Raw genomic sequence first — 225,459 nt, 5'->3', positions numbered from 1 at the left:
TCCAGTCAGAAATACGCAGTTCAATCTTATCACCGAGCCCGGGGGTCTCATGATGCTCGGTGACGCGTGAGCCGAGAACGGTGCCTTTAAAGTCAGCTGCGACCAGAAGTTGAATCGCCCCGGAATAACCATCCGGCGCCGTGGCTTCCATCACCGCGCCGACCGGCGCATCGTTATGCTTTGCAATCCATACTTTATGCTGACCTTTGCCTAACTGCGGCGCGGTCACCAGATAACAGCTTTTCAGCAGATCGTTATTATAACTCTCCGCTGGCAGGACCTGATCGAACAGGGCCTTTTGCTGTAGCGCGGCCTGCTGCTCAATGGTGTTCTTGGTTAATTCATTGATGGCGGCCGTCAGTCCGGTAGAGCCAGCGGCAAAGAGCGCCAGCGTGATGCCGTGTTTACGCATGCTATTTAACATCGCGACTCCTCAACGGTGGCCATACACGCGCGGACGCGTGTAGTAGTCAATCAATGGGACGGTAATATTCGCCAGCAGCACGGCGAAGGCGACGCCGTCCGGATAACCGCCGAAGCTGCGGATTAGCCACACCAGTAAACCTGCCAGCGCGCCGAAAATCAGGCGTCCGCGGTTGGTAGTGGATGCCGTCACCGGATCGGTAAGGATAAAGAACGCTCCAAGCATGGTGGCGCCGGAAAGCAGATGCATCTGCGGCGATGCCAGGCTTTCCGGTGAGAAAATCCAGCCGAGAGTGGCACAAACGGCAAGGCTTAACAGGAAGCTTACCGGAATATGCCAGCGAATGGTTTTTTGCCAAAGCAGGAACAGACCGCCAGCCAGCCAGGCGAGGTTAACCCACTGCCAGCCGAGACCAGCCAGTTGGCCGCCGTAAATTGGATACTGTAGGATCTCTTTTGCGCTGTGTCCGGCATGCAGGGACGTTTTAAACGTATCCAGCGGCGTGGCCTGACTGATACCGTCGATTCCCATACGCAGGCTGTTCATATCGCCGCCGCTGGCGGTATGGCCGCTGAAAATAACCTGCAGCGCATCCATAAAACCAGGCACCTGAGCGGCAATCTCATGCGGTGGTAACCAGGAGGTCATCTGCACCGGGAAAGAGATCAGCAGAACAACATAGCCGATCATCGCCGGGTTAAAGGGGTTATGCCCTAATCCGCCGTACAGTTGCTTGGCAATCACCACCGCAAAGGCGGTGCCTAACACCACCATCCACCATGGCGCCAGCGGCGGAATACTGACGGCCAGCAACAGCCCGGTCAGCAGGGCGGAGTTATCCGCAAGGGTTGCCGCAATATTTTGTTTGCGCAACTTGAGAATAGCCGCTTCGGTTCCCCATGCGGTGAAGGCCGCGAGGATAATCTGCAACAGGGTACCCCAGCCGAAAAACCAGCTCTGGACGATAATACCAGGGATCGCCGCCAGCAGCACCAGTAGCATAATTCGCGAGGTCTGGCGCTGGTTGTGGGTATAAGGGGAGCTTGCAATTCTGAAAACCATTTATTCCTCGTTAACTGCCTGCTGTGTTGCTTTACGCGCCTGAACGCGAGCGATAGCTGCCGCGACGGCCGCCTTACGCGGATCGTCATTGGCGGCATCCGGCGCGGATTGTTGTTCTGCTTGTTGTGCGGCCTTTCGCGCTTTGGCACGGGCGATAGCGGCCTCAACGGCGGCTTTACGCGGGTCGACCACGGGGGCAGCCTCAACCAGTGTTTCACTTTCGGCAGAAGGTGCTGCGCTTTCAACTTGCTGTGCGGCCTTACGCGCTTTTGCACGGGCGATAGCGGCTTCAACGGCGGCTTTACGCGGGTCGACCGCGGGGGCAGCCTCAACCGGTGTTTCACTTTCGGTAGAAGTTGCGACGTTCTCAACCTGCTGTGCGGCCTTACGCGCTTTGGCACGGGCGATAGCGGCTTCAACGGCGGCTTTACGCGGGTCGACCGCGGGGACAGCCTCAACTGGTGTTTCACTTTCGGCAGAAGGTGCGACGTTCTCAGCCTGCTGCGCGGCTTTGCGCGCTTTGGCACGGGCGATAGCGGCCTCAACGGCCGCTTTGCGCGGATCGCTTGCTTCGGCTGTTGATTCAACAGCGGCTTGCTGTTCGGCTTTGCGCGCCCGAGCCTCGGCTTTACGCGCTTCGCGGGCGGCAATCGCTTCGCTGTTGTCCGGTTTGCTGCCGGACTGAATGACAATCGGCTGCGCCGCGTCACGCTGCTTATCGCGTACGCGGGCCAGCGCGGCGTTAATGGCATCCTGATCTTTCGCCGCCGGTTGTACGGCTGCTTTTTTGTGCCGCTCCTGACGCGCGGCTTTTTCACGTTCAAGACGTGCCTGTCGCGCTTCAAAACGAGCTTTCGCTTCGGCGGCGCGCTGTTCTTCCAGGCGAATGGCGGCTATTTCCGCTTTTTCCTGGCGGAAATATTGCACCAGCGGAATATTGCTGGGACAAACCCAGGCGCAGGCGCCGCATTCGATGCAGTCCGCTAAGTTATGCGTGGTGGCTTTATCGTGCTGCTGGCCTTTACTAAACCAATACAGCTGCTGGGGGAGTAGATCTGCCGGGCAGGCATCAGCGCAGGCGCTGCAGCGGATACAGCCTTGCTCTTCCTGCGTTTCGCCCATCTCAGTTACCGACGGCGCCAGCAGACAGTTAGTGATTTTCACGACAGGAACGTCAAGCCAGGGCAGAGTGAAGCCCATCAGCGGGCCGCCCATAATGACCATCGGCTCCGCGCTGGCGCAGAAGCCGGCATCGCTCAGCAGATGACGCACCGGCGTACCCAGGCGCGCCCAAACGTTGCCCGGACGACTAATCGCTTCGCCGGTTAAAGTGACGACGCGCTCGGTTAACGGCTCGCCGTCGATAACCGCGCGTTTAACAGCATAAGCGGTGCCAACGTTCTGCATCAGAACGCCAATATCGGAGGAGCGGCCGCCGTGCGGCACCTGCTTACCGGTAAGAATTTGCGTGAGCTGCTTCGCGCCGCCGGAGGGATATTTCGTTGGGATCACCCGCAGCGCTATGCCATGGGCGTCGGATAATACCGCGCGCAGCATGGAAATGGCCTGTGGTTTATTATCTTCGATACCAATCAGCACCTGTTTGGGCTGCAAAATATGCGCAAGGATGCGGATCCCTTCAACGACCTGCGCCGCGCAGTCCTGCATCAGGCGATCGTCGGCGGTGATATAGGGTTCGCATTCCGCGGCATTGATAATCAGGGTGTCGATTTTATCACCGCCGCCGCGCAGTTTTGTTCCCGTGGGGAAGCCGGCGCCGCCTAGCCCAGCAACGCCAAACTGGTGGATACGCTCGATCAGTTCTTCACGCGATTTGTTGTGGTAGTCGCTCCAGCCGTCGCGCTCGATCCAGCAGTCATCGCCATCGGCGTCGATAATAACGCTCAGTTCCGCCAGCGCGGAAGGATGGGCGGTCGAGTGAGGCTCGATGGCCGTCACCGTCCCGGAAGTTGGGGCATGGACCGGCAGCATTCTGCCAAAACCGCGGGTCAACGGTTGGCCGCGCAGAACCTTATCGCCCGGTTGTACGCACAGTTCGCCTTCAGCACCGATGTGCTGCTTCAGCGGAATGACGAAACGCTGCGGCAGAGGAACCTGACGCAGCGGCGTGCCGTTGGACTGAGTTTTCATTTCCGGCGGATGAATACCGCCGTTGAAATCCCAGATCTTGTCTTTTCGGAAAGCGGAAAATAACTTAAACATGTTGTTCCACAGGAATATTGCGTACTGGGATGGTTTGCAGGTCCCATTTCCAGGTTTCGGTGGTCTGGGCGACTGGACGCAGGTCAATACACTGAGTCGGGCAGGGGGCCACACAGAGATTACAGCCGGTACACAGGTCGCTCATTACCGTATGCATGGCGCGGGTCGCGCCAACGATGGCATCGACCGGACAGGCCTGAATACATTTGGTGCAGCCAATGCAGTTGGCTTCATCAATCACCGCCAACATGCGAACCGGCTCTTGCTGCTGCTCGTCGCCGTCAATAGGCTGCGGATCGACATTCAATAACGCGGCGATTTTTAACATGACTGCTTCGCCGCCGGGGGCGCAGCGGTTGATTTTTTCACCCTGGGTGCCTACGGCTTCCGCGTAGGGACGGCAGCCCGGAAAACCGCACTGACCGCATTGGCTTTGCGGCAGCAGTTCATCAATTTTTTCTACCACCGGGTCGTCTTCCACCGCAAAACGGCGCGACGCGTATCCCAGTATTAAGCCGAAGATCAGCCCGAGCAGGCTGATGGCGATCACGGCTATCCAGACAGCGCTCATTACAACTTCACCAAACCACTAAAGCCCATGAATGCCAGTGACATTAATCCAGCGGTCACCAGCGCAATCGCGTTACCGCGAAACGGCGCGGGAACATCGGCAACCACCAGGCGTTCGCGAATGGCGGCGAATAACACCATCACCAGCGAGAAACCGACGGCAGCGGCGAAACCGTACAGCGCGGACTGCAGGAAATTATGCCCGAGGTTAATATTCAGCAATGCCACGCCCAGCACCGCGCAGTTGGTGGTGATTAACGGCAGGAAGATCCCCAGCAGACGATACAGCGCCGGACTGGTTTTACGGACCACCATCTCGGTAAATTGCACCACCACTGCGATGACCAGGATAAAGGCCAGGGTGCGCAGATAAACAAGGTTCAGCGGGATAAGGATCCAGGTATCAATCAACCAGGCGCAAATCGAGGCCAGCGTCATCACGAAGGTGGTGGCCAGTCCCATCCCCATAGCGGTTTCCAGCTTTTTGGAAACCCCCATAAACGGGCACAATCCAAGAAACTTCACCAGCACGAAGTTATTAACAAGGACAGTACCGACAAAGAGCAGTAAATAATCAGCCATTATTGGACCTGAAACGAAAAAAAGCCGCCTATTATCGAATAAATCGATACCGGCGACAACAGGTGAACTGTGTGGTTATTACGGATTGACGAAGGTCCGCTTAACCCGCGCAGAGCGTCGAAAATAGGGCGCAAACAACGCTGCGGCAAGCAACGGAAACAACAGCTGGCGCATGGCCAGAAGATCCGAAATCGGCGAAAAAGCAAACGCCTTAATCGCCAGCAGCAGAGAAATAAGCAGCCAGATAATGTAGTGCTTAGGTACCACCGCGCGGCGTTTGAAAAAAGCGATTGACAGCCACAGGGTATAATACCACATCGCGACGGCGAACAGCAGGGAAGCCAGCCATAGCGCCAGGTGGCCGAAGCTCATTGCTTTCAGCAATGCCCAGGTCTGCGGCGCCATCAGCGCATTCGCGTACAGTAGTAATGATAGAGAGGTGCTGAACAGCGCGAGCAGTAACCACGCCAGCGGCGCCAGTAGCCACCCGCCGATACGTTCTGCAGATTGAGAGGACATCGTAACCCCCGGATTCAACGCCAGTTAGTTAATTTCAGGGCGGGAAGTATAAGCAACTGGCGTGAATGATAACAGCCTTTATTGCACGTAACGCCATACCGACTTCGGCACCTGGCCTACATCGAACAGTTTTCCGCCAGAGACTAACTCGGCGCGGCGGTGATCGGCGGCGCGATACATGTTGACGATTTCATTGGTGTCAGAGAGAGAATAGTTAAGATGATCAAAAAGTTTTTCCAGGCTTTCCAGCGAACTAATTTTGCGGAATTTTAATAAATAATCCTGTACGGTCATTTGTGTATCCATTTAATAATCGGAATTAAGTCGAATATTACCAATTTTCTGTAAACCGTGTTTCAACTAACAGCGCCTTCTTGATGGGCCGGCGGAATTATTTCGGTTGCCAATACTAAAAACAAGAACTGATTAGGGTCCTGGCATCGTAAAAAGAAATTTAAGAATATTCTACAACCAGATCAGGCGCCGGACGGCGCCTGGGAGGGAAGATTAACGCTGTTCGCCTCGGCTGGCAATAACGTTTTGATACCAGAAATAACTCTTTTTTCGTTTGCGAGCGCGGTTCTGCTGGTGATCGACGTAGACAAAACCGTACTGCTTCTGATAACCGTTGAGCCAGCTTAGCAGGTCAATAAAGGACCACGGGTAAAAACCACGGACATCCGCACCTAATGCTATTGCTTTTTCCAGCGCATTAATGTGGCTACTCAGATAGTCAATTCGCGGATCGTCGACAATTTCACCGTCAATTATCGGATCTTTTGCCCCCAAACCATTTTCGGTGATATAGATTGGGATATCGCCATAGCGCTCTTTTATCATCATGATGCCGTCGGTTAATCCCTGCGGCCAAATTTCCCAACCCCATTCAGTATAAGTACTTTGCGGATTGCGGACGAAATAAAATAATCCATCTACGCCGGACTCGCCGACGCCTGGACCCTCCTGCGGCGTGGCGGAGACCGTCTCCCGACGGTAATAATTCAGGCCAATAAAATCACAGCGGTTTTCCTTAAGCAGCGCATCATCGCCCGGGGCGAAGCGCGGTACATTCCACAGCGCCTGAGCCTGACGAAGCAAATCGTCTGGATAGACGCCTTTCAGTACCGGATCGTAGAACCAGTGGGTATGAATAGCATCGGCCAACGCGGTGGCCTTAATATCCTCCGCGCTTTGCGTCAACGGCGTATGGGGCTGCAGGACATTAACGAAACCAATCTGACCGTCAATGTTCATTTCACGAAAGCTCTTAACGGCCAACGCGTGGGCGATAAAGACATGGTGACAGGCCTGGATGGCGCGCGCCGGGTCGCGTACCGCCGGTGGGTGGCAGCCATTTATATAACCGTGGCCAATAAATACGATAGTTTCGTTAAAGGTGGCCCACAGTTTGACCCTGGAACCGAAGCGCTGATAGCACAGACGTGCGTATTCAGCGAAGGCTTCCGCGGTGCTGCGGGCCTCCCAACCGCCTTCGTCCTGCAATGCCTGCGGCAAATCCCAGTGATAAAGGGTGATCATCGGTTCGATATTGTGCGCCAGCAGTTCGTCGATCAGATCGCTGTAAAACTGTACGCCGGGTTCATTGACTTCGCCGCGGCCACGAGGCAATAACCGTGGCCAGGAGATAGAAAAGCGGTAGCTTTGGAGCCCCATTTCCGCCATCAGGGCGACATCTTCACGAAAACGATGGTAGTGATCGACTGCGATATCGCCATTGGTACCCTGAAAGGTGGTTCCCGGCTGGTGCGAGTAGATATCCCAAATAGAAGGGCCTTTGCCATCGGCATCGTGCCCGCCTTCAACCTGGTAGGCGGCCGTTGCGGCCCCCCAGAGAAAATCTTGCGGAAATGCGGCCATCAAAAAAACTCCTTATCAAGTGATAAAGAGAGTGTATTGAATGGCGCGACAAATCTGCAACCGGTTTCTGAAACCGGTTGCAGATTTGCGGCGAGTATCACTTTTTGCCGTTACTTTGCCTGAACGGTGCTGGCCGGAGGCGGGGACTGATAATCATCGATTTGATGCGCAACCACCAACAGCACAGCCGAAACGCCAAAAACAACCCAACCAATAAGTTCTACAATGCGGGTAAAAACAGTCGTCATAATTCTAAAGCAGAAAGTTAAAATGGACTGAAATGTTACTAAACCGCGGAAACAACGCAAGTACTACCGCCCATGCATTGCGCAAATGGCGCAAAGATGAACACCGTACACTGATAAGTGGAAGATTGCGGTTTATAGTTAAAGTCATGTTGCCTGTGAGGATGACGCCATGAGTGATGCTATACGGGTAGGGCTGATAGGCTACGGTTATGCAAGCAAGACATTTCATGCGCCTCTGATTTCCGGTACGCCGGGTATGGCGCTGTCGGCTGTGGTCAGTAGCGACGCGCAGAAAGTGCTGGCAGACTGGCCGGCGACCCAGGTGGTGGCTTCCGCGAATTCGCTCTTTGCTGACCCCGATATCGATCTCATTGTCATTCCGACCCCCAACGATACTCATTTTCCGCTGGCGCGAGCGGCGCTGGAGGCGGGCAAACACGTCATTGTTGATAAGCCTTTTACCGTGACACTGTCACAAGCGCGTGAGTTGGATGCCATCGCCAGAAGCCGTGGGCGTCTGTTATCAGTATTTCACAACCGGCGTTGGGATAGCGATTTTCTTACACTGAAGGCCTTGATTGCCGCTGGGGAATTGGGAGAGGTCAGTTACTTTGAATCACATTTCGATCGCTATCGTCCGCAAATTCGCGATCGCTGGCGTGAGCTAGGCGGCCCTGGCAGCGGTATCTGGTATGACTTAGGCCCTCATCTGCTGGATCAGGCGGTCAATCTGTTTGGCCTGCCGGTGAGTATTGCCGTCGATCTGGCGCAGCAGCGCCCCGGCGCTCAGGCGACGGATTATTTCCACGCGGTGTTAATTTATCCGCAACGACGCGTGATTTTGCACAGTACGCTGCTGGCGGCGGCGGAAACGGCGCGTTATATCGTCCATGGTTCACGAGGAAGCTATGTGAAATATGGTCTCGATCCGCAGGAAGAGCGTTTGAAAAGCGGCGAGCGGCTGCCGCAAGAGGATTGGGGCTACGATATGCGCGACGGCATATTGACCCGTGTTGAAGGTGAAGAGCGCGTCGAGGAAACCTGGCTGACGCTGCCGGGAAATTATCCCGCTTATTATGCGGCGATCCGCGATGCGCTCAACGGCAGCGGTGAAAACCCGGTACCCGCAAGCCAGGCGATTCAGATTATGGAACTGATTGAGCTGGGGATTGAATCGGCACGGCACCGGACGGCGCTGTGCCTGATTTAACCGCTTACTCCGCCTGTGCGGCGGAGCTTTGACTTAATGAGCCTGCAGGACGCGTTGCATTAGTGCCTCTTTTTCCTGACGACTCAGGAACGCCAGCTCCAGACCGTTAATTTGCGCCTGGCGGATCTGCGCACGGCTGAGGCCTGCCGCCGGTGCGGCGACATTGTACTCATGAATGATATCCACACCCTGTACCGCCGGATCATCGGTGTTAATGCAGGCCAGAACGCCGTGATCGAGGAAGGTCTTCAGCGGGTGCTGCGCCAGTGAGGCGACGGTACTGGTCTGGATGTTTGATGTCAGGCAGGATTCAATGCCAATACGTTCAGCGGCGAGGAAGTCCATCAGCTTCGGATCCTGCACCGCTTTCACCCCGTGACCGATACGTTCGGCGCCCAGTTCACGAATAGCCTGCCAGATACTTTCCGGCCCGGCGGCTTCACCTGCGTGGACGGTAATACGCCAACCCGCGTCACGTGCGCGGCGGAAATGATCCATAAACAGCGCGCCAGGGAATCCCAGCTCATCGCCAGCCAGATCCAGCGCGGTGATACCATCGCGATGGGCCAGCAGGGCGTCGAGTTCTTCTTCACAGGCCGCTTCGCCGAAGGTGCGGCTCATGATGCCAATCAGACGCGCTTCGACGCCAAAATCACGGCAGCCCTCACGTACTCCGGCAATCACCGCTTCGACGACGCCGGCGACCGGCAACTGATGGGTCATCGCCATATAACGCGGAGAAAAGCGCAGCTCAACGTAGTGCAGGCCGTTGCGCGCGGCGTCTTCAACGTTTTCCCAGGCAACACGCCGGCAGGCTTCCAGAGAAGCCAGCACCTTCACGCCCCAATCGAGTTTCGCCAGGAAGCTGACCAGGTCTGGTTCATTGCTGGTGACCTGCACATGCGGACGCAGCGTTTCAAGCGTGTCTGCCGGGAGAGTAATATTGAACTGGCGGCCAAGATCGAGAATGGTTTGGGCACGGATGTTGCCGTCAAGATGGCGGTGAATGTCAGTTAAAGGCAAAGTTGAATCAATCATGGACGCACTCGTTTTTTAGTTGAAGTGCACGACATTATACATCAGCAGCGGAACTGTTTAAAAGTAGGGAAAAAATCCTGTTGATACAGAGAGATGACTTGAACAAAGTCTGTTTTTGCGCAAATAAAGAGCCATTTTTTCTTTTTGTTGCGCAATTCGGCTGATGGACTGCCCGCCACAAAACTAACTGCGGGCCGCCTGAATATCCGGATGAGCGTTTAATAATTTTGCGATTAAAATGGCAGAATCATATTTTCCATATGCAATAACGTATTATCTTTTGACCAGTAATGGCGCGTTTTTTCATTAAGATCAACCACCCACTTGAATACCCCTGCATTTGCCAGTTCAGCGCAATAGATATCAAAAGGGGTGATACCGCTAAAGTGGCGTCGCGCAGCTTCTCGGGTAAGCGTTCTGCAGGCCTGCGAGTTAACACGCAGCAACTTTCTGTTGCTTTTCAGGGAAACGAAAGTATCTGATGACATAACAAAATTCACATTCCCGGTAGCGACAAAATAAATGTAATAAGAGACATTATTTTCAATAAGTACTTCAGTAAATGAAATAAAATCCGCATCAGTACGTACTCGCTCAAAAATGGTTCTGAGCAAATCCAGAAGCTCCATGGTTTTCCTTGTGGGCGTGAGACGGCTTCATATACGGTTGGTGTATATAAAACGTTCACATATCTATTTATTATAATGCTAATTATATAGGCTTAATTTTAATGTGTGTAATGGTGTTGGAACAGTGTTTCAAGTGTTACAAAATATTGCTTCAGCGTCAGATATCGCTGTTGAGCTGGCAGGGAGTAAAACAGCGCGGCGACTTATCAATAGCATTTCGCTATTAGTCATAGAGAATCAGTATTTAATCTTAATATGCCGCTTTTATATAGTGTCACGGACTACTATTCCTGCCATCGTTAGCAGGCTATTTTATAAAGGACGCTGGAAAAATGGCATTTACTCTGAAAAATTTGACGCATTCATTGGTTTTCGCTGGCGCATTGCTGCTGGCAGGCTGTGGGCCAAAAGATCAGGATCCGAATCATATTAAAGTGGGGATTAGCGCGGGGATCGACCAGCAAGTCTGGGCGGTGGTGCAAAAGGTCGCCAAACAAAAATATAACCTCGATGTCGAGGTGGTGACTTTCAATGACTTCGTCCTGCCAAACGAGGCGCTGAACAATGGCGATCTCGATATCAATGCTTTCCAGCATAAACCCTATCTGGATAAACAGATTCAGGAGCGCGGCTATAAGCTGGTAGATGTCGGTACCACATTTGTCTATCCGATAGCCGCTTATTCAAAGAAAATCACCGCCATTTCACAGCTTCCGGACGGCGCCCAGGTGGCGGTGCCTAACGACCCAACCAACCTTGGACGCTCACTGTTATTGCTGGAGAAGCAGGGGCTCATCACTCTGAAAGAGAGGGTTGGCCTGCTGCCAACCGCGCTGGATATCGTGAAAAACCCGAAGAAGCTGAAAATCGTCGAGATTGAAGCGCCGCAGCTGACCCGCGCGCTGGATGATAAACAGGTGACCATGGCTATCATTAATACCACCTTTTCCAGCCAGATTGGCCTGTCGCCGACGCGCAATGGTCTGTTCATTGAGGATAAAAATTCGCCGTACGTCAATATCTTCGCCAGCCGTGAAGATAATAAAGACAGCGCAAAGGTAAAGAACCTGGTGAAAGCCTATCAGACCGACGAAGTCGCCAATGCCGCCGCCGAATTGTATAAAGGTGATGCGGTGAAAGGTTGGTAGCTATTCTTCCCTCGCGGTCTGGCCCTGCGTATCCAGCACCTGAGTTAACACGCGCCGCGCATTAGCGGCGCAGTCAATGTCATCCGGCTTCTGTTGTATCTCATCAATAACGCTTACCAGCTGCGCTTTGCTGTGCGCGAGTTTCTGTTCCAGTTTTTCAATATCCGCCACTTTTTGTTGCAGGGTGGTGAGAAGCGTTTGTCGGTCCCAGTGGTTGAGATCGGACGGTAACAGGGCGGCGATTTCTTCAAGAGTAAATCCCGTCGCCTGAGCGGTAGTAATCAATCCCAGCACCACCAGCGCCTCTTCCGGGTAGCTGCGATAGCCATTGGCTTTACGCTGCACGGTTTTGAGGATCCCGGCGCGCTCGTAATAACGGATCCGCGAAGGCGTAAGGCCGCTGCGTTTTGCCAGAGTACCGATGTTCATTTTTATTCCTCATAAGCTGCTTGACCTTAAACTTAACTTTAAGGTTATGGTTTGTCCAGTACACTGACTGGAGCCCTGACATGAAACTCTTTACTCCGCTGCGACTGGCCTCTGGCGTCGTCATTAACAACCGCATCGCTAAAGCGGCGATGGAAGAAAATATGGCCGATGCCGATCATGCGCCGTCAACGGAATTACTCACTCTCTATAAGGCCTGGGCGCAGGGGGGCGCCGGGGTGATTATTACCGGCAATGTGATGGTGGACGCCAGGGCGATGACCGGCCCGGCGGGCGTGGTGCTGGAAGATGAACGACATCTCGACAGGTTCCGCGCCTGGTCGCAGGCGGCGCGGGCGAATGGCGCGCAGGTGTGGATGCAGATCAATCATCCTGGGCGACAGATGCCTGCGGGCCTGGGACAGACGACGCTGGCCCCTTCGGCGTTGGCGCTGGATCTTGGGTCGCAATCTTCGCGCTTTCGCCTGCCGCGGGCCATGGATGAGAAGGATATCGCCGATGTGACGCGACGGTTCATCACCACCTCCCGGTTAGCGGAACGCGCTGGATTTCACGGCGTCGAAATCCATGCCGCCCACGGTTATTTGCTGAGCCAGTTCCTCTCGCCGCTCAGTAATCAGCGCACCGATCGATATGGCGGGAGCATTGAAAATCGCGCCCGTCTACTGCTGGATATCGTGCGCGGCGTACGCGAGACGGTGGCGGCGGATTTTACCGTTGTGGTCAAACTCAATTCAGCGGATTTCCAGCGCGGCGGCTTTTCGATTAACGATGCGAAGAGGGTGGTGCAAATGCTGGCGGAAAGCGGCGTCGATCTGGTCGAACTTTCCGGCGGCAGCTACGAAGCGCCGGCGATGATGGGCGCCATGCGCGATGAGCGGACGCTGGCGCGGGAAGCTTACTTCCTGCAGTTTGCCGAGCAGATCGCCGAAGTGGCGACGATTCCTTTAATGGTCACCGGCGGCGTGCGGCGGCGTGAAGTGGCGGAAAGGGTGGTGAATAGCGGGGTTGCGCTGGTGGGCATCGCCACGGCGATGGCGATTGTCCCCAGTCTGCCGCAGTACTGGCGTGAGGGGGAGTTCGATGCGCCACTGCTGCGTCAGGGTAACTGGAAGAACAAGGCCATTGCCGCCACCGCGCATATGGCGGCGGTGAAATATCAGCTGCAGCGGCTAAGCCGCCATCGCGCGGCGCGGCCGCAGGTCTCACCGCTATGGGCGCTGCTGACGGCGCAACTGACGGCGAAACGGCAGGCTAAACGTTATCGGCGCTGGATGGCGGGAAAGTAATGACAGCCGGTAGCGTGCTACCGGCCCCTCGCGTCACTTTTGAATCAGATAGCGGATTGTCGGCCCGTCCTGCTGAATATCCAGCACGGTGTAGCCGTGATTTTTAGCATCGTGCGGGATGTTGTTGATTGACTGCGGACAGTCGCTCACCACTTCCAGTATTTCCCCTTTTTTTAGTGCCGGCATCGCTTCAAGCGTGGCCACGGCTGGGTAGGGGCAAGGTTCGCCAACCATATCGAGGCGGTAATCAGGAACGATCTCTTTCATGCGGTTTCCTTAATACGGGTCGCCGAAGTGTTTTTCTGGCGAAAGAAGTGTTTTTCCCAGGTGATGACCAACATCAGCGCGATAAACAGCAGCAGGTAGGTGATAAGCAGGCCGCCGAACGGACCAAAAGTCGTCAGCAGGTTAATCTTATCCCAGTTGGTGGCAAGCGTCGGCGATAAATCATCCCAGAAGTAAGCCAGCAGGGTGGAGCCGATAACGTTGCCTAACCCGACCCACCAATAATGTACCTGGCCTTCAACGGCGCGATACATCCAACCGGTTTCGCAACCACCGGCCAGTACGATGCCAAAACCGAACAGCAGGCCGCCAATTACCGCGTTTGGCCCGGCCCACATGATTTTGGGCTCCATGCCGAGCTGCACATAGCTAAAGATACCGATAGCGCTGGCCGCCATCCCGAAGATGATTGCTTTGGCCATATAGGTGCGTCCGGTCACCCACATATCGCGAAAGGCGGAGGTGAAACAGATTTGCGCTCGCTCGATGAGCAGGCCAAAAGCAACGCCGAACAGCAGGGCTAGGCCTAGTTTAGGCTGATTGGCGGCGGTCAGTAGCCCCCAGCCGATCATAGCGACAAATACCAGCATTCCCAGACGAAAGCGGCGACGCGCCTGCGCGGGTTTTTGAGTTAACGGTGAGGCCGCGAAGACTTTCTCAATTTTGACCGGGATACGGAAAACAGGCAGCAGCGTAAAGCGCGCGCCGAACCAGGTCCCGATAGCGGTGGCGATGGCGAAGAACCATGCGTGCAGGGAAAACTGCGGGATCCCGGTGAAGAAAGCCGCCAGGTTACAACCCATTGCCAGCCGGGCGCCGAAGCCAGCGATAATGCCGCCGGCCAGCGCCTGGAAAATGCGAATGCGGCTACGCGGCATCCGCAGCTTGACGTTATTCGCCCACAGCGCGGCGGCCAGGCAGCCGCCAAACATGCCAAGGATCATCATGCCGTCGATACGCGTTAACGGCGTACCTTCGAGATGAATTAATTGGTAGTAACCCCAGTTTTCGGCCGGAACGCCCATCATCTGCAGCAATTGGCCGCCCCAGCGGGTAAATTCGCCGGTGACTGCCCAGAATGTACCGGTAATGCCAAAATAGTAAGTAGAAAGAATACCGGCGGCGATCACCGCAGGCGCTGGCGCCCAAAACTTAATTAGCCAGGCTTGTTTGAATTGTTGCCATGTCATAGAAATGCCTCTGAACTCAGAAGGTAATTCGCCCCGAAAGGGCTTGAAGAGCCGCGATAATACGCCGCTTAGCTTTCAGAATCACTCGACGAGATCAAAAGCGGGAAGAATGCCTCATGAAAAAGGCCGCCAGTCAGGGCGGCCTTAAATCAACAACGCTGGAATTAATTAAAGCCCAGGCGAATAAGATTCAATGGGCAATACAATTCATGGCTACCGTCTAATTCTACGCAGTCACTGCGGCGCAGCTGTTCGCTGTTTTTATTGGCGCCATGAATAGCCTTAATCACTCCCGTCGCGCCGCTGTCGGCCACCATGACCCGGCTGCCGGCATCAATAGCATTACGGTTACGATCGTAGGTTTTCATCATTTCCTCCTCTGCATTGTCATTCGGACGTGATTGTTTCGCGTTGTTTTAATACTCCTGTGTGGTTAAAAAGTTTTTGAGATATATCAAAATTATTTTAATTGAGGGCGCAATGACCGCAGAGCGGCAATCAATCCTTGAACCCCTTTCTCAAGCTTCACCCGCGGGCATCCGGCATTTAGCCTGATGAAACCGTTACCCTCTTCGCCATAGGTATAACCCGGCATGATCGCGAGTTTTTGCTCTTCAATCAGCGCTTTTTGCAGCGCGCGATCGTCGATACCGAGTGGACGCAGATCGATCCACGCCAGATAGGTGGCCTGTGGCGGCTGCCAGTTTAGCTGCGGGAAGGCCTGATTCAGCTGCCCGGCGATATAGCGCATGTTTTCCTGCAGATAATCGCGTAGCGCATCCAGCCATGGCGCGCCCTGACGATAGGCGGCGATATGCGCGACCAGCGCCGGAACCGACGGAGAAGATAGTCCATCGCGGCCTTTCAGCGCTTGCAGATAGCCATCGCGCGAAGCAGTATCGGCGATGAGCCCATAGGCGCCGGTAAATGCCGGGATATTGAAGCTTTTTGAGCCCGACGTGAACAGCGCCCAGGGGCCCTGCGCAACGGCGCACCAGGGGGTATGATGGTGTTCGCCCCAGGTCATATCCATATGAATTTCATCGCTAATAACCCGGACGTTATGCTTCGCGCACAGCTGCGCCATGGTGGTCAGTTCATCGCGGCTCCAGACTTTGCCCGTCGGATTGTGCGGGCTGCACAGCAGCAAAATGCGGTTGTCGGGATGGGCGAGCGCGGCTTCCAGTTCGTTCATATCGCAACGCCACTCACCCTCATCAAGCTTGAGCGCCACCGGGGCAATGCGGCGCTGGTTGCCGTCGATAGTTTTGTAAAACGCGTCGTAAGCCGGAGTATGGACCACGATGCCGTCCCCCGGATTCGACCATTGCCGAATCATTTCGGCCACCATGTAGATAACCGACGGGCCGTAAACGATGGCGTCGTGGTCGATGGGGCTATGAAAACGGCTGGCGAACCAGTGGCTGACGGCCCCGAGAAATTCGTCGTTTTTCCAGCGGCTATAGCCAAAAACGCCGTGCGCCAGGCGCTGGCTGACGGCGTCGATAATACAAGGGGCGGTAGCGAAATCCATATCAGAGATAGTGAACGGCAGGAGGTCGGCGGCGCCGAAACGGTCGGCAACGTAATCCCATTGGGTGCACCAGGTACCGTGGCGATCGACTGGCGTGGCAAAATCAAACATCTGAACGTCCTTCGAAAATGCCCCCTACGCGTGGAAGGGGGCGTATGTTTAGGCCTGAACGGTATTCATCAGGGTGGCCATTTCATCTTTTACCGACTGAACCTGTGGGCCGATGACCACTTGCAGGTTGTGATCGTTAAGCTGGACCACGCCGATTGCGCGGTTGGCTTTCAGCGCGGCGGTATCGACTTTGCTCATGTCGTTCACCGACAGGCGCAGGCGGGTAATGCAGTTATCGAGCGTGACAATATTGTCGGCACCGCCGAGCGCGGCCAGAATCGCCGGCACGTTATAACCTGATTTGCCAATCGTTCCGGCAACCGCTTTTTCGATGTTAGTCGCCGTTTCGATATCGCGGCCCGGCGTTTTCAGATTGAAGCGGGTGATAGCGAAACGGAAGATACCGTAGTACACCGCGAACCAGATGGCGGCGACAACCGGCACCATATACCACTTGGTCGACAGCCCGTGCAGGATGCCAAAGACCACGAAGTCGATAATGTTGCCGTCGGTGTTGCCGATGGTGACGCCAAGTACCGCCATGATAGTGAAACCAAGGCCGGTCAGCAGGGCGTGGATGACGTACAGTACCGGCGCGACGAACAGGAACAGGAATTCCAACGGTTCAGTGGTACCGCCGACTACGCAGGCAATGACGCCAGAAATGAGCAGCCCTTTAATTTTATGACGGTTTTCTGGGCGGGCGCAGTGGTACATCGCCAGCGCCGCGCCGGGCAGGCCGCCGAGGAAGGCTGGCATTTTACCCTGTGACAGGAAGCGGGTCGCGCTTTCAGAGAAGCCGTGCGTCGTCGGACAACTCAACTGCGCCTGGAAGATGGTCAGCGCGCCGCTGACGCTGTGGCCGCAAACGTCCATGGTGCCCCCCGCTTCGGTAAAGCGGATCAGCGCCACCAGAATATGATGCAGGCCGAACGGCAGCAGCAGGCGTTCTCCGGTGCCGAAGATCATCGGGCCAAAATCGCCGGCGCTATTGATAACATGTCCTAGTCCGTTGATACCCATCGCGAACACCGGCCACACCAGTGGAATAACCAGGCCGACCAGGCCTAACACCACGGTGGTAATGATCGGCACAAAGCGCGTGCCGCCAAAGAAGGCCAGCGCGTCCGGCAGACGGATGTTGTGGAAGCGTTCGTGCAGTATCCAGACGATAATACCGGCGATCACCGCGCCGAGGATCCCAGTATCGATCGACTGAATACCGATAATATTCTGAATGTTGTTGGCCTTGAGGATCGCCGCGTCGGTCGTCGGCAGAATGCCTTTCGCCGTCAGCCAGAAGTTAACCGCGAGGTTCATGACCGCGTAGCCGACGAAGCCCGCGAAAGCGGCGACGCCTTTGTTTTCACGCGCCAGGCCGAGCGGAATAGCGATACAGAACATGACCGGCAGGAAGCTAAAAGCAAATGAGCCGACTTTACTCATCCAGACAAAAATCGCCTGCAGCAGCGGCACGTTTAGCCACGGCAGCAGCGTAATCACATCGTGGCTGCTTAACGAGCTGCCGATCCCCAGCATGATCCCGCAAAACGAGAGCAACGCCACGGGCAACATAAAGGTTTTTCCTAACTGCTGGAAAAACTCCCATAAGGTAATTTTTGGTGCTGTTTTCGCCGTCATACACGAATCCTGGTTCTGAAAAGGGTCGATAGGATGTAACGTAGCGGCAAGATAAAACGTTTTATCATTTTTTAGTGCGATAAAAATCACATAATCAAGCGATAATAAGGTTTATAAAGATAACATATTGATAAAACGTTTTATCGAAAGGCAAAGGGAGTCAGCCAGTCGTTATGGCTATCGCAAAAAAGACAACCATCAATGATGTGGCGCTGGCGGCTGGCGTCTCGGTTAGTACGGTATCGCTGGTGCTCAGCGGTAAAGGGCGCATCTCTTCGGCCACCGGCGAGCGCGTCAATCAGGCCATTGAGCAACTCGGTTTTGTGCGTAATCGCCAGGCGGCGTCGCTCCGCGGCGGGCAAAGCGGGGTGATTGGCCTTATCGTTAGCGATCTGTCCAAACCGTTTTATGCCGAACTAACCGCCGGGTTGACCGATGCGCTGGAATCACAGGGGAAAATGGTATTTCTGACCCAGGGCGGGCATCGCGGCGAGAAAATGCTCCAGCGTTTTGAAACGCTGGTCTCGCAGGGGGTGGACGGGGTGATTATCGCCGGCGCTATCGACAAGGGCGGCGAACTGCGCGATCGTGCCGCCGAAGTGGGGATGCCGCTGGTTTTTGCCTCCCGCGCCAGCTACCTGGACGATATTGACCTGATCCGCCCGGATAACATGCAGGCGGCGCAAATGGTAACGGAACATCTGATTCGCCGCGGTCATCAGCGCATCGCCTGGCTTGGCGGACAAAGCGCGTCCCTGACCCGCGCCGAACGGGTGGGCGGCTATTGCGCCACCTTATTGAAGTACGGCCTGCCGTTTCATAGTGAATGGGTTGTCGAGTGTGGCTCCAGTCAGCAGCAGGCGGCGGAAGCCATGATCGCGCTGCTGCGGCAAAACCCGACCATCAGCGCGGTGCTTTGCTATAACAGCGTCATCGCCACCGGGGCGTGGTTCGGTCTTCTGCGCGCCGGGCGGCAGAGCGGCGAGGGCAGCGTGGAAAGTTATTTTGAGCAACGCATCGCGCTGGCGGCCTTTGCCGAAGTGCCGGAAGCGGCGCTCGATGATGTTCCCTTGACCTGGGTGACCACCCCCGCGCGTGAGATGGGGAACAGTCTGGCGGAGTGTATTTTACGCCGCCTCGAGGAGGGGCAAGGCAGCGCGCGTAATCAGATTATGCCGCCGCGGCTGGTTATTAGAAAATAGGGGCCGCCTTCGATTAAGGTGGTTCCCGGGCTGTGGCTTACGCCTTGCCCGGGCAACCTGATTGCAGCCCGGTACGTTTTTACTGCTGCGGTTCGGCGGTGGGGAGCGTCAGGCCGAACATGGCGGCGAAATCAGCCAGCGGCATTTTCTGCCCGTTTAGCGTGACCTGGCCGTCGGCGTACTGCAGGCTGGAGGTAATCGCGTTATCTTCCATCGTGGTCAGACGGAACATCTGGCCCATCGCCGCCAGCCCTTTAACCTGCTGATCGGCAAGTTTTGCCGCATCCTCCGGCTGATAGCCTTCCAGCCCGGCAATCTGCGTCATCAGAGCGGTGGCCATATCCACCGGGATCACCAACTTGCCGTCCAGCGATTTAATGCTGCGGTCCAGTTCATCGGCGACGGTCTGCGGCGCGGCGGTCGTTTGCGCCGGATCCTGCATCAGCACCGACAGATTCAGGGTGCTTTCGCCTTTCGCGTTTTGCCAGCTCAGCGGGGAAATCGTCAGCGACGGATTACCTTTCAACAGAATCGGCAGCGAGCTAAAGAAGATTTCGCTTAACGCCTGCTGATAGAGCTCTGGATTCTGCGCCAACTCTGGCTTCGCCATCAGCGCCTGTGCCTGGGCGTTATACTGCTGGCTGAATTGATGCCACGCCTGTCCGTCGAGATTATCCAGCTTAACGGTGAGTTTGCCGCGGCCCATATCCTGGTTTTGCAGTTTCAGGCTGTTAAGGTTGTAATCAAGCTGGCTATTGATACGCTTGCCGTCATCGGAGAGCGTAGAGCGGCCGTCGATATTCATGCCTTCCAGCAGCGCCAGCTCTTTACCTTCAACGCCGATAGCCAGTTTATCAAGCGAGATCTTCTGCTTGCCGATACGCTCCTCAAAAGCGGTCATTTCGGTGGCGCCGTCAGCCTTCAGGTTGCTGAAATTGAGCTGAACTTTCTGGTTGTATTCGTTGACCGCGTTGATTTGCCCGCTGGCCGCTTCGCCGCTCAGGCTGATAGTTTTGCCATCGCGATCGGCATTGAGCTGGAACTGGCCGCCGCTAAAGATAACTTTTTCATTGTCTTTAGCGTAATCCAGCGGGTTAAGGAAGATGGCCGACTGGGTATCGCCGCTATAGGCAATACGGGTGTCGATGTTGAACGGCGCTTGCCCTTTAGCAATATCGAACAGCGCTTTGCTGGCGTCGTTATTCACGAGAGTCGTGTTGACGGAGGCCATTGCCGGCACGAGGTTAAAAGATTTTAACGAGGCAAGCGGGAAGGGGCCATGATCGACCTTTTCGTCAAACACCAGGCTTTGACCGGCGGCCAACAGGCTGTGTTCTTTACCGGCCTGCGGCTTTACCACCAATTGCAGATGGCTGCTGAATAACCCGCGCTGGTAGTCCTGATAGCTCAGCTCTACGCCCGCTTCCGGCGCGTTGCTCTGCAGTTGGGCGTTAGCCTGCTGCACCATTTCGGCAATACGATTTTCCAGTTGCTTACCGGTAAACCAGGCTCCGCCTGTCCAGACGACTCCGAGCGCGACGATAACTCCCGCGGCGACCAACGTTTTTTTCATAGCATTTGTCCATAAATGAAACCAGGCGGAACATGCCGCCTGGTTGTGTTGTCATGATGGGGGAAGTCTAGCAACTGCGGATTAAAAGTTCAGTAACTTACTTAAGCTTATTGAACACGCGCGCCAGACGACCCTGGCCGCTGACCTGTACCGGCGATTCGTTGCAGGCGATAAACGCCGATTCACCCGGCTGCAGGGTCAGACGCTGCTCGCCTTTACGCAGCGTTGCTTCGCCTTCCACGCAGAACAGAATCGCGGCGCTCTCTTGCGCCAGAGAGGCTTCATTGCTGGTCAGATCGTGCAACGAAAATGCGAAATCGTCGACCGGGATTGGGAAATCCAGCTCGCTGCCGCGTTGTTCCGGCTGGGTCAGCAGCTCAGCGGCAGGTTTGGCGACAAATTTCACGTTCGCCACCAGTTCCGGAATATCGATGTACTTCGGCGTCAGACCGGCGCGCAGCACGTTATCTGAGTTGGCCATCACTTCCAGCGCCACGCCCTGCAGGTAGGCGTGCGGGGTCTCGGCGAACAGGAACATCGCTTCGCCAGGGTTCAGTTTCACCACGTTGAGCAGCAGCGGGGAGAAGAGGCCGCTGTCATCCGGGTAGAATTCAGCAATCAGACGAATGGTCTGCCACGGTTCGCCCTGTTGGCGGTCGAGGGCGTTTTGCAGCACGCTGAGCGCATGCGCTTTTTCTTCACCTTTCATATTCAGCAGGCTGGCGAATAGCTGGCTTAAATGCGCGGCATCCGGCTGTTGAATGAATTCGCCAATTGCCGGATGTGCCTCGGCAACCGGCTGCAGCAGCGCGACAATTTCATTAAATTCGCGGAACGCGTTCATGGCGAGGAACGGCGTCAGGGCGAAGACCAGCTCCGGCTTGTGGTTGGGATCTTTATAGTTGCGCTCGGCGGCATCCAGAGGAATACCCGCGGCGTTCTCTTTGGCAAAGCCAATTTCCGACGCGCGTTTATTCGGGTGAACCTGGATGGAGAGCGGCTGGGCGGCGCACAGTACTTTGAACAAGAACGGCAGTTCGCCAAAATGCTCGGCGACGTTAGCGCCGAGGAGGGCATTTTTATCGGCTTCAATGACCTCGCGCAGCGACTGCGGCTGGCCGTCGGCGTTAAGGATCCGCGAGCTGCTTTTCGGGTGTGCGCCCATCCACAGTTCCGCCATCGGCAGGTTGTCCGGATTGGCGATACCGTAAAGGTCGGTTAACGCGGTGTGACTTCCCCATGCATAGTTTTGCACTGAGTTAATGAGCTTCTGCATTCTCAATCCCTGTTTCCACATAAAAATGTTGGCTCTATTAAACCAACAAATCGTCGAGAAGCAACTGCTGAAAGAAAAAGTCGTCCTTGTCTCAGTTTTTGTTAAAAAATTGTGTAAGATTGATCGACTCGCTTTTCTACAGGCAAATGGAGTGTCTGCCTGAAACATAATCAGCCAAGCAGTAAGTGAGAGTACAATGTCGAACAAACCGTTTGTTTATCAGGATCCTTTTCCGCTTAAAAAGGATGACACCGAGTATTATCTCCTCAGCAGTGATTACGTCTCCGTCGCCGAATTCGCCGGCCAGGAAGTTCTGAAGGTTGAACCTCAGGCGCTAACCTTACTGGCCCAACACGCGTTTCACGACGCCTCCTTTATGCTCCGCCCGGCACACCAGCAGCAGGTCGCGGATATCCTCAACGACCCGGAAGCCAGCGAAAACGACAAATACGTCGCGCTGCAATTCCTGCGTAACTCCGATATCGCCGCCAAAGGCATTCTGCCGACCTGTCAGGACACCGGTACCGCGATCATCATGGGGAAAAAGGGACAGCGCGTTTGGACCGGCGGCGGCGATGAAGCCGCGCTGGCGCAGGGCGTGTACAACACCTATATCCAGGACAATCTGCGTTACTCGCAGAACGCGCCGCTGGACATGTATAAAGAGGTCAACACCGGTACCAACCTGCCGGCGCAGATCGATCTTTATGCAACTGATGGCGATGAGTATAAGTTCCTCTGTATCGCCAAGGGCGGCGGCTCCGCGAACAAAACCTATCTGTACCAGGAAACGAAAGCGTTAATCACCCCGGCGAAGCTGAAAAACTACCTCGTCGAGAAGATGCGCACCCTCGGTACCGCAGCCTGTCCGCCTTACCATATCGCCTTTGTTATCGGCGGCACCTCAGCGGAAGCCACGCTGAAGACGGTGAAACTGGCCTCGACCAAATACTACGATGGTCTGCCGACCGAAGGTAACGAACATGGCCAGGCGTTCCGCGATGTGCAGCTGGAGCAAGAGCTGCTGCTGGAAGCGCAGAACCTCGGCCTCGGCGCGCAGTTCGGCGGCAAGTACTTCGCCCACGATATCCGCGTGGTCCGCCTGCCGCGTCACGGCGCCTCCTGTCCGGTGGGGATGGGAGTCTCCTGTTCCGCTGACCGTAACATCAAAGCTAAAATCAACCGCGACGGCATTTGGCTGGAGAAACTGGAGAGCAACCCAGGGAAATACATCCCTGAGCACCTGCGCCAGGCCGGCGAAGGCGAAGCCGTGAAGGTGAACCTCAATCAGCCGATGAGCGAGATTCTGGCGCTGCTGTCGCAGTATCCGGTGTCGACGCGTCTGTCGCTGAGCGGCACGATCATCGTGGCCCGCGATATTGCCCATGCCAAGCTTAAAGAGCTTATCGATAATGGCGAAGCGCTGCCGCAGTATGTCAAAGATCATCCGATCTACTACGCCGGCCCGGCGAAGACGCCGGATGGTTACGCCTCCGGTTCTCTGGGGCCGACGACCGCTGGCCGCATGGACTCGTATGTCGATCTGCTGCAATCGCACGGGGCGAGTAAAATCATGCTGGCTAAGGGTAACCGCAGCCAGCAGGTGACCGATGCCTGCCATAAACACGGCGGTTTCTATCTCGGTAGTATCGGCGGCCCGGCGGCGGTTCTCGCGCAACAGAGTATCCGCAGCCTCGAGTGCGTGGCTTATCCGGAGCTGGGAATGGAAGCTATCTGGAAAATCGAAGTGGAAGATTTCCCGGCCTTTATCCTCGTTGATGATAAAGGTAACGACTTCTTCCAGCAGATCCAGACGTCGCAGTGCTCGCGCTGCGTGAAGTAAACGAGACCGCCCTTCGGGGCGGTTTTTGTTTGGGCCGCTTAGCGGCACGAACTACCAAAACAACTAATAAATCTGGTTAATACTTAATCCTTTAAGCAGGTGAGCTTTGTCGCTATGACGCACTTTGAATCCAAGGAGAAAGTAATGACAACGCATCGCAGTGAAAAAGACTCGATGGGCGCCATCGACCTCCCGACCGATAAACTTTGGGGCGCGCAGACCCAGCGCTCGCTTGAGCATTTCCGTATCTCAACGGAGAAAATGCCTGGTGAACTGATCTACGCGCTGGCGCTGACCAAACGCGCGGCGGCGAAGGTTAACCAGGACCTGGGGCTGCTGGCGGCGGATAAAGCGGGCGCCATCATCGCCGCCGCGGATGAAGTCCTCGCCGGCAAGCATGTGCAGGAGTTCCCGTTAGCTATCTGGCAAACCGGCTCCGGTACCCAAAGCAACATGAATATGAACGAAGTGCTGGCTAACCGTGCGAGCGAGTTGCTTGGCGGCGAGCGCGGCATGGGGCGCAAAATTCATCCCAATGATGACGTCAATAAAAGCCAGAGCTCGAATGATGTTTTTCCAACAGCCATGCACGTCGCGGCGCTAATCGCGTTGCGCGAGAAGCTGCTCCCGCAGTTACAGGCGCTGCGGGCCACGCTACAGGAAAAGTCGCTGGCCTTCGGTGACATTGTTAAAATTGGCCGCACTCACTTGCAGGACGCTACGCCGCTGACGTTAGGGCAGGAGATCTCCGGTTGGGTCGCGATGCTGGAACATAATCTCCGCCATATTGAACACAGCCTACCGCATCTCGCAGAGCTGGCGCTGGGCGGTACGGCGGTTGGCACCGGCTTGAATACGCACCCGGAATATGCGGTGCGGGTGGCGGCGGAACTGGCGTCGCTTAGCGGTCTGCCATTCGTCACCGCGCCCAACAAATTTGAAGCGCTGGCCACCGTGGATGCGCTGGTTCACGCCCACGGCGCGCTGAAGGGGCTGGCGGCTTCGCTGATGAAAATCGCCAACGATGTGCGCTGGCTGGCCTCCGGGCCGCGCTGCGGCATAGGTGAAATCGCCATTCCGGAGAACGAACCGGGATCCTCCATTATGCCCGGCAAGGTCAACCCGACGCAGTGCGAAGCGTTGACGATGCTGTGCTGCCAGGTGATGGGTAACGACGTGGCGGTGAATATCGGCGGCGCGTCAGGGAACTTTGAGCTTAACGTCTATCGGCCAATGGTCATCCACAATTTCCTGCAGTCGGTACGCCTGCTGGCAGACGGCATGGAGAGCTTTAATGAGCACTGCGCGGTGGGTATTGAGCCGAACCGCGAGCGAATCAACCAGTTGCTTAATGAGTCGCTGATGCTGGTGACCGCGCTCAATACCCATATCGGCTACGATAAAGCGGCGGAGATCGCCAAAAAAGCGCACCATGAAGGGTTGACGCTGAAAGCCGCGGCGCTATCGCTTGGTTACCTGACGGAAGCCGAATTCGATAGCTGGGTGCGTCCGCAGGATATGGTTGGCAGCCTCGCTACTCGCTAGCCAGCCATAAATGCAGACGCGGGATCAGTAATCGTAACGACTGTGCCTGCGGCTTGTGGCGGTACTGCACGTTATCAGCATCGTAATTCAAAAGTTCGCCGAGATCCGGCACGCTAACCCCGTGGGTGCCGGAGATTAGCGCAATCAGCGGGCCGGGGCAGGCGTACTGCACCTGCTTCTGCTCGCCGGCATACCACACCCGGGCAATCGGCTGTACCTTGACCGGGCGTTTGATTTTCAATTTTGCCCGCTGCGGCAGGGCAGCGATATCCTGAAATTCCCGTTCCAGCTTGCTTTGCCACTGTTCGCGGGTCCAGGGCGGCACCGCGCGCGGCGATTGCAGGCTCTTCTCTAACTGCATTAATACTTCATCGCGGGTCAGATTTTTAATCACATGCTTATTGGCCCAGCCGAAGCGGATGGTGCTGGGGTCGCACAGCGGCGTCAGCGTACGATAGGCGCTGAGGGTAATCAGGCCGGGCAGGTGGCGGTGAACCCATTCGAAACGCGCGGCGGCCGGCAAACCGGAATCGACGGTAACTATTTTCTCAAACGCCGCTTTCAGCGCGTTAATGGCGCTGATTTTCTCCAGCAGCTCTGCCTGCTGTTGCGTATCAACCGCCAGGCAAATCGCCCCGGGGAGGCGTACCGCCGCCTTGCTGCTGCGGTTTTCCGATTGCTGCTGAATAAACAGATGGCTGTAGTGCCTGAGCGCCATCTCCAGCGCGCTTTGGCCGACGTGCTGGGTGACCTGAATGGTATCCAGCGGCGCGTGCTCCGCCTCTTTGCTCACCGCCGGCAATTCGAAAACCCGCGCCGCCAGCAGACGGCAGCGGCTCAGCGACGCTTTGAAGGTTTGTAATTCGCGCTCAAGCTCACGAAAGGTGTCATTTAAGCGCGCAACGAGGTCGTAGCTAGCCATGATTACCGCCTTAGTTACAACATACTGTTTGAATATAAACTATACGCAGGCCGTAACGCCTGCGCAAGTTCGGCTAAGCAGAAGTAAAAGCGGGAAGCTGGTGGTAAATAGGCCAGCTGAAAATGAACGCCGCGCCGCCGAGCGAGCTTTCGTCGCAGCGGACTTCACCGGCCATCGCCTGAGCAATACTGTGTACGATAGCCAGCCCCAGGCCGCAGCCGCCGGTGGCGCGATCGCGGCTAGGATCGAGACGGACAAACGGCTCGAATACCCGTTCGCGTTCCTCGAGGGCGATACCCGGGCCATCATCTTCCACTCGTAGCGTCGCCCGTGAACCGGCCAGCGACAGGCTGATATGAATATGTTGATGGCTGTAGCGCAGGGCATTATTGACCAGGTTATCCAGCACGCGCTCCATTAAACGCATATCCAGCGCGCCGTAGTCGCCGGCCGTCAGCTGGCGCAACGCGACTTCACGCTGCGGATTGACCAGTTGAATGTCCTCGACGTGCGCGCGGATCCAGGCCGGGAAATCCGGGGTGGTCAGGTTGAGTTCGTTCTGCGGGCGATCGAGACGAGCGTAGGTCAGTAATTCTTCAATCAGCGCTTCCAGTTGCCCGATATCGCGATTGAGAGCCTGCGACTCGGCCTCGGTCAGATTTTCGCTCATCTCCAGGCGATAGCGCAGGCGCACCAGCGGCGTGCGTAGTTCATGAGCGATACCGTCAATAAGCTGTTTTTTACTGGCTATCAGGGCGTTGATATTATCCGCCATTTGGTTAAAGGCCACGCCGAGTCGCTCGAAGCTCGACATGCTATCGAAATGGATGCGCTCGCTAAAATGGCCTTCGCCGAAGCGCTGTGCGGCGGTTTCGATACGCAACATATCCTGCCAGTGTGGACGCATCCAGATAAACACCGGAAAAGCCAGTGAAATAGCGATAAACGCCATCAGCGCGACGTCCAGCAGGCGCATCTCATGCAAAAAATAGAGATAGGGCACCGGGCCGACTGATAATACGTAATGGCTGCGCGGGATGCGTTGAATGAAGGTGTACTGATCGTCCAGCGCCACGATATCCCCCGCGCGCAGGTGCTGCATCGAGCTTTCCGACAGCTTGAATTTGCTTAACGGTTCAATGTGCAGATCGAAAGAGAGGTTGAGGTCCAGCTCTTTCAGCGTGTTGCTCCAGTCGCGCGGCGGGATCTCGCGCAGTTCGCTGCGCATCAGATACAGCGAGCTTTTCATCAGATCGTCCAGCGACTGGCGACCGGCGCGCTCGGCGGTGAATTTATACACCAGGCCGACCAGCATGGTCATGACCAGGAAGCAGACGAACAGCAAAAGGTAAAACTGCACAAACAGTTTTTTCATTAATCATCACCGGTCATTAACTGGGTTATCTCGCGTCAAAAGATTCTACAGGAGAAGGATCCCGCTCGGCAAAGTTCTCACAGAGGCGCCAGGCCAAATGGCCGATGGCCGTATTGTGCCATTTTCCCGGTCTGCCAGACGCCAGCCTCTCTGTTAATTTAAGCGCCCCTTAAATGATGGAGAGCGCCAGATGACTAAGCCCGTGTATTTGCATACTGATAATGATGTTGAGATTTTAAAAACCTTCGATATGGTCCTTAGCCATATGCAGGCGATCGCCGACCCTTATCAGTGGAAGTGGGTGATTACCGGCTGGCACAGCATCCTGCAGAACGCGATGGTGTTGGCGCTGTGTCAGGGCAATGACTTTCAGGTCTACCTGGCCGACGGTAAAGCGTCGACACAAGAAATCTTTCAGCAAATCTGTAACGACGATTTCACCAACATCGACAAGCTGCAGCTGCCGTCCTTCATGGCGCTATACCGTGCGACGAGGGAGAGCAGCGCATTCACACCCAGCGAAGTCTGTACGGTGGCGGTGGGCAAGCTTCACCAGCTGCGTAATGATTTCATCCACTATCATCCGCGAGGCTGGAGTCTACAGGTCGATGGTTTACCGCAATGGATTCTGGCGAGCGGTGAATTACTGGATCATTTCCTCGCCAGCGGTGAGGTCGTACGCTGGTATGACGAAAACGATGAAAAGGCATTCAGAGAGAAATACGCTGAATTTCAAGACCGACTACATGGCGTGATATCGGTCTATTCCTGACACCGATTAATTATCCCAGGCGTGCGGAGCGAACAGATAACCTTTGTTGCGCACCGTCTTGATGCGGTAGGGCTCGTTGGCGTTGTCGAGCAGCTTTTTACGCAGGCGTGAAATCGCGACATCGACGCTGCGATCCATGCCGTCGTAGCTGACGCCACGGAGATTTTTCAACAGCGCATCGCGATCCATAATCTGCCCGGCATGGGTCGCCAGCTCCCACAGCAGGTCGAAATCGGCGGTGGACAAAGCAACGTTGTCGCCACCGAGCAATACCTGACGGTTAACCGGGTCGATCGACAGCGAACCAAAGACAATGGCTTTATGCGGCGTCAGGGTTGCGGGAGCAGGCATCGACGGCGAAGCCACATGCTGGCGCAGATGCAAACGTAACCGGGCCAGCAGCACCGCAGGCGGGGTGGTCTTGAGGATATAATCACTGGCGCCCATCTCCAGCGACAGAATATGGTTCATATCGCTATCGAGCGAGGTCAGCAACACGATCGGACCCTGCCACTGGCTGCGCAGGTCGCGGCACAGCGTCATTCCGTCTTTGCCAGGCAGCATGATATCCAGCAGTACCAGATCGGGTTGTTCACGAGCAATAACCTCTTCGGCCCGGTCGCCGCGCGGTTCAACGACCACGTCCATATCATGCTTCCCCAGATAGGCGGCGATAAGCGCGCCAACTTCGGGCTCATCCTCAACAAAAACGATCTTATTCATATCTTACGCGTATAAATTAAAAAGCTAACATACACCGCCCGCAAATTGCCCGCCATTAATCTTTCATAAACAAATGTTCTTCCGTTATGCTGGTAGAAATTGTTGTTCAAATGTTAAGGCATAAAATGGGGCTGTTGATTAAAGCGCTGCTGGGAGCGCTGGTGGTGGTACTGATAGGCGTACTGTCAAAAACCAAAAATTACTATATTGCCGGTTTAATTCCGTTATTTCCGACCTTCGCGCTTATTGCCCACTATATCGTCGCCAGCGAGCGCGGCATTGAAGCGCTGCGCACAACTATCGTCTTCGGCATGTGGTCAATCATCCCGTATTTTATCTACTTACTTTCGTTATGGTACTTCACCGGCGTAATGCGCCTGCCTTACGCGCTGGCAGGCGCGGTGATCTGCTGGAGTCTGGCGGCCTGGCTGCTGATCCTCGGCTGGAGCCGTTTCCACTAGCGCAGCGGTCGGCCGCCGTCGACCGCGAAAGAGCGGCCGGTGACGTAGCAGCTGGTGAACAGATAATCGATGAGGTCGATAATCTCTTTTTCACCCGGTGCGATTTTCATCAGCGATTTATCCAGCGCCTGTTTACGGTATTCAGCGTCATCATGCTCGTTGAACATAATCAGCGATGGCGCGATGGCGTTGACCTTCACTTCCGGGGCCAGCTTACGGGCGAAAGAGCGGGTCATATTATCAAGCGCCGCTTTACTGGCGGCATAGGCGATATGCTTATCGCTGCCGCGTTCCACCACGTAGTCGGTAATGTGAATAATATCGCTGGCGGCGTGACCAAAACCGCGCAGCAGGCTCTCCAGCGCGTGGTTAAGCAGATAGGGCGCGTGGACGTGAATTTGCATCATCCGCGATATCACCGTGGATAACGGCACCCCCGGTTTCTCCGCCATCCAATCACTGGCGTTATGAATAATCGCGCGCAGGCCGCTGGTCTGCGCCTTCACCGCTTCCGCGAAGGTAAGAATACCGTCGTCGCTACTGAAATCGGCCTGCAGACACACCGCGCCGGCTTCGCGCAGGGTGTCAATCGATGGATAATGCTGGCGATAGCTGACGATCACCGGTTGCTGCTGGTTTAAAAAATGGTGTGCCAGAGCGAGGCCGATACGGCGGCCTGCTCCCGTGATCAGGACCGGACGAGGCTGTGCTTCAGCCATGGGTATCTCCTTTCAAGTTCAGCGGTAGGGCAACCGCTTACCCCACCAGCATCCACGTTGCCGGAACGGCGGCAACCAGCAAAAAACCAATTAATGCCATTTCACGGCGTTTGAGCATGCGATCGTGCTGGTGCGTACGGCGGGCGTACAGGAAAACCAGAAGACCCGGAGCGTAAAGTACCACCGACAATAACAAATGCACAGGACCGGACGCATACAATAACCATAAGCCATAAACGCACGCGCCGACACCCACGGCTTTATGTAACGGACGTACGGCAATCCTAAGCAGGAAAGCGCCGACGAGGAAATAGGGCACCAGAATCATTTCTGAGGCGATGGTTAGCAGGGTACCGTAGTCGGATCCGGTAAGCCAAATCAGCACCAGACAAATCTGCACGCTGATGTTGGTCAACCACAGCGAGGAAGAGGGGGCATTATTTTTATTGGTTTTGGCGAACAGGCGTGGGAACGCTTTATGCGTCGCCGCCAGATACGGCACTTCAGCGGCCATAATGGTCCAGCTTAAATAGGCGCCGCAGACGGAGATAATTAATCCCGCGGCGATCACTACCTCGCCCCACGATCCCATCATCTTGACCATCAGGCCAGCCATCGACGGGTTGCGCATTTCAGCCAGTTCCGGGCGGGCGACAACGCCCAGCGACAGCAGGGTGACCAGCAGATAAACCGCCAGCGCCGAGACTACCGCCAGCAGCGTCGCGCGGCCAACGTCGCGCTTATGACGGGCGCTGGCAGAGACCACTACCGCGCCCTCCACGCCGATAAATACCCACAGGGTAATCAGCATGGTGTTTTTCACCTGTTCCCATACCGGTACGCCGAGCGCGATACCGCTGAAGTCGAGACGGAAAGTATCGAGCCGGAACGCGATAGCGGCCAGCGCCACAAACGCGCCGAGCGGCAACAGCTTCGCCAGCGTCGCCACCAGGTTAATGCCTGCCGCGGTCTGTACCCCACGCAGCACCAGAAAATGGACCACCCAGAGCAGCACGGACGCGCCGACGATCGCCTGCCAGGTGTTACCGTCACCAAAAATACGCATCTCCGGCGTATCGGTGAAGAAACTCAGGGCCGAGAAGACGATAACCAGGTAGGAGACGTTGGCAATCACCGCGCACAGCCAGTAGCCCCAGGCGGAACAGAAACCGATCAGCTCGCCAAAACCTTCCCGGGCATAGGTAAAGATGCCGCCATCCAGTTCCGGGCGGATACGGGTCAGCAATAGCATGGCGAATGCGAGGAATAAAATCCCGACGCCGGTGATGGCCCAGCCGATAAGCAGAGCGGATGGGCTGGCGACGGCAGCCATGTTTTGCGGCAAACTGAAAACGCCCGCGCCCAGCATGGAGCTGAGTACCAGTGCGGTCAGGGCGCTAAGGCCCAGTTTCTTTTCCATTGTATTCCCGAGGTGGCAACAGTGAATCAAGAATATTTATTTGGCGAAATCGCATAAAAATGGAGGATTACGCTAAGGCGCGGGATTTTACGGAGTGTCTTGTACGCATGCAATGGCGGCGGGCGAAAAAATGCAAAAAGGCGACATCATGTCGCCTTTTTGAGCAGCTGAAACCGATTACTTATACAGGTCGGCGCTAATGGTGATGTTACCGCCACGTTCCTGCCACTGGCGGGTGATGTGGTAGTATTTCGCTCCTTTCTTCGCCGCGCGTTTCGCGGTCTGATAGGAGATTTCCGTCATGTTGCCGTAGTTACCGGTGAATTTGATGCTATCAAACGGCACCATCTGCGCGGCGGTGATTTTGTTCACCTCTTCGACTTTCGTGCCGTCCGGCAAGGTGACAGTGTAACGTCCGCCTTTCGACGATTGGGTTTCGTAGAACAGACCTACGCCGGTACCGGCGCCGACCGCGGCAGAGGAGGCCACGCCTGGGATTTCGACGTTTTTAGCCGCTTCGCCGCCTTTAGCCAGAGCGGCGCGACCGGCTTCGGAATCAGCAGGAATCGCATCCGGGCTCTGCAGTACGCGCTTCTGCGCATCCTTTTTATAAATATAAGCGGTGATGCGCTGGTTGCCGCCCTGGTTGGCGTCAACCTGGCGGACGATGAAGAAGGCATACGCGCCTTTAGCTTTTGCCGCTTTGGCGATGGCGTCGTTGACTTCCGGCTGGCTACGGTAGAAGCCCTGCACGGTTACGGTGTCATACGGCATCAGCGCGACGGCCTGATCTTTCGGCAGTTCCATCACGCCGTTAATAATACGGTTTTTCGGGGTATCCGCCTGCGGGGCGTTTTCTTTATAAAAATCCGCCGTTACGCGCCAGTTGCCGCCGTTGCCGAAATCTGAGGTGTCGACAACATAAAAGGAAGCTGCGCCATCTTTATCCGCCTTGCGGGAAACCGCCTGTACGGCATCGCCAATCGCGTTAAAACGGCCAGTGACGACGACGCGGTCATAGGGCTTCAGCGCTGCCGCTTGCTCCGGAGTCAGCTCGGTCGCTGCATGGGCAGACAACGCGGTGGTAGCCAGAAGAGCAGACGCCAGGAGTGTGTTCTTAAGCTTCATAAAAATAATCCTTTGCCTTGCGCAAACCATGTACTGGTATTGTTGTTGACTGAAAACAGGTGATTATTGCATTTAAACAACGTAACTGTCTGCGTCATTTTTCACTTCCCGCCCGAATCGTTCGTTACAAAAATATAACAAATACTGATATGTTGAAAAAACAGCCCCTTGAACAGCAAAATCGATAATCAATATCACTTTTATAAGTTAACGTAATGTTAATGCAATGATACTAGCGGTAATAAATGGCGAATTAACCGCAAAGGTAAGCGAATTATCAGGTTCTGGCATAAAATTAAGGCAAATATTGCTGCCTGACGCAGTCAGGACTAATTTTTCTCAATAAAATCAAAAATTCTGTTTTAACGATGTAGATCACAATCGGTATTTTCAGTAGGTTATAAAAAGTTTGTTACTGTTTCATTTTCCAGATGAATACCTGTGCGGCGTTTTTGCGCCGCCGCTGGCGCATTTGTGAAAAAAATAAACCATCATCAAAAACCGATGGAAGGGAAAACTATGCGAATTGGGATACCAAAAGAGAGCTTAGCTCAGGAAACCCGGGCCGCTGCGACGCCGAAGACGGTCGAGCAGCTGCTTAAGCTCGGGTTTAGCGTGGCGGTCGAGAGCGGGGCCGGGAAACTGGCGAGCTTCGACGATGAAGCCTTCGAACAGGCGGGCGCAGAAATCGTCAGCGCGGATAACGTCTGGCACTCCGACGTTATCCTCAAGGTTAACGCGCCGAACGATGCGGAAATTGCGAAGCTCAACCCGGGCACCACGCTGGTGAGTTTCATCTGGCCGGCGCAGAATCCGGATCTCATGGAAAAGCTGGCCGCTCGCGGTATCAACGTCATGGCTATGGACTCGGTGCCGCGTATTTCCCGCGCCCAGTCGTTAGATGCGCTGAGTTCGATGGCTAACATCGCCGGTTATCGCGCGATTGTCGAAGCGGCGCACGAATTCGGCCGCTTCTTTACCGGCCAGATCACCGCTGCGGGTAAAGTACCGCCTGCGAAGGTGATGGTAATCGGCGCAGGCGTCGCCGGCCTCGCAGCGATCGGCGCGGCGAACAGCCTCGGCGCCATCGTCCGCGCCTTCGATACCCGTCCGGAAGTGAAAGAACAGGTGCAGAGTATGGGCGCCGAGTTCCTTGAACTGGACTTTAAAGAAGAAGCGGGCAGCGGCGATGGTTATGCCAAAGTCATGTCTGAAGCCTTTATCAAAGCCGAAATGGCGCTGTTCGCCGCGCAGGCTAAAGATGTCGATATCATTGTCACCACCGCGCTGATCCCGGGTAAACCGGCGCCGAAGCTGATTACCCGCGAAATGGTTGACTCCATGAAGTCGGGCAGCGTGGTTGTCGACCTGGCGTCGCAAAACGGCGGCAACTGCGAATACACCGTGCCGGGCGAAGTCGTGACCACCGCTAACGGCGTGAAAATTATCGGTTATACCGACCTGCCGGGTCGTCTGCCGACGCAATCTTCCCAGCTCTACGGCACTAACCTGGTAAACCTGCTGAAGCTGCTGTGCAAGGAAAAAGACGGCAATATCACCATCGATTTCGACGATGTGGTGGTACGTGGCGTTACCGTGGTCCGCGAGGGCGAAATTACCTGGCCGGCGCCGCCGATTCAGGTATCCGCGCAGCCGCAGGCGGCGGCGAAAACCGTCGAAGCGCCAAAAGAAGAGGCCAAACCAGGCTCGCCGTGGCGTAAATACGCGCTGATGGCGCTGGCGATTATCCTCTTTGGCTGGCTGGCGAACGTCGCGCCTAAAGAGTTTCTGGGTCACTTTACCGTCTTCGCGCTCTCCTGCGTAGTCGGCTACTACGTGGTGTGGAACGTGTCGCACGCGCTGCACACGCCGCTCATGTCGGTAACCAACGCCATTTCAGGGATCATTGTCGTTGGGGCATTGCTGCAGATAGGGCACGGCGGCTGGGTCAGCTTCTTGAGCTTTATCGCGGTGCTGATCGCCAGCATTAATATTTTTGGTGGTTTCACCGTCACTCAGCGCATGCTGAAAATGTTCCGCAAAAACTAAGGGGTAGCACATGTCTGGAGGATTAGTTACAGCTGCATACATTGTTGCCGCTATTCTGTTTATCTTTAGCCTTGCGGGGCTGTCAAAGCACGAAACGTCGAAGCAGGGGAACCTGTACGGCATCGCCGGGATGGCGATTGCGCTGATTGCCACCATTTTTGGGCCGGACAGCGGTAACGTCGGCTGGATCATCGTGGCGATGGTTATCGGCGGGGCGATTGGTATCCGTCTGGCGAAGAAAGTCGAAATGACCGAGATGCCGGAGCTGGTGGCGGTGCTGCATAGCTTCGTTGGTCTGGCGGCGGTGCTGGTTGGCTTCAACAGCTATCTCGACCACGGACCGGGCCTCGATCAGGTGCTGGCGAATATTCACCTGACCGAAGTATTCCTCGGTATCTTTATCGGCGCCGTAACCTTCACGGGCTCGATCGTTGCCTTTGGTAAGCTGCGCGGCAAAATTTCGTCAAAACCGCTGATGTTGCCGAATCGCCACAAGCTGAACCTGGCGGCGCTGGTCATTTCCTTTCTGCTGCTGGTGGCCTTCGTGCGTACCGACAGCACCGGAACCCAGGTACTGTGCCTGCTGGTGATGACCATTATCGCCCTGGCGTTCGGCTGGCACCTGGTGGCGTCTATCGGCGGCGCGGATATGCCAGTCGTGGTATCGATGCTGAACTCCTACTCCGGTTGGGCGGCGGCGGCGGCGGGCTTCATGCTCAGCAACGACCTGCTGATCGTGACCGGCGCGCTGGTTGGTTCTTCCGGTGCCATCCTCTCCTACATTATGTGTAAGGCGATGAACCGTTCGTTTATCAGCGTTATCGCCGGCGGTTTCGGCACCGATGGCGGCAGTTCCAGCGGCGATGAAGAAGTCGGTGAGCATCGTGAAATCAGCGCCGAAGAGACGGCTGAAATGCTGAAAAACTCGCATTCCGTGATCATCACGCCGGGCTACGGTATGGCGGTGGCGCAGGCGCAGTATCCGGTCGCGGAAATCACCGAGAAGCTGCGCGCGCGCGGTATCAAGGTGCGCTTCGGCATCCACCCTGTCGCCGGGCGACTGCCGGGGCATATGAACGTGCTGCTGGCGGAAGCGAAAGTACCTTACGACGTGGTGCTGGAAATGGACGAAATCAACGATGATTTCGCCGATACCGATACCGTACTGGTGATCGGCGCGAACGACACCGTCAACCCGGCGGCGCAGGACGATCCGAAGAGCCCGATCGCCGGTATGCCGGTGCTGGAAGTGTGGAAGGCGCAAAACGTGGTGGTCTTCAAACGTTCGATGAACACCGGCTATGCTGGCGTGCAGAATCCGCTGTTCTTCAAAGAGAACACCCACATGCTGTTTGGCGACGCTAAAGCCAGCGTGGATGCCATTCTGAAAGCGCTGTAATAGCGCAACGCTCTAAGCCGTCTCTGTTGAGACGGCTTTTTTATATAGACAGTGAAACCATGATTTTGCTCATAAAGTGAACGGCGATGGGTGTTATACTATGCCTGTTTTTTCACCACACTGAGGATATTATGGATACCGAGTTAACCCCCACGCAGATGGCCATCGAGTACCTGCGCCGCGACACTTCCGTTATGACCCCCGCGCAGTACCTGAAGAAGCTCAAACTCCTCGAGCTCGAGTTTGCCGATCTGATGTCGCTTTCATCAATGGAGCTGAAAGAAGAGATCGACCTGGCCTGGCGTTTAGGTATCCACTAACGCATTCTGTAAGTATGTTCAATTAGCGTTGATATCCCGGGCCGTATGGCCCTTTTTCTTTTTTAGCGGGCCGACAAAAAAATCCCCCGACGGGCGGGGGATGATTAGATAAAACTTCAGGCCTGATGAGACGCCGTTAGTCGTCGTCTTCATCGTCCAGTTCAACTGGAGTTTGATAGGCCTCCGGTTTCAGTACCAGCAGGTCGCAGCGCAGGTGGTCGATAACCTGTTCCGCGGTATTGCCGAGAAACGCGGCAGAGATGCCGGTGCGGCCAACGGTGCCCAGCACCACAATCCCGGCCTGCAGGTGTTCAGCTAAATCAGGGATAACCTCTTCAGGCAGCCCTTTTTCTACGTGGGTGCGACTTTCATCGATGCTGAATTTCTGACGCAGCGCTTTCATTGCCAGCAGATGCTGGCCGCGAATCGCATCGTTATAGATGCTCGGGTCAAAATCAGGTAATTCAATGGCGATGTTAATAGGCGTCACCGGATAGGCGCCAACCAGATGTACTTCGGTATGGTTAACCTGATCGGCGAGGGCGATGGTCTCCCGCACCAGTTTTTCATTAAGGGCGTTGTGATAGTTCTCTTCACTGGCCAGATTAACCGCCACCAGCGCTTTACCGCCTTCCGGCCACGGCTGATCTTTAACCATCCATACCGGGCATGGACATTTGCGCAGCAGGTGCCAGTCGGTCGGGGTGAAGATGACCGCTTCGAGTTTGTCGTGCTGATGGGCCATTTTCAGCAGCAGGTCGTGTTTATCGCTGATGATTTCCTGAATGATGGCTTCAAAGGGGCGGTTGTGCCACACCACTTTGATATCGATTGGCACCCCGGATTCAATGTAAAACTTGGCCTGTTCACGGATCCAGGCGCTGCGTTGGCTAATCACGCCCTGGCGCATCGCCGTCCGCTCGTCGGGCGACAGCAGGGTAGTCATTTCGTAGGAAAAATCATAAATCGGCAAAAAGGCTTTGATGCGTCCACCAATCCGTTGGTGCAGATACACCGCGCGCCGTAATGCAGGCTGGTCGTCCTGGTTAGGGTCGATTACTACCAGCATGTTCTGATACTTCGCCATACAGGGTCTCCTTACAGCTGTAGCTACAGTCAGTATTTAAAAAGATAACCTATATGGATGAATTGAAACAGGGGATGACCCTGGCCAGATCAACAAATTAGAAAAAAATGTCGATCCGGCACAAGGTGGAAGAGAGTATAGCGGAGATAAATCAGGCGACGTTGCGCGCCTGGCCTGCCAGTTGCGCCAGCAGATCGCTGTTTTCGATGGTGATATATTTCCCTTTTACCGCCAGCATACCGCTTTTCTGGAAACGACCAAGCAGGCGGCTGATGGTTTCAACCGTCAGGCCCAGATAGTTGCCGATGTCGCCACGGGTCATGGTCAGACGGAACTCACGCGGTGAGAAGCCGCGCTGCGCGAAACGGCGGGACAGGTTGTAGATAAAGGCCGCCAGCCGTTCTTCTGCGTTCTTTTTGGAAAGCAGCAGGATCATGTCCTGATCGCCTTTGATCTCGCCGCTCATCAGACGCATCATCTGTTGACGCAGGTTCGGCATTTTACCGGAAAGATCATCCAACGTTTCGAACGGAATTTCGCAGACCATTGAGGTTTCCAGCGCCTGCGCAAAGCTTGGGTGCAGGGCGGTGCCAATGGCGTCAAAACCGACCAAATCACCCGCCAGATGGAAGCCGGTAATCTGCTCATCGCCTTGTTCGGTGATGGTGTAGCTTTTGATGGTCCCTGAACGGATAGCGTACAGCGACTTCAGCTCATCACCCGCTTTGAACAGGGTTTGCCCTTTCTGAATAGGCTTTTTACGCTCGATGATATTATCAAGCTGATCCAGCTCATGTTCGTTCAAAGTAAAGGGGATGCAGAGCTGGCTAATGCTGCAATCCTGACAATGGATTGCACAACCACCAGACTGAATGCGTCGTATAATTCGCTTTTCCGGGATCATATGTCTGCTCAAGCTTTAATTGATATTGGTCAATTTTAACATCTTTTTGAGGAGCAAGTAAGTCTCGAAACCCGGAAAGACGTAATATTAGAAGGGTAAATATGTCGATCGCCATATCTCTTTGATAACAAGAAAATTATTAAGCGATTAATTATTGTAAAGTTACCTGTAATTTCCAAAAAAGGCATTATCTGTTAAAGCAGCAAATAGCCCTCATGGCGCAATAACCACTCTTTACGCTGTACGCCGCCGGCGTAGCCGGTCATGGTGCCGTTGCGGCCAATTACCCGATGGCAGGGAACCACAATGCTGACCGGATTGGAACCGTTTGCCGCGCCAACCGCACGGGCCGCGCCCGGACGGCCAAGAACCTCGGCTAACTGACCGTAATGCATCACCTGCCCGCAGGGAATCGTGCGCAGCGCTTGCCACACCTGACGTTGAAAGGGGGTACCGGCGGTTGCCGTCGGCAGGGTATCGATAATTGCGAGATCGCCGTCGAAGTATTGCTGCAGCTTCGCGCTCAGCCCGCCAGGATCGCGCGCATCAACGCGTTTATAACCCTCGTGACGGTAGTGGATGTCGAGCAGTTGCTCCATGCGGTCGCGGTGCTGATCCCACTCTACGGCGCGCAGGTTGAATTGTTCATCGCAAATGACCCACAGCGGCCCCAGCGGGGTGTCGATTTTATCTTGCAGCAGCGTCAGCATCGGGCGTCCTTCTACGAGGTTAATTCGGCAAGGGCACACCATATCATGACGTGCAGCCTGCAAACTATACCTCCGAAAGGTCAGCAAATAATGAAACCTGTACTATTAATTTATAAATACGAATCGCAGTCATTTAAATTCAGTCATTCCGTTGCCTGATGGTTAATCGTCGGAATAAAGGAAGGGGTGGAGCAATGTTTATTTTTGCATTAACTAGCAGGCGCGGCGTGATGGGCATTTTGCTACCTTTGTCTGGCGGCGAATTTCCCTGTGCGGAGGAGCGTTCAGTTCAAATCTCTATGCAGTTTGTCATACGCACGCGGATTAGTGTGAACTGGCTAATTCACCGGGAGGCACCCGGCGCCGCAGATAAATATACAGGCATTCCTTGAGTCAATTATTTTTTCCAGCGCTTTGGCGCTGGTTTTTTTTAACTACAAGAAAGGTGGCGATATGCAATACATGTTAACGGGAGTTGTTGTGTTGATTATCAGCGGATTAGCTATCAATTTGCTGTCGGTGGTCATCGAAAGTCTGTATAAAACGTTCCTGAACCGCACCACATCGCGTTAACTTACGCAGGCCATCCCTGGCCTGTCGCCGCGTTATGGCAAGCGTGGATAAATACCTGGGCCAATCGGTAGCCCTACCAGGTACCAGCCCACCAGCAACAGCAGCCAGACGGCTAAGAAAATCAGCGGGTAGGGTAATACCAGCGAATAGTAGGTACCCAGTCTGGCATCGGGCCGGTAGCGCTGTAAAAAGCCGAGAAACAGCGGTACAAATGGCGATACCGGCGCGAGCGGCAGTACGGACGAATCGGCGATACGAAACAGGATCTGCGCAAACGCCGGGTGAAAGCCCAGCAGCATAAACATCGGTACAAAAATGGGCGCCAGAATCGACCAGATAGCCGAACCGCTGGCGATAAACATACACAGAAATGCCGACAGCAGCGTCAGACCGACAAACGCCGGCACGCCATTCATTCCCGCACTTTCCAGTATATCCGTTAATCCTACCGCCATGAATTTCCCCATATTGCTCCAGTTGAACATGGCGACAAACTGGGCCAGCGGGAAGACCATCACGATGAAGCCGGCCATCTCCTTCATCGGCTCGATCATTAACTGCGGCAGGTCAGCCTGACGGCGAATTTTGCCGGTGGCGATGCCGTAAGCTAAAGATACGACGAAAAAGAAAAAGATAATCAGCGGTACGATGCCTTTTATAAAAGGCGAGGGCATCACCGTATGTTTGATAGGATCGCGCAGGATGCCGTTTTCCGGCACCACCATCAGTGCGATAACCGCCACAAACAACAGCGCCGCAATACCGGCAATGCGCAGCCCGAAGCGCTGTTCCGCCGTCAGCGTCTGCAGCGTTTCATCGCTCTGGCCTTGCCACTTTCCTAGCCGCGGCTCGACCAGTTTATCGGTAATCAACCCGCCGACCAGCGTCAGAACGATGACTGAGGTGGCCATGAAGTACCAGTTGTCGATAACGCTAACATGCAGCGAGGCATCAAGCGTTTTCGCCGCTTCGGTACTAATACCGGAGAGCAACACGTCGGTAGTGACAATAAGTAAATTTGCCGTGAATCCGCAGCCGACGCCGGCGATTGCCGCCAACAACCCGGCTACCGGATGGCGGCCGACGGCGAGAAACATTAACGCCCCCAGCGGCGGCATAATGACCAGCGCCGCGTCGGAAGAGATGTGGCTGAAGAAGGCGATAAATAACACCATGTAACTGGCGTAACGCGCGCTAACGTGCGATGACATCTTGACCATCAGCGACGGCAGCAGGCCGACACGTTCGGCGAAACCGGCGCCGAGCACCAGCGCCAGAATCGCCCCCAGCGGCGCGAAGCCGCTAAAGTTTTTAATCACGTTTGGCAGAAACCAGTGCAGCCCTTCAACGCTGAGCAGATTCTTTACCACCACTCGCGAACCGTCGGTGGGGTTCTGTACGCCGACGTTTAGCGCCGACAAAATGGCGGTGGCGGCCATCAGCGCGACGATCAGATAGATAAAAAGCAAAAATGGATGCGGAACCTTATTACCTATTTTTTCAACCCAGCCATACAGCTTACCGGTGGGGGAATGCGACGGTATGGATGACATACTCATGGGCGTTCCTCAGTTGTCGTTGTTGTGTTGTTTGCGGCATGCCTCAGGGGTTGTCAGCTGTTATTATTATTGGCGATTGCCATCACGCTGTACGCTATCCCAGAGGCTAATTTTTCTTATTTTAAAATTGATGGTACGACGTCACGCGGGATCGGGCACTGGTATGGAGTTACCGCCAGTACCTGAGCCAGTTCCTGCTGGCTTGCTTCGAGTAACGGCCTGTCGCTGAATAAACGAATCGCCGTTGCTCCCAGAATTTTACCCGCCAGCAGCATCCCTTTATGGGCGATGGAAGTTCTTCCCTGGCTCACCAGTTGCCAGCTATGCAGCGGCGTACCGATGGCGAAACAGGGGCTAAAACACTGGGCCACCGGCGCTTTCCAGCTCACGTCGCCGACGTCGGTAGATCCCGCCAGCACGTTTTCCGTTGCCGCCCACGGCGCGACCTCATCGATCAACACCGTGTCGTGATGACGGCGGGCAAACGCTTTTCCTTCTTCACCGCTGGTGCCGGCAATATTCTTCAGGCTGTTATTTATATCGTTCACGCCGAGCGTGGCGCGAATATCCGCCGCGAAAGCGCGCTCTTCGTCACACCACTGCGGCGTACCGTAATGACATACGGCCTGATACATTGCCGCTTCCAGCGTGCGATTGGGGAGATAGCTGGAACAGGCTTTTTCAAAACGGCAACTGACGCTGGTTTCGGTCATCAGCGCGGCGCCCTGGGCGATTTTCTCAATACGGGCGAAGATTTGCTGCACATCGGCCATCTCCGGAGCGCGAATCAAATACAGCACTTCAGCTTGCGCCTGCACCACGTTGGGCGACACGCCGCCGGTATCGGTAATGGCGTAGTGCACACGCGCTTTCTCGATAATATGCTCATTGAGGAAATTACTGCCGGTGGTCATCAGCGTGACGGCGTCCAACGCGCTCCGCCCCAGATGCGGTGAGTTTGCCGCGTGCGCAGCGGTTCCGGTAAAGCGCCACGCCGCCTGAATATTGGCCAGCGTGCTGGTACTGAACATCCCGGCCCAGGCTTCCGGATGCCACGTGAGGGCGGCGTCAATATCATCGAATAATCCCTCGCGCACCATAAAGGTTTTACCCGAGCCGCCTTCTTCCCCCGGGCAGCCATAAAAGCGCAGGGTGCCCGCTCCGCCTTGCTGCTGCAGCCACTGTTTCGCGGCGACGGCGGCGGCGAACGCCGCGGTGCCGAGGAGATTATGCCCACAGCCGTGGCCGTTTTCCCCCGGCGTCGCGGATGTTGGTTCACCACTGTGCGCCTGTTGGCTGAGTCCTGCCAGCGCATCAAACTCGCCGAGCAGGGCGATGACCGGTTTACCCTCGCCGTAGCTGGCGATAAACGCATTGGGTATGCCGCCCGCGTGACGGGTTAGCTGAAAACCTTCCGTTTCCAGCGCATCGGCCAACCGCGCGGCAGACCAGAATTCCTGGAAGCGGGTTTCCGGATGATCCCAGATATCATCGGCAATAGCGCAAAAATCGTCGCGCCGTGACGTAATGATGTCATCGACAAATTGATAGATCTTTTCCATCACACACCTCGCAGCCAGGGAAAGTTGAGCGCGATGCGCGCCAGCGTCTCGACCGCGATGACCATCACGCCTTCGTCGAAATCAAATTTCTCGTTGTGATGTCCGGCGCTCAGTTCAGTACCGAAAATCATGTATGAAGCCAGTCCGCCGCGATCCTGTACCCGCGCCATCATCAAAGTGGCATCTTCGGATCCCGCCGGCGCGGCAATATGATCCACTGCTTCTACTACCCCCGGCACCTGTGCTGCCTGCTCACGCAGGTATTGCACCCACGCCGGAGAGGGGGCGCTGGAGGTTGCCGCGCCCATGAGCCGAAGTTCATAGCGGGCTTCATATATCGCTGCGGCGCCGGCAATCACGTTTTGCGCCCGCTCAAACACATACTGGTTGATAGCTTCCGTCTCGCCGCGGGTTTCCACTTTAATTAGCGCCGATGAGGGGACCACGTTACGCCCGGTGCCGGCCTGTATGACGCCGACGTTAACCCGCGAGGCGCCTGCGCTGTGCGGCGCGATGGCGTGTAATGCGAGGGCGGCCTGGGCGGCGGCCAGTAGCGCGTTGCGCCCATCTTCCGGTTTGCCGCCGGCGTGAGCGGCGACGCCCTCGAATTGCACGTCGAATTTGGTGGTCGCCATAAAGTTGTCACCGCCGCAGACCACGGTACCGTTGGGAACGCCGGTACCGATATGAATGGCGGTGAAGTAGTCCACGTTATCGAGCACGCCTGCCGCCACCATCGCGCGCGCGCCGCGGGTGCCTTCTTCGGCAGGCTGGAAAATCAGCTTGATGATTCCGTTGAGCCGATCGGCATACTGCTTTAGCACGTGCGCCAAACCCAGCCCAATGGCGGTATGTCCGTCATGGCCGCAGGCGTGCATCATCCCGGCGTTGCAGGAGGCGAAACCCGCGCGATGCGGGCGATGGCGATCGTCGTGTTGTTCGTTAAGATCGAGCGCGTCCATATCGACGCGAAACGCAAGCGTAGGGCCGGGGCGGCCGGTGTCCAGGGTGGCGACGACGCCGGCGAATCCGCCTTCAAAAGCCGGCAGCCAACGTTCCGGCGCTCCCTGTTCGCGGGCGCGCTGGAATGCCTGCTCCAGGCTGGCATCGTCGGGCAGCCCCATCCGGCTGTCGGCATCGATAACGTCGCGACCCAGCGCCAGTTGATAACCGAGGCCGTCTAAGATCTCGGCAACCTTGCTGGCGGTGCGAAATTCCAGCCAGCCGGACTCCGCGTGCAGGTGAAAATCACGACGCCATTGCGTCATTTCCGGCGCCAGCTGGCTTACCAATTCATGAAGTTGCGGCATAACCCTTCCTGTCATAATTAAAAAGTGTGACGGCGTTCACGGTGTGATAGCTTTTAATTATCACAAACGCCTTTCTGGCAATCTCACCCTTAACCTGCCACAGCATGATGGATTACAGTAGATGTCATTTTCTTCTGTCTGATAAACAGTGGTTATCACTTAAAACATGTCATTTCAGATTAAATTTCATCAAATTCGCGCCTTCGTTGAGGTCGCTCGTGAGGGGAGTATTCGCGGCGCCAGCCGGGCGCTGGCGATCTCGCAGCCCGCGTTGACCAAAGCGATTAAAGAGCTGGAAGAAGGGCTTTCCGCCCAACTGTTTGTCCGCCGCAGCCAGGGGGTGGCGCTGACGGAAAACGGCGAAAGTTTTTATCAACATGCGAGCCTGATCCTTGAAGAGCTTCGGGCGGCGCAGGATGAACTCCTGCAGCGTCAGGGGGAGCAGGCGGGGCAGATTAATATTGGTCTCGGCGCCAGCGTCGCCCGTTCGCTGATGCCATCGGTTATCTGTCGTTTTCATCAGCAGCATCCGCTGGTGAAGGTTCGGATCATGGAAGGGCAACTCCTGGCGATGATTAATGAACTGCGTCAGGGTGAGCTTGATTTCACTATCAACACCTACTACCCCGGCCCGTACGATCATGAATTCAGCTTTGAAAAACTGTTTGAGAAACCGTTCGCGGTATTCGCCCGCGCAGGGCATCCGGCGGCGCGCGCCACTTCCCTGACTGAATTGCTCGATCACCACTGGACGATGCCAACGCCGCGCGGTAGCTACTTCAAACAGTTGCAGGAGATGTTTAATCAGGCCGGGCTGGCGCCCAAGGTCGATATCGTTTGCGAAACCTTCTCTTCGTGCATCAGTCTGGTGGTGAAGAGCGATTTCCTTAGTATTCTGCCGGTAGAGCTCGGAAACGATCCGATGATGGCGGATAAACTGGTGATGATCCCCATACGTGAGGTATTGCCCAGAGCAACCTACTACCTGATCCAGCGGCGCGACACGCGACCAACGCCGTTAACGGCTTCGTTAATCACCCTGTTTCGTCGTCAAAGCCGTCAATTGTTTCCTTAAATATCCCGCGTTGGTCTATTTGCCAGCAGTTGCGGCTAAACGCGTTGAGGGGTAGGCGTGAGGCGGCTATAGTAGCAGGCGATAGCCGCTGGAGGAGTGACCATGAACCTTGACGACAAATCCCTGTTTCTTGACGCCATGGAGGATGTCCAGCCTCTGAAACGCAATAATGACGTACACTGGCATCGTGAACGACCCGCGCGCGCGCCGCAGCGTATTGATACCCTACAGCTCGATAATTTTCTGACCACCGGCTACCTCGATATTGTGCCGCTCGCCGTGCCGCTGGAGTTCAAACGGGAAGGGCTGCAAAGCGGAGTGCTGGACAAGCTGCGGCGTGGAAAATACAGCCAGCAGGCAAGCCTGTCGCTGCTGCATCAGCCGGTCGAACAGTGCCGGCAAATGCTGTTCGCCTTCGTGATACAGGCGCAAAAAGAGGGGCTGCGTAATTTACTTATCATCCACGGCAAAGGCCGTGATGACCAGGCCCATGCCAATATTATTCGCAGCTACCTGGCGCGCTGGCTGCCAGAGTTGCCCGAGGTACAGGCGTTTTGCGCCGCGCTACCGCACCACGGCGGCAGCGGCGCTTGTTACGTGGCGCTACGTAAATCCGAACAGGCTAAGCAGGAGAACTGGGAGCTGCACGCTAAACGCAGCCGCTAGCGCAGCAGCAGCGTTAGCTCGCGGGCGGCCTTTTGTAATTCCGGCAGCACCCTGTCCAGCATTTCGCGGGTCGACATCTGGCCCGCGTGAACCCCGACGTTCAGCGCTGCTTCCACCTGTCCTTGCGGGTTAAATAGCGGTACCGCTAGCGAACGCAGCCCCATTTCCAGTTCCTGATCGTTCAACGCATATCCCTGCTGATGCACGCGTTTTAGCTCCGCGCGCAGCTTATTCACCGAATCTACCGTTTGCGGGGTGTAGCGAATCATCGTCACCCGGCCCAGCATGTCGTTCAGCCTTTCTTCCGGCTGATGGCTTAACAGCACGCGGCCCATGGAGGTCGCCCACGCCGGCAGACGGCTGCCAATATCAAGATCGATCGTCATAATGCGCGAACTGGAGGCGCGGGCGATATACAAGATATCGTCGCCATCCAGGGTGGCGATTGAGCAGGACTCATTGAGCATTTCGCTCAAATGCTTGAGCACCGGCTGCGCCGAGCGCGCCAGCGGCGTTGAGGCCAGCCAGGCGTGACCGAGGGCAAGTATCCGTGGTCGCAGTTGGAAATTCTTGCCGTCTTCGGCGTAGACGAAACCCAGCTTGCTCAGGGTGTACAGGCAGCGACGTACCGCCGCTCGGGGGATGCCGGTCTTTTGGCTGATCTGCGAAATCGACAGTACCGGGCGCTGCGGGGTAAAAGCCTGAATCACTTCCAGCCCGCGCGCCAGCGATGCCATAAAGTTCGGATCGCCCTTAAACGGATCGCCGTCGCCCGCTACTACATCATCTGGATGCTTGTCCATTTTGTTCTCCGTATTTGCCATCGATCACATTCTTTCGCTAAAGATATACGATGTTCGATTATCGCACCATATTTCGATTATCGCCCTTGACCAGCATCGTTAAGCGGGTCACATTTTGTGCGAACAACGCATATAAGTGCGATTACCGCACGTTAAGGAGCGACCTGATGATTGATAAAAGCGTGTCGACGCTGAGTGAGGCCATTGCCGGGATCCACGACGGCGCGACCATCATGATCGGCGGATTTGGCCCCGCCGGGCAGCCGACGTATCTGATCGATGCCCTGATTGACCAGGGCGCCCGCGACCTAACCATTATTAATAACAACGCGGGTAATGGCGAAGTGGGGCTGGCGGCGCTGCTCAAAGCCGGGCGGGTGCGCAAAATGATCTGCTCATTCCCGCGCCAGGTAGATTCACAAATTTTCGATGACCTCTATCGCCGCGGCAAGGTTGAGCTGGAACTGGTGCCGCAGGGCAACCTGGCGGCGCGGATCCAGGCCGCTGGCGCAGGTCTCGGCGCGGTCTTTACCCCTACCGGCTACGGCACGCCGCTGGCGGAAGGCAAAGAAACCCGGGAAATCGACGGCCGTCATTACGTGCTTGAATATCCAATTAAAGCCGATTTTGCGCTGATTAAAGCCCATCAGGGCGACCGCTGGGGCAACCTGGTCTACCGCAAAGCGGCGCGCAACTTCGGCCCGATTATGGCGACCGCCGCCAAAACCACCATTGTTGAAGTCTCGCAACTGGTCGCCCTTGGCGAACTTGACCCGGAAAACATCATCACGCCGGGGATTTTCGTCCAGCGCGTATTCTCGCTGGAAAATCTGTCCGCCGCGCAAAGCGCCTGAGGAGCCGAAGATGCAAAAACTGACTCGTGACGAAATGGCCCAGCGCGTCGCCCGCGATATTCCGGAAGGCGCTTACGTAAACCTCGGTATTGGCCTGCCGACCCGTATCGCCAACTATCTACCTGCCGATAAAGAGGTGTTCCTGCACAGTGAAAACGGGCTACTGGGAATGGGGCCGAAGCCGCAGCCCGGCGAAGAGGACCCGGAGCTGATCAACGCGGGTAAAGAGTATGTCACCCTGCTGCAGGGCGGCTGTTTTTTCCACCATGGCGATTCCTTCGCCATGATGCGCGGCGGGCATCTCGATATTTGCGTGCTGGGCGCCTATCAGGTTTCCGCCAGCGGCGATCTCGCTAACTGGAGCACCGGCGCGCCGGATTCGATCCCGGCGGTCGGAGGGGCGATGGATTTGGCTATCGGCGCCCGCCAGGTGTTTGTGATGATGGACCATCTGACCCGCGATGGCGAATGCAAACTGGTCGAGCAGTGCAGCTATCCGCTGACCGGCGTTGGCTGCGTCAGCCGTATCTATACCGATCTGGCGGTCATCGATATTACCGACCGTGGTCCGGTGGTACGCGAAATCTTTAACGGCCTCTCATTTGAAGAGCTACAGCGCATCACTCCGGTGGCGCTAACTTTTGAACAACTGGCGGAAAGCGCGTAAGGAACCTATGATGAATCAGGCATTTATCTGTGATGCGGTGCGTACGCCGTTTGGCCGTTTTGGCGGCGCATTATCCGGTATGCGCGCTGACGATCTGGCGGCGCTGCCGCTGAAAGCGCTGCTGGAGCGTAATCCGGGTCTCGATCCGGCGCTAATTGATGATGTGATCTACGGCTGCGCCAACCAGGCCGGAGAAGATAACCGTAACGTGGCGCGTATGGCGCTGTTGCTGGCCGGGCTGCCGCAGAGCGTTCCCGGCAGCACGATTAACCGCCTGTGCGGCTCGAGCCTTGATGCGATCGGCGTCGCGGCGCGGGCGATTAAAAGCGGCGAAACCCAGCTGATGATCGCCGGTGGGGTGGAGAGTATGTCGCGCGCGCCGTTTGTGATGGGCAAAGCCGAGAGCGCCTTTAGCCGCTCGATGCAGATGGAAGATACCACCATTGGCTGGCGTTTTATTAACCCGCAGATGAAAGCGCTGTACGGCGTGCACTCGATGCCGGAAACCGCGGAAAACGTCGCCGATGAGTTTGCCATTTCTCGCGCCGACCAGGATGCTTTTGCGCTTCGTAGCCAGCTGCGTACCGCTGCGGCGCAAGAAGCGGGGCGTTTCGCCGATGAACTGATCGCCGTATCGGTACCGCAACGCAAAGGTGAGCCGCTGTGTTTCAGCCGCGATGAACACCCGCGCAGCACCTCGCTGGAGGCGCTGGCCAAATTGCGCGGCGTGGTCCGAGCCGACGGCAGCGTTACCGCCGGTAACGCCTCCGGCGTCAATGATGGCGCCTGCGCGCTGCTGTTGGCCAGTGAACAGGCCATGTCGGCGAATGATTTACAGCCGCTGGCGCGGGTTGTCGGCGTGGCGACGGCAGGGGTGGCGCCGCGAATTATGGGCTTCGGCCCGGCGCCGGCGGTACGTAAGGTGCTGGCGCAAACCGGGCTGACGCTGGCGCAGATGGACGTCATCGAATTGAATGAGGCTTTTGCCGCACAGGCGCTGGCGGTTACCCGTGATTTAGGTCTGCCGGATGATGCCGCCCACGTTAACCCCAACGGCGGGGCCATCGCGCTGGGCCATCCGCTAGGCGCTTCCGGCGGGCGTCTGGCGATGACCGCCGCTTATCAGTTGAAGCGAACCGGCGGCCGCTATGCGCTGTGCACCATGTGTATCGGCGTGGGCCAGGGGATTGCGCTGATTATTGAACGCGTTTAAGGAGTAGCGATGAGTTTGTTGACCCCCATGTTGCGCAGCAGTCCGCTAACCGACTGGTTTAGCGATGCGCAGCGGGTACAGGGCATGCTGGATTTCGAAGCCGCGCTGGCGCAGGCGCAGGCCGACTGCGGGCTGGTGCCGAAGGCGGCAGTCTCGCCGATAGTCAACGCCTGCCGGCATGCGCTTATTGATTTCGACGCGCTGGGACAGGCTGCGGCCAGCGCCGGTAATCTGGCAATTCCGCTGGTCAAACAGCTGACCGCGCGTGTGAAAGCGCAGGATCCTGACGCCGCGCGCTATGTCCATTGGGGCGCCACCAGCCAGGACGCTATCGATACCGGGTTTGTTTTGCAACTGCGCGGCGCGCTGGCGGCGACGGATAGCCTGCTACAAAGCCTGATTGATGCGCTTGCCGAACAGGCGCAGCGCTATCAGCATACGGTGATGCCGGGGCGCACCTGGATGCAGCATGCGCTGCCGGTCACCTTTGGCCTTAAACTGGCGGGGACGCTGGATGCGCTGCTGCGCTGGCAGCAGCGGTTGATCGAGATGCGCCCACGGGTGCTGGCGCTGCAGTTTGGCGGCGCGGCTGGCACGCTTGATTCATTGAAACAGCAGGCGCCGCAGGTCGCGCAGGCGTTAGCGCAAACCCTCGAGCTGCAGTTGCCGGATACGCCATGGCATAGCCAGCGCGACCGTTTCCTCGAAGTCGGCGCCTGGTTCGCCGGCGTTTGCGGCACCCTGGGAAAATTCGCCAATGATTTTTCGCTGCTGATGCAAACCGAGGTTGCGGAAGTCGGCGAGCCGCTGGCGGAAGGGCGCGGGGGCTCCTCGACCATGCCGCACAAACGTAATCCGGTCTCCTGCGCGGCGATTTTAACCGCGGCGCAGCGCACGCCGGGGCTGGTCGCCACCCTTTACGCCGGTCAAATCCAACAGCATGAGCGCGCGCTCGGCGGCTGGCAGGCGGAATGGGAAACGCTACCGGAGCTGATTATGCTGGTGGGCGGGGCGCTGGCGCAAACTGACATGCTGGTGCGCGAGATGCAGGTTTTCGTGCATAAGATGCGTGCCGACCTTGATATTACCCACGGGCTGATTATGGCGGAAGCGGTGACCCTGGCGCTGGCGGAGTTTATCGGCAAAGCCGAGGCGCATCACCGTGTAGAAGCGCTGTGCCGCCAGGCTCTGGACAGTCACGGTTTACTTGTCGATCTGCTGGCGGCTGACCCGCTGGTCAGTCAGTATCTCTCCCGCGAACGTTTAAACATGCTACTGGATCCGGCAACGGCCACCGGTAGCGCCGAACGCTTTGTGCGCCAGGTACTGGCGCGTTATCAGGAGCAACGTCATGAATCTTGATTATCAACTCGACGGGCCGGAAGGCGCGCCGGTTATCGTGCTGTCGAATTCGCTTGGCACCACGCGCACAATGTGGCAGCCACAAATGGAGGCCCTGACGGCGAATTTTCGCGTACTGCGTTATGACACCCATGGCCATGGTAAAACGACGAAAAACGGCAAGGTGGCCCTGGCGCAATTGGGTGAAGATGTGATTGCGCTGCTCGATCACCTAAATATCGACAAAGCGCTGTTTTGCGGTATTTCGATGGGCGGGCTGACGGGATTATGGCTGGCGCGCTTTGCGCCGGAACGTTTTTACGCGGTGGCGGTGGCCAATACCGCGGCGCGGATCGGCGATCAGTCGGGCTGGCTTTCTCGCGCCCGCGCGGTACGTCAGGAAGGGATGGATGTGGTTGCCGCGGGGGCGGCGGATCGCTGGTTCAGCGATGCTTTCCGCCAGCGCGCGCCGGAGGTGGTCGAGGCATTATGCCATCAACTGACTCATAGCGACGCCGAAGGCTACGCTGCCTGCTGCGAAGCCCTGGCGGCGGCAGACCTGCGGGGGGAGGTCGGGCAAATTGCGATTCCTGTGCTGATTATTGCCGGAGAAAGTGACCCTGTCACGACTGTCGCCGACGCTAACTTCCTGCATCAGCAGATCGCCACTTCACAGGTGGTGGTGTTGAAGGCGTCGCATCTGTCGAACATTGAAGCGCCTGCTGCCTTTAACGCCGCGCTGAACGGCTTTTTGCTGGGGGAGCAAAATGGAAGATAAACAACGTTACCAGCAGGGAATGGAGGTTCGCCGCAAGGTATTAGGCGATGCTCACGTTGACCGTACTCTGCAGAATCTGACGCCGCTGAACGAGGAGTTTCAGGATTTCATTACCCGTTACGCCTGGGGAGAAACCTGGACCCGTCCAGGGCTCGATCACCATACCCGCAGCATGATCACTATTGCGATGCTGATTGCGCTGAACCGCGAGGCGGAACTTAAGATGCATCTGCGCGCCGCCTTTAATAACGGCGTGACCCGTGATGAGCTGAAAGAGCTGATTATGCATTCGGCGCTGTACTGCGGCTTACCGGCGGCGAACGCCACGTTGCACCTGGCGCAGCAGGTGTTTGCCGAGATTGACGCCGCGCAGGCGTAGCGGGGAACCGCTTCGCGGCGCTGATTTGTTGTCGATGCGGTTGTTGATACTGTTATCGGTTGGCAACTTTTTAGCTTGAGAAAAGCGTTTATCCCGTTTCGCTCCAGAGCATCTTGCGCTCCCGGTTAATTCTTCTGCACTATGTTTTCCGTGGCGCAGGGAGCGCACAGAGGGCGGCCAGTCGCCGCCGCCCCCTGTACCCCCGGACTCTGGCCGCCAAAATCGCCACTTCGTGGTACCTTCGACTTATCCCTGCAGGCTTCGGGTCGGGCCGAGGCAGCGTCCTTGCAAAACACGGCCCTCAGCCCGCATCCATGCGGGCTGCCCCGGCCTTCCGGGAACGTCTCAGCGATTTTGAGGCCACCAACACCGGCAGTTGCAGCCAGCATGGGGAATAAATTAAAGGCAGGCTGCACGGACCGTAGGCCGGATAAGCGCAGCGCCATCCGGCATTACCTGATGAAACTGCGTCGGCGTGGGACGACGTTACCTGTCGCGCTCCTGCGGCGCGACCGCCGGGGCGGTATACCAATCCTCTTTGGCGACCACCACCGCGCCTTTCGGTTGCATGACAAAATTGGGCGACATAATCTGCACGCCAAATTCGTTAAATACATCGATAATGCTGCTGTGCAGCGCGTTGCGCCCCTCCGGCAGTGTCGTTTCGGGTAACAGCCGCACCTGCAGTTCATACGACGTATACCAGTCGAGCAATCCCAGTTTGCGAACCACCGGCGGCACCTGATGATCCACTCCCTGGGCGCGGTGGGCCGCCAGTTCCAGCATCGCCTGTACCTGCCGCCACGGCGTGTCGTAACCAATGGTCACACCGGTGGTGAGGTTGATTCCCTGTTGCGGGTCGCTGGCGCTGAGATTGGTGATTTTACCGCTGACCACCACCGCGTTCGGCAGGGTGACAATATAGTTTTCGCGGGTCAGGATTTTGGTCGCCAGCATGCCGATCTCGCTGACCTGGCCTTCGTTATCGGCGATGCGGATCCAGTCGCCTTTGTGCAGCGCGCGGGTATAAATCAGCACCAGGCCGCTCTTGGCGTGATTCATCACCCCCGCTGAGCCCAGCGTCAACATCAGACCGAAGAACACGCTAATCCCCTTGAAAGCCAGAGAGTTTGCGCCAGGCAGGAAAGGATAGGCGGCGGAGAGCGCAAAAAGCCAGATAACCACGGCGATAAGCTTTCGCGTGGCGCCGACGGTTTCCGGATGCAGACCGGGGATCTGCAGACGCCCGGCGGCGACCTGATCCAAAACCACCTTCAGCAGGCGGATGATAAACCACGTAATCAGAAAGATAAGCAGTACGATCATCAATCCCGGCAGCGCCGACACGATGGACAGCGAAATATCGCGAATCACCCCTACCGACCACTCACCGAGCGACTCTCCCCATACCCGGGTCCACGGAAACAGGCTGAATACCCAACTCAGCCAGACATAACCCGCCAGTACCCCAAGCAGTATGACCAGCAGCGCGTATAATCGGCTTTCAATGTTGCCGAGAAAACGCCGCCAGCTATGTGGGATCAGGCTGCGCTTTTCGAGGATCCGCAGATGGAAAAAGCGCCTCACTCGCCGCCACGAACGGAAAGCGAGATAGCAGGCCAGGGCGAGGAGCAACGCGCCGGCGGCGGATTTTAGCGCCGCCAGCAGCAGATAGCGGGTATTGTACTGTTCGCGCAGCGACGTCCGCTGCGCTTCCATACGGGCAAGAACGCGCTGCGCCGCCTGATCGAGGGTCAGATCGTCGCCTTCATCGAGGTCCGCCTGGCTGAGTAACATGATGGGTTTGCCATTCATCAGGAACAGCCGCCCCGGCTGGTTGTAGCGGGTGACAGGCACCACCTGTAGCGGCTGGCTGATATCGGCCTCGGTAAAGGCACGTAGCGTATTGCGGATGCGCAGAACCCGCTCTTCCGGCGTGGTCTGGCCGAAGGTGGCCTGCAGCATGACGATCGGTTGATGGAAAATAGCGACGGTTCGCGCCTGCTCGCGAGCGGTGGGCTGCTGACGCGGTTCTGCCGCCGAAAGCGGGAAGGCCAGCCATAGCAGAAAACACGCCGTTAATAACGCCTGGATCCTGTTCATATGCGACACCGGAAAAGGGGGAATTATTGTTATTTTTCAGCTGGTCAAACTCTGAACGGCTGCTGGATTGAGCATAGTTCAGCGTCGGGTGAATTCAAGAGTAAAGGGGGAGAATACGCCCGACGATGAGCCGCCGGGCGTGGAGGGAATTAGCCGTGTTGTTTACAACCGGCGCACTGCTGATTTTGGATCTGTTGGAAGAAATCGTTACCTTTATCATCAACGAGAATAAAGGCCGGGAAATCTTCGACTTCGATTTTCCAGATAGCTTCCATTCCCAGCTCCGGATAAGCCACGCACTCGAGGCTCTTAATGCTCTGTTGGGCAAGGACTGCCGCCGGGCCGCCAATACTACCGAGGTAGAAGCCGCCGTGTTTATGGCAGGCGTCGGTCACCTGCTGGCTGCGGTTGCCTTTGGCCAGCATCACCATGCTGGCGCCGTGCGATTGCAGCAGATCGACGTAGGAATCCATACGTCCCGCGGTGGTCGGGCCGAGGGAGCCGGAGGCGAAACCGGCCGGCGTTTTGGCCGGACCGGCGTAGTAGATCGGGTGATCTTTCACGTACTGCGGCAGCGCTTCGCCGTTATCGATAAGCTCTTTCAGTTTCGCGTGGGCAATGTCGCGGGCCACGATAATGGTGCCGTTAAGGCTCAGACGCGTGGAGACCGGGTGCGCCGACAGCTGTGCCAGGATCTCGCTCATCGGCTGGTTCAGGTTGATGCTAACCACATTGCCTTCGCCTTGCTGGCGCAGGTGTTCAGGAATGTATTTCCCCGGATTGCTTTCCAGTTTTTCAATCCAGATGCCGTCGCGGTTGATTTTAGCTTTGATATTGCGGTCGGCGGAGCAGGAGACGCCCATGCCGATCGGGCACGACGCGCCGTGGCGCGGCAGACGGATAACGCGGATATCGTGGGCAAAATATTTCCCGCCAAACTGCGCGCCGAGACCGAGATTTTGCGCTTCCAGCAGTAGCTCTTGCTCCAGCTGCACATCGCGGAACGCCTGACCGTGTTCGTTGCCTGCGGTCGGCAGGTCGTCATAGTAGCGGGCGGAAGCCAGCTTAACGGTCTTCAGCGTCGCTTCCGCTGAGGTGCCGCCAATCACAAAGGCGATGTGGTAGGGCGGGCAGGCCGCGGTACCGAGGGTACGCATCTTCTCGACGAGGTAGTTTTTCAGCTTCGCCGGGGTGATTAACGCTTTGGTTTCCTGGTACAGATAGGTTTTGTTGGCGGAACCGCCGCCTTTCGCCATGCACAGGAATTTATATTCGTCGCCGTCGACGCTGTAGAGATCGATCTGCGCCGGCAGGTTGGTGCCGGTGTTGACCTCTTTATACATATCCAGCGGCGCATTCTGCGAGTAACGCAGGTTGTCTTCGGTATAGGTGTTATAGACGCCCTGCGCCAGCGCGGCTTCATCGCCGCCGCCGGTCCAAACGCGCTGGCCTTTTTTACCCATGATGATGGCGGTGCCGGTATCCTGGCAGGTGGGCAGCACACCTTTGGCGGCGATTTCGGAATTACGCAGGAACTGCAGCGCGACGTATTTGTCGTTTTCGCTGGCCTGCGGGTCGAGCAAAATGGCCGCGACCTGCTGCTGATGCGAAACGCGCAGCATAAAAGCGGCATCGTGGAAGGCCTGCTGCGCCAGCAGGGTTAACGCCTGCGGTTCAACCTGCAATACTTCCTGGCCAGCGAATTTGGCGACGGAGACGTGCTCTTTGCTGAGCAAATAGTATTCGGTATCGTCATGCGCCATCGGGAACGGGTCTTGATAAACAAAGGGTTTCGTCGACATATTCACATACTCCATAAAGATAAAAACCGCCGGGGGAAGACCCGGCGGTTATGAATCAGAACATCATGGACATCCACGGATAGCCAATCAGCAGCAGGGCGGCCAGGAAGATGGCGCCGAAGATGGTGCCGAGGCGCCAGTAGTCTTTGGTCGGCAGATAGCCGCTGCCGTAGTAAATCGGGCTCGGACCGGTACCGTACGGGGTGATGATGCCCATCACGCCCAGCGAGGTCACCATCAGCAGGACGAAGACTTCCATATTCATTCCCGGGATAGTCGAAGCGATGGTCAGCATGGCCGGCAGCAGCGCGGTAGTGTGCGCGGTGGTACTGGCGAACAGGTAGTGCAGCAGATAGAACGCCAGCAGCAGGACGATGGTCGCAACCCCCGGAGAAATACCGCTCATCAGCGCGCCGCCTTCTTTACCCAACCAGGCGATGAAACCAGTGGAGGAGAGACCGTCAGCCAGCGCGACCAGCGTGGCGAACCAGACAAAGGTATTCCACGCCGCTTTGTTGTTGGTGATATCGCTCCAGGACAGCACGCCGGTCCACAGCATCAGCACGATAACCAGCAGGGCAGCCAGCGCCGGTTCAATCCAGTCGGCGGCGAAGATCCACATCATCAGCGCGAAGCAGACGAACACCAGCAGCAGGATTTCATTGCGCGACAGTTTGCCCAGTTTCTCCAGTTCACGAGCGGCCCACAGCGGCACTTCGTTATTGATTTTAACTTCTGGCGGATAGAACCAGTACGCCAGCAGCGGCATGGCCAGGATCAGCAGGATACCGAGCGGCAGGAAGGCGATAAACCAGGTACCCCAGGAGATGTTGATACCAACGATGCTTTTTACCAGCGCCAGCGCCAGCAGGTTCGGCGCCAGCGCCGACAGGAACATGGAACTAGTGATACAGGCGGCAGTAATGGCTACCCACATCAGATAAGAGCCAATACGGCGTGCGCTCGGATCGTTAGGTTTAGAACCGTACAGCGGCGGCAGGTTAGCGATAATCGGGTAGATGGTCCCGCCGCTACGTGCGGTGTTGGACGGGGTAAACGGCGCCAGCAGCAGGTCAGCGAAGGTAATGGCGTAGCCCAGCGTCAGGCTGCGGCGGCCAAGATATTTTACCAGAATCAGCGCCAGACGGCGGCCGAACTGGGTTTTGTCATAGCCGGCGGCGAACATGAACGCGCCGAAGATAAGCCACACGGTAGAGTTGCCAAAGCCGCTCACCGCCCATTTAAATGACGCGCCGGCCAGCTTAAAGCTTGGCGCCGCCATCTGTTCCGGGCTGAACAGTAGCCACTGGCTACATAAAGCAATCACCACCACCCCGGTGATACCGATAACGGCGCCCGGCAGCGGTTCGAAGATAAGGCCGACGATGACGCCAACGAAGATAGCAAAATAGTGCCAGGCGAAAGGCGGTAAGCCGTCAGGCACCGGGACGAACAGCAGCAGTACGGCGACGATAATGGGCAACGCCATCATGATCAGACGTTTATACGCCGCGTTAGACGCGGCACCGGCAGGCGGTATGGTTGTCTTTTTCTCTTTCATAATGAGTATCTGCTAGTAGTTGAAAATACGGTTCCGTCTTCGCTTACAACACTCGATTTTTTTAGTTGCGAAAGTTTCTTTAATTATTAATGGTCGAGATTGCTTATTGCTTAAACGGTTATTTAACGCGTTTTTCGCGGCGTTAAATTAAATTCATTGGGTATTTATATATTGCGCTTTCACGTTGCATTGCAATTGATCGAGATCAAAAAAAACAGGTGATCTGGATCTTTTTTTTCGTTTGGCAATAACCACATATGATGATGTGGTTATTATCCGCAAGAAACGTCAATTGTTAAGGGAACGCTTAAAAAATAATAAATGGCTAAAGCAATTAATTATTTAACTTATTGAAATTTAGTGTTTTATTTTTGTTTTTGCGCGTTTTTCTAGCGTTAACAAAAGTGACTGAAATGTTATCATTCATTTGTATTATGTAAATGCGATATATAAATTTAATAATACAATGGAGGTATTGCTGTTATTGCAGGTATTAAATAGTTTTTTAACTAACGTAATTAATTTAGTAACTAAAAAACACGCTATATTATTGGCATGACAACAGGAATGAAAATAAACAATCAATAAAATTTCCGTCACCCAATTCTGAATTTCAATATTTAAAATCTGGAGTATTAATATGACCAGTAACGAACGAATTCTGCAGCCATTTACTTTACCGAATGGGACTGAACTGAAAAACCGTTTGCTAATGGCGCCAATGACCACCTGCACCGGTTATTTCGATGGTACCGTCACCAGCGAGCTCGTTGAATACTATCGCGCCCGCGCCGGCAGCATCGGGACTATCATCGTTGAATGCTGCTTTATTGATGATTATGGTCTGGCCTTCCCGGGCGCTATCGGCATCGATAACGATGAAAAAATCGCCGGGCTGGCAAAAATCGCCGAAGCGATTAAAGCGGAAGGCTCAAAAGCGATTCTGCAGATTTACCACGGCGGCCGCATGGTTGACCCACAGTTGATTGGCGGTCGCCAGCCGGTGGCGCCAAGCGCTATTGCCGCGCCGCGCGACGGCGCCGCTATGCCGCGCGCCCTCAGTGGTGAAGAAGTCGAAGGCATGATCGCCAAATTTGGCGACGGCGTGCGTCGCGCGATTCTTGCCGGTTTCGACGGCGTCGAAATCCACGGCGCCAACACCTATCTTATCCAGCAGTTCTATTCGCCGAACTCTAACCAGCGTGACGATGAGTGGGGCGGCAGCCGCGACAACCGCGCCAGATTCCCGCTGGCGGTACTGGACATCACGCATAAAATGGCCCGTCAGTACGCTGACGATGCCTTTATTATCGGCTATCGCTTCTCGCCGGAAGAGATGGAAGTCCCGGGGATCCGCTTCGACGACACCATGTATCTGCTGGAAAAACTGGCCGCCCGCGGCGTCGATTATCTGCATTTCTCGGTTGGCGCGACGCTGCGCCCGTCTATCGTTGATACCAGCGATCCGACGCCGCTGATTGAAAAATACTGCGCCATGCGTTCTGAAACGCTGGCGCAGGTGCCGGTGATGGGTGTCGGCGGAGTGGTTAACGCAGCCGACGCCGAACAGGGCCTCGATCACGGTTATGACCTGATGGCCGTCGGCCGCGCCTGCATCGCCTATCCGGACTGGGCTTCACGTATCGCCGCCGGCGAAGAGCTGGAACTCTTTATCGACAGCACCCAGCGCGAGGCGCTGCATATTCCGGAACCGCTGTGGCGTTTCTCGCTGGTCGAAGCGATGATCCGCGACATGAGCATGGGCGACGCGAAATTTAAACCGGGGATGTTTGTCGAAACCGTTCAGGACGATGCCAACGAACTGGTCATTAACGTCAGCCTCGAAAACGATCGCATTGCGGATATCGAGCTGGCCGCAAGCCCAGTACAGAGCGTTGAATTTACCACCAGCTTCGAAGAGATCCGCGAACGTATTCTGACCGCCAACACGCCGCACGTCGATGCTATCTCCGGCGCGACCAGCCAGAGCGAAGCGGTGAAAAAAGCGGTGTCCAAAGCGATGCTGAAATCCAGCAAAGCGCTGGCCGCGGAAGAGGGCGGCAACGATACCGCGCCGAAAAGCTATGACGTTGTGGTGGTGGGGAGCGGCGGCGCCGGTCTGGCTGCGGCGATTCAGGCCCACGACGAAGGCGCCAGCGTGCTGATCGTCGAAAAAATGCCGACTATTGGCGGCAATACCATCAAAGCTTCCGCCGGGATGAACGCCGCGGAAACCCGCTTCCAGCGCGTCAAAGGTATTCAGGACAGTAAAGAGTTGTTCTATCAGGAAACCCTGAAGGGCGGCCACAACAAAAACAACCCGCAGCTGCTGCGCCGTTTCGTTGAAAACGCGCCGCAAGCCATTGAATGGCTGGCGGACCGTGGGATTATGCTTAACGATATCACCACCACCGGCGGGATGAGTATCGACCGTACCCACCGTCCGCGCGACGGATCGGCGGTTGGCGGCTACCTGATTAGCGGTCTGGTGCGTAATATCACCAAACGCGGTATCGATGTGCTGCTGGATACCTCGGTAGAAGAGATCCTGATGCGCGACGACGAAGTGAGCGGCGTGCGTCTTATCAACGATGAACAAGAGATCATCGAAGTGCAGACCAAAAGTATTATCGTGGCGACCGGCGGCTTCAGCGCCAACAGCGCGATGGTGGTGAAATATCGTCCTGACCTCGAAGGCTTCGTGACCACCAACCATAAAGGGGCGACCGGTAGCGGTATCGCGCTGCTGGAACGTATTGGCGCCGGCACCGTGGACATGGGCGAAATTCAAATTCACCCGACCGTTGAGCAGCAGACCTCGTACCTGATTTCCGAATCGATTCGCGGCGGCGGCGCTATTCTCGTTAACCAGCAGGGGAACCGCTTCTTCAACGAGATGGAGACCCGCGATAAAGTGTCTGCGGCGATTATCGCGCTGCCGGAACACTATGCTTACATCGTCTTCGACGAGCATGTGCGGGCGAAAAACAAAGCCGCCGACGAGTATATCGCCAAAGGCTTCGTCACCAGCGCCAGCTCGCCGCGTGAACTGGCGGAGAAACTGGGGATGGATTACCATGCGTTCCTCGCTACCCTGGAATGCTACAACGGCGCGGTGGAAAAACAGCACGATGAAGCGTTTGGCCGCACAACCGCGCTGCGCGCGCCGATTAACGAAGGCCCGTTCCACGCCATTCGTATTGCCCCAGGGGTACACCACACTATGGGCGGCGTGACCATTAATACCGATGGCGAAGTGCTGAATGTGGCACAGCAGCCGATTCGCGGCGCCTACGCCGCGGGTGAAGTGGTTGGCGGTATCCATGGCGGTAACCGCATCGGCGGTAACGCGGTCGCGGATATCATCATCTTCGGTACCCTCGCGGGCCATCAGGCGGCGAAACGTGCCAGAGGATAATAGGTAATTGCTGATGCCGGGCTGGCTTAGCCGCCCGGCTTATCCCTTCTAAGGAGAGCCCGATGTCCGATAACCGCGTCTATAGCTACTCCGCCGTGTTGATGGGCTCGCCCATCTTGCTCAAACTCTATTCCCACGATGAGGCACTGGCCTCCCGCGTATTTCAGTTAATTAAACGCTACGAAGATCTGCTCACCGTTAACCGCGCGCAGTCGCAGGTAATGAATATCAACCATGCCGCCGGGCGTCATCCCGTTACCGTTAGCCGTCCGGTGTACCAGCTGATTAAGTGCGCTAAAGCCGCCAGTATGGTGCGCGACAGCGCCTTTAATCTGGCTATTGGCCCGCTGGTTAAACTGTGGCGCATTGGCTTTCAGGGGCATAGCGTGCCGTCGGCGGCGGATATTGCGGCGCGGCTGCCGTTAACCCGCCCGCAGGATGTCATTCTTGATGACGAAAAGCAGAGCGTGTGGCTGGCGCAGGCTGGAATGGAAATTGACCTTGGCGCAATCGCCAAAGGATATATCGCCGACCGGGTACGCGATTACCTGGGCCAGCAGGGGATCGAACAGGCGCTGATTAATCTCGGCGGCAATGTACATACGTTAGGGGAATGGGCGATTGGGCTGAAAAAACCCTTTGCCGCGGCGCAGGAACTTATCGGCTCGATTGCCGTTAGCGGGCAGTCGGTTGTCACTTCAGGCACCTATGAACGCTATTTCGAGCAGGATGGCAAACGCTGGCACCATATCCTCGATCCGCGCAGCGGCTATCCATTGGATAACGAACTCGACAGCGTCACGGTCATTTCCGCGGATTCACTGGACGGCGATATCTGGACTACGCTGCTGTATGGCCTTGGCGTGGAGAAGGGCTGCGCGGCGCTGCGCCAGCGGGACGACATTGAAGCGATCTTTGTCACCAAAAACCGCAACGTGATTCTATCGTCACCGCAGCGCATCCGCTTTCAGCTGCGCGACAGCGGCTACCAGATTACTGACTGTACTGCTTGAGCAGGCCGTACTGCTCGGCGACCAGCCGGTAGCGATACACCGGTCGGCCGGTCGCGCCGTAATGGATGGTGGTGTAGAGAATATTGATCTGCGCGAGCCAGATCAGATATTTGCGGCAGGAGACGCGCGAGATATTCACCGCCGCCGCCAGCTCATCGGTAGAAAATTCCACATCAGGGTGGCTGTCAATCCACTGGCACAGTGTGCGTAGGGTTTGCGCCGTTAAGCCTTTCGGTAGCTTACGCGCGTCAGCCGCTTCCGGCGCGCCGCCGTGCAGTAGACGATCGACATCCGCCTGCTCGTAATAGGGCTGGCCGGTCATCAGTTTGCGCTTTTCGCGCCATGCGGTCAGCGCCTCTTCAAAGCGCGGGAACTGGAAAGGTTTAATCAGATAATCCACCACGCCGTAGTGCATGGCGGTTTGAACGGTGGCGGCATCGGCGGCGGAGGTTATCATAATCACGTCGATGGCGCGGCCGCTGGCGCGAATGGTCGGCAGCAGATCCAGGCCGCTATCCTGCTGCATATAAACGTCCAGCAGTACTAAATCGATCGCCATCTGCGGGTCGTTAATCATCTCCTGGGCTTTGCCGAGCGTCGACGCGGTGCCGCAGCAGCTGAAACCGGGGATGCGCGCCACGTACAGGCGGTTCAGCTCGGCAACCATCGCATCGTCGTCAACAATCAATACATTTATCACGCTTTTTTCCTTTTACTATCCCAGGGCAGGTGAACAAAAAATTGGGTAAATACGCCAGGCTCGGACTCAACGGCTAGCGTGCCGCCGAGTTCGTGGAGCTGCTGGTTGGCGAGAAACAGGCCGACGCCGCGATTCTCGCCTTTGGTGGAGAAGCCCTTATTAAAAATGGCGTCGATATTGGCCGCCGGGATCCCCGGGCCGTCGTCGCTGACTTCACCGCTTAGCCAGCCATCCTGATAGTGCAATAGCAGGCTCACTTCGCCTTCCGCCTGGCCGCTCATCGCATCCAGCGCATTTTCAATGAGATTACCTAATACCGTTACCAGCACGGTGACCTGTTTTTCATTCGGGCAATCCGGCACCAGGCTTTCTTCGGCGAGGTTCAAGGTGAAGCCTCGCTCTTTGGCGCGCTGGATTTTACCAATCAGGAAGCCGGCGACCACCGGCGATTTTATCCGGTGCTGAATTTCGCCGATGTCGGCCTGATAGGCATGGGCGGTTTGCAGTACATATTCTTCCAGCTTGTCATAGCTTTTCATATTCAGCAGGCCGAGGATCACGTGCAGCTTGTTCATAAATTCGTGCGAAGTGGTGCGCAGGGCATCGACGTAGCTCATCATGCCATCCAGCCGTTGCACCAGTTGACTCATCTCGGTTTTATCGCGGAAGGTGCTGATGGCGCCGACGATGGCGTTCTGGCTGCGCACCGGGACGGTATTGCTAATCAGCAACAAGCCATTACAGCCGAGCGCGCGGTCATAGATGGGCTCGCCGCTGCGCAGAACTTCCTGCAGGTCCGCCAGCAGCGGGGTGCGATCGATGCTTTTATCCGGCCCGCTAAGTAACATGCCGCGGGCGGCCGGGTTAATCAGCGTGACCTGGCCGCTGCTATCCACGGCAATCACGCCTTCTTTGAGCGAGTGCAGCATCGCCTGACGCTGTTGGAACTGGGTAGAGATATCCTGCGGCTCCAGCCCCAGCAAAATACGCTTCAAGCCGCGCACCAGGCTCCAGGTGCCGATTGCGCAGACCAGCGCGCTGAACAGAATGGTCAGCAGGACGTCCCAGCGGCTATTGGCGATCTGTTCGTCGACTTTACTCAGCGAAATCCCCACCACCACCACGCCTATCTGTTGATGCTGTTCATTGAATACCGGGGTGAACACGCGCAGCGCCGGCGCCAGTACGCCGTGGTTAATCGCCACGTTTTCGCGCCCGGCGAGCGTCGGGCGGATATCTTCGCCGATAAACGGTTTACCGATGATGGCGCTATCCGGATGCGAATAGCGGATACCGCGCATGTCGGTCACAATCGCGTAAAGCAGATCGTTACGTCGGGTAATGGCCTGCGCCAGCGGCTGAATAATATTGCTCTGCGGCGGCTCGCTGAGGCCGCGCTTCACCTGCGGCATATCGGCCATGGTGCGCGCCACCGCCAGCGCCGTCTCTTTTAAGCCGTCGCGGGTGGCGTTGCTGATCTGCATAAACCATAGCGCGTAGACCAGCAGTAGCACCGCGCCGATAACGCTGCCAATCATCAGCGTGACAGCGGTACTTAATTTCAGGCTGCGGGCGCGCTTACGGGCGGGCGGCTGTAGCTCGGCTTCCTTCATGACAACCCCGGTCAATTCGTTGAACGATCATTATCGCCGATAGGGCGGCTTTCATAAAGCCGTGTAATAACAGTAAAACCGGCTTACCGGGTATCCGCTGCCTGACATGCGTAGCCCTCATGCTCGGATAACGCGCAATCGCGCCGCGATTAGGTGTCGAGTGAACAAACTGTGACCCCCGTGGCGGTAAAACCGTGGATGAAGGCTTTACACTGGCCGCATCAATCAAATAGCCGTGATGAATGAATGGATATGTCATTGCTATTGATGTAGCCGCAGTGAGTTCGGTTTTAAATGGAGGTTTTATGAGCAGTAAGCCAACCGCATCAATGCTGGAACGACGCCACCCGCAAACGCGCCATATCGATACGCTCGCCACCCTCGATATGCTGACCCTGCTGCAGCAGGATAACAAACAGATAGCCGTCGCCATCGATGCCTGCCTGCCGCAGATTACCCGGCTGGTGGATAACGCCGCGGCGACCCTGAGCCGGGGAGGACGGCTGGTGATCATTGGCGCCGGGGCATCCGGGCAGGCGGCGTTGCAAACGGTTAATGACTATTCCCCTGAAGCCAATCACTCACTGGTGGCGATTATCGCCGGCGGCGAAGAGAGCTCGCTGCAGGCGGCCGAGATGGCGGCTAACGATTATGACGCGGGCGTGCGCGATTTGCAGCTACATGCCTTCAGCGCCAACGATATGCTGCTGGCCCTTTCCGTCAGCGGCAAAACACCGTGGGTGTGGGGAGCCATGCGTCACGCCTGGTCGCTGGGAGCGCCGATTGCGCTACTGACGCAGCTGAGCGACAGCGAGGCTGCGCAGCTGGCGGATATTATTATTGCGCCGCAGACCGGGCCGGAGGCGGTAGCCGGTTATGGCAACCCGAAAGCGCAACTGGCGCAGCGGCAGATCCTCACCCTGTTAACTACCGGCCTGGCGGTACGCAGCGGCAAGGTGTACGGCAACCTGCGCGTAGACCTCCAGGCAACCAGCCCGCGTTGGGAGGAGCGGCAAATCGCCATGGTGATGGCCGCCACAGAGTGTACGCGCGCGCAAGCCAAAGCCGCGTTGGCCAGTTGCAATCAGCATTGTCGGACGGCGATTCTGATGCTGATGACGGGGCTTGATGCCTGGCAGGCGCGGGATCTGCTCAGCGAAAACAACAACCATCTGCGTATCGCCCTGGGTGAAGCGCAAGAGAAAACGCCATGTAACGTCAATTAATTTCCTCGCCGCGCCGGTTTGTTAAATAACTAAATAAACCGGCGCTATATTTCTTATCGCCTGAATAATCCTGCTTTTTTTGCCGCTATTTTCACAATAACCGCCAGTGAAATAAATAAACTGCTTTTTTAAGTTAAAAAACTGTTTGCATTAAAATATCGAAGTGTAAATGATATTTTAAAATAAAGTAAAAGTGCGTTAATATGACGGCTCTTATTACACTTTTGCTACGCGATATTTCTATTATGCCTGCAATTAAAAAAACGATTATATCTATGACCGCATTAGCGATGTTCGTCAGTACGGCGACCTACGCGAATGGCGATACCTCGAAAAAAACTGATTTTCTGCTGATCGGCGGCGGCATCATGAGCGCTTCGCTGGGCACCTGGCTGCAGGAACTGCAGCCGGAGTGGAAACAGGTGATGGTGGAGAAACTCGACGGCGTCGCGCTGGAGTCCTCTAACGGCTGGAATAACGCCGGTACCGGTCACTCGGCAAATATGGAACTGAACTACACGCCGCAGCGTGCAGACGGTTCTATTGATGTCAGCAAAGCGCTGGATATCAATGAACAGTTTATGATTTCGCGCCAGTTCTGGTCGGCGCAGGTCAAACGCGGTATTTTGCACGACCCGCACTCGTTTATTAATTCCACGCCGCATATGAGTTTCGTGTGGGGCGATAATGTGGATTATCTGCAAAAGCGTTATAACGCGCTGCAGCAGACTACCTTATTCCAGGGAATGAAATTCTCCACCGATCACGCGCAAATTAAACAGTGGGCGCCGTTGGTCATGGAAGGACGCGATCCGCAGCAAAAAGTGGCCGCCACCTGGACGCCGGTCGGTACCGACGTGAACTACGGTGAAATCACCCGTCAGCTGATCGGCAGCCTGAAAAAGAGCAGCAATTTCTCGCTGCAGACCTCTTCTGAAGTCACCGATTTCAAACGCAATGCCGACAACTCCTGGCACGTGACGATTAAGAACGTGAAGAGCGGTGAAGAGCAGGCTATCGACGCCAAATATGTCTTCATCGGCGCCGGCGGCGGCGCGCTGAAGCTGCTGCAGAAAACCGGCATTCCGGAAGCGGACAACTATGCGGGCTTCCCGGTAGGCGGCTCGTTCCTGATGACCGAAAACCCGGAGCTGACTAAACTGCACCAGCAGAAAGTCTATGGTCAGGCCTCGGTTGGCGCGCCGCCGATGTCGGTACCGCACCTGGATGCTCGTTACCTCGATGGTAAGCGCGTGGTGCTGTTCGGACCATTCGCCACCTTCTCCACCAAGTTCCTGAAAAACGGTTCGTTCTTCGATCTGCTGAGCACCACCACCACCAGCAACGTACTGCCGATGACCCACGTTGGCCTCGACAACTTCGATCTGGTGAAGTACCTGATTAGCCAGGTTATGCTCAGCGATGATGACCGCTTTGCGGCGCTGAAAGAGTACTACCCGAACGCGCGCAAAGAAGACTGGAAACTGATTCAGGCCGGTCAGCGCGTGCAGATCATCAAAAAAGACGCGGAGAAGGGCGGCGTTCTGAAGCTCGGTACCGAAGTGGTGGTCGATCAGCAGAAAACGATTTCTGCGCTGCTCGGCGCATCGCCAGGTGCTTCCACCGCCGCGCCGATCACCCTGAACGTTCTCAAGCAGATGTTCCCGCAGCGGTTTAACTCGCCGGAATGGCAGAGCCGCATTCGCGCTATCGTGCCGAGCTACGGCGAGAAGTTAAACGGCAACGTGGCCCTGACCCAGCAGGTTTGGGATGACACCGCCGCGGCGCTGCAACTGACCAAGCCTCCGGTCATTCAGATGCCAGAGTCCGCGCCGACCGCGACCGCCAAACCGGCAGAGACGCCGCGCGAAGCCTCGCCGCAGCACGATATGGCGCTGTAACGACGCATCCAGGCAGTGAATAAAAGGGAAGACCATGGTCTTCCCTTTTTTGCGTTATTTACCGGCTGACGCCGCGCGCTGCCTGCAACTTTGGCCTCATAAAAGATATACTGGTTTGAATTGAAACAGAAAATTAAACCAGGAGTGTGGAAGGGCTATGAAAGACGATATCAACCAGGAGATCACCTTCCGCAAGCTGTCGGTCTTTATGATGTTTATGGCGAAGGGCAATATCGCCAGAACCGCCGAAGCCATGAAGCTCAGCAGCGTTAGCGTTCACCGCGCGCTGCATACGCTCGAAGAGGGGGTCGGCTGCCCGCTGTTTGTCCACAAAGGGCGTAACCTGCTGCCGCTGCAGGCGGCGTGGACGCTGCTCGAATACTGCCAGGATGTGATGAGTCTGATGAGTCGCGGGCTTGAGGCGACGCGCAAAGTCGCCGGCGTTGGTCAGGGGCGGTTGCGCATTGGTACTCTCTATTCGCTGACGCTGGAAACCGTTCCGCGCATCATTATGGGGATGAAGCTGCGTCGCCCGGAGCTTGAACTGGATCTGACGATGGGCTCCAACCAGATGCTGCTGGATATGCTGGAAGACGATGCCCTTGACGCTATTTTAATCGCCACCAATGAAGGCGAGTACAATAATTCGGCCTTCGACGTGGTGCCGCTGTTTGAAGATGATATCTTCCTCGCCGCGCCGGCGACGGAACAGCTGGATACCTCGCAGCTCGCCGACCTGCGCGATTACGCCGATCGCAAGTTTGTCTCGCTGGCGGAAGGGTTTGCGACTTATGCCGGGTTTCAGGAGGCTTTTCAGGTAGCCGGTTTTGAGCCGGAAATTGTGACCAGGGTGAATGATATCTTTTCGATGATAAGCCTGGTGCAGGCGGGCGTCGGCTTCGCGCTGCTGCCGGGGCGCATGAAGAAAGTCTATGAAAACGATGTGCAGCTGTTAAAGCTGGCGGAACCCTATCAGATGCGCCAGCTGATCTCTATCGTCTATTCACACCATCGCGAGCGCGATGCCGACCTGCTGGCGCTGGCGGCGGAAGGGCGCATGTACGCCCGCAGCATTAATCGCTAAGCCGCTTTGCAAGATGGCGGGCGACGTCTACGCCGCTGCGCTCCAGCGCAATGGTCTCGCCGCGCCAGCCTGCCTGGCGGGTCAGGCAGGTGAGCACGCCGCCGGGCGGCATCTCGATTGCCAGTCTCGCGTCGCGTTCATCGGCGGCGATCATCGCCTCCTGCCAATGTACGGTGCGCGCCATGTTCATCGCCAGATCGTCGGCGATCCGCTGCGGATCCCACAGCACGCGCGCCGTCGAGCCGCTTAAATAGGCGCGCTGAGGGCGCGTTAAGGTGACCTCGGCGAAGGCTTTTGCGAGGGCGACGGCCGGTTTAGCCAACAGCGCGCAGTGCGACGGCACGCTGACCGCCAGCCGTTGGGCTTTACTGGCGCCAGCCTGCAGCGCCAGCTGCGCCACCTCGGCCATGGCGTCATCACGCCCGGCGATCACGATCTGCGTTTCGGCGTTCAGGTTGGCGAGATACACCTCGTGGCCCTGCATCAGCGCCTCAATCCGCGGGCGTGTCAGCCCCATAATCGCCGTCAGCCCGTAACCTTCGGGATAAGCCTGCTCCATTAAATCGCCGCGCAGCGCCACCAGCCGCAGCGCGCTGGCGAAATCGAGTGCGCCGGCAATCACAGCAGCCGGAAACGCGCCGATGGACAGACCGCTGACCATCTGCGGATCCACGCCCTGACGCTGTAGCTCGCGCGCCCAGGCCACCCCGGCGATCAGCAGACAAAGCTGGACCGCACGGGTATGCTTTAGCGCATCGGCGCTATCGAGAGTATCGACTTCATCCCCCAGCACGGCGCGCGCCTGGGAGAGGATAGCCTCGCGATCGGGGATTGCCGCCAGCATCGCGGGGCGCTGACCGCCCTGACCGGGAAACGTAAATAAAATCTTCATCATTCCTCCCTGTGCCACGGCGTCGCGGTTAAGCGCGCGCCGCGGGATGTTTTCAGCAGCGCGCGGCCATCGCGCAGCCACTCATTAAGGGCGAAGGCGCCGTAGGGTGTTTCTACCTGGGTATCGGCGCGGCACGGTAGTTGGGCCACCCGGGCCTGCCATTCCAGCAAGGCCTCGCGGTCCAGCGGCTGCGGCGCGCGGATCAGCAGATCCAGATCGCTTGCCGCATGCAGCACCGGGATTTCGGTTGCCAGCGCGTAGCCGGTACTGCCGGTGACGCCCCAGCCCCAGGGCCAGCGGTGTAAGGTGAGGGCGATAGCCGCCTGGACCGGCGGCTGCGAGACAAACGGCGAGCAGAGTAATGCTTCGCGCTCGACAAGCATCTCCGGGGTGACGCTGCGCACGATATTGTGCGCCTGTACCCAGCCGGCGGCGCGCTGCTCGCGCTTCATGCCCCGCACTCCAACCGGGATGCGGGTCTGGTCGTCAACGTCGCGCCTCACCACCACCGGCAGCGCGGCTCGCCACTGCTGAGCCACCCACGGCTCGGCAATAGCTTCCAGGGCGCTGGCGTGGTTTAACCAAACTAAATCGTGGGGACGCGGCGTTGATGACATGGTTTACAGTCCTGAAGTCAAAGAGATAAACAGCGGTAGCGACAGGATACACAGAACCGAGCTTAACAGCAGCACGGCTTCAGCATCCGGAGACTGCACGCCGAAGCGGTTGCCGAAGACCACGCCGAAGAAGCCGGCGGCCAGCGCAATCATCAGGATCGCGGTAATGGCGATAGAGCCGTGCAGACCAAGTAACATCACCAGACCCCAGGCAATAAACGGCTGCACCAGCAGTTTCACGATGGTTGAGGTAGCGATCAGCGCATTGAGCTGCAGTTTACGTGCCGACAGGATCACCCCGGTGAGGAACAGCGCGGCGGCGGTGGCGGCCAGGCCCAGCGGTTTGATCGACGCCAGCAGCAGGTCCGGCATTTTAATGCCGATAGCAGAAAGCACCACCCCAAGCAGCGGGCCCCAGACGATCGGTTTTTTCACCGAACGCCACATCAGCACCGGCAGCATCGCCAGCGTAGAACCGCTGTTTTCACCCGCGGCGCGGGCTTTTTCACGCTCCAGAATCAGCAGGCAGAACGGGGTCATCAGCACCGAGCCGCAGGCGATAGAAACCGCCACCGACAGCGAGGTTGACGCGCCTTCACCCAGCACGCTGCCGAGGATCGGCAGACCCAGCGCGGCATAGTTTGGCAGGGCGACGGTGAGGGTCAGCACCGCGGCATCCTGCGGCGTGCGTTTGAACACGCTGGTGGCGAGGAAGTAGATTGCGGCATAGGTGATCCACATCGCGCCGGTCAGCACCAGCACCAGCGGCGACTGGGCGACGATACCGGCCCACGGCGTTTGTACCGTCGCGCTAAACAGCGTGGCGGGTAAGGCAAAATCCATTACAAAAATATTAAGCAGCGAGACGTTTTTGTTATCTACCATCCCGGCCTTTCCGGCCCAGAAACCCAGCAGCATAATGACGAAAATGGGCGCGAGAGCATGAATAATCACATAAGTCATAAATCACCTGTAAATAAAATAGAGTACTGGCGCGATTGTTATTTTTTCTAAAAGCCGTCCCTTCCCGGAGCGTTTATTCCGCGCTCCGGGAGACTGCTTCCGGCAGGTTTTCTTCTACTACTTACGTACGAACGTCTTACCAGCTGGCGCGCATGCGATCGCGAACCAGTTGTGAGCTGCGGCGGTTTTCCGCGCCCAGGCGGCACTTCAGTGAGGTATCGGTGCGCGCGTCAGCGATGGCGTCGCGCAGGGTACGGCTGACCAGCGACAGATCGCCTTCGTCTGGCGCATCCGGATGGTTGATATCGAGCAGGGCGGAGAGCAGGCCGAGCGTAGCGTAGTTGCTGACGTCGTAGGCCATCGGCGGGATCGTCGCCGCCAGTTTCTCCAGCGCTTCTACGGTACGCAGCGTAATACGCGCCGCCGATTCTTTACCCATCGCGTGAACCAGCACGCCGCTATCGTTAAAGGCGATCAGGCGGTTGGCCTGATAGCCGTGGGCCAGAAACGCCCCGGACATCGCTTTTCCGACAATCAGGCCAATCACCGGGTGGCCGGCAAGACGGGCTTTGGCGTAGGCGCCTGCCGCCCCGGCCAGGGCCTGGTGGATGCCAAAGGCTTCTTCGCGGCGGCCATAGGCCTGGCTCGGGACATCAATTACCGCGACGATCGGCCGTTTGACAGGCCGATCGGCGTCGGCGGCGATGGTTTCGTTGACCACTTTCGCCAGCGTCCAGCCTTCCAGCAGGCCGACTTCGCCGCCGGCGGCGCGCGGGTAGTGGTTGTTGGCGTCAGGTACCACGGCGATAAAGCGGACGTTTTCGCCATCAATCTGGCCATCTGCAACCTGAACAGAGGCGCATAACCCGCTCATCAGCGGCGCGTTGGGCGCCAGTTTGTTCAGCCATAGCGCGGCGCGGTTTGGGAACTGACTCATTATTTATCCTCCCGGGCAAAAAGCTGTTTAATCTGCGCGGTATCCGCCTGCTGGCGGGTATCGAATTGGCTCAAGCGACGCAGATAATCGTCATAGTTGTCGCTGCGGTGTTGTGCCGGCACGCCTTTGGCGATCGCCTCATTCATTGCGGTTTTAACGGCGTTAACGCCATCGTTAACCAGCGCGTCGACCAAGCCGCTGGCGGCGCGAATTTCGCCGCCGGTCATGCTCCAGATAAACGGACGGTTACGGGAGTCGTACTCCTCAATACCGGCTTCCTGCTCGATAACCTGCGGGCCGTTGAGGCCGAGACGGGCTTCACGGGTGACGATAAGGTAGCTGCACAGCGCCGCGGCGATGGACATGCCGCCGAAGCAGCCGACGGTACCGGTAATAATGCCGACCACCGGGGTGTAGCGGCGCAGGTCGACAATCGCGGCATGAATATCGGCGATGGCGGCCAGACCGAGGTTGGCCTCCTGCAGACGTACGCCGCCGGTTTCGAGGCACAGTACCGCCTGCGTCGGGATACCGTTGCGGTTATCTTCCGCCGCCAGCTCCAGCGCGGCGGCCATTTTGGCGCCGGAGACTTCGCCCATGCTGCCGCCCTGGAAGGTGCCTTCGATGGCAATTACCACCGCAGGTTGGCCGTTGATCGTGCCTTTGGCGACCACCATACCGTCGTCGGACTGCGGGACGATGCCCTGCGCGCCGAGCCACGGCGACATAATGCCTTCAAACGGATCCAGCAGTTCGCGGTAGCTGCCGTCGTCCAGCAGGGCGTGGGCGCGTTCGCGAGCGCGCAGTTCAATAAAGCTGCGATCGTTACGCATGAGCAGCCTCCTCAAATACTTGTTCAATACGAATACGGGCGACGCCCGGCGTGGCGCCGAAGTCGTGGATAATCAACTGCCCGGCGGGCAGACCGTTGATCAGGTTCAACCTGTCGAACAGCGCCTGCCAGCGCGCCTGGCTGTTATCCACTGAGGTGGTGATTTGTACGTTGAGCGTGGCGCCCTGTGCGGCGGTATAAAGCACTTCCATATCGCCTGAACCTACGACCCCTGCCAATGCTTTGCCGCTGAGGGCGCGGTTGGCAGGAAATGACAATGTAATCTGTTCCATAACATCCTCTGAATGCGTTAGCCGGAAACCCGGTCGAGAAACAGGGTGGCGGCAAGGAGATCGGCCGCGCCACCCGGCGAGGCGTTTTGCGCCAGCATCTGCGCATCGAGGCGCGCCAGCGCGGCGCGACCGGCGACGCTGGCGCAACCGCCAGCCGCCAGAACCTCACGGGCGCCTTGCTGCATGGCTTCCAGGCCGTTCATGCCGGCCCGCGACAGCACGCAGGTATCGCTCAGCGAGGTCATGATGGCCATCAGCGCGTCGAGGCGCGCCTGCTGCTCGCTGGCGCCTCGCGCCCGGCTTTGCTGCAGTTGCGGCAGCGCCAGGGCGGTAACATGCGGAAATCCGCGCTGCGCTTCCTCGCGTGCCCCCGGTACCTGCCAGCGACGGCTGGCGCGCAGCCCTTTACTAAAGCTTTTCGGCGCGAAGCCGTCAGGCAGGCGGGCGAGGGAGGCGGCAGCGGCGGCGATCGCCTGTGATTGACCCTCTCCACCCAACATCGCCACCGCGCTGACCAGCAGGCCCAGCGCCCAGATAGCGCCGCGGTGGGTGTTAACTCCATCCGTCGCCATCATCATCTGCGCTTCACCTTTGCGACCGAGGCGGCCGACGGTTTCGCGCAGGGCGATATCCGCCGGACGCTGCCAGCTTTGCTGCGCTAGCGCATGAAACGTCGGCTGTAGGCTGCGGGCGGAGCGTTCCATCAGGTCCAGATTGAGATCCTGATGCGCGCCGTTGCCGCGACTATCGACCAGACCCGGTTTCGGGCTCAGACGGGCTTCGTCAATCAGACAGGCGCTGGCGGTATGCGCCAGCCAGCTGACGCGGCTTTCTGCGTGTAGAGGGGAGAGTTTTTTCATTACCAGCTCCGGAATTTTGCCGGTGGGTTGTACAGTCCGTCGGACCATTCCACTAGGTCGGCGACGCTGCCGGCGGCCAGTAGCGAGCGGGTGGCATCGCTGCGGCGAATGCCGATATCTTCCGGGTAGATGACCTTGCCGCTCTGGCGCAGCGCGGCGACGCGTTTGGCATCTACACCGAGGCCAATATCGGTGATCCCGGCCACCGCGGCGACCATCGCCCGGCGCTCTTCAAGGCTCTCCGCCCGGTACAGGTAAGCGATACCCTCTTCGGTCAGCACGTGGGTCACGTCATCGCCGTAAATCATCACCGGCGCCAGCGGCATGCCGGAAGTTTTGGCGACCTCGACCGCATCGAGCGTTTCAACGAAGGTCGGTTTCACGCCGGCCTGGAAGGTTTCGACCATCTGCACCACCAGTTTTTTACCGCGCTGCATCGGGTCTGGTTCAGTGATCATATTGAGCCAGGCCGGGGTGGCGTGGCGGCGACCGTGCGGGTCGTGGCCCATGTTCGGCGCCCCGCCGAAGCCGGAAAGGCGGCCGCGGGTGACGGTGGAGGAGTTGGCCAGACCATCAACCTGCAGGGTCGAACCGATAAACATATCTACCGCGTACTGACCTGCCAGCTGGCAGAAGGCGCGGTTAGAACGCATCGACCCGTCCGGGCCGGTAAAGAAGATATCCGGGCGGGCGCGGATGTACTCTTCCATCCCCAGTTCGCCGCCGAAGCAGTGCACGCTCTCCACCCAGCCGCTCTCGATGGCCGGGATTAAGGTAGGGTGCGGGTTCAGCGTCCAGTGTTTACAGATTTTGCCTTTCAGGCCGAGCTGTTCGCCGTAGGTGGGCAGTAGCAACTCGATGGCGGCGGTATTAAAGCCGATACCGTGGTTAAGCGACTGCACCTGATGCTCCGCGTAGATGCCTTTAATCGCCATCATCGCCATCAGAATGTGTTCTTGCTTAATCAGACGCGGGTCGCGGGTGAACAGCGGTTCAATAAAGAACGGTTTGTCGGCGACCACCACGTAATCGATCCACGAGCCGGGGATATCGACGCGCGGCAGATCGCATTCGTCGTCCACCAGTTCGTTGACCTGGGCTATCACAATGCCGTCGTGGAAGGCGGCGGCTTCAACCAGCGCCGGGGTATCTTCGGTACTCGGTCCGGTATACAGGTTGCCTTTACGGTCAGCTTTATAGCCGGCGATCAGCGCGACGTTTGGCGACAGATCGACATACAGGCGGGAGTAGAGTTCGATATAGGTGTGGATGGCGCCGATTTCGAGCAGACCATCTTCCAGCAGTTGCGAGATGCGCAGGCTTTGCGTGCCGGAGAAAGAGAAATCCAGTTTACGGGCAATGCCTTTTTCAAACAGGTCCAGATGCTCGCTGCGCCCGACGCTTGGCATAATCATATGCAGGTCGTGGATTTTCTGCGGATTGACCTCGGCGAGCATGCGGGAGAGGAAATCAGCCTGCTTCTGGTTGTTACCTTCCAGTACTACCCGGTCGCCAGGGGCGAGCAGATTTTCCAGTACGCTGACCAGTTGGTCAGTGGGGATGACTTTGCCGGCAATCTTCGTTTCGGCCAGCCGCCGCTGTTTTTCCGTCCGGCGACGGTTCCAGACCCGTCCCGTCGTTTGTTCAGCATTCATTGTTAACCTCCTGATTCGACAAATCGTTTCGTTTGTCCTGGTGGAAGTTAGTGTGCGATGCGCAGCGCTGCGCATCAATTAAGCACGCCGGCTAATCGTTAGCTTTAGAGTAATGATTGGATATGCCCATTTGTGATGGGGATCAATAATAAAAAAGGAGTAACGGTCTAAGCGGAAAAGATGAAAGGAGGGGAAGGCTGGCGGATAGGCCAGCCAGATTGCCGGTTATTCTTTACTTAAGTCGCTGAGTAAGAAAGCAATACTCTGCCCGCCGTTGGTTTGCTCAAGGGCGATTTTCACAATGATGGTCAACGGCACCGACAGCAGCATGCCGACCGGGCCAAGCAACCAACCCCAGAATATTAACGACAGAAATACCACCAGCGTGGAGAGCCCCAGTCCGCGGCCCATAATGCGCGGTTCGAGAATATTGCCGAACACCAGGTTGATAATAAGGTAACCGGCAGTGACGATCAGCGCCTCATACAGGCCGCCAAATACCATTACCTGCAAAATCGGCGGGATGGCTGCCAATACCGAACCGATATTGGGAATGTAGTTCAGCGCAAAAGCCAGCAACCCCCACATAAAGGCGAAACGGACGTCCAACAGCGCCAGCATACCCCAGACCACCAGTCCGGTGACCAGGCTTATCGCGGTTTTCAGCACCAGATAGTGGGACACGCTATCAATCGCCCGCTGAATGGCGCCCATCCCCTCAACCGGCCGCGACATCAGCTGCTGGAGCTTGGCGGGCAGTTGCGGCACTTCCAACAGCATAAATACTACGGTGAGCAGCAACAGAAAAATGGACGACATCGCATTCGACAACTGGGTCAACAGGCTGGTAACCAGCGTCATCACCGCGTTGGGATCGATATACTTATTCAGCTCAATGGCGGAGACGGTAAAACCAAAGCGCTGTAGCCATGGCGTGACCGTTTTTAGCGGTTCGGCCAGCGACGTGCGGTATTGTGGCAGAGTGCGCGCCAGTTCGTTAAGCGAGGTGCCAAGCGACGCCAGCAGTACCACCGCCAGCAGGACGATAGCGCCCACCAGTAGCGAAATCGCCAGCACCCGGGGCACCCGACAGCGCACCATCAGCTGGACCAGCGGATTGATCACCACCGCAAGGAACAGCGCTAAGATAAAGGGGACGATAATGTCGGCGGCAAAACGGATGCCCGTAAGGATGATAACCAACATGCCCAGCATGATGACGATCTTGAGTCCATTAAGGGTGATGATGGGTTTGGCCATTGGGTTCCTTACGGTAAAGATGAAAACGTCCTTGATCATAGCGACTTTGCTATACACGTTTATGATGGAGATCAGTTTGAGAAAATACTAATTGAAATCGCGCCTTAGACGTAAAGAATTGCAAAGACTTTGAGTTAATATTAACACTATGGTACAAATTTACTTGTGTTTAACTACCGAGGACAATTTTTTTCCGCAATGACGAGAAGCAACACCGCGGATAATTGTAATTTTATGAACAATCAGTTCAGCTTTTATTTTTCGACTCATCACGCATTACCTTTCATCCTTTCCCGATTTGCTGGCGAACAGCACTGGCGCTCCGCGCTATAGTCCCATTCTCTCTGCCTGAGCTGGCGCACCGCGCACGGCTAAAACTACGTCAGAATTTTTTCGGTTTACCTTCGTAAGCCGTCATGGATTGTATTCTCAAGCAGGAGAAGGGATTATGTTTTATTGGATTTTATTAGCCTTAGCTATCGTTGCTGAAATAACCGGCACGCTGTCTATGAAATGGGCAAGCGTCAGCGGCGGTCATACGGGCTATATTTTAATGCTGGCAATGATTGCGCTTTCATATATTTTCCTGGCCTTCGCCGTTAAAAAGATTGCTCTCGGTGTGGCGTATGCGCTATGGGAAGGTATCGGTATTCTGTTGATTACCGTATTTAGCGTGCTGCTGTTCGATGAAAGCCTGTCTATCGTAAAACTGGCCGGGCTGGCAACGCTGGTCGCGGGTATTGTGCTGATTAAGTCCGGCACAAAGAAAGCGGTGAAACAGCGTGAGGAGACAGCTCATGCAACAGTTTGAGTGGATTCACGGCGCCTGGCTGGCGCTGGCTATCGTACTGGAAATTACCGCGAACGTATTTCTGAAATTTTCCGACGGTTTTCGTCGTAAAATCTACGGTATCCTGTCGCTGGCGGCGGTGTTAGGGGCTTTTAGCGCTCTTTCGCAGGCGGTAAAAGGTATCGATCTTTCCGTCGCTTATGCGTTGTGGGGAGGGTTTGGGATCGCGGCGACTATCGCCGCCGGTTGGATCCTCTTTGGACAACGCCTTAACCATAAAGGCTGGGTTGGCGTCGTGCTGCTGGTAGCCGGCATGGTATTGATAAAACTGGCTTGATATGATGCCGCCTGCGTAAGCTGGCGGCAAATTCTGTCCTCTGTATTACGCTTAAAAAGCAGATTCGGCCTGGTTTCGGTAGGCCGCTATGAGGACAGCGCATGATCCCTTTGCCAGGCTGGCGGAATATTCCCTCTGCCAAAATTCTTTCTGTACTGGTCTTTTTCGCCGGCCTGGGGCTGGTGGTCTCCGTTATTTCTCTTTTCTATTTGTCACAACACCTGGTCAGTATAAAAACCAATGAAATTGATAAGCACCGTTCGATGCTCTCGGTGCAAGGGGCCGTACAGACATCGGTCAATCGGGTGTTGTCTTTGGTATTGGATAATTCGATTTGGGATGATGCGGTTAAACAAACCTATACGCCCCATCTTGACCCACGCTGGCTGTATGATTCGTGGGGGTCGGGTTTTAAAATTAATAATCTCTACGACGGGACTTTTATCCTGGATGAAAACTACCGGATCCTGTGGGGCGCTTTTCGCAGCGAGCCATTTACCGAACCCGATATTGGTTTTTTTGGCAGCGGGCTGCAAGCCCTTATCGAGCAACACGCGAACGCGCTGAGACGTGGTGAAAATGCCTTTGCTGGTATTACCCGCACCCGGGAGGGTATCGCGTTTGTGGGTATCGGCTTGATTCGCCCGACGATCGGTCGCTTACCGGTTTATGACAAGACCCGTCGCTATCTGGTTATTACCCGCCACATTAATCCGACCATGCTGGAAAACCTGGGGAATACTTTCCAGATTAATCGCCTGCATACGACGCAGCTCGCCGGCGAATACAGCGTACCATTGCGCACAGAAGGCGGGGAAACGCTGGCATATCTGAGCTGGCAACCGCGTCTTCCCGGAGCGGAGGCGGCGCGAGCCGCGTCAAACAGCATCAGGCTCATCGCCATTCTGGCGGCGAGTTTGATTCTGCTATTTATTCTGCTCAGTAGCCTGGGGTTATACAAACTGGCGCGCGGCGAACAGCAGGCGCGAAAAAATGCGTTAATCGATTGGCTGAGCCGTTTGCCGAACCGTCGGGCGCTGATTGAACGCTTAAATGCGATGGGCGAATGCGGCAAGAATGAAATGCAGAGCGTGGTATTTATCGATCTCGATGGCTTCAAAGACGTTAATGACAACTATGGCCATGATGTTGGCGACGCGCTAATCGCACGCATTGCCCGCGAATTACGCGACCGTGTTCCGGCGGGGGCGATGCTGGCGCGGATGGGCGGTGATGAATTCGCCATGACCGTCAGCGGTGAACAAGCGGTTAATCAGGCTTCCGCGTTTGCCTGGGCGGTGCTTGAGTTATTAAAAGCCCCTATTGAACTCAGCGAGCGCAAAATATACATCAGCGCCAGTATCGGTATTGCCAGCGGCGTACCGGCATTATGCTCCAGTACCGAGTTATTCCGCCGCGCCGACATGGCTATGTATCACGCGAAGAAGAGCGGTAAGGGGAGAGCGTCCTGGTACGATGATACCCTCAACGAAACGCGTCAGCACCAGTTGCACATTGAAAATGGTATCCGGGAAGGGCTGGAAAGGGGCGAATTTGACGTCTGGTATCAGCCGATCGTCAACGCCGAGACGCTGGCGATGGAAGGCGTAGAGGCGTTGCTGCGCTGGCCGCGGCGTCCTGAAGGCCCGCTGGCGCCGGATGCTTTCATCCCTATCGCCGAAAGTAGCGGATTGATCTACGCGCTAGGTCAATTTGCCTTATCGCAAGCCTGTTACGACTTACAACCGATGGGGGATTTGTTGCTTTCCGTCAATATTTCACCGGCGCAATTCCGCGACCCGGAATTCGAAACGCGGGTGGTCCAAACCCTGGGACGCTGTCAGTTTCCTGCTCGCCGCCTGCAGCTTGAAGTGACCGAAAGCTATGTACTGGAAAACCCGGAGCGCGCCCGCGTGGCTATCGAGAACCTGAAGGCGTTGGGTATCGCCGTCGCGCTGGATGATTTCGGCATTGGCTATTCCAGTATTGGTTATCTACGCAGCTGTCGTTTTGATAGCCTCAAGATTGATAAGTCGTTAGCCGGGGTGGTGGATGTCGACCCACAGGCGGCAGAACTGGTGCGCGGCACGGTACGTATCGCTAATGCGCTGGGGATCACCGTGGTTGCCGAAGGGGTAGAAACTCAGCAGCAGCTGGCGCTGCTGCGGCGGGCGGGATGCGATCGACTGCAGGGATTTTATTTCAGCCAACCGATGCCTATCGATTCATTGCTTCAACTGCGCCAGCAGCAGGGATAATTACTCTTTGGCCAGCGCTTCCAGCTTGTCGAGAAAACCGGTCACGGCAATGGCCCGGTTATCGGCGCGATAGCGATCTTTCGGCCCCGGCGCCGAGCTTTGCACCGCAATGACCTGCCAGCCGTTATCCGTTTTCAACAGCAGTGGAGAACCGCTGTCGCCCGGTAGCGTATCGCATTGATGCGATAACACCGACGTTTGCGCCCATCCCGTCACCAGACAATCCTGGTGGCTATAGAGGCTATCCAGATGATCTTCCGGGTAGCCGGATTGCGTCACTTTGCGGTCCGTGGCTTTTAGCGCCGCGGTCAGCGCTTCTTTATCACCACTAAAAACAGGAACAGGCGTAATACCGCCTGGCGCGTAGCGCAGGACGATCAGGCCAAAGTCCCAGGGGGCTGCGGAAGAGGGGACAATCCAGCCATCGCCGTCAGCTTTAAGCCGTTTGCCTAGCGATGGGTCGGTACGGCCGTCAATCCCGTGAATTTCATAGACCCAGTTGCCTTTACGCGAGATAAAACGCAACGCGACGGCCTTGTCCGGCTTGCCTTTCGGCGGCTGCAGCAAACAGTGACCGGCGGTGAGGGCCAGATGCGGAGAAATCAGCGTTGCGGTACACAGATTACCGCTGGCGGTTTCTAATTGACCGATGGCATCCCAGGGGGAACTGGCCGGATCGCTGACCGCTTTACGATCGTCATGGCCGAAAAAAAGCGTTTTGATATCTTTCGCGCTCATGCCGTCATCATCGGCGTGAGCAAACAGGGGAAATACACAAAACGAACACAGTAATAACAGTACGTCTCTACGCATATCACTCTCTGGGGAGATAATTATGTCTATTGAAAGTAGCAGGAGATTTAAGTTTATGAAAGTTAAGAATAATTTTTATTAAGCCAAACGGCAGATAAAACGACTCCTGAAGACATTTCATCTCTGCGAGAACCATGGTAATTCAGAGGGTTAACGCATAATCTCTGCTGTCGTCATTTCCGCAGAAAGCGGCGGGCAACGCAACATAATTCGTGTATCGGAACGTACGTAAAGCGCGGGAAAAATAATCACTTTGCCTTGCAGGACATTCGTAAAGCGCAATTTTTAGCGGGCGTTTTAGTTGCCTGAAGTACGCAAAAGTTCATCGTCATTGGCGTTTTTTTACCATCTTCTCAATTATTTTCACTACGAAACATTTTCTCACTGTAAACATTGTTTTCGCCGGTTCCCATTGAGTGAAATGTGAGGTTGACCCGGCCATCATAAGCACAAGGTCATTTCCCGCAGTGGGAGGGTGTATGTCTAAACAAGGTATTCGCGCGTTAGTTTATGTTTCGTTAGTTTCAATTTTTATGTGGGGAGCGATGGGTTATCTCGTGATTGAGGCGGTACATGCCCTGTAACGAGCCGCCAGCGCCGCTGAGGTGGCGTTGGCTATAATATCTGCCAGTGAATGCAGAACTGGCGGACATGATGACTATCGATGAGAGGCAATTACGGGCGGTGATTACAGGAGCGAAAACCGAAGTGTCGGCCGCTGAATTGGCGGTGGAGTTGCTGGCGGCGCGGCAAAAAATTAGCGAGCTGGAACGTCAACTGGCGACGCCGATTCGCTTGCCTTTCTCCAGCGCGAGCCCGGTATGTGAAATTGAAGCGGGATATGCTGCAGGAGTCAGCGATTGCCGTCAGGCTATTCGTGAAGCCGGTTTTCCCATTGAGGGGGAAGATTAGCGGCGCCTAATAGAGGAAAAAGCGGGTTGCCACCAGCGCGCAGATTATCAGCAGTATCAGGATGAGCTCAAAACGATAACGTCGCAGCATAGCGCTCTCCAGAAAAAAACGGCGCTGAAACAGCGCCGATTTATACAAGACCAGACTAACCGGAAAGATTATGCAGCCGGCTGAGCAGCAGGTTTAGCTGCGGTGTGTTTAGTGGTTTTGTGGTGTTTTTTGGCAGCCTGAGCTTTCTGCGCTACTGGTTTAGCGGCAGTTTTGTGGTGCTTTTTGGCAGCCTGAGCTTTCTGCGCAGCCGGTTTAGTGGCGGCTTTGTGGTGTTTTTTCGCTGCCTGAGCTTTTTGCTCTACAGCAGGTTTTGCCGCGGCTTTTTTGTGTTTCTTGGCAGCCTGGGCTTTCTGTTCTGCAGCTGGTTTGGCGGCAGCTTTGTGATGTTTTTTATGGTGAGTGGTCTTGGCAGTGGTGCTGTGAGTTGCAGCAGCAGGTGCCTGAGTGGTGCTTACTGCATCAGCAGCGAAAGCAGCGGAAGACAGACCCATAGCAGCGGCAACGACCAGAGCTAATACTTTTTTCATTCTGATATCCTCGAAAAGGTTTCTTCATTTCAACCCCACTGCGGGGCCGTTGAAGTAACTATATGCTTGTCTTTTCGAGCTTTCCGTGAGTGTTTGGTATCGGCGTGTAACCGTTTGTACAATACGAGCCAGGCGGGGGGAAAGCGCCGGAGCAGGCCCCGGCGCGCAGGCTTAGAGATAACGGGCGGTAAGATGCTGGCGGAAATACTCGCTGTTGAGATCTTCACCGGTGGCATTCTTAATCAGCTGCGAAGTGGTAAAGCGGCTGCCGTGTTGCCAGATATTTTGCCGCAACCAGTCGAACAGGGCGTTAAAATCGCCGCCGGCGATATCCTGTGCGAGATTCGGTAGCGCGCGTCTGGCAGCCGCCATCAGCTGTGCGGCGTACATCGCCCCCAGCGTATAGGAAGGGAAATAGCCGAAACCGCCATCGGTCCAGTGAATATCCTGCATACAGCCGTCACGATAGTTGCCGAAGGTCGAAATACCCAGCCAGCGCTGCATTTTCTCATCCCACAGGGCTGGAATATCGTCTACTTCAATATCGCCGTCGATCAGCGCCCGCTCGATTTCATAGCGCAGAATGACGTGCGCCGGGTAGCTGACTTCGTCGGCATCGACGCGAATGAAGCCCGGCTTCACGCGCTGGTTCCAGGCGATAAAGTTTTCCGCGCTGAACGCCGGCTGGTCGCCAAAGCGCTGACGCACGGCGGGCAGCAGGCGGTTGAGGAAGGCTTCGCTGCGGCCAAGCTGCATTTCGAAGAACAGACTCTGAGATTCGTGAATCGCCGTTGAGCGAGCCAGCCCAACCGGCTGATCGACCCAGTTACGCGGGAGGTTCTGTTCATAGCGCGCGTGGCCGGTTTCGTGGATCACGCCAAATAGCGCGCTGAGCAGATCGTTTTCGTTATAGCGGGTGGTGATCCGGACGTCCTCTGGCACGCCGCCGCAGAAGGGGTGTGCGCTAATATCCAGACGCCCGCCGTCAAAATCAAAGCCTAAAACCCGCATCGCTTCCAGACCCAGCTCACGCTGATCGGCGATGGCGAAGGGCCCCTGTGGCTCGAGCAGCGTCTTCTGCGCTTGCTTATCGACGACGTTTGCCAGCAGCGACGGCAGCCAGGATTTCAGATCGGCGAATAGCACGTCAAGACGCGCGCTGGTCATGTCGGGTTCAAAAATATCCAGTAGGGCGTCGTAGCGGGAACACCCTTTCGCTTCGGCTCGGATTTGCGCCTCTTCGCGACTGAGCTTAACGACTTCGCACAGGTTTTCGGCAAATCCCTGCCAGTCGTTAGCCGGACGCTGGCTGCGCCACGCGTGTTCGCAGCGGCTGCCGGCCAGTGATTTCGCCTCCACCAGGCTCTCCGGCAGTAGCGCCGCCTGCTGGTACTGCCGGGTCATTTCGCGCAGGTTAGCTTGCTCCAGATCGTTAAGATCTTCCTGCAGGGCGTGCCGCAGCCATTCGCCAACCTTCTTATCGGTCAAAATTTGGTGCTGCAGCACCCCGAGCTCCGCCAGCGCTTCGCCGCGCGCGCGGCTGCCGCCGGGCGGCATCATGGCGAACATATCCCAGCCGGCGATGGCGGCCAGGTGTGAGAAGCGGGAGAGCCGTTGGAAAGTGCGGGTGAGCTGCTGATAGTTGTTGTTTTCAGTCATAGTCTCTGCTGGCCTGTGGCGAGTGAAATAAATCTGTTGTCAGTGGGTACACTAGCGCGTCGGGGGGATTTGGTCGAGTCGTGGGCACGACATTTTGCGTGCGGCGAAAAATGCGCATGTGATGACTATAACGGACGGCGCGCCACGCCAGCGGCTACACTGATAACAGGCGCTGGCTGTCAGCGGAGGCGAGTATGAATCCGTTCACGTGGGTGTTTTTCGCACTGCTCTCTATGGATGCTCTCAGAGAACTGTTGGGGTTGCCGTCGGTGCTCGGGCTATGGTGAGCGGACGTGACCCGTAAGGTCACGTCGTTTAACGATTATTTCAGGCGGTTGTGCAAACAGGCGCCGGTCAGCAGCGCGGCCATTAACAGGAGCGCGATAAAGCCGCCGACGCCGTTCCAGCCGTAATGATGCCAGAAGACCCCGCCCAGCGTCCCCGCAATACTGGAACCCAGATAATAGCTGAACAGATATAGCGAAGAAGCCTGGCCACGCGCGCGACGCGCCCGTGGGCCGATCCAACTGCTGGCGACCGAGTGCGCGGCAAAAAAGCCGGCAGAGAACAGCAACATGCCGATGAAAATCAGCCACAGGGGCGAGAATAGCGTCATCAGCAGGCCAAACAGCATCACCGCAATAAAGAACAGCATCACCGGCCCGCGGCCATAGCGCACCGTCAACGCGCCGGCTTTTGGCGAACTCCAGGTCCCGGTCAGGTAGGCGACCGACAGCAGACCGACCACCGCCTGGTTCAGCGACCACGGCGACATCATCAAGCGGTAGCCAATATAGTTAAACAGGGTCACAAATGCGCCCATCAGCAGGAAACCTTCGAGGAACAATAGCGGCAGGCCGCGATCGCGCCAGTGCAGATGGAAGTTAATCAGCAGCGTTTTCGGTTTCAACGAAATAGGGCGGAAGTGGCGCGACTCGGGAAGAATACGCCAGAACATGATTGCCGCCGCGAGGGCGAAGGCGCTTATCACCGCCAGCGCCACGCGCCAGCCGAAGAAATCGGTAAAGACCCCGGTGAGCAGGCGGCCGCTCATGCCGCCTATCGAGTTACCGCTGATATAAAGCCCCATTGAAAACGCCACCACGCTTGGGTGGATCTCCTCGCTGAGATAAGTCATCCCAACGGCGGCTACGCCGCTTAACGAAAGACCAATCAGCGCGCGCATGATCAGAATACCGTGCCAGCTGGTCATCATCGTTGATAATAATGAGCAACACGCCGCCAACAGTAAGGCGGTGACCATCACCGGTTTACGACCAATGGCATCAGACAGCGGTCCGGTGAATAGCAGCCCGACGGCGAGCATCGCGGTGGAAATCGATAACGAAATACTGCTGCTGGCAGGGCTTACGCCGAACTCGCCCGACAGCACCGGCAGAATAGGCTGCACGCAGTAGAGCAGGGCGAATGTCGCCAGTCCGGCGGAAAACAGCGCCAGGGTAACGCGAATAAACGCCGGGGTACCGCGTTTAATAAATTGATTTGGCTGGTTTACCGCCTTATCGCTGGCGCTGCTCGCCGGCGCGGTGCCGGCGGTTGTTGTGTTACTCACGGAGAATTCCTTGCTTATATACCGCTGGATTACAAACAAACTGATGTGACCATTCAGCTCACATTTTTAGGGTATAAAATTGTAAATATTCCGTCTAATATATTAATAATCTCAAATAAGATGTTTTAAATATGAATATCGAGCTGCGTCATCTGCGTTACTTCGTCGCCGTAGCAGAAGAGCTACATTTTGGCCGCGCGGCGGCGCGCCTCAACATCTCCCAGCCGCCGTTAAGCCAGCAGATTCAGATTCTCGAACAGCAAATTGGCGCGCGGCTGTTTGCCCGTACTAACCGCAGCGTCAGCCTGACGGCGGCGGGGAAGCAATTTCTCGCCGATAGCCGACAAATTCTGACGCAAGTTGAAGATGCCGCCGCCCGTGCCGGGCGCCTGCATCACGGCGAAACCGGTGAACTGCGCATTGGTTTCACTTCATCGGCGCCATTTATCAAAGCGGTTTCCGATACGCTTTCCACTTTTCGCCGCCGCTTTCCCGATGTCCATATCCAGACTCGCGAAACCAACACCCGCGAACAGATAGTGCCGTTAAATGAAGGGGCGCTTGACCTTGGCCTGATGCGCAACACGCAGCTGCCGGATACGTTGTGCTGGGAAAAAGTGCTGCGCGAACCGCTACTGGCGATGGTGCCCAGCGATCATCCTCTGGCCCGTCAGCAGGCGGTCAGTCTGCTTGAGCTGGCGCGCGAGCCGTTTGTCTTTTTCGACCCGCACGTTGGTACCGGCCTGTACGACGATATTCTCGGACTGATGCGCCGCTACGGTACCGCGCCGGTTATCACCCAGGAGGTCGGCGAGGCCATGACCATCATCGGCCTGGTGGCTTCTGGTCTTGGGGTATCAATCCTACCGGCCTCGTTTAAGCGGGTGCAGCTGAATGAAATGCGCTGGCTGCCGATTAGTGAACCCGATGCGGTGTCGGAAATGTGGCTGGTGTGGGCCAAACATCGCGAACAGGGACTGGCGGCGCAGCGTTTTCGCGATTATCTCCTCGCCGCCGCCGCGTTAGCAAAATGAGACAAAAAAGACCCAAAAACGTGCGGTAAATCACAAGGCTAAGTAAAAATTTGACGTGTACCATCGAAGTGCTTCACCATAGCCGAAAGTTTATTTCGAAGCGCGAAAATAAAGGGAGTCAACGGTGGTAGCGGACAGTCAACCAGGCCATATCGATCAAATAAAGCAGACCAACGCAGGAGCCGTGTATCGCCTGATTGATCAGCTTGGCCCGGTGTCGCGTATCGATCTTTCCCGATTTGCGCAACTGGCGCCGGCCAGCATTACCAAAATTGTTCGCGAGATGTTGGAAGCGCATCTGGTGCAGGAGACCGAAATCCAGGAGCCGGGGAGCCGCGGCCGCCCGGCGGTCGGGCTGATGGTTGAAACGGAAGCCTGGCATTATTTGTCGTTGCGCATCAGCCGGGGGGAGATTCATCTGGCGCTGCGCGATCTGAGCAGCAAACTGGTGGTGGAAGAACAACTGGAACTGCCGCTGCAGCATGCGCAACCGCTGCTGACGCGGATCATCGAGCACATCGACCAGTTTTTTATTCGCCATCAGCACAAGCTCGAGCGCCTTACCGCTATCGCCATCACCTTGCCAGGGATCATCGATACTGAAAACGGCATCATTCACCGGATGCCATTTTACGATGATGTGAAAGACATGCCGCTTGGTGAAACGCTGGCTAATCACACCGGGGTGTCGGTCTATATTCAGCACGATATCAGCGCCTGGACCATGGCCGAATCGTTGTTTGGCGCGTCACGCGGGGCGCGTGACGTCATCCAGGTGGTGATCGACCACAACGTCGGCGCTGGCGTCATCACCGATGGCCGCCTGCTGCATGCCGGTAGTAGTAGCCTGGTGGAGATCGGCCATACCCAGGTCGACCCTTATGGTAAACGCTGCTACTGCGGCAATCACGGCTGCCTGGAAACCATCGCCAGCATCGAAAGCGTGCTGGAACTGGCTCAGATGCGCATGGCAAAATCGATGAGCTCGATGCTGCATCAGCAGCAGTTGAGCGTTGAATGGTTATGCCAGGCGGCGCAGCAGGGTGATTTACTGGCGCGGGACATCATTACCGGTGTTGGTACGCACGTGGGGCGTATTCTGGCCATTATGGTTAACCTGTTTAATCCACAAAAAATCCTTATCGGTTCGCCGTTCAACCAGGCATCCGATATTTTGTTTCCGGCAATTTCTGACTGTATTCGGCAACAGGCGCTGCCAGCATATAGTCGTCATATTGCGGTTGAGAGTACCCAGTTCTCAAACCGCGGCACGATGGCTGGCGCGGCTCTGGTGAAAGACGCCCTCTATAACGGATCGCTCCTTATCCGACTGTTACAGGGTTAACATTTTTTCATAGTCGCACCAAAAATTGCGCTATCTCAATCTGGGCCCCGACGGCTTCGCGTAGACTTTTCCCACTGTTGATTATTTCTCTTATGTATCTTTCGTATAGACAACTTTGGGGTTAGTGATGTTTAAGCGTTTCTTTATAACAGGTACTGACACTGCTGTCGGGAAGACGGTAGTTTCCCGCGCGTTGCTGCAGGCACTTGCTGCCAGCGGTAAAAGCGTCGCCGGGTATAAGCCTGTGGCGAAGGGCAGCAAAGAGACGCCGGACGGACTGCGTAATAAAGACGCGCTGGTATTACAGAGCGTGTCGACGTTGTCGCTGCCGTATGATGCTGTCAATCCCATCGCGTTAAGCGAAGAAGAAAGCAGCGTGGCGCACAGCTGCCCGATCAACTACGGTTTACTCAGCGACGGGCTGCAGCAGCTCAGCGGCAGGGTCGATCATGTCGTAGTGGAAGGTACCGGCGGCTGGCGCAGCCTGATGAACGATTTACGCCCGCTCTCCGAGTGGGTGGTACAGGAACAACTGCCGGTAGTGCTGGTGGTGGGTATTCAGGAAGGGTGTATCAACCATGCTCTGTTGACCGCTCAGGCGGTGGCTAACGACGGTTTGCCATTAATCGGCTGGGTCGCCAACCGCATTAATCCTGGTCTTGCGCACTACGCTGAAATCATTGATGTACTGAGCAAAAAGCTACCCGCGCCGCTTATTGGCGAGCTGCCTTATCTGCCGCGCGCCGAACAACGTGAACTCAGCCAGTATGTTGACTTAGACGTTCTCGGCAGCGTCATGGCGATAGATCGAATCCCGGCGTAACGTTCGCGACAGTACCGAGGCCAGTACGCAGGCGATCAATAAACCGGGCAGCAGCACATACTGCCCGGTCATCTCACAAATCATCAGCGTTGACATAATCGGCGCATGCGTTGTCGCGGCGAGAAACGCCGCCATCCCGGTTAACCCAATCATAATCGCCATGTTCTGATCGTTATCTAACCATAGCCCGCTAAAACTGGCGAACAGCATGCCCAGCGCCAGCCCGACGAAAAGCGTCGGGGTAAAGACGCCGCCCGGGGCGCCGGAGCCGCTGCTGGCCAGCACCGCCAACAGCTTACAGACAAAGACGATGATAATGACGCTAAATAGCGGCGGCGACAGCAGGTAGCTTTGCACCACGCTATAACCGTTGCCCCACACCGCTGGGGTAATGAGCGATAACATGCCGACGATCAGTCCACCTATCGCCAGCTGCCACGGCGGTGACAGTTTCAGCCTCACGAAGCCACGGTGGCTGTAGTTCATCAGCCAGATAAATAGCGGCCCACACAGCCCGGCCAGCAGGCCGGTCGCCAGCATTAAAACGTAATGCAGCGCGTTAAGGTTTTGCTGAAAGACGACGTGGTATAGCGGCGCGGCGCCGCCGTTGAGCAGATTCGTTAGTAACAGGGCGATTACCGCCGAAATGACTACCGGGCCGAGCGAGGCCAGCATCAGAGTGCCAAAGAGGATTTCGGCGATAAACAGGCTACCCGCCAGCGGCGCATGATAGGCGCTGGCCATCCCGGCGGCGGCGCCGCAGGCGACCCACAGCTTCCATTCAGCGCGCGGGGTAAAGCGGCGGGCGAACAGCGAGGCGGCCAGCGCGGCCAGCAGGATCATGGCTCCTTCGCGGCCAATGGCGCTGCCGGTCACAACCACCAGCAGCGACGCCAGCGATTTCACGAGGCTTGCCGGCGTATCGAAACAACCATCGCCGGTTTCCAGCGCTTCCATGTAATCGGTCGGGGCGTGCGGACGCGACACACTGCGCCGTTGCCATAACCACAGCAATGTCCCCGCTGCCAGTCCGCCAAGCGGTGGCGTCAGCAGCCGACGCCACCACGGCAGCGACTGTGCGGCGTTCACCAGGCTACCGCTATCGTTACCGAGAAATAATGTTTCCAGCACGACCATCGAGTGGCGAAACAGCGCCACGGCCAGCGCCGCAAAGATGCCGACGAGCGTGGCGATGAGCAGGCGACGGAACATCACCTGCACATCAGGATAGTTATGAAGACGGTGCATTAGCGGGCGTGAAATTGGGAGTCATGACGTTATTGTGATAGGGAATAACCTTAGATGCAAAAGCTATAAGTGCCGCGCCGGGGATCGACGCGGCGGGTGAGTTAACGATACAGCTGCTTTTCTGCCACCGCGATGGGCAAATGTGCCTGCCAGTTAGCCAGCGTCGACTGCGCCAGTTGGCCCAGCGCCCGATAGAACGGATGCCCGGCGTTTTCCATAAAGACGCTCAGGAAACGCCCGGACCACGGCAGCAGATGCCAGGCTAGCAGTTGAGTAAACAACTCATCCTGATTTGTTTCGCACAGCCATGCAGCCAGCAGCAGCAAGGTGCCGAAGTGATCTTCGGGTTCGTTGCGCTCAAGATCCAGCGCGATACCGCTGGCCCGCATCCATTCGCGCAGCGCAAGCGTCGAGTCGCCGAATAACACCGACTCTTTATCCAGCCACACCGAGCCCCACGGCGGAGCGGGCAGCGCCCATGGGCCGATAAACAGACGCTGCCAGGCTTGCGGCAGCGTCTCGTCGCTGCTGGCGGCGAATTCCATTGCCAGTGAATCGGAGACCGGGAACGGCCACTGCGGCTGCCAGCTACCATCGAGAAAAGCGGCGACCAGCGGCGTGTTTTGCTCGCTGTCCGGTGCAAAAGAGAACAGCGCGCCCAGCGTACGGGCGCTTAGTGCGACGGCGTCGCGATTTGGGATCTGCATCATTACCCTATTCCTTACTGCGGCGCGCACAGGCGCGCCGTCTCGTTAACCCGCAACCGCCATACCTACGGTCATATGCAGGCCATAAAACAGGCCGCGGCCTATACACTCCGCGACTAAAACCATTATCAGCCCGATCAATAACCCGGCGGCGCGCGGCGGCTGGCGGCGGAGAAGCGGACACAGCCAGCAGCCGAGACCGAGCGCCAGCAGGATCAGCCGTAGAACCTGCAGTCTGCCGTAATCCGGAAGAAGGGCGTTCGCCTGTTGTACTGAACTGTGGATCGTGCCGAGGTCAGCGCTTTGCAAGACAACAACGGCCACGCTGATGATGAGGGCGGCGACGCTAATCGCGGCAAAAAACCAGCCGTTGAAGTCAACTTTCGCCAGCTTCAGCAGCAGGGCGGCGAACAGCGGCCCGCTGAGTAGTACCGTCAGGAAGAACGCGCTGGTAGTGTAGCCATTATACCACGTCGGCACGGTGTCAATTTGGTAGACGCGGGTCATCGCCATCACAAACAGCAACCCCAGTAGCATGGTGAGAAACAACCAGATTTTGCCGAGCGCCTCCGGCATTTTTCCTGGCACCGCCAGTAGCCACCAGAATCCGCCAACGGCGAAGAAGAGGGCGCCGCTGGCGATTTCATTACTGAGCGCTGAAGCGCCAACGCGATTCAGTGAATTAAATGCGCGTAGCGGCGAGCCGAGATGGATTACGGAAGCGAGAAAACCTATTCCCATCAATAGCCAGATAAAGAACATGCTGCGCACCAGCCGCTCTCGCGCTTCGCGCTGACCGGAGAGCGACACCCAGCCCAGGCCGCTGACGATGACTGCGCCAGCGACGCATTGCCCCAGTACCGTAAACAGAACCAGCGGCCATTCATGCCATCCATTTCCCATTTCAGACCTCCTGCGGATTGGCCAGATAGCCGGTGGTATCGCCACACGGACGGCTGTTGGCGTTAGGTTTTATCACAATGCTTGGCCTGGTGAAGTGCGCTGAAGGCAGCGGCGCCACGGCGGCCAGCTGGCCGTGTTTTTCCCGCAGTTCGGCAATCGGCCCGAAGTCCAGCGCGCGCAGCGGGCAGGACTCGACGCAAATCGGTTTCTTGCCTTGTGCGACACGCTCGTGACAGCCGTCGCATTTGGTCATATGTCCTTTAGCGGCGTTGTACTGCGGCGCGCCATACGGGCAGGCCATATGGCAGTAGCGACAGCCGATGCACACCTCTTCATTGACCACTACAAAACCGTCTTCGCGCTTGTGCATCGCCCCGCTCGGGCAGACCTTGGTGCACGCCGGGTCTTCACAGTGGTTACAGGCGATAGAAAGGTAATAGGCAAAAACGTTCTGATTCCAGACGCCGTTGTCCTCCTGCCAGTCGCCGCCGGCATACTCATAGATACGACGGAAGCTGACGTCCGGCGTCAGGTTCTTGTAGTCTTTACAGGCCAGCTCGCAGGTTTTGCAACCGGTGCAACGGGCGGAATCGATAAAAAATCCGTATTGAGCGCTCATGGTTTACTCCTTAAACCTTCTCGATTTCGACCAGGTTGGTATGCTGCGGATTTCCCTTCGCCAGCGGTGAAGGCCGGTGGGTGGTGAGGGTATTCATGCAGGCGCCGTGGTCGACGCGATCGCCAGACATATTGGCATCGTGCCATGCTCCCTGACCCATCGCCGTCACCCCAGGCATAATACGCGGCGTGACCTTCGCCGGAATACGCAGTTCGCCGCGCTGATTAAAGACGCGCACCATGTCGCCGTTGTTAATCCCACGTTTTTCGGCATCGATGGGGTTAAGCCACACTTCCTGGCGGCAGGCCGCTTGTAAGACATCGACGTTGCCGTAGCTGGAGTGGGTACGCGCCTTATAATGGAAGCCAAACATTTGTAGCGGGAACTGGCTGCGTAACGGATCGTCCCAGCCTTCAAAGGTGGAGGCATAGACCGGCAGCGGACTGATGACGTCGCCTTTTTCCAGCTCCCAGCGGGCGGCAATTTCGGCGAGGCGGCTGGAGTAAATCTCAATTTTGCCGGAAGGCGTTTTTAGCGGATGCGCTTCAGGATCGCGACGGAAATCACGATAGGCGACGAAATGGCCGTTCGGGTCTTTACGCTTGTAAATGCCCATTTTTTTGAGCTCGTCATAGCCCGGCAGCGCCGGATCTTTAGCGACCATATTGGCGTACAGGTACTGTAACCACTGCTCCTGAGTCCGGCCTTCGGTGAAGCGCTGATGCACGTCGTCGCCAAGGCGTTTTGCCACTTCACTTAAGATCCAGTAGATAGGTTTGCGTTCGAACTTCGCCGTGGTGGCGGGCTGAATGAAAATCAGATAGCCCATATTGCCGGCATAGTCGTTAGGAATGATATCTTCCTGTTCTACGGTCATCAGGTCCGGCAGCAGAATATCGGCATATTTTGCCGACGAGGTCATAAAGTTTTCAATAACCACGATCGTCGAGCATTTGCTCTCGTCCTGCAGGATATCGTGGGTTTTATTGATGTCGGAATGCTGGTTAATGATGGTGTTGCCAGCATAGTTCCACAGGAATTTGATGGGAACCGTCAGCTTCTCTTTGCCGCGCACGCCGTCACGGGTGGCGGTCATCTCCGGTCCGCGGGCGATAGCGTCGGTCCAGCTAAAGCAGGAGATGGCGGTTTTTACCGGATTTTCCAGTACCGGCAGACGCTCAATGGTGATGGTATAGGTCGATTCGCGGGCGCCGCTGTTGCCGCCGTTGATGCCGACGTTGCCGGTTAAAATCGGCAGCATGGCGATAGCCCGCGCGGAGAGCTCGCCGTTCGCCTGGCGCTGCGGCCCCCAGCCCTGGCAGATATAGGCGGGTTTGGTCATACCGATTTCGCGCGCCAGTTTAATGATGCGATCGGCGGGAATACCGGTAATACGCGAGGCCCACTGCGGCGTCTTGGCGGTAGCGTCGTCCCCCTGGCCGAGAATATAGGCTTTATAGTGGCCGTTGGCCGGAGCATCGGCCGGCAAGGTTTTCTCATCGTAGCCGACGCAGTATTTATCGAGGAACGGCTGGTCTACCAGATTTTCATTAATCAATACCCAGGCGATACCGGCGACCAGCGCCGCATCGGTACCGGGACGAATGGGGATCCACTCATCTTCACGCCCGGCCGCGGTATCGGTATAGCGTGGATCGATGACGATCATGCGGGCGTTGGAACGCTCGCGGGCCTGCTCCAGGTACCAGGTAATGCCGCCGCCGCTCATGCGGGTTTCCGCCGGGTTATTGCCGAACATTACCACCAGTTTACTGTTTTCAATATCCGAAGTGCTGTTGCCGTCGTTGCTACCGTAGGTATAGGGCATGGCGCAGGCGATCTGCGCCGTACTGTAGGTGCCGTACTGGTTGAGCGATCCGCCGTAGCAGTTCATCAGCCGCATCACCGGCGAGGCGGAAGGGGAAGAGCGGGTCATATTGCCGCCGACAATCCCGGAAGAGTAGTTAATATAGACCGCTTCGTTGCCGTACTCTTTTACCACGCGTTTCAGACTTTCGGCGATGGTATCCAGCGCTTCGGTCCAACTAATGCGTTCGAATTTTCCTTCACCGCGTTTGCCTACGCGTTTCATTGGGTAGTTAAGACGATCGGGGTGATTGATACGCCGGCGGATAGAACGCCCGCGCAGGCAGGCGCGAACCTGATGATCGCCGTAAATATCGTGGCCGGTATTATCGGTTTCCACCCACACCACTTCGTCGTCGCGAACGTGCAGGCGCAGCGCGCAGCGGCTGCCGCAGTTAACCGAGCAGGCACCCCAGACGGTTTTTTCTTCTGCTCCGGTGGCTTGCTGCACGGCGGCGGCCGCGGCGCGTAGACTGAAAGGCAGCGACAGGCCGCCGGCGGCCAGGGCCAGGGAACCGATTGCTGAGGATTTTATGAGGGTGCGACGACTGACGCCGCCGGGATGTTCAGGGTTGGACATTGTGCTCACTCCATGATTTTTATTATGCGAAATGCCGCTGGCAACCGCAGGATTGCTGGCGCATGGGTGAGGAATAATACTTAAATAGGGGTAGGCGAATCTTATCTCCGGTCAACCAGAGATAAGATCCTTCACTCGAAAGCGGCGGTTATTGCCCGTCTGAATCGGTCGCCGTCGCGTCGCCGTTGCGGGTATAGATTATCTTGAAGGTGTCGTTAGCGCAGTGGCCAACCACCTGAGCGCCGGGCTGGTCAGGCTGATCGTTCGGTACAATGGCCAGGCTAAAACCAGAAGCCGGAACGCCGTTGTTGATGATCTTTTGCTGGATCTCGCCCTTTACCCGCTCGCAGGAGTCCGGCGCTGCCAGTGCGGATGCCGAACCCAGCAGCAGGGCCGCGCACAACCATGGGGATAGTTTCATCATAAGCTCCTTATTGATGTCATCCATTTTTAAGCATAGCAGAATTGGTGTAAATAATTGTATTTGCTAAAATGATTGGAATATTCCCAAAAAGGTAGCGGCTGTGAATAAACTGTTTTTGCTGATCCCGGCAGCTTTGCTGCTCAGCGCCTGCGATAAGCCGTCAACGCCGGCGGCGTTTACCCCGGAGATGGCCAGTTTTTCCAATGAGTTTGAGTTCGACCCGCTGCGCGGCCCGGTGAAAACGTTTACTCAGATCCTGTTCGACGACCAGGGGGAAATGGTGAAGCGGGTGCGTGCCCAGGTGTCGGCAGAAGGGTGTTTTGATCTGCTGGATTTTACCGACCTCGAAAACAAAACCGGCGCAACGCTGGTACTTGACGCGAATTACTATCTGGATGCGCAAACGCAGGAGAAACGCCTGCGGCTGCAGGGGAAATGCCAGCTCGCCGAGATGCCGGCGGCGGGCGTCAGCTGGGAGACCGATGACAACGGGTTTGTGGTGACGGCTCGCGGGAAAGAAAGCACTTCCAGCTATCGCTACGACAGCGAAGGTTATCCGCTGGGCAAAACCACCACCGCGAAAGATGAGCGCTTCAGCGTCGTATCGACGCCGTCCACCGATCCGCGTAAAAAGCTCGATTACAGCGCGGTGAGCGTATTTAACGACCGCGCGTTAGGTAAGGTGAAGCAAACCTGCGACTATGACGATCACGACAACCCGATCCGCTGCGAGATGCAGGTTGTCGATGAAAGCGTCCAGCCGGCGGTGACGCGACACTACAGCATCAAAAACACTATCGACTATTACTGAGCGGTGGGCTTGAGCAGCGTCTGGCCTTGAGGACGATGTTTCTCAAGGTACTGATGCTGGAACAGGCACATGCGAATGGTATTGCGGTATTCGCCGTTGATAAAGAACTCGTGAATCAGCTCGCCTTCGACCATGAAACCGAGTTTGCGGTAGATGTGGATCGCTTTTTCGTTTTCTTTATCAACAATCAGATACAGTTTATACAAATTGAGAACGGTAAAGCCGTAGTCCATTGCCAGCTTAGCGGCGCGCGTCGCCAGCCCTTTGCCCTGATATTCCGGGGAGATGATAATCTGGAACTCGGCGCGACGGTGAACGTGGTTTATCTCCACCAGTTCAACCAGCCCGGCTTTTTCGCCATCGCATTCGATAACGAAACGGCGTTCACTTTGATCGTGAATGTGTTTGTCGTAAAGGTCAGAGAGTTCGACGAAGGCCTCGTAAGGTTCTTCAAACCAGTAACGCATTACGCTGGCGTTATTATCAAGCTGGTGGACGAAGCGCAGGTCTTCGCGCTCAAGCGGGCGGAGTTTGACGTGAGGGGCGTCAGACATGGGAAATCCTGTGTGCATTAATAGAGGATGGCGCCCACGGGCGCCGGGGAATTATGGCGTAATAACGCGACCGGTGCGGCGGTCAAGACAGCGCAGGGTGTTGGGTTCCCAGTAGGCGTTGACGTTGGCGCTCTTCTGGCAGTTATCCTGCGCATCGAAGGCGACGTCGGTTTTGTCCCACTCTTTCTCCGCGCGTTTATTTACCTTCTGCCGTAGCGAGCGGGTATCGTTCCACTGCTCTTTTTCCATTGCGGCTTGCTGACGGCTCTGCGCGCTGTCGCCGGACTCGATCACCAGTTTGTCGGTTTGCGCGAAGGACGAAGCGGTATAGACCATTGCGCTTGCCGCCAGCAGGGCGGTCAGGCACCAGCGTTTATTGCGTGTCATTTTCATCACGATTTCCTTTGAGTGATAAAAAGGGTTAACCAGTTGGACAAGTTTACTACAACTCGCTACCCGCGCCTACCGGACAAAATGGCATGGGTACCTGCGCATTATCGCGTACACTAGTGCAACAAATTGTCTCATTTACCAAACTTTAATGCTGAAAACCACGTTACTTTTCTTTGCTACCGCGCTGTGCGAAATCATCGGCTGTTACCTGCCGTGGCTATGGCTGAAGCGGGGCGGTTCGCCGCTGCTGTTGATCCCAACCGCGATGGCGCTGGCGACGTTCGTCTGGCTACTAACCCTGCACCCGGAGGCCAGCGGCAGAGTGTATGCCGCTTATGGCGGCGTCTACGTCTGCACCGCGCTGCTGTGGCTGCGTTTCGTCGATGGTGTGAAGCTAAGCCACTTTGACTGGGCGGGGGCCGCGATTGCGCTATGCGGCATGCTGATCATCGTTGCTGGCTGGGGGCGGGCATAGCGTCTTGTAGCAGGATAAAAAATCGCCCTTTGTGATCTTCCACGCTAATTTCAACCTTAATTCTTGTATGGTAGCCGACTAGTTGCCTTACTTACCCTAAACGCATCGTGCTGTTTATCGTAAGAGGCAATTATGGCTACACAAACCCTTGCCAGCGAAGCTGGCGCCAAACCCGTGCGCATTGGCCGGGTGCAAAAAGTCACCCTGACGCTGCTGTTCATCGCCGGTATCGTCAACTTCCTCGATCGTTCGTCATTAAGCGTTGCCGGTGAGGCTATTCGCGGCGATCTCGGGCTTAGCGCGACGGAATTCGGCGTGCTGCTGTCGGCGTTCTCTCTGTCATACGGCTTTGCTCAACTGCCCTCGGGTATTTTGCTCGATCGCTTCGGCCCGCGAATTGTATTGGGGGCAGGGCTGATTTTCTGGTCACTGATGCAGGCGCTAACTGGGGTGGTGAACTCCTTTAGCCACTTTATTTTGCTCCGTATTGGCCTCGGGATTGGCGAAGCGCCGTTTATGCCGGCGGGGGTAAAATCCATTACCGACTGGTACGTACAAAAAGAGCGCGGCACCGCGGTCGGCATCTTTAACTCCTCAACGGTGCTTGGCCAGGCGATCGCGCCGCCGGCGCTGGTGCTGATGCAGATAGCCTGGGGCTGGCGCATCATGTTCGTGGTTATCGGCCTTGCCGGGATCGTTGTGGGCCTGTGCTGGTACGCGTGGTATCGCAACCGCGCGCAGTTCGATCTGCAACAGGAGGAGCGCCAGTATCTGGCGGCGCCAGAAAAAGCGCGCCCAACGCTGGTATTCAGCGAGTGGCTGGCGCTGTTCAAACGGCGCACCACCTGGGGAATGATTTTAGGCTTCTCCGGGGTTAACTATACCGGCTGGCTGTATATCGCGTGGCTGCCGGGTTATCTGCAGGCGCAGCAGGGATTGAGCCTGGCGAAAACCGGCTGGGTGGCGGCGATCCCGTTTCTGGCCGCGGCGGTGGGCATGTGGGTCAATGGGCTGGTGGTTGATGCGCTGGCGCGCCGCGGTTACGATTTGGCGAAAACGCGCAAAACGGCCATTGTGGTTGGCCTGACGCTTTCTGCGCTCGGCACGCTGCTGGTGGTGCAATCGAGTTCGCCGACCCAGGCGGTGGCGTTTATTTCTATGGCGCTCTTCTGCGTCCACTTTGCCGGAACCTCGGCCTGGGGACTGGTACAGGTGATGGTCAGCGAGAATAAAGTCGCGTCGGTGGCCGCGATCCAGAACTTTGGCAGCTTTGTTTTCGCCTCTTTTGCGCCGGTTGTCACCGGCTGGGTAGTGGACACCACGCACTCCTTTAACCTGGCCTTAGTCATCGCCGCCTGTGTGACCTTTACCGGCGCGCTGTGCTATTTCTTCATCGTAAAAGACCGCATTAATTAATCGCTAACGGGGGGCGCCAGGCGCCCCCCGCAACCACATCCGTTTGTGATCCTTCGCATCTTTTTTAAATATCATACTTGTATGGTAGTAGGTCTGGTGATTTAATTTTGATCACTAACCGCACAGATGTAAGGAATTACCCATGAAGATCGTTGCTGCCGACGTGTTCGTTACCTGCCCAGGGCGTAACTTCGTCACCTTAAAAATCACCACCGATGACGGGATTGTCGGCCTCGGTGATGCCACGCTCAACGGCCGTGAATTGTCGGTCGCCTCATACCTGAAAGATCATCTTTGTCCGCAGCTGATTGGCCGTGATGCTCACCGCATCGAAGATATCTGGCAGTTCTTCTACAAAGGCGCCTACTGGCGCCGCGGTCCGGTGACCATGTCGGCTATTTCCGCCGTTGATATGGCGCTGTGGGATATCAAAGCCAAAGCCGCCGGAATGCCGCTTTACCAACTGCTGGGCGGCGCCTCGCGCGAAGGGGTGATGGTCTACTGCCACACCACCGGTCATTCCATTGATGAAGTGCTGGACGACTACGCCCGCCATCAGGAAATGGGTTTTAAGGCGATCCGCGTGCAGTGCGGTATTCCGGGGATGAAAACCACCTACGGCATGGCCAAGGGCAAAGGTCAGGCATACGAGCCGGCGACCAAAGGCGTGTGGCCGGAAGAGCAGCTGTGGTCGACGGAAAAATATCTCGATTTCACCCCGCGGCTGTTTGCCGCCGTGCGCGAACGATTTGGTTTCAACGAGCATTTACTGCACGACATGCACCATCGCCTGACGCCGATCGAGGCGGCGCGATTTGGTAAAAGCGTTGAGGAGTATCGTCTGTTCTGGATGGAAGATCCGACACCGGCAGAGAATCAGGCGTGCTTCCGCTTAATTCGCCAGCATACCGTCACGCCGATTGCCGTCGGCGAAGTCTTTAATAGCATCTGGGATTGCAAACAGCTGATTGAAGAACAGCTCATTGATTATATCCGCACCACCATTACCCACGCTGGCGGGATCAGCGGCATGCGGCGTATCGCCGATTTTGCTTCATTGTACCAGGTACGTACCGGTTCTCACGGGCCGTCCGATCTCTCTCCGGTATGCATGGCGGCGGCGCTGCATTTCGATCTGTGGGTGCCAAATTTCGGCGTTCAGGAGTACATGGGCTATTCCGAACAGATGCTGGAGGTCTTCCCGCATAGCTGGCGTTTTGACAATGGCTATATGCATCCGGGCGATAAACCAGGGCTGGGCATCGAGTTCGATGAGAAGCTGGCGGCGAAATACCCCTATGAACCCGCCTGTCTGCCGGTGGCGCGCCTCGAAGATGGCACTTTGTGGAATTGGTAAGGAGAGGAAAATGAAAAGTATTGTTATCCAACAGCCGAACGCGCTGGCGATTGAAGAACGGCCATTGCCGCAGCCGGGGAACGGGGAAGTGCGGGTAAAGGTGAAACTGGCGGGAATTTGCGGCTCAGATAGCCACATCTATCGTGGACATAATCCGTTCGCCAAATATCCGCGGGTCATTGGCCACGAGTTTTTCGGCGTGATTGATGCCGTGGGCGAGGGCGTGACGGATAAAGTCGTGGGCCAGCGGGTGACGGTTGATCCGGTGATCAGCTGCGGCCACTGTTATCCCTGTTCGGTCGGTAAGCCCAACGTCTGCGCGTCGCTGGTGGTGCTGGGCGTGCATCGCGATGGCGGGTTTAGCGAATACGCGGTGGTACCGGCCAAAAATGCCTGGCCGGTGCCGGAGAACGTGAGCGACCATCATGCGGTAATGGTGGAGCCCTTTACTATTGCGGCGAATGTCACCGGCCAGGCTAAACCACGCGAACAGGATATCGCGCTGGTCTACGGCGCTGGGCCGATGGGGCTGACCACCATTCAGGTGCTCAAGCGCGTCTATAACGTGCGGCAGGTGATCGTCGCCGACCAGATCCCTGAGCGGCTGCAGATGGCGCAGCAAAACGGCGCCGACTGGACCATTAATAATAAGGAGCAACCGCTGGCGCAGGCGCTGGAAGCGCAGGGTATCCGACCGACGCTGATTATCGACGCCGCCTGCCATCCGGCGATTTTCCCAGAGGCCATCGCACTGGCTTCGCCGGCAGGCAGGATTGTGCTGATGGGCTTTTCTACCGAACCGTCAATGGTGGCGCAGCAGGGGATCACCGGTAAAGAGCTCACTATTTATTCGTCCAGGCTCAATGCCAATAAATTCCCGCTGGTTCTTGAATGGTTGGCAAACGGCTTAATTAATCCGGATCGGCTCATCACCCATCAGTTTGCTTTCGAGCATGTTGTCGATGCCATGACGTTATTTGAAGAAGACCGCAAGCATTGTTGTAAGGTGTTATTAACCTTCAACGCATAAATATAAATAACCTCGCTGTATCCTACTTTAGAGATTATTATTATGACGACAGCTAAAAATGAGAGAAGTACCACGGATCTTATCCGCGCCGCGGTATCCGGCTGGCTTGGCACGGCACTGGAATTTATGGATTTCCAGCTTTATTCTTTAGGCGCCGCGCTGGTCTTTCATGAGATATTTTTCCCGGAGCAGTCGGCGGCCATGGCGCTGATATTAGCCATGGGAACCTATGGCGCAGGATATATTGCGCGGATCGTCGGCGCTTTCATATTCGGTAAAATGGGGGACCGCATCGGGCGTAAAAAGGTTCTGTTTATTACCATCACCATGATGGGCATTTGCACCACGTTAATCGGCGTATTACCCACTTATGCGCAGATTGGTATTTTTGCGCCGGTGTTACTGGTGACCCTGCGTATTATTCAGGGGCTGGGGGCGGGCGCCGAAATTTCCGGCGCTGGTACCATGCTGGCGGAATATGCGCCGAAAGGGAAACGCGGCATCATCTCTTCTCTGGTGGCGATGGGCACCAACTGCGGAACGTTGAGCGCCACGGCCATCTGGGCAGTGATGTTCTTCCTGCTCGATCGCGAACAACTCATCGCCTGGGGATGGCGTATTCCGTTCCTTGCAAGCGTCGTGGTAATGATCTTTGCCATTTGGCTGCGTTTAAATCTGAAAGAGAGCCCGGTGTTTGAACAGGTCAACGAAGCTGATGAAGTTAAGGCTAAAGCCGCCGCCGCGCAAAATACCTTCGGCGCGATGTTAAAAAGTAAATCATTCTGGCTGGCGACCGGTTTACGCTTTGGACAGGCCGGTAATTCCGGTTTATTACAAACATTTCTCGCGGGATATCTGGTTCAAAGCCTATTATTTGATAAAGCGATTCCGACCGATGCCTTAATGATTAGCTCAGTGATTGGCTTTATTACTATCCCACTGTTAGGCTGGCTATCGGATAAAGTTGGGCGCCGTTTACCTTATATTATCGTCAATATTTCCGCCATTATTCTGGCCTGGCCGATGCTGGCTATTATTGTCGATAAAAGCTATAGCGCCAGCACCATTATGCTGTCCCTGATTGTTATTCATAACGTGGCGGTACTGGGTCTGTTTGCGCTGGAAAATATCACCATGGCGGAAATGTTCGGCTCGCGTAATCGCTTTACCAGAATGGCTATCTCAAAAGAGGCCGGCGGCCTGGTGGCGGTGGGATTCGGGCCGGTGCTGGCCGGTATCTTCTGTAACGTAACCGGTTCGTGGTGGCCGATTGTCGCGATGCTGATCTGCTATTCAGCTATCGGTCTCATCTCGTCATTACTGATGCCGGAAGTGTGCGACCGTGACCTGAGTCTGGACCACGATGCGGCGGACGCCGGTACGCGCCAGGCGCTAAACGCGAATGGCCAATACGCGAAATCATAATCTCATCGTTAACCCAGGATAGCCGGGATACTCCCGGCTCATCCCCGCCATTGCGCGCAGGATCACGAAACGCGACAGCGCCGGATCTTCTTGTATGGTAGTTGATGAAAATCAAAGATGTCATACCAATTGCGTGCGATGGTTTACCTCACCAAAACATTCTGTTTGAGAATGATTTATCAGTCATCATAAAAATGAGAGACACCATGGAAAACACGCTTTTAAACGCCAGGGCAACGCTTCCTTCTTACGATCGCAGCAAGCTGGTTTCTCGCATCGTTCATCTCGGTTTTGGGGCTTTTCACCGCGCCCATCAGGCGGTGTATGCCGATATCCTTGCCGCCGAACACGGCAGCGACTGGGGCTATACCGAAGTGAACCTCATTGGCGGTGAGCAACAGATTGCCGATTTGCAACAGCAGGACTTGCTCTATACGGTGGCTGAAATGTCCGCCGATGCCTGGACCGCACGCGTCGTCGGCGTGGTGAAACAGGCGATGCATGCGCAGGTCGATGGCCTGGAAAGCGTGTTAGCGAAAATGTGCGAGCCTCAGGTAGCGATTGTCTCGCTGACCATCACCGAAAAAGGCTACTGCCACTCTCCGGCCACCGGTCAGCTGCAGCTTGATAACCCGCTGATTGCCGCCGATCTGCAAACTCCACACCAGCCGAAATCGGCGCCGGGCGTGGTGGTAGAAGCGCTGGCGCGCCGTCGTGCCGCCGGTCTGCCGGCTTTCAGCGTCATGTCCTGCGATAATATGCCGGAAAACGGCCACGTAATGCGCAACGTAGTTTGTGCGTATGCCCGCGCCGTTGATGACGAACTGGCGCAGTGGATTGAGCAGAACGTGACGTTCCCTTCCACAATGGTCGACCGGATCGTTCCGGCAGTGACCGCTGATACGCTGGATAAAATTGAACAACTCACCGGAGTGCGCGATCCGGCCGGTGTGGCCTGTGAACCGTTCCGCCAGTGGGTTATCGAAGATAACTTCGTCGCTGGTCGTCCGCAGTGGGAGAAAGCCGGCGCGGAGCTGGTCACTGACGTCGTGCCGTTTGAGGAGATGAAGCTGCGAATGCTCAACGGCAGCCATTCGTTCCTCGCTTATCTGGGCTATCTCGCCGGTTATCAGCATATCAATGATTGCATGCAGGATGATAACTACCGCCGCGCCGCGCAGGCGTTAATGTTGCAAGAGCAAGCGCCGACGCTGAGTGTACAGGGCGTGGATCTGGCGCGTTATGCGGGTTTGCTTATTGAGCGTTATAGCAATCCGGCGCTTAAGCACCGCACCTGGCAGATTGCGATGGACGGTAGCCAGAAGCTCCCGCAGCGTATGTTGGACTCCGTGCGCTGGCACCTGGCGCATCACAGTGATTTCAGCCTGCTGGCGCTGGGTATTGCCGGCTGGATGCGCTACGTGAGCGGTGTCGATGACAAGGGGCAGGCGATTGAAATCAGCGATCCGCTACTGCCGGTCATTCAACAGGCGGTGCAGGGTAGTAAAGAGGGTAGCGAACGCGTGCAGGCGCTGCTGGGTATTAAGGCCATTTTCGGCGATAGCCTGCCGCAGGAACCGCGTTTTGTCGATGCGGTGACGGCGGCGTATCTCTCTTTACAGATTCACGGCGCCAAGGCGACCGTCGCCGAATGGGCTAAAGGCCAGTAAAAAAAACATCATTCCATTCATAGCCCGGCATCGCATAGCGAGTCGGGCTATTTTTGTATTAGCAATACGAATAGCCTCTGATATTTCCCGTCTATACATAACTCTAACTTTCCATAATTAATTATATATTGTTGATGTTTATTTTTATCTCTGAAGTATTTATTTGGGTGATTGATCGTATTCCCACACGCTTAAATATGGCAGAATAAAATCCCCCCAACGGTTTCTTCAGGACTAAGGAGCTCAGGCTATGTACAAAAAGATATTATTGCCGGTCGATGTGTTTGAAATGGATTTAAGCGATAAAGCCGTTCGTCACGCGGATTTTTTAGCATCTGCCGAAGAAGGTGAAATCACGTTGCTGAACGTGCTGCCAAACAGCACCAGTTCTTTGCTGCGCGGCTTCACGGCGGATATTCGTAAATTTGAAGCCTTCATGAAAGAAGAGTCGGAAAAGAAAATGCGCGATCTGTCGCGATTGTTTTCAATCCCGGCGTCGCGGATCCATACCCGCATTGTTTTTGGCAATGTGCGTGATGAAATATTAGCGCTGAGCGAAAAAGAGAATTTTGACGTTATCGTTATTGGTTCACGCAAGCCGGGTATATCAACTCATCTCCTCGGTTCTAACGCCGAGTCCATTTTACGCTATGCCAAAATTCCGGTGTTAGTGGTTCGGTAATCTATTTAACGGCAGCTGACGCAACGTTGGCTGCCGCTTAACCCATTATTCTTCGCTGAACCACTCGCTATTTTCCTGACGAATCAACAAAACCGACTCGCTAATTTCATGCAGGTGAATATTCATCGCCTTTTCTACGGCATCAAGATCGCGTTTTTCCAGCGCCTGAAAAATATCGAGATGCTGACGCAGCAGCATATCGGGCGGAGTCACGTGGTCAAGGCTCATATAGCGTACCCGATCGATGGTCGCCTTGATATTTTCAATGGTGTCCCACGCCAGCTGGCAGTCGGCGATAAGGGATAATTTCTGGTGAAATTCATCATCGAGCTGGAAAAAATCATTGAGCTGCTGACGTTCAACCGCCACCCGCTGCTGGTTGAGGTTTTGTTCCAGCTGATAGAGCTGTTCATCGTTGATCATCGTTCCTGCGCGGCGCACTACCGCGCACTCAATGGCCTGACGTACGAAACAGCCGTTGCGCACCTGGGTCATTGAGATTTTATTCACATAGCTGCCGCGCTGGGGACGGATCTGAATCAACCCGTTTTCCGCTAATTTGATGAAGGCTTCCCGTACCGGCTGGCGCGAAACATCAAACCGCACCGACACCTCTTTCTCTGACAGCGGGGTTCCCGGCGGGATCAGGCAATGGACAATATCCCGACGAAGGATGCGATAGATTTGCTGATTGACGGGCTGGGTCGGATTCAGTTGCGTTTCTGCGGCCATTGATGATTACTTTTTAATGGGTTATGAGCATTATTTTACTCGTTTTTTGCCGTTCCGCCCAGACCTGGCCCGCAGGCCAGGCCGCTGAGGGCGTTAGCCCTGACGATGGACGCTGAGCCCGGCGAAGCTCTGGCTGACCGGCATCATTTCCAGCGTGTTAATGTTGACATGTTTCGGCAGATTCGCGACCCACCACACCGCTTCGGTGACATCTTCCGGCGTCAGCGCCTGGGTGTTCTCGTAAGTTTTACCGGCTTTCGCATCGTCGCCTTTAAAACGGACGTTGGAGAACTCGGTGCCGCCTACCAGGCCCGGCTCGATATCGGTGACGCGAACCGCGGTGCCGTGCAAATCAGTGCGCAGATTCAGGCTGAACTGGCGTACGAAAGCTTTGGTCGCGCCGTAGACGTTGCCGCCGGCGTATGGCCAGCTACCGGCGGTCGAACCGATATTAATAATATGGCCGCGATTACGCTCCACCATTCCCGGCAGCACCGCGCGGGTCATGTACACCAGGCCTTTATTATTGGTATCGATCATGTCTTCCCAGTCTTCGACGCTGGCGCGATGAGCGGGTTCCAGACCCAATGCCAGGCCGGCGTTATTCACCAGAACATCGATAGACTGCCAGTCCGCGGGCAGCCCGGCAATCATCTCTTCGATGGCGGCGCGATTACGCACGTCGAGTTGCGCGGTATACAGGTTATCGCCAAGCTCCTCTTTGAGCGTCTTCAGGCGCTCTTCACGACGCCCGGTGGCGATCACTTTGTGGCCGTTAGCGATAAAACGACGAGTAATACTTTCGCCAAATCCAGCAGTTGCACCAGTCACCAGAATAATCATCTTACTGTTCCTCAAAGCTTTTTGTGTTGTCATAACATAGCACGCGTTAACGCCGCGCGGTAAAGGAAAATCGTATCGTCATCTGTTGGTATAGCGCGCTGGCTGGATAAATCATTGCGGCCAATCAATGAGTTGCCTAATCTTAGTGGATACCCGCGTTCAGGAGAGAATGATGACGGACAATAATCCCTTTTTACACGTCAGCCTGCTGCCGTACCAGGCGCCGCATTTTGATTTGATTGCAGATAGCCATTATCGCCCGGCTTTTGATGAGGGCGTTCGGCGCCAGCGCGAGGAGATTGCGGCAATCGTCAACAATCCGGCGCCGGCGGATTTTGACAATACCCTGGTCGCGCTGGAGCAGAGCGGCCAGCTCCTGGGCCGGGTGACCCGGGTCTTTTTCGCTATGGCCGGGGCGAATACTAATCCGCTGATACAGCAACTGGATGAACAATTCTCCGCCGAGCTCGCCGAGCTTGGCAACGATATCTGGCTCAACGATGCGCTGTACCAGCGAGTCAAACAGGTCTGGCAGCAGCGCGACGCCCTGAATCTGGATCCGGAGTCGCGGCGTCTGCTTGAGGTGAGCTGGCAGCGTTTCCAGCTGGCGGGAGCCGCGCTGGCGCAAGAGCAGAAAACCGCGCTAAAAGCATTGAATACCGAGGAGGCGTCGCTGCAAAGTCAGTTCCAGCAGCGTCTGCTGGCGGCGGTGAAGTCCGGCGGTCTGGTTGTCGATTATCAACACCAGCTCGACGGGCTGGCCGCGGATGAGATTGCCGCCGCCGCCGATGCCGCGCGCGATAAAGGCCTGCAGGACCGTTGGCTGCTGGCGCTGACCAATACCACCCAGCAACCGGCGCTACAGGCCCTTGCCGATCGCCAGACCCGGCACAATCTATTCACTGCAGGCTGGACGCGTAACCAGAAGGGCGATGCCAACGACACCCGTGAACTGGTTTTGCGGCTGGCGGAAATCCGCGCACGTAAGGCCGCATTGCTCGGCGTCGCCGATTACGCGAGCTGGTCGATGGCTGACCAGATGGCGAAAACGCCGTCTGAGGCTTTGGCTTTTATGCGCCGCATCGCGCCGGCGGCCCGCCGTCGCGCCGAACAGGAGCTTGCCGACATCCAGCAGGTTATTGATGAAGAGGGCGGCGATTTTCAGGCCGCGGCCTGGGACTGGTTATATTACGGCGAGCAGGTGCGGCGCGCTAAATTCGCCATCGATGAAGCGCAGCTAAAACCCTATTTCGCCCTGGATCGGGTGCTGGAAGATGGCGTGTTCTGGACCGCCTCCCAACTGTTTGGCATTCGTTTTGTCGAACGTTTTGATATTCCGCTTTACCATCCCGATGTACGGGTATGGGAAATCTTTGATGCCAACGGCGAAGGAATGGCGCTGTTTTACGGCGACTACTTCTCGCGTGACAGCAAAAGCGGCGGCGCCTGGATGGATGTGTTTGTCGAGCAATCGACGCTGCGTGCCCAGCGTCCGGTGATTTACAACGTTTGCAACTACCAGAAACCAAAAGCCGGCGGCTGCGCGCTGCTATCGTGGGATGACGTCATCACGCTGTTCCACGAATTTGGCCATGCGCTGCACGGCCTGTTCGCTAACCAGCGCTATGCGAGTCTTTCAGGCACCAATACGCCGCGTGATTTCGTGGAATTCCCGTCGCAGATTTATGAACATTGGGCCAGCGAGCCGCAGGTGTTCGCCCATTATGCGAAGCACTACCAGACCGGCGAAGCCATGCCCGATGATCTGCGCGACAGCATGTTCCGCGCCTCAACGTTCAATAAGGGTTATGACATGAGCGAACTGCTGGCGGCGGCGCTGCTTGACATGCGCTGGCACAGCGTCACCCCGCAGGCGCTGCCGCAGGATGTCGATGCTTTTGAACAGCAATCGCTGCGCGAGGAGCAGATGGATCTGGCGGCAGTTCCGCCGCGCTATCGCAGCAGCTATTTCTCGCATATTTTCGGCGGCGGTTATGCGGCGGGCTACTATGCCTATTTGTGGACGCAAATGCTTGCCGACGATGGTTATCAGTGGTTTGTCGAGCAGGGGGGATTAACCCGGGAAAACGGTCAACGTTTCCGCGAGGCGATTTTGTCGCGCGGTAATAGCTGCGATCTCGAAGCGCTGTATCGCGACTGGCGCGGGCACGATCCGCTGATCGAGCCGATGTTGAAAAATCGCGGCTTGTAGATACTGTGCTATTCGTCGCCGCCCGGTTTTTTCCCCGAGGCGGCGCATCGCGTCTTGTCCGGCTACCAAATAGCGCGGCATCCCACTGTAACCAATGTACATTTTGCGACCATTCTCAACGCCCTGAGCAACAAATAAGAGTTGTTAAGATTCACAATTCCACTTTTTTCCTTCATCATTTGTCGGCCTTTACTACTAATAATGCGTGCTTACAAAGTGCAATTCGTTTTTTTTTATACTCCAGGCCGCTATGAACTATAAAAAAGTACATACGACGATTTTTTTTCCTGCGGCGCTTCAGCGTGGCCAGGGACTTGTTCAATGACATTTTTGACCCCACTCGGGAGGAACACAGTGCACCCGTTAATTAAGGTCATGCTGGTGGGCGGCAAAGCAGATGGTCTGCTGGTTAGCGTCGCCGACACCGCGACGGAAGTTTCCGTCACTCCTGCGCAGTACGGCGCGCCATCCGGACAGCCGTTGAACTACCGGGTCGTGTCGCAGGTTATTGATGATGAACGCCTGTTTTTCGGCGTATTTAGTGATTCACATCTGGATGCCGATAAACTCGCCAGAGTCGCGCTAACGCGCGGGATGAAAAAATCGCTCAGTTGAGCATCGGCGCGCCAGAGGAAAGGTATGATTAACCGCATTCGTATTAACAATTTCCGTTCAGTCAGGGCGATTGAACTGGAACTCGGGCCGCTAAATATCGTGTTTGGCCCCAACGGTTGCGGAAAATCGAACATCTACAAAGCGATTCACCTGTTAACCGCCTCGGCCAGCGGCCAGTTTTCCAGCTATGTCAGCGAGGAGGGTGGGCTTGAGAATATCATGTGGTCGGGGAAACAGGCGCCGACCGACCGCCACCCACGGCGTCTGCAAATCGCCTGCCTGACCGACGAATTTGAATACGAATTGCAGGTCGGGTTTCCGGAAAAACTGCCGTACCCAACGCAATTCATGCTTGACCCGATCGTTAAAGAAGAGAATATCTGGCTATCGGGTTTTAACCGCCGGCCATCGTCACGGGTACTGCAACGAAAAAACCAGGCGGCGTTTCTGGTTGATGTCAATGGCGAAAAAAGTACCTTCACCGATACTATTTACGAAAACGAGTCTATTTTCGGCCAGCTAGGCGAACCGCATCGTTTCCCGGAAGTGTCGCGCGTGCGGGAGACCATGCGCCGCTGGCGTTTTTACCATGAGTTTGCCATCGGCAGGCTTTCACCGCTCCGCCAGCCGACGGTCGGCTACCGTTCACCGGTGCTCGATAGCGATGGCGGCAATCTGGCGGCGGCCTTTCAGACTATCGTCGAAATCGGCGCTGAGGAGTTGCTGCACGAAATCCTCGGCGAAGCGTTCCCCGACTGTACCTTTTTCTGCGAGAACGACAACTCGCGTTTCGTGATGAAGATGCGCCGGGAGGGGATTTATCGGCCGCTGCTGGCGGCGGAGATGTCTGACGGCACCCTGCGTTTTTTGTGCCTGGCGGTCGCGTTACTCAGCCCACGGCCACCGGCGTTTCTCGCCATTAATGAGCCGGAAAACAGCCTGCATCGCCAGATGTTCCCGGCGCTGGCGCGTCTGATTGTCGAAGCGTCACGCTATAGCCAGATCTGGCTTACCAGCCACTCGGCAGAACTGGCGCAATTGATCTCAGCGCGAGCGGAGTGCCGCCTCTACGAACTGGAGAATAGCGGCGGGCAAACGCAAATCAAAGCGGCGTCTCCGTCATCCGTGACGGAAGGATAATCTCAGGACGCATTGTTATACTCTGCTGTAGGCAGCAGTGTCTTACTACCTTTTAAGGTAAATAGCGATATCAGGGTAAAGCTCAGGGTGATTGAGCCGAGGATCAGGTAGGCCTGGTGAAAACCTACGGTGTCGTACATCCGTCCCACCCAAGCCGATAGCACTACCCCGGAAAGCTGTTTCGACAGGTTAAAGCCGATTAAAAATAGGGTGGCGGAAAGCTTAGGGTTAAATGCGGAAGAAATATATTTGAAAGTGCCGACCAGCAGGAACGGTAATTCAAACATATGCAGCATTTTTAAAATGACCACTTCCACCGCCGAAGTCGCAAAAGAAGATCCGAGGATGCGCATCGACATAATTATGCCGGCGGTCAGCAGGGCGTTTTTCGCGCCGATGCGGTTAATAATTGCCGGTGCGCAGAACATAATCAGCGCGTTGAGTAATTCACCGCCGGTGGTGACAAAGCCGAAGACCTCGGTTCCACGCTGCGGCGTGGCGAAAAAGCCTTTAAAAAAGTTAGCGAACTGCTGGTCGAAAACGTCATAGACGCTGGCGACGCCTACCACATAAATAATAAATCCCCAGAAGCGCGGCATTCGCAGCAGTTCGGCCGCCGTACGCAGTGAAAAGGCCTGGCGGTTGGCGCCGATGGCGTCGATAACCTGCGCGCTGCTGCTGGCCTCCGGGCGCGATAGCCATAACAACACGCCAAGCACCAGCGCAAAACCGGAGGCTATCCAGAAGGTAATGTTAGGGTCGATACCGAACAAGATGCCGGTAATTGACGCGCACAGCGCCCAGCCGACGCAGCCGGAGACGCGTACTTTGCCGTATTCGAAACGGTTGGCGCGGCTGACGCGTTCAATATAGGCCTCGACCGCGCCGGAACCGCTGGAAAACACTACGCCTAAATAAATACCTCCCACCAGCGCGCCGGCAATAATGTTCATTTGCAGCAGCGGCGAGAAGACAAAAATAAAGAACGGGGCGAACAAAATAAGCAGTACGGTAATGGTCCACAGCAGATGTTTACGCAGCCCGAGCTTATCGGAAATCAGACCAAACACCGGTTGGAATATTATCGCGAACAGCGAAATGGAGGAGAAAACAATCCCCGTTTCGGTTTTCGTTAAATGATTTACTTCCGCCAGCCACACCGGAAAAAAGGGAAAGTAAGCCGACATAATGAAATAGTAAAAGAAAAAGAACAGCATGAAATAGATAAAATTATGCCGTTCGCGGGGCGTGAGTTCAGAGAGTTTCATATCTTATTATACCTGTGCGGTGGGGGCCGAAGCCCCCGTTATTATTGACAATGAAGCGTAACCTGATAGTGCCATTGGGCCTCGAGCAGCAGCCACCGTGACAGAACGCTTGGTGTCCAGGAATCATCGCCGCCAACGCCCATATGCTGGCCGTCGAGCGTGATCCAGACGCCTTTTTCCGGCGTCATACGATGCCAGTGATCGGTCGTCATCAGCTGTTCCGTACTGTACGGCTGCACCGAGAAGTGGAACTGGCCTGCGACGTGCCAGCATCCCCAGTTCAGCGCTTTGCAATCGCAGCGCAGACCGTTTTCGCTGGGGAAGATATAGGGCGTGCTCATCTCGCGCAGCGGCTGTTGCCAGCGCGAAAAACAGGCGCTGCTTTTGCGATCCGGATAGTTTTCGTGCGGCCCTAATCCCAACCAGCTGACTTCGGCATGTTGATCGGCGACCTGGAAGCGCAGCCCGACGCGCGCCAGCGGCGGTAACGTTGCGGAACGTTCGCCATCAACGGTGATCTGGAGCCCGCCGTCGGCCGTGAAGGTCATGCGCCAGTGGCTGGCAATGACCGTCTCCTCGCCGCGCAGATAGTGCCAGTGGCTATCAACGATCACCTCCCGCGCCAGCTGCTGCGCCTCGCATTTCACGCAGCGGGTCGTCAACGAATACAGACTGGCGCTCTTCCAGCGCTCGACCCAGGCGTTCGGATCGATACGTTCGACTTCGCTGACGCCAATATCATTGTCCAGCGGCGCACGGACAAACTGATCCGCCATCGGGGTAAGCAACTGCTGTTTGCCCGCGGCATACCATTCGCTTAAACGTCCGCTCTGACGATCGATAACCCAGCGCTGGGATCCGACGCTGACCTGATAGAACGTGGGTTCGATTGTCAGGACCGGCGCCGGGCCTTCAGCGGAGGTCTCAGATAGCGCCAGCGGCGCGGCAAGCGCTAGCTGCTGCCAGGCGACGCGGTGACCGGGCTCAGACCATGACGTCGCCTGCGGCTGGATCACTTCGAGCTGCAGCCAGACATCGCGGGCGCCGCGCGGCAGGGCCAGGCTGTCGCTAAGAATCAATTCCGCCCGTTCTTGCGGCTGCAGCGCCAGCGCTAAGTCGCCGTTGGCTATCGTTTCTCCGCCGCACTCTACGCGCCAGCGCAGCGTTTCGTTATCGGTGGCGCGGAACAGGTATTCGCTGGTGATAGCAATCCGCAGCGGATTTTGCTCCAACAAAGCGAACTGGAAATACTGTTGCGCATGTTTGGCCTCGATAAGCGAAGGATGGGCGCGCCGGTCGGGGAATACCAGGCCATTCATGCAGAACTGCCGGTCGTTAGGTTTATCGCCGAAATCGCCGCCATAGGCCCAGCCGACGCTACCATCCGGGAACGTTTTCTCGATTGCCTGGTCGGCCCAATCCCAGATAAAACCGCCCTGCAGGCGAGGATAGTCGCGGAAAGCCTGCCAGTAATCGGCGAAATTGCCCAGGCTATTGCCCATCGCGTGGGCGTATTCGCAGAGGATCAGCGGGCGTTGTTCGCCGGGCATCCCGATCCACTTCTTGATCGACCATTTGGGTACCGCCGGGAACGGCTGGTCGCGCTCGACGCGGGCGTACATCGGGCAGATAATATCGGTGGCGCTGCTGTCGGCGCCGCCGCCTTCATACTGTACCGGACGCGAAGGGTCGTTATGCTTCAACCACTGGTACATGGCCTGATGGTTGTCGCCGCAGCCGGACTCATTACCCAGCGACCAGATAATGATCGAGGGATGATTGCGGTTGCTCTGCACCATACGGGTGACGCGCGCGCTGTAAGCGGCAAGCCAGGCCGGATCGTCAGACAGCCGATTCATCGGTACCATGCCGTGAGTTTCGATATTGGCTTCGTCCACCACGTACAGGCCGTAGCGGTTGCATAGCTCGTACCAGCGCGGGGCGTTGGGGTAGTGCGAACAGCGCACGGCGTTGAAATTGTTCTGCTTCATCAGCAGAATGTCCTGCACCATATCCTCTTCGTTGACCACCTGGCCGCGCTGATGATGATGTTCGTGGCGGTTGACGCCGCGAATCAATAGCGGCTTGCCGTTGAGCAACAGTAGCCCGTCGCGGATTTCTACCTGGCGAAAACCAATATCCCAGCCTTCCGCTTCAAGCAACGTCTCGCCGCGCCATAGCGATACCACCGCGCGGTAACAATGCGGCTGCTCGGCGCTCCACAATTGCGGGCGCTCAATATCGAGATTGACAATTGCCCGCTCGCCGTAGCTGCCGCGTTCATCGATAATCGGCGTACCCAGCGGCTGGCGCTGGCTGGCAAGGCGCGTTTTGCCATCCCACAGCGCGACGTCAATTTCCAGCGCCGCCAGCGCTTTAGGCGCGGCCTCGACGCTAAGCTTGACCCGCAATTGCGCGTCGCGATATAGAGCATCGAGCTGCGGGGTTAATTGCACATCGCTGAGGCGGACCTGCGGTTTATGCAGTAACCACACCGAACGGAAGATACCGCTCATGCGCCACATATCCTGATCTTCAAGCCAACTGCCCGCGCTCCAGCGCATCACCATCACGCACAGGCGGTTGGCGCCTTGTTGCAGAAACGGGCTTAAATCAAAGGCGGCGGGAAGACGGCTATCCTGGGAGTAGCCGACCCACTCGCCGTTGCACCACAGATGAAACGCGGAGTTAACGCCGTCAAAGATAATTTGCGTTTGCCCTTCGACCCGCCACGCCTCATCGACGGTCAACTGTAGCGAATAGCAGCCGGTAGGGTTGTCTTCGGGCACCCGCGGCGGCACGGTATCAATCGGATAGCGGACGTTGCTGTAAATCGGCGCGTCATAGCCCTCCATTTGCCAGTTTGAAGGCACCGGCGTCGGGCGGCTGTCGGGCAGGTCATGCTGCAGCCAGTTGGCATCCACCTGAAACGGACTACGGGCATAGGAAAATTGCCATTCGCCGTCCAGCTGACGGCGGCGGTCGGAAGGGCGGTTGTCGCGCGCCGCATCGGCGTCGCGCCAGCTGGCAAAAGAGGGATGGGCGGGCAGGCGGTTGAGGTGAGTGATAGTCTGGTTTTGCCAGTCCTCGCGGGCCAGAACTTCGTGAAAAGCGGGGCCGCGAGCGGCGCCTGAATCATATCGTTGCATACGCATACCTGACGGATAATGGTAATAAATGTTATTCGCTAAACAATCTCATCGGGTTATCGGGTATTTTCCACAGACCCGCAATGTTGGCGAAAATGAAACCCATTCACGATCACGAATCACGGCGCAAATAGCAGATTTTTGTCGTAAGGAAGACATAAAATGTTAGCGTAAGACATTACGCCGTTTTCACTGACAGGAGTACGCGATGCAGCGCCGTTCAGCCACTTTAGAAGATGTCGCCCGCGAGGCGGGCGTTTCGCAGCAGACGGTGTCGCGGGTGGTGAATAACCCACAGATTGTGGCGCAGCGCACCCGTGAAAAGGTGCTGCGCGCGATGCAGACGCTGCACTATGTACCTAACCGTTCGGCACAGCTATTGGCGGGCAAAGCGGCGGCATCGATAGGGCTTATCACCGCGTCGTTGACCTTACACGCGCCGTCGCAAATTGCCGCGGCGGTGAAAAGGTATGCCGGTGAGCAGGGGCTGGAGGTCGCCATCGCCATGCCGGCGCAAAGTGATTACCCGGCGCTGCAGGCGCGGCTGGATGAGTTTCGCGCCCAGCATATTCGAGGCACCATTATCAGCCTGCCGCTGGAGAGCAGCGTCGCCGAACGGCTGGCGGCGGAAAATACGGATATCGCCTGTTTGTTTCTCGATGTCTCGCCGGAGACAGATGTCTCCTGCGTGCGTTTCGATCATCGCGATGGCTGCGGCGCCTGCGTGCGCCACCTTTGGGAATTAGGGCACCGCGAGTTTGGCCTGTTGGCCGGGCCGGAAAGCTCGGTGTCGGCGCGGATGCGCCTCGGCAGCTGGCGCGAGACGCTGCACCGGCTTGGGGTCAGTCAATCGATCACGGTGTTCGGCGACTGGAGCGCCGCCAGCGGCTGGCAAAAAACCTTCGAGTTGCTGCATAAAAAACCGAAATTAAGCGCGATCGTGGTCGCCAACGATCAGATGGCGCTCGGGGTGCTAAGCGCGCTGGCGCAGCTTAATCGACGCGGCAGCCAGGCGATTTCGGTGACCGGCTATGACGATACGGCCGATAGCCTTTACTTCCAGCCGCCGCTTACCACCGTCGCCCAGGATTTTGATCTGTTAGGCCGACGGGCGGTGGAATTACTGATGCAGCAGATGGCTGCGCCGACCGGCCGCCTGCGCGAACTGCTGCCGGCGCGGCTGGTGGTACGTCAGTCGACGTGGCCGCTCGCGACGCAGGACAATACCGCGCCGCTGATCGCTGAACTAAAAGCGCTGGTGGAGAAGCTATGAGTACGTCTGCTGTTTAAGATTTATTGAACAAGGGCGTGCTAGCCTGCGAGTCAGACGTAGGAAGTCCCGACGCTTTTCTACGAAAACGCTAAATACAATCTACGATCTATCCATGCAAGCATTTATTCACCGCCAGTCACATGGCGGTTTTTTTTTGCCCATTCACCCCAGCCTCGTCGCCTGACGATTTTATTATCTTCTGCTGATTGCCGATAATTTGCGCAGATAACAGCATAAACGCATTGTTTTTCATGGCGTGGGTCTCGGCGCTTCCCCGGGCCGTATTTTTTAAGCCAGCATAAAATGCTGATAGCTATTGGGATGGAAAAAACGGCCAGGGCTAACCATACTGATGACATTGTGACAGGAGGTGGTGCTTTCAATGAACGATGATTTTCAGGCGATTAAGAACGAATTTGCTAAATACGCCGATGCGGCGCAAGGGACCGCGGTGGCTTTCGCCATGTATGAAGATTTAGCCCGACGGCTGGCGAATTACTTTCATAACCTCGATCAGCTCAACAAACGACGTTTTCTGCTGAAGCTGGAAGAGGGAGAACGCGAAATAGGTACCCAGGGCAGCTATGACTGGTATGGGGCGCTGACGCGCTTTTCATCGGCTGCTCATTAATCCCGCCACCTGTTTTTTCGCTTTATTGCAATGAGGCTTTATGAAATTCCCAGGCGTACCGGAAAATGAAGAAGAAAGACTGAAATCGCTGTATCTGGCGGACCTGCTCGATACCCGTGATGATGAGCGTTTCGAACGCCTCACCCGGCTGGCTAAAAGAATTTTTCAGGTGCCGGTGGTACTCATCAGCCTGCTCGACCGTGAACGGCAGTGGCTGCTCGCCTGTCAGGGGTTGGGGATTCGCCAGACCCGGCGCGATATCTCTTTTTGCGCCCACGCCATCTTGCAGGACGGCGCATTCATCGTTAACGATGCGGTTAATGACGATCGTTTTTATGATAACCCGTTGGTGACGGGCGAACCCTATATCCGCTTCTACGCGGGCTATCCTGTCCATCTGCCCGATGGCGCCGTGGCCGGCACGCTATGCCTGATTCATACCACGCCGCGCGAGTTCAATGATGAAGAGATCGCCGTCCTCAAGGATCTGGCGTATATCGTCGAGGATGAGTTTCAGGTGATTGGCATGGCGATGACCGACAGTCTGACCGGCATCGCTAACCGGCGCGGCTTTTACCGTATCGGCGATAAACGTTTCTGTACGCTTACTAGCAACGCAACGCCGTTTAGCCTGGTCTTTTTTGATCTCGATAAATTCAAACCCATTAACGATCTGTGGGGGCATGCGGAAGGTGACGAGGTGCTAAAAACCTTCGCGGCGTTTCTGGCGCAACATCTGCTGCCAGGCGAGGTTGTCGGCCGTTTAGGCGGCGATGAGTTCGCCGCCATCATTACCCGCAACGGGCGTGCCGACACATTCTTGCAAAAGCTGCGTGAGAGTGTCGATCATTACAACCAGACGTCAGGAAAACCCTATAACATTAATTACTCTTACGGCGAGCTACAGAGCGATGTCAGCCGTTATCCGACGCTCGGGGATATGCTCAAACAAAGCGATGAAGTGATGTATTCGCGCAAGCGCAGAAAGACCTTATAAGCGGCAGTAAACAGGCGGTGGGGATGATGTGCCAGACGTTCAAAGAAGTGACTTAACGCAGAACGCCCCCTGGTGCAACAGCAGCAGGGGGCGCTTACGGGTGGGGATTATCGTCGTTCATCAGTCATCCCATTTGTGGCTTAGATACGCGGCCAGAAAACCAAAGAACAGGATGGTTCCCAGTACGGCCATGAAAACATGCATATTTCCCAGCATGATCTACCTCCATCTTATTTATGCGCTAATGTTGTCCTCATTGAACAGGGTTTACGGTTGTTGAATAGATAATATCCTGGTCAATCTAAACAAACGATTAACCAGAATGGCGTTATGTTTATGAAATAAATTAACGCATCAGATGGCGCGTTCGAGCACAAATAAATAGGCTTCGCGTGACCAGAACAGGGCGCTGCGGCGGCGTTCGACCGCCATGGTTTTGACTTCCCAGCCCTGCTGCGTGTACTCAGTGAGGAACCGGCTCATTTTATCGGGATCGGCTTTCGCTTCGCCAAAAAACATACTGCCCAGCAGCCCCTCTTTATAGATAACGACGCGACACTCTTTTTTCATCAGCTTAATCCTTGCAGGTGTAATTCAACGACGTGAATTATTGTCGCTGGCCATCTTAATATGACTACTGACGGGGGAAAACTTTTTTCGATATTGCAGCGGACTCACGGCGAAATGCTGGCGAAAGTGGTGACGTAGCGTACTGGCATTAGCGAAACCGCAGATTTCGGCGATTCTGTCGATGCTGAGACGGCTATCGGTGAGCTGCTGGCGGGCGCGAAGCAACCGCTCATCAAGCAGCCAGTGGGCCGGCGATTTACCGGTCGCCTGCTGAAAACGACGCAAGAAAGTGCGCGGGCTCATATCCATTCGCTGCGCCAGCGAGGCAAGGGTATGGCTCTCAGCGAGATGCTGATGCAGATAATCAAACAGCTGGCCGAGGCGCTGGCTTTCACGCGCTGTTGCTACCGGGCGGATCACCTGCTGCGCCTGCCCGCCGTCGCGGTGCGGCGACACTACCAGCCGCCGGGCGACGATGTTCGCCGCTTCGTGGCCGAAATCTTCGCGCACCAGATGCAGACAAAGGTCGATGCCCGCGGCGCTGCCGGCGGAGGTCATCAGCCGCGCATCGCCGACGTACAGCACGTCTTCCACCACTTCAATCAACGGAAAACGCTCCTGCAGCCGGGCAGTATAACGCCAATGGGTGGTAGCCTGTCGGCCGTTGAGCAATCCGGCGGCGGCGATCACAAATACCCCGGAACAGATAGAGACGATTCTGCAGCCGCGCGCATACGCTGCCGCCAGCGCCTGGCACAGCGCCTGAGGAACCTCGCTTTCTATGCCTCGCCAGCCGGGGACGACGATGGTGTCCGCTTCGTTAAGCAGCGCCAGCCCGCCGTCGCTGACGATACGAATACCGCCGGTGGCGCGAAGCTCGCCATCATCGACGGCGGCGACCGCGAACCGATACCAGCTATCGCCCATTTCCGGGCGCGGGAGACCAAAAATCTCGACCGCCACGCCGAACTCGAAGGTACACAGGCCGTCATAGGCCAGAACGACGACTTTTGGTGGTGACAGTGTCACATTGTTGGTTGTCAGGATTTCAGCGTTTTCTGTCATCAATGGGGGCGGTGGTCCGGGTCGGGTGGTAGTTAAAGTAGTGTTACCACAGACAAGGAGAATACGCCATGAGTGTTGTAAGCCAATTTACGCCAGCCGCCCCGGCCGATGCCGCTGCCTGGTTTGCCCATAAACTGAGTGTCGAAACCGACTGCGCCGATGTCCATCACGCTTTGCAGCACGGTGAACAGGACTTTGTGCTGCTGCATGTGATAGGCAGTCATGATGTTTTCGCTCGTCGCCACCTGCCTGGGGCGCTGCATCTTCCGCATCGCGAGATCAATGCCGCGCGAATGGCGCAGTGGCCCGCGGAAACGCTGTTTGTTGTCTATTGCGCCGGGCCGCACTGCAACGGCGCGGATATTGCCGCCTTAAAGCTGGCGCAGCTTGGCAGACCGGTAAAAATGATGCTCGGCGGCCTAACCGGTTGGGCGGATGAGGGGTTCGCATTTAGCGTCAGCGAAACGAGCAACATGAAATAAATTCAACAGCCATGAATTTTTCTCGTTTGCCGATGCTCTCTCCGCATGACAGTATCTGGACATATAGACATCCAGAAGTCTAAAAATTCAAATAATGAATTATCACGGCGGGCAACTACCTGCCTGCCGTTAAGGAGAGAACATGCAACGTCACCAGGCCCCGTTCCGCGCAGATATTGTCGGCAGTTTTTTACGTCCTAACGCCATTAAGCAGGCGCGCCTGCAGCTGGCGGAAGGCAATATTGATGCCGGCCATCTACGTGAAATTGAGAATGAAGCCATCCGCCAACTGGTTCAGCAGCAGTGCGATTGCGGCCTGCACGTGGTGACCGACGGTGAGTTCCGGCGCGCGTGGTGGCACTTCGACTTCTTCGACGGTCTGGAAGGCGTTGAACGTTACGATTCAGAGAAAGGTATTCAGTTCAACGGCGTACAGACCAAAGCGCACGGCGTGCGCGTGACCGGTAAACTGGGCTTCGGCAACCATCCAATGCTGGAAGATTTCCGCTTTTTGAAAAGCGTCAGCGGCAATGCGCAGCCGAAAATGACCATCCCCAGCCCCAGCGTGCTGCACTTCCGCGGCGGGCGTAAAGATATCGATAGCACGGTATACCCGGACCTGGCTGAATACTTCAACGATCTAGCAACCACCTGGCGCGATGCGATCCGCGCTTTCTATGACGCTGGCTGCCGTTATCTGCAGCTTGATGATACCGTCTGGGCCTATTTATGTTCAGACGAACAACGCCAGCAGGTACGCGAGCGCGGTGACGATCCGGACGAACTGGCGCGTACCTATGCCCGGGTACTGAATAAAGCCCTTGAAGGGAAGCCGCAGGATCTCACCGTCGGCCTGCACGTCTGTCGCGGTAACTTCCGCTCGACCTGGATTTCAGAAGGCGGCTACGAGCCCGTGGCGGAGATCCTCTTCGGCGGCGTCAACATCGACGCGTTTTTCCTTGAATACGACAACGATCGTTCCGGCGATTTCGCCCCGCTGCGCTTTATTCGTCCAGGGCATCAGCAGGTGGTGCTTGGGCTGATCACCACCAAGAACGGCGAGCTGGAAAATCCGGAAGGCGTGAAGGCGCGACTGCAGGAGGCGGCGCAGTATGTACCGCTGGAGCAGATTTGCCTGAGCCCGCAGTGCGGCTTTGCCTCCACAGAAGAGGGCAATTCGCTAAGCGAAGCCCAGCAGTGGGATAAAGTGCGGCTGGTCACTGGGATCGCCGCCCAGGTCTGGTAACGAGATAGCCCGCATTAAGCGGGCTTTCTCTATTTACGCAGCAGGCGCTGCAGTCGCGCCTGCCGCCACTGGCGGATCCACCCGGCAAAGACAAACAGACGTAATCCCCGCAGCAGCAATAACGCGCCCCAGATGATTGCCACCCACACTGACCAGTAGACGTCCGGTTGGGTGAAATGATTAATCACCAGCAACAAAACGCAAACCGTGACCGCCACGCTCAGCGAGCGAAAAAAACGGCTCTCCTGATGCAGGCGGCTTTTCGCTTCTTCGATACGTAAATCGAGCGATGCTTCGTGACCGACGGGAGCATCGTCGCTGAGCTCGGCCACATTTATCTCAAACACCGCCGCCAGAGCGCTCAGGGTTTCTAACCCCGGGCGATCGCCGTTTTCGATCCGCTGGATAGTGCGAACGCTGACGCCAGCCAGTTCGGCAAGTTGTTCCTGGGACCAGGCGCGCTGCAGACGTAATTGCTTTACTCGGGTACTGCTGTTCATGGTGTTAATCTCCGGATGGGAACCTGAGACCAGTGTGATTTTTTAACCTGCCGGGCGCCACGACGGGCACCCGACAGAGAGGCGACAGCAACCCGACAGCCGCATGACGCCTGGGTTTACGCCTGTACGGTTTGCCAGGGACGCACATTCATGCCGCGGAAAATCATCAGCCAGGCGGCGACGATCGCCAGCATTAAGATGAAGAATAGCGACCAGTGCGGCAGATGGGTGAGGATTATCCCGGTCAGCATCGGGTTGAACGCCGCGCCTAACCAGCCTAACGACTGGGCGGAAAAATAGCTGGCTTTCATACCGGGTGGGGCAATCTGATCGATCAACATATATTCGCCCGGCGCATAAATAACTTCGCCAAGGGTAAAGATAGCGGCGGAAATGCCCCACATCAGCAGATTATTACCGGAGAGGATAAAACCGCCGAGACCCAACACATAGCACAGGGTGCCGAAGGTCATCAGCGGGCGGATGTTTCGCGCCGAAAGCCGTCGCCCGACGGCGTATTGCAACGCGACCACCACCGCGGCATTGACCGGCAGCACTACCGCGACCACTTTTTCCGCGAAGTCGCTGGTGCCTGCGGCGAGTACATACTGCGAAATACAGGAGGCAAATGAGCCGCCGACAAACGATGCCAGTAAGCCGGAAAAAGTAAACCACAGCAAGGCACGATCGCGCAAAAGCACCGACGGCGTCCACTGCGGCGCGGTACCTTCCACGCTAACGGCAGAGGTACGTTCGACGAAGATCTGGATAAACACCAGCGGGAAGGCGGCACACAGCGCGGCCAGCCAGAAAGGCAGGTTAATGCTCTGCATCACCAGCAGGGTGCCAATTGGCGGCCCAACGGTCCAGCCGATATTGAGGAAGGTATAGTTGAGCGAAAAGATGCGCGCCTTTTTCTCCGGCGTCAGCACATCGGCAAACCAGGCTTTCAGCACGGTAGAAAAAACCGAATAAGCGCAGTTGATCAATGAGAAAAAGAATACCACCAGCGCCACGCTATTGACCGCGGGGATGGCGATAAAGCCAGCGATAAACGCCACGATGGCGATCAGCATATAGCGTTTTTTGTCGAACTTATCGGCAAGAATACCGAAGCCCATGCTGAAGATAACGCCGACGACCAGCGCGACGGAGAGCGCATAGCCGATGACGTCGACTTCCAGCTGAAAACGGCGGGTGAGATAAATCGTCATAAAAGGAAGCGTTGCGCCGCGGCCGATGGTTAACAGCAACGACGACGCCAGTAGCGCTACCGTTGAGCGCCTGATGGTGGTTGTCATTTTTCCTTGCCCGATGTTGTGTTTTATTTTTGTTGTGCCCGATCACAAATAGCATGCTAACTGAGCCTTGTATAGCGGGCTCTATGTCGGAAAGTGCCTTCAGCACCTGCTAAAAATAATGATCTGTTCGAGCGGCAGGAATTTGGTTACTTTGACCTTGGTCATCGTTGACCAGAATGACAGAGGCATCGTATGACGCGCAGAGATGGACTGCTGGCAATGCTGGTAGTGGTGGTGTGGGGGCTCAATTTTGTGGTGATTAAGCTCGGGTTGCACAATATGCCGCCGCTGATGCTGGCGGGGTTACGTTTTTTACTGGTGGCGTTTCCGGCGCTACTGTTCGTTGCGCGGCCCAAAATACCGCTGCGCCTGCTGCTGGGCTACGGCCTGACCATCAGTTTCGGCCAGTTCGCCTTTTTATTCTGCGCGATTAACCTCGGTATGCCAGCCGGTTTGGCATCTCTGGTACTGCAGGCTCAGGCCTTTTTCACTATCGTGCTGGGCGCTTTTGTCTTTGGCGAGCGGTTACAGGGAAAGCAGGTCGCCGGTATCGCGCTGGCGATTTTTGGCGTATTGGTACTGGTTGAGGCCAGCCTCGGCGGCCAGCACGTGCCGCTGGTCGGCTTTATGCTGACTCTGGCGGCGGCGTTCAGCTGGGCCTGCGGCAACATTTTCAACAAGAAAATTATGTCTCATCAGCATAAGCCGCCGATTATGTCGCTGGTGGTGTGGAGCGCGTTGATTCCGGTGTTACCGTTCATGCTGGCGTCTGGCATTATTGATGGCCCGCAGGCGATGGCGGCAAGCCTGGTTAATATCGACGCCACGACCGTGCTGTCGCTGATGTATCTGGCGTTTGTCGCCACCATCGTTGGTTACGGTATCTGGGGGGCGCTGCTCGGGCGTTATGAAACCTGGCGGGTGGCACCGCTGTCGCTGTTGGTGCCGGTAGTAGGGATGGCGAGCGCGGCTCTGCTGCTTGGTGAACGGCTCAATGGCCTACAGCTGTTGGGGGCGGCGCTGATTATGGGCGGGCTCTATATTAACGTGTTCGGTCTGCGGCTTGCGCGCCGCGGCACAGCGCGGTAATGACCGTCCCGACGAAGCCGGGATAAAAAAGCCCCGCTTCAGCGGGGCTTGAGTCATTGCGGAATGGGCGGGCGTTAGTTGTAATACGGTACGCCCAGCTCATCCGATTTATCATTGCCGGCAGCCATGTGATTAAAATCAAACGGCGAGTCGTTATGTTCCGAAGGAATGATCATCGCATCCCGGTTATTGTGGCGAACCGGAGTGGTGGTTTGCTCCGCGTAACTCTGGCTTGCAGCCAGCGCCACTAGCACGATGGCGGCGGTAGCGAATAATTTCATGATTTCCTCGATACGTCTTTATGCAGGCGATTAACAACAATAATTATTTAGCGGCATCAGGTAGCGGGATTCACCCGGAACGTTGGTGATGCGATATTTATGCGGCGGTACATCGAAATAGTTTTTAAACGTCCGCGTCAGCGTCTGCTGCGATTCAAAACCGTAGCGCTCGGCCAGATACAAAATCGGCTCATTGCTCTGCTTGAGTTTTTGCGCGATTTCCGTCAGCTTGCGGCTGCGGATGTACTGGCCCAGCGAGTGGCCGGTCTCTTTCTTAAACATTCTTTGCAGGTGCCATTTGGAGTAACCTGAGCGCTCCGAAACTTTCTCCAGCGATAATGGAGATTCCAGGTTCTCTTCGATCCACGACAAAATACTATGGATAGTGATGGCGTCGTTATTGCGTCTGGACATCATCTTACCTCTTCTTATTACGGCAGGACTTTCTTGAGCAGTTGCTCAAGCATGACCACTTCGTCTGCCGTTAGATTTTTTGTTAGTTCCTGGTGCAATTTTTGACCCACAACCTGATGACAGTGCTCACAAAGGGCTGCGCCTTCTGGTGTCAGCTGCACCAGAACGCCGCGCTTATCATTTGGGTTGGGCAACCGTTCTATCCAGCCTTTGCAGACGAGTCTGTCGAGCATGCGCGTCATTGCGCCTGGATCGACCGACAGGACGGTCTTCAGCTCAACGGGTGTTGTACATACTTCACAGCGAATGGAGCAGAGCACCCGGAACTGGGTGGCGGTGATATCCATGGGTGAAAGATAGTCGTTGAGCAGTCGATCTTTTTTCTGGTTAACCATCTGGATCAATCGGCCAAGAGGGATCATCTCGTTGAACAGATTGTTAGTGTTTTCCATGATAGTTGCCCAGGCAATTATTTAGTTGCGATGGATATTATTGCCGCGGCAATCATAAGTCAACATTATGAATTCGCCGATGCCACGATTTGCTAAAGATTGATAATTTGACGGTTGTCACTTTTTCTCATTTTACTAACGCTTGTTATTTTTTATCGACGTGATTTTTTTCGTGGATGTGGCATCTGAGTCGCTGCTGTCGATATACTCACGGGGTGAAACTGTACTGAAAAAATGATACTTAACGGGATGTTGACTCACTATGCTGGAACTCTTTAAAGCAATAGGGCTCGGTCTGGCGGTGATTTTACCGCTGGCGAACCCGCTCACCACCGTGGCGCTGTTCCTCGGCCTGGCGGGCAATATGAACAACGCCGAGCGTAACCGGCAATCGCTGATGGCATCGGTGTATGTCTTTGCGATCCTGATGGTGGCGTGGTATGCCGGCCAGGTGGTCATGAATACCTTTGGCATTTCCATTCCCGGCCTGCGCATCGCCGGCGGCCTGATCGTGGCTTTTATCGGTTTTCGGATGCTGTTTCCGCAGCAGAAAGCTCATGATTCGATGGAAGCGAAAATCAAATCGGAAGAGCTGCAGGATGAACCCACGGCGAATATCGCCTTCGTGCCGTTGGCGATGCCCAGCACCGCCGGGCCGGGCACCATCGCGATGATTATTAGCTCCGCCTCGACGGTAAAACACGGCGTCGATTTCCCGGAATGGGTCGTGCTGGCCGCGCCGCCGATTATTTTTGCGCTGGTGGGGATCATTCTGTGGGGCTGCCTGCGTAGCTCAGGGGCGATCATGCGGCTGGTGGGGAAAGGCGGTATCGAGGCGATTTCCCGCCTGATGGGTTTCCTGCTGGTCTGCATGGGCGTGCAGTTCATTATTAACGGCGTGCTGGAAATTATCACCAACTATCACGCCTGAGGGCAGCAATACGATTCACGCGCCCGGCAGTAAGCGGCCGGGCTTCGTGAAGGCTAATGGGAGTGGTGCGGCTGCTGCTCATCGCCCGGCGAAGGCCAGCGGCGAAAAATCATCACAGCCCAGACCAGCGCCACCAGCGCCGGTACGGCGCCAACGTAGCCTATCGCCGACATCGACAGTTGCGTACTCACCTGGCTGCCGACCAGCGCGCCGGCGCCAATACCAATATTGAAAATTCCCGAAAACAGCGACATCGCCACATCGGTAGCATCCGAAGCCAGCGCCAGCACTTTCACCTGCATGCCGAGGCCGATGACCATAATCGCGATCCCCCAGAACACGCTGAGCAGCATGAGCTGGTTGGCGTTCCTTGAGGCAGGTAGCAGCAACAGCAGGCATACCAGAAGCAGGCCGATAGCGGTGGTAATCAGCCCGGAAGCATGTTGGTTTCCCAGCTTGCCGAAGACAATACTACCAATAATACCCGCGCCGCCGAGCACCAACAGCAGCAGAGTGGCGAAATTAGCGCTCAACCCTGCGACGTTCTGCACGAAGGGTTCAATATAGCTGTATGCCGTGTAGTGGGCGGTCACCACGATAACCGTCAGCAGATAAATACCGAGCAGCGCCGGACGGCGGAACAGCACCGGCAGGCTCTTGAGCGAACCGGAATGTTCGCTTGGCAGCGCCGGCAATAGTTTTGCCAGGCAGACCAGCGTCGCTAAAGCGCCAAGACCAATAGCCAGGAAGGTTGTACGCCAGCCGAAATATTGTCCGACGATACGGCCAATAGGAATGCCGAACACCATGGCCAGCGCGGTACCGGTGGCGATAAGGCTAAGCGCCTGGGCGCGCTTGCCGGGAGGGGCCATACGGATAGCCAGCGCGGAGGTGATCGACCAGAACACCGCGTGGGCGAAGGCGATGCCAATGCGGCTCACCACCAGCACCGTGAAGTTCCACGCGAAAAATGACAATACGTGGCTGGCGATAAATAACACGAACAGGCCAATGAGCAGGCGACGGCGCTCCATCTTGCTGGTCAGCAGCATGAACGGCAGCGACATCAATGCCACTACCCAGGCATAAATGGTCAACATGATCCCGACCTGGGCCGTTTCCATACCGAAGCTGTCGGCAATATCAGACAGCAGGCCGACCGGAGCAAATTCAGTGGTATTAAAGATAAAGGCGGCAATTGCCAGCGTGACGACCCGCAGCCACGCGACTTTGCGTGAGACCGTATTTGTAAGCATAAATTCCGGGCTGGTAGTAATGAGAAGAAGAGGAGGCGATATTAAAACGAATGCTGCTGAAAATACAATCACTTTGTGATCTGTATCTCATTTTTTTCTGACGCCTGTGGCAGCTAACAACTTAATTTTTCGGCTAATAGTGTGCGGGAATGGTTTATGTGTCATGTTGATAGCCGATAAAAAAGGGGAGCACGATGAAAGAAATCAGTTTTTACCTGGTCGATGCCTTCAGCGATCGCAATTTTGGCGGCAACGCGGCGGCAGTATGCCCGCTCAGCGAATGGCTGCCTGATGAAACGCTCTTAAAAATGGCGCAGCAGCATAATCAATCCGAAACGGCGTTTTTTGTCCGCACCGACGCTGGCTATGAGCTGCGCTGGTTCACGACGCTTGATGAGATTAACCTCTGCGGCCACGCCACGCTCGCGGCATCGCACGTGATTTTTGAATATCTCGACCACCCCTCGGCAACTATCGTATTCAGCACCCGTTTTGTCGGTGAACTACGGGTAACGCGCAGCGGCGACTGGCTGACGCTGGATTTCCCCGCCTGGCAAACCACGCCGGTGCATGACGTACCGCCGGCGCTGTTCGCCGGGTTGGGCATCGATGACGCGCTGGAGGTGCGGGAAGGGCGTGATTATCTGGTGGTTCTGCGCGACCGGGCGCAGGTTGAAGCGGTGCGCCCGAATATGGCGCTGCTGGAGACGCTGGATAAGATGATTTGCATTAGCGCGGCCGACGAAGAGTACGATTTTGTCAGCCGCTTTTTCTGCCCCGGTGAATCGGTACCGGAAGATCCGGTAACCGGGTCAACCCACAGTATGCTGATCCCCTACTGGGGAGCGAAGCTCAATAAAAACGACCTGCTGGCGCGCCAGGTGTCGGCGCGCAGCGGCGAGCTGCGCTGCCAATGGCTCGATGACCGCGTACTGATTAGCGGCCAGGCGACCACCTATCTGCGCGGCACGGTCTATTTGCGCGAAGGTTAATTCCTAACCAAGCGAGGCGCCGCCACACATCACCAGCTCTTGTCCGGTCATGGCCGCGGCTCCTTCGCTAAGTAGCCAGCTCACCAGCGACGCCACCTCCTGTGGCTTAATCAATCTACCGAACGGCGGCGCCTTCGGCGGCGAACTCTCGCGCCCTGGCTGGCGCAGCATTGGCGTATCGGTGGCGCCGGGGGCGATAACGTTAACGGTAATGCCCGCAGCGGCAAGTTCCGCCGCCCAGCTTCTTGCCAGTGCCACCAGCGCCGCTTTGGTTGCCGTATACTGAGAACGGCCTGCCGCTCCGCGCGAGGTCCGGCTACCCAAAAGGATAATCCTACCGCCGCGGCCCATAACGGGCGCAAAGCGGTTGGCTAAGGTCTGCGCCGCATCCACATGCAGACGCCACAACCTCTCACCGCGCTGTGCGTCAAGTTCTCCTAGCGGCGCCGCCGCCATCGCACCGGCGGCATGGATAATCGCCTGTGGCGGCGCAAGCGACGACAGAGCATCAACCAGCACGCGGCGGTCGCTCACATCGACCGCCAGGTGCCTGAAGCCTTCATGGGTGAACGGCGGTGCGGAGCGGCTTAGCCCGAGCACCTGCCAGCCATCCGCCAGCAGTTGCCCCACAATTGCCGCGCCGATCCCCGAACTAGCGCCCGTGACCAGTGCCTGCTTCATGGCGCCTCCAGCATGCTGCGCGGCACTTTAAACACCGCTTTCCTCACCGGGGCGGGTGACGTAACGGCGCACAGTGCCTGGTGCGGTTCGCCGGGGAGAAAGACCGCGAAGTCCCCGGCGCACAGATGCAGCGTGACGCTTTGCGGCGTCTGCTTGCTGATAAAGAGATCCGGCTTGCGTTCTTCATCATCAGGTTGGCCTGTGTACACCATACCGGCATGCAGCGTCTCCTCGCCGGCTAAAATGACCTGAATATCGGCCCATTGGTGGTGATATTCGGTATGTCGCTGTTCTGCCGCCTGGGTTTGCGCGATGCCGATGGTGCAGTACCATCCGCCATCTGCAGGTTGGAAGCGGCCATCTTCGCGGGCTGTCAGGGCGGCAAGAGAACATTCAGTACGGCTGAGGATCTGCCGCAACGCCAGCGGTAACCCCGCCTGAGGCAGGGCATTCAGATTACCGATGATCATGCGCCTTCTCCTTTAACCCATTGCGGCGAGACGCGGACATACTTAATGGCCTGCCGGTACCAGGTATAGGCAATGTGTAAATTACCGTCTTCACCCTGTTTAATACTGGGATAGGAGAATTCACGGTTTAGTTTTTGCTCTGAATTGTTGGTCATACAGTAGCCGTCGCCCTCATCAAGGTTGCGCATCCACGGCCAGCTTTTGCCGCCATCGGCGGAGATAGCCACGGTCATTGGCGCGCGCGGCGCGCCCCAGAAGGCGGTTTTCCCGGTGCATTCAGGCTCTTTCCGGCCGTCGTCGTCATCTATCTCATCGTATAGCGATGCCCGACGCTCGCTGGCGCCTGCTGCGCTCATGTCATTGAAGACCAGCGCCAGATCGCCGTTGCTCAACGTGGTCGCCTGAATGGACGAGTTATTGTTTGGCAGCGTGGTGGGGATCGGCGCTGACCAGCTTTCGCCATAATCTGTCGACTGGCTGTACCAGATATGATCGGCCCAGCGGCTGCGGAAGAAGGCGGCCAGCGAGCCATCGGCCAGCGGGATGATATTCATATGCACGCAGCCGAGGCTTTGCGGTACCGCCACGTCGCGCCAGCTTTTGCCGCCATCGGCTGAGATTTTTACCGCGCTGATATCGTCGTTACCGACCCATTTTTCCCCTGGACGGGTACGACAATAGAAAACCGGCAGCAACCAGTTGCCGTTGGGCATTACGGTTATGGGTTGCCGGATAAAGGTGCCGGGTTCATCGAGTAGGGTGGCAATCGCTCCCCAGTGCTTTCCTCCATCGTGCGACTGGCGATAACGCACAATAGCGGTGTCCTGATTGCCGGCGTGCTGCGCGGTCCATAACAGCCATAGCACGCCATCAGGAGCCTGGAACAGCACCGGATTTTGTTCTGAACGTTCCGGGTCGTCGGATAACTTTATCGCGTCGCTCCACGTTGTGGCGCCCGGCGCTAAACGCGATCCCCAGACTGAAATATCCGCTTTCCCTTCCTGCGAACCGCCGAACCACACGCACATCAGCGTGCCATCGGGCAGCGGCAGAAGATTGGCGGCATGGTTTTGCGGGCAGCCGGAGGGCAGCATTGCCGAGGCGAGCTTAGGATCCTGCTGGTGTTGGCGAATCACGCCGTCAAAAGTTGGGGTGGTGGTCATTTTTACACTCCACGTTGTTCAATGGGGGCCGGGGATGATTGTTGCGCTTTATTGGGGATTAGGCGGTCGATCACCATAATCAGGGCCGGGGTGATCAGCGCGATGTACATGTTATTGATGCCGAACGGATCGCCGAGCAAATACCACGCCGAAGTCACCACGCAGGCGCCGATGAGGCCAGCGTTCGCGCCGCGGGCGCTCTTAAAGAACGGCGCATAGAAGGCGATGACCGCGACCACGGTGATAGAGAGCCTGATGGCGCGGGTAAAGAAGGAGAGCTTCAGCACTTCCGGTACCAGCAGCACAAAAATAAGCGGCAGAAAACCGATGATCAGCGAGGCCCAGCGGGTGGCCTTAAACTCCTGCTCCGGCGTTGGATTGCGCCACGGCACGTAAAAATCTTTTACCACCAGAGAGGCAATCGCCAGGGCAACGGTGCTGACGCTAACGAAAATAGAAGCCACAAGTGACGTTGTCACTAATCCGGCAAGCCACGGGTTCATATCCTGCAGGAACACCGGCAGAGCGTACAGGCTGTTGATTTCCGGGTGCAGAAACTTCGCCGCCACGCCGATAATGGCGATCGCGAAGGCGATAGGCAGGCAGAAGAAAAAGGCAATCCAGGTAGAGCGTTTCGCCGATTTTACGTTTTTGGTCGAACTGATCGCCTGAATGACAAACTGGGTACAGAAGATGGAGCCGATAGTGCCGATAAGCCAGGCGCAGATGGTGCCGGCGCCAAAATTACCATCCCAGGTCCAGTAGTAATCCGGCATCTTCTCAATCATCGGCGTGAAACCGCCGGTTTTTGCCAGCGCGAAGCCCATAATAATGAGTAGACCGGCATATTTTAATGCGCTGTGCAGCATGGTGACCCAGGCTACGCCTTTCATACCGCCGAAGGCAAAATAGAAAGTACTAACAATGGCGGTAATAAACGCCGCGAGGGGTAAATTGATTTTTAATACCGTGGAAATTGCCGCCGCGCCGCTGACGTAGTTACCGACGTTCACCAGCAACAGGGCGTAAATCATAATGATGGAAATAATATTCTTGGTGCTGGTGCCGTATCGCTCGGCAATCGCCCCGGAAATAGTAATTTTGCCGGTATTATAAATCCGCTTAACCAGTATCAGGCCAAACAACGGAAAGCCAATGGCGGCGCCCAACACCGACCAGGAGGCGGCAATCCCGCTCTCAAATGCGGCCTGTGCGGTACCGATAGTCGACTTGGCGCCGATATATTCCGACATCAGCAGGATACCGACGATAAAGGCCGGCATCGCGCGCGAGCCCTCCATAAAATCCCCGGAATTTTTACTTCTGATACGGAACGTCAGCCAGGTGGTAAATAAGATATAGGCGATGACAATGCCGACAATAATAAAGGTATCTTCAGTAGTAAAATGATTCATCTTAGCCTCTCTTTGGGCGTACGAATCCTGGGTACACAGGTACCCGGTCTATTTTGTTGAAGAAGCGCAGCGCTTAATTAAGATACTGCGCGATGATCCCGCGTATTTGCTGCAGTTGAGATGCGCTAAACTGCACCGCGTAGCGGCTATCGCCGACTTCATGGCCCATCAGCTGCAAGGCTTTTTTCACCGCGGCAGGGGAAAAGGCGACTTTATAGAGATCGGTACGCAGGCCGGTGACGTTTTCCTGCGCCAGCCTTGAGGCCGCAATATCGCCAGCCTGGAAGGTTGACCAAATCGCGTTAATCTCCCGTGGCGCCACGTTAGCCAGCCCGGAAATGCACGCTGAACAACCATCCACGAAACCCTGATGAATCAGCGAATCCGGCCCGTTCAGGACATTAAAACCGTCGATGTCGCGCACCGCATCAAGAAAGCCCTTCAGGCTGTCATAGCTACCTGCGCTATCTTTTATGCCAATAATGTTGCCATGCGCAGCCAGCCGACGAGCGGTTTGCGGTTCAATGGTGTTCCCGGTACGCGCCGGGATGTTATAGAGAAATACCGGTACGCTGAGCGCATCGGCGATCGCCGTGTAGTGGCTTACCAGCTCATCTTGTTTAAGCGGCACGAACCACGGGGTGATGACGGACACCGCGTCGACGCATGATCTTGCTATCTGCTGGCCAAGACGAATGGTTTCCCGCGTCGACACTTCGCCAATATGGGCCACTACCGGCGCGCGTCCGGCAACCGCCTCGACGCAGGTTTCGGCAACCGCAATTTTTTCCGCCTCATTAAGGACGAAAAACTCGCCGTTGGTTCCGCCGCAAAAAATGCCGTTACCGGCGGCCAGCTGTCGCTCTACCTGCTGGCGTAGCGCCGTCAGGTTCAGTTCACCACTAGCGGTAAAGGGGGTAACAATGGCGGTTAACACGCCGCGAATGGAATGATGCATTTATCTCTCTTCTCCCTGATGACATGACTGTGGAAACAGCGTCTGGTAAATCGCCTGGACTTGAGCCTGGCTTACGCTGCATGGGGCATTGTTCATTAATCGTTTTACTTCCAGCGCCGCGGCGCTTAGCGTTTCAATACTCTCTGGTGGTACGCCCAGCGCGGCGAGGTTGTCCGGCAGCGCCAGCCGTTTCACCAGCTGTGCCAGCCAGCGGACCAGCGCATGAGATTTCTCTTCGTTATTCAAGGTCAGATCGGCGTCCGGGATCAGATCCCAGACCTGAGCGAATTTATCCACCGCGTACGGGCGCACGACCTGCATACAGGGGGCCAGCAGAATGGCGTTCGCGACGCCGTGCGGCAGATGCCAGGTGCCGCCAAGCGGGTAGGAGAGCGCGTGCACCAGATGCGTGCCGGCATGATTGATAGCCACGCCGCCATAGTACGAGGCCCACAACATCTCCAGTTTCGCCGTGAGATCCTGCGGGTCGGTCACGGAACGCTCAATATTCCGTACCAGCTTATACAGGCCGATTAAGGCGGCGTTATCGCTTACCGGGTTCGCGACGGTTGAAGTAAAGCACTCCAGAAGATGACACAGCGCATCGATGCCGGTGGAGGCGGCAATGGCCGCAGGCATGCTGGTGGTCAGTTCCGGCAACAGGGCCACGAAATCCGGCAGCAGCACCGGGGAGATAATCCCCACTTTGGTATTACGTTCGGGAATAGCCAGGATAGCGTTTGGCGTCGCTTCCGAGCCGGTGCCGGCGGTGGCGGGTATCAGCAGCGATGCCAGACGCAGGCGCGGTTTCTCGCCGTCGATCAGCGCGTTCAGCGAAGGGGATGCGGGATGAAGTAGTACCGAGAGCAGCTTAGCCACGTCGAGAACGCTGCCGCCGCCGATACCGACGACCATCTCCGGCTGCGCTCCCGCGAGTTGGGCAACAATCTGCGCCACATCATGTTGGCTGGGCTCTGCCGGGACGGAATCCACGATCCTCACATCAACGGTATTCTCGCCCAGCAGATGTTGGATCCGTTTGGTCGCTTCGAGCTTACCGACGTTCGCATCGGTGACCAGCAAAATGCTTTTTTTACCTGCCAGCACTGGCTTCAGGGCTGAGATGGCGCCCGCGCCGCTGATAATCGTGCTGTTAATCGTCGCCACGTCTTACTCCTTTTTTGTAATGATTAAATTCAATCAATCCACTTGGTGTTCACTCATTTCGATGAGCAAAAGTTATAATTTATACGGAGGTTTAATAACTTGAGCTTGCTCACATTTAATCAAATATGATTGAATATAATCATTAGCGATTCAGATAAGCGATGAAGGAAAGAGAATGAGCTGCGGCGATAATCCTGTTCTGGTGCTGGCAGATGACTTTACCGGGGCCAATGATGCCGGTGTCAGTCTGGCGGAAGCGGGTTTAGCGGTTGAGGTGGCGTTTAACGCCGGTTATCAGCCGACCACCCGGGCGTTGGTTCTCAATAGCGATAGTCGGGCGCTTTCCGGGGCGCAGGCAGCAGAGAAAGTAAACGCGATACTCCGTGATGCGGAAAATTTCGCCGCCGTCTGGCAGGTGAAGAAAATCGACTCCACCCTGCGCGGCAACCCCGGCGCGGAACTGGAGGCAATGATGCGTGCGCGGGGCTGCTCTGTCGCGGTTGTCGCGCCGGCCTTTCCGGCGGCAGGGCGCATAACCCGCGGCGGACGATGTTATGTCCACGGCGTGGCGCTCGATAAAACCGAATTCGCCAGCGATCCCAAAACGCCGGTCAGTAGCGCCGATATTGGGCAATTGCTCGCCATGCAGAGCCGCCTGCCGTGCCGTTCGCTGGATGCGCAGCAACTGGCAGCCGCCCTCGCGGAAGAGAGCGACCAACCGCGTGTGTTGATTATTGATGCTGAAGAAGACGCGCAGCTGGATAAGGTAATCGCCGCGGTAGCCAGCCGCGCGCGGCAAACGCTGCTGGTGGGATCTGCGGGGATCTGCGAGGCGCTGGCGCGCTACCTGCGCCGGGCCACGACCGGGCCGTTGCTGGCGGTGGTCGGCTCCATGAGTGAAATAGCGCAGGCTCAGGTCGCCGCTTTGGCCGGCCATCCGCGAGTCGCGCGGATCGGGATTGATGCCGCCCGCGCCTTTAACGGCGACGCCCTGGCCGATGCCCGGCGAATCGCCGCGGCGCTGGCGGCAAATCATCATTGCGTGGTCACCACCTGCGCGGACAGCGCTGTCCGGCACGGCATTGAGGCGCTGTGCCGTGAACGCGGCTTGAGCCGCGCTGCGCTGGGAGAACGGATCTGCGCTTATCTCGCGCAGGTCACTCAACTCGCCGTTGAGTTCCATGCGCCCGGGGCGCTCTATCTGTCCGGTGGCGATGTCGCGATCGCCGTCGCTCAGGCGCTCGGCGCGCAGGGGTTTCATATAACCGGCCGGGTGGCGCAATGCGTGCCGTACGGCCATTTTCTCGGAAGTCGCTGGCCGCGTCCGGTGATGACCAAAGCAGGGGGATTCGGTACGGAGACCACGCTGCGGGATGTCGTGAATTTTATTGAGGAGAAACTGAGTGTCTAACATGATTGCGGTAACGATGGGCGACCCGGCGGGCATTGGTCCGGAAATTATTATTAAATCGCTGAGCGAAGGCGAACTGAGCGGCGCGCCGGTGGTGGTGGTGGGCTGCGCGCAGACGCTGCGGCGAATCCTGGCGCTGAACATTACCCCGCGCGCGGAGTTGCGGATTATTGAGCACCCGAGAGAAGCGCAGTTTTCACCCGCGACGATTAACGTGATTGATGAACCGTTAAGCGACCCTCAGGCCCTGCGGCCCGGTGAAGTTCAGGCCCAGGCCGGGGATTTGGCGTATCGCTGCATCAAGCGCGCCACCGCGCTGGCGCTGGCGGGCGAAGTTAAAGCTATCGCCACCGCGCCGTTAAATAAGGAAGCGCTACATTTGGCCGGGCACCATTTCCCGGGACACACCGAACTGCTGGCCCACCTGACCCAGACTAAAGATTATGCCATGGTGCTGTACACCGATAAGCTTAAGGTGATCCACGTCACCACCCATATCGCGCTGCGACGCTTCCTCGATACCCTAAGCCAGTCGCGGGTAGAGACGGTTATCCGCGTCGCCGATGATTTTTTACGCCGCGTGGGTTACCAGCAGCCGCGTATCGCGGTCGCTGGGGTGAATCCCCATGCCGGTGAAAACGGTCTGTTTGGCGATGAGGAAATTCGTATCGTCGCCCCGGCCGTCGCGGCGATGAAGGCACAGGGCGTTCATGTCTTCGGACCGTGCCCGCCAGACACCGTTTTTATGCAGTGCCATGAAGGCATGTACGATATGGTGGTGGCGATGTATCACGATCAGGGGCATATTCCGCTCAAGCTGCTCGGGTTCTATGATGGGGTGAATATCACCGCCGGGCTGCCGTTTATCCGCACCTCCGCGGACCACGGCACCGCTTTTGATATTGCCTGGACAGGTAAAGCGAAGTCTGAGAGCATGGCAACCTCCATTGAGCTCGCCATGCAAATCGCACAGGAATAACATGAAGGGATATAATCGGTTAGAGCAGATTATGGACTTCCTGAAAAGCCATAATCTGGTAACGGTCGACCAACTGGTTGCGGTAACCAACGCCTCGCCGGCGACCATTCGTCGCGATCTGATTAAACTCGATCAGGAAGGGGTAATTAGCCGTACCCACGGCGGCGTGACGCTCAACCGATTTATTCCCACACAGCCGACGACGCTGGAAAAAGCGCAGCGTAGTCCGCAGGAGAAGTACGCCATCGCGAAAGCGGCGGCGTCGCTTATCAAGGCCGGCGATGCCATTGTGCTGGACGCCGGTACCACTATGATTGAACTGGCGCGACAGATTACGCATCTGCCGCTGCGGGTCATCACCAGCGATCTGCATATCGCACTGTTTCTGGCTGAATTCAAACAGATTGAAGTGACGATTATCGGCGGGCGCATCGATGACAGCAGCCAGTCGTGTATTGGCGAACATGGGCGACGCCTGCTGCAGAATGTGTGGCCGGATCTGGCGTTCGTCAGCTGTAACGGTTGGGATTTGCAAAAGGGCATTACCGCGCCGACGGAAGAGAAGGCGGCGCTGAAACGCGATCTGATTGCCAACGCCCGGCGGCGGATCCTGCTGGCCGACAGTTCGAAATACGGCGCCTGGTCACTGTTCAATATCGCGCACCTCGACTCGCTCACGGACATTATCACCGACGCGCATTTGCCGACGGAAACCCGCGAGGCGCTCCTGGAGCTATCGCCGCGGCTGATTATCGCCGATTAACGTCCGCCATCATGTCGCGCTTGCCGCCTGACGATCCTCGTTCAGCAATTCAATAAATGCCTCCAGCTGGCGCGTCTTCGCGCCGCGCCGCCATACAAGCCAGGTCGTCAGCCAGCGCCACTCTTCGGCGAGCGGCCAGGCGGAAACCTGCTGATGGCCGGGCATACTCTCCAGCATACTGCGCGGGATCAGCGCCAGCCCGGCGCCGGCAATCACGCAGGCTAACATACCGTGGTAGGACTCCATCTCATGGATCCTTCCGGGCGTCGCGCGGTCGGCGTGAAACCAGCTCTCAAAATGGCGGCGGTAAGAGCAGTTGGCGCGAAATGCGTAAACGTTCGCGCCGTTAACCTCGCTGGCGCGCGTCACCGGCGCATGGCCATAGGGGGCGACGATCATCATCTCTTCCGGGAACACCGGCAGCCCCTCCAGACCGGGGTGAACCAGCGGACCGTCAACGAACGCCGCGCTCAGCGCGCCTTCCAGCACGCCGTCAATCATGGTGCCGGACGGGCCGGTGGATAATGCCAGGTGGATCTTCGGGTAGCGCTGGTTGAAAAGGGCTAACGTGGTTGGGATGCGCACGGCAGCGGTGCTTTCCAATGATCCGAGGGAAAACAGCCCTTGCGGCTCATCGCCAGCGACCACCATCCGCGCTTCATCGACTAACGCCAGGATTTGCTGGCTGTAGCGTAAAAAACTGTGCCCGGCCGGCGACAGACGTAGCCGCTGATTCTCGCGAATAAATAGCTCGACGCCGAGGTCGGCCTCCAGTTGGCGAATGCGGGTGGTCAGATTCGACGGGACACGATGCACCTTCTGCGCGGCCTGGGTAATACTGCCGGTGCTGGCGACGGCGTTAAACATCTCAAGCTGGGTTAAGTCCATACTATTCTTCTTTTGTGAATACGTTGCTTAATATTATTCATTTTCAATGAAAGGAAGGGTAGGCCACACTATCCATACTTCGCAATCCCTACAGAGAGAATAACCATGAATTTATCTGCCACCCATGCGGTTTCCGTTAACCCGACCACTGGTGAAGTCGTGTCGTCTCTGCCGTGGTCAACCGAACAACAAGTGGATTCAGCCATCGCTCTGGCGCAACAGGCTTTTCGCCAGTGGCGCCACGTAGCGGTCACCGACCGCGCCGCCGCGCTGCGTAAAGTCGGCAGCGCAATGCGCGCCCGTGGCGAAGAGCTGGCGCAAATGATCAGCCTTGAAATGGGTAAGCCTATCGCCCAGGCGCGCGGCGAAGTGAGTAAATCGGCCAATCTCTGCGACTGGTATGCCGAGCATGGCCCGGCGATGCTGGCGACCGAAGCCACCCAGGTAGAAGATAATAAGGCGGTGATTGAATATCGTCCGCTGGGGCCGATTCTGGCGGTGATGCCGTGGAACTTCCCGGTCTGGCAGGTTCTGCGCGGCGCGGTACCGATTCTGCTGGCAGGGAATAGCTATCTGCTGAAGCATGCGCCAAATGTGATGGGCAGCGCGCAGCTGCTGGGCGAACTGTTTGCTGAAGCGGGACTGCCGGCTGGCGTTTTTGGCTGGATCAACGCCACGAACGAGGGCGTTTCGCAAATTATCAATGACGACCGTATCGCGGCGGTCACGGTGACCGGTAGCGTACGCGCCGGGCGGGCAATCGGCGCTCAGGCCGGCGCAGCGCTGAAAAAATGTGTGCTGGAGCTTGGTGGTTCCGATCCCTTTATCGTGCTCAACGATGCCGATCTGGACGAAGCGGTAAAAGCCGCCGTCATCGGCCGTTATCAGAATAGCGGACAGGTCTGCGCGGCGTCGAAACGCTTTATTGTGGAAGCGGGTATTGCCGACGCTTTTAGCAAAAAATTCGTGGCCGCGGTGGCGGCGTTGAAAATGGGCGACCCGCGCGACGAGCAAAATTATATCGGTCCGATGGCGCGTTTCGATCTGCGCGATGAACTGCATCAACAGGTGGAAGCCACGCTGAAAGAAGGGGCAACGCTGCTGCTTGGCGGCGAGAAAATCGCCGGCGCCGGTAACTATTACGCGCCAACGGTGCTGGCCAACGTTACCCCCGAGATGACCGGTTTTCGTCAGGAGCTTTTCGGACCGGTGGCTACCATCAGCGAAGCCCGCGACGCGGCGCATGCGCTTGAACTGGCTAACGATAGCGAGTTTGGCCTTTCCGCAACCGTATTTACGTCAAGCAGCGCGGAAGCGGAACGTTTTTCTCGTGGTCTGGAGTGTGGCGGGGTATTTATCAATGGCTATAGCGCCAGCGATGCCCGCGTGGCTTTCGGCGGCGTGAAGAAAAGCGGCTTTGGTCGGGAACTGTCGCATTTTGGCTTGCATGAGTTCTGCAATATTCAAACCGTATGGAAAGACCGTCGCTAATCGACGTTAGCGCCTGACGTCCGTCGTCGCGCTCTGCTATACTCGCCACCCGAATTTCGATGGTGGGCAAGGAGCCGAGTGTGGCGACGGTTATTAATAATGCAATGCTGGATGCCGTTCTGGCAGAAATCAGGCCGCTGATTGGGCGCGGCAAGGTAGCGGACTACATCCCCGCTCTGGCGCGCGTTAGCGGCAATAAACTTGGCGTCGCTATCTGTACGGTTGACGGCCAGCACTATAGCGCCGGCGATGCCCACGAACGCTTCTCGATTCAATCTATCTCGAAGGTGCTCAGTCTGGTGGTGGCGATGAACCATTATCAGGAAGAGGAAATCTGGCAACGCGTCGGTAAAGATCCCTCCGGCCAGCCCTTTAACTCCTTACTGCAGCTGGAAATCGAGCAGGGCAAACCGCGTAACCCCTTTATCAACGCCGGAGCGTTGGTGGTTTGCGACATGCTGCAAAGCCGCCTGAGCGCGCCGCGTCAGAGAATGCTGGAGATCGTGCGTCGGCTGAGCGGGGTGGACGATATTGCCTATGATTCGGTGGTCGCGCGATCCGAGTTCGAACACTCTGCACGTAACGCCGCCATCGCCTGGCTGATGAAATCTTTCGGCAATTTCCATAACGATGTCGCCACGGTGCTACAAAACTATTTCCACTACTGCTCGCTGGAGATGAGCTGCGTCGAGCTGGCGCGGACCTTCCTGTTCCTCGCCGATCGGGGGATTGCCCCGCATCTGGCGGATCCGGTCATCGCGCCGATACAGTCGCGGCAGGTAAACGCGCTGATGATGACCAGCGGTATGTACCAGAACGCCGGCGAGTTCGCCTGGCGCGTCGGGCTGCCGGCAAAATCCGGCGTCGGCGGCGGCATTGTGGCGATTGTGCCGCAGGAGATGGCGATTGCGGTGTGGAGTCCGGAACTTGATGAGGCCGGTAACTCGCTGGCGGGGATCGCTTTACTGGAAAAACTCACCCAACGTTTAGGAAGATCGGTGTTCTGATGTCTGCAATGGAGACTCTGTTCGCCCGGCTTGGGCGTTCAACGTTCCGTTCACGCTTCCACCTCGGGGCGAAAGAGCGGCAGTATTGTTATGATAAAGGGCCGGAGGTTATCGACAGCCACGCGGCGGATTTTATCGCCAAACGGCTGGCTCCGGCGCAGATCGCTAATGATGGTAAGCAGACGCCGATGCGCGGGCACCCGGTGTTTATCGCTCAGCACGCCACGGCCACCTGCTGCCGCGGCTGTCTGGAAAAATGGCATGCGATCCCGCGTGGACGGGAACTGAGCGGCGAGGAGCAGCGTTACGTCGTCCAGGTGATTCACCATTGGCTGGTCATGGAAATGAATGCGATTACCCGCCGTTAACCTGTAACGCGAAGGCATGGCAGTATGCCTAACAAATATTCTCATGCTATGATAATCCGCTAACTAATTATTTACATAATAATTGCCTGAAACAATTAGACGGATAATTACTGAATGTCTTCACTGTCGATTCGGTCATTCACGCTATTTCGCGAGGATCAACCGGTGCGCGATGCGCTGGTGTTATTCACGCTGACGATCCTGCTGCACTTTATGGGCGCCATGCTGCGTCTGGTGCAGGAGCTTTCGTTCTTTTGGCCGCTCAATGCCGTCATGGCAGGTATTTTCGCACGCTACGTCTGGCTAAATCGCAGCTATTTTTACGCTATTTGTTTTGCCGCGATGCTGGTTTATGACGGCCTGACTTCCCGTTGGGGCATGGGTTTTGCGTCGCTGCTGATTAACTTCTCCAATATCGTCTTTATCGTTATTCTGGCGCAACTGGTGCTGTGGGATAAGCGGCGCGCCGATTCGATGCCGGGGCCAATTAACGCTCTGAATCTGTTTTGTTATTGCCTGCTGGCGGCGCTGGTGTGCGCCGCGGTAGGCGCGCTGGGTTCGGTTGATGTTGAACGGGCGACGTTCATTCCGCAACTGGCGGACTGGTTTAGCGAGCAGTTCTCGACCGCGGTACTCATCTTGCCGTTTATTCTGACCCTGACGCTGCCCTCGGTACTGGGCCGTTTTCGCTTTAGCCAACTGCTGCCGGTTATCGCGCTGGTGTTATCGATAGCGCTCGGCGTGGCGGTAGGCGGCGCCGGAAGCCTGACCTTCCCGTTGCCGGCCTTGATCTGGTGCGCGATTCGCTATCCCTTGCCGCTGACCTGCCTGCTGACATTTATGACCGGTATCACGGAAATTCTGCTGGTGGCGAACTCACTTATTCATCTTTCGCCGGATGCGCGTCCTCAGCCGTGGCAGCTGTTTTCAACCCGTCTTGGTATGGCGGCGATGCTGATTAGTCCGGTGATCGTGGCGACCAGCGTCGAGGCTATCAATAACCTGGTCAAACAGCTGGCGCTCCGCGCTGACTTTGATTTTCAGACCCGCGTTTACTCGCGCTCCGGTTTGGGCGAGGCGCTGAAACGTCAGGCGCCGCAGGCGAATAAACAGCTCTCGGTGATGGTGCTGGATATCGACGGTTTTAAACGGGTGAATGATACCTGGGGTCATGAATGCGGTGACTGCGTGCTGGCCCAGTTTGCCCAGCGCGTACGTGAACTGGCAGGCGAAGAGGGAATGGTGGCGCGTATCGGCGGGGAAGAGTTTGCCGTCGCGGCGCTGCTCGATAATGCTCAACAATCCCATCTGCTGGCAGAAAAAATTCGCCAGGGAATCGAGTCGGAAACCTTCACCTGGGGGCAGCAGCGTATTCGCCTGACGGTGAGTCTTGGCCTGCAGTGCCGTGAAGTGGGTGAAGGACGGATCGCCGAGCTGTTTAATCAGCTGCTAATGGAAGCGGATGACCTGTTAGTCAACGCCAAGCAGGCCGGGCGCAATCGTGTTTGCGTGCAGGCGCTACCTGACGGCGTGTGATAAGAAAATCCAATGGTCTTTTAGCTTGAGTTAAATATTAGTTAAAAACATAGTGATGTGGTCATTATCAGGGAGCAACCCATGGCCACACCTATTTCACTTCGCACGCTGACGCGTGAATCCATTCTTGAACATCTTCCGCAATTAAATGAAATCCTCGCCAGCTGCGTTAACGGCGGGGCTTCGGTCAGTTTTATGCAGCCGTTTTCGCCGGACACCGGCGAGCGATTCTGGCAGCGGATGGCGCAAAGCGTCGCCGCCGGTGAGCGGATTGTGCTGGCGGCAGAAAACCAACAACGGCAGATAGTGGGGACCGTCCAGTTGATTATCGACCAACCGGAAAACCAGCCGCACCGTGCCGATATCGCCAAGCTTTTGGTTCACCAAAATGCGCGCCGACAGGGGATCGCCGGGTTACTGATGAGCGAGCTTGAGGCTATTGCACTGGCGCACGGGAAAACGGTGCTGGTGCTGGATACCGCGACCGGCAGCGGAGCGGAACGCTTCTATCAGCAGTGCGGCTGGCAAAAAGCGGGGGAAATTCCGCAGTTTGCCTTAATGCCTGACGGTGAAATGACGGGTACCTCGCTGTTCTATAAGATCCTCCCGACAGCAGATTAATACGAAGAGGTTTGATCAAAACGGGGTTTCGCCAACCATAAAACCTGATAACTTATTGGACCAATTACTCAGGTTGTATGACTACTCTAAGAGGGAACCCATTGTGAAAACCTTAAACCGTCGTGATTTCCCCGGCGCGCAGTACCCTGAACGTATCATCCAGTTTGGTGAAGGTAACTTCCTGCGCGCGTTTGTTGACTGGCAGATTGACCTGCTTAACGAGCATACTGACCTGAATGCTGGCGTGGTCATCGTCCGCCCCATCGCCAGCGATTTCCCGCCGTCGCTGAGCACTCAGGATGGCCTCTACACCACGATTATTCGCGGATTGAATGAAAAGGGCGAGGCGGTCAGCGATGCGCGTCTTATTCGTTCGGTAAACCGCGAAATTAGCGCCTACCACGATTACGATGAATTTCTGCGCCTGGCGCACAATCCGGACATTCGTTTTGTCTTCTCCAACACCACGGAGGCCGGTATTAGTTACCATGCGGGCGACCGTTTCGACGATGCGCCCGCGGTAAGTTATCCGGCGAAACTGACGCGGCTGCTATATGAGCGCTTCAGCCATTTTGCCGGCGCTGCTGATAAAGGCTGGGTTATCATCCCTTGTGAGCTCATTGATTATAACGGCGAGGCGCTGCGTGAACTGGTGCTGCGCTATGCACGTGAATGGGCGCTGCCGGCAGCTTTCGCCGCCTGGCTTGCGGAGGCGAACACCTTCTGTTCGACGCTGGTGGACCGCATCGTGACCGGCTATCCGCGCGATGAAGCGGAGCAGATTGAAACGCAGCTTGGCTATAACGACGCCTTTCTTGATACCGCCGAGCACTTTTACCTGTTCGTGATCCAGGGGCCGAAATCGCTGGCCGCCGAACTGCGCCTCGATAAATTACCGCTCAACGTGCTGATTGTTGACGATATCAAACCGTATAAAGAACGAAAGGTCGCGATTCTCAACGGTGCGCATACCGCACTGGTGCCGGTGGCCTGGCAGGCGGGTCTGGACACCGTTGGTGAAGCGATGAACGACGCGGAAGTCTGCGCATTTGTCGAAAAAGCGATATACCAGGAGATTATCCCGGTTCTCGATCTGCCGCGCGATGAGCTGGAATCGTTCGCCAGCGCGGTAACAGGACGCTTCCGCAATCCCTATATCAAGCACCAACTGTTATCTATCGCCCTTAATGGCATGACTAAATTCCGCACTCGTATCCTGCCGCAATTGCTGGCAGGGCAGAAGCAGAGCGGTAAGCTCCCTGCGCGCCTGACTTTCGCGCTGGCGGCGCTGATCGCCTTCTACCGCGGCGAACGTAACGGTGAAGTCTACCCGGTTCAGGACGACGCGGAGTGGATCGAACGCTTCCAGTCGTTGTGGGCGCAGCATCGCGACGGCCAGCTTGCAACGCGGGACCTGGTAACGTCGGTGTTGTCGGTAGAAACGCACTGGCAGCAGGATCTGACGAAGGTGCCGGGGCTGACGGCGCTGGTGACGGCCGATCTCGAGGCTATTTTACGTGATGGCATGCGCAGTGCCGTAAAACCGCTGTGCTAAACGCTCCACTGCAATGACCCGGCATGCTGCCGGGTTAATTTTTATTATTAGTTACAACATTCTGATTATTATTAGCAATAAACCGTTGCAGTAACGCCATACCCGCATCGCTTAGTAGGGAGGAAAAAGATGAAATGTGCACTCGGCGCTTGAAGTCATTTTCAGAAAGCAAAATAATGACTTAACGATGACGTTTAGCGTGCGGAGATCCCATCAATGAATATCGACATTCGTGAACCTGCCGACCGGGATTACAGCGCCTGGCGAGCGTTATGGGAGGGGTACACGCAGTTCTATAATAGCCCGCAGCCGGACAGCGTCACCGAACATACCTGGCGGCGTTTGCTGGACCCGCATTCACCGGTAATCGGCCGGGTGGCCGTGGTTGATGGCGAGGTGCTGGGGTTTGCTATCTGCGTACTGCACGAAGGCACCTGGGTGACGACGCCAATTTGTTATCTGGAAGACCTGTTTGTTGCGCCAAAAGCCCGCGGACGGGGAGTCGCGAGAACGCTGATTCAAACCCTGCAGGCTGAAGGTAAAATTCAGGGATGGTCGCGGCTGTACTGGCACACCCGTCACGATAATCCTGCACGCCGACTGTATGATGAATTCACCCCTGCGGACGATTATGTTCGGTATCTGATGAAGCTCTAGCTGTGCGACACAGGAGAAGCAACATGGAAAAACGAATCGAAACTACCGTTAATCTGATTATGTTTCTGTCGTTACTGGCCACCGCCTGGGATCTTTCGCTGGTTCACGACTTCCCCTGGTAACATGCAGCGGCGCCGTCGGGCGCCGCTGGTACCGAACCTATTTGAGGTAATCCGCCATATACTCTTCGATCATTTCGCTGAAGCTGTGGTTGGCGCTAAACCCAAGACGCTGAGCGTAACGCGTGTCGAAATCGCCGGGCCATGAATTGACAATGCGTTCAATGGCGGCATCGGGGGTGAAGGTGATGCGCTGCGCGACCTCACCGACGGCAACCTGGCGTAACGCCGCGATCATCTGTTCGACGCTGACCGACAGCCCGCAGAGATTAATCACCCGACCGTCCGTCAACTGTGCTTCTGCCAGTTCATGTCCGTGAATTAAAGCTTTAATTGCGTTACGTGGCGACAACAGCCATAAACGAGTATCCGCCGGGACCGGGCAAACGGCGGGTTCTCCATTAAGAGGCTCGCGGATAATACCGCTGGCAAAACTCGATGCCGCCTGATTGGGCCTTCCCGGACGCACGACGATGGTGGGCATGCGCAGACTTCTGCCATTAAGCCAACCGCGTCGGCTGTAATCCGCCAGTAACAGATCGCAAATCGCTTTTTGCGTACCGTAAGAACTCTGCGGCAACCATACCTGTGAATCGCTCACTTTTTCCGGCAAGTCGCCGCCGAACACCGCCACCGAACTGGTGGTCACCAGTTTGACGCTCTGCGGCAGCTGACGCAGGTGCTCCAGCAGTTGGCGGAAGGCATCAACGTTGATTTTCATCCCCAGCTCGAAGTCTTGTTCCGCCTGGCTTGAAACGATGGCGGCTAAATGAAAGACGCTATCGACCTGAGCGGGAATCGCGCTACGTAACCATTCGCTATCGCTGATGTCGCCGGTTAATACTTGTAAACGGCTATCGTCGATCCCCTGTAACGCCACGCGGTCGATAGCGATCAGTCTACCGATTTCTTGCGTTTCGCCCTGCGGGCCGCTTAGCGAACCACGTTGAAGCAGGGCCTTGACCAGTTGGGAGCCAAGAAATCCGGCGGCGCCGGTGACGGCAATCGTTAATGTATTATTCATGGTGATGTTCTCAATATTATTAATGGTTAACCATACGAGCAGGAATGCGGAATATCGCAGCGGCGCCGATAAACAGCGTCGCGGAGATGATTAAGGTGCCGGTTAGCGTCGAATGGGTCATATCGGTGAGCAGGCCCATGATCCACGGCGCGACAAAGCCGGCGAGATTGCCAAAGGAGTTGATTACCGCGATACCGACCGCCGCTGAAGCGCCGCCAAGGAAGGCGGTCGGCAGGCTCCAGAAGAGTGGTAGGGTGCTCAATCCGCCCGCTGCGCCAATTGTTAAGCCGATCATCGCAATCACCAAATCGTGGCTGAACAACGCCGCAATAATCATGCCCAGGCCGCTCATGACGGCGATGGCGGCGAGATGCCAGCGACGTTCTCTGTGTTTATCGGCGCTACGCGAAGCGGCAATCATGGTGACTATCGCTGCGGCATAAGGAATAGCGGTTAACAATCCGACTTTCAGCACATCGCCTTCACCGGCGTTGTGAATCAGCGTTGGCATCCAGAAACTAACGGTATAGAACCCGGCAATCAGGCAGAAATAGATAAAAGTCAGTAACCAGACCTTCGGATTCTTCAGTACGGCCAGCATTGAACCATGCTGCTCGGTTTTATGGCTGCCATCGCTGTGCAGTCGCGCCTCGAGCAACGCTTTTTCGTCATCTGAAAGCCATTTCGCCTGAGCAATGCGGTCGGTAAGCAGAAATATCACCAGTACGCCAATCAGCAGTGATGGCGCGCCTTCAATAATGTACAACCACTTCCAGCCAGCGAGACCGCCGTACTCATGAAAATGGCCCATAATCCAGCCAGAAAGCGGAGCGCCGATGATCCCCGAAAGCGGCACGGCGGTAGCAAAGAGGGCAAACATCCGCCCGCGGCGATAGCTGGGGAACCAGAACGAAAGATACAGAATTACGCCGGGATAAAAGCCTGATTCCGCCACGCCTAAAAAGAAGCGCACGGTATAAAACTCCAGCGGCGTGCGCACGAATGCCGTCAGCGGCGCGATGAGCGCCCAGGAAATAAGTAAACCGCCAAGTAAACGTCTGGCGCCGAAGCGATGAAGGATCATATTGCTGGGAATTTCAAAAAAGAAAAAGCCGATAAAAAATATTCCCGCGCCGATACCGTAAACGGTATCAGAAAAGGCCAGGTCGCTCGACATTTGTAATTTAGCAATACTGACGTTGATTCGGTCAAGATAGGCCAGAATATAGCAAATCATTAATAGGGGCAGCGTGCGGCGGACGACTTTCTTCCACACTAACTCTTCATTTACGGCAGGCGCAACCGCCTCCAGGCTCAACGCAGAGTGGTTTGACATAGTTCTATCTCCAGAAAATGAGCGCGCATCGGCGCTCACTGAGGCATTGATATTATGTGGTTTTTAGTTATTTAACCAAGGTTGCGCCCAGCGCAGTCCGTCTTGTGTCCCGGCGCGTGGACTATATTCTGCGGCGACGTAACCCTCATATTTTTCCTGCTCGAGTACGGCGAAAATCCATTGATAATCCACTTCGCCGTCAATTGGTTCCTGGCGCGCCGGTACAGATGCGATCTGGATATGGCCGATATACTCTTTAAAGTTTTTCAATAAATAAGTTAGATTGCCATCGACCTGCTGGGCGTGGAAAATATCAAGCTGTAGTCGAATATTATCGCGGTCCGCCTGGCGAATATATTCCATCGCCTGATATTGGCTGGAAAATAAATATCCCGGACGGGTGGCGGGCGATAAACCTTCAAGCAGAATGGTGATGTTATGCGGTCTGGCTCGATCCGCCGCGTAGCGTACGTTGTCAATAAACGTGTTCGCACATTGCTGCCGGTCTAACCCTTCGGTGACGCCCGCCATAACGTGTATCGCCGGGCACTGCAGAACCGCAGCATAGTGAATGGCTAAATCAATGGCTTTGCGGGCTTCCTCTTCACGGCCGGGTAAAGCCGATAATCCCCATTCGCCGCGTGCGGTATCGCCTGCCGGAGTATTGATGCCGATAAGCTTGAGGTGATGTTTCTCTAATTCGTGGGCGACAGTCGCTACGGGATATTCATAGGGGAACCACATCTCCACGGCGTTAAAACCGGCTCTGGCCGCCAGGGAGAAGCGCTCCAGAAGCGGATTTTCGCCGAATAACATCGATAAATTGGCAGCAAGTTTCAACATTATTGCATTCCTCGAAGCACAGTCATTTGTTGATGATCGAGATAGTTCACCGGGCTGTTTTTCAACGTGAAGAACAGGCGGGCGGACGCTTCCATCTCTTCCAGATTGTCGGCGGCATCGCGTAGCGATTTACCCACCACCACCGGACCATGATTAGCCAGTAAAAAAGCCTTATGCTGCGCGGCACGTTCGCCGAGCCATTGGCCAATCTGTGGGTCGCCTGGGCGGAAATAGGGGACAAGCGGTATTTCACCTACCCGCATGACCACATACGGCGTGCAGGCCGGCAGGGTATTAGCCGGGTCCAGATCCTGCAGGCAGGATAAAGCCGTCAGGTAGTGGCAATGCAGATGGACGACGGCGCGACACTGCGGATTGTTGCGGTACAGCGCGAGATGAAAACTCACCTCTTTTGAGGGTTTTAACCCCGAGAGCAATTCACCGCTCAGGGTCACGTGCGACAATTCTTCGGCGTTAAGCTCGCCAAGACAGGAGCCTGTCGGGGTGGCCAGAATCGTGCCGTCAGCAAGCTGGACGGAAAGATTGCCCGCCGAACCGGTTGCGTAGCCGCGTTGAAAGAAAGAGCGTGCGATAGCCACCATCTGTTGGCGTAAGGATGACTCGTTCATGCGCAAACCTCCGCGGACTGCGCGCGAGCAAAGAAATTGTCATCGCCAAAATTACCCGATTTGAGCAGTAGGAAAAGCGGTCGGGAATCTGCCTTAATCCACGGCACGCCGGGTGAGACCGCGGCGCCAATAGCGAAATGGCGAAGCTCCAGCGCTTGCGTTACCGCGCCGGAGGTTTCTCCACCAGCGACGATGAACCGGCTCACGCCTTGCTGCACAAGTTGTTTTGCCAACAGAGAAAACAGCGCCTCAACGATCAACCGGCTTGGCTCGGCGCCATAGCGTTGCTGGATGTTGTGCAGTTCGGCGACCGAAGTGGTGGCATAAATCATAGGCGCCATGTCCGCGTTGGACTGCTTTTTCAGCCATTGAACGATCTGGACGCAGTACTCATCAAGCGTCCAACGTTTATCCAGCAAACCTGCCACGTCTACGGCCAGCGATGGCGCCAGTTGGCGGTATTTTTCCACCTGCGCCTGAGTTCTCATAGAACAGGAGCCGGATAATACTACCGTGCTGGCCGCTGGCGTGGTGACGCTAAAGGGAAGGGAAGGCGCCGTGGCGTTGGCCCAGCAGCGCGCGAGACCGGCGGCTAAGCCGGATCCCCCGGTAACCAGCTTCATATCGTGCAGCGCTTGTCCCTGAATTTGCAGATGTTTATCGTTTAATGCGTCCAGTGCGATATAGCGATAGCCCGCGGCGGATAGGGTTTGGATGCCGTCGCGCACGGCCGCCTCGCCGGACTCCAGCATCTGAGCATTGATAAGGGCGCATGTGCCGCGTGACTGACGTTCCATTAAACGTCGCAGATCGCTGTCATCCATGGGATTGACCGGATGATTGCGCATACCGGACTCCTGCAACAGGCGGTCTTCAACGAATAAATGTCCCTGATACACCGTACGACCGTTAATGGGCAAGGCCGGAGAGATCACCGTGGTTGCGACGCCCAGCGCATCCATTAAGGCATCGGTGACCGGACCGATATTCCCCTCGATCGTGCTATCGAAGGTGGAGCAGTACTTAAAATAAAAACGATCGCACCCTTGTTGTTGCAACCAGCGCAGCGCATTCAGTGACAGTGTCACAGATTCTTTGGCAGGAACAGAACGTGATTTCAGACTCACGACTAATGCGCGAGCATCACCCAGGTAATCTTCTCCTGGGACGCCGCTAAACAGGCTGGTCGCTATTCCGTTATTGGCCAGAAAACTGGCGATATCCGTCGCGCCGGTAAAATCATCGGCAATTATGCCTGCTCTCATATCCAGTCCTCTTCATACAGCGAGTGTTAATTTACGGTACTATCTGTTGTTAAATGTTAATATCAATGATTCAGATGATGAATACAGCGACGGTGATCACATTAAATAACATTTATTATCTATTTTTCACATGGTGTGGCGCTGTCAATCCGATGTACAGCCCATCTGAATGTGATAAAATGTGAAAATATGAGATGACGAGACACCATCAGGAGAAATCGATGCTGCCGTTGGAAAGACAAGAGAAGATACTGGAAATCATTAAAGACAAAGGGGTGGTCAGCGTCGTCGAACTGGTCGAGGCGCTGGGCGTGTCGCATATGACGATCCGGCGCGATATTCAGCGCCTGGAGCAGCTTAACGTGCTGGCCAGCGTATCAGGGGGCGTGGCCCTGCCGCAACGAACCCGCTTGCTGAATGAACCTTCGCATCGCGATAAGACTCTGATGTTCCCACAGGAAAAGGAAGCTATTGGCCTGGCGGCACTTAAGCACATTCCGGCGAACAGCACCGTCTATCTGGATGCCGGGACTACGACGCTGGCGTTGGCTGAAAACCTGGTTGAGCGCAAGGATTTGCTGATCGTCACCAATGATTTTGCCATTGCCAATTTGATGATTGAACGCGGGCAGTGTGAATTGATTCATACCGGCGGGCGTCTATGTCGTGAAAATCAGTCAGCCGTTGGCCACCTGACGGCGAAAATGTTAGAGAATCTGTTTATCGATGTCGCGTTTATTTCAGCGTCATCGTGGAATTTACGCGGTCTGTCGACGCCTAACGAAAATAAAGCCATCGTGAAACAGACCGTCGCGAAGGTGAGTGAAAAATGTATCCTGCTAAGCGATTCATCAAAATACGGAAAAATGGCGAATTACCTGATCCTGCCGCTGAGCGAACTTGATGTCATCATCAGCGATGACGGGCTGAGCAGCAGCGTGGTAAATCAACTGAATGCGCTTAACGTTGAGGTCGAACTGGCGACGAGGCGTTAACCAGGCGTCGCGCGACAATAAACAGCCGCGGGAACAATAACAGCACCTTTCCGTTACACTGTAACGGATAGTGTTGCTGTAACAGCGTCAGATAACGCTCTATAAACACCTTCTTTTCTGCTTCATCAAGATTTTGCAGGTACGGGCGCAGACCGGTCGCCTGCAGCCAGTCAACGATCGCCTGGTGCGATTCCAGAGGGTGATAATAGGTAGTGCGCCAGATGTCTACCTCGCAGCCGCTGTGGGTCAGCATGTCGTAATACTGCTGAACGCTGGGGAGCGGCTGTCGGCCGCTTTCCGGAAATCCCTGTTCTTCAGCAACCTGACGCATCAGAGTATGAGAGGGCTCTTGCCAGTTATCCGGCATCTGAACCGCCAGAACGCCGCCATCGCTTAACTGACCGGCCAGCCGTGGTAACAGCGTTTGATGGTCTGTGAGCCATTGCAAAGAGGCATTGGCATAAATCAGGTCAACCCGCTCTGCGGAATACCAGTTTTCGATATTCGCCGTAACGAATTCGCAATCGGGAAGCGCTTGCGTCGCCTGTTCCAGCATGGCGGCGGAATTATCAACGCCGATAATTCGTGCTTCAGGCCAGGTAGCACGCAGCAAGGCAGTGCTGTTACCGGGGCCGCAGCCCAGATCAACTGCCAGCTTTACCGGCTGTTGCGCAATACGCGCCGTGAGCTCAGCCGCCGGTCGGGTACGCTCATCAGCAAATTTCAGATACAGCGAGGGATTCCAGTCTGCCATAGTCGACCTCAGATTAATGTTCCGCGTTCATCAGCATAGAGGACGTAGCGCGGTTGTGAAGCTGTTTTTTAGTGACAGTGTCACTTTTTCGCGGTGAAGGGTGCGGCGCTCATCACACAGATTGCAGGGTTTCTTCGTTACACTGGTCGTGCATATATAACAGGGATGAATGATATAATGGCCTTAACCATCAGGGTATTACTGGAAAATCGCCTTGCGGCGCACGCCGACCCGGCGTTGATAGCCAAAGCCGGGCTCAGCCTGCTCATTGAAGATGAAACCAGTAAAGTGCTGTTTGATACCGGCCCGGACGGCAGTTTTCTTGAGAATGCGCAGCGGATGGGGATTAAACTGGAGAATTTGACCGCGACGGTATTATCACACGGCCACTACGATCACTGCGGCGGCGTTCCCTGGCTGCCGGATGAAAGTCGAATTATCTGTCATCCACGGCTTGCCCAACCGCGCTATGCCGCTATCAGCCTTGGCCGGCACGTACGCAAAATCAAAAAACTCTCGCTTGAGCTCGACTATTCCCGCTTTCGCATGGAATGCTACCGGCAGCCGTTTGCCATCAGCGAACGTCTGTTGTGGTCCGGCGAGATCGTGGTAAACCGTCCGCAATCCTTTGGCATTTTAGCCAGCACGCCGTTGACGCCTGATTATATCGTCGATGAAGGCGTCCTTATTTATCTTTCCGACCACGGTCTGGTCATCATCTGCGGCTGCGGACATCGCGGAGTAGAGAACATCGTGCGGCATTGTCAGAATATCACCGGCATTGAGCGGGTCCACGCGTTGATCGGTGGGCTACACCTGCGCGCCGCATCTGTCGCCAGGGTCTGGCAGGTCCGAACTTACTTACAGCAGCTACAGGTGGAGAAAATTATGGCCTGTCACTGTACCGGCGCCTGGGGAAAACTGTGGCTCGCCAGCGCACAGGCACCGGCCACCGGCGATATTTTGCAACTAGCTTAATAAGGGTTAGTCGGCATCTTTGAGCATTTCGGCGCGCCGGGCGGTGGCATAGACGAATTCCAGCATCGGCTCAAGGTCAGTATCGTGTCCCGCCTGGATGATTTTGCCACGTAGCCATTCGATTTCGCTGGTGATATCCGGATGAAAAATGTTGTTGTCCTGCGCCTTGCGTAACCATTTGAGAAGAAAATTATTTTTCCCTCTCGCTCCGCCCGATTTCTTCGTTTTTACGTGGATTTTCAGCGCGACCAGAATGCAGTAGTAAAAATGGACGCGCTGGTTGAAACTTTGATGCATGTCGGTATTTCCCGCCAGGGTAAGCCGCTCGCCGCATCAGGCGACGAGTCGAATGGAGCCAGGTCACGGGGGGATCGTTTTGTTGACGACCTCTATCACTGCACCCGTACCGCCCGGCATCCAGGACTGGATGCTCGCAGAATGGTGGCACGGATATTAAAGCGTCGTCAATTATTGATTAAATTGTTACCAGTATCATGATTAATCGGCATACATCATACGTTCTGCCCGGCCTGTTGTATTTTGATTAATTTACGGGAAGGCGTCCCTGCTCCGGGAAAGATGGTGGATACCAGACCGGCGCACTATTCACTTCGGACATACGGCGGGCTCCTTCATCTGAATGGGGTCTTTAACCGGATAAGCCGGACTGCCGTAATCGGCGCAGCTTGTTGTGACTTTTACCTGGTCACAGGGCTGGAAATGCACGGTGATGCCGCAGGTTTTGTCTGTGGAGGTATAGGGCGGGAGTGGCACGATGCGTGAATGCTGTTTTTTCATCCGCCTGATTTTTGCGAACCATTCCCTATTTTTAGCACTGTACTCATCCCAGGCACGATTTCTGTCTTTTTGAGACATCCCTGTGGTATTGGGTGGGATGGGTTTGGGTTCTGTCATATCAAGAGTGCTACCCAGACCTGTTTCCCAGTCTATCCTGACAGTCATGCCGGGTTTCCATGACGGCGGCGCGCGGTAACAGCACCCGCCGCCTCCCCCCTGAAAGGGGCCTATGGCATCCAGACCGGACTGTCCGTTAACGCTGAAATGATTAATCGCCCATTTGGTATGGTTGATGGCTTCGATAGTGCCTGCAAATGCGACGGGAGAGCCGGTAAGCAGCAGAACGACACCGGTCAGCAAAGTCCTGTAACAGGGATTCATCCATAATTCCTTTTGTTCTGGGATGGGGTATGGTCAAAATGCCTACTATTTGTAAGGATTCTCCGCTGTTTTTTTCTGAAAATCAAAAAACAGGCTTAACGCGAGTTGTAGTTACACTGAGCTTCAGATCCCTCGCCGAACCCGAAGTAGCAGGATAAATGCCATGGCGACCACTACCGCGGCCAGCAGATATAGCGTATCGAGCGCATAATAACCCGCCACCCAACCGGCAACCGGGCCGGTCAAACCCAGCGCCAAATCGAGAAAGGCTGAATAGGTACCCAGCGCCGTGCCCTGGTTTTGTTCTTCTACCTGTTTCACCGCTTCGACGCCCAGCGCCGGGAAGACCAGCGAGAAACCAGAACCGGTGAGGAATGCGCCAATACCAGCGACCCACGCCGACGGCGCCTGCCAGATAATCAATAATCCAAGACACTCCACTACGAAGCAGACAAGCGACACCGGCACGCCGCCGTAGCGGGTAATGGTGTTGCCAAGGATCAGGCGTATACAAATAAAACCGATGCTGAAGAGAGAGAGCGTGAATGCAGCGCCTTGCCAGTGGTGAGCCGAAAAATAGAGGGTGATAAAAGTGGCGATGACGCCAAAGCCGACGGTACCCAGCGCCAGCCCCAGCCCGTAGGGCCAGATCCTGCGCACTACCACATGGAATGGCGCTCTCACTCCGGCGGTTACGCTGACATCCTGTCGCGTGCGGGCAAACAGCAGGCCAATTAGCGCAACCAGCACTACCACTACGGCAAAACCGCTGATGCCAAAATAGCTATTGAGCATCACCCCCAGCGGCGCGCCGACGGCCATTGCCACGTAGGTCGCGACGCCATTCCATGAAATCACCCGCGAGGTGTGAATCGCGCCAACGGTTTTAATGCCCCATAACGTCGCCCCGGTGGCGGTAAAGCTTTCTCCCACGCCGAGGAAAACCCGGCCAATCAACAGGGCGCTGACGGCGAGAAGCGGTATAGCTTGCAACATCACCGCCGCGAGGGTGAAGAGTCCGCTTAACATGCAGCAGATGATGCCGAGGCTAACGACCTTTTTCGGCCCCCAGATATCGGTATAGCGGCCAGCGTGAGGTCGACTTACGAGCGTTGAAATGTACTGCAGGCTGATAACGACTCCGGCGATTAGCGTACTGTATCCGAGCTGATAGTGGATGTAGCCGGGAAGCACCGCCAGCGGCAGGCCGATGGAGAGATAGCAGATACAGGTGAAAACCACGATAGAAACAATACGCAGGTTAAGCTGAGTGGTGCTAACAGATGTGGTCATAACGCTAAGTGTTTAAAACGAAAGGGAGGTAAAGCATAGCGCAAGCGCGGCGGCTCCGGCGAGCGGGCGAGCATTTTATGCCAACGCTCGGTTCATTTATTGGCAAAATGACCGATAATATAGCTATACAGATGATAAATAACGCCCATATTATTTCTTAGAGTGATACCTGAGTTTGAAAGGGAAATGGATGAGTGGCCAGTCTTAGGATGGAGCACGGCAATCTATTTGCTTTCCGGAGGTCATCGCGATGAAAAAATTACTTATATTGCTCATTGTTTTTGCAGCATCCGCCTGTTCAGGAGGTTCCTCATCATCCTCGGGCATGGCGCCGGGTCAGGGGCTTGATTCGCAAACCTGCATGAACGACACCATTGATGCTAACAGCGCCTGCGGCCATTCGGTTGCGCCACAGTTTAATTGATAGAAGACAGCCTGAGAGAGGAGCGCGCCTCAAATCAGGCTGCCGACTATTTTAACGGGCAAAGCGCTTCGAACCGATCACGCAGAAAATGATGCCAAGCGTGACGACTACCATCAACGGGCTCACTGCTTCATGAAGGAGCAGCGCCGCCAGCGCCAGGCCGAAAAAGGGCTGCAATAGCTGGAGTTGACCGACCGCCGCAATACCGCCGATTGCCAGTCCCCGATACCAGAAGATAAAGCCTACCAGCATGCTGAATAACGAGACATAGGCAAGCGCCGTCCATGCAGACGCACTGATACCACTGAAGCTGATGGGAAGCGTTAAGCCGCAGGCTATCAACATCAGGGGTAGGGACAGGAACAGCGCCCAACAGATGACCGCCAGCCCGCCAAGCTCTCGGGTGAGGCGCCCCCCCTCGGCATAACCCAATCCGCAGACCACTACCGCCGCCAACATTAGCAGATCGCCCGCGACGGAGATCCCGGCATTACCGGCCAGCGCGAAACTGGCCACCAGCACGCTGCCCAGCAGCGAGAATCCCCAAAAGGCAGGGCGCGGTCTCTCACCACCACGGATCACCGCGAAAATCGCCGTCGCCAGCGGCAATAACCCAATAAAAACAATTGAGTGTGCGGATGTCACCCGCTGTAGCGCCAGCGCCGTCAGCAGCGGAAAGCCGATGACCACGCCGCCGGCAACCAGCGCCAGTGAACGCCATTGTCCCGCTTGCGGGCGCGGCAGGCGTAAAAGCCAGATCAGGCCCAGCGCAAGCACCCCGGCAATCGCACCGCGACAGAAAGTCAGGAAAAAAGGATCGAATTCCTGCACGGCGATGCGGGTGGCGGGTAGCGAGCCGCTAAAAATAGCGACGCCGATAAAGCCGTTTATCCAACCGGATATGGAAGTGGAAGCGCGACGGTTGTGCACGTGAGACCTCTTTGTAGTGATAGTTAAGGTGGTTGACCGGGTCGATAGTAGGTCGCACAATTCATGACAATCAAATAATTGTCATGGATACAATGACGATGAAAAACCGCTATAAATCTCTGGTTGATCGCTATGCGGCAGCAATCCGCAGCGGTGCGCTGGCGGCTGGCAGCCAACTGCCGACCCATCGGCAATTGGTCGTTGAACACGGAATTTCTCTGGCTACCGCGACGCGGGTCTACAGTGAACTGGCGTTAATGGGGCTGGTCAGCGGTGAAACGGGACGCGGCACTTTTGTGCGTGAACTGAGCTTGCCGCCGGGGCTGGGTGTCGATCAGCACGCCATTGCCCCGGATATGATCGATCTTAATTTCAACTCCCCGGCGTTGCCGGAACAAACCGTTCTCCTGCGCGAGGCCTTAAAAAAGCTATCTGGCGCGGGCGATCTGGAGGCGTTGTTACGCTATCAACCGCACGCCGGACGCATGAGCGAACGGGAAATAGTGGCCCGGCATCTTAACAGACAGGGTATTGCGGCCAGCGCCGGGCAGGTCGCTATCGTTAACGGCGCTCAGCATGGGCTGGCGGTCACGCTCGGCGGCCTGCTGCGTCCCGGCGACGTGGTTGCGGCAGATGCGTTGACCTATCCGGGATTTCGCGCCCTCGCCAGGCTCTATCAACTTGAACTGGTTGCTATCCCGCACACAACACAAGGGCCGGATCTCGATATGCTCCGCAGCCTGTGTGAAAAACGGCGGGTAAAAGCGATTTACACCATGCCGACGCTGCATAACCCTCTCGGCTGGGTAATGAATCTGGCACAGCGTAGTCAACTGGTTGATATTGCCCGTCAGTTCGATTTGTTCATCATTGAGGATGCCGCCTATGCATGGTTGATTGCCAACGCGCCGCCGCCGCTGATGTCTCTGGCGCCTGAGCGTACGGTCTATGTGTGCGGTTTTTCAAAAAACATCGCCACCGGTTTACGGGTTGGCATGGTGGTATGCCGCGAGGGGTTAATGCCGGCGATAGAGCGGACGATCCGCGCCACCAGCTGGAATACGCCGGCCTTAACGACGGCGCTGGTCTGCGGCTGGATTCAGGATGGGACGCTGGCCCGGCTCGAAACTATAATGCGCGCAGATGCGCGGCGGCGGCAGGCCATCGCCCGTCAGGCGTTGGCTGGCTTACCAATGATTGGCAATGAAAATGCCTGGTTCCTTTGGCTGCCGTTGGGCGAGGAGATCCGCGCCGATCGCGTCGTGAAACAGCTGCTAACCATGAATATCGCTATTTCCACCGCCGAACCGTATAGCGTCGGCCGTGATGTGCCGCATGCTTTACGTCTGGCGCTGGCGTCACCGAGTCTCGATAAACTGAGCGCCGCGCTGAAGATAATGCGGCCCATTATCGAGTACGGCGTTTAACGGCCATTTTCTTCTGACAACCATCCTTCGTCTCTAATCGAAGTATCTTGCGGTTGGTGCTTTTACTCTTTGCCTTAGCGCGACGACTTGCTCGTCGCATTATGCTATTTCATAATAAAAGAGAATTAAAATTAAATAATATTCTCTTTTTGAGATTAATTGTGCAAGGGGTAACGGAGATGCGACAAATCAGGCCGCAGATAAACGCTTTCTTATTAGCGCTGGCAGGGGCGACGGTATTAATGATTGGTATGGGTTACGGCCGCTTCGCCTTCACCGGGATCCTGCCGGTGATGTTAAGCGATCAGATCCTGACGCTGCGTCAGGGTAACCTGGCCGCCTCCGCTAATTATGCCGGATACCTGCTGGGAGCATTGTTGCTGGCGAAGGCAAAGCCGGAGCAGGCGACCAGAATGAATATTGTCTCGGTCATTCTGACGCTAATTTGTCTGGCGCTACTGGCCTGGCTGCGTTCGCCGCTGGCTATCATTATCCTGCGCGGGTTGGCCGGGGTACTCAGTGCGGTAACGCTTATCTCCGCCTCGTTATGGCTACTGCAGCATATGAAACATCATAACGGCGCGCCGGTACTGTTTGCCGGTGTCGGGATGGGGATCTTTTTGTCGGCGGAGTTTATTGCCGCCGGTAAAGTGCTGGCGTTTAGCAGTCAGCAAATCTGGCTACTGTGCGCCATCACTGCGACGGTGCTGTTTTTATGCGCCTTGCGCGGATTATTAAGCCCGGCGGATTCGCTGCTGGCGTTACACAGCGGGCCCGCACCAGCGATGCCGAGCGACAATGGGCGCACGGGCGATGCGGTAAAATTGCTGCTGATTTATGGCCTCGCGGGTTTCGGCTACATCATCACCGCGACCTATTTGCCGCTGTTTTTGCACGGCGCGCTATCGGGTATCGACCCGGTGCACCTGTGGGCGGTATTTGGTCTCGCGGCGGTACCTTCCTGTTTTATCTGGCACCAACTTGTACTAAAAATTGGCTATCAGCGGGCATTTTGTAGCAATCTCGTTATTCAGGCCTTCGGCGTGGCCTTACCGGCATGGAGCCACTCATTCACCTTTTGTCTGTTGAGCGCGCTGCTGGTTGGGGCGACCTTCCTTGGGACGGTAACCATTGCCTTGTCAGAGGGCAAGCGGCTAAATCAGGCGGTAAAATTTAATATGATTGCCGCGCTCACGGCGACTTACGGCGTCGGGCAGATAATCGGGCCGCTGGTCGCCGATGGGTTATACAGCCTGACGGGATCGTTTAATCCTTCACTATTGACGGCCAGCGGCGTGTTGCTGGGAGCCGCCGGGCTGGTTGCCTGCGGCCGGCGTCAGCAATAACTGGCGCAGGGCGTCGAGAATAGGCGACACATACCCGCGGCGCCAGATAAGCTGGGTGGCGGCCTGGGTCACGTATTGCGTCTGGCAGCCGGCGGGCAGCGTGAGCAGGGCCAGGACGCTTTCCGGGAGCAAACAGGCGTAGCGACCGGTGGCGACGTTGGCCATCATCGCGTGATAGGAGCTGACATCGACGATGTCCACGTGCGTTCCCGTCTGTTGCAGATATTCGATGCCGCGCTGGCGGTAGGAACATCCTGCCGGGAAGGCGGCAAAGCGGTAGTCGCGCCCATCAACAGGGGCGATCAGGACCAGCTGTTCGATGAAAAGCGGTAGATATTCAAGCGTTTGTGGGCATTGAAGGCTGCCGTCTGGACCGGCCGGCAGTGAAACCAGCGCGCAGTCCAACGTTGCGTTTTCGACCAGTTCAGTCAGCTGACGGGTGGGCATGGTACGCAATGTCAGGTCGGCGTCCGGACAGCGTTGCTGAAACAAAGGCAATATGGCCGGCAGGCGGCTGGCGGCACAGGCTTCCATCGCGCCGAGTTTTAACGTCCCCGCGGGCCGTGCCGGGTGCAGCGCCAGTTTGGCCTCTTCGGCAAGGCTTAAAATTCGCCGCGCGTAGCTGAGGAAGTTTTGTCCGGCGGGTGAAAGCAGCATCTTCTTGTTTCCGCGTACGAAAAGCTCGACTTCCAGCTCCTCTTCAAGCTGCTGAATGCGCGTGGTGATATTGGATTGCGCGCGACCAAGTTGTTTCGCCGCCTGAGTGACGCTTTGCGTTTCGGCCACAAGTTTAAAGATCAGTAATGTGGTGTGGTTCATATTTTTCTTCTCAATATGACAATGCAGTTGATCTTATCATCTTAAAAAGAGATGGTTAATGTCTCACATCGCAAATTGCGCAGGATCGTCAATGAATCAACATTTAATGCAATTGCTTAATATTCGTTACCCGATTATTCAGGCGCCGATGGCGGGCGTGTCGACGCCGGCCCTGGCTGCGGCGGTAAGCAATGCCGGGGGATTGGGATCGCTTGGGCTCGGCGCGTCGACGGTTACGCAGGCGCAGGCGCTTATTGAACAAACCCGGCAGCTCACCGAACGTCCCTTTAACGTCAACCTTTTCTGTCATACGCCGTCGCGCCGCGATGCCGTTCAGGAAGCGCAGTGGCTGGCGCGGTTGGCTCCGGCGTTTGCCCGCTATCACGGCACGCCGCCGAAACAGCTTAACGAGATTTATCAGAGCTTCCATCAACATCAATCCATGCTCGATATGCTGCTTGAAGAGAAGTCGGCGGTGGTGAGTTTTCATTTTGGCGTGCCGTCTTCGGAGGTTATTCGCCGCTTCCAGCAACAGGGAACGGTGACGATGGCGTCCGCCACCTGCGTCGCGGAAGCGCGATTAATTGCGCAAGCGGGTATTGATGTCGTTATTGCGCAAGGGTATGAGGCCGGTGGCCATCGGGGGATTTTTGACCCGCACGGCGACGATCGTCAAATGAGCACCTTCACTCTGCTTCAGGCACTACTGCGGGCCGTCGATTTACCCATTATCGCCGCCGGCGGCATTATGCATGGAACGGCGATAGCCAGTCTGATGCAGCTCGGCGCGTCGGGCGTTCAGCTGGGAACCGCGTTTTTATTATGCCCGGAAGCGGGTATAGATAGTGGATATCGACAGGCGCTCACGCAAAATAGTGACGTTGTCACCTTTTTGACGGCGGCCATTTCGGGTCGGCCAGCACGCTGCGTTAAAAATAGCTGGAGCGAAATGGTGGCTTCATTCAATGAACGGGACATTCCCGCCTATCCGCTCGCTTATGACGCCGGAAAAGCGCTGGCGACGGCGGCAAAGGCGCAGGGCGATCATGGTTTCGGCGCGCACTGGGCGGGACAAGGGGTGGCGATGATCCGCGAAATGCCGGCGGCAGACCTGGTTAGGGTTCTGGCGGTAGAAGGCGGCCTGTAGTAGCCGCCTGCGAATGAGAGCTTAGCGGCGATGGGCAAGCTGTCGTACCAGCCTGTCGCCGATCATTTGTACGCCCTGAACCATCACCACCAGAATCAGTACCGTACCGACCATCACCTGATCGTTAAAGCGCTGATAACCATAGCGAATCGCCAGGTCCCCAAGACCGCCGCCGCCAATGACGCCCGCCATCGATGAAAAGCCAATCAGCATCACGATAGTCAGGGTGATCCCGGCAAGCAGGGTCGGTAGCGCCTCCGGCAGCAGCGATTTAAAGATAACGTGCCACAGATTACCGCCCATCGACAGAATGGCTTCAATGCGCCCGTAATCCACTTCATCCAGCGCGTTTTCGGTCAGCCGCGCAAAAAACGGAAAAGCGCCGATAGTAATCGGCACGACGGCGGCGGTGCTGCCCAAGGTCGTGCCGATGATAAGCCGCGTAAAGGGGATTAACGCGATCAGCAGCACGATAAACGGCAGCGATCGGCCAAAATTGATAATCGCCCCCAGCAGCGCATTCAGTTTCGGCATCGGCGCCAGGCCGTTGCGCCGGGAGACAAACAGTAACACGCCGACCGGCAGGCCGATTAAGATGGTAAACAGCGCCGCCAGCCCCACCATATAGAGGGTTTCAAGGCTGCCTTCCCATAATAAGGGCCATAAATCTTCCCAGCTCATGCGACTACGCATAAAGGCCTCCCGTGAAAGCCGTGGCGGGCAAGGAAATCTTGCTCCGCCTGCGGATTATGCAGTAACGACTGACGTAATCTGGACCACGGCGCCACCAGCAGATCGGCGATTTTCCCGCTCTCGATGACTTCGCCATGCTCCAGCAGCGCCGCGTGATCGCACAGCGTTTTGACGACTTCCAGCTCATGGGTAATAAGCACGATAGTCAGATTGAGCCGCTGATTGATATCGGCCAGTAACGCCAGCACCGAGGCGGTGGTTTCCGGATCGAGGGCGCTGGTTGCTTCATCGCATAGCAGCACATCCGGGCCGGCCGCCAGCGCGCGGGCGATGCCGACGCGCTGCTTTTGACCGCCGGAAAGCTGGGATGGAAAGGCGGTTGCTTTATCCGCCAGTCCAACCAACTCCAGCAACTCGAGCACGCGTTCGCGGCGCGCACGTTTGTCGACACCGGCGATTTCCAGCGGTACCGCGACGTTGTCAGCCACGTTGCGGGCATGCAGCAGGTTGAAGTGCTGGAAGATCATTCCGGTGCGCAGACGGTGCTGACGTAAACCGGCTTTGTCTAACTGAGTGATATCCTGCCCGTTCACCACAATCCGGCCCGTAGAGGGCCGTTCGAGTAAATTGAGACAGCGGATCAGCGTGCTTTTGCCTGCGCCGCTGCGCCCGAGAATGCCATAAATCGCGCCTTTCGGGATCTGCAGCGACACGTCGTTCAACGCCGGTCGGCCTGTTCCGGCATAGGTTTTACTCAGCCCGACGACCTCAATCATGATTGCGGCGCTACCGGGATAACCGAGCCGTTATAGTTTTTGCGAATAAACTCGGCAACCTGCGGCGAGGTGAGATCTTTGGCCAGCGCTTTAATACGTGGGTCATTAGCCAACTGCGGCGTCGTCACCAGGATATTGGCGTAGGGGTTGTTGTTCGCGCTCTCCAGTCCTAACGCATCTTTCGCCGGTACCAGTCCTGCCTCCAGCGCGTAGTTGCCGTTAATAACCGCTAAATCGACATCGTCTAATGAACGCGGGATCTGCGGTGATTCAATTTCGAGGATCTTCAGATGTTTGGGGTTTTCCACGATGTCTTTCGGGGTGGCTAACGTGGTCGCCGGGTTGGTGAATTTAGCGCCGAGTTTGATTAATCCCTGGCTTTGCAGCAGGAACAAGGCGCGACTGAGATTGGTGGTGTTGTTCGGCACCGCGACGGTCCCGTTTTCCAGAACGGAATTAAAGTCTTTGTGCTTACGGGAATAAATACCCAGCGGTTCAATATGCACTGTGGCAGCGACGGCAAAAGTCTTACCCAGCGCTTTTTCCTGGTCCTTCAAATAGGGAACGTGCTGGAAGTAGTTGGCATCAACATCGCCATTCGCCAGCAGTTCGTTGGCGTTGACGCCGCTGGTGAGTTCGACCACTTTGATATCGAGGCTGGGATCGATTTTTTTGATGTAATTGAGGATCTCAGCGTGCGGCACCGGGTCAGCGGCAACGCGCAGCGTGGCAGCCTGGGCGGATGTCCATGCCAGAGAAAGAGATAAAGCGACCCCTGCCAGTTTGAATGCGGCATATTTCATGTTGTTATCCTTATTAAATTAAACGATCAGTTGCTCAGTACGTTCGCGAAAAACATCCTGGAAATAACGTTCGGCGACGTCCGGGTGGGAACGCAGCCGCCCTTTGAGGTAATTCCAGCCAACATCCCGCAGCAGCGGATTTTGCGGATCGCTATCCGGGCCGAGCGCTTCCTGCGCCAGATGGGCGGGCAGGCGGTACACCGGCACCACGGCATCGAGCTGCGCGCCAAGAAAGAAGGCGATAGAGAGACGTTCCTGTTCTGCCGGCGGCGAGACCACGCGATGAACGGTGGCGCGCAGATAACCATTAGTCGCCAGCTCAAGCAGCTCGCCGATATTTACCACAAAGCTTCCCGCCAGCGGCGTGGCATCGATCCAGCGGTCCGGCGCGACTTCCACCTGCAGTCCTTTCTGCTCGTCCTGTAACAGGAAGCTTAAGAATCCGGAATCTTTATGCGCGCCGACGCCCTGGTCGCTTTTCGTTTCACGCTGTCCGGGGTAACGAATCAGTTTGATATGTTCATTCGGCTTATCGCCATACAGCGCGTCAAAGGCGTCGGCAGGCAACTGTAGCGCTTCGGCAAACGCGCGCAGCAAGGTCATCCCGACGCCGGTCATCGCCTGCTGCCAGCCCAGCAGAGTGGGTTTCAGCGACGGTAGCGCGGCGGGCCATAAATTCGGTCCCTGCAGGCGCTGCCAACGTGGCGCGTTTTCGGCGAGAGTTAAAGCCGGGCGTTCAGCGCCGATATCAAACTGTTCGCGCCAGTCCGGCTGGCCGCGAGTGAGCTCGGAAGCCGCGCGGTTATAGCCGCGAAAATGGGGGGAGTGAATCATCGCCACCTGCTGCTTTTCGCTATCATCAAGGGCAAAAAAGCGTCGCGCCTGGCGTTGAACTTCAGTTTGCAATCCGGCGTCCACGCCGTGATTAATAAGATAAAAGAAACCAATATCGCGAGCGGCCTGGCGGAGGTCGGCAAGAAAACCGGCCTTTTCAGCAGGATTGGTATAGCGGGCCAGATCGAGAATCGGCAAAGTCGTGGCGTTCATTGTGTTCTCCGAAAACGGGGTACGGGTCATTGGCTATTGAGTGATTCTGGGTTCGGCAACAACAACGGCGCATGATGATTTCCTCTGTCGGGTAGATGCGCTCAGCTTGCCTTAGCGCAATTTTTTCGACCAATAACGTTCTTTTCTAATTTATGACCGCGGTGGGTTCAGTGCTTTTGCGAAAAACGGATAAGGAGAGAGGAAACGCGTGGACGTGATGTAAAAAAGTAGCGGGATGTTGCATGATGCCGCCGCGGTCCGTATGGTGAGCGAAATTTTTCATGCAGGAAAGACAATGCACACGTCAAAAGATCCGCTTCACGGCGTGACGCTCGAAGCGTTACTCACTGACCTTGTGGCCAGATATGGCTGGGATGAACTGGCCAGACACATCAAAATCAACTGTTTCAAAAGCGATCCGAGCATTAACTCGAGCCTGAAATTTCTGCGCCGCACGCCGTGGGCGCGTAAAGAAGTCGAAAACTTTTATCTCGATACGCTGGAAGGGCTTATCGACAAATCTACTGCCTCTGCCGACGCTGGCCCGTGGGCCAACTGGCAAAAGAAGTAACGCTTATCAGGTTACCGCTTGTTCATTGACACCATTGCGCAGCGCTCCCGGCGCTTTGCCGGTAATGCGTTTAAAAGCGCGGCTAAACGCGGCGAGCGAGTTGTAGCCGAGGCGGAAGGCGACTTTTTCCAGCGCTTCGCCTTCATGGCTGATGTACTGCACCGCCAGGCGCATGCGTAATTCCGTCAGGTAGCGGGCCGGCGTGGTACCGGTGGCGGTGAGAAAACGTTCGGCGAATACCGAACGCGACAGGCCGGATTCGCGGGCTAAGTCTTCTACCTTCCAGTTGACGCCGGGCTGCTGATGCATAGCGTATATCGCGCGCGATAGCTTCGGGTCGCGCAGTACCTGTACCCAGCCGGTGGCGTTACCGCAGCCGCATTCCACCCAGGCGCGGACGATCAGCGCCGCGACGACGTCGGCGAGACGTGCCAGAATGCCGGCATAGCCCACCTGACGCGTCAGGGATTCACGCTCCATTGCCGCCAGCAGCGGCTGGATTTCCGGACGGGCGTTTAACAGGCTACTGACCAGCATCACCTCCGGCATGGCCCGAACCAGCGGCTGCATTCCGCCTAATTCAAAATCCATACAGGCGCTGAAGATAACCGCATTTTCTTCGGTATTAACGCAGCCCGCGTTTTTGACGCAGGAAACCGTCCCGCAGACCGGTTTGCTGTCGAGTTCCATCACGTTAACCCGCGCGGCTTTGCTATCTGAGAGCAGAGCATGCGCATCGCTATTGGGAATAAACACCGCATCACCGCTCTCGAGCGAGAACTGTTTGCCGTTGCTCATTTGTAGCAGCAGCGGGCCGCGGCTGACGAAATGAAACTGCGCTTTGCCAGGAACCGAATTAAACTCCACGCCAAAAGGACGAGAGGTTTCAATCCGTCGGTATTTCACTCCCGACAGCCGCATGCCCTGTAACAGCTCGCTGGTCAGATCTAACGTTTGCAGGCTCATCTTTTTTTCCGGACGAATAATCAATAATTGCAGAGTATGTATCATATATCGTCTTAACGGAAGCCACTAAGCTTGGCGAATGTTAATGATTCTGGAGAGATGTATATGAGTTCTTGCATTGTCGCTGAAGAGAGCGCGATTAACGCCCGTCCGGCGTGGCGCGCCGTGTATGCGCTGGCGCTGGGGGTCTTCGGCCTGATCGTCGCTGAATTTCTACCGGCCAGTTTACTGACGCCAATGGCCAGCAGCCTGGGCGTGAGTGAGGGGATGGCCGGACAGGCGGTGACCGCCACGGCGTTAATCGCTCTGGTGACGGGGTTGTTGATTACCTCTGCAACCCGCAATATCGACCGGCGTTGGGTGCTGATGTTCTTTTCCGTATTGCAAATCATCTCCAGTCTGATCGTAGCCTTTGCCGGTTCACTGGAGTTCCTGCTGCTGGGACGCCTGCTGCTTGGCATCGCTATCGGCGGCTTCTGGGCGATGTCGACGGCGACGGCGATGCGGCTGGTACCGGCGGCGATGGTGCCGAAAGCGCTGGCGATTATCTTCTCGGCGGTGTCGATTGCCACCGTAGTGGCGGCGCCGTTGGGTAGCTATCTGGGCGCGCTCATTGGCTGGCGTAACGTCTTTATCATCTGCGCCGTACCGAGCCTGGTCGCGCTACTGTGGCAGCTATGGGTACTGCCGTCGATGCGCCCGGAAAGTGCTGGCAGCTTTAGTACGCTCTTTAAGGTACTGCGGCGGCCGGGAATGGTTGGCGGTCTGCTGGCTTCGATTTTGATTTTTGGCGGCCACTTCGCTTTCTTTACCTATCTGCGGCCATTTCTCGAAACCGTGGCGCTGGCAAGCGTAGAAGGGGTATCGTTGATATTGCTGGGGTTCGGCGTGGCCAACTTTATTGGCACCTCGCTTGCCGGGCATCTGCTGGCGCGCAGTTTGCGGATGACGCTGGCGCTGGTTCCACTGGCGATGAGCGTGCTGGCGCTGATGATGGTGCTGTATGGTCATATTGCGCTACTCGATGGTCTGTTGGTCGCCCTGTGGGGATTTGCATTCGGCCTGGTGCCGGTGGCCTGGTCAACCTGGCTTGCCACCACGGTACCGGATGAAGCGGAAAGCGCAGGGGGATTATTAGTCGCGGCGATCCAACTGGCCATTAGCGCCGGGGCTGCCGGCGGTGGGGCAATATTTGATATCAGCGGCGCCAGCGGCGTATTTACCGGCAGCGGGCTGTTATTATTAAGTGCCATGCTGATTGTCTTTATTGGCGTCAGGGTGACGCCGCCGGTCAGTAACAATTAATGATTAAACGCGCCGACTGGCGCGTTTATTTTTCTTCAGGCGCAGCGAGTACTCATTTTATTATTATAAAACGAGCGTGTAATTGATGAGTTGAAAACTATGTATGCTTTCCCGCATGAATGCGGTTGCTGGCCTCAGCGTTTTGTCAGGTGGCTTCCATCACAGATTGGGCGCTATGTTATTAATTATTCTGTTAAATAGCATCTGTCAGTTGGTCAACGATAACTTTACCGCTGTTATCAAACTGGGTAATACGAAAATTAACGTTCCACGAGCGACGAGTATTAAATTTATCAAACAGGGAGACGCGGCCTTTTTTCTTACCCTCTTTATTGAGGATCACCCACTCAGTCACTTCGGTATACTGCTGGCTAGGTTGATGACCGCTTTGTTGTTCAACTAATTGGTCTTCAGAATCCAGTTTTAAATAATCGCGTAACATTTTGCACCTCTTTGTTAATGTTTTTTTAACGTTACTCCTTTTTTTGATTCTTTCAATCTGAGTTTTTAATCGATGTGTGTGACTATTAGTCGGCGATCTAGCTGGTATATTTTTGCTAATCACTCTGCTGAATATCAGTTCATTGTGACCATCCTGCACCAGACCAATCTAAGGACGCGAAGCGATGGATGCCTCATCCAGCGGAAAGGGCCCGTTGGATTTGGCATCGATTACCCGGTTTTTGGGATTGAGGTTATTCATCGTGCTGATGGATATTACAGCACCGCTACGTACTTAATACCGTTATTGTTCTGTTTTAGCCTTTCCAGCGCCTGCGGGATCTCGTCGAAGCTGACGCTTTCTATCGGCGGCATCACCAGTTCGCCGCGGCCGATCTGCTGCAGCATGCTTTCCCCGGCCTGACGTAATCGACTCCACTGTCTCTGGGTACCGTAAGGATGGATTGCCGCCAGCGCAACCTCATGTAAAGAGATACTGGTAGTAAACGCCGGTAGCGGCGCGTGCTCGAGCCGGTCCTGTATACAGACCAGATGGCCGTAGTAGCCGAGCAACCCGGCAAGCGAAAGGGCATTTTGCTGGTTTACGGTATCGAAAGCGGCGTACAGCGATTTACCCGCCAGCGCGCGTTTTAACTCCTGCGGCCACGAGGTATGGTGATAATCAAAGGCCTGAATCACCCCGCGAGCCAACAGTTTCGCGTGATGCGTGGCGCTGGCCGTGACGTAGACGTTAGCGCCGCTCTCAATCAGTAACTGGCTTAAGAAACTGCCGGCAGCGCCGCCGGCGCCGCTGACCAGTACATTCTCGCCAGCCGGAAGGGGGATCTTTTGCGCTGCCTGCCACGCCGTCAGACCGGGGCACGGCAGCGCCGCAGCGGTGAGGTCGCTGATGTGGTCGGGAACCGCAATCACCGCCTGGGCGCTGACTAACGTATGGCGGGCAAAGCTACCGTCAAAACGCAGGTCGGTGTGATACATCACACGCGTGCCGGGACGAAGGTGGCGGGCATTGCGGCCAACGGCGGTAATCACCCCCATACCGTCGACGCCGGGGATCTGATCCTCCTGCCAGGCGTCGGAGAGACCGGCCATCAGCTTCCAGTCGACCGGATTAAGGCCAATGGCGCGGTTCTCGATCAGCACCTGATCGTCAGCGGGTGTGACTAACGTTTTCTCATGGCGTTCGAGCAGAAGCGGGGAGGCGTGCTTTTTCCACAGCCAGGCGTCGGTTTTTATCATTGTTTCTTCCTCTGGTGTTGGTGAGCTATCCATTTAAACAAAATCAGAACTCAAGATAATTCCATAAATAGCAATTATCTATTGCGATTAGTGCTGTTTATTGCAATAGCATTCCATGAAACACTTTGCTCATATTTTCAACGTGATACCGCCCGGCGGTTGACGGAGTGACCTATGAGCATCGAAAAATTAACCCAGCAGCCGCTAACGATTGGCGTTGAACTGCCGCTGGACAATGACTGGTCAACAAGCGGACAGCTAAAACGGCAGCGCGACGGGCGACCGTTTGGCGTGCCGGATATGAGCGAGCACGCGGAGCGCATTAAACTGGCGGATACGCTCGGTTTTCGCGCCGCCTGGATCCGCGATGTTCCGCTGTACGATCCGCAGTTTGGCGACGCGGCTAACGTCTTTGAAGCCTTTACCTACCTCGGCTATTTATCGAGCCTGACGCAAAATATTTTACTGGGCACGGCGGCGGTTGTGTTGCCGCTACGTCAGCCATGGCTGGTACGTAAAGCCGCCGCCACGGTGCAGGCGCTCAGCGGCGACCGGCTGCTATTGGGCATCGCCAGCGGCGACAGGCCGGTCGAATACCCGCTATTTGGTGAAGACTACGCCAGCCGTGGCGAGCGTTTCCGTCACGGCGTGAGCGTGCTGAAGGGGGAGACCGATCGTCAACTGGAGCCGGGCCTGCAGTTATTGCCAGCTAAACCGACTCCGCCGCTGCTGGTTGCTGGTTTGGCGCAACAAACGGCGCAATGGGTAGGCAGTAACATGGATGGCTGGCTCGCCTATCCAGGTCAGCCTGACGAGCACGTTAGCCGCGTCAGGCTATGGCGCCGGGTAGCGGGCGAGAAACCCTATATCAGCTTCATCCATCTGGATCTGCAAGATGACCCCAATGCGCCGATTCAGCGCCATCGTTTCGGCATCAGCAGCGGCCGCTATGGTCTCATTCAGGAATTGAATGCGATGCGCGATGCCGGCGTGAACCATATCGGCCTGCATTTCCGCCGTAACCAGCGTCCGCTGGCCGAGACGATGCAGGAGATTGGCGAACTGGTGCTGCCGGCATTCCATCATTAAAGTACGCCGTCACCGCCGTCAGAACACCAGACCTGGCCGGAGGCATACGAGCAGGCATCAGAGGCGAGGGTGACATACAGCGGGGCGATCTCAACGGGTTGCCCTGGCCGCCCCAGCGGCGTATCGCCGCCGAAGTTTTGCACTTTTTCTGCCGGCTGTCCGCCGCTTGACTGCAGCACTGTCCAGTACGGGCCGGGAGCGACTGCATTGACCCGGATCCCACGCGGCCCTAACTGCTTGGCCAGCGATTTGGTGAATGCCACCAGGCAGGCTTTGGTCTGGGCGTAATCCAGCAGAATTGGGCTCGGTTTAAAAGCCTGGACCGAAGAGGTGTTGATAATCACGCTTTGGGCTTTGAGGTGCGGTAGCGCGGCTTTGGTTATCCAGAACGGCGCATAGACGTTGGTTTTGAAAGTAGCATCGAAATCGGCGGTGGTGAGTTGCTCAATTTTTTCACAGTATTGCTGACGTCCTGCATTATTCACAACAATATCCAAACCGCCAAGACCGCTTACCGCTTTTTCCACCAGCGTTTCACAGAAGGATTCCACGCGAATATCGCCCGGTATCGCCACCGCGGTACGGCCTTCCGCTTTGATAAGCGCGATAACGGCGTCCGCATCGCTCTGTTCTTCCGGCAGATAGTTAATGGCAACATCCGCGCCCTCGCGGGCAAAGGCGATGGCCACGGCGCGACCAATCCCGGAATCTCCGCCGGTAATCAGCGCTTTCTTACCCTGTAGCCGTCCTGAACCGCTATAGCTTACTTCACCATGATCCGGTGTGGGTTCCATTTCGGCGGCCAGGCCGGGAGGCGTTTGCGGTTGATCGGGGAAAGGGGGTTGTGGCCAATGGTTGGTACGCAGTTTGTCATTATCCATAGCAATCTCCTTCACAGAAAAGAGTAATGATAGAAGACATGCGGAAGTTTTTAAAAATACAGCTGGAGTCTAAATAGATATATTCCCGGTTTTTACGAGGCAACTGTTTGATATAAGAGGTTTTGCAAACTGATTTCTTTGCTGTGGTTTTTAGGATTATTCAATGATGAAATGTTTCGAATTATAATCTTTAACATTTTTTACATTACACTTTTTATCTCGACGGGATAGTTTTTTATTTATCCTGCGGTTGCGTTTATTTCTCTCATAAAATATCACCTTATGCCGCTAAGTTGTTATTTTGCGGCTTCGCCATTTATTGCTTAATTAATTTTGTGGTGGCTTTTAATTAATTATTAGTGAATTGCTTTTTTTAGTGAATACGCCAGGCTTAGTTTTCGACGGCGATGATTTAGACCGATAAATCATCATTAACTAACCGAGCTAAAAGGTAACCATTATGGCAGAACATAGAGGCGGTTCAGGTAATTTCGCAGAAGACCGGGATAAAGCATCTGAGGCCGGACGTAAAGGCGGTCAGCACAGCGGCGGGAATTTTAAAAATGACCCGGAACGTGCATCCGAAGCCGGTAAAAAAGGCGGTAAAAACAGCCATGGCGGCGGCCGTAAATCCGGTGACAGTTAGTCAGTTGAAGTAAATTTGGTTGATAAGCAAACAACCATAGACAAAATACCCTGCGGGTCATTTGGCCCGCTTTTTTTAAAGGTGTGATTTATGAAAATTCAAACCATTGAAGATATTTTTACCCATTTATTATCGGATACCTATATCGCGGAAAAACAGTTAACCCGCGCTCTGGCTAAACTATCCCACGCCAGCGCATGTGAAGAGCTACAAACCGCATTCAGCGCTCACCTCGAGGAAACGCAGGGCCATATAGAACGTATCGATAAACTCCTCGAACAAAATGATCAAATTCGCCTGAAACGGATGAAGTGCGTGGCGATGGAAGGGCTTATCGAAGAGGCCAACGAAGTGATCGAAGCGACGGAAAAGAACGAGATCCGCGATGCTGCGCTGATAGCCGCCGCGCAGAAAGTTGAACACTATGAAATTGCGGCCTACGGTACGCTGTGTACGCTGGCAGAGCAGCTCGGCTATAAAGCCGCGGTGAAACTGCTGGCGGAAACGCTGGAAGAAGAAAAAGACGCTGATATGAAATTAACGGACATCGCCGTTGGACACGTCAATCAGGATGCCCAACAGTCCGCTTAATCCTATCTAAGGCATCAGGCAAAAAAATGAGTCTTAGTCCGGTTGTAATAAAAAGGTGTCATCTCGTCGCGGCGATAATGTGGTTTGTACTGGCTATACCGTCGGTAATATGGAGGAAAGACAGTGTCCTGTGGGTCATCATTATTAGTATTTATGCAAATATTGTCGGCCACTTATCAGGGTATAGCGCAGCGCGAGCCGACCAGGCCGCAGAAGAAAATGAAGATAAGGCTGAAGAGTAATTATCTTTTTATAAAGAGGTTGTTATGACTGATATTGAAAACTATCACGATTGGTTGCGTGACGCGCACGCTATGGAAAAGCAGGCTGAATCAATGCTTGAATCAATGGTAAAACGAACCGACAGCTACCCGGAATTATGTACCCGCCTTGAGCAGCATCTTTTTGAAACCCGTCGGCAAATTACCGTGCTGGATGATATTATTGCGCGCAATAATATTTCCCGCTCGGTTCTTAAAGACTCAATGAGTAAAATCGCCGCGATGGGACAATCTATTGGTGGAATGTTTCCACAAGATGAAGTGGTGAAAGGGGTGATCAGCGGTTACGTTTTCGAGCAGTTTGAGGTCGCCTGTTATACCTCCTTATTAACCGCCGCGCAAAAGGTCAACGATCATGATTCGATTGCTGATTTAGAAAGTATTCTGGCGGAAGAAAGAGGCATGGCCGAATGGTTGCTGCATCATATACCCGATATTACGGAGCAATATATTATTCGCTCCGAAACGCCGGGTTTTGATGCCAAGCGTTAGCGGCAAAAGGTTTATAAATGATACGCCTCCTTGCCATCTTGTCACGAATTAACCAAAGCTCGCTGGCTCTAACGAGGGCGGAAAAGCAGATTATGTTAGAGATAAATTTCAGCGAGCACTGTCAGTGTCCGTCATTGACCCCGAGGCAGCAAATGATGGTAGATAAACTTGCCACACGTCCGGAGCCTGCGCAGAGAAAATAAGAGCTTATACCTCGGGTATGTTTCGGGCGCTCGTGATGTTCTGCTCATACGAGGAGGAATAATGCCTCGCCAACCGTGGTTTCAAAACGCTGTAATTTATCAGGTTGATACCTCGCTGTTTTATGATGCCAATGGTGATGGCTGTGGCGATCTGGCAGGGATAAGGCAAAAACTCTATTACTTACGTAGCCTTGGGGTGACGGTATTGTGGTTAACCCCCTTTTATCTGACCCCATTTCTCGATGACGGTTACGATGTGCAGGATCATCTGCAGCCCGATCCGCGTTTTGGGCAAATTAGCGACGTTATTCGACTGATTGATGACGCGCGCGAATTGGGGATACGCGTAATCATCGAGTTGGTTATCCAGCATACCTCTTCGCAACATCCCTGGTTTCAAGAGGCGCGTAAAAACAGGCATTCTCCTTTCCGGCCATATTATCTCTGGGCCGATTCGCCGCCCAAACAGGACGATCCGCCAATGTTTCCCGGTGTCGAAAAGAGCGTCTGGCGCTGGGATCAACAGGCGGGACAGTATTATCGCCACATGTTCTATCGCCACGAGCCGGATCTCAATCTGGTGCACCCTCCGGTGATAGACGAAATTGACAATATTGTGCGTTTTTGGCTACGCGTAGGGGTGAGCGGTTTTCGGCTTGACGCCGCCTCACACCTGGTTAAACAAGCCGGAAATGGCGACGAAGAGCAGGGGTACTGGATATTGGCCCATCTTCGGCAACTGGTTGAACAGACCAATCCTGAAGCCATTTTGCTCGGTGAAGTTGACGTGGCAGTGAACGATTATCGTCACTATTTCGGCCACAGCGATCGCCTGCAACTGGTGCTTAATTTCTGGTTGAACAAATTTTTTTACGTAAGCCTCGCCCGGCAGAGTGCGAAGCCGCTCGTTAGCGCGCTGCAAGCGATGATTAAGCCGCCGCCCGGTTGCTGTTTTGCTAACTGGCTACGTAATCACGATGAGCTCGACCTGGAGGGTATTGAGGACGCAGACCGGCAGTTTGTGCTGCGCTGTTTCGCCCCCGGGAAGTCGATGTCAGTCTATCAACGTGGCATTCGCCGCCGCCTGGCGCCGATGCTGGAGGGTAATATCCGTCGGCTGGCGCTTTGCCATGCGGTGTTACTGTCGCTGCCTGGCGTGCCTGTGATGCGCTATGGCGATGAAATCGGTATGGGCGAGGATCTGTCGCTGAAAGAGCGTTATGCCGTGAGGACGCCTATGCAGTGGTCAGCCGGGGTGAATGGGGGCTTTTCCACCGCCGCGGCGGAAAAATTACTCGTCAGGCCGGTTGCCAGCGGTTCATGGCGATATCAGCAGGTCAACGTCGAACTGGCGCTGCGCCAACGCCACTCGTTACTGCAGCAAGTGCGGCAGATGGTTCAACTGCGCGCCGAATACCATGAGCCGGGCACCACGCCCTTTGAGCTGGTATCCGGTTTGCCGCCATCGGTGTTAGCGCTGCGCTACCGCGGTCAATCTCGCGATCTGCTGATGCTGGCGAACTTCTGCGAACGCCCGGTAGAGGTACGATTGCCGCGTCAGGAGAAAGGTTACTGGTCCTGCCTGCTGGAGGACCGCCGTTATCGCGATCGCCTTACCGGCGGCAAGGTCTGTCGGTTACAGCTTGCCGATTATGGTTATCGCTGGTTTAGCCGCCAGCACGATTAACGGCGCTTTCGCGGGCGGCGTAGTAGTCCGCGTAATATCATCAGTCCAAATGCGATCCCAACACCGGATGCGACTTTACCAGGCAAATCGGCGCTGACGTTAAATGAGCGCTGGCGAGCGCCGGCGCTAAATGTCCCGCGGGTGCTGTGCTCGCCCCGCACGGCAGAGTAGAGATCGTCTGGCTTTTCGTTACGTTTCGCTTGCGCTGTCAACTGACCTTCCCAGGCTTTGTTAACCATCAGGCGGTCGAGTAGTGAAGGGAAGAAAAACTGGCCAACGATGGATTGAATGGTGCTTTTACCCACCCACAATTCGCGAACGGGGCGCTGAACGACGCTAAAAATCGCCTCTGCCGCCACCTCCGGCTGATAAACCGGGGGAACGGGCTGCATCTCTTTATCCATTTTATTCCTTGCCCAACCAAACTGTGTCGTATTCATTCCTGGCAGTTGCACCATGGTTAATTGGATCCGGCTGCGTTGATGCATCAGTTCGGTTCGCACTGCATCGGTAAATCCGCGAATCGCCGCCTTCGCGCCGCAATACGCCGATTGCAAAGGGATGGAACGCCAGGCAAGCGCGGAGCCCACCTGGATTATTATCCCGCGGTTTCTGGGGCTCATAACCTCCAGCGCGGCGCGTGTGCCGTTGACATAACCCAGATAGGTCACCTCCGTCACGCGGCGAAATTCCTCATCACTCATCAGATGGAAGGGCGCTAACACCGTGGTCATAGCATTATTAATCCACACTTCAATGGCGCCGAGCTGGGTTTCGATTTCCGCCGCGGCTTGCCGCAGCGAGCGGGCGTCAGCGACATCAGCGCTGATAACCTGCGTCCGCACGCCGAACCGGCGGCATGCGTGTTCGGCCTCCTGTAACCCACTTTCGTCGCGCGCAATAATCGCCACGTCATAGCCGGCTTTCGCAAAGCGTAGTGCCGTCGCTTTACCGGCGCCCGCACTACCGCCGGTGATAACCATTACCGCCATAGTCGCCTCAATTGATCTGAACACGGCATTTAGCCATCGTGTTTTGGTTACTGAGTACTTGAGTATTATTGATTCATTGCTGGCCGGTGGTCGGAAATATCTGAGAGTACTTATTATGGCTAACAAGCGACATTATTTATTATGGCAATGGATAAATTTCGTGGTAACGCTACCTTTATAATTCAATGCCGCAAGGTTGGAGGGGGTATGTATATTAATTATGTTACTGAAAAAGAAGAAGACGACCCGACACGGGCACCTGAGTCGGGCGATAAACAACCGGAACGTGATAAGTAACGTCTCACGTTTCGGTCGGAATAATTGAAATCTGGCCGTTACGTTCGAGGATCGCAAATTTAATCTTCTCAAGTTGATATATACCATGGTGCTGTCGCGCGGCGAGCAATATGTCATCCACAGAGATATTGACCATTTTCATTTTATCGTCAGCGACAACGCCATTTTCTACGACGATCGTCGGCGAACCATCAAGATAATTCTCAGCCTGCGAAAAGCGTTTCTTAATATAGCCAAATAAAATATCTACGCTGACCAGCGTGACAATCGTCAGCATTGAGCCGGTAACAGAATAGTCGGTACTGAGCATGGCCTGCTGGGTGGCCTCACTGATAATTAGCAGTAAAATCAGATCAAAACTGGTGAGTTGCATAAGCGTTCTTCTGCCAGCAACTTTAAAAATAATCAATAAGATAAGATAGATCGCGACAGCTCTGAGCACCATTTCCATCGTTGTGGCTCCTACGGAAAGACAAATTGGTTAAAGGTGACGGCGGGTTGCTGATTCGCCTGCAGTGTCGTGGAAAGGTTGCCGAAAGTTTTTGGCGTGATGGATAACCACACTGAAAGCGGCGCGCCACGGCTATTTTCATTGTAAACCAGGATCAGATGACCGTTAGCGCTGTACATTTTATCGGGCTGCGGTCGAATATCGCCAATTTGGTAATGGCTTAATAGCGTGGGTGAAAAATCCACTGAGGTATGAGCGAGGCTACTGTTTTTCACCTGAATATTGACTTCGGTTTCGCTCATTAGTCTGGCAAAACGGTCATAGTCTACCGTTAACGATGAAGCGGAATTCTCATGATGGGCGGAACTCAGGATGCCAGATGAAAATAAACCGCATAATGCAGCAATGATAATAATGGCGAGAAAAACCACCCCGTAGCGCCGGAAGTTATACTCGAAGCGTAGCGCCTGTAGATTCTCGTTTATCTCTGGCGGATCCTGTTGATTATTGTCCATTATTTGGGCTCCAGCATGATGTTTATATTTAACGCAGCGATAGCGACGTTGTTATTTTAGCTGATATCAGAATTATTGACGTTGTTAAAATCGCTATCAGCGGCCAGACTTTAATAACAGTCTGCTGACATGAAAGGTGAAATAATGAGGAAAAAGCTAATCGCGACACTCTGTTTGTTACTCACCGCTGGCGTCTGGGCTGAAGAAAAGGGCGGTTTTGAAAACGATGCCGCGCCGCCGCCACCGCACCAGCTGGACGGCGGCTATCGCGGTATGGAGGATGGCCGGATTATGACCATTGAGCAGGCGAAAACCATGCACGACGGCGCGACTATTTCCCTGCGCGGCAATGTGATTAAGCATGAAGGCGACGACCGCTATCTGTTCCGTGATAAAACCGGCACCATTGCGGCCATTATTCCGGCAGCCGTTTTTGATGGTCAGGAAGTCAAGCCGGACAAACTGGTGAGCATTAACGGAAGCCTGGATAGCAAAATGACGCCGCCGCTGGTGCGGGTTGATAAGCTGCGCCAACAGGCGCCCAATTAACCGGAGAGCCAGACGATGAGCAGAGCGCATCACCATGAACTGGATAAACGCGGTAAACACCCGGCGCGCGAAGAGCCGGGTAAACACGGTGAGATCCCACGTAAACGGGATGATAGTGACGATCACAAAAGCGATCCCTATCATCCGACGGAAAACGCCAAAGCGGTATGTTTCTGCTGAGGCTAATGAAACCCCGCGCGGTGCGCGGGGTTAGCGTTTACTCACGTAGCGCGTTTCGCCAGTCAGCGATCAGGTCTTGCGGATCTTCAATGCCTACTGAGAGTCTAATCAACTGCGGCGTTATACCATTCGCCAGCCGCTGTTCCAGCGGAATGGAGGCGTGTGTCATGCTGAACGGCTGGCTCACCAGGCTTTCCACGCCCCCCAGGCTTTCCGCCAGGGTAAATAACCGTAGTTTTTTGATGATGCGCCCGGCGTAGTCATCATCTCCTTTGACCACAACGGAAATCATACCGCCTGGCAGGGCCATCTGTCGGCGAGCCAGATCGTGATGAGGATGGCTGGCGAGCCAGGGGAACCACACTTTCTCGACCTGCGGCTGCTGCTCCAGCCATTCCGCCAGCAGCAGAGCGTTGCTGCTATGACGTTCCACCCGTAGAGCCAGGGTGCGGATGCCGCGCAGGGTCAGGAAGCTGCTGAATGGGTCAAGTACGCCGCCGACGGCGTTTTGCAGATAGCCCAGCTTCTCCGCCAGCGCGGGGTTGTCGCCAACCACCGCCAGACCGGCAACCACGTCCGAGTGGCCGTTGAGATATTTGGTCGCCGAATGCACCACGATATCAAAGCCCAGTTCGATAGGGCGATGGATGATCGGTGAGGCGAAGGTATTATCGGTGACGCTGATAATGTTATGTCGACGGGCAATCGCGGCGATGGCGGTAAGGTCCGCCAGCTTTAATAACGGATTGGTCGGCGTTTCCACCCAAATCATCCGCGTATCAGGGCGGATTGCGGCTTCGATGCCTGGCAGATCGTCAGGTTTGACCCAGGTCACCTGCAGACCGGCGCTACGACGGCGAACATTTTCAATCAGTCGGTATGTGCCGCCATAAACATCATCTACCGCTACCAGGTGGCTGTCCTTATCCAGCAACTCCAGTACCGTGGAAATGGCCGCGAGGCCTGAAGCGAAAGCAAAACCCCGGCTACCGCTTTCCAGCTCAGCGATGGCCGTCTCCAGCGCGTGGCGGGTCGGATTACCGCTACGTGAATATTCGTAGCCGGTATGCTGGCCCGGCGCGGGCTGGGCAAAGGTGGAGGTGGCGTAAATCGGCGGCATCACCGCGCCATGCTGGTCGTTAAAAATGCCGCTATGGACGCTGAGCGTCTGTAAGTTTTTCATGTTCGTTCCTTATTGTTCCAGTCGGTTACGCCAGGTGGTCAGGACGTCGCTACGGGTAATCAGGCCGATAAACCGATCGTTATCGGTGACGACCACGACGTGTCCACGGTCGAAGATATTTTTAAGTGCGCTTTCCGGGGCGTGCTTATCCAGGGTTTCGACATGGCGGGTCATCGCCTCTCTGACCGGCAGCGCGAAACGCTGGCTGTCGCCCTGGACGTGGCTTATCAGATCCCATTCATCGACGATGCCTACCACGTGACCGTTTTCCAGCACCGGCAGCTGGGAGAAATCGTACAGGCGCATACGAGCAAGGACGGCAGCCAGCGTATCGTCGGGCGCGGCGGTGACGGTTGCGCCTTCGTCATGACGCAGGGCAATAAAATCGCTAAGATCGCCGCGCGTCGGACGGCTTAGCAGACCTTGCTGGCGCATCCAGTCATCGTTGAACATTTTCGACAGGTATTTGTTGCCGCTATCGCAGGCGAAAGTCACCACCCGTTTAGCGGTGGACTGCGCCCGGCAGTAACGCAGGGCTGCTGTCAGCAGGGTGCCCGTTGACGATCCGGCGAGGATACCTTCCACCTGCAGCAGTTGCCGGGCGGTGGCGAACGCTTCACGATCGGTCACCCGCCATGCTTTGCGTACTTTCTCCAGATGGGCGAGCGGGGGAATAAAATCTTCGCCGATCCCCTCCACCAGCCAGGAGCCGGTTTCACCGTATTGCCCGGTCTCTACCTGATCCGCCAGAATCGACCCCGCAGGATCGGCAAGAATAAATTCGGTTTTCGGCGAATGCTCCGCAAACCACGCCTGCAAACCGCCCAGGGTACCGCCTGAGCCGACACCGACCACCACGGCGTCAATATCGCCATCGAGCTGCTCAAACAGCTCCGGCGCGGTAGTGGTGGCATGAGCCAACGGGTTGGCTTCATTGTTGAACTGGTCAATATAAAACGCGCCTGGCGTTTCCTCCGCCAGACGGCGGGCGTAGTCCTGATAATAGGCGGGATGGCCTTTGTTGACGTCCGAGCGGGTTAACTGCACGGTGGCGCCCAGCGCGCGCAGATGGAAAATTTTCTCGCGGCTCATTTTGTCCGGTACCACCAGGATCAGTTTGTAGCCTTTCTGGGCGGCAATCAGCGCCAGCCCCAGCCCGGTATTACCGGCGGTGGCTTCAATGATGGTGCCGCCGGGGCGCAGTTTTCCCTGGCGCTCGGCTTCATTAATCATCGACAACGCCACGCGATCCTTTATCGAACCGCCGGGGTTTTGGTTTTCCAGTTTCAGGAACAGGCTGCACGGGCCGGTATCCAGTTTATGCAGCTGTAACAGCGGGGTATGACCAATCAGGTCGCTTACAGAGTGAAAGAGTGACATAACCATTTACCCATTCGTATCGAGATAGCTGAATGGTAGAACTGTAAAAACGGCATTTTAAAGAACATAAATCTGCCGTTTAGCGCAAAATGGAATATAAGATGCTTTTTAGCCATCCAGAAGGAAAGCAGGTTATCCGCCCGGGCGTATCGATTGCTGGAATAGCGGTTTTTTGCCTTGTTTTTAAGCAAATTAGCCGCTGTCTTTAACCTGTCTATGCGTTTTCCGGCAAAGCATTACTGAAAATTATCGATAGCTTGACTCTCCAGGCATAGCGATTATAAATAAATTGACTATGCCGATACGGCAAGGCTATGACCGTCACTGGATTACCACCTGGACCGATAAGGGAATACTGATGAAACTGTGGAATAAAACGCTGATTACCTCTGCATTGTGCCTGGCGTTGTTTGGCTGCGATGACTCATCGAAAGTCGACAATAAACTGGATCAGGCTAAAGATAACGCGGAACAAATTAAAGACGCGGCTGCCGATAAAGCGCGGGCCATTAAGCAAGAAGCAGATAAGCAGATCGACGACATCAAAACGCAGGCCAATAATGAAGCGGATAGCCTGAAAAACCAGGCCAGCAGTATTAAATCTGAAGCCGACAAGAAAGCCGACGCGATTGCCCAGGATGCGAAAAATAAAGCGGATGCGGTAAAACAGGATGCGCAGCAAAAAAGCGATGCGATCATGAAAGAGGCGGGAAAAATTAAAGATAACGCCATCGTTGAAGCCAACCAGCTTTCCGCCGATGCCGCCAATAAAACCAAAGAGATAAAAGAGAGTATCGCGCCGGAGCATGCGCCAGCTCAGCAGGCGCCGGCCGGCCAGCAGTAAGATACTGGACTGCTACCGCGGCGATACCATTCTCGCCGCGGTGTATTTTATCAGGAAATAAACAGACTCAGTAATAACACCATCAACAGACCCACCACCGAGTTGATAAGCTCCAGTAAGCCCCAGGTCTTAAAGGTATCGCGCATCGAGATACCAAACGTTTCCTTAAATAGCAGAAACCCGCCGTCATACATCAGAGTAATGGTATTGCTACCGCAGGCCACCGCCAGACACATCAGCGCCGGATTAAGGTGAAACGCGGTCACCATCGGCGAAACAATCCCGGCTGAAGTAATTGCCGCCACGGCGCCCTGGCCGGTAAGAATACGAATAATCGCCGTAATCAACCAGGCGATAATAAACGGCGACAGCGGGACGTGGCTCATCATCGTGACGATATGATCGCCGACGCCGGAATCGATAATAACCTGTTTGAGAATGCCGCCGGCGCTGATGACGAACAGAACGTTGGCAATTCTGGCGACCGAATCCGTTACGCAGTGGTTAACCTGAACGGCGTTCATACCGCGGCGGCAGCCGAGCAGCCAGATTGCGGCGCCGGTCGCCAGCAGCATGCTAATTTCCGCGCTGCCGAGAAACTGGAAGAATTTTGCCGCAGAAGAGGTCGCGCCAAACAGCGACTGAATCAGCGAAGACGCAATCATTAATATCGCGGGGATCAGCGGAATAGCAATGCTGACCGCAAACGACGGCAGCGCCTCGGCGGGTTTCTCCTCCTGCGGTTTAATCATGGCATTCAGCTTCATCTCGCGGATGCCCGGAAGCCAGGCGGGTAATAAAATCCCCGCACAGAACAGCGCCGGGATGATAACGATAATGCCGTAGAGATAAACCTGGACAATATCTGCCTGGAAGGCGCTGACTAATGCAACCGGCCCCGGCTGTGGCGGAAATAAACTATGGCCCATGGTGGCGCCGACGACCGTCGGTATAACCAGTTTCATCCACGGGATATTGGCTTTGCTGGCGATGTTGAGAACCAGCGGCATGGCAATCAAAAACGCCACTTCATAAAACATAGCGATGCCGAAGATGACGCCGATAAACATTAAGCCGACCGCCAGATAACGGGTGCCGCAACGCCTGATGACCGTATCGGCAATCTGCTGGCTGGCGCCGGATTCAGTCATAAATTTGCCAATGATAGCGCCGAATATAATGATCAGCGCCAGGTGTCCCATTATTCCGCCCAGTCCTTGCTGAACCATCGAGACGATTTTATCGAGGGGCACGCCCTCCATAATGGCGACAAACAGGCCGGCAATTAACAAGGCGAAAATATTGTGGACTTTGTATTTCAGATTCATGATGACCAGTAGCGCAATACCGACCACCACCCATAGCAGAGCCAGGGCTGGAGACATGACATCCTCCCAACAGAGATTTTATTATTTTCAGTGCCGGAGAACTCCGGCACCTGAGTGAAGAGCGGATCAGGCGTGCTGGTTTTCCAGCGCTTCCCATAATCCCAGCAGGTAAGTGGCGCCGAGCGCGCGATCGTACAGGCCGTATCCCGGGCGGCCGGTTTCTCCCCAGATAAAACGGCCATGATCGGGACGAATATAGCCGTCGAAGCCGTTGTCGTGCAGCGCCTGCATCACCCGGTACATATCGAGCGAACCGTAGCGGGTAGGGTGCGCCGATTCGTAGAAATCTTTATCTTTTATGATTTTAATATTTCTCACATGAGCGAAATGAATGCGCCCGCGCTGGCTGAATTCCGCGAGGATTTGATAAACATTATTTTGCGGCTCCTCGGCAATAGAGCCGGTACATAAGGTAATTCCGTTTGCCGGTGAATCCACCGCGCGACACAACCAGTCGAGGTCGTCGCGGTTTTTAATAATGCGCGGCAGACCAAAAATAGAATACGGCGGATCGTCAGGATGAATGGCCATTTTCACGCCGACCTCTTCGCAGACCGGGATAATTTTCTCCAGGAAATAGAGCAGATTTTCTCGCAGTTTGTCATCATCGACCGCCTTATAGCTGTCGAATAGCGTCTGTACCTGCGCTAAACGTTCTGGCTCCCAGCCCGGCAGGGCATAGCCGTTGGCGTTGCTGAGCACTTCCGAGACGACCTGTTCCAGCGTTTTATCGATGCCGGCTTTTTCAAAAGCCATCGTCAGCGACCCGTCCGCCAGCCGGTAGTTCATGTCGGTTTTCATCCAGTCAAAAACCGGCATAAAGTTGTAGCAGATGACCTTAACGCCAAAGGCGGCGAGGTTACGGATAGTTTGCTGATAGTTGGCGATATAGCGATCGCGCTCCGGTAACCCGATTTTAATCGCGTCGTGAATATTCACGCTTTCGATTACTTCCATCGTCAGACCGTTAGCGTGGGCCTGCTCGACTAACGCCTTAATTTTCTCCCGCGGCCAGACTTCGCCAACCGGAACGTCGTACAGCGCGCCGACCACACCTTCCACCCCCGGAACCTGACGGATCTGTTCAAGAGTGACTTTATCTTCGTCTGGCCCAAACCAGCGCATCGTCATTTGCATGAAAACTTTTCCTTACCGCGTTGTTTATAGTCTACTACCATACAAGTTGAATTAAGGATAACGACAATGCGTAGTGGAGGACATGATCGAACTCACAAAACCATACATCGGATGAATTGCACTCGCTGACGCAATAGTCATTACAAAATGCGTAAAATCGGGTAAAAAGGGCGGATAACGTGGCGGCATCAGGTAGAATTACTATGCTTAGAGACGAGGTCTCTTTTTTAAGTCGTTAATTTTGTTTGTATGGAGAGTGTATGGGTTTCTGGAGAATCGTATTTACTATCATCCTGCCGCCGCTGGGCGTACTGCTGGGTAAAGGTTTCGGCTGGGCATTCATTCTGAATATAATTCTGACCTTGCTGGGCTACATTCCTGGTCTCATCCACGCGTTCTGGGTGCAAACCCGCGATTAACCCTGCCGTAATCTAGCGGCGCTGATGCGCCGCTATCATTCGCTTCGTATAGTCTCAGCAATTAGCTTTTAACGTACCTTTCAGACCATGTGGCTCCGAGCGCAGATATTGCGGCGGCACGCTAACCTGGGCCCCCAGAGCAGCCGCAGCCTGCCACGGCCAGTGTGGGTTGTAGAGCGCAGCGCGGGCGATGGCAATCAGATCGGCGTCGCCGTTTACCAGGGCATCTTCAGCCTGCTGCGGTTCTGTGATTAACCCTACGCCAATGACCGGAACGTTGATCTGCTGGCGGATTTCATGGGCGAACGGTAATTGATAGCCAGGACCGACCTGAATCGCCTGCCGTGGCGACAATCCGCCGCTGGAAACGTGAATATAGTCGCAACCCAACGCTTCAAGCTGCTGACTAAAGACGATGGATTGCGCGGTATCCCAACCGCCGTCCACCCAGTCCGTCGCCGAAAGTCGCACGCCGACGGCGATATTTTCGCTGACTGCCTCCCGTATTGCCTGGAACACCTCCAGCGGGAAACGTAAGCGATTCTCCAGCGAACCGCCGTATTCATCTGTACGCTGGTTGCTCAACGGGGAGAGGAACTGATGCAGCAGATAGCCGTGCGCGGCATGCAGCTCTATCAGTTCAATACCCAGGCGTTCGGCGCGTCGCGCGCTATCAACAAAGGCTTGCTTAAGCCGCGCCAGATCGTCATGGCTCAGCGCTTTCGGCGCCCGGTCGCCGTCATGGAATGCCAGCGCGGATGGGGCGACGGTTTGCCATCCGCCGTTATCCAGCGCTAACTGACCGCCGCCAAGCCAGGGTGCAGCGGCGGAAGCTTTGCGCCCGGCATGTCCCAGCTGGATACCGATGCGGGTTGTTGAATAGGCGCGAACATCTTCCAGTACCCGGTACAGGGCGGCTTCGGTTTCATCGTCCCACAAGCCGACGTCCGCCGGGGAGATGCGGCCCGCAGGCTCGACGGCGCTGGCTTCGATAATTAATAAACCGGCGCCGGAAAAAGCCAGTTGTCCGAGATGAATGCGGTGCCAGGCGGTTGCTTTGCCATTATCCGCGGAGTACTGGCACATCGGGGCGATGACAATACGGTTTTCCAGCTCCAGTTTGCCAATTCGCGCAGGGCTAAATAGTTGACTCATAAGTACCTCGTAAGCGTTGTGCTGCCTGATGACCTTTAGTTGTAGCATGCCTGAATGGCGGCCTCTTTTCCGTTGTTGCGCTTAAGACGCTGTTCGTCGTTATTCGCATGCTGATGGATCACCACTCATCGCTGAACCACAGCTTGCGTCGGCGACCGCTGGCCTGCTGTGAAACCGCTCTCGCCATCGCGGCGCCGATTTCCGCGCTGGCGACGAGGCCCTGAACGAAAGGGCGGTCATGCATCAACCACGGCAGCGCGCCGAAGGCAATGCGTCCGCGAGCGCACGCCGGCGCCTGCAGGGTGTAATCGTCACCAATATCCGGGATTTCATCACCACAGGCGAGAAGCTGCTGGCGCAGCGTCGGGAAAGGGATGTCTTTACTCTTCAGCGCCTTTTGGCCTCTGGCGTCAATAAAGACGTCAAATTCGCTGCGTTGATTGTGATGGTGGATGACCGTTCGTTGTGGTTGAACTTCCAGTTGATAAACGGACCCCAGCGGCAGAATACTAATAAGCCCTGCCTCCCGTAACGCCAGCAGGCGGCGAATCGATTCCGACGGAATGGCCGCGTAATTATCGATAAATACCCGGGCGAGCCCTGTTTTAAAGCGTTCACGATCGCGTTCGTTAAGATGCGGCGCAATCATCTCAATCACTTCATGCAATCGCAGAATGGTATACCGCCACGGCACGGTATGCTGTTGCTGTTTGTTGCGTTCCACTTCCTGCAAATTGGCTTGCGCCCAGGCGAAGGGATCGTGGCGTTTTCTGTCGACAAACCAGGCGTCGCTGAATGTATCCGCGGTGAGCTGGCGTAAACCTATCTGCTTGCACCAGTGCGGCGCGGCGAGTTCCAGCTCTTTGACGATAAGTTGGAATACGCGATCCAGCAATCCCTCGCTCCCCTCGGCAATGGCCGCTTCCAGCGCCTGATGGGTGACTATCTCCAGCGGTTCATAGGGGATGGGGCAGTAGAAATCGGCCTCGGGCAGAATGCCGTTTCGCGACATCAGAGTAATGTGGAGTTTGTGGCTGGCGTCATGAAGCCGAAAATGGACGCTCTCATCCTCGTCAGTCGTAAAGTGGCCATGCTGAATGACGACGGCGACGGCGGCATCAATGCCGCTGAGTGACGTCCCCATGATACCGACCCGGCACGGGGCTATCTGCGCCTGCATCAAGCCGCTCCAGGGACTGGGATAATATTCGCGGGGGGAATCATCATCCTGCGGCCAAAGATGTCCGGTGGCGATAACGGCAAAATCCGCGCGTTCCGCTGTGGGCGCATGGTTAACCCACAGTTTGACGCCATCCTGTTCTGCCTGGATATCGGTCACCTCGCAGGACTCGCGCACGCTAACTTTGAACCCCGCTAACCTTGCTTTCTCTAACAGCGCGAGAAACCGATCGCGATAATAGTCGCCGAGGATCACACGCGGTAAAAACTGCCGCTCATGTAAGGCCTCACGCTCAATGCCATACCGGGTGAGCCAGTCTTCGCTCTGATTTTGTAGCCACGTCAGATAGGTAATATAGATGGGGGGGATTTCGATACTGGCGATATTCGCCAGCATTTGCGCTGAATTATGCTCATCGTTATAAGGCATGCCGACGCCAGCCTCTTCACCCTGCTCGTAGAGCACTATCTCCAGCGGCTCACCCCGTTCAACCAGGGAATGAAAGGTATATATCCCGGTCGGCCCGACGCCGACAATCGCCACTTTCTTCATCGTTATCCTTCCTTTGGTGCGGTTCCCGAACTGAAAGATAAGTGTGGTAGAGAAAATGACGAAAGGTGGAGTTATTTAGGCAAAGCGAGGAAAAGTGTGCGTTCCTGGGTGGTTGAGGCTTTGAATCCGTGGTGTAGATAGAATCGTTTCGCGCTATCGGTCAGAGCATGGACCATCAGGGCACGTACGCCAACATTTTCGGCAACGCGATAACTGCGTAAGAGCGCATCATGGAGTAGATCGCCCCCCAGCCCCTGTCCGTGAAAAGCGCAGTCGATCGCCAGGCGGGCGAGAATGATGACCGGGATAGGATCGGGCATATTGCGCCGCAGGCCGCCAGTGGCTTCCGTGTGATTAACGCTGCCGGTTGCTAACGAATAAAACCCCACCACCTGGTGGCTATCTTCCTTGCAGACCACAAAGGTTCTCGCGGCGCCCTGAGCCTGGTTTTTCAATCCTCGCTGTTTTAGCCATTGATCGAGAACCGTTTCTCCACAACAAAATTCCGCAATATGGTGGTGTGAAGATAGCGGCGTCGGCGCGCTTACTTTTCCCATTGCGGTTTTCTCGCCAGCAATTTATCGAGAGCGGGGTTAGCTTCAACCGGCGCATCCAGCATGTCGATAAATTCGGCGTATTGTTCATCGCTTAAGTTAAACACCCGACGGTCGAGAATGACGTTTTCTGCCGCCTGGCAGGCCATCTCAAGAATAAAGTCGGTCCGCGATTTATGCAGAATTTCAGCGGCCGCATCAATCAGCGCCCGCTGGGACTCCTTCGCCCGGATGTTGAGTTGGATATCTGATTTCATCTTCTTTTCCCGTATAGCAATTGGTATACAGCTCATTGTAGAACAGCTGTATATCAAATGCTATACATTCTGCCTGCGCGGGGTATCAGGGGACATATACTTAATTTGAAACAAATTAGCATGCTAATTAACTTGCAGCCATACGATTGTTGGGTGTATTTAACATATGGGTAACTTAAGAAACTTTACATTTACATATGCAGTTGGCCCTGCATGTTCTTTCGGCTAGCTGCTACATCTCCAGGCCGCTGTGCCAGGATAGGGATAACACGATGTTAGGCTGGACTTCACTACAGCGCAATGCCGCCATTGCCAGCTTCTTAAGCTGGACACTTGATGCCTTCGATTTTTTCCTCCTCGTCTTCTTACTGAGTGACATTGCCCAGACGTTTCACGTTGGGCTGGAAAAGGTCACGCTGGCGATATTACTGACGCTTGCCGTACGGCCTATCGGCGCGCTCATTTTTGGTCGGCTCGCCGAGAAATATGGCCGTAAGCCGATCCTGATGTTGAATATCATCTTCTTTTCGATATTCGAGCTGTTGTCCGCCGCGGCGCCGTCATTAACGATTTTTCTGGTTTTAAGAGTGTTGTATGGCGTGGCGATGGGCGGTATTTGGGGCGTGGCGTCGTCGCTGTCAATGGAAACCATTCCGGATCGTTCCCGGGGGCTGATGTCAGGAATTTTCCAGGCCGGTTATCCGTTTGGCTATCTGATTGCCGCCGTCGCTTATGGGCTGCTATTTGATTTACTCGGCTGGCGCGGGATGTTTGTTATCGGCGCTGCGCCTATTTTGCTGTTGCCGTTTATCTGGTTCTGCGTGCAGGAGTCACCGGTATGGCTGGCGTCACGGGCGAAAAAGGAGAGCACGGCGCTACTGCCGGTACTGAAAACGCACTGGAAATTGTGCTGTTATCTGGTGGTACTGATGGCGGCGTTCAACTTTTTTTCCCACGGTACCCAGGACCTGTATCCGGTATTTTTGAAAGTGCAGCACGGCTTTGATCCGAAAACGATCAGTATTATTGCGGTCACTTACAATATTGCGTCGATCATCGGCGGGGTGCTGTTCGGTTCGCTTTCCGAGAAGATTGGTCGTAAAAAGGCCATTATAACCGCCTCGCTGCTGGCGCTACCGGTTATCCCGCTGTGGGCATTCGCTAGCGGTTCACTGATGTTGGGAATCGGCGCATTCCTGATGCAGTTCATGGTTCAGGGCGCCTGGGGCGTGGTCCCGACCTATCTGAATGAACTGGTTCCAGCGAATACCCGGGCGGTGCTGCCGGGCTTTGTGTATCAATTGGGTAATCTTATTGCTTCGGTTAATGCGACTTTGCAGGCCACGATCGCGGAACATCATGGTCAGAACTATGGACTGGCGATGGCAATTGTTGCCGGTACGGTAGCGATCATTATCGCGATACTGACCTTCTTTGGTCAAGAAAGTCGGGCGAAGAAGATAAGCGGGGCGGTTGAGCAAAACGCCATGCAGCATGTGAGTCGGTAACCCGCTATGGCAAAGCGGGTAGCAATAGTCTACCCGCGCTTTGGATTAGCCCTGGTTAAGTTCGCCTTCGATAGATTTCAACCCGGCAATTGCGCAGGCTTCGTCAAAATTTCCCCCCGGCGCGCCGCCGACGCCAACCGCGCCAATGACCTGGTTGCCCATCTTAACCGGCACTCCGCCAGCTAATAGCAGAAAACCGGGTATATCGCGCAGGTTCGCGGCTCCGGCGTTGGACTGAGAACCTTTCATGACAGCGCTGGTGGCGTTTTTAGTGGTTAGCGCGGTGAATGCTTTCATACGGCTGGCTTCGACGGTGTGCGGGCCGGCATTATCCATTCTCTTCATCAATAGTGGCGTACCGGAACGGTCGACCAGAGTGACGGCGACGTTATAGCCATCTTTGACGCAGGCCTGAAGCGTGCTTTGCGCGATTTTATCCGCGAGCTCAAGTGACAAATTTTGCTGGCTGAGTACGCCCGTGGTGGCGCTGGCGGTAGTGACCAGGCTACCGAGCAGAATGGCGCTAAGAAGAATACGTTTCATAGTGATGCTCCGTCGTGTTGAGTGGCGATAGGCCAATACTAGGGCGCAGGGAGCATGGCGACTATTGCCGCGAATACCGAACGTACCAGGTATTTTTACTTAGAACCACTGGCGACATCAGCGTAAATCTTTAACAGTTTGGGCAGCGAGTTAACTTCAAGCTTGCTAAAAATATTGGCGCGATGCGCTTCGACGGTACGCGGCGATAGCGAGCATAAACGAGCGATTTCTTTACTGGAATATCCCTGAATCAGCTGCTGGAGCATTTCATGTTCGCGGGCGGTAAGTGTGGCGAGTTTTTCCTGCAGCGGCAGTAATATTTGTTGTCGTTCGAGATGCGCTTTTTGCTGCGCCATCGCTTCGCCGACTACTTCGAATAACAGGTCGGCATCAATGGGTTTGGTTAAAAATTCAAAGGCGCCATTTTTGAAGGCGCGACGGCATAAATCAATATTACCGTGCCCGGTCATAATAATAACCGGTAAGGTTAAACCTAGCTGGCGCCACTCATCGAGCAGCGTCAGCCCGGTTTTCCCCGGCATGCGGATGTCCAGCAGCATACAGCCGGTTAATTCAGCAAGATTCCCTGCCTGATGTTGAAAAGCATGTGCGCTATCAAAAGCCTGCGCCTGCCAGCCAACGGTTGAGAGCAGCAGACTCAATGAATCGCGGATTGCCGCATCGTCATCTATTAACCAGATATACTGTTCCATTACTTCTCCTCCGTGCGTAGCGGAAACCATAGCCGGAAGCAGGCGCCTTGTCCGGTGATATTGCTCGCTTCTATCGTGCCATTAAGACGCTGGACGAGAGTATCGGTGAGAGCCATGCCCAACCCAACGCCGTCGCTACGGGTGGTATAAAACGGCATAAATACCTGCTCCAGCGCTTCAGTCGATAACCCTGGTCCGCCATCAGTAATCGTTAAGGTAATACCGTCATTCACTCGCTCAGCTTGTAAATGAATCCATGCGCTACCGGGAGCATTTGCGCCTTGCGCCTGAATGGCATTGCTGGCGATATTATGCAGAATTTGCTCCACCCATAGCGGCGGCGCAGGAAGCGCGGGGAGGTCCGGCGGAAAATGGCTGGAGACGCGAACTTTCCCCGCGCCGATCTCGTTATCCAGTAATTCGCAAACGCGTAGCCACAGGGACGTAAGGTCCACCGGCTGATATTCGGCGCGCTTACTAGTGAGCTTGAGACGAAACTGGCTGAGCAGGGCGTCAATGCGTTTTATCTGCAACACTGAGGCCTCAAGTAGTTCGGGGATCCGCACGGGATCATTTTTTTTAATCAGGCGCACTGCCGCCTGGTTATAGCTCATGATGGCGGTCAACGGTTGATTAAGCTCATGTACGATGCCGGCGGCCAGTTCGCCCATGGTATTAAGACGAGTAAGTTCGCCATAGCGAGAGCGTAAATCGGCGATATCCCGTCGGCGTTTATTGGTTCGATACTGATTAACGAGATAGATAATCACCGCCCAGAACAGTGCCGGTGAAAGTATCAGCCACCACGGCAGTTGATGCCACTGCGGGTTATCGCCTGCGCTAATCCGCAGCGGCTGCGTCGGGCTGGCGACGGTTTTCTCCCAACGCCACCAGGTGTTGGCAGAGGCGGTACCTTCCTCAAGCAACGTGGTATCGTCCCAGAGAATGGCAAGATGTTTGAATGTCTTTTTCTCATTGAGACTGTTAAGTAGGGTGTTCAAATCAATCAGCAGGGAGATGCCCGGAAGATTCAGCCAGTAGCGTGCAGGGCTTTGCGCGACGATGGGGCGTCGCGGTTCAAGGGAATCGTAGCGGCGCCATTGCACGATTTGCGGCAGGATCTGCTGGACTTCGGCGGCATTTTGACCGGCCGGAAGCAGGGGGATGATGGCATCGTGCTGCGACACCTTTACCGTGATTTCTCGATACAGGATGCGGAAGTCGGCGGAGCGCGCGTCATATTGCTGTTGAAGAAACCAGGCGCCAAGCCCCGTCGAGCTTAACAACGTCAGCATGAGCCAGCAGAGGTTTTTTATCATATCGCATTTTGTGCATGATGTTTTAATTGCCAGCGCCAAACTCGATTATGTAAATAAAATGCTGAGGTTTTTACAAACATAGCGCTGTTAATGAGTTTGATGCTCCCAGCGCTAAACAATACACCAACCAAAGCACTTATAAGCAAACCGGCATGCCCGCCAAATATGAATACCGAAATGAATGCGTAAATGAGATTTCCCGCGGCGAGCGCGGCGGTCAGGAAAATCAGACCTAGATAGAACTTAAGCGCCGCCAGAAAACCCCGAGAGAACAGCGTCATCGACGGGAAGATCAGCAGACAATAGAGTAAACCTGTGGGGATGATACCAGCAAAAACAGCATGCGCGGGCCAGGAAAACCACTGAAAGATGGCTCCCCAAAGCGTTAGCTGCGGCATAGCAAAACTTATTACGCTTAACAGCGCGCTTAAAATAAAAGGCACGCCAGCCGTATGCAACCCGACAGGCGTTCCCATACGCTCCATCAAGTACATTTTCGCGGACTCTAACTGCTTAGGATCCTGCTCCTTTATCCTTTGCTCAACGATGGTGCCCAGTTTGAGACTGTCATTAATATATTTCATTATGCCGAGTGCTTTAACTATCTAAAATGAGAACGACTGTATAACGCCGATGACGTACTTACCGGATTGCGTCATATTTTGCGGGTGGCGTATTGTTCCGGTGAGCGCGCTCCCCGCGAAGGCTGAGGTATTAATAACCGCATTCGTTAATTCGCGCTGCAAAGAACGCTGTATTGCCTCAGACGGGAAACGCTTAGGGTAAAGCTGCGCCTGCATGGCCGCCTTAATTCCACCGTTAGAAATTCCTGGATTTTGGGCGCGGATGATTTCTTCTGTAATACGCTTACGCTCGGCCCGGCTCAGACTTTTGAGCCAGTTTATCGCCCCGGAGGAGGAACTGGCTTTCATTAATTTATATGTTGCAATGGTACTTTTTAAACCCGCACCAGCGCCAGCTAAAGAAACGATATCCAGGGCTGTTGAGGTTGCGGTATACCAGTCCTGGCTGTCAAGCCAGGCAATATCCTCCTCATGGCCGATACCGATAGCTAACAGACGTCCGCTACCGATAAAACACTGTAAACCGGTAGCCACACCACCTGCAGTGATCATTGCTGCCACCACGCCTGAGGCTCCGGCGGTGAGGGGGATGGCCGCGCCAGCTCCAAGCGCTAAAAAGACAGTGACCACGGCAGCGCCGCAGGCTATAGCCGTGGAGGTAATTTCATTAGCCAGTGACGGTGCTTGTAGCGTTTTGATCGTGGCTTTTGCGGCATTGTGCGGCGTCGAGGATGCAATTTTTGTCACGATAACATGGCTAACGCTACTTTGGTTTGGTGTGGCGATTCTACGTGAAGGGCGCACAAGCCAGCGATTCATTCCGTCGGAATAGATTATCCCGGCTTGAGAGAAATCACGGGAGCAGTCCAGTTGTGCGGCCAGCGCGGTAAAATCAAAATCACTACCAGAGGCTAGTCCCAGGCTACGAGCAAACCCATAGTCGGGCAGATTTGAAGAATGTGCAGGGAAGGTCATGAGCTGCTCGCTACGTGAATTGTGGAATTATAGAAAAATGAGGTTAGATGTTAAAAAAACCATAAACAACCAGGAATAGTCCGAAACAGACTAACTTTTGAACTCAATCAAGTATTTACCTGATATTGGAAGGGTACGCGTCGTACAGTACGGATGAGGGCTTGAGCAATATAATTTGGCGGTGATGAAAAATTGAAAACATCGCCTGCCAGCGATTTAGTATATCGCCGGCAGGAACGAAGTGGATGGTACAAAGTTGTGAAATAAACTGGTGAATTATTTATTCAGCAGTGCTTCATATTGCGCCTGAAATTGCGGCGCGTTCGTTGCCCCATCAAAGAGGGTGTAGGTGATATAACCTTTATTAAGCCAGCCGGAATCAGTATCGTTCTCAACGTTCTTTAACGATGCCGGGTTGATGATTTGTTTGGCGCGTCCATCAGGTAAAATATCATAACCAATCTGTGGGGTAGGGAACATCTCATTTTCGATATAGTGTACACCTTTAATTTTTGATTTTGGCAGCGGCGGATAGTTAATGCTTAAGCCCGATCCTTTAGGCACCAAAGGTGAACCAGGAACATGATTACGATTCAGGGTCTCAACAACCTCAACCACATAATCCACCGCATCAGGCCAATATTTATGTGTGCTTGGCCATTTATTCTTCATTTCAACTTCGGTAAAGATATACCCAATGCTGGCCGCAATCGCCGGGAAACCATAACGTACAGCCCTGGCTGCCGCACTAACCGTCCCTGAATTGACCTGGGCCATCCCGGTATTCGGGCCATCGTTGACGCCAGAGATAACCAGGTCCGGCTGATTATTAATGAGTAGTCCCCGTAAGCCGAAATCAACCGCATCAGCGGGCGTTCCCGGGAAGCAGTAGCGTTTATCAGCAGCTTTCTTTACATCAAAGATTTTACCCGTTTTGAAGGTAATGGCCGAACCGATGCCGCTCTGATTGGTAGCAGGAGCGACCATCCATACCTCAAAACCTTTTTGCGTGAGTTTTTCCTGAAGCGAAATACTGCCCGGAGATTCGCAACCATCGTCGTTTACAATCAAAATTTTAAGCGGGGCGGCGCTTACGGTGAAAGTGAATGCAGAGATCAGCGCTGCGGCAATACATGACTTGTTCATCGAAACTCCTGTTAATCCTAGGGTAGATACAATGCAAAAAAAAACCTAAGGCCGCTCCTGCAACGAGTACAGAAACGGCCTTAGGTTTTGCCTGAAAGAGTAACAATCCCAAGTGAATTTAAAATACGTACTGCAGATATTTACGTCCAGACGGAAATACGGTTGATATGAGGAGGATCACATTTACATAAATCATCGTTATAGATTAAGTGCAATTCAAAAGCATTAGTGATAGGGTCCGTAATAGCTGGATTGTTACTGTATCAACAGGCAAAACCTACGTTTTCTTCTCCACCTGCATGCCAGGGCGCTGAAGAGTACGTAGGTTTTTTTTTGGCTATAGAAAAGGATTCTTATAAAATGAAAAAATTATTTCTGGGGGCCTTAATGGCTGTTACCGCCGTTACCAGTCCACTGCTGATGGCGAAAAGTAACGATAAAAATGATCAGGAGGTCATCAATATTTATTTTGCGCGTCATGGGAAAACGCTGCTTAATTCGTTTGACCGCGTGCAAGGTTGGATTGATTCCCCGTTGACGAAGGATGGGGTGCAGGTTGCTCAATATTTAGGTGAGGGACTCAAAGGGATAAAATTTGATCGTTTTTATTCCAGTGATGCGGGACGGCAGCGCGAAACCATGGCAGTGATTCTTAAACAGGCTGGCGTAACGGATTATCATTTAACCGAAATGACAGGCCTGCGAGAGGCGTTTTTTGGCGGTTTTGAAGGCGGTTATAATGTCGATATGGCCAATGCAGGCGCACACGCACTAGGAATGTCGGACAGTAAAGCGCTTTTTAAGGCGATGAAAGCTGGCACACTTTCGGTAAGCGAAAGCCAGAACGCGCTGGCCAAATCCGATCCTAAACAGCTAGCGGAAAACTATGAGCAGGTAAAAGAACGGACACAAGCTGCGCTGGCAACTATTGTAGAAAATGCCCAAAAAGAGGGTGGTAAAAATATTCTGGCCATTTCTTCAGGTACCGCGATTCAGATAATGATTTCCGATCTGACGGACGACCCGGCCAAAAATCTGCCATTGTCGAATGCTGCGGTGGTGAAAATCACTTATCACGATGGTAAATACAGTGTGCCAGAAATTGGCACCATGAAATACGTTGAAGCAGGCAAGGTTTCACTAAACCATAAATAATCTGACAGTTTAGTTTTCCGCCATAAATATGCTATGGCGGATCTTTTCTCAGGAAATAAAAATGTTTAACAACATAACTGCCGCGTTAATAGCGTGCGGGCTGGTTACGCCTGTATGGGCCGCTACAGACGCTATTTTTGATGATCCTTTTTTTACTGACTCACAGCTCACTGTCTCTGCAAAGAATTATTGGAAATATCTTAAGGAGGAAAATGCCAACCCTAAACATGTACACAACGCCTGGGGGCAGGGATTTTCAGCAGAATATCAGTCTGGTTATTTAGCCGATATTATCGGCTTCGACGTATCGTATTATAGCGCGATAAAGTTGGGCGCCAGCGACTATTTCAACTCCCGCGGCGTGCTTTATAACAATGGGACTGGTAACAAAAAAAGCAATGCAGAAGGGTATTCAAAGTTTGGTCAACGTAACGTGAAGCTTAACTACACGCTTTCTGGTGCTCAGCTAAACGCGCGCTGGGGATGGCAGATGCTGAAAAATTATGGCGTTATTTCAACATCTAACAGGCTTTCGCCGACAACGTATTCCGGCGTAAGCAGTGCTTTAAGCTACGGTCCATTTACCATAAGAGGGGCATGGCTTGAAAATTCCATGGACAGAAACTCACCAGATAAAAAGCGATTTCAGACCAATACCGGTGAATATATTAGCCACCTGGCAAGCGGAGAAATTCTCTGGCGGGGAAAAAATTTTGATGCACAGTATGCTTATGGTGAGAGCAAAGGCTATCTGCAGCGGCACCTGCTGTTTACGCAGTTTCGACCTGATACGCAGCTAACGATAGGCACTCAGGTATACGGCACCCACGCCATGGAAAGTTACCGTGCAATGCCCGCGAGTAAACGGGATTTTGACAATAATGCCTGGCATTTTGCGTTGGACGCGACCTGGAAAGGTGAACGCTGGAATAGCAAAATGGGCATTGGCTACACCAATGCTAAAAAAGCAGATGAAGTCGGGTTTTATCCACGCCACATGAGCAAAAATTCTCGGGGAACATTTATTTCTATGGCCTACGCTGGCGACGATTACATGCGTGATGGGGAACTGGTGCTGGCGAACATCACCGAATATCGGTTAACGCCTGAATTAGCCGTAGGCCTGGCGGGAAACATCGGGCAATTTAACTATAAAGGGAATCACGTGCGCACCGGGGAAATCAATGCCTTTAGCCGTTGGGTTCCAACGCAGTCCATGTTTAAAAACTTCACTTTTTGGGCGATGTTCGGGCCGGGATGGTCATACAAGACGCAAGGAAAAACGCCAGTCCTTACGGATGGCCATTATACGCGTACAAACACGCTGTCTTCGGAAGTCATCATGGAATATCGATTTAAGGTGTTCTGATCGAGATGACATGGCGAGGACGAAGCCGCCCGGGAGCGATGGCGAACGATGAGTCGTGAAAACGCCATGTTGAGAATGATATTGTAGACGCGGACAACGACATAATGATGTTGTTGTTGTCCGCGATGTAATCTGACAGCCGGAGATGATTGTTGGAGAAAGAAAGCGACATGTCTGATTGCGGATATCATGAAGGCTGAATGGCGCTCGTCGCAGACAGAGCAACGATAGATGACCAGTTTGATTGGATAGCTACGAGAACGGAACAAGCACAGGCCAGCAAGAACCACAGTAATGCACAACGTTAAACGCCGTTATCCGTCACGCTCCATGATGTCAAAGCTAAGTTCAGATGTCCGGGGTAGGGCAAAGTTCAAATGTCCGCTCTTTGCATAGTGAGATTATATGCACTACAGGCATCAGCAACGATTAATTTCAGTTGTGTTCTTAATAGAACAAGCGGAATCGAAGATGTTGACACCATTTACAAGTATAGGTAACCTGCGCAACAGACATTTCGGTGTTACCGAAGTGCGTAAGCGTTAACGTCAACCAACGCACTATATACGAGCTTACATAGTTCCGTATCTGGCAGGTTGATTCAGTATGTCTGTTCATTCTTATAAAACTCCTCTTGTAAAAAATTCTCTGCGCTCATTGACCTTTGTCGGAGTGTTGCTAATAGCATCCAACTTAAGAGCTCCTATTACCGCACTTGGGCCAGTAATTCACGAAATCTCCGCTTCATTTTCCCTGTCAAACTCTGCATCGGGTTTACTTAACGCTTTGCCTTTGCTTATTTTTGGACTTGCTTCACCTTTCGCTCCTAGGCTCACCCGAAAAGTTGGTCTTGAGAAAGCACTTTTGACCGCGCTCATTCTTATTACGGTGGGATGTATTGTCCGTTCTCTGATGGGGTTGCCCGGGTTATGGCTGGGCACTTTTATCATAGGATTAGGTATCGCAATTGCAAACGTTTTGGTAGTTCCCCTGGTTAAAAGGGATTTCCCTTCCCATACCGCACTGGGGCTTCTGTGTTCACTCTTTATTACTGTTGGTATCGCTGGCATCCTGATTATGCCAGGATTAGCTGCAATATGGTTAGTGTTCGCAGGCGTTGGTGCAGGAATGTCTATGGTAACTATCTTCAATCAGATAAAGCACTTTGTCATACTGCACTGTCAGGGATTTTGAAACACGGCGTGGTTCCCGCCATGTGAAAAATGTGGCCAGATCATCGTCAGTTTCAAGTGGACGATGCACATCAAAGTCATGCCGGGGCGCTTTCGCAAAGCGTCGGTTGTAATCAGCCATGAACTCATCGGCATAATCATTGGCTTGCATCCACTGAAGAAATGCCCCTGAGCCTGAGCTCCTTTACGAGGCGATCCTGAAGCGTCAGATGGGCACGTTCAACGCGACCTTTGGCGGAACTGGTATTGGCGCAGATAGTCTGGATGTTCAGTTCGTGCATCGCACGGCCAAACTGGGTATAACCATCGCCGCCGGTGGCATTTTTATTGTTGATTCTGAAGACGCTGGCTTTGTCGCTATATGCTGGGTTTTCCACGACGGCGGTTAGTCATACCAAGCGGGCCAGATTCACGGTAACGCAACAGAAGGCGTCGGCACTGGCGGTCAGATATCCCCAGGCGCTGCGCGGCCATCTGTGTGGTCAGACGCCGGTCGACAACGTCCTGAATGATTTTGAGTCGGTTAACTTCATCCAAAGTGAAAAACTCCGCTGCGTGTGCCGTCATGGGAATCTTCCTGTTGATTATACACGACGGACATCTTAACTTAGCCCGAAGCGGACATTATAACTTTGCTGCTACAATGCAAGTACGCATAATGTATATTATGTTAAATCACATCAAGCATACCTGACGATCTCCACATGGGATTATGAACTTGGTAATTTGTGGTGATTAGCGACCTCCCGCAAAGCAGACCAAACTGCCCTTTTTTCTTCTTAAGTAAAAGCAGCTTGATCTAAACGAGTCGATGCCGCAGATTCAAGACTCCATTTGTTCATGGAGTCATCTCAATCAGCCGCAAACTCAGCAGACCGTTACTGTCTGAAATGTCGCTGGGTGGTCGGTTCATTAACCTGACAGGCCTGAAGCCTGACATCAAACCATCGCTGGAGGAAGCATGCTTAAAAAATCGATAGTCGCCCTTTCATTGTTTTTCGCTCTGACGCCCGCCGTTTTTGCGGGCAATAGCGAAAGCGAGCTGTTGAATAAAAAGAATGTGATTGATTTTTATAATAAGGCCTTGAATGAAAAAGACTTCTCTGCCGCCAGGCCCTATCTCGGGGATCGCTATGTACAGCACAATCCGATGGCAAAAGATGGCGTGGAAGGCTTCGAGCAGTTTATCGCTTTTCTGAAGAGTAAATATCCCGACTCGCACAGCGAAATTAAGCAGGCATTCGTCGACGGAGATAACGTGATCTTGCATGTTGAAGTGACCGGTCGTGAGCCAGGCGTTACGCGGGCTATCGTGGATATCTTCCGCCTCAACGAACAGCACAAAATCGTTGAACATTGGGATGTTACCCAAAACGTTCCGCAAAAAACCGCCAGCGGCAACGGCATGTTCTAAGACCTTTGACTCACGCTCTTGCTTTCCCTTTTTTCATTCGTACAGAAGATTGCTTGTTTAAATAATTTATTTACTTTACTGTAAAGTAAATAGATTCATGAGATCACACTGATGCTCAACGAAAGAAATTGGGGAAAGCTTCTTTATTTCATTGGCTTATGGCTTTTTAGCTCCAGTGCTGATGCTGGTTTGCCAAACTTCAGCAGTGAATACTTGCGCGCATCACCATGTGTTGCAACCCGCAAATTGTTCACAATCAACTCCTACGGCGTGGCAAAACAGATACCGCCCTTGCCTTTTTCTCCTCTTCTGGCTGACGACGAGCTAAACGAACCAACTGACGCGTTTGCTATGCAAAAATCCCTTAACTGACCAAAGGTGAATAACAATGCTGGCCCGTTTTTTTGTCTTTCGCCCGGTTTTTGCCGCGGTCATCGCCATCTGCATCATGGCAACCGGCGCTCTCGCCATGATGACTTTGCCGGTGGAACAGTATCCGGATATCGCCCCGCCTGCTATTAATGTCTCGGCTAACTATACTGGCGCTTCAGCAGAAACCGTCGAGGATAGTGTTACTCAGGTGCTGGAGCAGCAGATTAAAGGTATCGATGGGTTGATCTACTTTTCCTCAAGCAGCAGTTCAGCTGGCCAGGCCCGCATTAGCCTTAGTTTCGATCAGGACGTTAACCCTGATATGGCGCAGGTACAGGTACAAAACGCGGTAAATCAATCAATTACACGATTACCACAAGAGGTGCAGCAGCAAGGAATTACCGTTACCAAATCTCAGGGGGACAGCTTGATGGTGGTAGCCTTGTATGACCCAAGCAGGCAATTAACCAGTCTTGATATTAGCGATTTCCTCATCAGCTCTTTACAAGAACCGTTGAGCCGCGTCGAAGGCGTGGGTGAAACCACTGTTTTTGGCGCGCAGTATGCCATGCGCATCTGGCTCAATCCGCTCAAACTGACCAGCTATGGATTGATGCCCTCGGACATACAGGCCGCGATCGAGGCGCAGAATTCGCAAGTGACCAGCGGTGAAATTGGTTCTCTGCCGACGATTGAGGGACAATATTTGAACGCCACGGTGACGACGCAGTCCCGCCTTGGTCATCCGGAGCAGTTTGAGAATATTATTCTACGCACTCATCGCGATGGCTCAGTAGTGTACTTGCGCGACGTGGCCCGCGTGGAAATCGGCGCGGAAAACTATCAAAACCAAACGACGCTCAATGGTTACCCTTCCGCTGGGATCTCAATTCAGTTGGCCTCGGGAGCCAACGCGCTGGAAACGGCGGAGAAAGTTAGGACTGAAGTCGAACGCCTTTCTCCCCGCTTTCCACAAGGCGTAATCGCCGCCTATCCACGCGACAGCACTCCGTTTGTGACGGTATCGATCGAAAGCGTGGTGCATACGCTGATTGAAGCGATACTCTTTGTCGTGGCCGTTATGTATCTTTTTCTTCAAAGCTGGCGTGCAACGCTTATCCCGACCCTGACGGTACCGGTGGTTCTGTTGGGCACTTTCGGCATTCTCAGCCTGCTTGGCTACAGCATCAATACACTGACCCTTTTTGCCATGGTGCTGGCAATCGGGCTGCTGGTAGATGACGCTATCGTGGTGGTGGAAAATGTTGAACGTTTGATGGCAGAGGAAAACCTCACTCCACAGGAGGCCACGCTGCGCTCGATGAATGAGATAACCGGGGCGCTGATAGGTATTGCTCTGGTTCTCTCCACCGTTTTTATCCCGATGGCGTTCTTTGGTGGCTCTGTGGGGATTATCTATCGTCAGTTCACCGTGACCATTGTTTCAGCAATGGCGCTGTCTGCATTGGTCGCTCTGACGCTGACGCCAACGCTGTGCGCCCACCTGCTCAGGCCTGGACACATAAATAAAGGTCGTTTTTTTACCCTCTTCAATCGCGGAGTAGCGATAAGTCAGAACAGCTACCTGGCCACACTTCGTCGAATGACCGCCCATCCACTCCGTTTTGTTTGTCTGGCCCTGATACTAACTTTTTTGATGCTCTGGCAATATCAAAAGCTCGCAAGCGGATTTTTGCCCGAGGAGGATCAGGGCGCGGTTATGGTTCAGTACTCGCTGCCGTCTGGTTCGCCGATGTCGATGACCGAGGCCGTTGGCGCGGATATTACCCACTATTTTATGACTGAGGAGAAAGATAACCTCGACGTTATTTTTATGGTCACAGGAAGAAATAATGCCGGTAGCGGGCAGAACGTCGGTATGGCATTCGCTGAGTTAAAACACTGGGACCAGCGTCCCGGGAAAGAAAACAGCGCTCAGGCCATTATTCTACGCGCAAACCAGTATTTTAATAAAAATGCCACGCAGGCCAACATAAGCGTGATGTCACCCCCGACCATTCGCGGTCTCGGACAATCCAGCGGTTTTGAATTATGGCTGCAGGACAGCGCCGAAAATGGCAGTGCGGCACTTATGCAGGCACAAACCACCCTGCTCAATGCCGCCAGAGAAAATCCTGCTCTTAACGCGGTAAGGATTAATAGTCTGGAGGAAAAGGCGCAGCTGCAAGTCGATGTCGACCGACAAAAAGCGCAGGTTCAGGGGCTGGATCAGGCTGATATCAACAATACGCTTTCAGCGGCCTGGGGGGGCATATATGTTAACGACTTTGTCGATCGAGGGCGGGTTAAACGCGTGTATATCCAGGGAGACGCGCCCTGGCGTTCAACACCGGAAAATTTATCCGCCTGGTTTGTCCGTGGCAACAGCGACAACATGGCGTCCTTCTACAGCTTCTCGACGCTTCGCTGGACCAGCGGACCGCAAATGCTTCAGCGTTTCAATGGGCTGTCGGCCGTGCAGTTTCAAGGAGGTGCTGCGTCTGGCGTCAGCTCCGGCGTGGCAATGGCTGAAATGTCCGAAATGGTCAGCTCGCTGAACGGATTTGACCTGCAATGGAGCGGTTTGTCCTGGCAGGAGCGCTCATCTTCGGTGCAAACGCTGTGGGTCTATCTGGCATCGCTAGCCTTTATGTTTCTGTGCCTCGCTGCCCTATATGAAAGCTGGTCGATCCCCATTGCCGTGATGTTGATTATCCCGTTGGGCATCATTGGCGCGATCAGCGCTTCGTTGCTCGCCGGTTATGAAAATGATATTTATTTCCAAGTGGGGATGTTAACAACAATGGGCCTTTCGGCCAAAAATGCGATCCTGATCGTCGAATTCGGGCTATCGCAGTTTCAGCAAGGAAAAAGCCTGACGGAAGCCGCACTGGAAGGCGCACGGCTGCGCTTGCGTCCGATTATTATGACCTCACTCGCATTTGTTGTCGGCGTGATCCCTCTGGTACTCTCTGCAGGTGCCGGCGCTGCCAGCCAACAAGAAATTGGGACGGCGGTGATTGGCGGCATGCTTTCAGGGACGCTACTGACGTTGCTTTTCGTTCCACTATTTTTCCTGCTAGTGCAGCAAGGAATCATGCGACTGAAAAGTCGCAAACAGTAAGGACTCAATTGATGGTCAATCAACGCGGGCGGCCGATGAAAGCTCGCCCTCGCATTTTGCAAACCGCGCGTGAGCTGTTTCTCCAGCACGGACTGGACGTGTCTTTGGATACCATCGCCGCCGAAGCGGGCACCACGCGTCCGACGCTGTACAGCCATTTTCCCGGTGGTAAAGATGCGCTGCTGCTGGAGACTTTTGCGTTTCTGAATGACACAATGCAGCCCCCCCTACGCCAGCTTTTACAGGAACGTCAGCAGGATTTTCCCGCGCTGCTGCACGGATTTGCAAACGTTGTGCAGCAGCACTTCTATGCCCCTGAGAACATCCATTTTCAGCGCTTACTGATCCAGGTTCTCGTGCAGAAACCCGAGCTATATGTCACGCTTGAGCAACGGCCCTCCGGTCGCGTACTGCAGGCACTCAGCGAGATCCTTGCGCAAAAACGAGACGAGGGACTGTTGACCATCAACGACCCGGAACTGCAGGCAACAGCGTTTCTCGGCGCAATTATGGGTTACCCGCTGCCTGGGGCGCTCATTGCACAAAAAACAATAGATCCAAAAAGGCTGGAGCAACTTGCCGACTGCGCAATTGAGGGGTTTCTCAAAGCATGGGGGTACAAGCCGTAATGCTTTGCCACAACTATCTGAAAAAAAAGGAGAATACCTGAGGTACTCTCCTTGTTTTATAGGTGGTTAATCAGCCCGACATATATAAGTGGGATAATGCCGGTCCTGGATCAGCCACACCGAAGGCGCAACCTCGGAGATGGTAAGATAGTAACGGGCGGTTGGATTGGCGAAGCTTCCCCATTGCTCATCGGGCGTGTTGTCATTGTGCCTGCGCCAGGTTTTGGTGTAGCTCAATACCACCACTTTATCATCATCCCGCCGCGACCAGATAAAATCGACATCTCTGTCAACAATCATACTCTGGCCATTTGCCCAGGCAGCCCCTTTGTAGGCGGTCAGACCAGTACCGTCGCGGTGAAAATAGAACTGAGCAACTGTATTAACCCGCACTTCACTGGCCTTCCCTTCATTGCGCGTAAAATTAAATAGGGTACTGCAGGCCAGTACATCACGTTTACCAACTCCGGTAGAACAGTAATAAAGCGCCAATCCGCCACCGAGCAGAAAAATACCGAGGCCACAGAAAACTTTAATTTTCATTTTTCTGCTCCACTTTTATAGCGAATGGTTTTACACAAACTGGCTTTATTGATCGGGCATGCGCCGATAAACACTTCATCCGCAGCGACCAGGGAAAAACGAGCGCTGAAATAATAGACGTTGTACTCCTCGCGCTGGCACGCTACGCTGTTTTTATCCAGCAACGCGGCCAGTTTCGATAATACCAACGGTCGCCCATGATCGTTAATAAGCCAGATCCTACATTTAGCGATTTTTTGCTCAACCGGCTTTAGCTTTATCGGCGTCGTTATATTCTGTTGTTGGCGAATAATTATACCAATACCGAATACCGACGCTAATAATGCCGTGAATACCAGCCACCATTTCAGACGTCGTGGTTGCTTCCTCTTTTCAGCGTTTTGTCGCTGGGGTTGAGGTTCGCTTGCGTAAGCGTTTTGCGCCGGTTGAAAAATAACATCCGCCTCAAACCGGAAACCATAGCGTGGTATGGTCACAATCAATTCATGATGTTCTCCCAACGCCTGGAAGCTTTTGCGTAACTCACTTATCGCTTTGTTGAGATTATTTCCCGAAGGCGTGAAACCGAATTCCTGCCACACGCGGGTAATCAACTCCTCACGGCTAAGTTCGCTTCCTTTATGACGAATAAATTCCTGTAACAGACGCACGGCGGGCGCCGAAAGCGTTAATACGGACTCAGGCTGTCCAACAATACTTAATGTGTGAGCTTCAGGATCAAATAACAACGAATTGTTGCATATAAAAAACATATTTCATTCTCGGCTGTTGCCGCTTGCTTTTTATCCCTGTAACTGCAGGCAAGAAATCCCCTTCTGAATTAGCTTATTTTTTCATCAGTAGGAATTTTCTCCCCATCCTGGGTTGCGGCATTTTCTTTTAACTATACAACTTTAAAGCCTGGATTGCAGGATAAAGAACTGTATTTTTTAAGTTAACTAATACAAATTTTCACAACCTGCTGTTCCGGTTAAAGTTTCCCTGTCCTGAAGCGATACGAAAGCAGACGGTGTCGTGGTGTAAAAACGCCGTACATGAACTCAGAGCAGGCAGAATGAATGTGAAAGTAAAAAACAGAGTAAACAAGTCCACTGCGCTTTATCTCGCTGCCCTGTCGATGTCATTTTTCGCAGAAATGACACAGGCTAATATGAGCGTTTACCCGATGGAACTTAACGTCGACAGTTCCGGGACGGCCCAAATCAGAGTGGCCTCTAAAAGCGATGATATTCAGTTCATTCGGGTGAGGCAAAAGAAAATTCTTAATCCGGGTACGCCACAGGAAAAAGAAGTTGAGATGGCAGCCTGGAAAGACGGTGGCGTTGTCGTTACCCCTGAAAAATTCGCCTTAGCGGCAGGCGCTTTACGTATCGTGAGGCTGGTATCTCTGACGCCGCCAGAAAAAGAGAGTACCTGGCGCGTTTATTTTGAAGGGGTAAAACAGCCGGATAGTATTCTGCCCGCAGCATCCGCGGGAACGCCGGCTTCGGCCAAACTCGGCGTTAACGTTATCTGGGGAGCATTGGTTCATTTGGCGCCGGAAAAGCCGGTGGTTTCTCTGCGAATAAATCCCGCAGCTGGAACTTTAAAAAATGACGGCTCTTTGCGGGTACCGCTGAAAGAAATTGGCGCTTGCGATGTTAATGATAAATGCAGGTGGTTTAAAGAAGATGCGACTATTTATCCGGACACCGAGCGAAAATTAAAAGTGCTCACTCAGGTTCGTGGCCAAAAATATAAATTCCGCTATTTCAACTGGATTAATAAAACAGCTGAAGAAGCCGACTTACCCGTCGTGCAATAACACGACATCACTGTCAAAACCACGTGTGGTTTGTTTAAAGAGCTAATGGAGCTCGTTTATAAATATGGAGATATCAATGAAGAAGTATATTAAACCTCTGATGATCGTTGCTGCGATGTCGACTGCGTTCAGCGCAATGGCTATTCAGAAGGATATTACGGTTAATGCCAACGTAGATTCCCAATTGGATATGACCCAGGCCGATAATACGCCATTACCAGCCAGCATCGATATGCAATATCTGCCGGGCCGTGGGCTGGAAAGCTACCGTCTGAATACCAAGATCTGGTCGAACTCAGCCACCAGCAACGTCAAAGTGCGTCTGGTTAGCGCAGCGAATCTGACCAATGAAGATGGCGCCGAAACGGTACCGATGACCGTAAAACTGGGCGATAAAACCCTGAATACCACCGATGCTGAATTCACCGGTAGCGAACTGTTCCCGGGCAGCGTTGAAAACGGTTCTGCGGTCCTGCCACTGACCATCTCTCAGACCACAAAAGGCATTCTGAAAACCGGTCAGTACAGCGGCGTGGTGAGTCTGATGCTGACTCAGGCGACCACCGCGGAAGGTGGCGCGTAACCCCACAATACGTATAAGGAAGTACATCAGAGGGCGCCTGCCCTCTGATGTCAGGATGACGTCGAGGCTCGTTCATGGCTTTTCACAGAAATGCTCTTCTTTTTGTCGTTTTGTTACCCGCTTCCGTTCAATTAGCCAGTGCCACTATCGTCGTACCTGCGGGCTTTGAGGATCTGGCGAAAACGCAGCGCCTGTGGACAGAAGTGAGTCTGTATGGCACTTCGCTTGGCCTGTTTGAAGCCGATATTACGCTTGAAACGGTAACCTTCGTGGCGCCGGAAACGCTTGTCGCGGCAATTAAACGTCAGTTCAACGATGATCCTGCCTTGATCGCCTCGGTGACCGGCGCCCTTTCCTCTCCGCTTGCGCGTAACGGCAATCTCGCCTGCAGCAGCAATGGTTCCGCGCCGGGTTGCGATTTTATCGACACCAAAAGCGTGGCCCTGATTTATGACGAGAATAACGCGCGCATAAACCTGTTTTTCGACAGACGGTATCTACCTAAACAAACGGCGGAAAATCAGTGGTATCAGCCTACGCGTAATACCGAAAACGCGCTGATCCACCAGCAAAATATCAACTTCGTGGCCGATGAAAACTATCAGTCGATGACCGTGCAGGGAAACGGCGCGCTGGCCATGACTGAGAATGGGTATTTTAACCTCGACTGGACCTGGCTTGGGCAGCGCTCTCGCCATCAACAGCAGCAGGAGATTACGGTGAATAACGCCTGGTTCCGTCAGGATCTGTGGCACGAATATTACGTTCAGTTAGGTGAAATGGATACGCGCGATCTCTTCAGCGCGGCCGGTGGCAATATCAACCTCAGCCAGCTGCCGCTTGGAAAAATTCGCGGTTTGCGTGCCGGCTCAACGCGGGCGTGGATCAACCCCGTGCAGCAGTCCAGCGGAACGCCTATTACCGTGCTGCTTTCCCATGACGCGCGTATAGACGCCCGTAGGGGGAATCAGCTGCTGGCCAGTTTTTATCTTAATGCCGGGGCGCAAACCCTGGATACCCGTTCGTTTCCGGACGGGAGCTATACCGTGACGCTGGCGATTTATGAAAACAACCGCCTGACCCGCACCGAGCAGGTTCCGTTTACCCGCACCGGCATCACGCCATTCGACCGCGTCGAGTGGTTTATGCAGGCCGGTGAAACCGATAACGACGATATGAGCGACGAACGCAGCGCCGTGGTGCAAGCGGGTATTCGCCTGCCTGTAACTTCTACGCTGGCGGTCACCAGCGGCGCAACGGTGAAAAAGAACCAGCGTTTTCTGGAGAGCGCGGTCGACTGGAGTCGCGGATTCAATACCGGCCCCATCGATGGCGTCCTCAGCACACGCTTTAGCTACCTTTATGGCAGCCAGGGCCAACGCGGCAATATTCAGCAAATCAGCTACAACGATGGCTTTTCACTAAGCTTCTATCGTAATGCCTTATCGGCTGATAACTGTGACTCCAGCAGTACCGGATTTGATGCGGTGAATGGTTGCTACCGAAGCCTCTCGGTAATGTTCTCCGTTCCTGTCGGCTCGTGGTATGCCAACCTCGGTTATTCCGATAACCGCAATGAAGGTCGCTATGTTTCGCGGCGTGAATTACCGAATAGTGACGATCGGCGCGACAACGGTTTGCCCTGGGAATCGGTGTATATGACCCGCACACGCTCGCAGGCATGGCAGGCCGGACTGAGCAATTCGTTCAGCACCCGCGGGCTGAATATCAACAGCAGCATAAACCTGTTTATGCGTAACGATCATTCTGGTGATGGCAAGGATAAAGGCGGCTTCCTGAGCGTAAGCCTGTCGCTGGCTCATAACCGTCAGGGCGATGCTTCCAGCTACACTTCCGTGGGGGCCACGTGGCAACAGCAGAAGCATGAAAAGAATCAGCTCAACTATAACATCGCGCACAACTGGTACACCGATGCGCGCGGTGAAAACGAATATGGTCTCAACGCTTCCGGTATTAATAGCGACTCGCTAAATACTTCGGCCTATACCCGTCAAGGCGGCCGTTTTGGTAACGGAAGTTTGACCGTCAGCGATTCGTGGGATCGCCAGGATCATCGCCACCGGTTCAGCAGCAGCGGTAACTACAGTTCTACGCTGGCGTTATCTCGTTCTGGCCTGTGGTTTGGCCGCTGGGGTGACGGACGCCCGGCGTCAGCCATTGCGGTCAACGTCGCCACGCCGGAAGCGTCTCCTGATTCCCGCATTGCCGTTTCGCTTGATAACAGCGGTAGCGCCGATATCCCGGCAAACGCCCGCGCGCTGTTCGCCCTGCCCGGCTATCAGCAAACCACGCTCACTATTAATGAGTCGACGGACATTTCCCACGGCGCCAACAGTGAAATTACGCAGGGGTCGGGAAGCAGAACGGTATTCATGGTGCCAGGAAAAATGCTGCACAGAGAGGTGCAAACCACCACGCGTTACACCTGGCTTGGCCAGTTGACCGATGAACAACATACGCCGTTTATCGGCGGAATGCCGCTCAACGTCAGCGGCTGGAGCGATTTAGGTAATGGCGGCTTTAGCGCGGAAAGCGACAGCCTGATCCAGTCGCTCTATCTGGTGAAACAACAGCAGTTTTACCAGTGCGCGCTGAAGGTGAAGACCATGCGTGACGTCGTGCGTTATGTCGGCACGGTGACCTGTGAAGAACTGACTTATTCCTCGTTACCGGAAACCGTGCAGCAGCAGGCGCAATTACTGCTGGCTGGCCGTACGCCGGCGGTCAGCCCAACGGCGATGAATAACTCTACTCTCTCTACAGGAAAATGATGTGATAACGCGTCTTTTGATTTTACTGCTTGCCTGCATCTGTTTTGCCGAGGCTCAGGCCGGTAGTCCCGCCGGCAGAAATACCAGCGTGGCGTTCGCCTTCGATCGCCAGTCTCCTCCTGCCCGGTTGGATATCTGGCTGCACGAGTCTGGCGGTTATGATTCCAGCGATCCGCAAAAATGGGGACGAAATACCCTGACCTGCCAGTCGCGTACCGATACAACCTATGGCGCCTGCATGACCGCGCCGGTATGGTTTTCGGCAAACCCGGCCGCGCCCTATCCGATAAACCTGCGTTTTACCCACGCAATAACCAACAAAACGGTGGACGTAAAAGTCTATGGCGAACACCGTATGTTTATCAATAACAGAACCTTTGTTTTCGCCAGCTACGTAACGGGCGGTACAGTAGATTTGCCAGCCTGGAACAGTGCGCCCTATTTTGATTTTTACATCGTTCGTAGCGAATTAAACAAACTCGATCAGGCCGGTATCTGGACGGCAACGCTGAAACAGAATTTGCGCGAATGGGGCACCGCCGACTGTGGCGGCAACTTTAATGACGTCAATATTGGCTGCCCAGGCTACCTCACTCTTGCTAACTGGCAGGCAAACCTGCGTATTGAGGTGGTCGACCCGGGCAATCAGCAGATTTATTTACCGGCATTTCCGCACTCCACGCCGGTGGTGAACCTCAACCTCACCAATTTCCCGGGCAGACCCGGCGGCAGTGAGATTAAGGGCGAAAACTCGCTGGATATGTGCCTCTATGACGGCAATAACAGCACCAGCTCACGGGCATTTCTACGCTTCGAAGACGATGGGCTTGACGCGACCGGGCGTGCCGAAGGGGCGTTTTCTATCCGGCGACGGGGAGGCAGCCAGACAGACCCAAGAGATCGTCTCGATTATCAGGTGCTGGTGACCAACCCGACCACCGGCGCAACTGAAGTTGCCGCTAACGGTAAAACGTTGACCTGGGAGGGTACCAACAATCGCCGCTATTTGCGCCAGGTTGTCCTGCCGGGCGGCCGCGAAAGCGTGTTATGCATCCCGGCGCCCATTACCCTGAAAACTCCCGCTTTTGCCGCCAGCAGCAAAAACGCGGGTGACTATACCGGTACGTTACGCGTTATCTATACCCCCAGTACGTTATAAAGAGGCCACTGTGAGTTACGTTGTTCTTGATAATAATCGCTTTTATGCGGAGGGGCTGCGTTACGCCCTTCTCCGTCGTAACGTTATGATGGAAGTGCATAGCGGCACGGTGCAGTGGCAGCCCTTACTGTTAGAGAGCACCACCCTTGTTATTCGCTGCCGTTTCTCCATCAGTGGTACACATCAGTCGCTGGTTGATATTTTGCTTACCCTTGAGGCCCATTGCTGGCAGGGTACGGGCTATCTGGTGTGTAATGAAAAAAGCTGGGGGCTGGCCACCTATCTGCGCAAGCGCTTTGAAACGTTAACGTTGCATATCATTGATGACCGGATTTCCGTTGCGGATGCCGCCTGGCTGTTATCTAAAGAGCCAAGGCGGATCCGCACCCTGCGCTGCTGCCTGACCGAGATGGAATTTAACGTCCTCGACAGACTGGTTAAGGGGCAGTCGGTAAGATATGTCGCGCATATGACGAAGATGAGTGAAAAACAGGTCTCGACCTATAAATGTAATGCGCTGAAGAAACTCAATGCGAATAATCTTCTACAGCTTCTGGTGTAACGACTTGTCCATGCGGCATATCGCCACTATTTTCTCTCTAAGCCAGCGGTGAGCGGGATCGCGTTCCATTCTCGGATGCCACATCTGCGAGACGGTGAGCCGCCGGCTTTTAAAAGGCAGTTCAAAAAGATGCACCTGGTCAACTACCTGCTGATTGACTAAATAGAGGGCGGGGATCATAGCGATAAGATCCGATTGCAGCGCCACGGAAAGCGCGGTCGGAAATCCGGGTACGACGCTGGCGATTTTGCGTTTCATGCCGAGTTCGGCCAGTACATCATCGACGGACCCGTGCAGCGTACCTTCTGGTGAGGCCACCACATGACCCCAGGCAACATAATCCGCCACGGTTATCTCTGTCAGGGCGGCCAGCGGGTGCCCCTTACGCACCACCCCCACAAACCGATCTTCAAATAGCCGTTGCAGACGGATTTCAGGCCCCATATTGCTCTGGACGCCAATCTCCAGATCAACCAGTCCTTCCCGTAGATAGCGTGACGTTTTTTCAGGCTTAGGCGCAAAGCGTAAACAGACGTTGGGCGCGGCTTCGGCTACCGCCGCAATCAGCGAAGGGCCAAACGCCACCACAAACCCATCGTTTGCCCTGATGGTAAAAAGACGCTCCAGATTTTGCACGTTGAGCGCTTCGGCCGCTGGCTGCAGCACCGCCTTCGCCTCGAAGACCGCGCGACGGGCGCGATCGCGGGTCGCCTCCGCCCACGGCGTCAGCACCATGTTACGCCCGGCGCGAACCAATATCTGATCTCCGGTGACGTCGCGTAACCGGCTTAGCGTGCGGCTCATGGCTGACGTACTGAGATTCAAACGACGTGCCGCGCCCGCCACGCTGGCTTCGTTCAGTAATACGTCGAGTGCAATCAATAAATTAAAATCGGGGTCTGACATGACCATCACTCCTGGAACATTCAGATAAGGCGTTTCATGCAACTATAGAGTGTAAATGGTGCGCCTTCCGCCCGGTAAAAGCCATCTTTATAGTTTCGTCATCCAGATATCCTCTGCAGGAGACAACACGATGACACTTTTTTCCAGCCAACCTGGCGATGACGGGCTGCCAGGCCCGGCGCGAGCGCGGGTCATGGCCGCGGTAATGACCACCACGTTAATGGGTGTCTTTGATGGCACCATGGTAAACATTGCCCTGCCGTCGATGGCGCAGGAACTGCAGGCATCATCCAGTACCGCCGTCTGGTTCGCCAACGGGTATCTGCTGGCGGCGGCGATGACGCTGGCGATATTCGCCGCGCTGGCGGCGCGTTTCGGCTACCGCCCGGTGTTTCTGGCCGGACTGACGACATTTATTCTGGCATCAGCAGGTTGCGCGCTGGCGGCGACGCCTGAGCTGCTCATCAGCATGCGGGTGCTGCAAGGGATCGGCGGCGCGGCAACGCTCAGTATCGCGCCCGCCATATTGCGCTCCGTTTTTCCCGGACGACTGCTGGGGCGTATTCTCGGGATACACGCCCTGCTCATCGCTTCAAGCTCCGCCATCGGGCCGGTGCTGGGCGGCACGATCCTGCATACCTTGAGCTGGCAATGGCTGTTTGCAATAAACGTGATCCCCGGCACCGTCGCCTTACTGCTGGCGGTCAGAGCGCTACCGCGGCCGGCAGTTGGCGGGCAAGCCGCTTTTGATACGCCCGGAGCGATATTGTCGGCGCTGCTATTGGGTTCAACAATCATGGCGGCGAATAGCTTGCAGAGCGCTTCGCAGCATATCGATAGTTTGTACTGGACGTTGCTCGCGGCGATAAGCGGTACCGCCTTTATCTGGCGTATCCGGCGTACGAACAACCCGCTGCTGCCGCCTGCGATGTTTAAGAATGAACGTTTTACCCTTTCGGCCTTTACGTCGCTGATCGCCTTCGTAAGCCAGGGGATCACTTTTATTGCGCTGCCGTTCCTGTTCCAGAACGGGTATGGCTATAGTCCGATGCTCTCGGCGCTGCTGTTTACTCCGTGGCCATTAGGGATAGTGCTGATCGCGCCGCACGCCGGCCGTTGGGCGGACTCAATCTCTGCTCCGCTCATCTCGACGCTGGGATTGATGATTTTTGTCGCGGGTTTAATCCTGCTGGCGATGCTGCCCGCTACGCCCGCCGCGTGGGATATCTGCCTGCGGAGCCTGGTATGCGGTATTGGCTTTGGCTGCTTCCAGAGCCCGAATAACCGCGAAATGCTGTCAAACGTGAGTCGCGAACAGGCGAGCTATGCCTCGGGCGTTTTATCTATCATGCGCACATTCGGGCAGTGTCTGGGCGCCGCCTTGATGGGCGTACTGTTGGCAAAAGACGAAAGCGCCGTTCATATTGCGCTGTGGATCGCCGCCGCGGTCTCGGCGTTGTCGGCGGCCGTTAGCGCCAGCCGACTGCGGAAAATAGCTCTTCCTGCGGGAGCGGGATAAGTCGGCGGCGCATCCCCGACAAGAGGATGCGCCCGTTATTGCTTTACCCGGCAAGTTTTATCACCGCCCGGCTGAAGGCATCAATCGCCAGTTCGACATCGGCTTCGCTGACCGATTCCGCCGGATGGTGACTAATTCCCCCTTTACAGCGCACAAACAGCATCCCCACCGGCCAGCGCTCCGCGACAGCAATCGCATCATGTCCGGCGCCGCTTGGCAGCGTCAACGCCGCGCCCTGTACCTCGCATACCGCTTCGGCAATCACCCCCTGTAATCGCGGATCGCAGGTGGTTGCCGCAATGCGATAGAACTCCTCAGCGGCAAACTGCAGGCCGCGACGCCCGGCAATCTCTGCGGCTGACGCCAGCAATGAATCCAGTAATGCATCCAGCGGTTGATCCTGCGGACCGCGGATATCAAGAGTCAATGCGACTTCGCCGGGAATGACGTTAACCGCCCCCGGCGAGCAGCGCAATGTCCCGACGGTAGCGACCAGGTTGCCTCCCTGCTGGCGCGTTGTGCTCTCAATACACAGCATCCACTCCGCGGCGGCGGCAAGCGCGTCGCGGCGCTGGTCCATCGGCACCGTGCCGGCATGACCCGCCTCGCCGGTAAAACAGCAATTGAGGCGCCGCGCGCCGTTGATCGCCTCGACCACACCGAGTGCCGAACCGGCCTGTTCCAGTCGCGGACCCTGCTCGATATGCAGCTCCAGATAGGCGGAAAAATCTTCCGCCGGGCGCGAGGCTGAATGGACGCGTGATGGATCCAACCCGGCGTTGACCATCGCCTGCGCCAGGCTAATGCCTTCGGCATCATACTGGTCCAGCCAGGCATGTGGCCAGCTGCCCGTCAGCCCCTTGCTGCCCAATAGCGTGATACCAAAGCGTGTTCCTTCTTCATCGCAGAAACCGACGATTTCGATGGCCTGCGCCAGTCGGCGCTCCTGATTATGTAAGCTCTGCACCACTTCGATGGCGGCTAACACCCCCAACATGCCATCATATCGCCCGGCGTTGCGTACCGTATCGAGATGCGATCCAAGCAAAATCGCCGGCGCCCCTTCTTCACGGCCTTCATAGCGCCCGCAAATATTACCGACGCTGTCCTGCCAGACGAGCATGCCTGCCTGGCGCATCCAGTGGCCAACCTGCTGATTAGCTTCAAGATGCTGTGGCGAAAGGTAAACCCGCGTCAGGCCTTCCGGCGTTTCGCTTATCGCCGCCAATCTCTCAGCCCGCGCCATCACTCGCGCTGCGGCCAGGTTCATAGCGGCTTCTCGCTGCGATAATGATCCCACGCCGCCTGCATGGCTGCCCCTTGCGTGGTGGGGAATTTCAGGTAATTGAGTACTGATTCCAGCGCGCTGAGGGTAGTCATGACGCAATCTTTGCGCGCGTTGTAACCCATTGTGCCTATACGCCACACTTTGCCGTGCAGCGGGCCGAATGAGGTGCCAATCTCAATGGCGAAATCTTGCAGCATCAGTTGGCGGACCTGGTCGCCATTAATGCCCTGCGGGATGATCACGCCCAATACGTTATTCATTTTGTGTTGCAGGTCGCCAAAGATTTCCAGACCCATCGCCTGAATACCTTTCACCAGCGCGTCGCCGTGCAGTTTGTGACGGGCAATGCCGTTATCGAGCCCTTCCTCAAGAATCAGACGCGCGCATTCGCGGGCGGCGAACAGCGCGGATGTCGCTTCAGTATGATGGTTAAGCCGTTCTGGCCCCCAGTAATCCATCACCATCCCGAGATCGAAATAGTTGGAGTAAACCATCTCATCGACGCCATCAAGGTGTTCGGCGGTACGGATCCCCTGCTCAACGCATTTACGTCGACGGATAGCCTCTTCCATCCGCGGGCTCAGGGTAATGGGCGAGGTGCCGGAGGGGCCGCCGAGGCACTTTTGCATCCCCGCCGATACCGCATCCAGCCCCCAGGCATCGGTCTCCAGCGCATTGCCGCCCAATGAGGCGGTGGCGTCGGTATAAAACAGCACATCATAACGACGGCAGATCTCGCCCAGCTCCGCCAGCGGCTGCAGCATGGTGGTCGAGGTGTCTCCCTGCACCGTCAGCAGCATACGTGGACGCACCCGTTTGATCGCATCTTCAATCTGCTCGGGAGAGAACACGTCACCCCACGGCACCTCAATGGTATGCACTTCCGCCCGGCAGCGGCGGGCGATTTCACATAACAGATGGCCAAAGCGGCCAAATACCGGCACCAGCACTTTGTCGCCGGGGCGGATCGCGGAGATCAGAATGGCTTCAATCCCCGCCCGTGAGGTGCCATCCACCAGCATGGTCCAGCGGTTGCTGGTGCGGAATACCCCGCGGTATAACGCCATAACTTCGTTCATATAGTGCGTCATAGCCGGATCGTATTGGCCGATAAGCTGGCTGGACATGGCGCGCAGGACGCGCGGGTCGGCGTTGATCGGCCCCGGCCCCATCAGCAGACGATGCGGAGGATTGATTGGTGAAAATTGAGCGATATCCATTGTAGATTCCTTTATTAATTCAGTCCGCGCACGGAGGAGATAAATTGTTTGAGTTCATTGGTTTGCGGCTGGCTGAACAGCGTTTTGCTGTCGCCCTGCTCCCAGACTCGCCCCTGGTGCATAAACACCACCCGGTCGCCGACTTCACGGGCAAAATTCATTTCATGGGTAACCAGAATCAGCGTCATTCCTTCCGCGGCCAGCTGTTCCAGCACTTTGAGCACCTCGCCCACCAGTTCCGGATCCAGCGCGGAGGTGATTTCGTCGCAGAGTAAAACTTTTGGCGACATCGCCAGCGCGCGGGCGATAGCGACCCGCTGCTGTTGCCCGCCGGAAAGGCTGGAGGGATAGAAATCCAGCCGATCGCCAAGCCCGACTTTAACCAGCATTTGCTGCGCCAGTTCGCGGCACTCGGCGGGCTTTTTTTTCAATACCCGCCGCGGCGCCAGCATCACATTTTCCAGCGCCGTCATATGCGGAAATAAATTGAAGTTCTGGAATACCATGCCAACGGAGCGGCTAATCTCCCGCGCCTGCGAATCGCTGTCGGTAATGGTCATGCCGCCGAGCTTAATACTGCCTTCCTGGTACCCCTCCAGCCCGTTAATACAGCGCAATAAGGTGCTTTTCCCCGAGCCGCTTCGGCCGATGATGGAGATCACCTCCCCCATATTGATATCGAGATCGACCCCCTTCAGCACGTGATTATCGCCGTAGAATTTCTGCACCTGATTAATGGTGATGAGCGGCATTGAATTTATTCTCCAGATAGCGGCTGTAACGGGACAGCGGATAACACATGATGAAGTAGCCCAGCGCGACCAGCGCGAAAACCTTAAACGGCTGATACGTCACATTGGTGAGCATGGTGCCAGCCTTGGTGAGCTCGACGAAACCGATAATCGACGCCAGCGCGGTGCCTTTTATCACCTGCACGGCGAAACCCACGGTGGGAGCGATGGCAATCCGCACCGCCTGTGGCGCCACTACGCGACATAACGTCTGGGTGAAATTTAATCCCAGGCAACGCGATGCCTCCCACTGTCCTTTCGGCAAGGCCCGGATACTGCCGTACCAGATATCCAGCAAAAAGGCGCTGGTATAGAGGGTCAGCGCCAGCGCGGCGGCGGTCCACGGCGACACATCGATCCCGAATAACGCCACGCCGAAAAAGGCGAGAAACAGCTGCATCAGCAATGGCGTCCCCTGAAATAGCTCGATATAGCCGCGAATGAGGCGCTGCCCCCAACGTTTTCCCCGCAGGCGCAGCAGCAACAGCGGTAATGTCACCAGCGCGCCGCCAATAAAAGCCGTCAATGACAGCAGCACGGTCCAGCGTCCGGCCAGCAGCAGGTTGCGTACGATGTCCCAGTCGGTAAAGGTTGTCATCATGCCTGCACCCTCAGCCATTTACGTCCAGCCGCCATTAACAGCTGGCGCATCGCTATCGATAACGCTAAATAGAGACACGTCGTCACCAGATACACCTCGAAGCTCAAAAACGTTCGCGATTGAATTAAGTTGGCGGCAAAGGTCAGCTCTTCATAAGAGACCTGCGATACCACCGACGATCCGAGCATCACGATAATGCACTGGCTCACCAGCGCCGGATAAATACGCTGCAACGCCGGCGGCAACACCACCTGAATAAAGGTCTGACTCCGGCTGAGCCCCAGTACCCGGCCGGCTTCCCACTGCCCTTTTGGCGTCACCTGGATCCCGGCGCGGACAATCTCCGTACTGTAGGCGCCCAGGTTGACGATCATCGCCAGTAGCGCCGCTTCGCCCGCCGTCATCTTCAACCCCAGATTCGGCAGGCCGAAGACAATAAAGAACAGTTGAACCACGAACGGCGTATTGCGGATAACCTCAACGTAAGCCCCCCATATCCGACTCAGCCAGCTTGCCCGCCCGCTACGCAGAGCCGCGCCGACGATCCCGATGGCCAGGCCGCCGAGTGTGGCGAGTACAGTGAGTTGGATAGTGACCCAGAGTCCCGTCACGAGCTCCGGCCAATAAGGCCAGAGCGCGGAAAAATGTAATTGCTCCGTCATCGCCGTACCTTAAGCGGCAAAGTCGCTGGGCAACGGCGCTTTCAGCCACTGCTGTGACAACGTATTGAGGGTGCCGTCCTTAATGCCCTGCGCGATTAAGGCATTCACCTTTTCCTTCAGCGCCGGTTCATTCTTTTTCAGGCCAATCACGCACGGTGAATCCTTAAGCATAAAGTTGGCGACCGGGGCTTTCGCCGGGTTTTGCCGCGAGATAGCCGCCACCACCAGGTTACCCGTCGCTACGTATTGCACCTGACCAGAAAGCCAGGCCGACAGCGTGGTGTTGTTATCTTCGTAACGCTTAATCTGCGTCGCTTTCGGCGCAATGCTGGTCAGCACCATATCTTCCACCGCGCCGCGGGTCACGCCGATACTCTTACCGCTCAGTTCGGCCGCATCTTTCAGGGTACTGCCCTGCGGGCCGAAGACGCCAAGGAAAAACGGCGCGTAAGGTTGGCTGAAATCGATGACCTTTTCCCGCTCGGCGTTCTTACCCAGGCTTGAGATCACCAGATCCACTTTATCGGTCTGCAGATACGGTACCCGGTTGGCGCTGCTCACCGGAACCAGCTGCAGTTTTAGCTTCATCTGCTTTGCCAGATAGCGGGCCATATCGATGTCATACCCCTGTGGCTGGAGATCGGTGCCGACAGAACCAAACGGCGGGAAGTCCTGGGGAACGGCGACGCGGATCACGCCGCGTTTTTCAATATCCTGGAGTTGGTCCGCGCGTGCGGCGGTGATTTGTGTTAACAGACAAGCGGCCCCGGTCAGCGCGATCAGCAGTTTTTTCATCATCATTCCCCGTTACGTTAGTATGAAACAAAAGATTCTTTAAATAAACTTCTGCAACTAATGTGCCAGATACGGACAAAACAAATTTGCGCCGGCCAATCGGCTTTTAGCGGGAAATGACGGGAATATTAACCATAGCGGTAAGAAGAATTGGATTTCTTCTTACCGCATTTTGGCACTAAAAAGGTGCAAAGCACCAGCATGACTCCCCATTATCGTTGTTCAAGCTCATCCAGTTGTTGGTATAACGTAGCGATGTCATGAATGCGCGGGCGACCGCTATCGAGAATTTCATGTAGCAAGGCGTTCGCCAGCAGGTTGATAAGACTATTGGCCGACGCGTAGCTGTCGAAAGCCGACACGCTGTCCAGCGGGGCGCAGAGCCGCCAGCGCGCCAGAGGAAACAGGCTATGCGCCTGCGGCTCACAGATTAGCAGCTGCGGAACTCCCCGCTGTTGCAGTTGCTGCATCAATGGGCGAATAATTCGCGGCCGACGGCGAAACGCCATCACCACCACCATATCTTCCGCGCTTAAATCGACCAGTTCTTCACTTAGGCTTTGCCCCGGTTGCGGCAGCACCACCACTTGCCCGCGCGCCTGCAGTAACTGCTGACGTAGATGCAACGCCAGCGGCCAGGAGTTACGCATGCCAATAATGACGATGCGCCTGGCTTTCACCAGTGCGTTAATGGCTTCGGCAAACTGCCGGGCATCCAGCGCGTTCACCCACTGCGTCAGGTTTGCCATCTCCTGCTTATAATGCCGCGCCAGCAAGGTATTACCCTGCACCGCCTCGCGATGATCGGTCAACGGCATCCCGCTCTGGCGTAACGTGCGCAGTTCATCGCGCATATCGCGATACTTTTCATACCCCAGCCGTTTAAACAGGCGGCTTACCGTCGCTTTAGATACCCCGCTCAGCTGGGCCAGCTCGGCGCTGTTGTAGCTAATCAGGTCATCAAAGTGGTCGACAATGAAATCCGCCACCCGCTGCTCCTGGGGTGACAACGACGCATATTGCGCCTTCAGCCGTTCATCGAGTTGTTCCATAGCGCCTCTGTAACTTTTGTTTCACTGAACTATACCGCTAACCCCCTTCACAATGCATGCCACAATGAGAAAAGACAAACGGCCGCCGCATCATTGAAACTTTCTTTTCAAAGTGGAACAGCTTTTGCACGGACAGCGTTTGCAGCAGTGGCTGCACGATTCGTTACGAGGATAATTTATGCAGAGTCATTTCTCGACCCAGGGGATGGCGGTCGCCCCCCATCATCTGGCTAGCCAAAGCGCGCTGTCCGTGCTGCGCGAAGGCGGAAGCGCAATAGAAGCGATGGTCGCCGCCGCCGCAACCATCGCGGTGGTCTATCCGCATATGAATGGTTTAGGCGGCGATGGGTTCTGGCTGATCGTGCCGCCGCAGGGCGATCCGATCGCCATTGACGCCAGCGGCGCCGCTGGTTCACTGGCGACGCCGGAAGCCTATGCCGGGCTAACGCACATCCCGCATCGCGGCCCGCAATCCGCCCTGACCGTCGCCGGCACCGTCAGCGGCTGGGATGAGGCGCTGAAAGTTTCACAATCCCTGACCGGTAAATCACTACCGCTTTCGCGCCTGTTACAGGACGCGATTGGCTATGCCGATAACGGTATTCCGGTGACCGCGTCACAAGCCAGCGCCACCGCTGTAAAGTTAGATGAACTTCAGCGCCAGCCGGGCTTCGCTGAGACTTTTCTGGTCAATGGCCGCCCTCCTGAAAGCGGCAGCCGCTTTTGTCAGCCTGCGCTGGCCTCCACGCTAAAACGGCTGGTTGCGGAAGGGCTCGATAGTTTCTATCGCGGCTCGCTGGCGGAACAACTGGCGGCCGGCATGGTCCGTTACGGCCTGCCTATCACGCTTGACGATCTGCGCCAGCATCGCGCGCGCCGCCCGCAACCACTGCGGCTACAGCATCAACACGGTGAGTTATGGAACCTGGCGCCGCCGACGCAGGGGCTGGTGTCGCTGGCCATCCTCGGCATCACTGACCGGCTGGCGATGGAGCAGGCCGACGATGCGCAGACCATCCACCGTATCGTGGAAGCGACAAAACAGGCCTTTAGCCTGCGCGATAAACATATTACCGACCCGCTGCATCTGGACGTGGATATTCAAAGTTTGCTGTCCCCGCAGGCGTTACAACCGCTGGCGGAGAAGATCGACGACCAGCGCGCCGCGCCATGGGGCGCAGGCAAAGGCCCCGGCGATACCGTCTGGATGGGCGTGATGGACAGTAGCGGGCTGGCGGTCTCCTTTATCCAGAGTCTCTACCATGAGTTTGGCAGCGGCGTGGTGCTTCCGGACAGCGGTATTGTCTGGCAAAACCGCGGCGCGTCGTTCAGCCTCGACCCGGCGCATTTGCTGGCGCTGGCGCCCGGCAAGCAACCCTTCCATACCCTTAATCCCGCCGCCGCACGCCTGAACGATGGGCGGGTGATGGTTTATGGCTCAATGGGCGGCGACGGCCAGCCGCAAACCCAGGCGGCGCTGTTCACCCGTTATATCCTGCAGAACGTCCCGCTTCAGGAGAGTATTTCTCGTCCGCGCTGGCTCCTTGGGCGCACCTGGGGACAGACCTCGGACTCACTAAAAGTGGAAGGTCGCTTTGCGCCGCAAACCCTCGCCCGACTCAGGGAACTGGGGCATGAAGTTGAGGTACTGGCCGACTTCAGCGAGGCCATGGGACATGCCGGGGCCATTGTCCGCCATCCTGACGGCCTGTTTGAAGGCGCGTCTGACCCGCGCAGTAACGGCACCGCCGCTGGCTATTAGGAGGAGAAGCATGAAACAAACCGAAAAAGAGTGGCGCGACTGGCTTCTACAGATGGAACAGATCCTCGCCCTTGAACTGGATGAATCGCGCCGCGCTGAGCTGCTGGCGCAATTTCGCCGCATTGCCGATATGGCTGAACCGCTGATGGCCTATCCGCTCGATCAGCGTCTGGAAATCGCCGGAGTGTATAAAGCATGAAGCTACATCAGATGACCATTGCCGACATTCAGCAGTCGCTGAGTCGCGGTGAATTTAGCGCCAGAGAGCTGGCTCGCCTGACGCTTGATGATATTGCGCAAAGTAACCCGCGGCTCAACGCCTGGACGACAGTCACCGGGAAACGGATGCTCGACGAAGCGGACGCTATTGATGCCCTACGGCGAACGAATCAGCCGCTGCCTGCGCTGGCAGGGGTTCCCTACGCGGTCAAAAATCTGTTTGATGTCGCGGGGGAAACCACCCTCGCCGGCGCGCAATTGTTCAGCGATAACCCGCCTGCCCGCGTCGATAGCTGGGCGGTAAGTCAGATCCATAGCGCAGGCGGCCTGCTCAGCGGGATGCTGAATATGGACGCCTATGCTTACGGTTTTACCACGGAAAACAGCCACTATGGCGCGACGCGCAATCCGCACGATCTTAACCGCATTGCCGGCGGCTCCTCCGGCGGCTCAGCGGCGGCGGTCGCCGCCGGATTGGTTAATTTCTCGCTCGGTAGCGACACCAATGGTTCGATTCGCGTTCCGGCATCCCTGAGCGGGATTTTTGGTCTCAAGCCAACCTTCGGCCGCCTGTCGCGTGCCGGCAGCCACCCTTTTGTTCCCAGCCTCGATCATATTGGTCCGTTTGCCCGCACGGTAGAGGATTTAGCCACAGTTTACGATGTTCTGCAGGGGCGAGACGTCAACGATGGGTTTCAGGCCGAACGCGGCGTCGCCCCTGCCACGCCGCATCTACGATATGGCCTCCAGGGGCTGCGTTGCGCGGTTTTAGGCGGCTATTTCAGCCGCTGGTGCGATGACGATGCCCGCGCGGCGGTGGCTCGCGTCGCCCGTTATCTCGAAGCCTCTGAAGAGTATCTCTTCCCCGAAGCGGAGCTGGCGCGCGCTTCTGCGTTTATCATTAGCGCTTCTGAAGGCGGAAACCAGTACCTGCCAGCCTTACGGCGCGAGCCGGAACGCTTTGAACCGCACTCGCGCGAACGTCTGCTGGCGGGCGCGATGATCCCTTCCGCGTGGTACCTGCAGGCGCAGCGCTTTCGTCGCCACGCTCAGCAGCAAGTCGCGTCGCTATTCACCCATGCCGACGTGCTCATCGCCCCGGCAACACCATGCAGCGCGACGCTTATTGGTGAGCAGACGATGGAGATCAACGGCGAGTCTTTACCGATACGCGCAAGCATGGGCATGCTTACTCAACCGATCTCGTTCATCGGTCTGCCGGTGGTGACCGTCCCGCTTCGTTCCACGACGGGGCTGCCTGTCGGGGTGCAGTTAATTTCCGCGCCGTTTAATGAACAGGCCTGTCTGCGCGCCGCCTATGCGCTGGAAGCGATGGGAGTAACCGATTCTCGTCCGGTGGGGGTAGCCGCATGATCGCATCGCAAGACATCAATCTTCCGCAAGTGGTTGCCGAAGTTACGGCGGCCTTTTATCGCTATGAACAGGCGCTGGTGAGTAACGATATCGCGGTGCTGGATGCGTTGTTCTGGCACGATACGCGCACGGTTCGCCTCGGCGCCGGAGAGAATCTGTATGGTATTGATGAGATCCGCGCTTTCCGCGCCGCGCGCCCTGCCGCAGGGCTTGCGCGGGAGTTACGCCATACGGTGATCACCACCTATGGAGAGGATTATGCGGTATGCAGTACCGAGTTCACCCGTGAAGGCAGCGATCGTATTGGCCGTCAGCAGCAAACCTGGGTGCGGTTTTCCTGCGGCTGGCGTATCGTTGCCGCGCATGTCAGTTTGATGGGGCATTGATGCCGTAGTCGCCCCCTGCTTGCGCTGCGCTTAGCAGGGCTACCAACTCACAATGGCACGGATCGTAGGCCGGATAAGGCGCAGCCCCATCCGGCGCGAAAGTGGTTCTTTACCCGCGGTTATTGCCCGGCGGCGCTACACTTACGTGGGCCTACAGATCACATGCCGGCGTAGATACTGTTATCGATTTGCAACGGTTTTGGTCTGGGAAAAACATGTGCTTTGTGTTAATTCTGAGCACATTGCGCTCCCGGTTAATTTTTTCCGCAATATGTTTTCCGTGGCGCTGGGAGCGCACAGAGGGCGG

General features: G+C 55.5%; 224 protein-coding genes and 3 pseudogenes (1 of these 227 running past the window's edge). 101 read left to right on the top strand and 126 right to left on the bottom strand.

Annotation, left to right across the window (positions count from 1 at the left end; all coding sequences use genetic code 11):
• From rsxG to blr, 9 genes are all read right to left on the bottom strand, one after another.
• Positions 1-424: the 5' portion of an electron transport complex subunit RsxG gene (gene rsxG / locus AC22LX_RS03305; protein WP_045392452.1), read on the bottom strand. Its footprint begins 197 nt before the window's first position; the window shows 424 of its 621 coding nt (coding positions 1-424); it begins with the start codon at positions 422-424; the stop codon falls past the left edge of the window.
• A 9-nt stretch (positions 425-433) separates the two neighbouring features.
• On the bottom strand, positions 434-1,486 hold the full coding sequence (gene rsxD, locus AC22LX_RS03300; protein ID WP_045392450.1) for an electron transport complex subunit RsxD: 1,053 nt from the start codon (positions 1,484-1,486) through the stop codon (positions 434-436).
• Positions 1,487-3,709 (bottom strand): electron transport complex subunit RsxC, encoded by a 2,223-nt coding sequence (rsxC, locus tag AC22LX_RS03295; protein ID WP_047050060.1) that lies wholly within the window; start codon positions 3,707-3,709, stop codon positions 1,487-1,489.
• The gene (rsxB, locus tag AC22LX_RS03290) at positions 3,702-4,280 is read right to left on the bottom strand and encodes an electron transport complex subunit RsxB (RefSeq protein WP_045392444.1); all 579 of its coding nucleotides are present in this window, start codon (positions 4,278-4,280) and stop codon (positions 3,702-3,704) included. Before rsxB ends, rsxC begins: the two co-directional genes overlap by 8 nt.
• Positions 4,280-4,861: an electron transport complex subunit RsxA gene (gene rsxA / locus AC22LX_RS03285; protein ID WP_015366851.1), complete on the bottom strand. Its 582-nt coding sequence runs from the start codon at positions 4,859-4,861 to the stop codon at positions 4,280-4,282. Before rsxA ends, rsxB begins: the two co-directional genes overlap by 1 nt.
• A gap of 78 nt (positions 4,862-4,939) precedes the next feature.
• On the bottom strand, positions 4,940-5,380 hold the full coding sequence (locus tag AC22LX_RS03280) for a DUF2569 domain-containing protein (protein WP_045392441.1): 441 nt from the start codon (positions 5,378-5,380) through the stop codon (positions 4,940-4,942).
• A gap of 78 nt (positions 5,381-5,458) precedes the next feature.
• Positions 5,459-5,674, bottom strand: coding sequence for a transcription modulator YdgT (gene ydgT, locus AC22LX_RS03275; protein ID WP_015366849.1), 216 nt, complete (start codon positions 5,672-5,674; stop codon positions 5,459-5,461).
• Positions 5,675-5,887: 213 nt separating this feature from the next.
• Positions 5,888-7,258 carry a GH1 family beta-glucosidase gene (locus AC22LX_RS03270; protein WP_045392438.1) on the bottom strand — a complete coding sequence of 457 codons (1,371 nt, stop codon included), beginning with the start codon at positions 7,256-7,258 and terminating at the stop codon, positions 5,888-5,890.
• Between the two features lie 110 nt (positions 7,259-7,368).
• On the bottom strand, positions 7,369-7,506 hold the full coding sequence (gene blr, locus AC22LX_RS03265; RefSeq protein WP_015366847.1) for a division septum protein Blr: 138 nt from the start codon (positions 7,504-7,506) through the stop codon (positions 7,369-7,371).
• A gap of 169 nt (positions 7,507-7,675) precedes the next feature.
• Between blr and AC22LX_RS03260 the strand changes: the two genes are divergently transcribed.
• Positions 7,676-8,716 (top strand): oxidoreductase, encoded by a 1,041-nt coding sequence (locus AC22LX_RS03260; protein WP_045392435.1) that lies wholly within the window; start codon positions 7,676-7,678, stop codon positions 8,714-8,716.
• A gap of 33 nt (positions 8,717-8,749) precedes the next feature.
• Here the strand turns inward: AC22LX_RS03260 and add are convergent, their stop codons facing one another.
• Together add and AC22LX_RS03250 are read right to left on the bottom strand one after the other, a co-directional pair.
• Positions 8,750-9,754: an adenosine deaminase gene (gene add, locus AC22LX_RS03255; RefSeq protein ID WP_045392433.1), complete on the bottom strand. Its 1,005-nt coding sequence runs from the start codon at positions 9,752-9,754 to the stop codon at positions 8,750-8,752.
• A gap of 233 nt (positions 9,755-9,987) precedes the next feature.
• On the bottom strand, positions 9,988-10,383 hold the full coding sequence (locus AC22LX_RS03250) for a DUF1398 domain-containing protein (protein ID WP_045392431.1): 396 nt from the start codon (positions 10,381-10,383) through the stop codon (positions 9,988-9,990).
• 332 nt (positions 10,384-10,715) lie between these two features.
• On the opposite strand from AC22LX_RS03250, the gene metQ reads away from it, so the two are divergent.
• The gene (metQ, locus tag AC22LX_RS03245) at positions 10,716-11,531 is read left to right on the top strand and encodes a methionine ABC transporter substrate-binding lipoprotein MetQ (RefSeq protein WP_045392429.1); all 816 of its coding nucleotides are present in this window, start codon (positions 10,716-10,718) and stop codon (positions 11,529-11,531) included.
• Here metQ and AC22LX_RS03240 read toward each other — a convergent pair whose 3' ends face one another.
• The gene (locus tag AC22LX_RS03240) at positions 11,532-11,960 is read right to left on the bottom strand and encodes a MerR family transcriptional regulator (RefSeq protein WP_045392427.1); all 429 of its coding nucleotides are present in this window, start codon (positions 11,958-11,960) and stop codon (positions 11,532-11,534) included. It lies immediately after the preceding gene.
• Between the two features lie 80 nt (positions 11,961-12,040).
• Between AC22LX_RS03240 and AC22LX_RS03235 the strand changes: the two genes are divergently transcribed.
• Positions 12,041-13,267 carry an NADH:flavin oxidoreductase/NADH oxidase family protein gene (locus AC22LX_RS03235; RefSeq protein ID WP_063447905.1) on the top strand — a complete coding sequence of 409 codons (1,227 nt, stop codon included), beginning with the start codon at positions 12,041-12,043 and terminating at the stop codon, positions 13,265-13,267.
• Between the two features lie 33 nt (positions 13,268-13,300).
• Here the strand turns inward: AC22LX_RS03235 and yedF are convergent, their stop codons facing one another.
• The 5 genes from yedF to malX all read right to left on the bottom strand — a co-directional run bounded on the left by yedF (position 13,301) and on the right by malX (position 18,028).
• Positions 13,301-13,534 (bottom strand): sulfurtransferase-like selenium metabolism protein YedF, encoded by a 234-nt coding sequence (yedF, locus tag AC22LX_RS03230; protein ID WP_015366840.1) that lies wholly within the window; start codon positions 13,532-13,534, stop codon positions 13,301-13,303.
• Positions 13,531-14,742, bottom strand: a complete 1,212-nt coding sequence (yedE, locus tag AC22LX_RS03225; protein ID WP_045392423.1) for a selenium metabolism membrane protein YedE/FdhT — start codon at positions 14,740-14,742, stop codon at positions 13,531-13,533. Before yedE ends, yedF begins: the two co-directional genes overlap by 4 nt.
• Positions 14,743-14,906: 164 nt before the next feature.
• Positions 14,907-15,110: a putative selenium delivery protein YdfZ gene (gene ydfZ / locus AC22LX_RS03220; protein ID WP_015705242.1), complete on the bottom strand. Its 204-nt coding sequence runs from the start codon at positions 15,108-15,110 to the stop codon at positions 14,907-14,909.
• A gap of 92 nt (positions 15,111-15,202) precedes the next feature.
• Positions 15,203-16,387 carry a MalY/PatB family protein gene (locus tag AC22LX_RS03215; protein ID WP_063447904.1) on the bottom strand — a complete coding sequence of 395 codons (1,185 nt, stop codon included), beginning with the start codon at positions 16,385-16,387 and terminating at the stop codon, positions 15,203-15,205.
• Positions 16,388-16,435: 48 nt separating this feature from the next.
• A complete protein-coding gene (gene malX, locus AC22LX_RS03210; RefSeq protein ID WP_047050057.1) occupies positions 16,436-18,028 on the bottom strand; it encodes a maltose/glucose-specific PTS transporter subunit IIBC in 1,593 nt (530 codons plus the stop codon).
• A gap of 173 nt (positions 18,029-18,201) precedes the next feature.
• On the opposite strand from malX, the gene AC22LX_RS03205 reads away from it, so the two are divergent.
• On the top strand, positions 18,202-19,230 hold the full coding sequence (locus tag AC22LX_RS03205) for a Mal regulon transcriptional regulator MalI (protein WP_015705245.1): 1,029 nt from the start codon (positions 18,202-18,204) through the stop codon (positions 19,228-19,230).
• A 79-nt stretch (positions 19,231-19,309) separates the two neighbouring features.
• On the opposite strand, the gene AC22LX_RS03200 is transcribed toward AC22LX_RS03205, so the two are convergent.
• Both AC22LX_RS03200 and manA read right to left on the bottom strand, forming a co-directional pair.
• On the bottom strand, positions 19,310-20,803 hold the full coding sequence (locus AC22LX_RS03200; RefSeq protein WP_045392417.1) for a YdgA family protein: 1,494 nt from the start codon (positions 20,801-20,803) through the stop codon (positions 19,310-19,312).
• 97 nt (positions 20,804-20,900) lie between these two features.
• Entirely contained in the window at positions 20,901-22,079 is a 1,179-nt protein-coding gene (gene manA / locus AC22LX_RS03195) for a mannose-6-phosphate isomerase (protein WP_487333748.1), read from the bottom strand.
• A gap of 196 nt (positions 22,080-22,275) precedes the next feature.
• On the opposite strand from manA, the gene fumA (AC22LX_RS03190) reads away from it, so the two are divergent.
• Positions 22,276-23,922: a class I fumarate hydratase FumA gene (fumA, locus tag AC22LX_RS03190; RefSeq protein ID WP_032714392.1), complete on the top strand. Its 1,647-nt coding sequence runs from the start codon at positions 22,276-22,278 to the stop codon at positions 23,920-23,922.
• Positions 23,923-24,066: 144 nt separating this feature from the next.
• Positions 24,067-25,467, top strand: a complete 1,401-nt coding sequence (gene fumC, locus AC22LX_RS03185) for a class II fumarate hydratase (protein ID WP_487333747.1) — start codon at positions 24,067-24,069, stop codon at positions 25,465-25,467.
• Here fumC and tus read toward each other — a convergent pair.
• Both tus and rstB read right to left on the bottom strand, forming a co-directional pair.
• On the bottom strand, positions 25,457-26,389 hold the full coding sequence (gene tus / locus AC22LX_RS03180; RefSeq protein WP_015705252.1) for a DNA replication terminus site-binding protein: 933 nt from the start codon (positions 26,387-26,389) through the stop codon (positions 25,457-25,459). The two genes, fumC and tus, sit on opposite strands and share 11 nt — an antisense overlap.
• Before the next feature lie 73 nt (positions 26,390-26,462).
• Positions 26,463-27,764, bottom strand: coding sequence for a two-component system sensor histidine kinase RstB (rstB, locus tag AC22LX_RS03175; RefSeq protein WP_015705253.1), 1,302 nt, complete (start codon positions 27,762-27,764; stop codon positions 26,463-26,465).
• A gap of 190 nt (positions 27,765-27,954) precedes the next feature.
• Between rstB and AC22LX_RS03170 the strand changes: the two genes are divergently transcribed.
• Positions 27,955-28,536 carry a hypothetical protein gene (locus tag AC22LX_RS03170; RefSeq protein ID WP_045392405.1) on the top strand — a complete coding sequence of 194 codons (582 nt, stop codon included), beginning with the start codon at positions 27,955-27,957 and terminating at the stop codon, positions 28,534-28,536.
• Between the two features lie 6 nt (positions 28,537-28,542).
• Here the strand turns inward: AC22LX_RS03170 and rstA are convergent, their stop codons facing one another.
• Positions 28,543-29,259, bottom strand: coding sequence for a two-component system response regulator RstA (gene rstA / locus AC22LX_RS03165; protein ID WP_015366827.1), 717 nt, complete (start codon positions 29,257-29,259; stop codon positions 28,543-28,545).
• A gap of 125 nt (positions 29,260-29,384) precedes the next feature.
• Between rstA and AC22LX_RS03160 the strand changes: the two genes are divergently transcribed.
• A complete protein-coding gene (locus AC22LX_RS03160) occupies positions 29,385-29,720 on the top strand; it encodes a GlpM family protein (RefSeq protein ID WP_015366825.1) in 336 nt (111 codons plus the stop codon).
• Here AC22LX_RS03160 and folM read toward each other — a convergent pair.
• The 3 genes from folM to ydgH form a co-directional block, all read right to left on the bottom strand.
• Positions 29,717-30,439 carry a dihydromonapterin reductase gene (folM, locus tag AC22LX_RS03155; protein ID WP_047064908.1) on the bottom strand — a complete coding sequence of 241 codons (723 nt, stop codon included), beginning with the start codon at positions 30,437-30,439 and terminating at the stop codon, positions 29,717-29,719. The genes AC22LX_RS03160 and folM overlap by 4 nt on opposite strands.
• Before the next feature lie 37 nt (positions 30,440-30,476).
• Positions 30,477-31,859, bottom strand: coding sequence for an amino acid permease (locus tag AC22LX_RS03150; RefSeq protein WP_487333746.1), 1,383 nt, complete (start codon positions 31,857-31,859; stop codon positions 30,477-30,479).
• 177 nt (positions 31,860-32,036) lie between these two features.
• Positions 32,037-32,987 carry a DUF1471 family protein YdgH gene (gene ydgH, locus AC22LX_RS03145; protein ID WP_032711543.1) on the bottom strand — a complete coding sequence of 317 codons (951 nt, stop codon included), beginning with the start codon at positions 32,985-32,987 and terminating at the stop codon, positions 32,037-32,039.
• A 519-nt stretch (positions 32,988-33,506) separates the two neighbouring features.
• On the opposite strand from ydgH, the gene pntA reads away from it, so the two are divergent.
• The 3 genes from pntA (at position 33,507) to AC22LX_RS03130 (ending at position 36,755) form a co-directional block, all read left to right on the top strand.
• Positions 33,507-35,036, top strand: a complete 1,530-nt coding sequence (pntA, locus tag AC22LX_RS03140) for a Re/Si-specific NAD(P)(+) transhydrogenase subunit alpha (protein WP_045392560.1) — start codon at positions 33,507-33,509, stop codon at positions 35,034-35,036.
• 10 nt (positions 35,037-35,046) lie between these two features.
• Entirely contained in the window at positions 35,047-36,435 is a 1,389-nt protein-coding gene (gene pntB, locus AC22LX_RS03135; protein ID WP_020078971.1) for a Re/Si-specific NAD(P)(+) transhydrogenase subunit beta, read from the top strand.
• Between the two features lie 131 nt (positions 36,436-36,566).
• Complete coding sequence (locus AC22LX_RS03130; protein WP_045392396.1) at positions 36,567-36,755, top strand: YdiH family protein; 189 nt, start codon at positions 36,567-36,569, stop codon at positions 36,753-36,755.
• Positions 36,756-36,891: 136 nt separating this feature from the next.
• Here AC22LX_RS03130 and uspE read toward each other — a convergent pair whose 3' ends face one another.
• The 3 genes from uspE to ogt form a co-directional block, all read right to left on the bottom strand.
• Positions 36,892-37,842, bottom strand: a complete 951-nt coding sequence (uspE, locus tag AC22LX_RS03125) for a universal stress protein UspE (protein ID WP_045392393.1) — start codon at positions 37,840-37,842, stop codon at positions 36,892-36,894.
• A gap of 151 nt (positions 37,843-37,993) precedes the next feature.
• Entirely contained in the window at positions 37,994-38,746 is a 753-nt protein-coding gene (fnr, locus tag AC22LX_RS03120; protein ID WP_004862555.1) for a fumarate/nitrate reduction transcriptional regulator Fnr, read from the bottom strand.
• Positions 38,747-38,940: 194 nt separating this feature from the next.
• Positions 38,941-39,456 (bottom strand): methylated-DNA--[protein]-cysteine S-methyltransferase, encoded by a 516-nt coding sequence (ogt, locus tag AC22LX_RS03115; protein ID WP_045392390.1) that lies wholly within the window; start codon positions 39,454-39,456, stop codon positions 38,941-38,943.
• 194 nt (positions 39,457-39,650) lie between these two features.
• On the opposite strand from ogt, the gene AC22LX_RS03110 reads away from it, so the two are divergent.
• Positions 39,651-39,848: a hypothetical protein gene (locus AC22LX_RS03110; protein ID WP_200891424.1), complete on the top strand. Its 198-nt coding sequence runs from the start codon at positions 39,651-39,653 to the stop codon at positions 39,846-39,848.
• A 61-nt stretch (positions 39,849-39,909) separates the two neighbouring features.
• Positions 39,910-40,029 carry a hypothetical protein gene (locus AC22LX_RS03105; protein WP_045392558.1) on the top strand — a complete coding sequence of 40 codons (120 nt, stop codon included), beginning with the start codon at positions 39,910-39,912 and terminating at the stop codon, positions 40,027-40,029.
• A gap of 32 nt (positions 40,030-40,061) precedes the next feature.
• Here AC22LX_RS03105 and abgT read toward each other — a convergent pair whose 3' ends face one another.
• The 3 genes from abgT to AC22LX_RS03090 all read right to left on the bottom strand — a co-directional run bounded on the left by abgT (position 40,062) and on the right by AC22LX_RS03090 (position 44,460).
• On the bottom strand, positions 40,062-41,588 hold the full coding sequence (abgT, locus tag AC22LX_RS03100; RefSeq protein WP_487333745.1) for a p-aminobenzoyl-glutamate transporter: 1,527 nt from the start codon (positions 41,586-41,588) through the stop codon (positions 40,062-40,064).
• A 116-nt stretch (positions 41,589-41,704) separates the two neighbouring features.
• Positions 41,705-43,150: a M20 family metallopeptidase gene (locus tag AC22LX_RS03095; protein WP_487333744.1), complete on the bottom strand. Its 1,446-nt coding sequence runs from the start codon at positions 43,148-43,150 to the stop codon at positions 41,705-41,707.
• A complete protein-coding gene (locus tag AC22LX_RS03090; RefSeq protein WP_049061453.1) occupies positions 43,150-44,460 on the bottom strand; it encodes a M20 family metallo-hydrolase in 1,311 nt (436 codons plus the stop codon). The genes AC22LX_RS03095 and AC22LX_RS03090 overlap by 1 nt, the downstream gene beginning before the upstream one ends.
• Before the next feature lie 166 nt (positions 44,461-44,626).
• Between AC22LX_RS03090 and AC22LX_RS03085 the strand changes: the two genes are divergently transcribed.
• Together AC22LX_RS03085 and smrA are read left to right on the top strand one after the other, a co-directional pair.
• Entirely contained in the window at positions 44,627-45,535 is a 909-nt protein-coding gene (locus AC22LX_RS03085; protein ID WP_045392375.1) for a LysR family transcriptional regulator, read from the top strand.
• Positions 45,536-45,637: 102 nt separating this feature from the next.
• On the top strand, positions 45,638-46,201 hold the full coding sequence (smrA, locus tag AC22LX_RS03080) for a DNA endonuclease SmrA (protein WP_487333743.1): 564 nt from the start codon (positions 45,638-45,640) through the stop codon (positions 46,199-46,201).
• Here the strand turns inward: smrA and AC22LX_RS03075 are convergent.
• Complete coding sequence (locus AC22LX_RS03075; protein ID WP_487333742.1) at positions 46,198-47,004, bottom strand: IclR family transcriptional regulator domain-containing protein; 807 nt, start codon at positions 47,002-47,004, stop codon at positions 46,198-46,200. The genes smrA and AC22LX_RS03075 overlap by 4 nt on opposite strands.
• 167 nt (positions 47,005-47,171) lie before the next feature.
• On the opposite strand from AC22LX_RS03075, the gene AC22LX_RS03070 reads away from it, so the two are divergent.
• Genes AC22LX_RS03070 through pcaC form a run of 6 tightly spaced genes read left to right on the top strand, consistent with a single transcriptional unit; the run spans position 47,172 to position 52,236 of the window.
• Positions 47,172-47,858: a 3-oxoacid CoA-transferase subunit A gene (locus AC22LX_RS03070; RefSeq protein ID WP_045392371.1), complete on the top strand. Its 687-nt coding sequence runs from the start codon at positions 47,172-47,174 to the stop codon at positions 47,856-47,858.
• A 10-nt stretch (positions 47,859-47,868) separates the two neighbouring features.
• A complete protein-coding gene (locus tag AC22LX_RS03065; protein ID WP_015705262.1) occupies positions 47,869-48,525 on the top strand; it encodes a 3-oxoacid CoA-transferase subunit B in 657 nt (218 codons plus the stop codon).
• 10 nt (positions 48,526-48,535) lie between these two features.
• Complete coding sequence (gene pcaF, locus AC22LX_RS03060) at positions 48,536-49,738, top strand: 3-oxoadipyl-CoA thiolase (protein ID WP_045392368.1); 1,203 nt, start codon at positions 48,536-48,538, stop codon at positions 49,736-49,738.
• 9 nt (positions 49,739-49,747) lie between these two features.
• Positions 49,748-51,100 (top strand): 3-carboxy-cis,cis-muconate cycloisomerase, encoded by a 1,353-nt coding sequence (locus AC22LX_RS03055; RefSeq protein WP_045392365.1) that lies wholly within the window; start codon positions 49,748-49,750, stop codon positions 51,098-51,100.
• Entirely contained in the window at positions 51,090-51,857 is a 768-nt protein-coding gene (gene pcaD / locus AC22LX_RS03050) for a 3-oxoadipate enol-lactonase (RefSeq protein ID WP_063447895.1), read from the top strand. Before AC22LX_RS03055 ends, pcaD begins: the two co-directional genes overlap by 11 nt.
• Entirely contained in the window at positions 51,847-52,236 is a 390-nt protein-coding gene (gene pcaC, locus AC22LX_RS03045; protein WP_015705266.1) for a 4-carboxymuconolactone decarboxylase, read from the top strand. The genes pcaD and pcaC overlap by 11 nt, the downstream gene beginning before the upstream one ends.
• A gap of 486 nt (positions 52,237-52,722) precedes the next feature.
• Here the strand turns inward: pcaC and AC22LX_RS03040 are convergent, their stop codons facing one another.
• From AC22LX_RS03040 to AC22LX_RS03030, 3 genes are all read right to left on the bottom strand, one after another.
• Positions 52,723-54,339, bottom strand: coding sequence for a mechanosensitive ion channel family protein (locus AC22LX_RS03040; protein WP_487333741.1), 1,617 nt, complete (start codon positions 54,337-54,339; stop codon positions 52,723-52,725).
• A gap of 149 nt (positions 54,340-54,488) precedes the next feature.
• Positions 54,489-56,141 carry a class I fumarate hydratase FumA gene (gene fumA, locus AC22LX_RS03035; protein WP_487333740.1) on the bottom strand — a complete coding sequence of 551 codons (1,653 nt, stop codon included), beginning with the start codon at positions 56,139-56,141 and terminating at the stop codon, positions 54,489-54,491.
• Positions 56,142-56,196: 55 nt separating this feature from the next.
• The gene (locus AC22LX_RS03030; RefSeq protein WP_032707943.1) at positions 56,197-57,702 is read right to left on the bottom strand and encodes an anion permease; all 1,506 of its coding nucleotides are present in this window, start codon (positions 57,700-57,702) and stop codon (positions 56,197-56,199) included.
• Positions 57,703-58,342: 640 nt separating this feature from the next.
• Here AC22LX_RS03030 and AC22LX_RS03025 point away from each other — a divergent pair.
• Positions 58,343-61,120 (top strand): flavocytochrome c, encoded by a 2,778-nt coding sequence (locus AC22LX_RS03025; protein ID WP_063447893.1) that lies wholly within the window; start codon positions 58,343-58,345, stop codon positions 61,118-61,120.
• Between the two features lie 62 nt (positions 61,121-61,182).
• Positions 61,183-62,133, top strand: coding sequence for an FAD:protein FMN transferase (locus tag AC22LX_RS03020; protein WP_047077725.1), 951 nt, complete (start codon positions 61,183-61,185; stop codon positions 62,131-62,133).
• On the opposite strand, the gene dcuR is transcribed toward AC22LX_RS03020, so the two are convergent.
• The gene (dcuR, locus tag AC22LX_RS03015) at positions 62,114-62,833 is read right to left on the bottom strand and encodes a two-component system response regulator DcuR (protein WP_047042881.1); all 720 of its coding nucleotides are present in this window, start codon (positions 62,831-62,833) and stop codon (positions 62,114-62,116) included. The two genes, AC22LX_RS03020 and dcuR, sit on opposite strands and share 20 nt — an antisense overlap.
• Positions 62,830-64,446 carry a sensor histidine kinase gene (locus tag AC22LX_RS03010; protein ID WP_045392345.1) on the bottom strand — a complete coding sequence of 539 codons (1,617 nt, stop codon included), beginning with the start codon at positions 64,444-64,446 and terminating at the stop codon, positions 62,830-62,832. Before AC22LX_RS03010 ends, dcuR begins: the two co-directional genes overlap by 4 nt.
• Positions 64,447-64,751: 305 nt before the next feature.
• Between AC22LX_RS03010 and AC22LX_RS03005 the strand changes: the two genes are divergently transcribed.
• From AC22LX_RS03005 to AC22LX_RS02995, 3 genes are all read left to right on the top strand, one after another.
• On the top strand, positions 64,752-65,672 hold the full coding sequence (locus AC22LX_RS03005; RefSeq protein WP_045392343.1) for an N-acetylmuramic acid 6-phosphate etherase: 921 nt from the start codon (positions 64,752-64,754) through the stop codon (positions 65,670-65,672).
• A 245-nt stretch (positions 65,673-65,917) separates the two neighbouring features.
• Positions 65,918-67,573, top strand: coding sequence for a malate dehydrogenase (quinone) (mqo, locus tag AC22LX_RS03000; protein ID WP_045392556.1), 1,656 nt, complete (start codon positions 65,918-65,920; stop codon positions 67,571-67,573).
• A 157-nt stretch (positions 67,574-67,730) separates the two neighbouring features.
• Positions 67,731-68,657, top strand: coding sequence for a LysR family transcriptional regulator (locus tag AC22LX_RS02995; protein WP_045392340.1), 927 nt, complete (start codon positions 67,731-67,733; stop codon positions 68,655-68,657).
• On the opposite strand, the gene mdcH is transcribed toward AC22LX_RS02995, so the two are convergent.
• The 9 genes from mdcH to AC22LX_RS02950 all read right to left on the bottom strand — a co-directional run bounded on the left by mdcH (position 68,647) and on the right by AC22LX_RS02950 (position 76,966).
• Positions 68,647-69,549, bottom strand: coding sequence for a malonate decarboxylase subunit epsilon (gene mdcH / locus AC22LX_RS02990; protein WP_042892381.1), 903 nt, complete (start codon positions 69,547-69,549; stop codon positions 68,647-68,649). The genes AC22LX_RS02995 and mdcH overlap by 11 nt on opposite strands.
• The gene (locus AC22LX_RS02985) at positions 69,549-70,166 is read right to left on the bottom strand and encodes a malonate decarboxylase holo-ACP synthase (RefSeq protein ID WP_045392337.1); all 618 of its coding nucleotides are present in this window, start codon (positions 70,164-70,166) and stop codon (positions 69,549-69,551) included. Before AC22LX_RS02985 ends, mdcH begins: the two co-directional genes overlap by 1 nt.
• A gap of 3 nt (positions 70,167-70,169) precedes the next feature.
• Positions 70,170-71,129 carry an AEC family transporter gene (locus AC22LX_RS02980; RefSeq protein ID WP_004148291.1) on the bottom strand — a complete coding sequence of 320 codons (960 nt, stop codon included), beginning with the start codon at positions 71,127-71,129 and terminating at the stop codon, positions 70,170-70,172.
• A 136-nt stretch (positions 71,130-71,265) separates the two neighbouring features.
• Positions 71,266-72,066 carry a biotin-independent malonate decarboxylase subunit gamma gene (gene mdcE / locus AC22LX_RS02975; RefSeq protein WP_063447891.1) on the bottom strand — a complete coding sequence of 267 codons (801 nt, stop codon included), beginning with the start codon at positions 72,064-72,066 and terminating at the stop codon, positions 71,266-71,268.
• Positions 72,066-72,899 (bottom strand): biotin-independent malonate decarboxylase subunit beta, encoded by an 834-nt coding sequence (locus AC22LX_RS02970; RefSeq protein WP_012541866.1) that lies wholly within the window; start codon positions 72,897-72,899, stop codon positions 72,066-72,068. Before AC22LX_RS02970 ends, mdcE begins: the two co-directional genes overlap by 1 nt.
• Positions 72,892-73,191 carry a malonate decarboxylase acyl carrier protein gene (gene mdcC, locus AC22LX_RS02965; protein ID WP_008805033.1) on the bottom strand — a complete coding sequence of 100 codons (300 nt, stop codon included), beginning with the start codon at positions 73,189-73,191 and terminating at the stop codon, positions 72,892-72,894. Before mdcC ends, AC22LX_RS02970 begins: the two co-directional genes overlap by 8 nt.
• 17 nt (positions 73,192-73,208) lie before the next feature.
• Positions 73,209-74,051, bottom strand: a complete 843-nt coding sequence (locus AC22LX_RS02960; RefSeq protein WP_049060956.1) for a triphosphoribosyl-dephospho-CoA synthase — start codon at positions 74,049-74,051, stop codon at positions 73,209-73,211.
• Positions 74,051-75,706 (bottom strand): malonate decarboxylase subunit alpha, encoded by a 1,656-nt coding sequence (mdcA, locus tag AC22LX_RS02955; RefSeq protein ID WP_049060955.1) that lies wholly within the window; start codon positions 75,704-75,706, stop codon positions 74,051-74,053. The genes AC22LX_RS02960 and mdcA overlap by 1 nt, the downstream gene beginning before the upstream one ends.
• A gap of 225 nt (positions 75,707-75,931) precedes the next feature.
• On the bottom strand, positions 75,932-76,966 hold the full coding sequence (locus tag AC22LX_RS02950) for an AI-2E family transporter (RefSeq protein ID WP_015366785.1): 1,035 nt from the start codon (positions 76,964-76,966) through the stop codon (positions 75,932-75,934).
• Between the two features lie 198 nt (positions 76,967-77,164).
• On the opposite strand from AC22LX_RS02950, the gene AC22LX_RS02945 reads away from it, so the two are divergent.
• The 4 genes from AC22LX_RS02945 to AC22LX_RS02930 all read left to right on the top strand — a co-directional run bounded on the left by AC22LX_RS02945 (position 77,165) and on the right by AC22LX_RS02930 (position 80,351).
• Positions 77,165-77,299: a protein YdgV gene (locus AC22LX_RS02945; protein ID WP_474995037.1), complete on the top strand. Its 135-nt coding sequence runs from the start codon at positions 77,165-77,167 to the stop codon at positions 77,297-77,299.
• A 115-nt stretch (positions 77,300-77,414) separates the two neighbouring features.
• On the top strand, positions 77,415-77,777 hold the full coding sequence (gene mdtJ, locus AC22LX_RS02940) for a multidrug/spermidine efflux SMR transporter subunit MdtJ (protein ID WP_021463805.1): 363 nt from the start codon (positions 77,415-77,417) through the stop codon (positions 77,775-77,777).
• On the top strand, positions 77,764-78,093 hold the full coding sequence (gene mdtI, locus AC22LX_RS02935; RefSeq protein ID WP_045392324.1) for a multidrug/spermidine efflux SMR transporter subunit MdtI: 330 nt from the start codon (positions 77,764-77,766) through the stop codon (positions 78,091-78,093). Before mdtJ ends, mdtI begins: the two co-directional genes overlap by 14 nt.
• Positions 78,094-78,194: 101 nt before the next feature.
• On the top strand, positions 78,195-80,351 hold the full coding sequence (locus AC22LX_RS02930; RefSeq protein ID WP_063447890.1) for a putative bifunctional diguanylate cyclase/phosphodiesterase: 2,157 nt from the start codon (positions 78,195-78,197) through the stop codon (positions 80,349-80,351).
• Here AC22LX_RS02930 and AC22LX_RS02925 read toward each other — a convergent pair whose 3' ends face one another.
• Positions 80,352-81,164: a trypsin-like serine peptidase gene (locus AC22LX_RS02925; protein ID WP_047042911.1), complete on the bottom strand. Its 813-nt coding sequence runs from the start codon at positions 81,162-81,164 to the stop codon at positions 80,352-80,354.
• Positions 81,165-81,818: 654 nt separating this feature from the next.
• Here AC22LX_RS02925 and AC22LX_RS02920 point away from each other — a divergent pair.
• On the top strand, positions 81,819-82,076 hold the full coding sequence (locus tag AC22LX_RS02920; RefSeq protein WP_063447889.1) for a hypothetical protein: 258 nt from the start codon (positions 81,819-81,821) through the stop codon (positions 82,074-82,076).
• 6 nt (positions 82,077-82,082) lie between these two features.
• Here AC22LX_RS02920 and ydgU read toward each other — a convergent pair whose 3' ends face one another.
• The 3 genes from ydgU to AC22LX_RS02905 all read right to left on the bottom strand — a co-directional run bounded on the left by ydgU (position 82,083) and on the right by AC22LX_RS02905 (position 84,313).
• The gene (gene ydgU / locus AC22LX_RS02915; protein ID WP_095103248.1) at positions 82,083-82,166 is read right to left on the bottom strand and encodes a small membrane protein YdgU; all 84 of its coding nucleotides are present in this window, start codon (positions 82,164-82,166) and stop codon (positions 82,083-82,085) included.
• A 68-nt stretch (positions 82,167-82,234) separates the two neighbouring features.
• On the bottom strand, positions 82,235-82,654 hold the full coding sequence (gene asr / locus AC22LX_RS02910; protein WP_045392316.1) for an acid resistance repetitive basic protein Asr: 420 nt from the start codon (positions 82,652-82,654) through the stop codon (positions 82,235-82,237).
• Between the two features lie 171 nt (positions 82,655-82,825).
• Positions 82,826-84,313, bottom strand: coding sequence for a carboxypeptidase M32 (locus AC22LX_RS02905; protein WP_063447888.1), 1,488 nt, complete (start codon positions 84,311-84,313; stop codon positions 82,826-82,828).
• 194 nt (positions 84,314-84,507) lie between these two features.
• Here AC22LX_RS02905 and AC22LX_RS02900 point away from each other — a divergent pair, with 194 nt between their 5' ends.
• Positions 84,508-84,600 carry a KPN_01571 family protein gene (locus AC22LX_RS02900; protein ID WP_020078946.1) on the top strand — a complete coding sequence of 31 codons (93 nt, stop codon included), beginning with the start codon at positions 84,508-84,510 and terminating at the stop codon, positions 84,598-84,600.
• A gap of 35 nt (positions 84,601-84,635) precedes the next feature.
• Here the strand turns inward: AC22LX_RS02900 and AC22LX_RS02895 are convergent, their stop codons facing one another.
• Positions 84,636-85,886, bottom strand: a complete 1,251-nt coding sequence (locus tag AC22LX_RS02895) for an MFS transporter (protein ID WP_063447887.1) — start codon at positions 85,884-85,886, stop codon at positions 84,636-84,638.
• Positions 85,887-86,017: 131 nt separating this feature from the next.
• Here AC22LX_RS02895 and AC22LX_RS02890 point away from each other — a divergent pair, with 131 nt between their 5' ends.
• From AC22LX_RS02890 to bioD, 3 genes are all read left to right on the top strand, one after another.
• A complete protein-coding gene (locus AC22LX_RS02890) occupies positions 86,018-86,920 on the top strand; it encodes a LysR family transcriptional regulator (protein WP_045392310.1) in 903 nt (300 codons plus the stop codon).
• Between the two features lie 124 nt (positions 86,921-87,044).
• Positions 87,045-88,265: a sugar metabolism global transcriptional regulator Mlc gene (mlc, locus tag AC22LX_RS02885; RefSeq protein WP_045392308.1), complete on the top strand. Its 1,221-nt coding sequence runs from the start codon at positions 87,045-87,047 to the stop codon at positions 88,263-88,265.
• A 127-nt stretch (positions 88,266-88,392) separates the two neighbouring features.
• The gene (bioD, locus tag AC22LX_RS02880; RefSeq protein WP_045392306.1) at positions 88,393-89,088 is read left to right on the top strand and encodes a dethiobiotin synthase; all 696 of its coding nucleotides are present in this window, start codon (positions 88,393-88,395) and stop codon (positions 89,086-89,088) included.
• On the opposite strand, the gene clcB is transcribed toward bioD, so the two are convergent.
• The 6 genes from clcB to AC22LX_RS02850 all read right to left on the bottom strand — a co-directional run bounded on the left by clcB (position 89,041) and on the right by AC22LX_RS02850 (position 95,432).
• Positions 89,041-90,336 carry a voltage-gated ClC-type chloride channel ClcB gene (gene clcB, locus AC22LX_RS02875; RefSeq protein ID WP_063447886.1) on the bottom strand — a complete coding sequence of 432 codons (1,296 nt, stop codon included), beginning with the start codon at positions 90,334-90,336 and terminating at the stop codon, positions 89,041-89,043. The genes bioD and clcB overlap by 48 nt on opposite strands.
• A 101-nt stretch (positions 90,337-90,437) precedes the next feature.
• Entirely contained in the window at positions 90,438-91,046 is a 609-nt protein-coding gene (gene dmsD, locus AC22LX_RS02870) for a Tat proofreading chaperone DmsD (protein ID WP_063447885.1), read from the bottom strand.
• Between the two features lie 42 nt (positions 91,047-91,088).
• Positions 91,089-91,946 (bottom strand): dimethyl sulfoxide reductase anchor subunit family protein, encoded by an 858-nt coding sequence (locus AC22LX_RS02865; protein ID WP_047064882.1) that lies wholly within the window; start codon positions 91,944-91,946, stop codon positions 91,089-91,091.
• Between the two features lies 1 nt (position 91,947).
• Positions 91,948-92,565 (bottom strand): DMSO/selenate family reductase complex B subunit, encoded by a 618-nt coding sequence (locus tag AC22LX_RS02860; RefSeq protein ID WP_101704515.1) that lies wholly within the window; start codon positions 92,563-92,565, stop codon positions 91,948-91,950.
• 10 nt (positions 92,566-92,575) lie between these two features.
• A complete protein-coding gene (gene ynfE, locus AC22LX_RS02855) occupies positions 92,576-95,011 on the bottom strand; it encodes a selenate/tellurate reductase subunit YnfE (protein WP_063447884.1) in 2,436 nt (811 codons plus the stop codon).
• A 148-nt stretch (positions 95,012-95,159) separates the two neighbouring features.
• On the bottom strand, positions 95,160-95,432 hold the full coding sequence (locus tag AC22LX_RS02850; RefSeq protein ID WP_045394628.1) for a DUF1161 domain-containing protein: 273 nt from the start codon (positions 95,430-95,432) through the stop codon (positions 95,160-95,162).
• Between the two features lie 103 nt (positions 95,433-95,535).
• Between AC22LX_RS02850 and AC22LX_RS02845 the strand changes: the two genes are divergently transcribed.
• Entirely contained in the window at positions 95,536-96,246 is a 711-nt protein-coding gene (locus AC22LX_RS02845) for a YnfC family lipoprotein (protein ID WP_045394624.1), read from the top strand.
• Here the strand turns inward: AC22LX_RS02845 and speG are convergent.
• On the bottom strand, positions 96,240-96,800 hold the full coding sequence (gene speG, locus AC22LX_RS02840) for a spermidine N1-acetyltransferase (protein WP_015366764.1): 561 nt from the start codon (positions 96,798-96,800) through the stop codon (positions 96,240-96,242). The two genes, AC22LX_RS02845 and speG, sit on opposite strands and share 7 nt — an antisense overlap.
• A 51-nt stretch (positions 96,801-96,851) precedes the next feature.
• Positions 96,852-97,193: a DUF1283 family protein gene (locus AC22LX_RS02835; RefSeq protein ID WP_015366763.1), complete on the bottom strand. Its 342-nt coding sequence runs from the start codon at positions 97,191-97,193 to the stop codon at positions 96,852-96,854.
• An 86-nt stretch (positions 97,194-97,279) separates the two neighbouring features.
• Here AC22LX_RS02835 and AC22LX_RS02830 point away from each other — a divergent pair.
• The 7 genes and pseudogenes from AC22LX_RS02830 to AC22LX_RS02800 all read left to right on the top strand — a co-directional run bounded on the left by AC22LX_RS02830 (position 97,280) and on the right by AC22LX_RS02800 (position 105,248).
• A pseudogene (locus AC22LX_RS02830) lies at positions 97,280-97,668 on the top strand (YnfA family protein).
• A gap of 132 nt (positions 97,669-97,800) precedes the next feature.
• Positions 97,801-99,084 (top strand): MFS transporter, encoded by a 1,284-nt coding sequence (locus tag AC22LX_RS02825; protein WP_063447882.1) that lies wholly within the window; start codon positions 97,801-97,803, stop codon positions 99,082-99,084.
• A gap of 142 nt (positions 99,085-99,226) precedes the next feature.
• Positions 99,227-100,441, top strand: coding sequence for a D-mannonate dehydratase ManD (manD, locus tag AC22LX_RS02820; RefSeq protein WP_047048080.1), 1,215 nt, complete (start codon positions 99,227-99,229; stop codon positions 100,439-100,441).
• Between the two features lie 10 nt (positions 100,442-100,451).
• Positions 100,452-101,471 (top strand): Zn-dependent oxidoreductase, encoded by a 1,020-nt coding sequence (locus tag AC22LX_RS02815; RefSeq protein ID WP_047048082.1) that lies wholly within the window; start codon positions 100,452-100,454, stop codon positions 101,469-101,471.
• A gap of 42 nt (positions 101,472-101,513) precedes the next feature.
• Positions 101,514-102,896, top strand: a complete 1,383-nt coding sequence (locus AC22LX_RS02810) for an MFS transporter (RefSeq protein WP_047048083.1) — start codon at positions 101,514-101,516, stop codon at positions 102,894-102,896.
• Between the two features lie 206 nt (positions 102,897-103,102).
• Positions 103,103-104,566, top strand: a complete 1,464-nt coding sequence (locus tag AC22LX_RS02805) for a mannitol dehydrogenase family protein (protein ID WP_045394605.1) — start codon at positions 103,103-103,105, stop codon at positions 104,564-104,566.
• Between the two features lie 250 nt (positions 104,567-104,816).
• Positions 104,817-105,248 (top strand): universal stress protein, encoded by a 432-nt coding sequence (locus AC22LX_RS02800; RefSeq protein ID WP_045394603.1) that lies wholly within the window; start codon positions 104,817-104,819, stop codon positions 105,246-105,248.
• Between the two features lie 45 nt (positions 105,249-105,293).
• On the opposite strand, the gene AC22LX_RS02795 is transcribed toward AC22LX_RS02800, so the two are convergent.
• Both AC22LX_RS02795 and ydfG read right to left on the bottom strand, forming a co-directional pair.
• Positions 105,294-105,980: a GntR family transcriptional regulator gene (locus AC22LX_RS02795; RefSeq protein WP_045394600.1), complete on the bottom strand. Its 687-nt coding sequence runs from the start codon at positions 105,978-105,980 to the stop codon at positions 105,294-105,296.
• A 93-nt stretch (positions 105,981-106,073) separates the two neighbouring features.
• Positions 106,074-106,823 (bottom strand): bifunctional NADP-dependent 3-hydroxy acid dehydrogenase/3-hydroxypropionate dehydrogenase YdfG, encoded by a 750-nt coding sequence (gene ydfG / locus AC22LX_RS02790; protein WP_045394599.1) that lies wholly within the window; start codon positions 106,821-106,823, stop codon positions 106,074-106,076.
• A 172-nt stretch (positions 106,824-106,995) separates the two neighbouring features.
• Between ydfG and dcp the strand changes: the two genes are divergently transcribed.
• From dcp to AC22LX_RS02775, 3 genes are all read left to right on the top strand, one after another.
• Positions 106,996-109,035: a peptidyl-dipeptidase Dcp gene (dcp, locus tag AC22LX_RS02785; protein WP_045394597.1), complete on the top strand. Its 2,040-nt coding sequence runs from the start codon at positions 106,996-106,998 to the stop codon at positions 109,033-109,035.
• 354 nt (positions 109,036-109,389) lie between these two features.
• Positions 109,390-109,650 (top strand): hypothetical protein, encoded by a 261-nt coding sequence (locus AC22LX_RS02780; protein WP_045394594.1) that lies wholly within the window; start codon positions 109,390-109,392, stop codon positions 109,648-109,650.
• Between the two features lie 24 nt (positions 109,651-109,674).
• Positions 109,675-110,790, top strand: a complete 1,116-nt coding sequence (locus AC22LX_RS02775; RefSeq protein WP_045394592.1) for an AAA family ATPase — start codon at positions 109,675-109,677, stop codon at positions 110,788-110,790.
• 2 nt (positions 110,791-110,792) lie between these two features.
• Here AC22LX_RS02775 and AC22LX_RS02770 read toward each other — a convergent pair whose 3' ends face one another.
• Both AC22LX_RS02770 and AC22LX_RS02765 read right to left on the bottom strand, forming a co-directional pair.
• Positions 110,793-112,058, bottom strand: coding sequence for an MFS transporter (locus tag AC22LX_RS02770; RefSeq protein WP_045394589.1), 1,266 nt, complete (start codon positions 112,056-112,058; stop codon positions 110,793-110,795).
• 41 nt (positions 112,059-112,099) lie between these two features.
• Positions 112,100-115,207 (bottom strand): beta-galactosidase, encoded by a 3,108-nt coding sequence (locus AC22LX_RS02765; RefSeq protein WP_063447030.1) that lies wholly within the window; start codon positions 115,205-115,207, stop codon positions 112,100-112,102.
• A gap of 208 nt (positions 115,208-115,415) precedes the next feature.
• On the opposite strand from AC22LX_RS02765, the gene AC22LX_RS02760 reads away from it, so the two are divergent.
• The 3 genes from AC22LX_RS02760 to AC22LX_RS02750 all read left to right on the top strand — a co-directional run bounded on the left by AC22LX_RS02760 (position 115,416) and on the right by AC22LX_RS02750 (position 118,108).
• The gene (locus tag AC22LX_RS02760) at positions 115,416-116,480 is read left to right on the top strand and encodes a LacI family DNA-binding transcriptional regulator (RefSeq protein WP_045394586.1); all 1,065 of its coding nucleotides are present in this window, start codon (positions 115,416-115,418) and stop codon (positions 116,478-116,480) included.
• 382 nt (positions 116,481-116,862) lie between these two features.
• Positions 116,863-117,111, top strand: coding sequence for a hypothetical protein (locus tag AC22LX_RS02755; RefSeq protein ID WP_045394583.1), 249 nt, complete (start codon positions 116,863-116,865; stop codon positions 117,109-117,111).
• Between the two features lie 40 nt (positions 117,112-117,151).
• Positions 117,152-118,108: a sensor domain-containing diguanylate cyclase gene (locus AC22LX_RS02750; protein WP_049061851.1), complete on the top strand. Its 957-nt coding sequence runs from the start codon at positions 117,152-117,154 to the stop codon at positions 118,106-118,108.
• Positions 118,109-118,228: 120 nt separating this feature from the next.
• Here the strand turns inward: AC22LX_RS02750 and mgtS are convergent, their stop codons facing one another.
• From mgtS to ftrA, 3 genes are all read right to left on the bottom strand, one after another.
• A complete protein-coding gene (gene mgtS / locus AC22LX_RS02745; RefSeq protein ID WP_004102377.1) occupies positions 118,229-118,324 on the bottom strand; it encodes a protein MgtS in 96 nt (31 codons plus the stop codon).
• 138 nt (positions 118,325-118,462) lie between these two features.
• Positions 118,463-118,678, bottom strand: a complete 216-nt coding sequence (locus AC22LX_RS02740) for a DUF4177 domain-containing protein (RefSeq protein ID WP_015366741.1) — start codon at positions 118,676-118,678, stop codon at positions 118,463-118,465.
• Positions 118,679-118,702: 24 nt separating this feature from the next.
• Entirely contained in the window at positions 118,703-119,743 is a 1,041-nt protein-coding gene (ftrA, locus tag AC22LX_RS02735) for a transcriptional regulator FtrA (RefSeq protein WP_487333739.1), read from the bottom strand.
• Between the two features lie 68 nt (positions 119,744-119,811).
• Here ftrA and AC22LX_RS02730 point away from each other — a divergent pair, with 68 nt between their 5' ends.
• Complete coding sequence (locus AC22LX_RS02730; protein WP_045394577.1) at positions 119,812-120,225, top strand: rhodanese-like domain-containing protein; 414 nt, start codon at positions 119,812-119,814, stop codon at positions 120,223-120,225.
• 142 nt (positions 120,226-120,367) lie between these two features.
• Entirely contained in the window at positions 120,368-121,471 is a 1,104-nt protein-coding gene (locus tag AC22LX_RS02725; RefSeq protein WP_047050928.1) for a cobalamin-independent methionine synthase II family protein, read from the top strand.
• Between the two features lie 29 nt (positions 121,472-121,500).
• On the opposite strand, the gene AC22LX_RS02720 is transcribed toward AC22LX_RS02725, so the two are convergent.
• The gene (locus tag AC22LX_RS02720) at positions 121,501-121,971 is read right to left on the bottom strand and encodes a helix-turn-helix domain-containing protein (RefSeq protein WP_047048101.1); all 471 of its coding nucleotides are present in this window, start codon (positions 121,969-121,971) and stop codon (positions 121,501-121,503) included.
• Positions 121,972-122,087: 116 nt separating this feature from the next.
• Positions 122,088-123,272, bottom strand: coding sequence for an efflux MFS transporter YdeE (gene ydeE / locus AC22LX_RS02715; protein WP_045394569.1), 1,185 nt, complete (start codon positions 123,270-123,272; stop codon positions 122,088-122,090).
• A gap of 192 nt (positions 123,273-123,464) precedes the next feature.
• Between ydeE and eamA the strand changes: the two genes are divergently transcribed.
• Positions 123,465-124,361, top strand: a complete 897-nt coding sequence (gene eamA, locus AC22LX_RS02710) for an O-acetylserine/cysteine exporter (RefSeq protein ID WP_063447032.1) — start codon at positions 123,465-123,467, stop codon at positions 124,359-124,361.
• Positions 124,362-124,435: 74 nt separating this feature from the next.
• Here the strand turns inward: eamA and marB are convergent, their stop codons facing one another.
• Genes marB through marR form a run of 3 tightly spaced genes read right to left on the bottom strand, consistent with a single transcriptional unit; the run spans position 124,436 to position 125,508 of the window.
• Entirely contained in the window at positions 124,436-124,642 is a 207-nt protein-coding gene (marB, locus tag AC22LX_RS02705) for a multiple antibiotic resistance protein MarB (RefSeq protein ID WP_063447033.1), read from the bottom strand.
• Between the two features lie 30 nt (positions 124,643-124,672).
• Positions 124,673-125,056 carry an MDR efflux pump AcrAB transcriptional activator MarA gene (gene marA / locus AC22LX_RS02700; RefSeq protein WP_015366733.1) on the bottom strand — a complete coding sequence of 128 codons (384 nt, stop codon included), beginning with the start codon at positions 125,054-125,056 and terminating at the stop codon, positions 124,673-124,675.
• Positions 125,057-125,073: 17 nt separating this feature from the next.
• Positions 125,074-125,508: a multiple antibiotic resistance transcriptional regulator MarR gene (gene marR, locus AC22LX_RS02695; RefSeq protein ID WP_045394564.1), complete on the bottom strand. Its 435-nt coding sequence runs from the start codon at positions 125,506-125,508 to the stop codon at positions 125,074-125,076.
• Positions 125,509-125,770: 262 nt separating this feature from the next.
• Here marR and AC22LX_RS02690 point away from each other — a divergent pair, with 262 nt between their 5' ends.
• Positions 125,771-126,439, top strand: coding sequence for a MarC family NAAT transporter (locus AC22LX_RS02690; protein ID WP_045394562.1), 669 nt, complete (start codon positions 125,771-125,773; stop codon positions 126,437-126,439).
• A 53-nt stretch (positions 126,440-126,492) separates the two neighbouring features.
• Here the strand turns inward: AC22LX_RS02690 and AC22LX_RS02685 are convergent, their stop codons facing one another.
• Positions 126,493-127,737 carry a sugar transporter gene (locus tag AC22LX_RS02685; protein WP_487333783.1) on the bottom strand — a complete coding sequence of 415 codons (1,245 nt, stop codon included), beginning with the start codon at positions 127,735-127,737 and terminating at the stop codon, positions 126,493-126,495.
• A 152-nt stretch (positions 127,738-127,889) separates the two neighbouring features.
• Here AC22LX_RS02685 and AC22LX_RS02680 point away from each other — a divergent pair, with 152 nt between their 5' ends.
• Positions 127,890-128,687, top strand: coding sequence for a PhzF family phenazine biosynthesis protein (locus AC22LX_RS02680; RefSeq protein WP_487333738.1), 798 nt, complete (start codon positions 127,890-127,892; stop codon positions 128,685-128,687).
• 3 nt (positions 128,688-128,690) lie between these two features.
• On the opposite strand, the gene AC22LX_RS02675 is transcribed toward AC22LX_RS02680, so the two are convergent.
• The 6 genes from AC22LX_RS02675 to AC22LX_RS02650 form a co-directional block, all read right to left on the bottom strand.
• Positions 128,691-129,368 (bottom strand): SDR family NAD(P)-dependent oxidoreductase, encoded by a 678-nt coding sequence (locus AC22LX_RS02675; protein WP_049061195.1) that lies wholly within the window; start codon positions 129,366-129,368, stop codon positions 128,691-128,693.
• A complete protein-coding gene (locus AC22LX_RS02670) occupies positions 129,365-129,838 on the bottom strand; it encodes a NanQ anomerase/TabA/YiaL family protein (RefSeq protein WP_047048120.1) in 474 nt (157 codons plus the stop codon). Before AC22LX_RS02670 ends, AC22LX_RS02675 begins: the two co-directional genes overlap by 4 nt.
• The gene (locus tag AC22LX_RS02665) at positions 129,835-131,001 is read right to left on the bottom strand and encodes a sialidase family protein (protein ID WP_487333737.1); all 1,167 of its coding nucleotides are present in this window, start codon (positions 130,999-131,001) and stop codon (positions 129,835-129,837) included. Before AC22LX_RS02665 ends, AC22LX_RS02670 begins: the two co-directional genes overlap by 4 nt.
• Positions 131,002-131,003: 2 nt before the next feature.
• Positions 131,004-132,416, bottom strand: a complete 1,413-nt coding sequence (locus AC22LX_RS02660; RefSeq protein ID WP_047038689.1) for a sodium:solute symporter family protein — start codon at positions 132,414-132,416, stop codon at positions 131,004-131,006.
• Positions 132,417-132,489: 73 nt separating this feature from the next.
• Positions 132,490-133,374 carry a dihydrodipicolinate synthase family protein gene (locus tag AC22LX_RS02655; RefSeq protein ID WP_487333736.1) on the bottom strand — a complete coding sequence of 295 codons (885 nt, stop codon included), beginning with the start codon at positions 133,372-133,374 and terminating at the stop codon, positions 132,490-132,492.
• Entirely contained in the window at positions 133,375-134,541 is a 1,167-nt protein-coding gene (locus AC22LX_RS02650) for an iron-containing alcohol dehydrogenase (RefSeq protein WP_487333735.1), read from the bottom strand. It abuts the gene before it with no gap.
• Positions 134,542-134,716: 175 nt separating this feature from the next.
• Between AC22LX_RS02650 and dtnK the strand changes: the two genes are divergently transcribed.
• Genes dtnK through AC22LX_RS02635 form a run of 3 tightly spaced genes read left to right on the top strand, consistent with a single transcriptional unit; the run spans position 134,717 to position 137,694 of the window.
• Positions 134,717-135,952, top strand: a complete 1,236-nt coding sequence (gene dtnK, locus AC22LX_RS02645; RefSeq protein WP_063447039.1) for a D-threonate kinase — start codon at positions 134,717-134,719, stop codon at positions 135,950-135,952.
• On the top strand, positions 135,945-136,931 hold the full coding sequence (locus AC22LX_RS02640) for a D-threonate 4-phosphate dehydrogenase (RefSeq protein ID WP_047067417.1): 987 nt from the start codon (positions 135,945-135,947) through the stop codon (positions 136,929-136,931). Before dtnK ends, AC22LX_RS02640 begins: the two co-directional genes overlap by 8 nt.
• Position 136,932: 1 nt before the next feature.
• Positions 136,933-137,694 carry a DeoR/GlpR family DNA-binding transcription regulator gene (locus AC22LX_RS02635; protein WP_047050919.1) on the top strand — a complete coding sequence of 254 codons (762 nt, stop codon included), beginning with the start codon at positions 136,933-136,935 and terminating at the stop codon, positions 137,692-137,694.
• 9 nt (positions 137,695-137,703) lie between these two features.
• On the opposite strand, the gene ptrR is transcribed toward AC22LX_RS02635, so the two are convergent.
• Positions 137,704-138,582, bottom strand: a complete 879-nt coding sequence (gene ptrR, locus AC22LX_RS02630; protein WP_015705323.1) for a putrescine utilization regulator PtrR — start codon at positions 138,580-138,582, stop codon at positions 137,704-137,706.
• A gap of 105 nt (positions 138,583-138,687) precedes the next feature.
• Between ptrR and sad the strand changes: the two genes are divergently transcribed.
• The 7 genes from sad (at position 138,688) to AC22LX_RS02595 (ending at position 145,817) form a co-directional block, all read left to right on the top strand.
• Positions 138,688-140,073, top strand: a complete 1,386-nt coding sequence (gene sad / locus AC22LX_RS02625) for a succinate-semialdehyde dehydrogenase (protein WP_213292578.1) — start codon at positions 138,688-138,690, stop codon at positions 140,071-140,073.
• A gap of 80 nt (positions 140,074-140,153) precedes the next feature.
• Positions 140,154-141,080 carry a glutaminase B gene (glsB, locus tag AC22LX_RS02620; protein ID WP_015366717.1) on the top strand — a complete coding sequence of 309 codons (927 nt, stop codon included), beginning with the start codon at positions 140,154-140,156 and terminating at the stop codon, positions 141,078-141,080.
• Positions 141,080-141,448, top strand: coding sequence for a DUF4186 domain-containing protein (locus AC22LX_RS02615; protein WP_047050917.1), 369 nt, complete (start codon positions 141,080-141,082; stop codon positions 141,446-141,448). Before glsB ends, AC22LX_RS02615 begins: the two co-directional genes overlap by 1 nt.
• Positions 141,449-141,562: 114 nt before the next feature.
• Positions 141,563-142,984, top strand: a complete 1,422-nt coding sequence (locus AC22LX_RS02610) for a GGDEF domain-containing protein (protein WP_045394513.1) — start codon at positions 141,563-141,565, stop codon at positions 142,982-142,984.
• A gap of 81 nt (positions 142,985-143,065) precedes the next feature.
• On the top strand, positions 143,066-143,605 hold the full coding sequence (locus tag AC22LX_RS02605) for a GNAT family N-acetyltransferase (protein ID WP_045394511.1): 540 nt from the start codon (positions 143,066-143,068) through the stop codon (positions 143,603-143,605).
• A gap of 103 nt (positions 143,606-143,708) precedes the next feature.
• On the top strand, positions 143,709-145,160 hold the full coding sequence (locus AC22LX_RS02600) for a tagaturonate reductase (protein WP_045394508.1): 1,452 nt from the start codon (positions 143,709-143,711) through the stop codon (positions 145,158-145,160).
• 216 nt (positions 145,161-145,376) lie between these two features.
• Complete coding sequence (locus AC22LX_RS02595) at positions 145,377-145,817, top strand: GNAT family N-acetyltransferase (RefSeq protein ID WP_045394506.1); 441 nt, start codon at positions 145,377-145,379, stop codon at positions 145,815-145,817.
• A gap of 159 nt (positions 145,818-145,976) precedes the next feature.
• Here AC22LX_RS02595 and denD read toward each other — a convergent pair whose 3' ends face one another.
• The 5 genes from denD to otnK form a co-directional block, all read right to left on the bottom strand.
• Positions 145,977-146,960 carry a D-erythronate dehydrogenase gene (gene denD, locus AC22LX_RS02590; RefSeq protein WP_487333734.1) on the bottom strand — a complete coding sequence of 328 codons (984 nt, stop codon included), beginning with the start codon at positions 146,958-146,960 and terminating at the stop codon, positions 145,977-145,979.
• A gap of 19 nt (positions 146,961-146,979) precedes the next feature.
• A complete protein-coding gene (locus AC22LX_RS02585; RefSeq protein ID WP_487333733.1) occupies positions 146,980-148,296 on the bottom strand; it encodes an MFS transporter in 1,317 nt (438 codons plus the stop codon).
• Positions 148,297-148,359: 63 nt separating this feature from the next.
• Positions 148,360-149,139, bottom strand: coding sequence for a 2-oxo-tetronate isomerase (gene otnI, locus AC22LX_RS02580; protein ID WP_487333732.1), 780 nt, complete (start codon positions 149,137-149,139; stop codon positions 148,360-148,362).
• Positions 149,139-149,768, bottom strand: coding sequence for a 3-oxo-tetronate 4-phosphate decarboxylase (gene otnC, locus AC22LX_RS02575; protein ID WP_045394494.1), 630 nt, complete (start codon positions 149,766-149,768; stop codon positions 149,139-149,141). Before otnC ends, otnI begins: the two co-directional genes overlap by 1 nt.
• Complete coding sequence (otnK, locus tag AC22LX_RS02570; protein ID WP_487333731.1) at positions 149,765-151,033, bottom strand: 3-oxo-tetronate kinase; 1,269 nt, start codon at positions 151,031-151,033, stop codon at positions 149,765-149,767. The genes otnC and otnK overlap by 4 nt, the downstream gene beginning before the upstream one ends.
• A 221-nt stretch (positions 151,034-151,254) precedes the next feature.
• Between otnK and AC22LX_RS02565 the strand changes: the two genes are divergently transcribed.
• Positions 151,255-152,028 (top strand): DeoR/GlpR family DNA-binding transcription regulator, encoded by a 774-nt coding sequence (locus AC22LX_RS02565; protein ID WP_045394489.1) that lies wholly within the window; start codon positions 151,255-151,257, stop codon positions 152,026-152,028.
• Here the strand turns inward: AC22LX_RS02565 and tam are convergent.
• Entirely contained in the window at positions 151,994-152,782 is a 789-nt protein-coding gene (gene tam / locus AC22LX_RS02560) for a trans-aconitate 2-methyltransferase (RefSeq protein ID WP_487333730.1), read from the bottom strand. The two genes, AC22LX_RS02565 and tam, sit on opposite strands and share 35 nt — an antisense overlap.
• Positions 152,783-152,959: 177 nt before the next feature.
• Between tam and AC22LX_RS02555 the strand changes: the two genes are divergently transcribed.
• The gene (locus AC22LX_RS02555) at positions 152,960-153,760 is read left to right on the top strand and encodes an MBL fold metallo-hydrolase (RefSeq protein ID WP_487333729.1); all 801 of its coding nucleotides are present in this window, start codon (positions 152,960-152,962) and stop codon (positions 153,758-153,760) included.
• 6 nt (positions 153,761-153,766) lie between these two features.
• On the opposite strand, the gene AC22LX_RS02550 is transcribed toward AC22LX_RS02555, so the two are convergent.
• From AC22LX_RS02550 to AC22LX_RS02540, 3 genes are all read right to left on the bottom strand, one after another.
• Positions 153,767-154,057, bottom strand: a complete 291-nt coding sequence (locus AC22LX_RS02550; protein ID WP_015366702.1) for a hypothetical protein — start codon at positions 154,055-154,057, stop codon at positions 153,767-153,769.
• 309 nt (positions 154,058-154,366) lie between these two features.
• Positions 154,367-154,939, bottom strand: coding sequence for a Tli1a family immunity protein (gene tli1a, locus AC22LX_RS02545; RefSeq protein ID WP_487333728.1), 573 nt, complete (start codon positions 154,937-154,939; stop codon positions 154,367-154,369).
• A 123-nt stretch (positions 154,940-155,062) separates the two neighbouring features.
• On the bottom strand, positions 155,063-156,232 hold the full coding sequence (locus AC22LX_RS02540) for an MFS transporter (RefSeq protein ID WP_487333727.1): 1,170 nt from the start codon (positions 156,230-156,232) through the stop codon (positions 155,063-155,065).
• Positions 156,233-156,482: 250 nt separating this feature from the next.
• On the opposite strand from AC22LX_RS02540, the gene AC22LX_RS02535 reads away from it, so the two are divergent.
• Positions 156,483-156,656, top strand: coding sequence for a hypothetical protein (locus AC22LX_RS02535; protein WP_162184068.1), 174 nt, complete (start codon positions 156,483-156,485; stop codon positions 156,654-156,656).
• Positions 156,657-156,707: 51 nt separating this feature from the next.
• Here AC22LX_RS02535 and AC22LX_RS02530 read toward each other — a convergent pair whose 3' ends face one another.
• The gene (locus AC22LX_RS02530) at positions 156,708-157,586 is read right to left on the bottom strand and encodes a DMT family transporter (protein WP_063447048.1); all 879 of its coding nucleotides are present in this window, start codon (positions 157,584-157,586) and stop codon (positions 156,708-156,710) included.
• Between the two features lie 98 nt (positions 157,587-157,684).
• On the opposite strand from AC22LX_RS02530, the gene AC22LX_RS02525 reads away from it, so the two are divergent.
• The gene (locus AC22LX_RS02525) at positions 157,685-159,013 is read left to right on the top strand and encodes an aminotransferase-like domain-containing protein (protein ID WP_045394475.1); all 1,329 of its coding nucleotides are present in this window, start codon (positions 157,685-157,687) and stop codon (positions 159,011-159,013) included.
• Between the two features lie 179 nt (positions 159,014-159,192).
• On the top strand, positions 159,193-160,359 hold the full coding sequence (locus tag AC22LX_RS02520; RefSeq protein WP_487333726.1) for a YbfB/YjiJ family MFS transporter: 1,167 nt from the start codon (positions 159,193-159,195) through the stop codon (positions 160,357-160,359).
• Here the strand turns inward: AC22LX_RS02520 and AC22LX_RS02515 are convergent.
• Complete coding sequence (locus AC22LX_RS02515) at positions 160,291-161,178, bottom strand: LysR family transcriptional regulator (protein ID WP_487333725.1); 888 nt, start codon at positions 161,176-161,178, stop codon at positions 160,291-160,293. The genes AC22LX_RS02520 and AC22LX_RS02515 overlap by 69 nt on opposite strands.
• Before the next feature lie 91 nt (positions 161,179-161,269).
• On the opposite strand from AC22LX_RS02515, the gene AC22LX_RS02510 reads away from it, so the two are divergent.
• Complete coding sequence (locus AC22LX_RS02510) at positions 161,270-162,325, top strand: NAD(P)H-dependent flavin oxidoreductase (protein ID WP_487333724.1); 1,056 nt, start codon at positions 161,270-161,272, stop codon at positions 162,323-162,325.
• 21 nt (positions 162,326-162,346) lie between these two features.
• Here AC22LX_RS02510 and AC22LX_RS02505 read toward each other — a convergent pair whose 3' ends face one another.
• Genes AC22LX_RS02505 through AC22LX_RS02490 form a run of 4 tightly spaced genes read right to left on the bottom strand, consistent with a single transcriptional unit; the run spans position 162,347 to position 165,644 of the window.
• Positions 162,347-163,006, bottom strand: a complete 660-nt coding sequence (locus AC22LX_RS02505; protein WP_161798788.1) for a methionine ABC transporter permease — start codon at positions 163,004-163,006, stop codon at positions 162,347-162,349.
• On the bottom strand, positions 163,003-163,794 hold the full coding sequence (locus AC22LX_RS02500; RefSeq protein ID WP_213292570.1) for a methionine ABC transporter ATP-binding protein: 792 nt from the start codon (positions 163,792-163,794) through the stop codon (positions 163,003-163,005). Before AC22LX_RS02500 ends, AC22LX_RS02505 begins: the two co-directional genes overlap by 4 nt.
• The gene (locus tag AC22LX_RS02495; RefSeq protein ID WP_487333723.1) at positions 163,791-164,597 is read right to left on the bottom strand and encodes a MetQ/NlpA family ABC transporter substrate-binding protein; all 807 of its coding nucleotides are present in this window, start codon (positions 164,595-164,597) and stop codon (positions 163,791-163,793) included. The genes AC22LX_RS02500 and AC22LX_RS02495 overlap by 4 nt, the downstream gene beginning before the upstream one ends.
• Before the next feature lie 18 nt (positions 164,598-164,615).
• Positions 164,616-165,644: an isopenicillin N synthase family dioxygenase gene (locus AC22LX_RS02490; RefSeq protein WP_487333722.1), complete on the bottom strand. Its 1,029-nt coding sequence runs from the start codon at positions 165,642-165,644 to the stop codon at positions 164,616-164,618.
• Between the two features lie 295 nt (positions 165,645-165,939).
• Here AC22LX_RS02490 and AC22LX_RS02485 point away from each other — a divergent pair, with 295 nt between their 5' ends.
• Positions 165,940-166,215 (top strand): VF530 family protein, encoded by a 276-nt coding sequence (locus tag AC22LX_RS02485; RefSeq protein WP_487333721.1) that lies wholly within the window; start codon positions 165,940-165,942, stop codon positions 166,213-166,215.
• 6 nt (positions 166,216-166,221) lie between these two features.
• Here the strand turns inward: AC22LX_RS02485 and AC22LX_RS02480 are convergent, their stop codons facing one another.
• A complete protein-coding gene (locus AC22LX_RS02480; protein WP_047048213.1) occupies positions 166,222-167,181 on the bottom strand; it encodes an AraC family transcriptional regulator in 960 nt (319 codons plus the stop codon).
• A 105-nt stretch (positions 167,182-167,286) separates the two neighbouring features.
• On the opposite strand from AC22LX_RS02480, the gene AC22LX_RS02475 reads away from it, so the two are divergent.
• A complete protein-coding gene (locus AC22LX_RS02475; RefSeq protein ID WP_045394458.1) occupies positions 167,287-168,486 on the top strand; it encodes an MFS transporter in 1,200 nt (399 codons plus the stop codon).
• 193 nt (positions 168,487-168,679) lie between these two features.
• Here the strand turns inward: AC22LX_RS02475 and AC22LX_RS02470 are convergent, their stop codons facing one another.
• Both AC22LX_RS02470 and AC22LX_RS02465 read right to left on the bottom strand, forming a co-directional pair.
• Positions 168,680-168,928, bottom strand: coding sequence for a hypothetical protein (locus tag AC22LX_RS02470; protein WP_015366686.1), 249 nt, complete (start codon positions 168,926-168,928; stop codon positions 168,680-168,682).
• Between the two features lie 275 nt (positions 168,929-169,203).
• On the bottom strand, positions 169,204-170,187 hold the full coding sequence (locus tag AC22LX_RS02465) for a zinc-binding dehydrogenase (protein ID WP_052668029.1): 984 nt from the start codon (positions 170,185-170,187) through the stop codon (positions 169,204-169,206).
• A gap of 174 nt (positions 170,188-170,361) precedes the next feature.
• Between AC22LX_RS02465 and AC22LX_RS02460 the strand changes: the two genes are divergently transcribed.
• Complete coding sequence (locus tag AC22LX_RS02460) at positions 170,362-171,276, top strand: TIGR03571 family LLM class oxidoreductase (protein ID WP_045394455.1); 915 nt, start codon at positions 170,362-170,364, stop codon at positions 171,274-171,276.
• Here AC22LX_RS02460 and AC22LX_RS02455 read toward each other — a convergent pair.
• Complete coding sequence (locus AC22LX_RS02455; protein WP_015366683.1) at positions 171,273-172,157, bottom strand: SDR family oxidoreductase; 885 nt, start codon at positions 172,155-172,157, stop codon at positions 171,273-171,275. The genes AC22LX_RS02460 and AC22LX_RS02455 overlap by 4 nt on opposite strands.
• 460 nt (positions 172,158-172,617) lie before the next feature.
• Here AC22LX_RS02455 and AC22LX_RS02450 point away from each other — a divergent pair, with 460 nt between their 5' ends.
• From AC22LX_RS02450 to AC22LX_RS02430, 5 genes are all read left to right on the top strand, one after another.
• Positions 172,618-172,803, top strand: coding sequence for a con-10 family general stress protein (locus tag AC22LX_RS02450; protein WP_045394453.1), 186 nt, complete (start codon positions 172,618-172,620; stop codon positions 172,801-172,803).
• Between the two features lie 90 nt (positions 172,804-172,893).
• Positions 172,894-173,394, top strand: a complete 501-nt coding sequence (locus AC22LX_RS02445) for a YciE/YciF ferroxidase family protein (protein ID WP_049060347.1) — start codon at positions 172,894-172,896, stop codon at positions 173,392-173,394.
• Between the two features lie 26 nt (positions 173,395-173,420).
• Entirely contained in the window at positions 173,421-173,636 is a 216-nt protein-coding gene (locus AC22LX_RS02440; protein WP_049060346.1) for a hypothetical protein, read from the top strand.
• Between the two features lie 24 nt (positions 173,637-173,660).
• Positions 173,661-174,167, top strand: coding sequence for a ferritin-like domain-containing protein (locus AC22LX_RS02435; RefSeq protein WP_045394448.1), 507 nt, complete (start codon positions 173,661-173,663; stop codon positions 174,165-174,167).
• A 264-nt stretch (positions 174,168-174,431) separates the two neighbouring features.
• Positions 174,432-176,057 carry an alpha-amylase family protein gene (locus tag AC22LX_RS02430; protein ID WP_487333720.1) on the top strand — a complete coding sequence of 542 codons (1,626 nt, stop codon included), beginning with the start codon at positions 174,432-174,434 and terminating at the stop codon, positions 176,055-176,057.
• Here AC22LX_RS02430 and AC22LX_RS02425 read toward each other — a convergent pair.
• The 3 genes from AC22LX_RS02425 to AC22LX_RS02415 form a co-directional block, all read right to left on the bottom strand.
• A complete protein-coding gene (locus AC22LX_RS02425; RefSeq protein WP_049059482.1) occupies positions 176,054-177,049 on the bottom strand; it encodes an SDR family oxidoreductase in 996 nt (331 codons plus the stop codon). The two genes, AC22LX_RS02430 and AC22LX_RS02425, sit on opposite strands and share 4 nt — an antisense overlap.
• Positions 177,050-177,350: 301 nt before the next feature.
• The gene (locus tag AC22LX_RS02420) at positions 177,351-177,797 is read right to left on the bottom strand and encodes a DUF421 domain-containing protein (protein ID WP_045394445.1); all 447 of its coding nucleotides are present in this window, start codon (positions 177,795-177,797) and stop codon (positions 177,351-177,353) included.
• A gap of 11 nt (positions 177,798-177,808) precedes the next feature.
• Positions 177,809-178,312 carry a hypothetical protein gene (locus tag AC22LX_RS02415; protein ID WP_047048243.1) on the bottom strand — a complete coding sequence of 168 codons (504 nt, stop codon included), beginning with the start codon at positions 178,310-178,312 and terminating at the stop codon, positions 177,809-177,811.
• A gap of 144 nt (positions 178,313-178,456) precedes the next feature.
• On the opposite strand from AC22LX_RS02415, the gene AC22LX_RS02410 reads away from it, so the two are divergent.
• Complete coding sequence (locus AC22LX_RS02410) at positions 178,457-178,861, top strand: YdeI family stress tolerance OB fold protein (RefSeq protein WP_049059479.1); 405 nt, start codon at positions 178,457-178,459, stop codon at positions 178,859-178,861.
• A 15-nt stretch (positions 178,862-178,876) separates the two neighbouring features.
• Entirely contained in the window at positions 178,877-179,041 is a 165-nt protein-coding gene (locus AC22LX_RS02405; RefSeq protein WP_074165369.1) for a hypothetical protein, read from the top strand.
• A gap of 37 nt (positions 179,042-179,078) precedes the next feature.
• Here the strand turns inward: AC22LX_RS02405 and AC22LX_RS02400 are convergent, their stop codons facing one another.
• Together AC22LX_RS02400 and AC22LX_RS02395 are read right to left on the bottom strand one after the other, a co-directional pair.
• Complete coding sequence (locus tag AC22LX_RS02400; protein WP_045394441.1) at positions 179,079-180,224, bottom strand: trans-sulfuration enzyme family protein; 1,146 nt, start codon at positions 180,222-180,224, stop codon at positions 179,079-179,081.
• Between the two features lie 9 nt (positions 180,225-180,233).
• Positions 180,234-181,610, bottom strand: coding sequence for a pyridoxal-phosphate dependent enzyme (locus AC22LX_RS02395; protein WP_213292561.1), 1,377 nt, complete (start codon positions 181,608-181,610; stop codon positions 180,234-180,236).
• Positions 181,611-181,962: 352 nt separating this feature from the next.
• Between AC22LX_RS02395 and AC22LX_RS02390 the strand changes: the two genes are divergently transcribed.
• A complete protein-coding gene (locus AC22LX_RS02390) occupies positions 181,963-182,448 on the top strand; it encodes an E3 ubiquitin--protein ligase (RefSeq protein ID WP_411710443.1) in 486 nt (161 codons plus the stop codon).
• Between the two features lie 50 nt (positions 182,449-182,498).
• On the opposite strand, the gene AC22LX_RS02385 is transcribed toward AC22LX_RS02390, so the two are convergent.
• Together AC22LX_RS02385 and uxuA are read right to left on the bottom strand one after the other, a co-directional pair.
• Positions 182,499-183,833 carry a gluconate:H+ symporter gene (locus tag AC22LX_RS02385; RefSeq protein WP_045394438.1) on the bottom strand — a complete coding sequence of 445 codons (1,335 nt, stop codon included), beginning with the start codon at positions 183,831-183,833 and terminating at the stop codon, positions 182,499-182,501.
• Between the two features lie 69 nt (positions 183,834-183,902).
• Positions 183,903-184,973, bottom strand: coding sequence for a mannonate dehydratase (uxuA, locus tag AC22LX_RS02380; protein ID WP_045394436.1), 1,071 nt, complete (start codon positions 184,971-184,973; stop codon positions 183,903-183,905).
• A gap of 260 nt (positions 184,974-185,233) precedes the next feature.
• Here uxuA and AC22LX_RS02375 point away from each other — a divergent pair, with 260 nt between their 5' ends.
• Complete coding sequence (locus tag AC22LX_RS02375) at positions 185,234-185,392, top strand: YqaE/Pmp3 family membrane protein (protein ID WP_002903230.1); 159 nt, start codon at positions 185,234-185,236, stop codon at positions 185,390-185,392.
• 54 nt (positions 185,393-185,446) lie between these two features.
• Here AC22LX_RS02375 and AC22LX_RS02370 read toward each other — a convergent pair whose 3' ends face one another.
• The 4 genes from AC22LX_RS02370 to AC22LX_RS02355 form a co-directional block, all read right to left on the bottom strand.
• Entirely contained in the window at positions 185,447-186,547 is a 1,101-nt protein-coding gene (locus tag AC22LX_RS02370) for an NADH:flavin oxidoreductase/NADH oxidase (RefSeq protein WP_213292559.1), read from the bottom strand.
• Positions 186,548-186,665: 118 nt separating this feature from the next.
• The gene (locus tag AC22LX_RS02365; protein WP_213292558.1) at positions 186,666-188,279 is read right to left on the bottom strand and encodes an FAD-NAD(P)-binding protein; all 1,614 of its coding nucleotides are present in this window, start codon (positions 188,277-188,279) and stop codon (positions 186,666-186,668) included.
• Positions 188,280-188,350: 71 nt separating this feature from the next.
• Positions 188,351-188,836: a GNAT family N-acetyltransferase gene (locus AC22LX_RS02360; protein ID WP_487333719.1), complete on the bottom strand. Its 486-nt coding sequence runs from the start codon at positions 188,834-188,836 to the stop codon at positions 188,351-188,353.
• Positions 188,824-189,090 (bottom strand): type II toxin-antitoxin system TacA family antitoxin, encoded by a 267-nt coding sequence (locus tag AC22LX_RS02355; protein WP_015705366.1) that lies wholly within the window; start codon positions 189,088-189,090, stop codon positions 188,824-188,826. The genes AC22LX_RS02360 and AC22LX_RS02355 overlap by 13 nt, the downstream gene beginning before the upstream one ends.
• A 272-nt stretch (positions 189,091-189,362) precedes the next feature.
• On the opposite strand from AC22LX_RS02355, the gene AC22LX_RS02350 reads away from it, so the two are divergent.
• Positions 189,363-190,598 (top strand): MFS transporter, encoded by a 1,236-nt coding sequence (locus AC22LX_RS02350; RefSeq protein WP_047067471.1) that lies wholly within the window; start codon positions 189,363-189,365, stop codon positions 190,596-190,598.
• 45 nt (positions 190,599-190,643) lie between these two features.
• Here the strand turns inward: AC22LX_RS02350 and AC22LX_RS02345 are convergent, their stop codons facing one another.
• From AC22LX_RS02345 to surE, 6 genes are all read right to left on the bottom strand, one after another.
• Positions 190,644-191,141: a GlcG/HbpS family heme-binding protein gene (locus tag AC22LX_RS02345; RefSeq protein ID WP_049061207.1), complete on the bottom strand. Its 498-nt coding sequence runs from the start codon at positions 191,139-191,141 to the stop codon at positions 190,644-190,646.
• Positions 191,142-191,236: 95 nt separating this feature from the next.
• Positions 191,237-191,854, bottom strand: coding sequence for a response regulator transcription factor (locus AC22LX_RS02340; RefSeq protein ID WP_045394421.1), 618 nt, complete (start codon positions 191,852-191,854; stop codon positions 191,237-191,239).
• A complete protein-coding gene (locus AC22LX_RS02335) occupies positions 191,854-193,173 on the bottom strand; it encodes a sensor histidine kinase (protein ID WP_049060916.1) in 1,320 nt (439 codons plus the stop codon). Before AC22LX_RS02335 ends, AC22LX_RS02340 begins: the two co-directional genes overlap by 1 nt.
• The gene (locus tag AC22LX_RS02330; RefSeq protein WP_045394417.1) at positions 193,170-193,757 is read right to left on the bottom strand and encodes a hypothetical protein; all 588 of its coding nucleotides are present in this window, start codon (positions 193,755-193,757) and stop codon (positions 193,170-193,172) included. The genes AC22LX_RS02335 and AC22LX_RS02330 overlap by 4 nt, the downstream gene beginning before the upstream one ends.
• Before the next feature lie 21 nt (positions 193,758-193,778).
• Complete coding sequence (ssp4, locus tag AC22LX_RS02325; protein ID WP_047048276.1) at positions 193,779-194,732, bottom strand: Ssp4 family T6SS effector; 954 nt, start codon at positions 194,730-194,732, stop codon at positions 193,779-193,781.
• 276 nt (positions 194,733-195,008) lie between these two features.
• The gene (gene surE, locus AC22LX_RS02320) at positions 195,009-195,878 is read right to left on the bottom strand and encodes a 5'/3'-nucleotidase SurE (protein WP_063447060.1); all 870 of its coding nucleotides are present in this window, start codon (positions 195,876-195,878) and stop codon (positions 195,009-195,011) included.
• A 360-nt stretch (positions 195,879-196,238) separates the two neighbouring features.
• Here surE and AC22LX_RS02315 point away from each other — a divergent pair, with 360 nt between their 5' ends.
• The 3 genes from AC22LX_RS02315 to AC22LX_RS02305 all read left to right on the top strand — a co-directional run bounded on the left by AC22LX_RS02315 (position 196,239) and on the right by AC22LX_RS02305 (position 199,596).
• The gene (locus AC22LX_RS02315; protein ID WP_052668026.1) at positions 196,239-197,033 is read left to right on the top strand and encodes a histidine phosphatase family protein; all 795 of its coding nucleotides are present in this window, start codon (positions 196,239-196,241) and stop codon (positions 197,031-197,033) included.
• A gap of 61 nt (positions 197,034-197,094) precedes the next feature.
• Positions 197,095-198,402, top strand: coding sequence for an OprD family outer membrane porin (locus AC22LX_RS02310; protein ID WP_074165761.1), 1,308 nt, complete (start codon positions 197,095-197,097; stop codon positions 198,400-198,402).
• Positions 198,403-199,008: 606 nt separating this feature from the next.
• Positions 199,009-199,596 (top strand): MFS transporter, encoded by a 588-nt coding sequence (locus tag AC22LX_RS02305; protein ID WP_487333784.1) that lies wholly within the window; start codon positions 199,009-199,011, stop codon positions 199,594-199,596.
• Here the strand turns inward: AC22LX_RS02305 and AC22LX_RS02300 are convergent.
• Positions 199,543-200,162: pseudogene (locus AC22LX_RS02300) on the bottom strand (helix-turn-helix domain-containing protein); the annotation flags it as partial. The gene AC22LX_RS02305 and the pseudogene AC22LX_RS02300 overlap by 54 nt on opposite strands.
• A 220-nt stretch (positions 200,163-200,382) precedes the next feature.
• Here AC22LX_RS02300 and AC22LX_RS02295 point away from each other — a divergent pair.
• From AC22LX_RS02295 to AC22LX_RS02275, 5 genes and pseudogenes are all read left to right on the top strand, one after another.
• Positions 200,383-200,516: pseudogene (locus AC22LX_RS02295) on the top strand (hypothetical protein); the annotation flags it as partial.
• A gap of 40 nt (positions 200,517-200,556) precedes the next feature.
• Positions 200,557-201,009 carry a nuclear transport factor 2 family protein gene (locus AC22LX_RS02290; protein WP_015705397.1) on the top strand — a complete coding sequence of 151 codons (453 nt, stop codon included), beginning with the start codon at positions 200,557-200,559 and terminating at the stop codon, positions 201,007-201,009.
• A gap of 111 nt (positions 201,010-201,120) precedes the next feature.
• Complete coding sequence (locus AC22LX_RS02285) at positions 201,121-201,381, top strand: hypothetical protein (RefSeq protein WP_045394408.1); 261 nt, start codon at positions 201,121-201,123, stop codon at positions 201,379-201,381.
• A gap of 16 nt (positions 201,382-201,397) precedes the next feature.
• Positions 201,398-204,505 (top strand): multidrug efflux RND transporter permease subunit, encoded by a 3,108-nt coding sequence (locus AC22LX_RS02280; protein ID WP_487333718.1) that lies wholly within the window; start codon positions 201,398-201,400, stop codon positions 204,503-204,505.
• 11 nt (positions 204,506-204,516) lie between these two features.
• The gene (locus AC22LX_RS02275) at positions 204,517-205,134 is read left to right on the top strand and encodes a TetR/AcrR family transcriptional regulator (protein ID WP_487333717.1); all 618 of its coding nucleotides are present in this window, start codon (positions 204,517-204,519) and stop codon (positions 205,132-205,134) included.
• A gap of 66 nt (positions 205,135-205,200) precedes the next feature.
• Here the strand turns inward: AC22LX_RS02275 and AC22LX_RS02270 are convergent, their stop codons facing one another.
• Together AC22LX_RS02270 and AC22LX_RS02265 are read right to left on the bottom strand one after the other, a co-directional pair.
• Complete coding sequence (locus tag AC22LX_RS02270; RefSeq protein WP_045394405.1) at positions 205,201-205,677, bottom strand: hypothetical protein; 477 nt, start codon at positions 205,675-205,677, stop codon at positions 205,201-205,203.
• On the bottom strand, positions 205,674-206,429 hold the full coding sequence (locus AC22LX_RS02265; RefSeq protein ID WP_487333716.1) for a winged helix-turn-helix domain-containing protein: 756 nt from the start codon (positions 206,427-206,429) through the stop codon (positions 205,674-205,676). Before AC22LX_RS02265 ends, AC22LX_RS02270 begins: the two co-directional genes overlap by 4 nt.
• Before the next feature lie 308 nt (positions 206,430-206,737).
• Here AC22LX_RS02265 and AC22LX_RS02260 point away from each other — a divergent pair, with 308 nt between their 5' ends.
• The 5 genes from AC22LX_RS02260 (at position 206,738) to AC22LX_RS02240 (ending at position 212,577) form a co-directional block, all read left to right on the top strand.
• On the top strand, positions 206,738-207,481 hold the full coding sequence (locus tag AC22LX_RS02260) for a fimbrial protein (RefSeq protein ID WP_458294217.1): 744 nt from the start codon (positions 206,738-206,740) through the stop codon (positions 207,479-207,481).
• A gap of 76 nt (positions 207,482-207,557) precedes the next feature.
• The gene (locus AC22LX_RS02255) at positions 207,558-208,064 is read left to right on the top strand and encodes a CS1 type fimbrial major subunit (RefSeq protein ID WP_015366620.1); all 507 of its coding nucleotides are present in this window, start codon (positions 207,558-207,560) and stop codon (positions 208,062-208,064) included.
• Between the two features lie 74 nt (positions 208,065-208,138).
• Complete coding sequence (locus AC22LX_RS02250) at positions 208,139-210,856, top strand: TcfC E-set like domain-containing protein (protein ID WP_487333715.1); 2,718 nt, start codon at positions 208,139-208,141, stop codon at positions 210,854-210,856.
• 1 nt (position 210,857) lies between these two features.
• On the top strand, positions 210,858-212,015 hold the full coding sequence (locus AC22LX_RS02245) for a CblD like pilus biogenesis initiator family protein (protein WP_487333714.1): 1,158 nt from the start codon (positions 210,858-210,860) through the stop codon (positions 212,013-212,015).
• Positions 212,016-212,025: 10 nt separating this feature from the next.
• Positions 212,026-212,577 carry a LuxR C-terminal-related transcriptional regulator gene (locus AC22LX_RS02240; protein WP_042897460.1) on the top strand — a complete coding sequence of 184 codons (552 nt, stop codon included), beginning with the start codon at positions 212,026-212,028 and terminating at the stop codon, positions 212,575-212,577.
• Here the strand turns inward: AC22LX_RS02240 and AC22LX_RS02235 are convergent.
• The gene (locus tag AC22LX_RS02235; protein ID WP_487333713.1) at positions 212,560-213,483 is read right to left on the bottom strand and encodes a LysR family transcriptional regulator; all 924 of its coding nucleotides are present in this window, start codon (positions 213,481-213,483) and stop codon (positions 212,560-212,562) included. The two genes, AC22LX_RS02240 and AC22LX_RS02235, sit on opposite strands and share 18 nt — an antisense overlap.
• A gap of 130 nt (positions 213,484-213,613) precedes the next feature.
• Between AC22LX_RS02235 and AC22LX_RS02230 the strand changes: the two genes are divergently transcribed.
• Positions 213,614-215,002 carry an MFS transporter gene (locus AC22LX_RS02230; RefSeq protein WP_487333712.1) on the top strand — a complete coding sequence of 463 codons (1,389 nt, stop codon included), beginning with the start codon at positions 213,614-213,616 and terminating at the stop codon, positions 215,000-215,002.
• A 43-nt stretch (positions 215,003-215,045) separates the two neighbouring features.
• Here AC22LX_RS02230 and hpxK read toward each other — a convergent pair whose 3' ends face one another.
• From hpxK to hpxU, 7 genes are all read right to left on the bottom strand, one after another.
• Positions 215,046-216,272 (bottom strand): allantoate amidohydrolase, encoded by a 1,227-nt coding sequence (hpxK, locus tag AC22LX_RS02225; RefSeq protein WP_063447089.1) that lies wholly within the window; start codon positions 216,270-216,272, stop codon positions 215,046-215,048.
• A complete protein-coding gene (locus AC22LX_RS02220; RefSeq protein WP_045413946.1) occupies positions 216,269-217,510 on the bottom strand; it encodes a pyridoxal-phosphate-dependent aminotransferase family protein in 1,242 nt (413 codons plus the stop codon). Before AC22LX_RS02220 ends, hpxK begins: the two co-directional genes overlap by 4 nt.
• 14 nt (positions 217,511-217,524) lie before the next feature.
• Positions 217,525-218,262 (bottom strand): amino acid ABC transporter ATP-binding protein, encoded by a 738-nt coding sequence (locus AC22LX_RS02215; RefSeq protein ID WP_015705410.1) that lies wholly within the window; start codon positions 218,260-218,262, stop codon positions 217,525-217,527.
• Positions 218,243-218,899 carry an amino acid ABC transporter permease gene (locus AC22LX_RS02210; RefSeq protein ID WP_487333782.1) on the bottom strand — a complete coding sequence of 219 codons (657 nt, stop codon included), beginning with the start codon at positions 218,897-218,899 and terminating at the stop codon, positions 218,243-218,245. Before AC22LX_RS02210 ends, AC22LX_RS02215 begins: the two co-directional genes overlap by 20 nt.
• Positions 218,899-219,564 (bottom strand): amino acid ABC transporter permease, encoded by a 666-nt coding sequence (locus tag AC22LX_RS02205; RefSeq protein ID WP_045394382.1) that lies wholly within the window; start codon positions 219,562-219,564, stop codon positions 218,899-218,901. The genes AC22LX_RS02210 and AC22LX_RS02205 overlap by 1 nt, the downstream gene beginning before the upstream one ends.
• Before the next feature lie 9 nt (positions 219,565-219,573).
• Positions 219,574-220,359: a transporter substrate-binding domain-containing protein gene (locus AC22LX_RS02200; protein ID WP_045394380.1), complete on the bottom strand. Its 786-nt coding sequence runs from the start codon at positions 220,357-220,359 to the stop codon at positions 219,574-219,576.
• Between the two features lie 212 nt (positions 220,360-220,571).
• Positions 220,572-221,411, bottom strand: a complete 840-nt coding sequence (hpxU, locus tag AC22LX_RS02195) for a MurR/RpiR family transcriptional regulator HpxU (RefSeq protein WP_063447090.1) — start codon at positions 221,409-221,411, stop codon at positions 220,572-220,574.
• A 178-nt stretch (positions 221,412-221,589) separates the two neighbouring features.
• Between hpxU and hpxW the strand changes: the two genes are divergently transcribed.
• Genes hpxW through hpxZ form a run of 4 tightly spaced genes read left to right on the top strand, consistent with a single transcriptional unit; the run spans position 221,590 to position 225,152 of the window.
• Positions 221,590-223,173, top strand: a complete 1,584-nt coding sequence (gene hpxW, locus AC22LX_RS02190) for an oxamate amidohydrolase (protein WP_487333711.1) — start codon at positions 221,590-221,592, stop codon at positions 223,171-223,173.
• A gap of 10 nt (positions 223,174-223,183) precedes the next feature.
• A complete protein-coding gene (hpxX, locus tag AC22LX_RS02185; RefSeq protein ID WP_015366605.1) occupies positions 223,184-223,372 on the top strand; it encodes an oxalurate catabolism protein HpxX in 189 nt (62 codons plus the stop codon).
• Complete coding sequence (locus tag AC22LX_RS02180; protein ID WP_063447092.1) at positions 223,369-224,766, top strand: AtzE family amidohydrolase; 1,398 nt, start codon at positions 223,369-223,371, stop codon at positions 224,764-224,766. Before hpxX ends, AC22LX_RS02180 begins: the two co-directional genes overlap by 4 nt.
• A complete protein-coding gene (gene hpxZ / locus AC22LX_RS02175) occupies positions 224,763-225,152 on the top strand; it encodes an oxalurate catabolism protein HpxZ (protein ID WP_063447093.1) in 390 nt (129 codons plus the stop codon). The genes AC22LX_RS02180 and hpxZ overlap by 4 nt, the downstream gene beginning before the upstream one ends.
• Positions 225,153-225,459 lie beyond the last annotated feature (307 nt).

This window comes from Klebsiella sp. PK01, assembly GCF_057624675.1.
This window is presented reverse-complemented; position numbering and strand designations above follow the sequence as displayed.

Excerpts from the sequence above, each read along its gene's own strand:
- rsxD (WP_045392450.1), bottom strand. The coding sequence starts at position 1,486 with ATGGTTTTCAGAATTGCAAGCTCCCCTTATACCCACAACCAGCGCCAG.
- rsxC (WP_047050060.1), bottom strand. The coding sequence starts at position 3,709 with ATGTTTAAGTTATTTTCCGCTTTCCGAAAAGACAAGATCTGGGATTTC.
- rsxB (WP_045392444.1), bottom strand. The coding sequence starts at position 4,280 with ATGAGCGCTGTCTGGATAGCCGTGATCGCCATCAGCCTGCTCGGGCTG.
- rsxA (WP_015366851.1), bottom strand. The coding sequence starts at position 4,861 with ATGGCTGATTATTTACTGCTCTTTGTCGGTACTGTCCTTGTTAATAAC.
- AC22LX_RS03280 (WP_045392441.1), bottom strand. The coding sequence starts at position 5,380 with ATGTCCTCTCAATCTGCAGAACGTATCGGCGGGTGGCTACTGGCGCCG.
- ydgT (WP_015366849.1), bottom strand. The coding sequence starts at position 5,674 with ATGACCGTACAGGATTATTTATTAAAATTCCGCAAAATTAGTTCGCTG.
- AC22LX_RS03270 (WP_045392438.1), bottom strand. The coding sequence starts at position 7,258 with ATGGCCGCATTTCCGCAAGATTTTCTCTGGGGGGCCGCAACGGCCGCC.
- blr (WP_015366847.1), bottom strand. The coding sequence starts at position 7,506 with ATGACGACTGTTTTTACCCGCATTGTAGAACTTATTGGTTGGGTTGTT.
- AC22LX_RS03260 (WP_045392435.1), top strand. The coding sequence starts at position 7,676 with ATGAGTGATGCTATACGGGTAGGGCTGATAGGCTACGGTTATGCAAGC.
- add (WP_045392433.1), bottom strand. The coding sequence starts at position 9,754 with ATGATTGATTCAACTTTGCCTTTAACTGACATTCACCGCCATCTTGAC.
- AC22LX_RS03250 (WP_045392431.1), bottom strand. The coding sequence starts at position 10,383 with ATGGAGCTTCTGGATTTGCTCAGAACCATTTTTGAGCGAGTACGTACT.
- metQ (WP_045392429.1), top strand. The coding sequence starts at position 10,716 with ATGGCATTTACTCTGAAAAATTTGACGCATTCATTGGTTTTCGCTGGC.
- AC22LX_RS03240 (WP_045392427.1), bottom strand. The coding sequence starts at position 11,960 with ATGAACATCGGTACTCTGGCAAAACGCAGCGGCCTTACGCCTTCGCGG.
- AC22LX_RS03235 (WP_063447905.1), top strand. The coding sequence starts at position 12,041 with ATGAAACTCTTTACTCCGCTGCGACTGGCCTCTGGCGTCGTCATTAAC.
- yedF (WP_015366840.1), bottom strand. The coding sequence starts at position 13,534 with ATGAAAGAGATCGTTCCTGATTACCGCCTCGATATGGTTGGCGAACCT.
- yedE (WP_045392423.1), bottom strand. The coding sequence starts at position 14,742 with ATGACATGGCAACAATTCAAACAAGCCTGGCTAATTAAGTTTTGGGCG.
- ydfZ (WP_015705242.1), bottom strand. The coding sequence starts at position 15,110 with ATGAAAACCTACGATCGTAACCGTAATGCTATTGATGCCGGCAGCCGG.
- AC22LX_RS03215 (WP_063447904.1), bottom strand. The coding sequence starts at position 16,387 with ATGTTTGATTTTGCCACGCCAGTCGATCGCCACGGTACCTGGTGCACC.
- malX (WP_047050057.1), bottom strand. The coding sequence starts at position 18,028 with ATGACGGCGAAAACAGCACCAAAAATTACCTTATGGGAGTTTTTCCAG.
- AC22LX_RS03205 (WP_015705245.1), top strand. The coding sequence starts at position 18,202 with ATGGCTATCGCAAAAAAGACAACCATCAATGATGTGGCGCTGGCGGCT.
- AC22LX_RS03200 (WP_045392417.1), bottom strand. The coding sequence starts at position 20,803 with ATGAAAAAAACGTTGGTCGCCGCGGGAGTTATCGTCGCGCTCGGAGTC.
- manA (WP_487333748.1), bottom strand. The coding sequence starts at position 22,079 with ATGCAGAAGCTCATTAACTCAGTGCAAAACTATGCATGGGGAAGTCAC.
- fumA (WP_032714392.1), top strand. The coding sequence starts at position 22,276 with ATGTCGAACAAACCGTTTGTTTATCAGGATCCTTTTCCGCTTAAAAAG.
- fumC (WP_487333747.1), top strand. The coding sequence starts at position 24,067 with ATGACAACGCATCGCAGTGAAAAAGACTCGATGGGCGCCATCGACCTC.
- tus (WP_015705252.1), bottom strand. The coding sequence starts at position 26,389 with ATGGCTAGCTACGACCTCGTTGCGCGCTTAAATGACACCTTTCGTGAG.
- rstB (WP_015705253.1), bottom strand. The coding sequence starts at position 27,764 with ATGAAAAAACTGTTTGTGCAGTTTTACCTTTTGCTGTTCGTCTGCTTC.
- AC22LX_RS03170 (WP_045392405.1), top strand. The coding sequence starts at position 27,955 with ATGACTAAGCCCGTGTATTTGCATACTGATAATGATGTTGAGATTTTA.
- rstA (WP_015366827.1), bottom strand. The coding sequence starts at position 29,259 with ATGAATAAGATCGTTTTTGTTGAGGATGAGCCCGAAGTTGGCGCGCTT.
- AC22LX_RS03160 (WP_015366825.1), top strand. The coding sequence starts at position 29,385 with ATGGGGCTGTTGATTAAAGCGCTGCTGGGAGCGCTGGTGGTGGTACTG.
- folM (WP_047064908.1), bottom strand. The coding sequence starts at position 30,439 with ATGGCTGAAGCACAGCCTCGTCCGGTCCTGATCACGGGAGCAGGCCGC.
- AC22LX_RS03150 (WP_487333746.1), bottom strand. The coding sequence starts at position 31,859 with ATGGAAAAGAAACTGGGCCTTAGCGCCCTGACCGCACTGGTACTCAGC.
- ydgH (WP_032711543.1), bottom strand. The coding sequence starts at position 32,987 with ATGAAGCTTAAGAACACACTCCTGGCGTCTGCTCTTCTGGCTACCACC.
- pntA (WP_045392560.1), top strand. The coding sequence starts at position 33,507 with ATGCGAATTGGGATACCAAAAGAGAGCTTAGCTCAGGAAACCCGGGCC.
- pntB (WP_020078971.1), top strand. The coding sequence starts at position 35,047 with ATGTCTGGAGGATTAGTTACAGCTGCATACATTGTTGCCGCTATTCTG.
- AC22LX_RS03130 (WP_045392396.1), top strand. The coding sequence starts at position 36,567 with ATGGATACCGAGTTAACCCCCACGCAGATGGCCATCGAGTACCTGCGC.
- uspE (WP_045392393.1), bottom strand. The coding sequence starts at position 37,842 with ATGGCGAAGTATCAGAACATGCTGGTAGTAATCGACCCTAACCAGGAC.
- fnr (WP_004862555.1), bottom strand. The coding sequence starts at position 38,746 with ATGATCCCGGAAAAGCGAATTATACGACGCATTCAGTCTGGTGGTTGT.
- ogt (WP_045392390.1), bottom strand. The coding sequence starts at position 39,456 with ATGCTGACGCTGCTGCAAGATAAAATCGACACCCCGCTGGGGCCGCTG.
- AC22LX_RS03110 (WP_200891424.1), top strand. The coding sequence starts at position 39,651 with ATGTTTATTTTTGCATTAACTAGCAGGCGCGGCGTGATGGGCATTTTG.
- AC22LX_RS03105 (WP_045392558.1), top strand. The coding sequence starts at position 39,910 with ATGCAATACATGTTAACGGGAGTTGTTGTGTTGATTATCAGCGGATTA.
- abgT (WP_487333745.1), bottom strand. The coding sequence starts at position 41,588 with ATGAGTATGTCATCCATACCGTCGCATTCCCCCACCGGTAAGCTGTAT.
- AC22LX_RS03095 (WP_487333744.1), bottom strand. The coding sequence starts at position 43,150 with ATGGAAAAGATCTATCAATTTGTCGATGACATCATTACGTCACGGCGC.
- AC22LX_RS03090 (WP_049061453.1), bottom strand. The coding sequence starts at position 44,460 with ATGCCGCAACTTCATGAATTGGTAAGCCAGCTGGCGCCGGAAATGACG.
- AC22LX_RS03085 (WP_045392375.1), top strand. The coding sequence starts at position 44,627 with ATGTCATTTCAGATTAAATTTCATCAAATTCGCGCCTTCGTTGAGGTC.
- smrA (WP_487333743.1), top strand. The coding sequence starts at position 45,638 with ATGAACCTTGACGACAAATCCCTGTTTCTTGACGCCATGGAGGATGTC.
- AC22LX_RS03075 (WP_487333742.1), bottom strand. The coding sequence starts at position 47,004 with ATGGACAAGCATCCAGATGATGTAGTAGCGGGCGACGGCGATCCGTTT.
- AC22LX_RS03070 (WP_045392371.1), top strand. The coding sequence starts at position 47,172 with ATGATTGATAAAAGCGTGTCGACGCTGAGTGAGGCCATTGCCGGGATC.
- AC22LX_RS03065 (WP_015705262.1), top strand. The coding sequence starts at position 47,869 with ATGCAAAAACTGACTCGTGACGAAATGGCCCAGCGCGTCGCCCGCGAT.
- pcaF (WP_045392368.1), top strand. The coding sequence starts at position 48,536 with ATGAATCAGGCATTTATCTGTGATGCGGTGCGTACGCCGTTTGGCCGT.
- AC22LX_RS03055 (WP_045392365.1), top strand. The coding sequence starts at position 49,748 with ATGAGTTTGTTGACCCCCATGTTGCGCAGCAGTCCGCTAACCGACTGG.
- pcaD (WP_063447895.1), top strand. The coding sequence starts at position 51,090 with ATGAATCTTGATTATCAACTCGACGGGCCGGAAGGCGCGCCGGTTATC.
- pcaC (WP_015705266.1), top strand. The coding sequence starts at position 51,847 with ATGGAAGATAAACAACGTTACCAGCAGGGAATGGAGGTTCGCCGCAAG.
- AC22LX_RS03040 (WP_487333741.1), bottom strand. The coding sequence starts at position 54,339 with ATGAACAGGATCCAGGCGTTATTAACGGCGTGTTTTCTGCTATGGCTG.
- fumA (WP_487333740.1), bottom strand. The coding sequence starts at position 56,141 with ATGTCGACGAAACCCTTTGTTTATCAAGACCCGTTCCCGATGGCGCAT.
- AC22LX_RS03030 (WP_032707943.1), bottom strand. The coding sequence starts at position 57,702 with ATGAAAGAGAAAAAGACAACCATACCGCCTGCCGGTGCCGCGTCTAAC.
- AC22LX_RS03025 (WP_063447893.1), top strand. The coding sequence starts at position 58,343 with ATGACCAGTAACGAACGAATTCTGCAGCCATTTACTTTACCGAATGGG.
- AC22LX_RS03020 (WP_047077725.1), top strand. The coding sequence starts at position 61,183 with ATGTCCGATAACCGCGTCTATAGCTACTCCGCCGTGTTGATGGGCTCG.
- AC22LX_RS03010 (WP_045392345.1), bottom strand. The coding sequence starts at position 64,446 with ATGAAGGAAGCCGAGCTACAGCCGCCCGCCCGTAAGCGCGCCCGCAGC.
- AC22LX_RS03005 (WP_045392343.1), top strand. The coding sequence starts at position 64,752 with ATGAGCAGTAAGCCAACCGCATCAATGCTGGAACGACGCCACCCGCAA.
- mqo (WP_045392556.1), top strand. The coding sequence starts at position 65,918 with ATGCCTGCAATTAAAAAAACGATTATATCTATGACCGCATTAGCGATG.
- AC22LX_RS02995 (WP_045392340.1), top strand. The coding sequence starts at position 67,731 with ATGAAAGACGATATCAACCAGGAGATCACCTTCCGCAAGCTGTCGGTC.
- mdcH (WP_042892381.1), bottom strand. The coding sequence starts at position 69,549 with ATGAAGATTTTATTTACGTTTCCCGGTCAGGGCGGTCAGCGCCCCGCG.
- AC22LX_RS02985 (WP_045392337.1), bottom strand. The coding sequence starts at position 70,166 with ATGTCATCAACGCCGCGTCCCCACGATTTAGTTTGGTTAAACCACGCC.
- AC22LX_RS02980 (WP_004148291.1), bottom strand. The coding sequence starts at position 71,129 with ATGACTTATGTGATTATTCATGCTCTCGCGCCCATTTTCGTCATTATG.
- mdcE (WP_063447891.1), bottom strand. The coding sequence starts at position 72,066 with ATGAGTCAGTTCCCAAACCGCGCCGCGCTATGGCTGAACAAACTGGCG.
- AC22LX_RS02970 (WP_012541866.1), bottom strand. The coding sequence starts at position 72,899 with ATGCGTAACGATCGCAGCTTTATTGAACTGCGCGCTCGCGAACGCGCC.
- mdcC (WP_008805033.1), bottom strand. The coding sequence starts at position 73,191 with ATGGAACAGATTACATTGTCATTTCCTGCCAACCGCGCCCTCAGCGGC.
- AC22LX_RS02960 (WP_049060956.1), bottom strand. The coding sequence starts at position 74,051 with ATGAAAAAACTCTCCCCTCTACACGCAGAAAGCCGCGTCAGCTGGCTG.
- mdcA (WP_049060955.1), bottom strand. The coding sequence starts at position 75,706 with ATGAATGCTGAACAAACGACGGGACGGGTCTGGAACCGTCGCCGGACG.
- AC22LX_RS02950 (WP_015366785.1), bottom strand. The coding sequence starts at position 76,966 with ATGGCCAAACCCATCATCACCCTTAATGGACTCAAGATCGTCATCATG.
- AC22LX_RS02945 (WP_474995037.1), top strand. The coding sequence starts at position 77,165 with ATGACGAGAAGCAACACCGCGGATAATTGTAATTTTATGAACAATCAG.
- mdtJ (WP_021463805.1), top strand. The coding sequence starts at position 77,415 with ATGTTTTATTGGATTTTATTAGCCTTAGCTATCGTTGCTGAAATAACC.
- mdtI (WP_045392324.1), top strand. The coding sequence starts at position 77,764 with ATGCAACAGTTTGAGTGGATTCACGGCGCCTGGCTGGCGCTGGCTATC.
- AC22LX_RS02930 (WP_063447890.1), top strand. The coding sequence starts at position 78,195 with ATGATCCCTTTGCCAGGCTGGCGGAATATTCCCTCTGCCAAAATTCTT.
- AC22LX_RS02925 (WP_047042911.1), bottom strand. The coding sequence starts at position 81,164 with ATGCGTAGAGACGTACTGTTATTACTGTGTTCGTTTTGTGTATTTCCC.
- AC22LX_RS02920 (WP_063447889.1), top strand. The coding sequence starts at position 81,819 with ATGACTATCGATGAGAGGCAATTACGGGCGGTGATTACAGGAGCGAAA.
- ydgU (WP_095103248.1), bottom strand. The coding sequence starts at position 82,166 with ATGCTGCGACGTTATCGTTTTGAGCTCATCCTGATACTGCTGATAATC.
- asr (WP_045392316.1), bottom strand. The coding sequence starts at position 82,654 with ATGAAAAAAGTATTAGCTCTGGTCGTTGCCGCTGCTATGGGTCTGTCT.
- AC22LX_RS02905 (WP_063447888.1), bottom strand. The coding sequence starts at position 84,313 with ATGACTGAAAACAACAACTATCAGCAGCTCACCCGCACTTTCCAACGG.
- AC22LX_RS02900 (WP_020078946.1), top strand. The coding sequence starts at position 84,508 with ATGAATCCGTTCACGTGGGTGTTTTTCGCACTGCTCTCTATGGATGCT.
- AC22LX_RS02890 (WP_045392310.1), top strand. The coding sequence starts at position 86,018 with ATGAATATCGAGCTGCGTCATCTGCGTTACTTCGTCGCCGTAGCAGAA.
- bioD (WP_045392306.1), top strand. The coding sequence starts at position 88,393 with ATGTTTAAGCGTTTCTTTATAACAGGTACTGACACTGCTGTCGGGAAG.
- clcB (WP_063447886.1), bottom strand. The coding sequence starts at position 90,336 with ATGCACCGTCTTCATAACTATCCTGATGTGCAGGTGATGTTCCGTCGC.
- dmsD (WP_063447885.1), bottom strand. The coding sequence starts at position 91,046 with ATGATGCAGATCCCAAATCGCGACGCCGTCGCACTAAGCGCCCGTACG.
- AC22LX_RS02865 (WP_047064882.1), bottom strand. The coding sequence starts at position 91,946 with ATGGGAAATGGATGGCATGAATGGCCGCTGGTTCTGTTTACGGTACTG.
- AC22LX_RS02860 (WP_101704515.1), bottom strand. The coding sequence starts at position 92,565 with ATGAGCGCTCAATACGGATTTTTTATCGATTCCGCCCGTTGCACCGGT.
- ynfE (WP_063447884.1), bottom strand. The coding sequence starts at position 95,011 with ATGTCCAACCCTGAACATCCCGGCGGCGTCAGTCGTCGCACCCTCATA.
- AC22LX_RS02850 (WP_045394628.1), bottom strand. The coding sequence starts at position 95,432 with ATGAAACTATCCCCATGGTTGTGCGCGGCCCTGCTGCTGGGTTCGGCA.
- speG (WP_015366764.1), bottom strand. The coding sequence starts at position 96,800 with ATGTCTGACGCCCCTCACGTCAAACTCCGCCCGCTTGAGCGCGAAGAC.
- AC22LX_RS02835 (WP_015366763.1), bottom strand. The coding sequence starts at position 97,193 with ATGAAAATGACACGCAATAAACGCTGGTGCCTGACCGCCCTGCTGGCG.
- AC22LX_RS02825 (WP_063447882.1), top strand. The coding sequence starts at position 97,801 with ATGGCTACACAAACCCTTGCCAGCGAAGCTGGCGCCAAACCCGTGCGC.
- manD (WP_047048080.1), top strand. The coding sequence starts at position 99,227 with ATGAAGATCGTTGCTGCCGACGTGTTCGTTACCTGCCCAGGGCGTAAC.
- AC22LX_RS02815 (WP_047048082.1), top strand. The coding sequence starts at position 100,452 with ATGAAAAGTATTGTTATCCAACAGCCGAACGCGCTGGCGATTGAAGAA.
- AC22LX_RS02810 (WP_047048083.1), top strand. The coding sequence starts at position 101,514 with ATGACGACAGCTAAAAATGAGAGAAGTACCACGGATCTTATCCGCGCC.
- AC22LX_RS02805 (WP_045394605.1), top strand. The coding sequence starts at position 103,103 with ATGGAAAACACGCTTTTAAACGCCAGGGCAACGCTTCCTTCTTACGAT.
- AC22LX_RS02800 (WP_045394603.1), top strand. The coding sequence starts at position 104,817 with ATGTACAAAAAGATATTATTGCCGGTCGATGTGTTTGAAATGGATTTA.
- AC22LX_RS02795 (WP_045394600.1), bottom strand. The coding sequence starts at position 105,980 with ATGGCCGCAGAAACGCAACTGAATCCGACCCAGCCCGTCAATCAGCAA.
- ydfG (WP_045394599.1), bottom strand. The coding sequence starts at position 106,823 with ATGATTATTCTGGTGACTGGTGCAACTGCTGGATTTGGCGAAAGTATT.
- dcp (WP_045394597.1), top strand. The coding sequence starts at position 106,996 with ATGACGGACAATAATCCCTTTTTACACGTCAGCCTGCTGCCGTACCAG.
- AC22LX_RS02775 (WP_045394592.1), top strand. The coding sequence starts at position 109,675 with ATGATTAACCGCATTCGTATTAACAATTTCCGTTCAGTCAGGGCGATT.
- AC22LX_RS02770 (WP_045394589.1), bottom strand. The coding sequence starts at position 112,058 with ATGAAACTCTCTGAACTCACGCCCCGCGAACGGCATAATTTTATCTAT.
- AC22LX_RS02765 (WP_063447030.1), bottom strand. The coding sequence starts at position 115,207 with ATGCAACGATATGATTCAGGCGCCGCTCGCGGCCCCGCTTTTCACGAA.
- AC22LX_RS02760 (WP_045394586.1), top strand. The coding sequence starts at position 115,416 with ATGCAGCGCCGTTCAGCCACTTTAGAAGATGTCGCCCGCGAGGCGGGC.
- AC22LX_RS02755 (WP_045394583.1), top strand. The coding sequence starts at position 116,863 with ATGAACGATGATTTTCAGGCGATTAAGAACGAATTTGCTAAATACGCC.
- AC22LX_RS02750 (WP_049061851.1), top strand. The coding sequence starts at position 117,152 with ATGAAATTCCCAGGCGTACCGGAAAATGAAGAAGAAAGACTGAAATCG.
- mgtS (WP_004102377.1), bottom strand. The coding sequence starts at position 118,324 with ATGCTGGGAAATATGCATGTTTTCATGGCCGTACTGGGAACCATCCTG.
- AC22LX_RS02740 (WP_015366741.1), bottom strand. The coding sequence starts at position 118,678 with ATGAAAAAAGAGTGTCGCGTCGTTATCTATAAAGAGGGGCTGCTGGGC.
- ftrA (WP_487333739.1), bottom strand. The coding sequence starts at position 119,743 with ATGACAGAAAACGCTGAAATCCTGACAACCAACAATGTGACACTGTCA.
- AC22LX_RS02730 (WP_045394577.1), top strand. The coding sequence starts at position 119,812 with ATGAGTGTTGTAAGCCAATTTACGCCAGCCGCCCCGGCCGATGCCGCT.
- AC22LX_RS02725 (WP_047050928.1), top strand. The coding sequence starts at position 120,368 with ATGCAACGTCACCAGGCCCCGTTCCGCGCAGATATTGTCGGCAGTTTT.
- AC22LX_RS02720 (WP_047048101.1), bottom strand. The coding sequence starts at position 121,971 with ATGAACAGCAGTACCCGAGTAAAGCAATTACGTCTGCAGCGCGCCTGG.
- ydeE (WP_045394569.1), bottom strand. The coding sequence starts at position 123,272 with ATGACAACCACCATCAGGCGCTCAACGGTAGCGCTACTGGCGTCGTCG.
- eamA (WP_063447032.1), top strand. The coding sequence starts at position 123,465 with ATGACGCGCAGAGATGGACTGCTGGCAATGCTGGTAGTGGTGGTGTGG.
- marB (WP_063447033.1), bottom strand. The coding sequence starts at position 124,642 with ATGAAATTATTCGCTACCGCCGCCATCGTGCTAGTGGCGCTGGCTGCA.
- marA (WP_015366733.1), bottom strand. The coding sequence starts at position 125,056 with ATGTCCAGACGCAATAACGACGCCATCACTATCCATAGTATTTTGTCG.
- marR (WP_045394564.1), bottom strand. The coding sequence starts at position 125,508 with ATGGAAAACACTAACAATCTGTTCAACGAGATGATCCCTCTTGGCCGA.
- AC22LX_RS02690 (WP_045394562.1), top strand. The coding sequence starts at position 125,771 with ATGCTGGAACTCTTTAAAGCAATAGGGCTCGGTCTGGCGGTGATTTTA.
- AC22LX_RS02680 (WP_487333738.1), top strand. The coding sequence starts at position 127,890 with ATGAAAGAAATCAGTTTTTACCTGGTCGATGCCTTCAGCGATCGCAAT.
- AC22LX_RS02675 (WP_049061195.1), bottom strand. The coding sequence starts at position 129,368 with ATGAAGCAGGCACTGGTCACGGGCGCTAGTTCGGGGATCGGCGCGGCA.
- AC22LX_RS02670 (WP_047048120.1), bottom strand. The coding sequence starts at position 129,838 with ATGATCATCGGTAATCTGAATGCCCTGCCTCAGGCGGGGTTACCGCTG.
- AC22LX_RS02665 (WP_487333737.1), bottom strand. The coding sequence starts at position 131,001 with ATGACCACCACCCCAACTTTTGACGGCGTGATTCGCCAACACCAGCAG.
- AC22LX_RS02660 (WP_047038689.1), bottom strand. The coding sequence starts at position 132,416 with ATGAATCATTTTACTACTGAAGATACCTTTATTATTGTCGGCATTGTC.
- AC22LX_RS02655 (WP_487333736.1), bottom strand. The coding sequence starts at position 133,374 with ATGCATCATTCCATTCGCGGCGTGTTAACCGCCATTGTTACCCCCTTT.
- dtnK (WP_063447039.1), top strand. The coding sequence starts at position 134,717 with ATGAGCTGCGGCGATAATCCTGTTCTGGTGCTGGCAGATGACTTTACC.
- AC22LX_RS02635 (WP_047050919.1), top strand. The coding sequence starts at position 136,933 with ATGAAGGGATATAATCGGTTAGAGCAGATTATGGACTTCCTGAAAAGC.
- ptrR (WP_015705323.1), bottom strand. The coding sequence starts at position 138,582 with ATGGACTTAACCCAGCTTGAGATGTTTAACGCCGTCGCCAGCACCGGC.
- sad (WP_213292578.1), top strand. The coding sequence starts at position 138,688 with ATGAATTTATCTGCCACCCATGCGGTTTCCGTTAACCCGACCACTGGT.
- AC22LX_RS02615 (WP_047050917.1), top strand. The coding sequence starts at position 141,080 with ATGTCTGCAATGGAGACTCTGTTCGCCCGGCTTGGGCGTTCAACGTTC.
- AC22LX_RS02610 (WP_045394513.1), top strand. The coding sequence starts at position 141,563 with ATGTCTTCACTGTCGATTCGGTCATTCACGCTATTTCGCGAGGATCAA.
- AC22LX_RS02605 (WP_045394511.1), top strand. The coding sequence starts at position 143,066 with ATGGCCACACCTATTTCACTTCGCACGCTGACGCGTGAATCCATTCTT.
- AC22LX_RS02595 (WP_045394506.1), top strand. The coding sequence starts at position 145,377 with ATGAATATCGACATTCGTGAACCTGCCGACCGGGATTACAGCGCCTGG.
- denD (WP_487333734.1), bottom strand. The coding sequence starts at position 146,960 with ATGAATAATACATTAACGATTGCCGTCACCGGCGCCGCCGGATTTCTT.
- AC22LX_RS02585 (WP_487333733.1), bottom strand. The coding sequence starts at position 148,296 with ATGTCAAACCACTCTGCGTTGAGCCTGGAGGCGGTTGCGCCTGCCGTA.
- otnI (WP_487333732.1), bottom strand. The coding sequence starts at position 149,139 with ATGTTGAAACTTGCTGCCAATTTATCGATGTTATTCGGCGAAAATCCG.
- otnC (WP_045394494.1), bottom strand. The coding sequence starts at position 149,768 with ATGAACGAGTCATCCTTACGCCAACAGATGGTGGCTATCGCACGCTCT.
- otnK (WP_487333731.1), bottom strand. The coding sequence starts at position 151,033 with ATGAGAGCAGGCATAATTGCCGATGATTTTACCGGCGCGACGGATATC.
- AC22LX_RS02565 (WP_045394489.1), top strand. The coding sequence starts at position 151,255 with ATGCTGCCGTTGGAAAGACAAGAGAAGATACTGGAAATCATTAAAGAC.
- tam (WP_487333730.1), bottom strand. The coding sequence starts at position 152,782 with ATGGCAGACTGGAATCCCTCGCTGTATCTGAAATTTGCTGATGAGCGT.
- AC22LX_RS02555 (WP_487333729.1), top strand. The coding sequence starts at position 152,960 with ATGGCCTTAACCATCAGGGTATTACTGGAAAATCGCCTTGCGGCGCAC.
- AC22LX_RS02550 (WP_015366702.1), bottom strand. The coding sequence starts at position 154,057 with ATGCATCAAAGTTTCAACCAGCGCGTCCATTTTTACTACTGCATTCTG.
- tli1a (WP_487333728.1), bottom strand. The coding sequence starts at position 154,939 with ATGAATCCCTGTTACAGGACTTTGCTGACCGGTGTCGTTCTGCTGCTT.
- AC22LX_RS02540 (WP_487333727.1), bottom strand. The coding sequence starts at position 156,232 with ATGACCACATCTGTTAGCACCACTCAGCTTAACCTGCGTATTGTTTCT.
- AC22LX_RS02535 (WP_162184068.1), top strand. The coding sequence starts at position 156,483 with ATGAAAAAATTACTTATATTGCTCATTGTTTTTGCAGCATCCGCCTGT.
- AC22LX_RS02525 (WP_045394475.1), top strand. The coding sequence starts at position 157,685 with ATGAAAAACCGCTATAAATCTCTGGTTGATCGCTATGCGGCAGCAATC.
- AC22LX_RS02520 (WP_487333726.1), top strand. The coding sequence starts at position 159,193 with ATGCGACAAATCAGGCCGCAGATAAACGCTTTCTTATTAGCGCTGGCA.
- AC22LX_RS02515 (WP_487333725.1), bottom strand. The coding sequence starts at position 161,178 with ATGAACCACACCACATTACTGATCTTTAAACTTGTGGCCGAAACGCAA.
- AC22LX_RS02510 (WP_487333724.1), top strand. The coding sequence starts at position 161,270 with ATGAATCAACATTTAATGCAATTGCTTAATATTCGTTACCCGATTATT.
- AC22LX_RS02505 (WP_161798788.1), bottom strand. The coding sequence starts at position 163,006 with ATGAGCTGGGAAGATTTATGGCCCTTATTATGGGAAGGCAGCCTTGAA.
- AC22LX_RS02500 (WP_213292570.1), bottom strand. The coding sequence starts at position 163,794 with ATGATTGAGGTCGTCGGGCTGAGTAAAACCTATGCCGGAACAGGCCGA.
- AC22LX_RS02495 (WP_487333723.1), bottom strand. The coding sequence starts at position 164,597 with ATGAAATATGCCGCATTCAAACTGGCAGGGGTCGCTTTATCTCTTTCT.
- AC22LX_RS02490 (WP_487333722.1), bottom strand. The coding sequence starts at position 165,644 with ATGAACGCCACGACTTTGCCGATTCTCGATCTGGCCCGCTATACCAAT.
- AC22LX_RS02485 (WP_487333721.1), top strand. The coding sequence starts at position 165,940 with ATGCACACGTCAAAAGATCCGCTTCACGGCGTGACGCTCGAAGCGTTA.
- AC22LX_RS02480 (WP_047048213.1), bottom strand. The coding sequence starts at position 167,181 with ATGAGCCTGCAAACGTTAGATCTGACCAGCGAGCTGTTACAGGGCATG.
- AC22LX_RS02475 (WP_045394458.1), top strand. The coding sequence starts at position 167,287 with ATGAGTTCTTGCATTGTCGCTGAAGAGAGCGCGATTAACGCCCGTCCG.
- AC22LX_RS02470 (WP_015366686.1), bottom strand. The coding sequence starts at position 168,928 with ATGTTACGCGATTATTTAAAACTGGATTCTGAAGACCAATTAGTTGAA.
- AC22LX_RS02465 (WP_052668029.1), bottom strand. The coding sequence starts at position 170,187 with ATGATAAAAACCGACGCCTGGCTGTGGAAAAAGCACGCCTCCCCGCTT.
- AC22LX_RS02460 (WP_045394455.1), top strand. The coding sequence starts at position 170,362 with ATGAGCATCGAAAAATTAACCCAGCAGCCGCTAACGATTGGCGTTGAA.
- AC22LX_RS02455 (WP_015366683.1), bottom strand. The coding sequence starts at position 172,157 with ATGGATAATGACAAACTGCGTACCAACCATTGGCCACAACCCCCTTTC.
- AC22LX_RS02450 (WP_045394453.1), top strand. The coding sequence starts at position 172,618 with ATGGCAGAACATAGAGGCGGTTCAGGTAATTTCGCAGAAGACCGGGAT.
- AC22LX_RS02445 (WP_049060347.1), top strand. The coding sequence starts at position 172,894 with ATGAAAATTCAAACCATTGAAGATATTTTTACCCATTTATTATCGGAT.
- AC22LX_RS02440 (WP_049060346.1), top strand. The coding sequence starts at position 173,421 with ATGAGTCTTAGTCCGGTTGTAATAAAAAGGTGTCATCTCGTCGCGGCG.
- AC22LX_RS02435 (WP_045394448.1), top strand. The coding sequence starts at position 173,661 with ATGACTGATATTGAAAACTATCACGATTGGTTGCGTGACGCGCACGCT.
- AC22LX_RS02430 (WP_487333720.1), top strand. The coding sequence starts at position 174,432 with ATGCCTCGCCAACCGTGGTTTCAAAACGCTGTAATTTATCAGGTTGAT.
- AC22LX_RS02425 (WP_049059482.1), bottom strand. The coding sequence starts at position 177,049 with ATGGCGGTAATGGTTATCACCGGCGGTAGTGCGGGCGCCGGTAAAGCG.
- AC22LX_RS02420 (WP_045394445.1), bottom strand. The coding sequence starts at position 177,797 with ATGGAAATGGTGCTCAGAGCTGTCGCGATCTATCTTATCTTATTGATT.
- AC22LX_RS02415 (WP_047048243.1), bottom strand. The coding sequence starts at position 178,312 with ATGGACAATAATCAACAGGATCCGCCAGAGATAAACGAGAATCTACAG.
- AC22LX_RS02410 (WP_049059479.1), top strand. The coding sequence starts at position 178,457 with ATGAGGAAAAAGCTAATCGCGACACTCTGTTTGTTACTCACCGCTGGC.
- AC22LX_RS02405 (WP_074165369.1), top strand. The coding sequence starts at position 178,877 with ATGAGCAGAGCGCATCACCATGAACTGGATAAACGCGGTAAACACCCG.
- AC22LX_RS02400 (WP_045394441.1), bottom strand. The coding sequence starts at position 180,224 with ATGAAAAACTTACAGACGCTCAGCGTCCATAGCGGCATTTTTAACGAC.
- AC22LX_RS02395 (WP_213292561.1), bottom strand. The coding sequence starts at position 181,610 with ATGGTTATGTCACTCTTTCACTCTGTAAGCGACCTGATTGGTCATACC.
- AC22LX_RS02390 (WP_411710443.1), top strand. The coding sequence starts at position 181,963 with ATGAAACTGTGGAATAAAACGCTGATTACCTCTGCATTGTGCCTGGCG.
- AC22LX_RS02385 (WP_045394438.1), bottom strand. The coding sequence starts at position 183,833 with ATGTCTCCAGCCCTGGCTCTGCTATGGGTGGTGGTCGGTATTGCGCTA.
- uxuA (WP_045394436.1), bottom strand. The coding sequence starts at position 184,973 with ATGCAAATGACGATGCGCTGGTTTGGGCCAGACGAAGATAAAGTCACT.
- AC22LX_RS02375 (WP_002903230.1), top strand. The coding sequence starts at position 185,234 with ATGGGTTTCTGGAGAATCGTATTTACTATCATCCTGCCGCCGCTGGGC.
- AC22LX_RS02370 (WP_213292559.1), bottom strand. The coding sequence starts at position 186,547 with ATGAGTCAACTATTTAGCCCTGCGCGAATTGGCAAACTGGAGCTGGAA.
- AC22LX_RS02365 (WP_213292558.1), bottom strand. The coding sequence starts at position 188,279 with ATGAAGAAAGTGGCGATTGTCGGCGTCGGGCCGACCGGGATATATACC.
- AC22LX_RS02360 (WP_487333719.1), bottom strand. The coding sequence starts at position 188,836 with ATGGGAAAAGTAAGCGCGCCGACGCCGCTATCTTCACACCACCATATT.
- AC22LX_RS02355 (WP_015705366.1), bottom strand. The coding sequence starts at position 189,090 with ATGAAATCAGATATCCAACTCAACATCCGGGCGAAGGAGTCCCAGCGG.
- AC22LX_RS02350 (WP_047067471.1), top strand. The coding sequence starts at position 189,363 with ATGTTAGGCTGGACTTCACTACAGCGCAATGCCGCCATTGCCAGCTTC.
- AC22LX_RS02345 (WP_049061207.1), bottom strand. The coding sequence starts at position 191,141 with ATGAAACGTATTCTTCTTAGCGCCATTCTGCTCGGTAGCCTGGTCACT.
- AC22LX_RS02340 (WP_045394421.1), bottom strand. The coding sequence starts at position 191,854 with ATGGAACAGTATATCTGGTTAATAGATGACGATGCGGCAATCCGCGAT.
- AC22LX_RS02335 (WP_049060916.1), bottom strand. The coding sequence starts at position 193,173 with ATGATAAAAAACCTCTGCTGGCTCATGCTGACGTTGTTAAGCTCGACG.
- AC22LX_RS02330 (WP_045394417.1), bottom strand. The coding sequence starts at position 193,757 with ATGAAATATATTAATGACAGTCTCAAACTGGGCACCATCGTTGAGCAA.
- ssp4 (WP_047048276.1), bottom strand. The coding sequence starts at position 194,732 with ATGACCTTCCCTGCACATTCTTCAAATCTGCCCGACTATGGGTTTGCT.
- surE (WP_063447060.1), bottom strand. The coding sequence starts at position 195,878 with ATGAACAAGTCATGTATTGCCGCAGCGCTGATCTCTGCATTCACTTTC.
- AC22LX_RS02315 (WP_052668026.1), top strand. The coding sequence starts at position 196,239 with ATGAAAAAATTATTTCTGGGGGCCTTAATGGCTGTTACCGCCGTTACC.
- AC22LX_RS02310 (WP_074165761.1), top strand. The coding sequence starts at position 197,095 with ATGTTTAACAACATAACTGCCGCGTTAATAGCGTGCGGGCTGGTTACG.
- AC22LX_RS02305 (WP_487333784.1), top strand. The coding sequence starts at position 199,009 with ATGTCTGTTCATTCTTATAAAACTCCTCTTGTAAAAAATTCTCTGCGC.
- AC22LX_RS02290 (WP_015705397.1), top strand. The coding sequence starts at position 200,557 with ATGCTTAAAAAATCGATAGTCGCCCTTTCATTGTTTTTCGCTCTGACG.
- AC22LX_RS02285 (WP_045394408.1), top strand. The coding sequence starts at position 201,121 with ATGCTCAACGAAAGAAATTGGGGAAAGCTTCTTTATTTCATTGGCTTA.
- AC22LX_RS02280 (WP_487333718.1), top strand. The coding sequence starts at position 201,398 with ATGCTGGCCCGTTTTTTTGTCTTTCGCCCGGTTTTTGCCGCGGTCATC.
- AC22LX_RS02275 (WP_487333717.1), top strand. The coding sequence starts at position 204,517 with ATGGTCAATCAACGCGGGCGGCCGATGAAAGCTCGCCCTCGCATTTTG.
- AC22LX_RS02270 (WP_045394405.1), bottom strand. The coding sequence starts at position 205,677 with ATGAAAATTAAAGTTTTCTGTGGCCTCGGTATTTTTCTGCTCGGTGGC.
- AC22LX_RS02265 (WP_487333716.1), bottom strand. The coding sequence starts at position 206,429 with ATGTTTTTTATATGCAACAATTCGTTGTTATTTGATCCTGAAGCTCAC.
- AC22LX_RS02255 (WP_015366620.1), top strand. The coding sequence starts at position 207,558 with ATGAAGAAGTATATTAAACCTCTGATGATCGTTGCTGCGATGTCGACT.
- AC22LX_RS02250 (WP_487333715.1), top strand. The coding sequence starts at position 208,139 with ATGGCTTTTCACAGAAATGCTCTTCTTTTTGTCGTTTTGTTACCCGCT.
- AC22LX_RS02235 (WP_487333713.1), bottom strand. The coding sequence starts at position 213,483 with ATGTCAGACCCCGATTTTAATTTATTGATTGCACTCGACGTATTACTG.
- AC22LX_RS02230 (WP_487333712.1), top strand. The coding sequence starts at position 213,614 with ATGACACTTTTTTCCAGCCAACCTGGCGATGACGGGCTGCCAGGCCCG.
- hpxK (WP_063447089.1), bottom strand. The coding sequence starts at position 216,272 with ATGAACCTGGCCGCAGCGCGAGTGATGGCGCGGGCTGAGAGATTGGCG.
- AC22LX_RS02220 (WP_045413946.1), bottom strand. The coding sequence starts at position 217,510 with ATGGATATCGCTCAATTTTCACCAATCAATCCTCCGCATCGTCTGCTG.
- AC22LX_RS02215 (WP_015705410.1), bottom strand. The coding sequence starts at position 218,262 with ATGCCGCTCATCACCATTAATCAGGTGCAGAAATTCTACGGCGATAAT.
- AC22LX_RS02210 (WP_487333782.1), bottom strand. The coding sequence starts at position 218,899 with ATGACAACCTTTACCGACTGGGACATCGTACGCAACCTGCTGCTGGCC.
- AC22LX_RS02205 (WP_045394382.1), bottom strand. The coding sequence starts at position 219,564 with ATGACGGAGCAATTACATTTTTCCGCGCTCTGGCCTTATTGGCCGGAG.
- AC22LX_RS02200 (WP_045394380.1), bottom strand. The coding sequence starts at position 220,359 with ATGAAAAAACTGCTGATCGCGCTGACCGGGGCCGCTTGTCTGTTAACA.
- hpxU (WP_063447090.1), bottom strand. The coding sequence starts at position 221,411 with ATGGAACAACTCGATGAACGGCTGAAGGCGCAATATGCGTCGTTGTCA.
- hpxW (WP_487333711.1), top strand. The coding sequence starts at position 221,590 with ATGCAGAGTCATTTCTCGACCCAGGGGATGGCGGTCGCCCCCCATCAT.
- hpxX (WP_015366605.1), top strand. The coding sequence starts at position 223,184 with ATGAAACAAACCGAAAAAGAGTGGCGCGACTGGCTTCTACAGATGGAA.
- AC22LX_RS02180 (WP_063447092.1), top strand. The coding sequence starts at position 223,369 with ATGAAGCTACATCAGATGACCATTGCCGACATTCAGCAGTCGCTGAGT.
- hpxZ (WP_063447093.1), top strand. The coding sequence starts at position 224,763 with ATGATCGCATCGCAAGACATCAATCTTCCGCAAGTGGTTGCCGAAGTT.